Raw genomic sequence first — 224,669 nt, 5'->3', positions numbered from 1 at the left:
AGGCCGCGAAGTGCTTGGGCGTGGCGAGCATCGAATCGGCGTTCGACAGCTTGGTGCCCTGGAAGCCGCGCACGCGCGCGGCCGAGAACTGGCGCGCGAGGTACACGTCTTCGCCCACGCCTTCGAGGCCGCGGCCCCAGCGCGCATCGCGTGCGATGTCGACCATGGGCGCGAAGGTCCAGCGGAAGCCGTCGGCCGTGGCCTCGACCGCCGCCGCGCGCGCGGTGCGCTCGGCCAGCGCGGGCTCCCAGCTCGAGACTTCGGCCAGCGGCATCGGGAACATGGTGCGAAAGCCGTGGATCACGTCGGCGCCGAAGATCAGCGGAATGCCCAGCCGCGATTCGCGCACCGCGATCTGCTGCAGCCGCAGCTTGCCGGCCAGGCCCGCGTTGTTGAAGAGGCCGGTGAGCCGGCCTGCGCGCACGTCTTCGGTCTCTTGCTGGCCGTTGCGCCAGCCGGCCTGCGGGTTGTTGGGCGTGTTGATGTCGGCGGGGCCGTACAGGCTCAACTGGCCGGCCTTTTCCTGCGGCGTCATGCGCGCGATCAGCGCCTCGATGCGCGCTTGCACCGCCTCGGGTGCCGTGGGGCTGCCGAGGGCGGGTGCAGCGGATGCGAAGGGGAGGGCGCCGGCGAGGCAGAGAGCGAAAAAGAAGGCGGGTTTTCTGACGTGCATGGCCTTCTATTCTGAAGGCTCCGTTCGCCCGCTCCGGAGGGCAGCCCTATTCGGCCGTTGCGCCAGCGTCCTTCGCCACCTTGACCCACTTCGTGGTCTCGGTGCCGATGAAGGCGGCAAGCTCCGCGGGCTTCATGTTGCCGGCGGTCACGCCCTGTTCCTCGAAGCGCTTCGCCACGTCGGGCTGCTGCAGCGCGCGGGCCAGCTCGGTGTTCAGGCGCTGCACGATCTCGGGCGGCGTGCCGTGCGGCGCCATGAGCGCGAACCAGGTGGTCATGTCATAGCCCTTGAGGCCGGCCTCATCGAGCGTGGGCACGCCGGGGTAGGCGGGCGAGCGGGTCTTCGTGGTCACGGCCAACGCATGCACCTTGCCGGCGCGCACGTGGGGCGAAGCCGAGGGACTGGTCTCGATGGCCATCTGAATCTGTCCACCCATCAGGTCGGCCATCATCGGTGCGCCGCCCTTGTAGGGCACGTGCACGATGTCGGTCTTCGTCATCGAGCGGAACAGCTCGCCCGAGATGTGCTCGGTGCTGCCGTTGCCGGCCGAGCCGAAGTTGACCTTGCCCGGGTTGGCCTTGATGTAGGCCACCAGTTCGGCCACCGTCTTCGCGGGCACCTTCTCGTTGACGATCAGCACATTGGGCGTGGAGGCCACCAGCGCCACCGGATCGAAGTCGCGCTGGAAGTCGTAGGCCAGCCGCTTGTACAGGCCGGGCGCGATCGAATGCGCGATGGTGGCCATGAACAGCGTGTACCCGTCAGCGGGCGCCTTCGATGCGATGGTCGCGCCCACGGTGCCGCCCGCGCCGCCACGGTTGTCGATGATCACCGGCTGCTTGAGCGATTCCGACAGCTTCTGCCCCACGGTGCGCGCGACGATGTCGGTGGTGCCGCCGGCCACGAAGGGCACGACGAGGGTGATCGGTTTCGTGGGCCAGTCGGCGGCGATGGCCGATGCGGCACCCGCGGCAAGCAGCAGGGTGGCGATGCCGGCACGCAGGAAGGTGGCCGGGCGTGGAAGGTGTCGGTTCATTTGTCGTGGTCTCTTGGTGTTGTTGTGAAAGTAAAGCCGCTTCAGCTCACGCGGTTGTGCAGCGGCAGGCCTTCATGCCAGCGCCGCAGGTTGTCCAGGAAGAGGGCGGCCACGCGCGCTTCGTTGCCGTCCGAGTGGCCGGCCGTGTGGGGCGTGACGATCACGTTCGGCATGTCCCACAGCGGCGATTCGGCCGACAGAGGCTCGTGGGCGAATACGTCCAGATAGGCGCCGGACAGCGCGCCACTGCGCAGTGCTTCGATCAGCGCAGGCTCGTCGACGACTTCACCGCGCGAGATGTTCACCAGCCTCGCGCCGGGCGGCAGCAAGGCGAGCGCGGCCGCGTCGACAAGGCCGCGCGTGCGGTCGGTCAGTGGACAGGCAAGCAGCAGCCAGTCGGCGCGCGGCAGCACGTTGCGGATGTCCTCGAAACACACGCTCTCGCTGGCCGGTGCGCCGGATGCGCCGGAGCGGCTTCGCACGGCCACCACGCGCAGCCCCAGCGCGGAAAGCAACGCACCCAGGCCCTGCCCGATGGGCCCCCAGCCGACGATCACCGCCGTCTGGCCCGCCAGGTCGCGCGGCAATCCGCTGCCGATGAGTGGCGCCCACGTCTTCGTGCGCTGCGCCGCGAGCAACTGCGGCAGGCAGCGCGCCAGCATCAGCACGCCGGCCAAGGCGGTCTGCACGACCACGCTGGCATTGGCGCCCGACGAGGTCGTCACTTCCACGCTGCGCGCACGCAACTCGCCGTAGACCGGGCGGTCCGCGCCCGACGAATGGGCATGCACCCAGCGCAGCGACGGCGCGTTGCGCAGGGCATCGTGAAAGCGCTGCGTCTCGGGCAGCACCTGGTGCTTGGTCGAGAGGCCGGTGACGTCGCGCGAGACGAAGGCGATGTCCGCATCGTCGCCGGTGTTCACCAGCACATGCGCGCGGCCGCCGAGCGCTTCGGCAAGACCGGTGTCGGCCTGCCTTGCGGCCGCATCCGTCATCAGGATGCGCAGCGGTGCGTCCGCGCTCATTCCGCCGTTGCGCCCGAGTCGCGCACGATCAGTTTCCATTTCTCATGCTCCTGCCGCGTGAAGTTGCCGAACTGCGCGGGCGTGCCGCCGACCGGGTCCGCGCCTTCGCGGATCATCTGCGCTTCGAGCGAAGGCAGTGCGTCGTTCACCGATTTGTTGAGCAGTGCGATCACCGGCGCGGGCGTGCCCTTGGGCGCGAAGAAGCCGAACCACGAACCCGCCGAGAAGCCGGCAAAGCCCTTCTCGGCCACCGTCGGCACGTCGGGCAGCGAGCGCGAGCGCTTGAGGCTGCTCACCGCAATGGCGCGCAGCTTGCCCGCCCGGATGTGCGCAATGACCGAGGGGATGGTCGCGAACATGAACTGCACGCGGCCCGCGAGCAGGTCGTTCAGCGCATTGGCGCCCTTGTAGGGAATGTGCAGCGTCTGCGCGCCGATGCGCTTGCTGAGCATGAAGCTGGACAGGTGCGAAGAGGTGCCGACGCCGGTCGAGCCGTAGTTCAGCTTGTTCGGATTCGCCCTGGCGTAGGCAATGAACTCTTCCACCGTCTTGGCGGGCACATCGGGGTGCACGACCAGCACGTTGGGCACGTCGGCTATCTGCACCACCGGCACGAGGTCGGTGAGCGGGTCGTACGGCAGGCTCTTGTAGAGCGTCTGGTTGACGGCCATCGGCCCCACCGAATTGACGATCAGCGTGTAGCCGTCGGCCGGTGCGCGCACCACGAACTCGGTGCCGATGTTGCCGCCGCCACCGGGCTTGTTGTCGACGATGAAGGGCTGCCCGAGCTTTTCCGACATCTGCTGCGTGACGGCACGCGCGAGGATGTCGGTGGTGCCGCCGGCGGTGAAGGCGACGACCACGCGCACGGGCTTGTTGGGGTAGGCCGTCTGCGCGGTGGCACCGAGCGCTGTGGCCAGCAGCGCCGTGGCGCAGAAGAGCCTGCGCAGGAAGGGGGAAGAAGGTTTGTCTCGTGTCATTTTTTTGTTCTCGGGGGAGGGGTGGTCAGTCGCGAAAGCCCGGGTCCATGCGGTCCAGCTTGCGCAGCAGCGCCGGCCACTCCATGAGCCCGTAGGGCCGGCGCGTGCCCGGCTGGTAGTTGTTCCAGGTTTCTTCCAGCACCTGCTGCGGCACGGCCTTGAGCGGCGTGTTGCACGACATGGCGCCGATCTGCGCGCGGCAGGCCAGCTCCAGCCGGTGCATCCAGTTGAAGGCTTCGCCCACGCTGCGGCCCACCACCAGCGCGCCGTGGTTGCGGAAGATCACGGCCTCGCCCTGGCCGAGGTCGGCCAGCAGCGAGGCCTGCTCTTCGGTGTTCAGCACCACGCCCTGGTAGTCGTGGTAGCCGATCTTCAGAAAGCGCATGGCGGTCTGCGTGAGCGGCAGCAGCCCGCATTCGAGCGACGACACCGCCATCGAGGCCCAGCTGTGCGTGTGGATCACGCAGGCCACGTCGGGCCGTGCGGCATGCACCGCGCTGTGGATCACATAGCCGGCCTTGTTGATGCCGTAGTTCAGCTCGCCGAAGTCGGGCTTCGAGAGGATGTTGCCGTCCTGGTCGACCTTGATGAGGCTGGATGCGGTGATCTCCTCGTACATCATCCCGTAGGGGTTGATGAGAAAGGCACCGTGCTCGCCGGGCACGTGCGAGGAGATGTGGTTGGCCATCATGTCCGACAGTCCGTACAGGTCGACCAGCCGGTAGCAGGCCGCAAGATCGACACGGGCCTGCCATTCGGCCTCGGAGCAGCGGCCTTTCATGGACGGGATCTGGAGCACGCCAGGGTGAGTCATCGCGGGGTTCCTTTCGATGGGAGGATTCGGTGCGTTCATTCAGTCGGCGCCCAACTGCAGGCGGTTGGGCAGGCGCTTTTCAATCGCGAACTTCAGCAGCGCCGCCGAGCGGAAGATGCCGTGCGCGAACTTGCCGTAGGGCAGTGTGAGAAACAGCGCCATCACCACGCCCAGGTGCACCGCCAGCAGCAGCGCCATGAACGAGGTGTCGCGCCAGGCCAGCAGCGCCAGGCCGGTGAGGCTGGTGAGCAGCAGCAGTGCGATGAAGCCGCGGTCCATCGGCCGCTGCGCCACGTCGCCGTGCGCTGCGTTGCGCCGCAGGTTCAGCCACAGCAGGCCGGTCGGGCCGATCACGAGGCCGATGCCGCCGGCGGTGCCCAGCAGCACCGGCAGGCTGGTGAGCGCATAGGGCGCATGCAGGCCAAACAGGTAGTGGTAGAGCGTGGCCACGCAGGTGGAGGCAAAGCACAGCATGAAGCCGTAGAAGGTGAAGTGGTGCAGGCGCCGGCGCCAGAGCGTGAAGCGGTCGTCTTCGTTGTTGCAGCCTTCGCCGTGGCCGCCGCCAAGGTACTTCAGGCGCAGCACGTCGTGCGCGGCCTCGGCGCTCGCCGGGCCTCGCACGCCGGGCATCGAAGGCGCATTGCCCGGATCGTTCGCGGGCGACACCTCGCGCCAGAAACGCCGCACGCCCATGGCCAGCGCGAACATCACGAAGAAGAACACCGCGCCGAACACCAGTGCGAGAAAGTTGTGCGGAAAGATCGCGTAGAAATTTCCGGCAAGCGGTTCGTGCAGCAGCGAGCCGGTCATCGCCACCGCGAGCACGAGAAACAGCGCGAGGCCACCGGCCAGTGCCAGCGCGACGGTGAGGCCGGCCTTCCTGTACAGCGCACCCATCGCGGGCGGCCAGGCGTAGTCGTGATACGTCTGCATGCGCACCTGCGCCATCGCCTGCGGCACGTTGACCGCGAACTCATGCGGCGGCGCGTACTGGCAGGCATGCAGGCAGGAGCCGCAGTTGTGGCACAGGTTGGCCAGGTAGTGCGTGTCGGCCTTGCCGAATTCGAGCCGGCGCGTCATCGCCGGGAACACGGCGCAAAAGCCCTCGCAGTAGCGGCAGGCATTGCAGATCTGCAGGATGCGCGCGACCTCGGCTTCGCTGGCGGTCAGCGGCAGCGCGGGCTGGATCGGGATCACGCGCTGCTGCGGCGGCGGGGCGCTGCGGATGCCGTCGGCATCCGCACGGGCGCGTGCGACGAGATCAGTGAGCTGCTGCAAGAGGGGTCTCCGGGGAATTCTTTGAATGGTTCTTTGCCGCGCGCGCGGCCTGCGTGCCGGCGATGTGGCCGAAGGCCGTGCCGATGCTCATGCCGACACCGGCCGTGTAGCCCTTGCCGAGCACGTTGCCGGCCATCATTTCGCCGGCGACGAACAGGTTGGGGCTGGGCCGGCCGCCGAAGCGCACGGCGGCGGTCTCGTCCACCTTGAGACCCAGGTACGTGAAGGTGATGCCGGGCCGCACGGGGTAGGCATAAAAGGGCGCGGTGTCGAGAGGGCGCGCCCAGTGCGTCTTGGCGGGTACCAGGCCTTCGGTGTGGCAGTCGTCCAAGGCCGTGTGATCGAAGCGGCCGACGCGGCAGGCGGCGTTGTAGTCCTGCACGGTGCGCACGAAGGTGGCTTCGTCCAGGCCGATCTTCTGCGCCAGTTCACCGAGCGTGTGGGCCTGCGTGCCGGTGAACACCGGCGGCATGAAGCGGCCGACCGCCTTCTGGTCGATGACCGACCAGGCGATCTGCCCCGGCTGCTGCGCCACGAGCCGGCCCCAGATCGCATAGCGCTTGGGCCAGAAGTCTTCGCCCTCGTCGTAGAAGCGCTGCGCCTCGCGGTTGACCACCACGCCCAGCGACACGCAGTCGATGCGTGTGCAGATGCCGCCGTCGTACAGCGGCGCGCGCGCGTCGATGGCCACCATGTGGCCCTGCGACGGATCGCCGATGCTGTCTGCGCCCGCGGCAATCATGTGCTTCAGCAGCACGCCCTGGTTGAAGCGCGTGCCGCGAATCAGGAAGTTGTCGGCCGGCCATTCGCCGCGCTCGTTCTGGCCCCAGGCTTCGCGCAGCCATTCGCGATTCGACTCGAAACCGCCGGCGGCCAGCACGCAGCTTCTGGCTTCGATGCGTTCGCCAGACTCGGTGCGCACCGCCACGAAGCGGTCGCCGTCGAGTTCGACCGAGGCCACCGGCGTGTCGTAGCGGACCTGCACGCCCAGCCTTTCAGCGCTGCGGAAATAGGCATTCACCAGCGCCTTGCCGCCACCCATGAAGAAGGCGTTGGTGCGCGCGACATGCAGCGCACCCGACAGCGGCGGCTGAAAGTGCACGCCGTGGCTGCGCATCCAGTCGCGGCAGTTCGACGAGGCGCGGATCACCAGGCGCGCCAGGTGCTCGTCGGTCAGGCCGCCGGTCACCTTCAGCAGGTCTTGCCAGTACTCCTCTTCAGGGTAGGCATCGACCAGCACGTCCTGCGGCGCGTCGTGCATGCAGCGCAGGTTGCGGGTGTGCTGCGAATTGCCGCCGCGCCATTCCTTGGGCGAGGCTTCGAGCAGCAGCACGGAAGCGCCGGCCTCGCGCGCCATCAGCGCGGCGCACAGCGCGGCATTGCCGCCACCGACAACCAGTACGTCTATCACTCGTGGGTCTCCTTGGAATGCAGGAGACTTTAGGGAGCGCGGCCTTCACGCGAAAGGCCTGAACAGGCAACGGGTGTTCAGTGATCGAGAAGACTTGCGCCGGCCCAGCGGCCCTCGCGCACGAGGGCGCGGGCCGTGTCGGCGACCACCACGCGCGCGGCCAGCGCGGCGGGCGACAGCTCGTCGTCAGACAGGCTCACGAGCAGGTTGCGGCGGCCGACGTGCGCGTCGCTGATCTGCGTGAGTTCCAGGTCGTCGCGGTCGTGGCGGGCCGTGGCGGCGCCGGGCTGGATGGTGGCGCCATGGCCGGCGCGCACCGCGTCCATCAGCAGCGCGAGGCCGTCGACCTCGGCCACGATGCGCGGCACCACGCGCACCCGCGCGAACGCGGCCATCAACGTGGCGCGCAGGCCGTGGCTGCCGCTTGGCAGGATCAGCGGCACCTCGGCCAACTGGGACAGGCGCACCTTGGTGCCGGTGGGGCGATGGGCCAATGCCGGCGATGCGATCACGAAGAGCTTTTCGGCCAGCAGCGGGGACACGCTCCAGCGCCGGGGCGTCTCGGTCTGGAACAGCACCGCAAGGTCGAGCTGGCGCGCATGCAGCATCGTGGCCAGGTGGCCCGACAGCGCCTCGACCATGTGCAGCCGCACCTCGGGGTAGCGCTCCTGCATGGCCTGCATCAGCGGCACGCCCAGCACGGTGGCGGTGGTGGGCGCCAGGCCCACGCTCACATGGCCCGACAGGCGCGCCTGCTGGGCCGCGCGCACCGCATCGTCGGCATGGCGCAGCGTGAGTTGTGCCTGGTGCAGAAAGGCCATGCCCGCATCGGTGGGCGTGACGCCGGTCGAGCTGCGCTGCAGCAGCCGCGTGGAGAGTTCGCCTTCGAGCCGGCTGATCTGCTGGCTCAGCGCCGAGGTGACCACCCCCAGCTCGACGGCCGCACGGCCCATGCTGCGAAGTTCGCAGACCTTGACGAAGTAACGCAGTTGCCTCAGTTCCATGCACGCATCATCGCGCAGGCACGACGACGGCGGGCTGGCCGCGCCGCAGCAGCAGCCAGCCGAACAGCGGCGCGGTGACGTACATCACCACCGAGTAGATGGCGGCCGGCAGTGCCAGCGGAAAGCTGCCGAGCACGCTCACCGCGATGAAGATGGCGAGCGTGGAGTTGTGGATGCCGATCTCGTAGCTGATGGCGGTGGCCAGCGGTTTGTCCAGGCCCGCCGCGCGGCTCAGGTAGTAGCCCGCGAGCAGGCTCACGAGATTGAACAGCAGCACCGGCAGGCCGATCTCGGCGAAGGTGGCCGTCATCGTCTGCCACTCGTTCGCGATGGCCAGCACGGTCACCACCGCCAGCACCACGCCGCTGAAGATCTTGGTCGGCTTTTCCATGCGTGCCGCGAAGCCGGGCTTGCGCGAGGCCACGAACATGCCGATGGCCACCGGCACGAGCACGATGGCGATCACCTCCACCAGCTTGCGCGTCTGCAGCGGCACCACCTGGCCGCTCTGCGCGAAATGGCCGATGGCCCAGTTGGCGATGAGCGGCAGCGTGACGATCGACAGCAGCGTATTCACCGCAGTGAGCGAGATGTTCATGGCCACGTTGCCGCCGAACAGGTGCGAGAACAGGTTGGCCGAGATGCCGCCCGGAGAGGCCGCCAGCAGCATGAGGCCGATGGCGAACACCGGCGACAGGCCGAAGCCCACGATGATGGCGTAGCAGGCCAGCGGCAGGCCGATGACCTGCAGCAGCAACGCGATGGTCACGGCCTTCGGATGCTTGAACAGGCGCCGGAAATCGGCGAGCAAAAGCGAAAGGCCGAGCCCGAACATCACGAGCGCGAGCGCGCCGAACAGGAAGCGGGTAACGATGACAGTGCTGTCCATGGTGCTTGTCTCCTCTTTTGGTTCTTATAAAAAAATGGCTGCCGGCACCTGTCGTGCAGGCGCTGGCAGCCGTGGAAACCGGGGATCGACGCGTCTTATTGTTTGTAGCTGTCGTCGATGCGGTCGAGCTTGCGGATCAGCGAAGGCCAGACGAACAGGCCGCCCAGGCCACCGCTCTGCACCTTCATCGCCTGGCCTACGCCATCGATGATCTTCGGGTTGACGTGCGTGAGTTCGCTGCCGCCCGACTGCGCCGCAATCTGGATCTGGCAGGTGTTCTCGAAGGTGTACATCGAAAGGAAGGCGTCGGCAATGGTCTTGCCGCAGGTCAAGAGGCCGTGGTTGCGCAGCATGAGGAAGTTGGCGTGGCCCATGTCGGCCTGCAGGCGCGGCTTCTCGTCGTCGCGGAAGGCCACGCCTTCGTAGTCGTGATAGGCCAGCGAATTCAGCACGAAGGTCGATTGCTGGCTGATGGGGAGCACGCCGTTTTTCTGCGCGCTCACGGCGATGCCGGCCTTGGTGTGGGTGTGCAGCACGCACTGGATGTCTTCGCGCGCGGCATGCACGGCGCTGTGGATCACGAAGCCGGCCGGGTTCACGGGGTAGGGCGAGTCGATGATCTTGTTGCACTGCTGGTCGACCTTGACCAGGCTCGACGCGGTGATCTCGTCGAACATCAGGCCATAGGGGTTGATCAGGAAGTGGTGCTCGGGGCCGGGCACGCGCGCGCTGATGTGCGTGAACACCAGGTCGCTCCAGCCGTACAGCGCCACCAGGCGGTAGCAGGCAGCGAGGTCGACGCGAAGCTGCCACTCTTCGGCGGACACGAGCTTCTGGATTTCGGGTTGGGAGAAGGCGTTCATGGGGGGTGTTTCCTTTCGGGGGTCAGGCGGTTGCGGGCTGTTGCAGCGCCGTCTTGTAGATGCTTTGCTTGGGGCTTGCCATCACACGGCGCAGCATGGGCTCGAATTCGGATATCGGCAAGGTCTCGGCCTTGGGGTCGAAGGCCGGGTTGTCGTAGAGCGCGCAGAACTCCGCCGTGTGCGCGTAGTGCGGGTGGCCCTTGAAGTTGTCGCGCATGTCGCGGTCCAGCCCGATGTGGTGAAAGAAGTAGTGGCCCTGGAAGATGCCGTGGTGCTGCACCATCCAGTGGTTGGCTTCGCTCACGAAGGGCTTGACGATGGCGGCGGCAATGTCGGGGTGGTTGAAGCTGCCAAGCGTGTCGCCGATGTCGTGCAGCAGCGCGCACACCACGTATTCCTCGTCGCGGCCGTCGCGCAGCGCGCGGGTGGCGGTTTGCAGCGAGTGGGTGTAGCGGTCGACCGGAAAGCCGCCGTAGTCGCCTTCCAGAATCTGCAGGTGCTTGATCACGCGCGCGGGCAGGCCGCCCGTGAACTGCATGAACTCGCCGCCGATCAGTTGCCAGTCTTCGCGCGTGCTTTCCTGCATGCTCTTGAAACTTGCGCGTGCGTTCATCGTGGGGTCTCCGTTCCTGTCGGTGGTTGTCTGTGTGTGGGTGCCGGTCACTGTAGACCTGCGCTTGACGCTGAACTGTCAAGAATTTGACAATGCAGCGTGCTGGTAAACCCCTGTCCCCCCACGCTCCTGCCCTGATGCCTGCCTCTCCCAAGCCGCGACTTTCCGCCCCGCACCGCGCTGCGCTCGAAGGCAATCCGTGGTTCACCAGCATTCCGCGCGCGCAGCGCGAGGCTTTGCTGGGCGCGGCCGAACTCATCCACGTGCGGCGTGGCACGATGGTGTTTCGCCAGGGCGATCCGATCCATGCGGCGGGCGGCGGCTTCTACGGGCTGGTGGCGGGCAGCATCAAGATTTCGTCGCTGCGGCAGGACGGGCGCGAGGCCATCCTCGCGGTGCTGGAGCCGGGCAACTGGTTCGGCGAGATCACGCTGATCGACGGCTCGCCGCGCACGCACGACGCCACCGCGCTCGAAGCGCTCGACCTGCTCGTGGTGCCACCCGAGGCCTTCGTGCAGCAGATGCGCGACGGCGTCTTCGCCAACGCCATCGCGGCCATGCTCGCAGCGCGAGTACGAATGCTCTACGGCCTGGCCGAAGACGCCACGCTGCGCAGCCTGCGCGCGCGCGTGGCGCACCGGCTGCTGGTGCTGGCGCGCGGCGATGCCACGCAGTCGGTGCACCTGCGGCACGAGCTCATGCTGCCGCAGGAAGCGCTGGCCATGATGCTCGGCGTGACGCGGCAAACGCTGTCGAAAGAACTCAATGCGCTGGCGGGCGAAGGCCTGATTTCTCTGGGCTACGGACGCATCGAATTGTTATCAATAGATGCCCTTCAAAAGCTGGTGAGCACGGGGTAAGGCCATGTCACTGTGGCGGTGCGGTCGAGGTGTATAAAACCTCTCGATTCGCCGTCACGGCGCATCGGTTCATTCAATCAATAAGGGAAAAAGGTCTGATCATGAGTAACAAACCGACAGTCGTTCTGGTTCATGGTTTCTGGGGTGGCGCGGCGCATTGGAACAAGGTCATTGCCGAGCTGCTGCACAAGGGGTACACGTCGATCCGCGCGGTCGAGATGCCGCTGACTTCGCTGGCCGACGACGCCGAGCGTGTACGCAAGATGGTGGTGCAGGAAAAGGGCCCGGTGCTGCTGGTCGGCCACTCGTACGGCGGCGCGGTGATCACGCAGGCCGGCGACCTGCCCAACGTGACCGGCCTGGTCTACATCGCGGCCTTCGCACCCGACGCCGGCGAAAGCCCCGGCGGCATCACGCAGGCGCATCCGCCGGTGGCTGCCGCCAACCTCGCACCCGACAGCGACGGCTACCTGTGGGTGCTGCCCGAGAAGTTCCATGAAAGCTTCTGCCAGGACCTGAGCCCCGAAGAAGGCCGCATCATGGGCGTGACGCAAAAGGCCCCACTGGCCAGCACCTTCGGCGACACCATCACGGCACCGGCATGGAAGAAGAAGCCGTCGTGGTATCAGATCTCCAGCAACGACCACATGATCGCGCCGGCCAACCAGGAGCACATGTCGGGCCGGCTCGGTGCAAGGAAGGTCATCACGCTGGCGGCCAGCCATGCATCGCTGGCGTCGCACCCGGCCGAAGTGGCCGCGCTGATCGACGAAGCAGCGAGCGCCTGAAAAGAAAAGAAAGCTATCTCAGCACCCGGCCATCGGCCGAGATGCTGATCAGGTCGATGCTGCGCACGTTGTCGCGCAGCCCCGGCCGCAGGTTGATGCGAAAGCCGCCGACGTCGTAGTCGGTCATGCTGGTCATCACGCGCTGCAGGCTCGCGGTGTTGAAGCCGCGGCCTGCACGGCGCACGGCTTCACCCGCGGCCTTCGCGGCGATGAAACCTTCGAGCCCTTCGTACGAAGCCGTCTGGTCGGAGTTGTCGACGGCGGCCAGGTACTCCTTGACGATGGGAATGGCCGAGGGCCGTGGCGAAGGCACCACCTGCGAGATCACGATGCCGCCGATGTCCTTGCCGAGCGTGGCGTAGAGCGGATCGATGCCGACAATCGAGAAGGCCATGAAGTTGCCGCCATAGCCGCTCTTGCGCAGCTTGCGGATGGCGTTGGCCGTGGTGCCCGAGAGCGACACCAGCACGATGGCCTGCGGCGATTGCTGCTGCACGGCTTTCAGCGCGGCATCGAGCTTGTCGCCGCTGGCGGGCACCAGTGCCGTTGCGACCAGCGGCGTGAGCTTCAGTTCGGTGATCGCTTGCTGCACCGCTGCAAGGCCGGCACGGCCCATCGCGTCGTCATCGCCCACCAGGGCCACGCGCGTCTGCCCCACGGTGGCGCACTGCCGCACGATCTTCAGGGCCTCGTCGATCATGCCGGGGCGCACATGAAACACATTGGGATGGTCGGCGCCGCGCAGGTTGTCGGAGGCGGCGAAAGGCGCGAAGAGCAGGCTGCCCTGCTGCGTGGCGATGTTCGCGCCGGCCTCGCTGCTGGCCGTGCCGACGAAGCCGAAGAGCATGTCGGCCTTGTGGGTGGTGAGCAGGGTGCGTGCGTTGGCGGTGGCGCGGGCCGCGTCGTAGCCGTCGTCGAGTTGCAGCAGCTTCAGTTGCAGGCCGGTGGCGGCATTGCGGTCGTTGAAGCCGCTCACCGCGAGCCGGCTGCCGGCAGCGAAGGCGCTGCCGATTTCACTCGCGCTGCCTGTCAATGGCACCGACTGTCCGAGCAGCACGACGCGTGGTGCGCCGCTGGCTGCAGGCGCCGTCTTCGCGGACTGCGCCATCACGGGGCTGGCGATGCCACTTCCCAGCAGCAATGCCCCATAGGCCTTTCCCAGCCATTCCCTGCGAGATGTGTGCATGTGACACCTTTTTAACAGTAGTAAAAAAGTGTAGCAATATCGGGGCCAAGGGGGAAGCCGGGTGCAGGGACGGAATTCCCTGATGCACCTGGCTTGGTCCCGGCGCGCGGGGGCCGGGCCGAAAGTCGAATCAGGCGGCGCTGCTGCGCTCGAACACCAGGTCCCACACGCCGTGGCCCAGCTTGATGCCGCGGTTCTCGAACTTGGTCAGCGGCCGGTAGGCCGGCTTGGGCGCATAGGCTTCGGCGGTGTTGCGCAGCAGGGGCTCGGCCGCCAGCACTTCGAGCATCTGCTCGGCATAGGGTTGCCAGTCGGTGGCGCAATGGATGTAGCCGCCGGGGCGCAGGTGCTGCGCCAGCTTGGTCACGAACTCGGGCTGGATCAGGCGGCGCTTGTTGTGGCGCTTCTTGTGCCAGGGATCGGGAAAGAACACATGCACGCCGGCCAGCGTGCCGGGCTGCAGCATGTGGTCGAGCACGTCGACGGCGTCGTGCGCGCAGATGCGGATGTTGGTGATCGACTGCTCGCCGATGCGCTTGAGCAGTGCGCCCACGCCGGGTTCGTGCACTTCGCAGCACAGGAAGTTGGTCTCGGGCAGCACGGTCGCGATGTGCGCGGTGGCCTCGCCCATGCCGAAGCCGATCTCCAGTACGGTCGGTGCTTCGCGGCCGCCGAAGGCGGCACTCAGGTCGAGCGGTTCGGGCGCGTAGGGCACCAGGAACAGCGGGCCCAGTTCGGAGAAAGCGCGCGCCTGGCCATCGGTGGTGCGGCCGGCGCGCTTGACGAAGCTCTTGAGGCGGCGGTGCAGCGGATGCGGCTTGGCGGCGGCGTCATCGCCGCTGTTGCCGTTGTCGCCATCGGCGGATGCGGGCGCGTCTTCGCTGCGCGGGAGGTCGTTGGGCACGGTGTCGGGGAAGTTCATGTGGGCCGCGAATTGTAGAGAGCGCGCCATTCGGGCACCCAGCCGGCCAGCGCGGCCGTGCACGCGGAGGCTGTGGCAGGGCCCAGGCCGAGCACGCGCGCGGCGGTGTCGAGTGCGGCCAGGGCGGCTTGCGGCGTGCCGGTGTCGATGGCGGTGGCGCCGTTCTGCTTGGAGAGCTTGTCGCCATCGGCGCCGCGCACCAGCGGCGTGTGCAGGTAGCTGGGCGTCGGCAGGCCGAGCGCGCGCTGCAGCAATATCTGGCGCGCGGTGTTGTCGGTGAGGTCTTCGCCGCGCACCACGTCGGTCACGCCCTGCTCGGCGTCGTCGACCACCACCGCGAGCTGGTAGGCCCAGGGGCCGTCGGCACGGCGCAGCACGAAGTCGCCGACCTCGCGGCTGACGTTCTGGCACTGCAGGCCCAGGCGGCGGTCGCTCCAGCAGAGCTCGCTGCCTGCTTCTTCCGATTCACTGGTTTCGTCCCAGGGCACGCCGGGCGTAGGTGGCCGGTCGGCCTCGAACTTCTCGGTGGCGAAGCGCCAGGCCCGTGCGTGCTTGCCATGCAGGCCGTCGCGGCAGGTGCCGGGGTAGACCCGCTCGCCGTGGCGTTCATGGCGCTGGCCCAGGCGGGCAAGGGCTTCGTTGATGTCCTTGCGCGAACAGCCGCAGGGGTAGGCCAGGCCGCGCGCCTGCAGCGTTGCCAGCGCGGCTTCATAGAGGGCCGTGCGCCGGGTTTGCCACACCGGCGCTTCGTCGGGCAGAAGGCCGCAGGCGGCCAGTTGCTGGAGGATGTGCTCGCCCATGCCGGGCAGGCAGCGCTCGGTGTCGGCGTCTTCGATGCGGATCAGCCAGCGCGCCTGCGGGCCACGGGCGCGCAGGTCGAGCCAGCTTGCCAGCGCGGCCACCAGCGAACCCGCATGCAGCGGCCCGGTGGGCGAGGGCGCGAAACGGCCGGTCTCACCCATCCCCGGATCAGATCACTGCAAGCGCGAGCGAAAGGCCCGAGAGGAACGCGTCTTCCACGCGATGGCCGGTGCACCAGTCGCCGGCCACGCCGATGCGGGCCTTGGCGTCCCACAGGTGGGTCTGGCCGACAGGCACCTGCGTCTGGGCTTCGTTCCAGCACAGCGCCTGCGCATGCGCGGGCGTGGCATGGATGCCGGTGATCTCGGCGAAGGCGCGCAGCAGCTTGGCCTCGATGCGCGAAGGCGTGTCGCGCAGATGCTCTTGCGACCAGGTGGCGCTGGCCTGCAGCGTCCAGCGTTCGATGGGTTCGCGGCCGGGCTTGGACGATTCGCGTGCCAGCCATGCCACGCGATGGTGGGTGCTGCGCGCCGCGTTCCATTGCGGGCCGAGGTGGGACATGGTGGGCTGGTTGGCCTGCGGGAAGGCGATCATCAGCGTCCAGCAGGGCGCGATGCGTACCGATTCGATCTTGCGGCTGAGCGTGACCGAGAGCTTGCCGTCACCCAGCAGGGCGCGCGTGCGCGAAGGCGGCACGGCGAGCAGCACGGCGTCGAAGCCCGAATACACGTGCTGCGAGTCGTCGGCACCCGCGGTGCGCAACTGCCAGCGTTGGGGGTCGAGCGCATCGGGCTCGATCTGCGTGACCTGCGTGCCGGTGATGAGGCTGTCGCCCAGCGGCGCGGCCCAGCGGGCGACCAGTGCATCCATGCCGGGCTGGGCCACCCAGTGGGCTTCGAGCGAGGGCAGCGCCGCTTCGGCCACGCGGCCGTGGGCATCGAGCACGCGCACGAGGTTGGCGCTCCAGCGCCGGCATTGGCCGGGCGTGGTTTCCAGGGCCAGCGCAAAGCGCGGATCGCGCACGGTGAAGTACTGCGCGCCGCTGTCGAAGCGGCCGAAGGTGGTGTCGATGCTCGCCATGCGTCCACCGGGTGCATCGTCGCGCTCGAACAGCGTGACCGTGTGGCCCGCCTGTCGCAGCGTGCGTGCGCAGGCCACCCCGGCAATGCCGGCGCCGACAACGGCGTAGTGGCGTGGGGCAGCAGGAGTTCGATGGCGGTCGGCGGGCTTTGCAGTTGCGCTTTTGGGCATGGCGGACTCTTTTCTTCTGGATGGAATGCGGATGGATGTGTGTGCACTCTACATCGGTCTGCAGGGGCTGCCGGCTAAGGGCTCACCCTCGGATTGCAAACATGGCGGCCGTTTTCTCAGCGGCCGCGATGCCTCTCGAGCAGCGCGCGCCGCGTGGCTTCGTGCTCGAACTGCGCGAGCCACCATTCGAGCGCGCGCCCCGGCTTGCCCGCGCTGCGCACGCGCCATGCGCAATGCATGGTGCCCAGCGGCGGCTGGCGCTCGGTCTGCAGTTCGACCAGGTGCCCGGCCTCGATGTAGGTGCGCGCCATCGGCTCGGGCAGGAAGCCGCCGCCCAGGCCGTGCAGTTGCGCCGCGATCTTGGCCTGCATGCTCGGCACGGTGAGCACGTCCTGCCCGCCCATGAGGTTGACGGTCATGCCCGATCCGCCGCGCGCCGAATCGGCGGCGGCCACTGCGCGGTACTGGCGCATGACCGCATCGCTCAATGGCTGGGGCACGCGCGCCAGCGGGTGATGCGGCGCCACCGCGTAGACGAAGCGCAGCTCGCCGATCGGCCGGCTGCGAATGCCCGTGGCGGTGAGGGCCAGGCTCGCGGCATCGAGCACGGCGCCGATCGCAAGGTCGGCCTCGCCGCTGGTCAGTGCCTCGATGGTGCCGAGCAGGGTTTCGTCGCGCAGCTTCAGGCGCGTGGGCGGCTCCAGCGCGAAGAAGGCGGTGCACAGGTCGAGCAGCGGATCGCGCGCGATCACGCTGTCGACCGCGATGGTCAGCATCGGCTCCCAGCCGGTGGCCACGCGCTTGACGCGGTTGGCCACCGCGTCGATCTCGTTCAGCAGCCGGGCCGCTTCGCGCAGCAACTCGGCGCCGGCTTCGGTCAGGCGGGCCTGGCGGGCGCTGCGGTCGAACAGCAGCACGTCGAGCGCGTCCTCGATCTGGCGCACCCGGTAGCTCAGCGCGCTGGGCACCAGGTTCAGGGCGCGAGCGGCGGCGGCAAAGCTGCCGGTGCTGGCCACGGTCTGCAGCATGGCAAGGGCGTCGGGGGTCAGCACGTCTCTGGGGCTGGGCATGGTGGTTTCATTGATCAAATTATTTGAATGGTGCCATCAAACCGCGGCGTCTTTCCGAACGGGGCCCAGACCTAAAGTTCTTCACATCCGCTGCGCATCCGGCGCGGCATACGAAAAAGGCCCAAGCATCCCCACAAGGACAGGGCCGAAGGAGTCTGAAGATGTTGCAAGTCCGTAAATCACAGGAACGCGGTTATGCCGACCATGGCTGGCTGCGCTCGTTCCACAGCTTCTCGTTCGCTGGCTACTACGACCCGGCCCACATGGGCTTCGGCAACCTGCGCGTGATCAACGAAGACCGCGTGGCCGCCGGTGCCGGTTTCGGCACTCATGGCCACAAGGACATGGAGATCATCAGCTACGTGCTGTCGGGCGAGCTGGCGCACAAGGACAGCATGGGGAACATCGAGTCCATTCCGCCCGGCGACGTGCAGCGCATGAGCGCGGGGCGCGGTGTGATGCACAGCGAGTTCAACCACAAGGCCGACGAGACCACGCACTTCCTGCAGATCTGGATCGAGCCCAACGTGCGCGGCATTGCGCCGGGCTACGAGCAGAAGAAGTTCAGCGACGCCGAGAAGCGCGGCAAGCTGCGCCTGGTGGCCTCGCCCGACGGCCGCGACGGGTCGGTCACGGTGCATGCCGATGCGAGCCTCTACGCAGGCCTGCTCGATGGCGATGAAAAGGCCAGTCTTGCGCTGGACCCCAAGCGCAAGAGCTATGTGCACCTGGTGCGCGGCGAGCTTGAAGTCAACGGCCAGAAGCTGGTGGGCGGCGACGCCGCGATGCTCGAAGGCGAATCGCAACTGACGCTGGGCGCCGGCAAGGATGCCGAAGTGCTGGTGTTCGACCTGGTCGCGTGATCGATGCCGGGCGCCTGTCGCCCGGTTTTTTTCTTTCTTTCTTGTCTTTTCAATTTCAACAACCGAGGAGTTTTCAACCATGGCAACCACAACCAACACCCCCAACGCAGCACAAGACACGCTGGCCCTGATCGGCCGCCTCATGGTCGCGTTCCTGTTCATTCCCGCGGGTATCGGCAAGCTCATGGGCTTCGGGGGCACCGTCGGCTACATCACCTCGGCCGGCCTGCCGCTGCCCGAAGTGGCGGCCGCGGTTGCCATCGTCATCGAGCTGGGCCTGGGCATTGCGCTGCTGCTGGGCTTCAAGACCCGCTGGAGCGCCATCGTGATGGCGATCTTCACCGTGGTCACCGCGCTGTTCTTCCACAAGTACTGGTCGGCGCCTGAAGCCATGAAAATGATGCAGCAGATCAACTTCAACAAGAACATCGCGATTGCCGGTGGCCTGCTTGCGCTCGCGGCTTTCGGCCCGGGTCGCTTCAGCATCGACAAGCGCTGATCCATTCAACCCCTCAAGGAGCACATGAACATGGCTGACATCGTTGTCGTCTTCCATTCCGGCTACGGCCATACCCAGCGCGTGGCCCAGGCCGTGGCCGAGAGCGCGGGCGCGCAACTGCTCGCCATCGATGCCGACGGCAACCTGCCCGAAGGCGGCTGGGAAACGCTCGCCGCGGCCGACGCCATCATCTTCGGCTCGCCCACCTACATGGGCGGCGTGAGCTGGCAGTTCAAGAAATTCGCCGATGCCTCGTCGAAGGTCTGGTACACGCAGGGTTGGAAGGACAAGCTTTTTGCCGGCTTCACCAACAGCGCCACCATGAACGGCGACAAGGTCACGACCATGACCTACCTGTGGACGCTCGCGATGCAGCACAGCGGCATCTGGGTCAGTATGGGCATCCTGCCGAGCAACAACAAGGCGGCCACGCGCGATTCGATGAACTACGTGGGCGGCTACGGCGGCCTGCTGACGCAATCGCCGTCCGATGCCAGCCCGGCCGAAATGCTCAAGGGCGACTTCGAGACCGCCCGTGCATTTGGTGCGCGCATTGCCCAAGTGGCAAGATCGCGCGCAGCAAAGTAACCCACCAGCCAATGGCCCACGGCCCACGGAGAACACGATGACCGACAACGCCGCCCCCCAGACCCAACTGCTTCGACCGCACGACAAGGACCTGGGCGGTGGCTTCAACGTGCGGCGCCTGCTGCCGGCGGCGCAGCGCCGCTCGGTCGGGCCCTTCGTGTTCTTCGACCACTTCGGGCCGGCCACCGAGCAGCCGGGCAATGCGCACGACGTGCGTCCGCATCCGCACATCGGCCTGTCGACGGTCACCTATCTCTTCAAGGGCGCGATGATGCATCGCGACAGCCTGGGCAGCGTGCAGGAGATATTGCCCGGCGCCATCAACTGGATGACGGCAGGGCGCGGCATCGTGCATTCCGAGCGCAAGCCCGAGCGCCTGAAAGCCGACACCTACGTCAACCACGGCCTGCAGCTCTGGGCCGCACTGCCGCAGGCGCATGAAGAGGTCGAGCCCAGCTTCGAGCACACGCCGTCCGAGGCCATTCCCGAACTTGCGTCGCAGGGCGCGGCGGTGCGTGTACTGGTGGGCGAAGCCTTCGGCGCTCGCTCGCCGGTGAAGACGCTGTCGCAAACGATTTACCTCGACATCGCACTGCCGGCCGGTGGCCGCTTCGAGCTGCCCGCACTGGCGCCCGAACTCGCCGTGTACGCGGTCGATGCCGATGTCGTCGTCAATGGCGAAGCGGTGCCCGCGCACACCATGGCCGTGCTGCCCGACGGGCAGGGCGCGGTGCTGACGGCCAGCACGGCCGCGCGCGTGATGGTGATCGGCGGCGAGCCGCTCGACGGCCCGCGCTACATCACCTGGAACTTCGTCTCCAGCCGGCGCGAGCGCATCCTCGAAGCCGGTGCCGACTGGGCCGCGCAGCGCATGGGCCATGTGCCCGGCGAAACCGAGTTCATTCCGCTGCCGGGCAAGCCCTTCGACGTGCGCGAGCCCGACACGGGCACCAGGCCAGCCTGAAGCGTTTGTGAAGAGCGGGCGGGGGCGGGCGATAAAGTCCGCAGGCCCCGAACCGACGAACGCATCCAGAAAGGCAGCAGCACCCCATGGCAGTTTTCCGGACCTCCGAGATCGCACCCGGCGAATACGACGATCTGTTCGACTTCCTCATGAAGGAGCTGAAGCTCTTCAAGCGGCAACTGGTCTTCATGCTCAAGCATGTGCAGACCGGTGAGTCGATGGTCTTCGACCGCGTCTGGTATCACTTCCATCGCAAGGACCAACTGGTCCAGCTCCTGAAGGACGGCAACTACGCGGCGGTTGCCCAGTTGCCCGTCAACAAGGAGGGCCAGTCGGGCATCTACATCGAGACCCGCTACATCAAGTCCGGCAAGCTCGTGAGCCTCCAGATGGTGGAGGCACGGCCGCATGAAGGCGGGCGCTATGTGGGCCTGACGCCGGCCGTGGTGTTCACCGAGGCCGATGGCGAACGCATGCTGTCGTTCGTCAAGAACCTCCAATAAAAAAGGCCCGATACATCGGGCCTTTTCTCTTTCTGCGTGGCGCCAGACTCTGCGCGCCACGTCGGCTTATTCGTTGCCGATCGCCACAGTTTCGGACGGCGACGCACCGGGCGGCGCCTTCGGCAGTTCGACCACCGCCTTGCGCCCGCCACGGGCACGCCAGGCCGAGTAGCCCACGCCGGCCAGCAGCAGTGCGCACAGGCCGATGAAGGTGCCGCTGATCGGACGCGTCACGAACACCGTCATGTCACCACGCGAGAGCAGCAACGCACGGCGGAAGTTTTCTTCCACCATCGGCCCGAGCACGAAGCCCAACAGGATCGGCGCGACCGAGAACTCCAGCGTCATCAGCAGCGCGCCGACGATGCCGAACACCAGCACTTCCCAGATCTGGAACAGGCTGTTCTGCGTGCTGTACACGCCGGTCGCAATGAAGAACATCGCGGCCGGGAACAGGTACTTGTAGGGCACCTTCAGCAGCTTCACCCACACGCCGATCAGCGGCACGTTCAGCACCACCAGGATCACGTTGCCGATCCAGAACGAGGCGATCAGGCCCCAGAAGATGTCCGGATGCTCGGTGATGAGCTGCGGGCCGGGCTGGATGCCCTGGATCAGCAGCGCACCCAGGATCAGCGCCATCACCGCGTCGCCCGGAATGCCCAGGCTCATCGTCGGGATGAAGTCGACCTGCGTCTTCGAGTGGGCCGAAGCCTCGGGGCCTGCCACGCCTTCGATCATGCCGGTGCCGAACTTGTTCGGCGTCTTCGACACCTTGCGCTCCAGCGCATAGGCAATGAAGGTGGTGATGGTCGGGCCCGTGCCGGGCATCGCACCGAACACCGTGCCCACCAGCGTGCCACGCAGCATCGCGGGGAAGGCGCGCTTGAGCTCTTCCTTGCTCGGGCGCATGTCGCTGAGCTTCAGGGTGCCCGTGTCGCCGATGGTCTTCATGCGGTTCACGTTGAGCAGGAAGTCGGCCACGCCGAACAGGCCCATCGAGATCGCCACGAGTTCCAGGCCGTCGCTCAGTTCAGGCAGGCCGAACGCGAAGCGGAAGCTGCCGCTGTTCACGTCGGTGCCGACCACGCCGCACAGCAGGCCGAACAGCGTCATGGCCACGCCCTTGAGCGGCGAGCCGCGCGACATGGTGGAGCCAGCCAGCAGGCCCAGCAGCATGATCGAGAAGATCTCGGTCGGGCCGAACTTGAACGCGATCTGCACCAGCAGCGGCGAGGCGAAGATCATCACGATGATGCCGACCGAGGCCGCGAAGAACGAGGCGATCATCGTGATCCCGAGCGCCACGCCCCCCTTGCCCTGCTTGGTCATGGGGTACCCGTCCAGACAGGTGACCGCATGCGGCGGGTGCGACGGCATGTTCATCAGGATGGCGCCGATGGCACCACCGTACTGCGAGCCGTAGAAGATACCGGCCAGCATCAGGATGGCGGGCACCGGGTGCATCACGTAGGTGAGCGGCAGCAGGATCGAGATGGCCTGCAGCGCGCCCATGCCCGGCAGCACGCCGATCAGGTTGCCCACCAGCACGCCGAAGAAGGACCACATCAGGTTCGAGCCCTGGAAGGCCACGCCGAAGCCGAACCACAGGTCGTGTAGCGATTGACCGATCATGGTGTCAGCCTCCCCACTGGAACAGGGGGAGCTGCAACTTGAGCGCCCACCAGAAAACAACCACCGCGATGAACGACATCGCGAGCGAAAGGAGCAGCGCTTCGGTCAGCGTGTTGTCGCGGTCGCCGAGCGCCGAGATGAACACGATGGCGAAGGTCGCCGGCAGCAGGCCGCCGTACTCGCCGAACAGCAGGAACGCCAGGATGCCCAGGATGATGCAGACGCCGCCGCGGATGTCGGGCATGCCGCCCGGGTGTCCGTGCGACACGGCCTCTTCATCCGACACGGGCTTGTCGCCGCGCGCGGACACCGCGATCAGCAGGCCGGTGAGTGCGAGCAACGCACCCAGCGCGACCGGGAAGAAGCCCGGCCCCATGTGCGCCAGCTCGCCGACGCGATAGCCGATGCCGGCATACACCGCGGCCAGTCCGATGACGATCAGCAGTGCTCCGCCGTAGTAGTCTTTTTTGAATTTTGAAGCGGGCCGAGGCGCGTGCGAGGCCGGATCTTCACCGAGCTGGTGCTGCATAAGTCTCCTTCGATTTGGAAGGAGGGCAGTCTAGAAATCGAGGCTTTCAATCGCCTTTCGGACAGGGCGCAAACGACCTGCGGACCCTCAAAATACGTGTAATCACGTACCGGCGTATCCGGTGAAACCCTTGCAAAAACGGGCCTCAGAAGGCCCGCAGCGGCAGTCGCAGGATGGCGCGCAAGCCGCCGCCGGTGGCGCTCTCGGGCATGTCCGCACTTTCGAGTTCGATCTCGCCGCCGTTGCGTCGTGCATAGCTGCGCGCGATGGTCAGGCCCAGGCCTGCGCCCTGTGCCGCACCGTTGCCGGTGGCGGGGTCGCGATGGAAGCGCTCGAACACGCTGTCGCGCCGTTCGGGCGCGATGCCGGGGCCGCTGTCGCACACCTCGGCCAGCGCGTACGAGGCTTCGCGCCGCACGGTCACCGTGATGTTGCCGCCGCGCGGCGTGTACTTGATGGCGTTGTGCACCAGGTTCGCAAGCACCTCGTGCAGCTCGGCGGCGTTGGCCGTCACGGGCAGCACGGGCGGGTCGTCCGCCTCGCCGGCTTCGTCGGTGCCGTCGTTGTCATCGCCGGCATCGGCCATGCCTTCGGTGGCGATGTCGCCGCGCGCATCGACCCAGCCCAGGTCCTGGTCGTTCTCGCGCGCCAGCGGCAGGTATTGCAGCACCACGGCGCGCGCGATGGCGTTGAGGTCGACCGCGGCGGGCTCGACGGCGGCGATGGCATCGTCGGTGGTGGCATGGGCCAGCGCCAGCAGTTGCTCGCTCAGGCGGCGCGTGCGCGCAAGCTGCGCGACGATGGCATGCAGCGATTCGCGCATGCGGGCCGGATCGGTCTCGCGCACCGCGTAGCCGGCCTGTATCGACAGAATGCTCAACGGCGTGCGCAACTGGTGCGAGGCATCGGCCAGGAACTGCGAATGCTCGGCCACCATGCGGCGGTGGCCTTCGATGTGATGGTTGACCGCATCCACCAGCGGCACCACTTCCTGCGGCACGCCGCTGGCGTCCAGCGGCTGCAGGTTGTCGCGCGAGCGCTCGCGCAGCGAGCGGCGCAGGCGCTCCAGCGGGCGCAGCGTCCAGGCCACGCCCAGCCACACGAGTATGGACATCACCAGCACCATGCGCGTGTCGCGCAGCAGCTCCTGGCGCAGAGTTTCCGATTGCGCCTGGGCGCGCGGGCCGGTGCCTTCGGCGGCCTGGATCAACACGCTCCAGGCGGTGCCGGGATGCACGTTGTCGTACACCGTCTGGCGCAGGGCGGCCACGCGCACCGGATGCTGCTCGTGCACCGCGTCATAGAACACCGGCGTGCCGTCGGGCGGGCGCTCCGACGGACGCGGCAGGCCGGGCACGCCCATCAGCGTGGTCTCGGGCGCGTTGACGTCGAGCGTCTCGCCCTTGGCGATGCGCTGCACGCCCACGTGCAGGTACTTGTAGCGCAGGTGGGTCGACTCGAACATCGACTGGATGGAGAAGGGCTCCTGCACGCGCACGCTGCCGTCGCTGGCGACGACGATGCCGTTGGCCAGCGCCTGCACGGGTTCGAGCAGGCTCTGGTCGTAGGCCACCACCAGCGCGTCGGTGAGCGCGCGGTAGTCGTTCCAGCTGTCGAGCGCCAGCAGCGCGATGATGCCGGGCAACAGCAGCGCGAGCAGCCGCGCGCGGATGCCGAAGCGGCGCGGCTCAGTCGCCGGCGGGGGCGTCGTCGTCGGGGCTGGTGGAACCATCGGCAATGCTCTCGAGCATGTAGCCCAGGCCGCGCACGGTGACGATGCGCACGTCGCTGTCCGCGAGCTTGCGCCGCAGCCGGTGCAGCACCACTTCGATGGCGTCGGGGCCGGCGGTGCTGTCGTTGGTGAACACCTTGGCAAAGAGCTGCGACTTGCCGACCGGCGCGCCGCTGCGCATCAGCAGGGCCGTAAGGGCCGCCTGCTCGCGCGGCGTGAGCGACAGCAGCGTGCCGCGCAGCGAGAAGGCATGGCTTTCGCTGTCGTACGAGAGCGATGCGCACTGCAGCCGCGGATGCTGCTTGCCGCGGCTGCGCCGCACCAGCGCCGACAGGCGCGCTTCGAGTTCGACCAGCTCGAAGGGCTTGGTGAGGAAGTCATCGGCACCGAGGTTGAGGCCGCGCACCCGGTCCTGCAGCGCGCCCTGCGCGGTGAGGATCAGCACCGGCGTGCGGTCGTCGGCATTGCGCATGTCGGCCAGCACGCTCAGGCCGTGCTTGTCGGGCAGGCGCAGGTCGAGCACGATGGCGTCGTATTCGGTGCCGGCCATGAAGGCTTCGGCGGTGCGCGCGTCGGGCGCGTGGTCGGCGACGAAGCCGCTCTGTGTCAACGCACGGATCAGCCACGAGGCCATGTCCAGTTCGTCTTCCACCAGGAGGATGCGCATGAGAGAGGACGCCGGTTATTTCTTCAGGCCGATGCCAAGGTCGATGTCTTCAGCGGCGCGTGCGCTGGCATCGGCCGCGCGCGCGCTCAGGTCGGGCGCCAGGGCGCGCCGGCCGTCGAACACGAAGCAGTCGCCGTGGTAGTGCGCGCCGCCGACCTCTTCGAAGTATTTCAGGATGCCGCCTTCGAGCTGCAGCACATGCTCGACGCCTTCTTCGCGCATCAGGATCGCGGCCTTCTCGCAGCGGATGCCGCCGGTGCAGAAGCTCACGACGGTCTTGCCCTTGAACTCCTCGCGGTGCGCCTTCAGCGCGGGCGGGAATTCGGTGAACTTGGTGATGCGCCAGTCGATCGCGCCGTCGAAGGTGCCTTCGTCGACCTCGAAGTCGTTGCGTGTGTCGAGCAGCGCGATCTCGCGGCCTTCGTCGTCATGGCCCTGGTCGAGCCAGCGCTTGAGCGTGGGCGCATCCACGCCCGGCGCCCGGCCGGCGGAGGGCTGGATGGCCGGGTGGTCCATGCGGATGATCTCGCGCTTGAGCTTGACCAGCATGCGCCGGAAGGGCTGCGAGGCGGACCAGCTTTCCTTGGTTTCGAGATCGGCAAAGCGCGCATCGGCGCGCAAACCGGCCACGAAGGCATGAACGGCCTCGGTGGCGCCCGCCAGAAACAGGTTGATGCCCTCCGGGGCCAGCAGGATGGTGCCCATGAGGCCCAGGGCCTGCGCGCGGGCGCGCAGGTCTTCACGCAGCACGGGGCTGTCGTCTATGGCTACGAATTTGTAGGCCGCGATATTCAGAATCTCTTGCACGGGGGGCGATTGTAGGGATTGCCAACCCACATCGTGGGGTGCGGCTTTCTACAATGGAAGGATGTTTGTTCACCTGCGCCTGCACACCGAGTTTTCCGTCGTCGACGGCACCAACCGAATCGACGAAGCCATCAAGGCCGCCGCTGCCGACAAGCAGCCAGCCCTCGCGATCACCGACCTGAACAACCTGTTCGGGGCGATCAAGTTCTACAAGCAGGGCCGGGGCAAGGGCGTCAAGCCCGTCATCGGCGCTGAAATCTTCATCGAGGGGCTGGGCAAGGAGCCCGGCGTGCTCACCCGCATCGTGCTGCTGGTGCAGAACATGGAAGGCTATCTGCACCTGTCCGAGCTGCTGGCGCGGGCCTGGACACAGAACGTGGGCCGCGGCCAGTCGCAGGCGGCCTGCAAGCTCGAATGGGTCGAGGAGCTGCAGGGCGGGCTGATCGCGCTGTCGGGCGCGCAGGCCGGCCCGCTGGGCGCGCCGCTGCTGCAAGGGCAGGAAGAGCGCGCGGCCGAGCTGGCGCTGCAACTGGCGGGGATGTTCCCGCACCGCTTCTACATCGAGCTGCAGCGCGCCGGCCGTCCGGAAGACGAGCCGCACGTCGTTGCCGCCGTCAAGCTCGCGGCGCGGCTGAACCTGCCGGTGGTGGCCACGCACCCGGTGCAGTTCGCTGAACGGCAGGACTACGAGGCGCACGAGGCGCGCGTGTGCATTTCCGAAGGCGAGATCCTGGGCAACCCGCGCCGGGTGCGCAAGTTCACCGACGAGCAGTATTTCAAGTCGTCCGCCGAGATGCAGGCGCTGTTTGCCGACGTGCCGAGCGCGCTGGCCAACACGGTCGAGATCGCCAAGCGCTGCAACCTGACGCTGGTGCTGGGCAAGCCGCAACTGCCGGACTTTCCGACGCCCTTCGTCAGCGAAGGCGTGCGCATGCCGATCGACGACTTCTTCCGCCAGGAGTCGTTCGTAGGCCTGGAAGCGCGGCTGAAGCACCTGTACCCCGACGAAGCCAAGCGCGATGCCGAGCGGCCGCGCTATGTGGAGCGCCTGGAGTTCGAGATCAACACGATCCTGAACATGGGGTTCCCGGGCTACTTCCTGATCGTGGGCGACTTCATCCAGTGGGCCAAGGCCAACGGCTGCCCGGTGGGCCCGGGCCGGGGCTCGGGTGCCGGCTCGCTGGTGGCCTACGCGCTGAAGATCACCGACCTCGACCCGCTCGAATACAAGCTGCTGTTCGAACGTTTCCTGAACCCCGAGCGCGTCTCGATGCCCGACTTCGACATCGACTTCTGCCAGGGCAACCGGGACCGCGTGATCGACTACGTGAAGGACAAGTACGGCCGCAATGCCGTCAGCCAGATCGCCACCTTCGGCACGATGGCCGCGCGCGCGGCCATCCGCGACGTGGGTCGCGTGCTGGACATGAGCTACATGTTCTGCGACGGTATCAGCAAGCTGATTCCGAACAAGCCGGGCATGTCGGTCACGCTGCAGTACCCGCCCGAGAAAAAGATCGAGGGCGACAAGAACAACTACGCCATCGAGATGGAGCCGCAACTCGCGCAGCGCATCGAGAAGGAAGAAGAAGTCAAGATGCTGGTCGAGCTTGCACAAAAGCTCGAAGGCATGACGCGCAACATCGGCATGCACGCGGGGGGCGTGCTCATTGCGCCGGGCAAGCTCACCGACTTCTGCCCGCTCTACCAGCAGCCGGGCAGCGACTCGGCCGTGAGCCAGTACGACAAGGACGACGTCGAAGCCATCGGCCTCGTGAAGTTCGACTTCTTGGGCCTTGCCACGCTCACCATCCTGGAGATTGCCAAAGAGTTCATCGTCAAGCGCCACAAGGGCCAGGAGAACTTTGCCTTCGAGGACATCAAGCTGACCGACGCGGCCACCTACCGGCTGTTCTCGGAAGGCAAGACCGAGGCCGTGTTCCAGTTTGAAAGTCGCGGCATGCAGGGCATGCTGAAGGACGCGCGGCCCACGCGGCTGGAAGACCTGATCGCGCTGAACGCGCTGTACCGCCCCGGCCCGATGGACCTGATTCCCAGCTTCGTGGCGCGCAAGCACGGCCGCGAAGAGGTGGAGTACCCGCACCCGGCCGTGGCCGAGATGCTGTCCGAGACCTACGGGATCATGGTCTACCAAGAACAGGTGATGCAGACCGCGCAGATCCTGGGCGGCTACTCGCTCGGCGGCGCCGACTTGCTGCGCCGCGCGATGGGCAAGAAGAAGCTCGAGGAGATGGCCGAGCACCGCGAGAAATTCCGCGCGGGCGCGCTCTCCACGCACGGCATTCCGCAGGACAAGGCCGACGAAATCTTCGACTTGATGGAGAAGTTCGCGGGCTACGGCTTCAACAAGTCGCACGCCGCTGCCTACTCGCTGCTGGCGTATCACACGGGCTGGCTCAAGGTTCACTACACGGCCGAATTCTTCTGCGCCAACATGACCGTGGAAATGGACGACACGGACAAGCTGAAGCTGCTGTTCGAGGACGCCGAGAAGAATTTCGGCATCACCTTCGAGCCGCCGGACGTGAACCGTGGCAACTACCGCTTCGAGCCGGTCACCAACCGGGTGATCCGCTATGGCCTGGGGGCCGTCAAGGGCACGGGTCAGCTCGCGGTCGAGGCCGTGGTGCGGGCGCGCGAAGAGGGCGGCCCGTTCAAGAGCCTGTACGACTTCTGCGTGCGCATCGACCGCCAGCGCATCAACAAGCGCACGGTCGAGGCGCTCATCAAGGCCGGCGCCTTCGATGCGATCCAGCAGAACCGCGCCTCGCTGAGCGCCTCGCTGGACCGCGCCTTCGAGTTCGCCAGCGCCACCGCCGCCAATGCGGCGCAGGTCGACATCTTCGGTGACGCAGAGCACGGCTCGGCCACACAAGAGCCCGAACTGGTCGACGCCACGCCCTGGGGTGTGAAAGAGCGGCTGACGCTGGAAAAAACCGCCGTCGGCTTCTACCTGTCAGGCCATCTGTTCGACGAGGTCTCGCACGAGGTGCGGCGCTTTTGCAAGCGCGAGATCGGCGACCTGCTCGACAGCCGCGACCAGCAGGTGATTGCCGGCATCGTGAGCGACTTCCGCGTGATCAACGGCCAGCGCGGGCGCCTTGCGATCTTCAAGCTCGACGACAAGTCCGACTCCATCGACGCGACGGCCGACGAGGCGCTGATCAACGCCAACCGCAACACACTGAAGGACGATGAACTCGTGATCGTCAGCGGCCGCATCCAGCCCGCGCGTGGCGGCTTCGAGGCGCGCTTCCAGGTGCAGCAGGTGTGGGACCTGGCCACGGCGCGCTGCCGCTTCGGAAAGTTCCTGCGCGTGGCGGTCAACGGCAAGGCGCCCGACATCGCGCGGCTGGTGAAGGACTTTCCGCCACGCACCGAGCAGACCGAAGTGGGCGACCTGGTGCAGGGTCTGCCGGTGCGCCTGTCGATGGCGCGCGGCGGTGCGCAGGTCGAACTGCAACTGGGCGAGCGCGCCAAGTTCTTCCCGACCGACGCGGCGCTCGCAAGCTGGACCGCGCAGGCGGAGGCGGGCAAGGCGCAGGTCGTCTACGAGTAGCAGCAGCAGTGAATGGCCCCGACCTGACAAGGGTCGTGGAACCATTGCGGGGTACGTGGCGTCCATCAGTTTCTTCACAACCAGGCTGTTCGAGGAGGAACGATTGCCATGCCCCATACCTATAACAAGTCCCTGAAGAACGCCGCGCTCGCGCTCGGCATGTCGCTGGCCATGTCGGCTGCCTTCGCGCAGTACGCGGGCCCGAGCACTGTGCCGGCCATGACGGTCAAGCAACTGCTCGATACCGGCAAGGACGACCAGCACGCCACGCTGCGCGGCTTTCTCGTGTCGCACGACGGCGGCGAGCACTACACCTTTGCCGACGACAGCGGCCGCATGAAGGTCGAGATCGATGCCAAGCACTTTCCGCCGGGCGTGAAGATCGACGACAAGGTGCGCGTGGAGATCACCGGCGAACTCGACAAGAGCCTGGTCGGCAACAAGGTCGAGCTGGACGTCAAGCGCCTGAGCCTGGCGCCCTGAACGCCGCCGCCGCGCGCGCCGCGGCGGTGCTCGATCGTCAGTGCGACGAGATGGGCGCCACCGCGAGGTCGGGCAGCACGTTCATGATGCGCAGCGTCTGCTGCACCACCTGGCTGAACACCGGCGCCGCCACGAGGCCGCCGAAGTACTTGCCCGCACTGGGCTCGTCGATCATCACCGCGACGATGATGCGCGGCTTGTCGATGGGCGACATGCCGGTGTACCAGGCGCGGTACTTGTTGCTCGCATAGCCCTTGCCGACCTGCTTGTGGGCCGTGCCGGTCTTGCCGCCCACCGAATAGCCTACGGTCTGCGCGAGCGGCGCGGTGCCGCCGGGCGCAGCCGCCATGCGCATCATCTTGCGGACGTCGCTCGCCACCGTCGGCGAGAACACCCGCACGCCGGCCGGCTCGGTGCCGGTGTTCTTCAACAGGCTCACCGGAATCACTTCGCCGTCGTGCGCGAAGGCGGTGTAGGCATGCGCGATCTGGAACAGCGAGGCCGAGAGGCCGTAGCCGTAGGACATGGTGGCCTGCTCGATCGGCCGCCATGACTTCCACGGCCGCAGCCGGCCCGTGACCGCGCCGGGGAAGGGCGTCTGCGGCTTCTGCCCCAGGCCCACGGCGGTGAGTGAATTCCACATCTCCTGCGCCGACATGCGCTGCGAGATCTTGGTGGCGCCGACGTTGCTCGACTTCTGGATCACACCCTCGACCGTCAGCACGCCGAAGTTCTCGTCGTCGTGGATGGTGGCGCCCGTCACGGTGATGCGGCCGGGGTTGGTGTCGATGATGGTCTTGGGCGTCACGCGGCCCAGTTGCAGCGCGGTGGCGATGGTGATCGGCTTCATGGTCGAGCCGGGCTCGAACACATCGGTCATGGCGCGGTTGCGCAGTTGCTCGCCCGTGAGGTTGTGGCGGTCGTTGGGGTCGTAGCTGGGGTAGTTGGCCATGGCGAGCAGTTCGCCCGTCACGGTATCGACCACCACCACGCTGCCGGCGCGCGCCTTGTTGGCGATCACGGCGTCGCGGATTTTTTCGTAGGCCACGAACTGCACGCGGTCGTCGATGCTGAGCTGGATGTCGTGGCCGTCGGTCGGCGGCACCTGGTCCTCGGTGTCCTCCACGATGTGGCCCAGCCGGTCTTTCAGCACGTGGCGCGAGCCGGCCTTGCCGGCGAGTTCTTTTTCGAACGCCAGCTCGATGCCTTCCTGGCCGATGTTCTCGACGTTGGTGAAGCCGGCCACGTGCGCGGCGGCCTCGCCTTCGGGGTACTGGCGCCGGTAGTCGCGGCGCAGGTAGATGCCCTTGATGTTGAGCGCGGTGACCTGCTTGGCCACGGCCTGGTCGACCTGGCGCTTGAGCCAGACGAAGGTCTTGTCTTCGTCCGCAAGCTTCTTGTCGAACTCTTTCTGCGGCATGCCGAGCAGCTTGGCCGCTTCCTTGAGCTTGCCTTGCACGACGGGGTCATCACGCTCGATGTCTTCGGGAATGGCCCAGATGCTGGGCGCCGGAATGTCGGACGCGAGGATCAGGCCGTTGCGGTCGAGGATGCGGCCGCGGTTGGCGGGCAGCTCGAGCGTGCGCTGGTAGCGCACTTCGCCCTGGTGCTGGAAGAAGTCGTTGTTGAAGATCTGAACGTAGGCTGCCCGGCCTGCCAGCAGCACGAAGCCGAAGGCGATGCTGGCCACGATGAACTTGCTTCGCCACACGGGCGTCCTGCTGGCGAGAAGCGGACTGCTGCCGTACCGGATGTGACCGTTGGGGTTCATCTTGTGCGGGCGTGGGGCCCGGCTGTTGTTGTCCGCGTGTAGACAACGCGGCGTTGATCAAGTTCCGGGTGGTGTGTGAAAGCCACCCGGAACCGGAGCATAAATCAGCGCTTGGGTCGCAGCGAGACGATCAGCGACGGGAAGATGCGCCCGTCGGTGTCGCGCGGCAGCCTGTCGGTCTTGCGCAGGCCGCGCTCGGCCGCGTCGTCCCAGCCCGGAAGGCCGCTCGACTTGCTGAGCTTGACGTTGACGATGGTGCCGTCGGGTGCCAGGCTCACTTCGAACTCGGCCGCCGGATTGCCGTTCACGGTGTCGGCATCGGGGAAGGTGATGTTCGGGCGCACGGCGGCGGCAATGCGTCCGGCGTAGCCGCTCGACGGGCCGGACGAACGCTGGGCCGTGCCCTTCGAGTCGTCGGCACCGCTGGCGCCGGCCATGCCCTGCATGCGCTTGAGCGTGGCGGCGCGATCGGCGGCGGCCTGCTTGGCTGCTGCCTCGGCCTTCTTGGCTTCGACCTGCTTGGCGTCGGCTTCCTGCTGCTTCTTCGCGTCGGCCAGCTTCTGCTGCTGTTCCTTCTTGCGGTCGGCTTCGTCCTGCGCGCGCTGCTTGGCTTCCAGCTCTTTCTTCTTTTGCTGTTGCTGCTGTTCGAGCTCGCGCTCTTTCTGTTCCTTTTGCTCCTTGAGCTTCTTCTCGCGCTCCAGCGCGATGTCGGGCGCGCGCGGTGCGGGCGCCGGCTCAGGCTCCTTGGCGACAGGGGGCGGTGGTGGTGCAGGCGCGGGAGGCGGCGGCGCGGGTACTGGTGCCGGTGCCGGCGGCGCGGACAGGCGCGGGGCGGCCTGCTGCACCGTGGACGACCACAGCTCGGCATCGACCGCGCCTTCGTCGGGGTCGCTTTTCCAGCGCACGCCCCAGGTCAATGCCGCGATCAGCAGCCCATGGGCGATAAGGGCGAGCACCAGGGCGCGCGGCGTACCGCGCTGTGGCGGTGGCGCGAACTCGGGGCGGTCCAGAGCGAGCGACATGCCTTATTTGCCGCCCGTGGTCGTGACCGACAGCCCCACGCGCTCGATGCCGCTGCGCTTGAGTTGGTTCATGGCCTTGACGACGGTTTCGTACTTCACCGACTTGTCGGCGCTGATGACCACCGGGCGCTGGTCGTCGCCGCCCTGGGCGGTCTTGGCGGCCGAGCCGATCTGCGTCATGGGGATCGACGTGCCGCCGGTGCCGGTGGACGGGTCTTTCTTGATCTGCACTTCGTCGTCGCTCTTGATGACGATCTCGATGGGCTTGTCGGGCTGCTTGTTGGCGCGGTCGACCGTGGGCAGGTTGATCACGCTCGGCGTGATCAGCGGCGCCGTGACCATGAAGATGATCAGCAGCACCAGCATCACGTCGATGAACGGGACCATGTTGATCTCGTTGATCGTGCGGCGTCCTCGGCCCCGGGATGAAACGGCGGGCATGCGCGTGCGTTCCCGTTCAGCGGTTGGCCGGAGCCACCGACGATGCAGAGCCGCCCGCGTTCGGATTGGCCGAGAGGTTGCGCTGCAGGATGTTGGAGAACTCCTCGATGTAGGTTTCGAGGGCGATGGCGATCTTGTCGATCTCGCGGGCGAAGCGGTTGTAGCCGACCACCGCCGGAATGGCGGCGAACAGGCCGATGGCGGTGGCCACCAGCGCTTCGGCGATGCCGGGGGCCACGGTGGCCAGCGTCACCTGCGTGAGGGCGGCCAGGCCGGTGAAGGCATGCATGATCCCCCAGACCGTGCCGAACAGGCCCACATACGGCGACACCGAGCCGACGGTGGCCAGGAACGACAGGTTCTGTTCGGCCGCGTCCAGCTCGCGCTGGAAGCTCGCGCGCATCGCGCGGCGGGCGCCGTCGAGCAGCGTGGGCGCGTCGGTGACGTGGCGCTCGCGCAGCTTCTGGTACTCGCGCATGCCGGAAGCGAAGATGCGCTCCATGGGGCCGGCGAACTTGGCGTTCTGGGCGGCCGAGGCGAACAGTTCGTTCAGGCTGGTGCCCGACCAGAACTCGCGTTCGAAGTCGTCGTTGAGCGCACGCATGCGCTTCAGGGCGAAGAACTTGCGAAAGATCGCGGCCCAGCTTGCGATCGAGACGATCACGAGCAGCAGCACGACCAGTTGCACCACGAAGCTCGCATGGAGCAGGAGATTGATGATGGAGAGATCTTGATTCATGGCTTGAAAGGTTGAGTCATGGAGCCGCTGTAGCGCTCAAGGGTTCCCGTCACTTGTTTCGGTATGCGTGCGGGACGCAATGTGGTGGCATCCACCCAGCCGATACGGATCGTGCCTTCGCACAGCAAGACGGGTGCCACAGCCCCCGTTTTCTCTTGCTCTGTTTTTGATAGCACGCGCTGACCGATTATCAACGACGCCGTACCCAATTGTTGGAGATCGGCGGTAACCAGCAGTTCGTCGTCGAGCCGGGAGGGCCGATGGTATTTGAGCTGCGTTTCACTCACCACGAACTGGCCGCCGGTTTCTTCGCGCAGCTTGCGCTGCTCCACGCCCAGCGAGCGCAGCCACTCGGTGCGGCCGCGCTCCATGAACTTCAGGTAATTGGCGTAGAACACGATGCCGCCGGCGTCGGTGTCTTCCCAGTAGACGCGGAGCGGGAACGCGAAGCTCATTGCTCGGTCATGGCCCGCAGGCGCGCGCTGGCTTCCTGCAGGTGAGCCATCGAGCTGGCCGTGGAGAAGCGAACGAACTTCGCCGTTTCGGCCGTGCCGAAATCGCGGCCCGGCGTGACGGCCACGTGGGCGCGCTTCATGGTCTCGAAGGCGAAGTCCCAGCTGCCCGAGATGCCGAGCTTGTCGGCCACGCTCGTGCAGTCGGCCCAGGCGTAGAAGGCGCCATCGGGCATCACGGGCACGTTCAGGCCGAGCGCGTTGAGCTGCGGAATGAACCAGTCGCGGCGCGCCTTGAACTCGGCGCGGCGGCGTTCGTACTCGGCAATGCTGTCGGCCTCGAAGCAGGCCAGCGCCGCGTACTGCGACACCGTGCTCGCGCAGATGAAGAGGTTCTGCGCCAGCCGCTCGATCACCGGCACCAGCGCATCGGGCACCACCAGCCAGCCCAGGCGCCAGCCGGTCATGTTGAAGTACTTGCTGAAGCTGTTGATGCTGACGACGTTGTCGTCGATGGCCAGCGCGGTCTGCCCGAAGGCATCGTCGTACGAGAGGCCAAGGTAGATCTCGTCGATCAGCGTGATGCCGCCGCGCTGCGACACCACCTCGTGGATGCGGCGCAGTTCGTCGGGCGCGATCGAGGTGCCGGTCGGGTTGGACGGCGAGGCGAGCAGCACGCCGCGCGTCTTGTCGGTCCAGGCGGCCTCGACCTTCGCGGCGGTGAGCTGGAAGCGCTCTTCGGCCGTGGTCGGGATCAGCACGGCCTTGCCGTCCGCCGCGCTCACGAAATGGCGGTTGCAGGGGTAGCTGGGGTCGGGCAGCAGGATCTCGTCGCCGGACTCGATCAGCGCAAGGCAAGCCAACTGCAGCGCAGCCGATGCGCCGGCCGTGACGACGATGCGGCGGGCCGGCACGTCGACATTGAAGCGGCTCTTGTACCAGCCGCTGATGCGTTCGCGCAGGTGGTCGAGGCCGGTGGCCTGCGTGTACTGCGTGGCGCCTGCGCGCACGGCGCGGGCGGCGGCTTCCTGCACGAGCGGCGGCGCGGTGAAGTCGGGCTCGCCGATGTTCAGGAAGATCATCGGCCGGTCGGTGTGAGCCACCTCGCGTGCCAGTACACCCGCGGCCTTGGCCACTTCCATCACATAGAAGGGCTCGATGCGCTGCGCGCGCGTCGAAATCCTCATGCCTTGGCCTTGCCTGAAGCCCGATCAGCTTCGACTTCGAGCGGACGCAATTGCGGCGCCAGGCCGTTGAGCACGGCGTTCACATACTTGTGGCCGTCGGTGCCGCCGAATTCCTTGGCCAGCTCGATGCACTCGTTGAGCACCACGCGCCACGGCACGTCGAGGCAGTTCTGGAATTCGTAGACGCCGATCCACATCACGGCGTGTTCAACGGGCGAGATTTCTTCGAACTTGCGGTCGAGCAGCGGGCGGATCAGCGCGTCGAGTTGCTCGGCGCCTGCGATCGAGCCGTGCAGCAGCGCGTCGTAGTGCAGCGCATCGGCCTTGTGGAAGCCCGCGAGGTCGCGCGTGAAATGGTCGATGTCGGTCGGGTCGTTGCGGCCCACCAGGTGCTGGTAGAGCGCCTGCAGCGCGAACTCGCGAGCGCGGCTGCGGTTGGACTTGGCCGAAGCCTTGCGCGCGCCGGTGCTGGTGAGGCCCACGCGCGATTGACGGGGCTTGGTGCCAGTGGGCTTGGAGGTGTCTTCGGTCATGAAAGGGTGGCCAACAGTTGCGCCATCTCGACAGCCACACGGGCTGCGTCGCGGCCCTTGTCGGTCTGCCGGGCAACGGCTTGCTCGAGGTTTTCGGTGGTGATGATCGCGTTGGCGATGGGAAGGCGGTAGTCGAGTGAAACGCGGCTCACGCTCGCGCCCGATTCGTTGGCCACCAGTTCGAAGTGGTAGGTCTCGCCGCGGATGATGCAGCCCAGCGCTACGAGCGCGTGGTAGCCGCCGCGCTCGGCCAGCGCCTGCAGGGCGATGGGCACTTCGAGCGCGCCGGGCACCTGCACATGGTGGATGTCGGAAGCGGCCACGCCGAGCGATTCGAGTTCCGACAGGCAGGCCGAAGCCAGCGCATCGGTGATGTCGGCATTGAAGCGCGCCTGCACGATGCCGATGCGCAGGCCTTTTCCGTTGAGCGGCTTGGCGTCCGCGCCTTTGTTTGCACCTTGCATGATGGTCAGTCTTTCGTGAGGTAGCCGGCAATTTCGAGGCCGTAGCCCGCAGCCATGCTCGGCATGCGACGCGGCGTGCCGAGCAGGTTCATCTTGTGCACGCCGCATTCGCGCAGGATCTGCGCGCCGATGCCGTAGCTGCGCAGGTCCATGCGGCCGCGCTCGGGCGCTTGCGCGGGACGCGCGGTGCCGTCGAACTGGGCCAGCAACTCGGCGGCCGATTCGCCGCAGTTCAGCAGCACGGCCACGCCCTTGCCTTCGGTCGCGATGTGCGAGAGGCTGGCGTCCAGGCTCCACGAGTGCAGCGAGCGGTTGATTTCGAGCGCGTCGAGCACCGACAGCGGCTCGTGCACGCGCACCGACACCGTGTCTTCGGGCGCCCACTTGCCGCGCACCAGCGCGAGGTGAACGCCGCGGCTGGGCTTGTCGATGAAGGCGTGGGCGGTGAAGGCACCCCAGGCAGTCTGGATTTCGCGGCAGCCGACTTTTTCGACCAGCGTTTCGACGCGGCTCCTGTGCTCGATCAGCGCGGCGATGGTGCCGATCTTGATGTCGTGCTCGGCCGCGAAGACCTGCAGGTCGGGAAGGCGGGCCATGGTGCCGTCTTCGTTCATCACCTCGCAGATCACCGAAGCGGGCGAGCAGCCGGCCATGGCGGCGAGGTCGCAGCCGGCTTCGGTGTGGCCGGCGCGCATGAGCACGCCGCCGTCCACCGCCTGCAGCGGGAAGATGTGGCCGGGCTGCACCAGGTCGGCGGCCACGGCGTTGGGCGCGACGGCGGCTTGCACGGTGCGCGAGCGGTCGGCGGCCGAGATGCCGGTGGTCACGCCTTCGGCGGCTTCGATCGACACCGTGAAGGCGGTCGAGTGCTTGGCGCCGTTGCGCTGGACCATCGGCGGCAGTTGCAGCCGCTCGCACATCTCGCGCGAGAGCGTCAGGCAGATCAGGCCGCGCGCGTGGCGCGCCATGAAGTTGATGGCTTCGGGCGTGATGTGGTCGGCGGCGATGACGATGTCGCCTTCGTTCTCGCGGTCTTCCTCATCGACCAGGATCACCATGCGGCCGGCGGCAAGCTCGGCCACGATTTCCTCGACCGAGGCGATCGGTGCGGGGGCGCGCGCGGTGCGGGGGGCGCCGATGGGCGTGACGGAGGCGTTCATTCGGCTGTGTCCTTGGAATACGGGGCGGTCGGCGGCACCAGCACGCCGGCCTGGAGCATGCGCTCCACGTAGCGCGCCACGGTATCGATTTCCAGGTTGATCTTCGAGCCGGCCTTCAGGCCGCCGAGGGAGGTGTTTTCGACGGTGTGCGGGATCAGGTTGATGCTGATCTCGGCGCCGCCTTCGATGTCTTTCACGGTGTTGACCGTGAGGCTCACGCCGTTGATGGTGATGGAGCCCTTGTAGGCGAGGAAGCGGGCGAGGGCGGGCGGCGCGACCACGCGCAGCTCCCAGCTTTCGCCGACCGGCTCGAAAAAGCTCACGGTGCCGATGCCGTCCACATGGCCGGCCACGATGTGCCCGCCGAGCCGGTCGCTGGCGCGCAATGCCTTCTCGAGGTTGATGCGGCTGCCTTCGTCGGTCAGGCCGGCGGTCTTGTCGAGCGATTCGGCGGAAATGTCGATGGTGAACTGCTGTCGCTCGGGCAGGAGCGTGGTGACGGTCATGCAGGCGCCGTTGAGCGCGATGCTGTCGCCGAGCCCCACGTCATCGAGATACCCGTCGGGCACCGCAATGCTGAGTCTTTTGCCAAAGGAGGAGGAGGTGCCGAGGTCGTGAATGGCGACGATGCGCCCCACGCCGGTGATGATTCCGGTGAACATTCGCACATTTTCGCAGAGAACGAGGGGCGTTCGGGGTAAACGCTAGAACGCGTCCCTTCCGGCGACCCGGGCCACGATCCGAAGGTCCGGCCCGAGCATGTCGACAGACCTGAATTCCAGGGGCAGCGCGCCAGCCAGCGAGGTCAGCGGACCGCCCGTGTGCAGGTGGCTTGCAATGTCGAGCCCCTTGCCGATCAGCTTGGGAGCCATGTAGACCAGCAGCTCGTCGACGCAGCCTTCACGCAGCATCGACCCATTGAGCTTGTGGCCCGATTCGACGTGCAGCTCGTTGACGCCGCGCGCCGCCAGGTCCTTCAGCAGGGCGGGCAGGTCGACCTTGCCATCGGCGTTGGGCAGGCAGGTGACCGTGGCGCCACGGGCTTCCAGCGCGGCGGCCTTGGCTTCGTCGCGGCTGGCTGCGTAGATCCAGACTGGGCGACCCGCTATGAATATATGAGCGTCGACCGGCGTCTGGAGTCGACTGTCCACCACCACCAGATGCGGCTGGCGCGGGGTGTCCACCAGGCGCACGTCAAGGCGCGGGTTGTCTTCGAGCACGGTGCCGACGCCCGTCAGCACCGCGCTGGCCCTGGCCCGCCAGGCATGGCCGTCGGCGCGGGCTGCTTCGGACGTGATCCATTGGCTCACGCCGTTGTCCAGCCCGGTCTTGCCGTCGAGCGAGGCCGCGACCTTCAGGCGCACCCACGGCTGCTTGCGGACCATGCGGCTGAAGAAGCCGATGTTCAGTTCGCGCGATTCGGCTGCGCCGGGCCCGACCTCCACCTCGACACCCGCCGCGCGCAGGCGCTCGAAGCCTTGTCCCGCCACCAACGGGTTCGGGTCGGCGAGCGATGCCACGACCCGCCGCACCCCCGCCGCGATCAGCGCATCGCAGCAAGGGCCGGTGCGGCCATGGTGCGAGCAGGGCTCGAGCGTGACGTAGGCCGTGGCACCGGCGACCGAATGGCCTTGCGCTGCGGCATCGCGCAGCGCCATCACTTCGGCATGCGGGCCGCCGGCTTTTTGCGTGTGGCCCTGGCCGAGCACGCGGCCGTCGGCATCGCACAGCACGCAGCCCACGCGCGGATTCGGATCGGTCAACAGCAGCGCCGAAGCGGCCAGTTGCAACGCGGTGGCGATGTGCTGTGTGTCTTGTTTGTGAGATGGCATGGGGCCTGGCGGGAAAAATTAACAGCGGTGTCGCCGGATCATACGAGCGGCATCCGAACACGGATGAACGGCGCGCATGCCCGCGCGGATGGCCCCTTAGGCTCGAAGCCCGATGGCGGGAACAAAGAAGCAACTCGAGTTGCAAGCGCACAGGGAGGACATCGATACATGGCTTCATCGAAGCATTCAGGCGCGGGCTTTTCGCTCGTGGAGGTACTCGTTTCCATCGTCGTGTTGAGCGTGGGCTTGCTCGGCATGCTGCACATGCTGCTGGCTTCGGTGCGCACGAGCAACGAAGCCGCCACATTCACTGCGGCGGTCAACCTTGTTCGCGAACTGTCGGAGAAGGCGCGCATGAACAAGGGCGTCGCCGCGAGCAACAGCGCGGCCAATGCCTACCTTGTCGAGCAGTGGGCGGCGGGTTCGGGCAACGATGCAGGTTCTGCCGGCCGGATGTGCGTGGCATCGGGCGCATCCTGCAACGCGGCGCAATTGGCGGGCTGGGACATGCGCGAGTGGAAGCAGCGGGTTGCCAAGGCATTGCCCGAAGCCCGTGTCAGCGTGTGCTTCGACGAAACGCCGTGGAACGATGCGGCGGGCGAGTACGCATGGCCGTGCAGCCACACGGGCCGCAACGTGGTCGTGAAGCTCGGCTGGACACCGCGCGTGCTCGCCGAAACGGCGCCGATGCCCACGCGCGCGCCACGTCTCGTGATGCAGTTGGTCCCGGGACAAGCGGACGACGGCCATGCCGGTTCGTGAGCCCATGGTGCCTGCGTCGCAACGCGGAGTCACGCTGGTCGAACTGCTGGTCGCCGTGGCCATCGCGTTGGGGCTGGTGCTCGCCGCCACGGCCACGTTCCTTGGCAGCAGGCAGTTGTTCAATGCCGACAACGAAGCCCATGCGGTCGAAGATTCGCTGAGGTTCGCGGGCTTTGTCGTCAAAGGCATCGTGCGGCAGGCGGGCTATGCCGACTACGCACCCGACCACATCGATGCGGATGGCATGGCGGCCAGCGGAAGCAATGCGAACCTGCTCGCGTCCTCCGACGATCCGCTCGACCTGAACATCGTCGGCGCCAGCAACACCCGCGTCGGCGCCACCGGCAACGGCTACGGCCGGCACAACAGCCGGGGCGTGAATGGCAGTGACTCGCTGCTCGTGCGCTTCTTCGGCCGCAGCCGTGCGGCAGGCGATGGCACCGAGCCCGACGGCACCATGGTCGATTGCATGGGCTTCGCGCAACCGGGCCCCGTCGCCGGCCGTGCAACGTCCGCGGACCGTGCCTGGAGCTTCTTCTATGTCACCGAGGCCGCGGACGGCGAGCCCGAGCTTTATTGCAAGTACCGCAGCGACAAGACAGGCAGCTTCAGGGCCGAGCCTCTGGCACGCGGCATCGAAGTGTTCAAGGTCGTCTACGGGCATGACAGCAACGGTGACGGTGTCCCCGAGCGCTGGCTCGATGCCATGCAGATCGAAGCGCAGGCCGCCACTGCCGCGAAGACCAACGACGAATGGCGCAAGGTGGTCGCGCTGCGCATCGGCATGGTGGCGCGCAGCGCGCGCGACAACAGTGGGCCCCGGCGGGCCGGTGAACTGCTCTATCCACTGGGGCCAGCATTTTTCGATGTGAGCTTCAAGCCCAAACCCGATGGCCGGCTGCGACGCGTCGCGACCTTCACGGTCATGCTGCGCAACGTCGCGAGAGATGCCCGGCCATGAGGCGGACGGTGCGATCCCCGCAGCATGGTTTCTCGCTGATCGTCGTGCTGCTGATGCTGGTCGTTGTCTCGGTGCTGGGAATCGGTGCTGCGCAGGTGTCGCTCGTCAACGAACGCAGCGCGCGCAACGACCGCGACACCGAAGTGGCGTTCCAGGCCGCCGAGGCCGCGCTGGTCGATGCCGAGAGCGATGTGCTCGGGCCCAACGACAGCACGCGACAACGCCTGTGTCTTTTCAGCAGTGCGGACGCAACGGCCTTCATGGCCGGATGCGGTGGCGAAGGCGAACGCCAGGGCTTGTGCGCGCCGAGCGAGCCCGGCAGCGAGCCGGCCTGGATGACGGCCGACTTCTCGGCCGATGCGGGCAAGTCGGTGGCCTACGGCACGTTCACCGGCCAGCACTACCTCAGCGGCGATGCCGCACGCGGCTCGCGTGCCGGTGCGCTGTCCGCGAGGGCGCCACGCTACATCGTGGAAGCCCTTCGCCATCGCGGCGGGTGGCAGGCCGATCAGCTCCAGAGCGCGAGCGCGAGCGCAAGCGACGCCCGCTACATCTTCCGTGTCACGGCCATCGGCTACGGCATGCGCGAGGAAACACAGGTGGTGCTGCAGACCAGTTTGTACAAACCGGCAGCCAGCGCTGGCTGTCCTTCATGAACGGCGGAACTCGCATGCGTGGTCTTCAGATTCCCGGTATCGCTGCCTTGGTTCTTTGCGCCGCAGAATGCGCACACGCCGCGACATCCGCGCTGCCGCCGGACGCGGTTCTTCCGGACGAGCCGCTCGCCTCGCTGGCGTCGCACGCCGATCCCCATGTGGTGCTCGACCTCGCACTCAAATCCGCGAATGCCGGCGCGGCCTACCGGGGCCGCTTCGACTGGACCCAAACCTATACGGGCTACTGGGACCCGATGGGCTGCTATCTCTACGCGAGTTCTGACGGCTACTTCAAGCGCGTGGCGAAAGCAACGAAGGGCGGTGGGGGAGCGATCGTCTGCAGTCACCAATGGAGCGGCAATCTGCTGAACTGGGCCGCGACATCCTCTCTCGATTCGGTGCGCCTTGCATTGACCGGAGGAGATCGCGTGGTGGACTTGCCCGACCGAACGGTGCTGCAGCGTGCGGTGCTGCCGCAAGAGTTCTATCGCAGCAGTCACTTTCCCGGCAAGGCACTGACGGGCAACCTGGACAAGCTCACACCGCTGGTCGCGAGTGGTGCTGAAGGAGTGCGCGCCACGGACACGGTCCACTTCAACAGTTGCCTGGACCAACTGCTGATCGGCCCGAGTGCCACGGGCACCTGCAGCGAACCAGGGAGCGACCAGCGATACGGACCGGGGCTTGCCAGCGCGTCCTATGCCGCGCGCGTGGAGGTCTGCACGCCCGACGAGGCGCTCGCGCGCCGTGCCCTCTGCTTCAAGTACCCCAGCGGCAATCACAAGCCCATCGGGGCCATACAGGCGTATTCCGAGCGGCTGCGCTTTTCCGTCTTTGGCTATCTGCAGGACGACGACGCCGCGCGCTATGGCGGTGTGCTGCGCGCGCCCATGAAGCACACCGCGCCCACGAAAACCGATGCCGCCTTCGACCGGGTGAACAACGTGCAGGCGGAGTGGGATGCGGACACGGGTGTCTTCAAGGCCGACCCGATGTCTTCATCCGCTGCCCGGGACGGCGCTGCAACGTTCAGCGGCGTCGTCAATGCCATCAACCGGTTCGGGCCCAGCGACGCACGGCAAGGCAGCTACAACAGGTTCGACCCTGCAGGCGAGCTTTACTACGAGTCGCTGCGTTACCTGCAAGGCAAGCCGCCGTCGCCTGAGGCCGCTGCAGGTCTGGCTGCGGGCAACGACGCCCGCAAAGGCGGCCTCCCTGTCTACAACGGTACCGATCACTGGGCTGCACTGGCGCGAACCCAGTCGACCGCTGCGAGCTGCCAGAGAAACCACATCCTTGCGATCGGTGACCTGGAAACGGACCACGACCGATCCTTGCCCGGTTTGCCCAGAGGCGGCTCGCCTGCGGATTTCGATCGTGGTTTCAACAGCGCGGACCACGAGCCGGACACGGCCTACTGGACAAGCCTCATCGGCGCGTTCGAGAACAAGGAAGCGCTTTCCTATCCGCATCCGTCCGGCAAGACAGGCCTTACGACCACCGGCAACAGCGGTCCGCCCGCCTTCAACTACAAAGGCGGCGCGCGGCTCACGTCGCGCAGCATGGCGGCTGCGGACACGGGCGCCGACCGGGGCTCGTTCGGCATGGCGGGCCTTGCGTACTGGGCACGCACGCAGCGGATTCGCGGCGATCTTCCGGACGCCCGGGTGCAGACCTTCGCCATCGACCTGGGGCAGGGCGGCGACGGTGCGGTCCGGCAGAAGCAGCGCGGCAGCGCGTTCTACCTCGCTGCCAAGTACGGGGGCTTCGAGGACAGCAACGACGACGGCAATCCGTTTCGGGCGTCCGATGGTGTCAGGCGGCCGGACGTGAGCAGCAACGCCGAGTGGGCAGACGGCCTTGATGCGGACGGGCAACCGATGCCCTCGAACTACTTCATGGCGAGTGACCCGCAGCAAATGGCGTCGGCGATCCGCAGGGTCTTCCAGCAGGCGGCCATGCCATCGGATCGCGGTGTGACGAGCGGCGCGGTGTCGTCGGACCGGCTCACGCAGGCGGGCGCCAATGTCTACCTTGCACAGTCTGGTGGGCGCCGGTGGGCGGGCACGCTGCTGTCGTATCCGCTTGCCCTTGATGCGGCCACAGGCAAGGTGCAGCGCGGCGAGCGGCCCGACTGGGACGCCGGCGCCCTGTTGACCGGCCGTGCGACAGCCCAGCCGCCGGTGGCCGCGCGCGATCCGGCCGACAGGCGCATCTTCAGCCTCTCGACGGGCGGGGTGGGCGTGTCGTTCGTATGGGCGGCGCTCGATACGACCCTTCGTGGCCACCTGAGTGCAACGCCCTATGCCGAGCCTGCAGCGTCAGACGCCTTCGGGCCCGAGCGGCTGGCCTATCTGCGGGGAGATCGGCGCAAGGAGCTGTCGAGTCCGGACGGCATGTTCCGTGTTCGCGATTCGGTCATGGGCGACATCGCCCACTCCATTCCCTTGTTCGTGGGTGCGCGGCAAGGCCGGCAGGCGGCCGTGTATGTCGGCGCCAACGACGGCATGCTGCATGCGTTCTCCGCCCGAACGGGTGAAGAACTGTTTGCCTATGTGCCCCGCAGCTTGCTGCCCAAGCTGGCCGCTTACACCTCGCCCGACTACATCCATCAAAGCGAGGCCGACGGCCCGCCGGTGGTCGGCGAAGCGCCGGCAGCCCATGGCACGCAGAGGACCGTTCTGGTCTCCGGCACAGGCGGTGGGGCCACCGGCGTCTTCGCACTCGATGTGACCGACCCTTCGGCTTTCTCCGCGGACAAGGTGATGTGGGAGTTCAGCGGTGCGGATGACGCGGACATGGGCCACCTGACGCAGGCACCGCGCATTCTGAAGTTCCGCACCTCGGCGGCGACCCGCGCGGGCGCTGCCACCTACGGCTGGTTTGCCGTCGTGCCTTCGGGTTTCAACAACGCCAATCCTGACAAGCGTGCCGCGCTGTTCCTGCTCTCGCTGGACAAGCCCGTCGGTGCTTCGTGGGCGCGGGGCGTCAACTATCACAAGATCGTCCTGCCGCGTGCGGCCGACAACGCCATCGTGAACGCATTGAGCGTGCCGGGCGACTATGCGGCCGCAGATGGCGCCACGCGCTTTCTCTATGCCGGCGATACCCAGGCCAACCTGTGGAAGTTCGACTTCACCGGCAACGCGCCGTGGAGCGAGGGCAACGCATTGGGGTTCAAGGGCCATCCCCTGATGGTTGCGATGGGCGAGGGCGGTGCGGTTGCCAGGCGCCAGCCGATCACCGTGCAGCCGGAAGTCGGCGTGGGGCCGGACGGCGACGCCATCGTGCTTTTCGGCACCGGGAAGTTCGTGAGCCCGGAAGACCTGGCTCGCTCGAACCACGGGCTGCAGACCATGTACGCCGTGTTCGACAGCGGCACTGCCATTCCGGCCGGTGCTGCGCGCACGCAGCTTCAATCGCGCAAGGCGGCCGTTGCGACGGGAGAGATGCTCCCGTCCATCACGGGCGATGCGTTCGTGTACGGCGCTTTCGACCCCAAGACGGTCAGCCGGCGCGGCTGGTACTTCGATCTGCCGGCGTCACCTGATCAGGGCGAGCGACTGGTGTCCAGGCCGCTGCTGAGCGATGGCCATCTGTTCTTCAACACGCTGATCCCCAAGCCCAGCGCGTGCGGCGGCGACGGCGGCGGGCGCAGTTGTGCGGTCAACGCGATGACCGGACTCTCGAAGGGCGGCACCTGCGAGCCTTCAGATGCGGGCCGGCCGGGCACGGCGCACTTGCTGCAGCTGGGCGAGGCCGGCTACAGCGCGACCGACTCTTTCGGCCGCCGGTCGGCAACACGGCGGCTGGCTGTCGTCAGGCTGGGCACCCGGGGCGGTGTCTCGACGGCGCGGCCTGTAGCTGACGGCAAGGCCGCGCAAGTCGCGGGGCGCCTCAATTGGCGGCAGGTCATCGATTACCAGGGAGCAAGAAAAAAATGAGCACAGCAGCATCGCGCCGTCGCGGGTTCACGTTGATCGAGGTCATGATCGTGCTCGCCATCGTTGCCATCCTGGCGGCCATTTCCTATCCGTCGTACATGGACTTCGTGCGCAAGAGCTGGCACAGCGAAGCACGGTCCGCGCTGATGCAGCAGATGCAGCACCAGGAGCGCCACTTCACCCAGGTCGGCCGCTACCACGCCTACGAAGGCGATTCGGGCAACGGCGGCGCGGGTGGCAAGTACACCGTCGAAAGCGGCAATTGCGAGGGGCACGGCAACATCGAAAGCTGCGTCCGGCTCACGGCGAACCTGAAGGCCGGCCTCTCCGATCCACGGGTCGGCAAGTTCTGGATCGACAGCAAGGGCGGCAAGGGGTGCGATGGCCTGCCGCGCGGCAGGTGCTGGCAGTGAAGACGTTCTTGCGCAGCGCGAAGCGTTTGGGCGGCTTCACGCTGGTCGAGCTGATGGTCGTCGTGGCCATCGTCGCCGTGGTGGCGACCATCGGTGTGCCGAGCTTTCGCGACCTGCTGATCAATCAGCGTCTGGCGGCCGCAGCGCAGGGCTTCAGTTCCGCGTTGAGCCTGGCGCGCATGGAAGCCATCCAGCGCTCGCAGAGTGTCAGGGTGCTTGCGTTGGCGGGCAACGACTGGGCCAGTGGCTGGTCCGTGCTGGCCGGGCCGGAGTCCTCGCTTCAGACATTGCGAAGTTTCGAGCGGTTGCCGGAGGGCGTGAGCGTCGATGCAGCGCTCGGAGACGGATTCGCGCAGGGCCTGCGCTATGACAGCAACGGATTTTCCCGTCGGGCATCCAGCGGGGCTTTCAGGGCCGGATGTCTCACGCTGAAGGCACAGACCGGTCGCCGGGCATCGATCATCGTGTCCGGATCAGGCCGGACCCGGGTTTGCGACCCGGATCGGCGAGGAGATTGCGGCACAGGTGCGTGCGGCAAGGGAGGCGCGAGGGAGGAAGAAGGTGCCTGACGCGGCATGACGCGGCGTGAAGCGAGGTCACGCGAAGCCGCGCGCCGGCTCAGATGTCCCGCAGCAACTGCCTGAACTCGTCCACGTCCTCGAAGCTGCGGTACACCGAGGCAAAGCGCACGTAAGCCACCTTGTCCATGCGCTTGAGTTCGCGCATCACGAGTTCGCCGACCTTGGTCGAGTCGATTTCGCGCAGGCCGCTGGCCAGCAGTTTCTGTTCGATGCGCAACAGGGCGTTGTCGATCTGCTCGATGCTCACCGGCCGCTTGCGCAGCGCCAGCATCATCGAGGCGCGCACCTTGCTCGAATCGAAGTCGGCGCGGCTGCCGTCCTTCTTGACGACGACCGGAAAATTGACGTCGGGCCGTTCGTAGGTGGTGAAGCGCTTGTCGCAGGCGCTGCACTGGCGGCGCCTGCGGACGAAATCGGCATCTTCCGACACGCGGGTCTCGACGACCTGCGTTTCAAGATGACCGCAGAAAGGGCACTTCATGCGGCCATCACGATGCCGGGAGCAGCTTCGGGGTTCAGCGGTAGACCGGGAACCGGCTCGTCAGCGCATGCACCTTGGCGCGCACCGCGTCGATGTTCGCCGCGTCGCGCGGGTTCTCGAGCACGTCGGCGATCAGGTTCGCGGTGATGCGGGCCTCTTCGTCCTTGAAGCCGCGCGTGGTCATGGCGGGGGTGCCGATGCGCACGCCGCTGGTGACCATCGGCTTTTCAGGGTCGTTGGGGATCGCGTTCTTGTTGATCGTCATGTGGGCGCTGCCCAGCACGGCTTCGGCTTCCTTGCCGGTGATGCCCTTGGCGCGCAGGTCGACCAGCATCAGGTGGCTTTCGGTGCGTCCGCTCACGATGCGCAGGCCGCGCTGGGTGAGGGTGTCGGCCACGATCTTGGCGTTCTTGACCACTTGTTGCTGGTAAGCCTTGAACTCGGGCGCCATCGCCTCCTTGAACGCGACGGCCTTGGCGGCGATCACGTGCATCAGCGGGCCGCCTTGCAGGCCGGGGAAGATCGCGCTGTTGATGGCTTTCTCGTGCTGCGACTTCATCAGGATGATGCCGCCGCGCGGACCGCGCAGGCTCTTGTGCGTGGTCGAGGTCACGATGTCGGCGTGCGGCACCGGGTTGGGGTACACGCCCGCGGCCACGAGGCCGGCGTAGTGGGCGATGTCGACCATGAAGATCGCGCCGACGTCCTTGGCCACCTTGGCGAAGCGCTCGAAGTCGATGTGCAGCGAATAGGCCGAGGCGCCCGCGATGATCAGCTTGGGCATGTGCTCATGCGCCTTGCGTTCCATTGCGTCGTAGTCGATGGCTTCGTTGGCGTCCAGGCCGTAGCTCACCACGTTGAACCACTTGCCGCTCATGTTCAGGGGCATGCCGTGGGTCAGGTGGCCGCCTTCGGCCAGGCTCATGCCCATGATGGTGTCGCCGGGCTTCAGGAAGGCCAGCATCACGGCTTCATTGGCCGAGGCGCCGCAATGCGGCTGCACGTTGGCGGCGTCGGCACCGAAGATCTGCTTGATGCGGTCGATGGCCAGTTGCTCGGCCACGTCGACGTGTTCGCAGCCGCCGTAGTAGCGCTTGCCCGGGTAGCCTTCGGCGTACTTGTTGGTGAGCTGCGAGCCCTGGGCGGCCATGACGGCCGGCGAGGCGTAGTTCTCGCTGGCGATCAGCTCGATGTGATGTTCCTGGCGCGCGTTTTCGGCTTGAATTGCGGCCCAGATTTCGGGGTCGGTCTGTTCGACCAGGATATTGCGTTGGTACATGGCAGTCCTTTGAAGACGAGGTCCTTGTTCAACCAAACAAGGGCTGCCCAGGCGAACGGCTGAACGCCTGTTGTGGTCAGGCGGCACGCTTCCCAGTGGTATTCCACGTCAGCGCGTGGCACCTTTCTAGGGTGCTGCGCCTATCGCCAGTCGCGTACCGGCCGAGTGTAGCGCACACCCGGCCACAAGGCCTTCAGGAAACAGCGGAAAGCAGGGCGACCTTGGCGGGCTCCGAGCCTTCTTCGGCCTTGATCGGCGCCGGCGTTGGCGCCACGACGGGCATCGGCTGCGCGCGCACGGTCGTGCGGGGTGGCAGCACCGACGGCGCACGGCCGTTGGCAACCTGCAGCAGCCGCTCGTGCTCGGCCATCACCTTGCTGGCGTAACCGCCGTCGTCCTCGAGGTTGGCCGCGCCCACGTAGTAGCGCAGGCCGCCTTCGAGCGAGCCGGCTCGGGAGATGCATTCCTGCAGCACCTTCACGCCGACGCGCATGTTCGTCACCGGGTCGAAGGCGGTGAGCGTGCCGCCCGCGCTTTCGTACTTGTCGCCGTGCACGCGCGTCATGACCTGCATCAGGCCCTGGGCGCCGACATGGCTCTGGGCAAAGGGATTGAAGCTGGATTCCACGGCCATGATGGCCAGGATCAGCGTCGGGTCGAGCTTGGTGCGCTTGCCGATGTTGTAGGCCTCTGCCACGAGCACGCTCAGCGGCTCGGCCGCGACGCTGTACTTCTTGCTGAGCCAGTACGCGACGGCGGCCTGCTGCTTGGGCAGGTCGCCAGGGCTCGCGGCCGTGGTGCGCTCGATGGCGGTGGGCTCGAGGTCGGTGACTTCAGGCGCAGGCTTGCGCGACTGCAGCCAGCCCATCAATTGTTCCTCGCCGGTCTTGCGCAGATCGGGCCTCGCCACGAGGGCGAGGGCCGCGAACACGATGGCCAGACCGACCAGTGCAAACCCGTTATGGGTGATTTCAAAAAAGCCGTCTGCCACATCGGACACAAAGGTCCGTAGCCCGCGGGCTGTGGCATCAAACGCCTTGTTCATCGCTCTTCCTTTCTGTGCGGCACCCGCGTCGCAACGCCTGGAGCAGGCGAGGGATGAAGGCAACGGCGCTTGGATTGGTACGAATCAGGTTCCGCGCATGGAAGGAGGGGTTAGGAGCGCGGTGACCTGATCAAGCCGGGGGAGTTCGGCAGCGGATTCAGGGGAGGCCTTGCTGCGTCTGGCAGCGAAGGCAGGCGGATTCTAGCGTGGCTAAATACCCGGTCAAGCATAAGGAATTGATTTCTTATGCTAATAGTTACTTAAAAAATCGACCGTGACTGAGGTGTTTAGGCTTACGGGAAAGCCCTGAAAAGATTCGATTTGCAATGCGAGGGTGCGGCACCTAATCTGAACGGGCCTGAGGTTTCAGGCGTTTTTCCGAGGTCCGGTAGCCAGAGGTGCAAGTCAAAGGCTCGAACGACCGAGGATCCACGGTGGCAATCTCTTGCTGCCAGCACGACAGGAACCATTGACTTCCGGTCGCGCGAATCGATGGCATGGGTCTTATGCCCGCCATCAAGCCCGGTGATGAGGCACTCAGTCGAATCACCGGGCTTTCTTGTTTCTGCATTCGCACCTGTTTGCGGCACACTCCGGCGATGGACGTAGCTTCGATCAAACAAAACAAATGGGTGCGACGTGGGATCGTCGCGGTGCTGGTTCTGCTGGCCTTCTGGGTCATCGCCTGGTTGGCGGTGCCTCCGATCGCGAAGAGCCAGATTCAGAAGATCGCGAGCGAGAAGCTCGGCCGGCAGGTCACGGTCGGCAAGATCGACTTCAAACCCTGGACGCTCGAGCTCACGCTGAACGACCTGCGCATTGCCACCGCCGACGGCAGCAAGCCGCAAGTGGCCATCCAGCGCATCTACGCAGATGCGGAGCTGCAGTCGATCTTCCGCCTCGCGCCGGTGATTGATGCTGTCACGATCGACGGCCCCGCCATCCTGCTCACGCACCAGGCCGACGGCAAGTACGACATCGACGACATCCTGGCCAAGCTCTCGGCCGGCCCGCCGCCCGACCCCAATGCCAAGCCGGCGCGCTTTGCCATCTACAACATCGCGATCAATGGCGGCTCGGTCGATTTCGACGACCAGACCGTCAAGCGCAAGCACGAACTGCGCGACTTCGTGCTCAAGGTGCCTTTCCTGAGCAACCTCGCCTCCAAGCGCGACATCAACACCGAGCCCAAGCTGGCCTTCACGCTGAACGGCAGCAAGTTCGACTCGGCCGCTTTCACGGCGCCCTTTTCGGAGAGCCGCAAGACCGACGCCCACGTGCAGTTCAAGGGCCTCGACCTGGTGCCATACCTCGGGTACATCCCCGGCGGCCTGCCGGTGCGCCTGCAGGCGGGCAGCCTGGATGCCGACCTGAAGATCGGTTTCGAGCAGGGCGCCGCAACGGGCCTGAAGATCACCGGCACTGTCGAGGCGCACACCACCAAGGTGGCCGATGCGCGTGGTCGTGACCTGCTGGGCTTCGAGTCGCTCAAGCTGGTGCTGGCCGACGTGCGGCCGCTGGAGTCGGTGTTTCATCTGAGCGAGATCGGTCTGGTCAACCCGCAACTGGCGGTCGCCCGCGACGCGGCCGGCAAGCTCAACCTGCTGGCCACAGACCCGGCCACCGGGGCGACCGAAAAGGCGGCGCCTTTGCCTGCTGCCGCGGCCAGCGCGCCCGCCGGCAAGCCCGCCGAAAAACCGATGCTGAAGGTGCAGGTCGACAAGGTTGCCCTGAGCGGCGGGCGCATCGGCTGGCGAGACGAAACCGTCAAGCCCACTGCGGCGGTCGACCTGACCGAACTCGGTGTCGACGTCACCGGCGTCACCTGGCCGATGGAAAAGCCGGCCGAGTTCAACGGCAGCACCGCCATCGCCGGCGCCAGCCTCAAGTTCAAGGGCAGCGCGACCGACAAGGTGGCCGACGTGCAGACCGAGGTCGATGCGCTGCCGCTGTCGCTCGCTGCGCCCTATCTGGCGCAGAGCCTGGAGCCCACGCTGGACGGCAAGCTCAGCGGCCAGATCGACATTGCCTGGGCCCAGCCCGACCTCAAGTTCAAGGCGCGCCGCCTGTCGGCCGATGGGCTGGCGCTGACCCAGTCCAAGACCGCGCTGGCCAGTGTCGGCCGCTTCGAGCTGGTCGACGCTGAAGTCGACATGACCAAGCACACACTGAATGTGGCTTCGTTCACCGCGACCAATCCCAAGGTGCGCATCGAGCGCGACAACGAAAAGCGCTGGATGTTCGAGCGCTGGCTCAAGACACCGGCCGGCGGCAGCTCCAAGGAAGCCGAAGCCAAGGTGGCCGCGCCCAAGCCTGCTGCCGCACAGGCGCCGCAGCCCGGCGCCAACACCAAGCCGTGGGCGCTGACCATCGGCACCGTGGCGGTCGACAACGGCAGCCTCTCTTATTCAGACAAGGCGAGCACGACGCCGGTGGCGGTCGAGATCACCGCCTTCAAGCTCAATGCCCAGAAGATCGCGCCGGACACCAACACCGTCTCGCCGCTGCAGGTGTCGGGGCGCATCGGTTCCGCAGGCCGCTCGGCTGATCCGGGGCGCTTCGACTACAAGGGCAACCTCGTGCTGAAGCCGCTGGCCGCTGAAGGACATCTGGAGATTGCGTCCTTCCCCGCGCATGCCTTCAAGGCCTATTACGCCGATGCGCTCAATGTCGACATCCGCCGCGCCTTCGCCAGCTATCGCGGCACGGTGCGCTACGCGACCACCCCGGCGGGCATGAGCGTCAAGCTGGCCGGCGACACCGCGCTCGACGACTTCCGCGCCAACAGCGTTTCGCTCACCCAGTCGCCCGGCTTCGACCGCAACAACAACCAGTTGCTGAGCTGGAAGACCCTGAGCCTGCGCGGCCTGCAGGTCAGCATGGCGCCCAATGCCGCGCCGGTGGTCGATGTGCGCGAAACCACGCTGACCGACTTCTTCGCCCGCGTGATCGTCGACCCCACCGGCCGGCTCAACCTGCTGAACCTGACCAAGAAGGGCGAGGCCGAAGCCAACGCCGCCGCAGCGGCCGCTGGCCAAGCCAGCACCCGCAAGGGCCCCGGCGGTACGACCACCACCACCGCGACCCGTGCGGCGCCACCGAAGCCGACGGGCGGCGCGCCGGTGCCGGCCGAAGCCATGGTCGGCGGGGCGCCCGAGCCCGCCAAGCCTGCGGCGGCCGCACCGGTTGCCACGGCACAGGCCGCCGACACAGGCCTGGCACCGGTCATCAACTTCGGCCCGATGAGCCTGGTCAACGGCAAGATCGACTTCACCGACCTGTTCGTCAAGCCCAACTACTCGGCCGATCTCAGCGAGCTGACCGGCAAGCTCAGCTCGTTCTCGTCGAACCCGCCGAAGGGCGAGGGCGGCCGGCCTGCGCTGGCGGATCTCGAACTGCGCGGCAAGGCGCAGCAGACGGCGGCGCTGGAAATCACCGGCAAGCTCAATCCGCTGGCCAAGCCGCTCGAACTCGACATCACCGCCAAGATGCGCGACCTCGATCTGGCGCCGCTGTCGCCGTACTCGGTGCGCTATGCCGGCCACGGCATCGAGCGCGGCAAGATGAGCATGGACGTCAACTACAAGGTGGCGCCCGATGGTCAGCTGACCGCCACCAACAAGCTGGTGCTCAACCAGCTGCAGTTCGGCGACGAAGTGGCGGGCGCACCCGCCAGCCTCCCCGTGAAGCTGGCCGTGGCCCTGCTGGCCGACCGCAACGGCGTGATCGACGTCGACCTGCCGCTCAGCGGCTCGCTCAACGACCCGCAGTTCAGCGTCGGCCCGCTGATCTGGAAGGCCGTGCTTAACCTGATCGTCAAGGCGGTCACGGCGCCGTTCAGCCTGCTCACGGGCGGTTTGGGCGGCGGCAGCGGCGAATCGAGCGCCATCACCTTCGAGCCGGGCAGCTCGACGCTCAGCGACACGGCCAAGGAGAGCCTGGGCAAGGTCGTGAAGGCGCTGACCGACCGGCCCACCTTGCAGATGACCGTGGTCGGCACCTCCAGCCTCGAAAAGGAACGCGACGCCTACCAGCGCCAGCGCCTGCGCCAGCTCACCCTGGCCGAAAAGCGCCGCGTCGCGGTGCGCGGCGGTCAGACCGGCACCGACGTGCCGCCGGTCACCGACGCCGAATACCCCGAGCTGCTGACCGCCGTCTACAAGCGTGCCGACATCACCAAGCCGCGCAACATGGTCGGCCTGGCCAAGGACCTGCCCGTCAAGGAAATGGAAAACCTGTTGCTTGCGAGCGTGCCGGTCGATGAAGAGTCGATGCGGCAACTGGCGGTCGAGCGTGGCGCCGCCGTGCGCGACTACCTGCTTGCGCAGAAGCTGCCGAGCGAACGCCTGTTCCTCGGCGCGGTGCGCACCACGGCCAGCGGCTCCGACTGGAAGCCGGGCGCTGAACTCAGCCTGACCATGAAGTGAAGGGCAGGGACTTGGCTTTTTCCTTCAGCTTGCTATATATGTAGTCCGTTAACCTCCACGCCCACAACCCCGCGTTCGCCGCCGTTGCACAACGGAATTCGGCGGCCAACCGCAAGTGGGTGAAAATGTCGATGCGCGCCGGCCTTTGCCGGCGCCTTCGCTTTCTCTACTAAGACAACGATTTCGCGCAGTGACCTCTACTTCTTCCAAGCCCAACGACCTTCAGGCCCTCGACACGCTCACCGGCGGCGCCTTCACCGCGCCGACCTCCGGCGAGCGTTCCGCGCGCATCCGCGACTGGCTCGCGGGCAACCCCGCGCCCGAGCAAATGCAGGAAGTCTTCAAGGAGCTGAGCGGTCGCGACAAGGGCGCCGCGCGCCTGCTGCGCGAAAAGCTCGATGAGCTCAAGCGCGCCAAGGGCCAGGAGGCCATGGCCGCCGAATGGTCGCAAAAGGCCGAGGGGCTGCTGGGCCAGTCCAAGCTGAACATCGCCGACGCCCTGGCTTGGCAGCGTGATGCCGCCAAGGCCGGCGCGCCGCTGTCGCGCGAACCGCTGGCCGGTCTGAAGCTCAAGCTGGCCGAGCGCGTCAAGGGCATCGAAGACCTGCAACACCGTGCCCAGGTTCACCGCGAAGCCGCCGTGCTGCTGGCGCAACGCTTCGAAGTGCTGTCTACCAAGGGCTGGCAGGACGCCCAGGCCGCCGAGGAATCGCTGCGCGCCGACGTCGTTCACTGGCAGCAGCAGGCAACGGAAATCACCTCCGACGCCAACTGGAACAGCCTGGACGCCAAGTTCGCGCCACAGCTCGAATCGTCGAAGTCGCAACTGCTGGTTGTGTCCGATGCGTTCCATGGTGCGCTGGCGCTGGCAATTGCCGCCGCTGCCGATGCCGCTGCGCCGCTGCCGCCCGTACCCGTGTGGGCCGACGAACTGCGCGCCGCGCGTGGCGAAGTCGTGGCGCCCAAGGCCGCTGCACCCGCACGGCCCGCCGCGCCAAAGGTCGATCCGGCCGTGCGCGCTGCTGCGCAAGACGCCGTGCAAGCCGCGCTTGCCAAGCTCGAACAGGAAACCGCCGAAGGCCACGGCAAGGCCAGCGCCGGTGCGGCCGCCGCCCTGCGCGCTGTGCTCAAGGAGCACGGCAAGCTGGTCGAGGCAGCACTTGAAGCCCGCGTGCATGCCGCGCTGGTGGCCGCCGGCGAACTCGAAGGCTGGCAGCGCTGGAGCGCCGACAAGGTCCGTGAAGACCTCGTCGCCAAGGCCGAAGGCCTGCTCAAGCGCCCCGAAGGCCAGGCCCTTGGCGGCCGCAAGATGCAGGAAACGCTGCGCGCGCTGCGCGACCAGTGGAAGCAATCCGATCAGGGCGGCGTGCCGAACCATGCGCTCTGGAAGCGCTTCGACGAAGCTTGCAACGAAGCCCACAAGGTGGTCGAGGCCTGGCTCGAAAAGGTCCGCGCCGATGCTGCCGAGCACCGCGCGCATCGCGTGGCGCTGATCGAAGAGGTCAAGGCCTGGGCTGCCGAGCATGCCGGCGCCTCCGACCTGAAGGCGCATAACCGCGCGCTGCACCAGTTCGCCGACCGCTGGCGCGATGGCGGCCATGTGGGCGAGAAGGTGTTTGCCGAACTGCAACCGCTGTGGAACGAAGCTTTCGGTGCCGCCCGCGCGCCGTTCGAGACGGCCCAGAAGGCCAGCGTCGAACGTCGCCAGGCCATGATTGCCGAGGCTGTCGAGCTGGGCGCCCAGCCGGTGCTGCGCATCGACGCCGTCAAGGCGCTGCAACAGCGCTGGCAAGCCGAGGCACAAGGTGTGCCGCTCGACCGTCGCCATGAACAGAAGATGTGGGATGCGTTCCGTGCGCCCATCGACGAAGCCTTCAACCGCAAGACCGCCGAGCGCGAGAAGGCGTCGTCCGCAATGAGCGAGCACGACCGTCACGTGCTGGACGCGTCCAAGGCGCTCGATGCCGCCAACGCCGGCGGCGACGTGCAGAAGATTCGCGCCGCCATCGCCCGCCTCGAAGGCGCGCTGCGCGGCGAAGCGCCGCCTCCGGCACCGAAGGCCGAGCGCGCAGCGGCAACCAGCGATGGTCCCTCTGTGGGCGCCACCGAGGTGGTTGCACCCGGTCAAGCTGCTGCCGAGTTCAGCGAAAGCGCCGAACAGGTGCCGAGCCCGAGCGATGCGCAAGCATCGCCGGCTGCCCATGCCGACGCCGCACAAGCTGCCGCCCCTGACCTCGTGGCCCCCGCTGACGGCGCCGATGCCTCGGCACGCGCGGACAGCGAAGCGCACGACGCTGGCGAAGCCGCTGCGGTCGAAGCGCCGGCTGCCGCCCCCAAGGCGCCGCCCAAGCCTGTCGTTGCGATGCGTGGCGACGATCGTCCGAGCAGCAAGAAGAACGAGGCCACACCGGCAGCCCGTGGAGGCCCTGGTGGCCGTTTCGGCGACCGGCGCGACGGCGGCCGGCCCGGTCCAGGCGGCCCGGGTCGTCCTGGCGGCGATCGCGGGGCACCTCGCTCCGATGCGCGCGGTGATCGTGGCGGCCCCGGCGGGCGCTTCGGTGACCGTCCGCCGCAATTCGAAGACCGCGGCCCGCGCTTGGGCGATGCGGCCTTCCGCGCGCAGCGCGAAGCGCTCGAACGCGCCGACATGGCGCTGCGCAAGCTGGCAGCGCAGGCCCACGGCGAAGCGTTGACCCAGGTGCTGGGCGCGTGGGAACAGCGCGATGCAGCGCGCCTGCCGAGCGTTCAGGAGCTCGGCCGCGCGGTTTCGCCTGTCGTGCGCAACGGCTGGTCGCAGGCCATCGGATCCGCGCCGACCGCCGCCGCGAGCGATGCCGCCGAAGCGCTGCTGCGCCTCGAAATGGCCGCCGAAGTTCCGACGCCTGCCGAGCAACTCGACGCGCGCCGCGCGCTGCAGCTCAAGCTGCTGACGAAGCGTGGCGATCCGGCGCCGGCTCAGACCTGGGGCCAGGATGCCGGCAAGGTGCTGGCTGCGGCGCATGACGCTGGCAGCGCACGCCGCCTGCAAAACGCGCTGAAGGCTCTGCTGCGCAAGTAAAGCATCGGCCAGGAGCCGTCATGCAAAAGGCGCCCCGCAGGGCGCCTTTTGTTTTTGGGGGCGAAGGCCTTGCGGCCGGCGTCAGACCTTCTCGCCGATCACCGGCGTCTGCACCGCTGCGGCTTGCTCGGCGGCGTAGCCGCTGGCGATCCGCCGCCGCACGAACAGTCCGCCAATGCCCAGCAGCAGCGCGATGCTGCCGACGATCAGCGTGCCCTTGTCCGTGGCGCTTGATGCCGCAGCCTTGTCCTTGACTTCCATGATCTTCTGCACGTCGGCCAGCGAGACCACCGGCTGGCCCTTGAGCTTGACCTCGTAGACCAGGTTGTTGTCCGAAGGATCGACGCGCACGTCGACGGCCTCGTCGATCAGCGGTTCGAGTTTCTTGCGGCCCACCGCGTAGTCCACGCGCCATTTTTCGGTGCTGCCATCGGCCAGCTTGGCGTCGAGCACGAAGTAGTGGCGTGTCGTGCTGCCGCCGCGGCGGCGCTTGGTGGTTTCGGTGATCTCGCTGCCGCTGACGATCGTGCCGCTCTTGGCAACCAGGTCTTCCACCGCTGTGCCGTGCGTGTCGGCGCCGGCCTTGAATTGCGCATACGCCGCCCATCCCAGGATGCCGATGCCGAACAGCAGTGCGATCCATGCCTTGCCCGTGAGCTGATAGAACCAATCCCTCATGTTGTGTACCTTTTTTTGGCGAGTTGATAACCCGTCAATGGTAGGGGTTTGGCTGCTATCGTTTGAGTAGCGTATGGCCCAGTCTGGGTGCGGGTTCAGGGCCTTTTAGGAAGAAAGAATTCATCGAAAAGCACGAGCACTTCAGGGAAGTCGCGGCCGAAATTCGCGCGGCTCACGAAGTAGGCCTCGCAGGCCACCGCGAAGAACTCGCTGAGCGATGTCGCGCCATAGGCGTCGAGCCACGGCGGCTCGGCGCCGAAGCGGTCTGCCAGGATCGTTTTTTCGCGAAACCCCTCGTAGGCGGGCTTCAGCACGGCCAGCCATGCGGCACGGGCTTCGCGCGCGTTGCGCCGGCCTGCAAAGCCGGGCGGCAAGGGCGGGCAGCCGTTGGCGTCGCCGCTGCGCATGTCGATCTTGTGGGCGAACTCGTGGATGACCACGTTGTAGCCGCGCTCGCTGGTGACGCTGCTTGCGAGCACGTCGTCCCAGCTCAGCATCACCGGGCCGCGGTCCATGGCTTCGCCGGCCACGACCTCGTTGTACTCGTGCACCACCTGGGCTTCATCGACGAACTTGCGCTTGGCCACGACCTCGGACCGGTGCACGACGATGCCGACGAAATCGTCGTACCAGTTCAGGCCGCCCTTCAGGTGCAGCACCGGCAGCACGGCCTGGGCTGCGATGGCCAGCGCCACTTCGTTGGTGATGGTGAAGCCCTTCGCACCATGGAATTCCTTGTCGCGCAGGAACTCGGCGCAAAGCTGCCGCAGCCGCTGTTGTTCGGCAACGGGCCGGTCACCCAGGAAGGCGTAGCGCTTGAGCGCGGATTGCCAAGCGGCTTCAGGAATCGGGGGCAGGGCGCGCAGCCGGCGCAGCCACTTGAACATCGGTGGCGCGGCGCCGCTAGCGCAGGTCGACGCGTTGTGCGCCGGCGGTGGACAGGCAAAGCAATTGCGCGCGCGGTGGATGGGCGGCCGCATCCCAGTCGCTCAGCACGATGCGGCGCAGGCCGTGGCCCAGGTCGTGATCGGCGGGGCGATGCGTGTGGCCGTGCACCAGCGCGTGGGCGCCGGATTGCTGCAGCCACTGGCGCGCGGCGGCCGTGTCGACATCGGCCCAGACCATCGACGGATCGCGCTTGCGGTCTTCGCTTTGCACGCGCATGGAACGCGCGAGCGCGCGGCGCTCCTGCAGCGGCCGGGCGAGGAACGCGGTTTGCCATTCAGGCGTGCGAACCTGTGCGCGGAACTTGAGGTATTCGGTGTCCTCCAGGCAGAGGACGTCGCCATGGCTCAGCAGCCAGCGCTGGCCGTGCAGCACCAGTACCGTGGGGTCGTCAAGCAGCGTGAAGCCGCACTGGGCGGCAAGCGCCGGGCCGACGAGGAAGTCGCGGTTGCCGTGCATGAAGAACACCGGCAGCCGCTGCGCGGTGCGGTGCAGCAGCTCGGCACACTGGGCCTCGAAGCCGGGCTGGTCGGCGGCATCGTCGCCCACCCAGACCTCGAACAGGTCGCCCAGGATGATCAGTGCATCGGCCGGTGTGGTCTGCAGATAGCCCTGCCAGGCCTCGAAGGTGGCGGGCTCGCCGGCCTGCAGGTGCAGGTCGGAGATCAGGTCGACGGTGCGCCACGCGGGTGGCGCCACCAGCTCGCTGAAAGCCGGGTTCGCCACAGTGGTCATGCCGCGTCGCGCCTGCTCGTCATTCTGCGATGACAACAGCCTTTTCGATCACCACGTCGTCGAGCGGCACGTCGTCGTGGAAGCCCTTGCGGCCCGTCTTCACGGCCTTGATTTTGTCGACCACGTCGGTGCCGTTGATCACCTTGCCGAACACGGCATAGCCCCAGCCCTGGGCCGAAGGTGCCGTGTGGTTCAGGAAGCCGTTGTCCGACACGTTGATGAAGAACTGCGCGGTGGCCGAGTGGGGCGCGCTGGTGCGGGCCATGGCGACGGTGTAGTTGGCGTTCTTCAGGCCGTTGTTGGCTTCGTTCTGGATCTCGGCGCCGGTGGGCTTTTGCTTCATGCCGGGCTCGAAGCCACCGCCTTGCACCATGAAGCCGGGGATCACGCGGTGGAACACCGTGTTGTCGTAGTGGCCTTGCTTGACGTAGGCGATGAAGTTCTCGGCCGACTTCGGTGCCTTCTCGGCGTCGAGTTCGAGCGTGATCACGCCGTAGTTCTTGATGTGCAGTTCGACTTGGGGGTTGCTCATGGGTGACTCCTTCTTCGGAAAACGGATTACTTTGCCAGCAGCGTGGCGGACTTGATGGTGATGGCTTCAACGGGCACGTTCTGCATGCCGGCCTTGTTGCCGGTCTGCACGGCGCGGATCTTGTCGACCACGTCGGTGCCCGCGACGACCTTGCCGAACACGGTGTACCCGTAGCCATCGGGGTTGGGTGCGTTCAGCGAGTCGTTGTTCTTCACGTTGATGAAGAACTGCGAAGTGGCCGAATCGGGGTTGCCGGTGCGGGCCATGGCGACCGTGTACTTGTCGTTCTTCAGGCCGTTGCTCGCTTCGAGCGGAATCGGCGCACGCGTGGGCTTTTGCTGCATGTCGGCTGTGAAGCCGCCGCCCTGGATCATGAAGCCGTCGATCACGCGGTGGAACACCGTGCCGTCGTAGTGCTTGTCCTTGACGTACTGCAGGAAGTTCTCGACCGACTTGGGCGCCTTGGCGGCGTCGAGTTCGATCACGATGTCGCCGGCCGAGGTGGCGAGCTTGACGCGCGGCGAAGCGGCCTGTGCGTAGCCGGTGGCGGCAAAGGTCAGTGCGGCGGCAAGCACGAGTGCGCTGCGGCGGCTGAATCGAGAAAAGGCATGAATCGTCAAGTGATGCTCCGGGTGCGAATGAGGGAGGGCATGGCCTGTGCAACAGGCGCCGCTGTGCCGGCACCCATGTCGAAGGCGACGGTTACTTACTTGCTGGATTTGCCGACCGGCTTGCGAATGACCACCGGCGCTGTCGGCAATGCGGCGGCTTCGGCTTCGGCCTTCGAGGTGAAGATCTGGCGGATCAGCGCCAGCTTGGGTGCGACGCTCGAATTGGTGCTCGCGAACTGCTGTGCGCGCACGTACTCTTGTGCGGCAAGGCGCGCATAGACGTCGCCCAGGTTCTCGTGCGCTGTGGCGTAGTTCGGGTTGAGGCGCAGCGCCGTTTCCAGCGCATTGCGGGCCTGGTCGAACTTGCTTTGCGATGCATAGAGCGCCGCCAGGTTGTTGTAGGGCTCGGGCAGTTCGGGGAAGTCTTGCGTGAGCTGCGTGAACGCGGTGATGGCCTCGGTCTGCTTGTTCTGCTCGGTGAGGATCACGCCACGCAAAAAGCGCATTTGCGGATCGCGAGGCTTGCCGGCGATGTAAGTGTCGGCCTTGGCCAGCGCCTCGTTCGACTTGCCCTGGCGCAGCAGAAGATTCACATCGTCATACTCGTTGGCATGGGCTGCTGAGCCCCAGAGGCTGAACAGCAGTGCGAAGGCAATGGAGAGTCTGGAGAACGCGGCGTGCTTCATGAAGCCTCTGCAGGAGTGGGGAAATCCGGGCCTGAGAAACACCCGGGAAATACTTGGCACGTGCCGTTTATACTAGGTCGATTGTAGCCGAGGGGCCATGTCGAACCCCTCGCGACCACTGCCCCCGTCACCCCTGAAAAACACCGTTGTTCGCCCGTGCCGCACGTGCGCGAAGCAACGCTTTCCGAATCTAATGAGTCTGCGCATCTACAACACGCTGTCGCGTGAATTGGAGGAATTCTCCCCATTGCACCCTGGCCAGGTGCGCATGTACGTTTGCGGCATGACGGTCTACGATTATTGCCACCTCGGCCACGCGCGCTCGATGATCGCTTTCGACGTGGTGCAGCGCTGGCTCAAGGTCAGCGGCTTCGAGGTGACCTATGTCCGCAACATCACCGACATCGACGACAAGATCATCCGCCGCGCCGTGGAAAACGGCGAGAGCATCCGCGCGCTGACCGATCGCATGATCGACGCGCTGCATGAAGACGCCGACGCGCTCGGCATCGAGCGCCCCACGCACGAACCGCGCGCCACCGACTACATCCCGCAGATGCTGTCGATGATCGGCACGCTCGAAAAGAAGGGCCTGGCCTATCGCTCCGACAACGGTGACGTGAACTACGCGGTGCGCAAGTTCCCGGGCTACGGCAAGCTCAGCGGCAAGTCGATCGACGAGCTGCATGCGGGCGAGCGCGTGGCCGTGCTCGACGGCAAGGACGACCCGCTCGACCCGGTGCTCTGGAAGAGTGCCAAGGCGAGCGAACCCGATGAAGTGAAGTGGGCCAGCGAGTTCGGCGCTGGCCGTCCCGGCTGGCACATCGAGTGCTCGGCCATGGCCTGCGAGCTGCTCGGCAAGACGCTGGACATCCACGGCGGTGGCGAAGACCTGCAGTTCCCGCACCACGAGAACGAGATCGCGCAGAGTGAAGGCGCGAACGACCAGCCGCTGGCCAACTACTGGATGCACAACGGCTTCATCGTGACCGACAACGAGAAGATGTCCAAGAGCCTGGGCAACTTCTTCCTGATCCGCGATGTGCTGAAGAAGTACGACGCCGAGACCATCCGTTTCTTCGTGCTGCGCGCGCACTACCGTCGCCCGCTGAACTACAGCGACGTGCATCTCGACGATGCACGCGCGTCGCTCAAGCGGCTGTACACGGCGCTCGATCTCGTTGCGCCCGCCGATGTGAAGATCGACTGGACCGACCCGTATGCCGCGCGCTTCAAGGCCGCGATGGACGAAGACTTTGCAACGCCTGAAGCCGTGGCGGTGCTGTTCGATCTGGCGGGTGAAGTGAACCGCACGCAATCGGCCACGCAGGCCGGCTTGCTGAAGGCATTGGGTGCGTGCGTGCAGATCCTGCAGGACGATCCCAAGCGCTTTCTGCGCGCCGGCACCACGCTCGACGAAGCAACCATCCAGACGCAGATCGATGCGCGCGCCGCCGCCAAGGCCGCAAAGAATTTCGCCGAAGCCGATCGCATCCGCAAGGCGTTGCTCGAGCAGGGCATCGTGCTCAAGGATTCCCCCACGGGCACGACCTGGGCGGCTGCGCAGTGAACGGGACCACGAACCCCATGCCCGCCACCCGAAAGACCAGCGTTCAGATCTTCACGCCGGACTATTGGGAAGATGCATGCAAGCACCTCGCCAAGAAAGACCGCGTGATGAAGCGGCTCATTCCGAAGTTCGGCGACGCTTGCCTCGAGTCGCGCGGCGACGCCTTCACCACGCTGGCGCGCAGCGTCGTCGGCCAGCAGATCTCGGTGAAGGCCGCGCAGTCGGTCTGGGACAAGTTTGCTGCACTGCCGCGCAAACTGACGCCGGCCAACGTGCTCAAGCTCAAGGTCGACGACATGCGCGGGGCAGGGCTGTCGGCGCGCAAGGTCGAATACCTGGTCGACCTGGCCCTGCACTTCGATTCGGGCATGGTGCATGTCGATTCGTGGAAAGACATGGCCGATGAACTCATCATCGACGAGCTCGTCGCCATTCGCGGCATTGGCCGCTGGACGGCCGAGATGTTTCTCATCTTTCACCTGATGCGGCCGAACGTGTTGCCCGTAGACGACCTCGGGCTGCTCAACGGCATCAGCGTGAACTATTTTTCGGGCGACCCGGTGAGCCGGAGCGATGCCCGCGACGTCGCCGTGGCCTGGGCGCCTTATTGCAGCGTGGCGACTTGGTATATTTGGCGGTCTCTCGACCCCGTACCGGTCGCGTACTGAACAACAGGAGAAGACGTTGGCAAAACGAACCTTCCTCGACTTCGAGCAGCCCATTGCTGAACTCGAAACAAAAATCGAAGAACTGCGCTATGTACAGACCGAATCTGCGGTCGACATCTCGGAAGAAATCGACCAGCTCGGCAAGAAAAGCCAGCAGCTCACCAAGGACATCTACAGCGACCTGACGCCCTGGCAGATCACCAAGATCGCGCGGCATCCGGAGCGCCCCTACACGCTCGACTACGTCAACGAAATCTTCACTGATTTCGTCGAACTGCACGGCGATCGCCATTTCTCGGACGACCTGTCGATCGTGGGCGGTCTTGCGCGCTTCAACGGCGTGCCCTGCATGGTGCTGGGCCACCAGAAGGGCCGCGACACGAAGGAGCGCACCGCGCGCAACTTCGGCATGAGCAAGCCCGAGGGCTACCGCAAGGCCTTGCGGCTCATGAAGACGGCCGAAAAATTCAAGCTGCCGGTGTTCACCTTCGTCGATACGCCGGGTGCCTACCCGGGCATCGACGCCGAAGAGCGCGGCCAGTCCGAAGCCATCGGCCGCAACATCTTCGAGATGGCGCAGCTCGAAGTGCCGATCATCGTCACCATCATTGGTGAAGGCGGCTCGGGTGGTGCGTTGGCCATCTCGGTGGGCGACCAGCTTGTGATGCTGCAGTACTCGATCTATTCGGTCATCAGCCCCGAAGGCTGCGCTTCGATTCTCTGGAAGACCAGCGACAAGGCGCAGGAGGCGGCGGATGCACTAGGCATTACCGCACATCGCCTGAAGGCGCTGGGCCTGGTCGACAAGATCGTGAACGAGCCGGTCGGCGGCGCACACCGCGACCATCGCCAGATGGCTGCGTTCCTCAAGCGAGCGCTCAATGACGCGTTCCGCCAGGTCAGCGACCTGAAGCCGAAGGAACTGCTGGATCGCCGCTACGAGCGCCTGCAAAGCTACGGCCGGTTCAACGACACCAAGGCCGACACCGGCAGATAAGCAAGTCATGAGCGAAGCCTTCGAACGCGCCATCGCCGCGTTCGAGCCGGCGCAACTGCCGCTGGCGGTGGGCTTCAGTGGCGGCGCGGATTCCACCGCCTTGCTGGCCGCATGCGCAACGCGCTGGCCGGGGCAGGTGATTGCCTTCCACGTGCACCACGGCCTGCAGGCCGCGGCCGACGATTTCGAGCGTCACTGCCGCACGGTGTGCGAGCGGCTGGGCATGCCGCTGGTCGCTCACCGGGTCGATGCGCGGCATGCACCGGGCGGCAGCCCGGAAGACGCGGCTCGTCGCGCCCGCTATCAGGCATTTGCCGACATGGCGCGCCCCCAGGCGGGCAGGGCGCCCGTCAAATCCATTGCGTTGGGCCATCACGCCGACGACCAGGTCGAAACCCTGCTGCTGGCACTTTCGCGCGGCGCCGGACTTCCCGGCCTGGCGGCCATGCCCGCACATGCCGAACGCAACGGCCTCGACATCTATCGACCGCTTCTTGCCGTACCCGCCGCCGACATTCGTGCATGGCTGGCCGGGCGTGACTTGCCGTGGATCGAAGACCCGAGCAACGGCGATGCGCGCTACACGCGCAACCGGATTCGCGCCGTGCTGCTGCCCGCCCTGGCGCAGGCCTTTCCGCAGTTCCGTGCCACTTTTGCCCGCAGCAGCGGCCACGCGGCACAGGCGCAGCAGCTCCTGGGCGAACTGGCGGTGCAGGACCTGGAAGCCGTCGGCGATCCACCGCGCATCACCGCATTGCAGGCGCTGTCGCGCGCCCGGCAGGCCAATGTGCTGCGCCACTGGCTGATGCAGACGCACGGCGCAGCGCCCAGCGCGGCGCAGCTCGACCAGCTGCTCGACCAGCTCCGCGCCTGCACCACGCGCGGCCATCGCATCCACCTGAAGGTGGCGGGCGGCTTCACCGAGCGGAAGGGCGATTTCCTGCATTGGTACAATGCCCCGCCCTCGCCAAAGACTTTGCTCTGACAGCTTGCAGGGCGCCGCCCTTCAAGCGGCCCTTTTTCTTTCTCTGATTTCATCCATGGCATTGATCGTTCACAAATACGGCGGTACGTCGATGGGCTCGACCGAGCGCATCAAGAATGTCGCAAAGCGCGTTGCCAAATGGGCACGCGCCGGCCACCAGATGATCGTGGTTCCAAGTGCCATGAGCGGCGAGACCAATCGCCTGCTCGGCCTGGCCAAGGAACTGGCGCCGAGCAAACCGGGCGTGGCCCACGGCCGCGAACTCGACATGCTGGCCGCTACCGGCGAACAGGCGTCGTCGGCGCTGCTGGCCATTGCGCTGCAGGCCGAGGGCGTGGAGTCCGTGAGCTACGCGGGCTGGCAGGTCTCGGTGCGCACCGACAACTCGTACACCAAGGCCCGCATCGAAAGCATCGACGATGCCCGCGTGATGGCCGACCTGAACGCCGGCAAGGTGGTGGTCATCACCGGCTTCCAGGGTGTGGACGACGCCGGCAACATCACCACGCTGGGCCGTGGCGGCAGCGACACCTCGGCCGTGGCCATTGCCGCTGCCATGAAGGCGCACGAATGCCTGATCTATACCGACGTCGACGGGGTCTACACGACCGATCCGCGCGTCGAGCCCGATGCGCGCCGCCTGACGACCGTGAGCTTCGAAGAGATGCTCGAGATGGCGAGCCTGGGCTCCAAGGTGCTGCAAATCCGCTCGGTGGAATTCGCCGGCAAGTACAAGGTGCCGCTGCGCGTGCTTTCGAGCTTCACGCCGTGGGACATCGACATCAATGAAGAGGCCAAGTCCGGCACGCTGATCACTTTCGAGGAAGACGAAAACATGGAACAAGCCGTCGTATCCGGCATCGCATTCAACCGCGACGAAGCCAAGATCTCGGTGCTGGGCGTGCCCGACAAGCCGGGCATTGCGTATCACATCCTCGGTGCCGTGGCGGACGCCAACATCGAAGTCGACGTGATCATCCAGAACCTGAGCAAGGACGGCAAGACCGACTTCAGCTTCACCGTTCACCGCAACGAGTACGCCAAGACGATCGACCTGCTGCAGTCGAAGGTCATGCCCTCGCTGGGTGCCACCGAAGTCGTGGGCGACACCAAGATCTGCAAGGTCAGCATCGTCGGCATCGGCATGCGCAGCCACGTCGGCGTGGCGAGCAAGATGTTCCGTGTGCTGAGCGAAGAAGGCATCAACATCCAGATGATCTCGACCAGCGAGATCAAGACCTCGGTCGTGATCGACGAAAAATATATGGAATTGGCAGTGCGCGCGCTGCACAAAGCCTTCGATCTTGACCAACCGAGCGCTTAAGTGATGGCATAATCTCGGCTTCTTTCAGGAACTGTGACCGAGTGGCCGAAGGTGCTCCCCTGCTAAGGGAGTATGGGGTGTAGAGCCTCATCGAGGGTTCGAATCCCTCCGGTTCCGCCAAACATGGCTTCTGGTGCCTTCCAGAAGCCAGCCAAAAAATCCCCGTAGATCATTGATCTGCGGGGATTTTTTCTTTGGGCTGGCCTGGCCTTCCGGCTCCTGCGTGGCCTTGATTCAGGCTAGGCCCAAAGGCAGCGCCAGGCTGAAGCGAACAGGCCCATCCTGCCCCGCACTTTCCAGCCGCGCGCAGCCGCGATGCAACTCCGCAATCTGATGCACCAGGTACAGCCCCAGTCCGGCGCCGGGGGACTGCACGGCCTTGCGTCCGCGAAAGTACTTTTCGAACACGCGAGCCACTTCGTCGGCGGGTATGGCGTCGCCGGGGTTGCTCACGCCGATGCGCAGGCCATCGACTGCGTCGAGAGCAACATTCAGCTCGATCGCACGGCCTGCGGGTGTATGGCGATCCGCATTGGCGAGCAGGTTGCGCAGCGCAACGCGCAGCAGTCCCGGGTCGCACACCAGTTGCCGGGGCAACTCGCGCGCGTGAAGTGCAACACGCCCGTGCGGCCAGTCGGCCGCCAGATCCTCGAACAGTTCCACCAGTTCTTCCCGCTCGCAGATGCGCGGCTGAAATTGCGTCTGGCCGGTCTCCATGCGGTCGGCTGTCAGGTACTCGTCGACAAGCGCGGCCATGCGTTGCACGGCGGCGCGCAGGTTCATGCAGCGCGACAGGGTCTTCTCGCGCGCTGCGTCGAGGTTCCTGGCGATCTGCTGTGCCGTGGTGTTGATGATCGCCAGCGGCGTGCGGAATTCATGCGACACCATCGCCACGAAATCCAGTTGCGACTGCTTGGCGCGGCGCTCGGTTTCCAGCGCGGCGCGCAGTTCGATCTCTAGCCGCTCGCGCTGCTCGATCTCGTTGCGAAGGTCTGCCGTGCGCCGGCGCACCTTGTCTTCGAGCAGGTCGTTCTGCTCGCCGACGATCTGCACGATGCGGGCCTGCACCGCCTCTTTCTCGCGGCGCAACAGGTCGTAGCGCCGATTCAGCCGCATGCTCATCAGCAGCATGTGGAGCAGGGTGCCCAGGGCGGCCGCGTTGTTGGTCCAGACGTTGGCCGGCAGCCAGCCCATGTTGCGCTCGAAGCTCACCAGCACGCCCGTGTAGTAGATGCCGAAGATCAGCAGGAAAGCGCGCGCCTGGCCATCGTCGCGCGGCAACAGCCACAGCGCCGCGCCGATCAGGCACAGGATGCTGAGCATGGCCACCAACTGCATCGCGAGCATGGCCGGACCGTTGTGGCCGGCCAGCACCAAGGCGGCGGACACCGCACTCAGCATCGTCACCGCACGCAGTGCAGTGCGGGCGAAGCGCGGCCAATGCCCGTCCACGTTCAGTTGCATGACGGCGAAGCGGATGCCGATCGCCAGGCCGGCGCACATGGAGAAACTCAGCAAGGTGTCGGACAGCCACACCGGCATTGCGAGCAGTTGCTGCGGAAGCCCCGCGGTCAGAAGCTCGACCAGCAGCGCATTGGAAACATAGAGCAGGTACCAGGCGCTCAGACGCTCGCGGGTCATTTGCCAGAACAGCGAGTGAAAGGCGATCAGCAGCAGGCCGAACCCGACGCCAAGGCCATACCAAAGGTACTCGCGTCGCGCCGTGCCGCCATAGGCCTCGGGCGTCGCGAAGGCGATGGTGGTCGACATCGCGTTCTTGGTTTGCAGGCGCAGCAGCAACGGTGTCGGTGACGTGCTCTCCAGGGTCAGCGGCAACTGCACGTTGCGTGCATCCACAGGCCAGTTCTGGCGGCCGATGTCCTCGCCCGAGTGCTGTGCCAACCGCCATTGCCCGGGTGCATCCTCGCGGTACATCTGCACATCGTCGAGCAGCGCATTGCTGAACTGGACCAGCCATTGGTGGGGCGCATCGGCGGACCGTTGCACGTCCAGCCGTATCCACAGCGTGTCGGTGGTGTAGCCCGCGTTCACCGCACCGGGCAGCGATTTCCAGCCCGTTGCCGCTGCCGCTTCATCAGCGCCGAGGCGGCCTCCGGGATCGCGAAGCATGGACAGGTGGCCGTGGCTGTCGACGCTCTCGCGCGGGTCCAGCCGCAGCGGCGCGGCTTGCACAACGCATGGCGTGGCGATGCCCCACACGACCATGAAGCCACATATGCGAAGACACCAAGCGAACCATTTCATCGGCGCGGATTATCTCTGGCGCTCACCTAGAATCCGCGCCTTCATCCGCGTGCAAGCGCCGCTTTGTTGCCGCGCTCAGAAATGCTCAGATTCACATCGTCGCCTGTCCCTAACCTGTAGCCATGCGTGATGTGATCCTGCTGGAAGACGAGGCCGTGCTGCGCGAGGAGTTGAGCGAGTTTCTCGCCGGCAACGGTTATCGGGTCGATGCCGAAGGCTCGCTCGAAGGCTTCTGGCGCCGCTACGATCCGGCGCGTCACGGCATCGCGGTGGTGGACCTCGGCTTGCCAGACGGTGACGGGCTGGCGCTCATCCGCGAGTTGCGCGAACGCGGCGAGCGGCTGGGCATCGTCGTGCTGACCGCGCGCGGCGGCGCGCGTGACCGCGTTGCGGGGTTGGACATCGGCGCCGACTACTACCTGCCCAAGACCGCCGACCTGGACGAACTTGCCGCCACCCTCGCAGCGCTGTCCCGCCGCCTCGGGGATTCGCCCGCCGCGCTGCCGGCCGACGCGTGGGTGCTGGAGCTGGGCGCGCGCCGACTGTCGGCGCCGGGCTTTCCGTCGATTGCTCTGTCCGAGCAAGACCTCACGGTGCTGCACGCGTTGATGCGCGGTGCCGGAGAAATCGCCAGCCGCCAACAGATCGTTCAGGCACTCGGCGAACACTTCCTGAGCTACGACCAGCGCCGCCTGGACACCCAGATCCGCCGGCTTCGGCGCAAGGTGAGCGATGCCACCGGGCTGGCGCTGCCGCTCAACACTGCGCGCAATGCCGGCTACCGCTTTCACGCCAAGGCGTTGATCAGGCCCTGACCCCGTTCCGATGCGGCACCCGGGTGCCTATCTCCGCTGCGCGCAGGCCTTCTCGCTGGCAATGGCCAAGCTGCCTTTGTCGGTGATCGCCTGCACATGCACGGCTTCGGGAGCGAAGCTCTTCGCCTTGCCGTGCCCTTCCACAGTCACTTCGATCATGCCGCCCGCAGCCAACCGTTTGGCCGCGGCGACATCGGCCGACAAGGTGAGCCATCGAGGGGGCGTCATGCGGCCGATCCTCATCAGCAATTGAATGTCCATGGGGCGTCTCCTCGAGGTTGCGACAGTGCCGAAAGCCTGTCATTCGAGCCGTTGGCGCGGCAGGCAAATTGCAAAAACGCAACCGATGCCCGGCACATCCTGAACAGTCAACGTGCCAAGGTCGGCCTCGATGCTTTGGCGCGCGATGGAAAGACCCAGGCCCAGGCCTGTCTTGTCATGGCTGTGCTGGTTGAAGGGGGCGAACATCCTGGTGGCGCTTCCAGGCGGCAGCCCTCCGCAGTGATCTTCGACTTCGATCCGTACGTGTTCTTCGAACGCATAGGCCTTCAAGGCGACATCGGTGTGAGGGCGGGTGAACTTGAACGCGTTCTGCAAGAGGTTTGTCAATGCGGCAAGCAGCAGCTCGCGATTGCCGCGAATGGCCAGCAGAGGGGCTACAGGAGCCACTTCGAAGGCACAGCCCGCGGCGCTTGCAACGAGTTGGGCGGCGGCTTCAGCTTCCTTGATGAAGGCGGCAACTGAAAATGTCTGCCGCTGTTCCGGCGCGCTGCTGCGCACTTCGGCGAGCGCGCGGCTGATCAAGGTGCCCATCGCGGACAGGCTGCGCTTCAGGACGGTTCCAGTGGCGCCACGCACAGTCATGTTGCTGAGTTCGAGGGCGTGGATCGCAAGGGTTGCCGTTCCCAGCGAGTTGCGAAGTTCGTGAACCAGAAAGCCCATGCGCTCGTTCGCGTCGAGGCTTTGCTGACGCGCAATCTGCGTATCGCGCTGGTAGCTGAACTCGGTGACGGCATCGGCGATGGCGTTGTCCAGGCAGCGATTCAACGTGCGGAACTCGCCGACGGCAAAGGGCGCATCGCGCTCGAAGGCCATGTCCGTGATCGCCTGGCAAAGGTCGCCGTAGTCGTGCACGACCTGGTCGACGGTGTATCCCAGCTTGAGCAGTTCCTTGCCATGGGCCGTGGCGGTAACGCCCATTTCCGACAGGGCCAGCAAATCCCCGCCCGATGGGCCCGAGATCCTGAGGCTGTCCTCAGGTTCGTCGGCCTCTTCTGCCGCAAGGGTGCGTATCAACTGGTCAAGGAACAGGGGGATGCCGTTGGCCAGTTGCTGTTCGGTTGCGGCGCGCCGGGGTCTCAGCGCAACCTTCGACTTGCACCGTGAAACCAGTTCTTCCCGGTTGTTGGTGAGAAAGGTGCGCATGTGTTTCAAGACCTCGATGGCTCTCGCCGGGTTCGTCGATGAATACGCCTGCTGGGTGTCCAAGGCGTATTTGTCCATCGTTACCCGCGCGGGGAAGTCCCGTCTGTGCGCTAGCGAACGGACCCGGCACGCGCGATGGCAGCCGCGAAAAGCACATGACCTGATCTGCCGGTGTGGCCGTAGGAGCGCAGGCCGTGTCCGGGGCTAAGAGCGCGAGCGAACAGACGATGACTACCGCCACGGCGAGAGTGAGACGCGCGGTTTTTTCTGCGTGTCACCCATTCCAAAGGAATCGTCATGAAGTACACACTGCCATCACTGCTCGTCCTTGGCCTGCTCGCGCTAGGCGCCTGCACCGGCCCCATGGGCCCACAAGGCAACACGGGCTACACCGGCGCTACGGGCGCACGAGGGAACACCGGCAACACCGGATACACCGGCGCTCAGGGCGAGACCGGCAATCAGGGCAACACGGGCAACACTGGCAATACCGGTGCCACTGGTGACACGGGCAATCAGGGCCAGCCGGGGAACCAGGGCAACACCGGTGCGACGGGGGCCAAGGGCAATACGGGCAGCAGGGGTGCCGGGGGCGGCGACACCGTCGTAGTCGTTCCTCCTGCACGCTGACGCGTCGCCGGCTGAGGGCTAAGGAGCAGGCGCCCGCAGTGGCTCAGCCGGCTTGCACTGCCGCTTCTTCGTCATCGCGCATCCGATGGCTTGCGACCACGCAAAGCGCGATGTGCAGGATGGGAATCCACAGGGGAAGTCCGAACATCGAAAGAACGAAGAACGCCTTGGCGCTCGGAAAGATGTCGCGCAGAACGAAGGAGAGCGTTGCGAGCATGCCCAGTGCCATTGGCATCCATAGAACGGGCGAAGCTTTCCTGATGCCGGCCGCACCGCTGATCAGGAAGGTCAGCGACATTCCCCAGAACCCGAACAGCCCGATGTAGGACACGACAAGCGCGATCGCCGTGCCCAGCGTATCGGGGTGCGGCGTGCCCATGAACTGCGGAAAGATGATCGCCCCTCCCAGCAGCGACAACACGGAGAGCGGCAGCGCGATGAAAAGAATCTCTGCAACGATCAGCAGCGTGTTCAGGGTCTTCAGCATGAAAGTCGCGCGGGTCGCGGTGTCACGCCGGCTGCACCGCGCGCTCCAGCGGCAGCCACAGCACGAAGCGCGTTCCGGTCGGGCGCGATTCCCACCTCACCGTGCCCTTGATCGCCTGCGCCCGCCGCCGCTGGTTCTGTATGCCCCGGCCCGATGCGGATGCATTGGCCAGCGCCTTGTCGACATCGAAGCCATGGCCGTTGTCTTCGATGGTCACCTGCACGCCCGATGCCGACAGCGCGGTGCCGACGCGGATTTCGGTGGCGCGCGTGTGGCGAAGGATGTTGGCGATGCTCTCCTGCACGATGCGCAGGATGTGCAGCGCGCTGGACGGGTCGAGCCACGGCAGGTCGGGCATCTCCTGCACTTCCCATTGCAGCGACACGCCCGTGCCTTCGAGCCGCGGCTCCAGCCGGTAGCGCAGCGTGGCGAGCAGCAGCAGCAGGTCGGCCTCGACGGGCTCCAGTGAATCGAGCGTGAGCTTCAGGTCGTCCAGGCAGCTCTTGAGAATCTGCGAGACCTTGGTGTCGCTCATGCCGCCGACTTCCACCGAGCGGATGGCGCTGATCAGCGATGAGCCCAGGCCGTCGTGCATGTCCTGCATCAGCCGCTGGCGTTCGTCGCTGATGGTCTGGCGGCGCTCCACTTCGCGCAGTCGCCGGTGGCTGTCCTCGAGTTCGGCTTCGCGTGTCTGCAGGCGCTCGGCCAGGCTGGCGTTGAGGTCTTCCACCTCGGCGATGGCATCGACATAGCGCCGGTACATCAGCGCGCCGAACACGCTGAACGCCACCGCGTTGGTGTAGGCGCCCAGGTACCAGGCTTCGGGGCTGATGAAGTTGTTCTGCAGCAGCCAGTCGGTCACGCCGAGCAGGGTGCACACGCCGATGCCGGCCGCGACCAGCCGGCCTTCGTTGGAGCGGCGCCAGGCGCTGATGCCGCCCACCAGGCAAACGGCTGCGCCCATGAGCGCGGCAACGGAGTAGATGAGCGGCGTGACCTGCGGGGTGTTCCGCAGGATGGCGAGGTTGGGCATCGTCAGCACCGCGATGGTGGCCGTGATGCCCACCACGCCATAGGTCAGCCATTTGAGCGGCCGGCCATGCAACTGGCGCAGGAAGAAGTGCACCACCATCACCAGCCAGAACAGCGCGTTGACGGTCAGCCAGGCAAACCAGTCGTTGGCGACCGGCAGGCCCACGTAGAAATGCAGGCCGCGCAGGAAGGACGTGGCGGCGAGGTTGAAGAACAGCAGGTAGCCCATTTCATGCTGGCGCTTGAACCACACGAACAGCGCGAACACGCCCACGGCCATGAAGGCCGCGCTGAGCATCGCGGGCAGTTCCTGCTGCAACCATTCGCGCAGGCGATAACTGCCCCGCAGCGCTTCGGGCGGGCCCAGCCACAGCGAAGACAGCGCCACCTGCGCGCTCTGGGTGTGCTCCAGGCGAAGCAGGATCTCGTTCAGCGGCGTGCCGTCGGCATTCTTCTCCAGCATCACCCACAGCGGGGTGCGGGTGCTGTTCCACAACGGGCCCTGTTGCTGCGCGCGGTGCACGAGGTGGCCGTTGGCATAGACCGCGATGGTGCCGTCCGTCTTGACGCGCACGCCGTACAGCGCCAGCGGCCCCGAGGTGGGCGGCAGGTCGCGCGCGGACAGCTTGATCCACGTGACGCGGGTGGCGCCGCCGGAGGCGCCGTCCTTGGCCTGGCGCAGCAGCGCGATGGGCAGCGCCAGCGGCAGCTCCACATGCTCCCAGGTGTCCGGCAGGGCCGTGCTGTCCTGCGTGAGCGGTGGTGCGCTGAAACCCGATGCGTCCTCGACCTGCCAGTCGGCCTGCGTCATGTGCAGCAGCGCCTCGGGCTGGCGCTCGCCACCGGCTCCGCCGAACAGGGCACCCACGGCGGCCAGCAGGGCCATGGAAAACACAAGCACCACGATGGCGAGAAAGGGCGCGGGGCGGTGGTTCAAGGGGCGTTGGGAAGGGCGCGTCCGGAGCGGACGCACCGCATATGTAACTTATTTTCTCGCAATGTTACTAATCAGCCAGTATTCCCTGGGTTCTTGCCTCGTAGATTGCTTCCGCCTTGGACGTGACTTTCAGCTTGGTGTAGATGCGCCGCACGAAGGTCCGCACCGTGAAGTGGGACAACTGCATGAGCTTGGCGATCTCGTGCGCGGTGAAGCCCTTGGTGATGAGATCGAGCACTTCTTTCTCGCGGGCCGACAGCGGTGTCGATTCGCTGCCCGCAGACGCCGCCTGGGTACCGGTGGCAGTGCTGCCGCCCGACACGCCCTGGCGGAAGCGCTCGAGCACCTGCCGTGCGATGAGCGGGCTGATCGGGCTGCCGCCGCTGGCGAGGCTGCGGATTTCGTCGACGGTCTTGGTGGGGGAGCTGTCTTTCAGCAGGTAGCCGGCGGCACCGGCCTCGATCGACTGCATCACGTGCATCTCGTCGCCGAAATTGGTGCTGACCATGATGCTGCAGTTGGGCCACTGCTGCGCCGCGGCGCGGATGACGTCGATGCCCGAGCCGTCCGGCAGGCCCAAGTCGACCAGCAGCACATCGGCCGGCGGCCCCTGGAGCATGGCCAGTCCCGCGGCGCGTGTGCTGGCTAGGCCTGCCAGGCGCATGTCCGGCGCGTCCCGCACGACCTGGCTCAGTGCATCGCTGAAGCAGGGGTCGTCCTCGACGATGACGACGTGGATGGGGGGCTGGTCCTGTTCGGTGCGCGCGCGTTGCATCGGGGCGCCATTTTGCGACGGATTCAAGAGGGGGCCCGTAGCGCATTCGTTCTACGGACAACTTCCGCCGCCGCCCATAGCATCCGGCCGCAGCCACGGACCCCGCGCAGGCCGTGCGCACGACGTCGCCGCGCGGCGCATCGGGCACCCCCATTTCCATCTTTCAGTTTCGTTGAGGTCTCACCTTGAACCACGCCTATCGCCTTGTCTGGAATCACGCGGCCCATCGCTGCGTTCCCGCGCCTGAAACGGCCAAGGGGCGCGGCAAGTCGGCAGGGCGGGGCGCTGTTGTCGTGGCCCTGTGCGCCGCCGTGTCGGGTGCGGGGGCATGGGCTGCGCCCGGCGGCGGCAGCATCAGCGCGGGCAGCGGGAGCATCACGCAAAACGGCGGCACGACCACCATCGTCCAGGGCAGCCAGAACCTGTCGATCAACTGGGCCCGCTTCGGCATTGCCGCGGGCGAGAGCGTCAACTTCATCCAGCCGGGCAGCAGCGCGATTGCGCTGAACCGCGTCACGGGCACGGAGGCTTCGGCCATCCACGGCAGCCTCACAGCCAACGGGCAGGTGTGGATACTGAACCCCAATGGCGTGCTGTTCGGCAACGGCGCCAGCGTCAATGTCGGTGGGCTCGTGGCCTCGACGCTGTCGTTGAGCGATGCCGACTTCATGGCCGGCAAGCGCAGTTTCTCGGGCGACGGCACGCAGGGCGCCGTGGTCAACCAGGGCCACCTGACCGGCGGCTACGTGGCGTTGCTGGGCAACACCGGCACCATCACCACCGCCAATGGCACCGCCGCGCTGGCTGCGGGCGACAGGGTGTCGCTGGACTTCAGCGGCAACCGCCTGCTGTCGGTGCAGGTGGATGAAGGCACGCTGAACGCGCTGGCCGAGAACAAGGGGCTGATCCGCGCCGACAACGGCACGGTGATCCTGAGCGCCAGCGCCAAGAATGCGCTGCTGGACACGGTGGTCAACAACGAGGGCGTGATCGAGGCGAAGGGCATCGACAGCAGCGGCGGCGCCATCCTGCTGCTGGGCGGCATGAATGGCGGCACGGTCAAGGTGGCGGGCAGCCTCGATGCATCCGCCGCCGGCAGCCGCAACGGCGGCTTCGTCGACACCAGCGGCGCGCATGTGCAGGTGGCCGAAGGCGCCAGGGTCAGCACGCGGTCGGACAGCGGCAAGACGGGGACCTGGCTGATCGATCCGACCGACTTCACCGTCAGCGCAGGCAGCGCCGGCGGCACGGCCAGCGGCATCGGCGCCGTCACGCTGGCGAGCAACCTCGCCAACAACAGCGTGACGCTGCGCACCAGCAACGGCGCGGGCAGCGACCCGGGCGACATCAACGTCAATGCGGCGGTGAGCTGGAGCGCCAACACGGTGCTCACGCTGGAGGCTTGGCGAAACATCAACATCAACGCGCCCATCACCGCCACCGGCGCCACGGCGGGGCTGGTGCTGAACTTCGGCAACTACGGCAGCACCGGGAGCGTCGCGAGCGGCACCGACTACCAGCTCGCCGCGCCGGTCACGCTCAGCGGCGCCAACGCCTCGCTCGCCATCAACGGCAACGCGTACCGGCTGATCCACAGCATGGCCGACCTGCTGGCCATCAACAGCCAGGGCCTGGGCGGGCGTTATGCGCTGGCGCAGGACCTGGACGCAGCCGGCACGACCTACGGCGATGCGCTGGTGGCCGCGGGCGGCAACGCCTTCGGCGGGACCTTCGCGGGGCTGTACCACACCATCTCCAACCTGAAGATCGTTTCGACGAGCGGGGCCGTGGGGCTGTTCGGCACCACGGATGCCGGCTCGATGGTCCGCGACATCGGCCTGGCGGGCGGCAGCCTGAGCGCGGGCGGCACCACCGGCGGGCTGGTCGGGCGCAACGGCGGCAGCATCTTCAACGCCTACAACACCGGCAGCGTCAGCGGGGCCTCCGATTCCGTGGGCGGACTGGTCGGCGAGAACAGCAGCACCGGCAGCATCCGCAATGCCTACGCCACGGGCCGGGTGAGCGGCGGCGCGCGGTACGTCGGCGGACTGGTCGGGCGCAGCTACGGCGCGATCGACAGCGCCTATGCCACCGGCGACGTGAGTGGCGACCGCGGCATCGGCGGGCTGGCTGGCGGTGGCGACGGGCACATCGACAACGCCTACGCCACGGGCGCGGTGAGCGGCAACAACTACCTCGGCGGGCTGGTCGGCATCACCACCAGCGGCGCCAACCTCAGCAACGTGCGCGCGGGCGGCCAGGTGACCGGCACCGCAAGCCTCATCGGCGGGCTGGTGGGCCAGAGTGCGGGCACGATCACCAACGCTTATGCCACGGGCCTGGTGACGGGCACCGGCGGCATCGGCAACAACGTGGGCGGGCTGGTGGGCCAGAACAGAGCCGGCGCGACCATCCGCAATGCCTATGCCACGGGCAATGTCCGTGGAGCGGGCTACTCCTACGTCGGCGGCCTGGTCGGCTCCAACCTCGGCACGATCGACAGCGTCTATGCCAAGGGCAACGTCGAGGGCCAGCAACGGGTGGGCGGGCTGGTGGGGCAGAACCAGGCGGCCAGCATCTCCAACGCCTATGCAACGGGCACCGTGACGGGCACTTCCTACGCCATCGGTGGCCTGGTCGGCACGAACACCAGCGGCGGCACCATCACCAGCGCCTTTGCCACCGGCAATGTGAGCAGCCCGGGGGACAGTGTCGGCGGGCTGGTGGGTGAAAACACAGGCGGCTCGATCGACACCGTCTATGCCACGGGCAGCGTGAGCGGCGGGGGCGAGGGCACCGGCGGGCTGGTCGGGAAGAACCAGGACAGTGTCAGCAATGCCTACGCCAGCGGCCAGGTCACCGGCCCCTCCGCGACGGGCGGCCTGGTGGGCTGGAACCTGGGCGGAAGCACCAGCAACAGCTACTGGAACACCGAGACCACCGGGCAGGGCGGCAGCGGCGGCGGCACCGGGCTGACCAGCGCGCAGATGATGCAGGCCGGCAGCTTCGCCGGCTGGGACATGGCAACCACCGGCGGCAGCTCGGCGGTCTGGCGCATCTACGAAGGCAGCACCGCGCCGATGCTGCGCGCGTTCATGACCGGGCTGACCGTGAGCGCCGACAGCGCCACCAAGACCTACGACGGCACCACCGCCTTCGGCAGCGGCAGCGGCTATGCAACGAGCGACCCCGGCGCGAATCGCGGCCTGATCCTCGGCATGGTGGCCTACGGCAACAGCAGCAGCAAGAACGTGGGCAGCTACAGCATCGGCATCGGCGGGCTGTACTCGTCGCAACTGGGCTACGACCTGAGCTTTGCCGCCGGCACGGCTACGATCACCGCCGCCACCCTGACGGTGAACGGCACGACGGCGGGCAACAAGACCTACGACGGCACCACGGCCGCGACAGTCGGCGGCGGCAGCCTGGGCGGGCTGGTTGCCGGGGACAACGTCACGCTGAGCCAGAGCGGCACCTTCAGCGACAAGAACGCGGGCACGGGCAAGTTCGTGAACGTGGCCAACAGCCTTTCGGGCAGCGACGCCGGCAACTACATCGTGCTGGCGGGCCTCACGCCCACCACGGCCGACATCCGCGCCGCCACGTTGACGGTCAACGGCACGACGGCCGCCGACAAGACCTACGACGGCACCACCGGCGCCGTGCTCAGCGGTGGCAGCCTCGGCGGCGTGGTCGGTGGCGACACCGTCACGCTGAGCCAGAGCGGCAGCTTCGGCGACAAGAACGCCGGCACAGGCAAGACGGTGAACTACGCCAGCAGCATCGCGGGCGGCGATGCGGGCAACTACGTGCTGGCATTCAGCAGCGGCACGACCACCGCGAACATCGGCGCCGCGACCTTGACGGTGAACGGCACGACGGCCGCCAACAAGACCTACGACGGCACCACCGGCGCCGTGCTCGCTGGCGGCACTCTGGGCGGCCTGATCGCCGGCGACACCGTCACGCTGAGCCAGAGCGGCAGCTTCGGCGACAAGAACGCCGGCACGGGCAAGACGGTCAACTACGCCAGCAGCATCGCAGGCGGCGATGCCGGCAACTACGTGCTGGCGTTGAACAGCGGCACGACCACGGCCGACATTGCCCGCGCCGCGTTGAGCGTCAACGGCACCACGGCCTCCAACAAGACTTACGACGGTACGACCGCCGCCACGCTCAGCGGCGGCATCTTGGGCGGCGTGATCGGCGGGGATACCGTCACGCTCAGCCAGAGCGGTGCCTTCGGCAACAAGAACGCCGGTGCCGGCAAGACCGTGACCATTGCCAACAGCCTGGGCGGCAGCGACGGCGGCAACTATTTCGTGGTGGCGGGCAGCACCACGGCGGACATCGGCGCGGCGACGTTGACCGTAAGCGGCACCACCGCAGCCAACAAGACCTACGACGGCACCAGGGGCGCCACGTTGAGCGGCGGCGCACTCGGCGGTGTGATCGCGGGCGATACCGTCGTGCTCAACCAGAGCGGCAGCTTCGGTGACAAGAACGCGGGCACCGGCAAGACGGTGAACTACGCCAGCAGCCTGTCGGGCGGCGATGCCGGCAACTACGTGCTCGCGTCGGGCAGCGGCACGACCACGGCCGACATTGCCCGCGCCACGTTGTCGGTCAACGGCACCACGGCGGCCAACAAGACCTACGACGGCACGACCGCAGCCACGCTGAGCGGCGCCAGCCTCGGTGGGCTCATCGCAGGCGACACCGTCACGCTCAGCCAGAGCGGCAGCTTCGGCGACAAGAACGCGGCCACGGGCAAGACGGTGAGCTACGCCAGCAGCATCGCGGGCAGCGATGCCGGCAACTATCTGCTGGCGTCGAGCAGCGGAACCACCACCGCCGACATTGCGCGCGCCACGCTGTCGGTCAACGGCACCACGGCGCTCGACAAGACCTACGACGGCACGACCGCCGCGACGCTGAGCGGCGGCGCCTTGGGTGGCGTGATCGCCGGTGACACCGTCACGCTGAGCCAGAGCGGCACGTTCGGCGACAAGAACGCCGGTACGGGCAAGACGGTCAACTACGGCAGCAGCATCACGGGCAGCGACGCGGGCAACTACGTGCTGGCGTCGAACAGCGGCACGACCACGGCGGACATTGCCCGCGCCACGTTGTCCGTCAACGGCACCACTGCGGCCAACAAAACCTACGACGGCACGACGGCCGCCACGTTGAGCGGCGGCGCATTGGGCGGTGTGATCGCCGGCGACACCGTGGCGCTGAACCAGAGCGGCAGCTTCGGCGACAAGAACGCCGGCACGGGCAAGACGGTGAACTACGCCAACAGCCTCTCGGGCGGCGATGCCGGCAACTACGTGCTGGCATCCGGCAACGGAACGACCACCGCGAACATCAACGCGGCGACCTTGACGGTGAACGGCACGACCGCCGCCAACAAGACCTACGACGGCAACACGTCCGCCACGCTCAGTGGTGCAAGCCTGGGTGGCCTGATCGCCGGCGACAGCGTGGTGCTCGGCCAGAGCGGCACGTTCAGCGACAAGAACGCGGCCACGGGCAAGACCGTCAGCTACGCCAGCAGCATCACCGGCGGCGATGCCGGCAACTATGTGCTGGCATCGAGCAGCGGCACGACCACGGCCGACATCGCCCGCGCCACGTTGTCCGTCAGCGGCACGACGGCGGCCAACAAGACCTATGACGGCACCACGAGTGCCACGGTCAACGGCGGCACTCTGGGTGGCGTGATCGCGGGCGACACCGTCACGCTGAGCCAGAGCGGCAGCTTCGGCGACAAGAACGCCGGCACGGGCAAGGCGGTGAACTACGCCAGCAGCATTGCAGGCAGCGACGCCGGCAACTACGTGCTGGCGTCGGGCAGCGGTGCGACCACGGCCGACATCGCGGCGGCCAAGTTGATCGTCAGCGGCACGACCGCCGCCAACAAGGTCTACGACGGCACCACGAGCGCAGCGCTGAGCGGTGGCGCACTGGGCGGCGTGATCGCCGGCGATACCGTCGCACTCAACCAGAGCGGCAGCTTCGGCGACAAGAACGCCGGCACCGGCAAGACGGTGAGCTACGCCAGCAGCCTGTCGGGCACGGACGCCGGCAACTACGTGCTCGCGTCGGGCAGCGGAACGACCACCGCCGACATCGCCCGTGCGACCTTGTCCGTCAACGGCACGACCGCGGCCAACAAGACCTACGACGGCACCACCGCCACCACGCTGAGCGGCGGCGCGCTGAATGGCCTGATCGCCGGTGACAGCGTGGTGCTGAGCCAGAGCGGCGCATTCAGCGACAAGAACGCAGGGGCGGGCAAGACCGTCAGCTACGCCAGCAGCATCACCGGCGGCGATGCCGGCAACTATGTGCTGGCGTCGGGCAGCGGCACGACCACGGCCGACATCGCCCGCGCGACCTTGTCCGTCAACGGCACGACCGCGGCCAATAAGACCTACGACGGCACCACCACGGCCACGCTCAACGGCGGCACGTTGAATGGCCTCATCGCGGGCGACAGCGTCGCGCTGCAGCAGAGCGGTGCGTTCGGCGACAGGAACGCCGGCACGGGCAAGACGGTCAACTACGCCAGCAGCCTGTCGGGCAGCGACGCGGGCAACTATGTGCTGGCATCGAACAGCGGCACGACCACCGCCGACATCGGCCGCGCCGCATTGACCGTGACGGCCAACGACGACAGCAAGACCGCCGACGGCCGCGCCTACAGCGGTGGCAACGGCGTGCACTACAGCGGCTTCGTGGCCGGCGAGAGCAGCGGCGTGCTGACCGGAAGCCTGCTCTATGGCGGCACCGCGCAGGGCGCGATGGGCGCGGGCAGCTACGGCATCGCCGTCAGCGGGCTCGGCGCGGACAACTACGTTTTGAGCTTCGCGGACGGCACGCTGCTCGTGCGCGCCGCGCCCGTCGTTCCCGTCGCGCCGGCGGTGCCGGTCACGCCGGTCACAACGACCGATCCATTGCTGCGCGTCGTCCAGCAACGCTTGCAGGCCGACCCGCCGGCTTCGGAGTTCCAGCCACCGGAGCGCGCTGCATCAAGCAGCCAGACGGCGGTGCTGAACGTGCAGGACTGCGGCATGCGACTGGCCCCGGGCCAGACCTGCAACTGATGCCCCCTTTTTCACGAGACACGCCCTGATGCCTTCCATGTTCCGCACCTGCCGTCTTCCGCAGGCCCTGTTGTTCAGCGCGCTGGCGCTTGCCGCAGCGCAAGCCTTCGCCGCACCGCCCGATGCGGGCCAGATCCTGCAGGAGCCGCGCGGCCCGGTGCCGTTGCCGCCTGCGCCGACGCCCACGTTGTCGGTGGCCGACCCTGTCGTCAGCCGGGTGCCTGAAGGCGGCCCGCGCGTGGCGCTGCTCGCCATCCGTTTCAGCGGCAACACCGCTTTCACCACCGACGCTCTGCAGCGTCTTGTAGCCGATGCCGTGGGCAAGGAGCTGAGCTTTGCGGAACTCACCGGGCTGGCCGAACGCATCACCCGCCACTACCGTGAAGCCGGCTACCTCGTCGCCCGCGCCTACCTGCCGGCACAGGAGGTCAAGGGCGGCACGCTCGACATCGCCGTGCTCGAAGGCACGCTGGGCCAAGTTGAACTGCGCAACGCAGCGGGGCTCGATGCTTCGGCACTGGCGCCGCTGCAGCGCCTGCCGCTGCAGTCGGCCGTGCAGGAGCAGACGCTGCAGCGCAGCCTGCTGGCGCTGGCCGACCTGCCCGGCGTGGCGATCCAGTCCACCCTGCGGCCGGGCACCGCAGTCGGCGCCTCGGACCTGCTGGTCGAGGTGCAGAAGACCCGCGCGTTCCAGGGCAGCGTCGACCTCGACAGCTACGGCAGCGTCTACACCGGCCAGTACCGCGTGGGCACCAGCCTGTACTGGAACAACCCGCTCGATCGCGGCGACCAGCTCAGCCTGCGGCTGCAGGCCAGCGACGCGCGGTTGCACTACGAGCGCATCGGCTACCAGTTGCCGCTGGGCGAGTGGGGCACGCGGGTGGGCGTGGCGTACTCGAACATGCACTACCGCCTCGGCAAGAACTTCGAAGCGCTCGATGCGGACGGCAACGCCCGAATCACCAGCATCTACCTGCGCCAGCCCTTGCTGCGCAGCCAGACGGCGAACTGGTACGCGCAACTGCAGTTCGACGACAAGACCCTGCGCGACACCGTGGGCCGCACCGCGACCACGACGAAGAGCGACCTGCGCAACATCGTGCTCGGCCTCAATGGCGACTGGCAGGACGACGTGGGCGGTGGTGCGCGCAATGCGCTGGCGCTGAACCTCACGACAGGACGGCTCAAGCTCGACGCGGACAGCCTGCTGCAGGACGCGGCCAGTGCAAAAAGCGCGGGCAGCTTCAGCAAGTTCAACTACCAGTTGCAGCGCCTGCAGGCGCTGACGCCGGGGCTCGCGCTGGCGCTGAGCCTGGGTGGCCAGCAGGCGAATCGGAACCTCGCGTCGGCGGAGAAGTTCAGCCTTGGCGGCAGCCAGGGCGTGCGGGCCTACGCACAGGGCGAGGCGAACGGGGACGAAGGCTGGCTGGCCACGGCGGAACTGCGCTGGCAGGCCGCACCCGGCTGGCAGGTGCTGGCCTTCCATGACTCGGGTTCGGTGAAGACCAACCGCCGCCCCTGGACCCGCGACAGCAACCGCCGTCACCTCGAAGGCGCGGGGATGGGCGTGCTGTGGAGCACGGAGCGGCTGAGCTTTTCGTTCACTGTCGCGTGGCCGATGGGGCGCGATGCGGCCCAGCCCGGTATGAGTCGCGGGCCTCGCCTGTGGGGGCAACTCGCCGCCATGTTCTGAATCTGCCGCTGGTCGAGCCGCCGGCAGCGAGGCTGGGCACGGCCGCCGTGGTCGCGATGCGCGGTGAAGCCCTTGGTGATGAGGTCGAGCACTTCTTTCTCGCGGGCCGACAGCGGTGTCGATTCGCTGCCCGCAGGCGCCGCCTGCTGCGCAACTTCCGCAGGCGCAGCGCGATGACATATTCGTCATGTTCACGACGGATGACTGTCAGTTGCCTTTCCTAGAGTCGCGTCGCTCCCATCGACGCCGTTCCGCATACCGTGACTGGGGTGCAAATGGCGGATCGGGGCCGTCGATACCGTCCCGGCATCGCAGCGCCTCCCGGACTTCAATGAACCTGCTCTCATCGCAACTGCCTCGGTCGTCGGGTGGCCCGCAGCCGTCGGTCTCGCTCAGCATCGTGGTGCCTGTCTTCAACGAACAGGCGGTGCTCGCCGAGTTCCATCGGCGATTGCGTCGTGTGCTCGAAGGCATCGGCTTGCCGTATGAAGTGGTGTATGTCGATGACGGCAGCGACGACGATACGCCGCGTTTGCTGCAAGAGCTGCACGCGAGCCATCCAGCGATCGCGTATGCGCGCCTGACGCGCAATTTCGGCAAGGAAGCCGCGATGAGCGCCGGCCTGGAGCTGGCCAGGGGCAGGGCGGTGGTCGTCATCGATGCCGACCTGCAGGACCCGCCCGAGCTGATCCCCCTCATGGTGGAGGCATGGCAGGACGGCTTCGATGTCGTCAACATGCGCCGCCGCAGCCAGGACGGAGTGTCCTGGCTGCGGCGCGGCATGGCCAGGGCCTTCTATCGTTTCATCGAACGCATCAGCGAGGTGTCGATTCCTCGCGATGTGGGTGACTTTCGCTTGCTGAGCCGCCGCGCGGTGGACGCGTTGAACCGGCTCCCGGAGCGCGGGCGCTTCATGAAGGGCTTGTTCGCCTGGATCGGATTTCCGCAGACGACCCTCGACTTCGACCGCGATGCGCGTGCGGCCGGCTCCACCAAATGGCCCTTCTTCAAATTGGTCGGTCTGGCCGTCGAAGGCGTCACTTCGTTCTCGGCCATGCCGCTGAGGCTCGCCACCTGGCTCGGACTGGCCACGGCCGGTGGCGCCTTCGCCTACGCCCTCTACTTCTTCGTCAAGGCCCTGATCGTGGGCGACTCGGTGCACGGGTTTCCTACCCTCATCGTGAGCCTGCTATTTCTCGGGGGGCTGCAACTGCTCTGCATCGGTGTGCTGGGCGAATACGTCGCGCGAATCTTCACCGAGGCGAAGCATCGCCCGATCTTTCTCATCGATGTCTTCCTGCCGGCGAAAGCGCCGAAGATGGACAGCCACATCGCCAGCAGCCCGTGCTGACCTCGGTGGCCCGTGCCTGGCGCGTCGCGCGCTTGTCGCTCGGCGGTGGTGTCGTCGGTCTGCTGATCGCGCTGGCCCTGCTGCGCCTTGCATCGCTGGGTGCCTATCCGTTGATGGACATGACCGAGGGCCGCTACGGCGAGATCGCGCGCCGGATGGCCGAATCCGGCGACTGGATCACGCCGTGGATCGCGGACGGCAGGCCGTTCTGGGGCAAGCCGCCGCTGTCGTTCTGGCTGTCCGCCGGCAGCATGCGGATGTTCGGCGTCGGCGAGTTCGCGGTCCGGCTGCCGCATTTCCTGATGGCCGTGACGATTGTGCTGCTGGCCTTCGACTGGGCCCGCCGCACCGGAATGCGTCGTGCCATCTACGTGCTGCCTGTTCTTGGAAGCACTGTTCTTTTCTGGGTATCCGCCGGGGCCGTGATGACCGACATGGTGCTGTGCCTGGGCGTGCTGCTGTCGACGCGCGGCTTCTGGTTGGCATTGCACGGATCGTCCGCAGACACGCGACGCGAAAGCTGGTTGTTTTTTATCGGTCTCTGGATCTGCGCCCTGGCCAAGGGGCCGGTGGGGTGGGTGCTGGTGCTTCTGCCGCTTGGGGCCTGGTCCTTGTGGACGGGCAATGTCCGGCTCGCATGGCGCGCGCTGCCATGGCTGCGAGGCGGACTTCTGCTGCTCGCCGCCGTTGCGCCGTGGTACGCGCTGGCCGAGTGGAAGACGCCGGGATTCCTGTCGTATTTCTTCGTCGGCGAGCATTGGAGCCGCTTCGTGGTGGCCGGTTGGCAGGGCGATCGCTACGGTTCGGCGCATGCCTTTCCGCGTGGAACCATCTGGCTCTTTGGCTTGATCGCCAGCTTGCCGTGGAGCATCGTGTTGCCGTGGGTCGCATGGCGGGCGAGAAGAAAGGGGTGGCCCGTTGCGCAACAGCATGGACGCGAGTCGGCGAAGCCTTCCTTTGGCCTCTATCTCTTGATGTGCGGCCTGGCGTCGTGCGTTGTCTTCACCGCGGCCGGCAATACCCTCTGGACTTATGTGCTCCCCGGGCTGCCGCCCATGGCACTGTGGGTTGCGCGGTACCTCGGTCGCCTCGATGCGCGGCTCGCGCGGCGCGCATTGTTGGCCGGTACGCTGGCCAGCACCACGCTGCTCGGCGCAGGACTGATCGCACTGACTCTGGGTGGCCGCGCCGACAGCGAGTCGGCGAAAGCGGTGGTGCAACTCCACGCCGTGCAACGTCGTCCCGACGTTCCGCTGGCATTCATGCAGGCGCACATGCTCTCGGCCTCGTTCTATTCGAACGGGCATGCCCTGCAGATTGCAGATGTCCGGCAACTGGCCGCCGTGCTTGGCGAGCCATCGCCTACCCCTTTGTTCATTGCGGTGCCGCTTTCCGTTCTGCCGCGCCTGCCGCCGCTCGACATGCATGGCCTGCGGGCCGTGGGCGATGCAGGCGCGTATCGCCTGTTCCTGCGAGAGGGCGTATCCGGCGGCTGAGGCCGCCGGACGAAAAAATACCCGCCGAAGCGGGTATCGCGAAGAGCGGTCGCAGGTATCGCGATGGCGCGATACCTGCGACCGGCACCCGGCTTCAGAACGTGAAGCTGCCCGTCAGCGAGGCCGAGCGGCCCGCGCCCACGGTCGCGTAGTGCGATGCGTACGCCTTGTCGAAGTAGTACTTGTTGGTCAGGTTCTGGATATTCAGTTGCAGGCTGAAGTTCTTGTTGACCACGTAGCTCACCATGGCGTCGTACTTCACATACGACGGGATCCACTTGGTGTTGTTGACGTTGCCGTACTGCTTGCCCATGTACGTCGCGCCGGCGCCGATCGTCAGGCCCGGCATGACGGTGTAGGTGGTCCACAGCGTCGCGCTGTTCTTCGGCGTGTTCGGGAAGAAGTTGCCGTTGAAAGGCGACGGTGCGCCCGTGGCCGTGAAGCCGTTGTCCGTGACCTTGGCGTTCAGGTGCGTGAAGCCGCCGAAGATCTGCCAGTCGCGCGTGATGCTGCCGGCCGCGCCGAACTCGATGCCTTCCACGCGCTTCTTGCCGACGTTCTGCGTCGTGCCGTCGGGTGCGGTGGTGCGGGCATTGTTCATGTCCGTGCGGAAGATCGCCGAGGTCAGGACCAGGCGGCGGTCCAGCACTTCCCACTTGGTGCCGATCTCGAAGCTGCGGCTGTCCTGCGGCTTCAGGTTGCGGATGGCGGCGGAGATGCCGTCCGCGCCGTCACCACCGTCGGTGCCGGGCGGCGTCGACGAGGTGCCGTAGGACACGTAGATGCTGCCGTTGGGCGCCGGCTTGTAGACCACGCCGACCTGGTAGTTCAGGAACGAGGCCTTGTTGGCGAGTTCGATGCCCGGCACGAGGCCGCGAGCCGGCACCGACAAGCTGGTCGAGCCGCTGGGTGCAAGGCTCGGCACGGCGGCCGTGGCCGCGATCGGCGTGATGTACGCCGGCGTGACGGCATTCGTCTTGTAGTCGTCCCAGCGCAGGCCCAGGTTCAGCGACCACTGCGGGTTGAACTCGATCGTGTCGAACGCGTAGACCGAGGTGGTCTTGGTCTTGACTTCGGTCACGGCCGGCGAGCGCGTGATGCCGCCCATCCACGGGTCGTAAGGCGTCGGGCTGTAGGCCGAGGTGCAGTTGAAGTCGCTGCGAATGCCCGAGCCGACCGCGCAGTTCAGCGCGCCGGCGGGAGCGCCCGGGACGGTGGCACGCGGGAAGGTCTCGACACCCGTCCTGATGTTCTGCGCGAACAGGTAGCCGGCCTTGGTCGTGGCTTCCTTGCCCAGTTCGAGGCCGGCCACATAGGTGTGCTTGATGCCGGCGGCTTCGAACTTGCCCGACAGGCTGGTCTGGTTGACCAGCGACTCGGAGTCCGACACGCGGCTGTTGGCTCGCCGCCAGACATTGCCGTTCACCAGGAAGTTGCCGCGGCTGTCATCGGGCTGCGACCAGATGTAGTCGTTGCTCGACTTGCTGGAGCGGGTGACGTTGCGCAGCACGAGGCCGCCGCCGAAGTCGTGCTTGACGTCGACCGTGCCGGCATCGACCTTGGTGCGCTGGTAGTCGCGGTTGACCAGGCCGTAGAAGGTGCCGCGCGGCACCACGATGGGCTGGCCGTCGCCGTTGAGCAGCTGGTTGGTGCCGGTAGAGAACGGGTTGTTGTACGGAATGCCCGAATCGGGCAGGTCGTTCGACTCGAAGTGGTAGTAGCTCAGCGTCACCTGGGTCGGCGTGCCCATGCCGAAGGTGACGCTCGGCGCCACGCCCCAGCGCTTGACGTTGACCGGGCCGCGGCCGGCGATGTCCGACTTGAAGTTCATCACGTTCAGGCGGGCTGCAACGGTGTCGGAAAGCTTGCGGTTGATGTCCAGCGTTTCGCGCTGGTACGAATCGGTGCCCAGGCCGACGGTGCCGCTGAAGAAGTTCTCCGCCTGCGGTGTCTTGCTGATGATGTTGACCGAGCCGCCGGCCGAGCCGCGGCCGCCGAACGCGGAGCTGGGGCCCTTGACGACCTCGACCGACTCCACGTTGAAGATTTCGCGCGTCTGCGCGGCGCCGTCGCGCACGCCGTCCACGTAGGTGTCGCTTTGCGAGTCGAAGCCGCGGATGAAGGGGCGGTCACCGACAGGGTTGCCGCCTTCGCCGGCGCCGAAGGTGATGCCGGGCGTGGTGCGCAGCGCATCGACCAGCGTGGTCGCGCCGGTCTGGCGAATGACTTCCTGGGGAATCACCGTGACCGACTTGGGCGTGTCCAGCAGCGGGGCGGTGAATTTCGGGGAGGCGGACTTTTCGACCTTGAAGTCGGTCGTGGCTTCGACGCGGACTTCATTCAGCGTCGTTTGCGCTTGTGCCGACATGGAGGCGCCGAGCGCGACCAGGGTGGCAGTGGTGGCCGCGCGGCCAGAAATGTAACGCGCAGGCGAATGCTTGCGGCTCTTGATGTACGCCATGAATGCTCCAGAAGACAGGATGAGGTCGTGAACCTCTTGAATGGCTGTCCGGCGTGGGGCACGAAGTGGCTAGAGGCGAGGCCCGTGGGGCCAAACGACGGGGAATGATAATGACTTGCATCGCCGTTTTTTAGAACTTTACAATGCAGACGCAATTAATTGGGAACCAAACGGCCCAACTAAGAAAAAGTGCACAACGGATTGTTTCGGCCAGAGGCGCCGCAAAGCCACTTTTGCATTGACAGCAACAAGGCCCCGCGTGCATCGTCGGCGCTCGAATCACCCGCCGAGTGAGGATCTGGATGACAAACAATGTTCGCCGTTTGAGGAGCAGCGCAAGCGCTCTGCACCTTCAGCGCGACGGCATCGCGTTGCTCGCCGTGCTGGCTTCCCTCTGTTCCTGGCTTTTCTTCTGGTTCGGCGACTGAGCCTGCGCCAGAAGGCCCAACACGACAGAGCCGTCGCCGATGCGCTTCAGTGCGGCGAGGGCTGCGACAACACCCATTGCGCAAGAGCTTGCGCATCGGCCTGCGAGACCTGCGTTTGCTGCGGCATGATCACGCGGCCCCACGTGCCCACGCTGCCGTCGCGGATCTTGCCGGCGAGCCGTGCCGGCGCTTCGGCGTCCTTGCGGTAGCGCTCGGCGATCTGCGCGAAGCCCGGTCCCACCTGCTTGTGAGCCAGGCCGTGGCAGGACATGCAGCCGTTCTTTCGGAGCAGGTCCTCGGGCGTGCCCTGGGCCATGGCCGGAAGCGAGAGGGCGATCAGCACCGCGGCGGCGATGCGTCCTGCAGCGCGGGTCGGCATCGCTCAGGCTCCGGTCTTCTCGTCGCGGCCGATTTTCCAGACGAACCAGGCGATGCCCAGGAACACGGCACCGATCACGCCCGCCATGGCCGCGCCGCCCCACATCTCGAACATGTCGTTGAGCAGGGCGTTCTGCGGATTCGACGGCTGGAAGAAGACATCGACCGTCTCCCCGACCTCGTAGCCCGGCGAGCCGCTGCTGCTCGATGTCGTGAAATCGATGAGCGCGCCCGACGGCGCCCGGAACTGCACGATCGGCCGCCAGGTGCCGTCGGTGTTGTTCTTGTTGGTGCTGCGCACATGCTGCAGGGCGGTCACCTCGCCCTGCACGCGTTCGGCCGACGCGATGAAGGCCACCCGGTTGTAGATCAGGAAGCCGCACACCACGAGCAGCGCGATGCCGATGAATCCAAAAATGAGCTTGGCGAGGGTCTCGACTTTCATGCGGCAGGCTTCAGCGCTTTCTTGCTTGCTTGCGGCCACGGGCTGCGGCCGGCCGGGCATCCTCGCATGCCTTCGCAAAAGCGCCTGAAATAGCCACTGTCCGGCGAGCGGCGAGCCGTCGTGCATTCGCGACAAGGCGATTCAAGAGTAACTATATGTATGGTTAAATCCCGGCAACTATCGCGAAGAAGACGAGGGAATTCCATGAAGCTGATGCTGAGCGTTGCGTTTGCCGCCATGGCGCTGGTCGGTTGCGCAAGCACGCAGCCGCCGACCGAGCCCGGCACCGGCTCCGGCACTTCCTACGTGCCCATGGTCGCGATGCAAGGCGTCGACAAGGTGCGCTACGACAGCGATGTGGCCGACTGCCGGGTCGCCGCGACCCGCATAGAGGCACGTGGCGACACCAACGACGGCGGATGGGCCGCATTGGGTCTGGGCCTGGTCACCTGGTACAGCCGGGGCCTTGCCACCGGGGCTGCGGTGGCCGGCATCGGCGCTTCGATTGCCGACTGGGTCGGCCGTCCTCCGGACAGCGTGATCGCCGAGCACCAGCGGATCGCGATCGTGCACTGCATGGCCAAGCGGGGCTACCGGAATCTGGACACGAACGTGCGGGACACGTTCTACGCCCACAACAATTTCGACCCGTCCATCGTCACGGCAACGCCCCGCCGGACGGGCGTCGACACGTACAACGTCGAAACCCTCGCCAAGGCCGGTCGTTGCAAGCTCCAGCCGCGTGCCGAACTCACGGCCAAGGGGCCTGGCTACGAAACCTACAACGTGCCTTGCGACAACGGCGCAACCATGGCGGTGCGCTGCGAATTCGGCAAGTGCCGCGTGCTGGCGCAGGCGCTCATCCGCCGCTCCTGAGTTTCTTCTGCTGCCCGGGTCGCCGTCGCCGCTTTCCGGTGGCAGCCAGGCGAGCGACCGGTGGGTCGTTCGCTTCAAGGGCAGGGACAGCGCCGCGAAGCGCGCTTCGATCCTGTCCCTTTCGCGCCCGGTGACGCGAACACCCAATGACAGCGGAAGCTGACGGCACAGCGCCAGCGCTTGCGCCACGCTGATCTGCTGCAGCGCCGCCGTTGCGCGAGCCGCCTCGCCCACATGTTCCGCGGGACACGCCACCAGTTGCAGGTCGTACTCGGCGAACAGCTCGCGTGAGATGCCTGGCAACGGCGCGTTCGATGCGCATTCCCCGCTGTAGAAACCGCCCAGATCGAGAAACGCATCCTGCTCGTGATAGTGCGTGAGCGCCACCGCGTAGTCTTCGACGACCGACAGCGGTTGCTGCTGCTTCTGCACCGTCAGCACGTCGGCGAAGGTGGCGGCTTCCAGGTAGTGCCGCAGCCCGTGCGTCACGGCGAATGCGGGCATGTCCTCGCCCGATTCATCGGTGATGGTTTCTTCTTCTTCCTCGTCCTCATCCGCATCGCAGGACAGATAGAAGCGCGCATCGCGCAGCGGACCATCGTCGCTGGCATAGACCCAGGTGTAGCGGTCATACAGATCGCTGTCGTCATGGCAGGCGGCCAGCGCGTCGATGGCCTCGCGCAAATTCAAGAGTTGTGGCATTTCAGGAGCCTCCTTGCGAAGGCCCCTGAGGGTGAGGGCCGACGCTCAGCGGTAGTCGTAGTGCCCGCGCACCATGCGGCCGTGCTCGCGGTGCGCCGGCACCCACACCTTGTGCGGCCGGTGATGCGGACGGTCGTAGCCGGGGCCCGGGCCGTGGCGCGGCGGCATCGGCTGGGCCAGTGCCGCGGTGGAAACAAGCGCGCAGGCTGCAAGTGCGAAGAGTATTTTTTTCATGTTGGAGTCCTTCTGGTTGATGCACCCGGATCGGTACGCGACCCAGCTTAGCGGCGCACCCACGGCCATTTCGTAGGCGGGAGAGCCCTTTACAGAAGGGACATGACGGCAGGCAGCCGGCCTGGCCGTGCCCGGTCACTTGACGATCATTCCCTTGAGCGCCGGGTCCGGCGGTGGCGCCTTGAGCTTCATCTGCCGCAGCGTCTTCACCAGCAACTGCGCAATCATCACGTTGCGATGCCGCTTGCTGTTGGCGGGCACCACGTGCCACGGCGCATGGTCGGTCGACGTGGCGCCCAGTGCATTCTGGTAGGCCTGCTGGTAGGCGCTCCACTTGGTGCGCACTTCCAGGTCGTCCATGCTGAACTTCCATTGCTTGCCCGGCGTGTCGATGCGCGCTTGCAGGCGCTCGCGCTGCTCGTCCTTGTCGATGTGCAGCATGCACTTGACGATCACCGTGCCCGTTTCGGTCAGCAGCCGCTCGAAGTCGTTGATCTGCGCATAGCGGCGCTTGGCCTCGGCCTTGTCGATCCAGCCTTCGACCACGGGCACCAGCACGTCTTCGTAGTGGCTGCGGTTCCACACCATGATCTCGCCGGTGCGCGGCACGGCGGCGTGGCAGCGCCAGAGGTAGTCGTGTGCGCGCTCCAGGTCGTTGGGCGCCTTGAAGGCCGTCACGCGCACGCCCAGTGGCGAAGTGCGCGAGAACACCCAGCGCACGGTGCCGTCCTTGCCGCTGGTGTCCATGCCCTGCAGCACCAGCAGCACCTTGCGCTTGCCTTCGGCATGCAGCAGGTCCTGCAGTTCGTCGAGTTCGATGGCCAGCGCGTCGACTTCCGCGCGCTGCGACGCTTCATCGCCGGCGCAGAACGGCGTGTCGCCGGGGTCGATGTGCGAGAGCTTGAACTTGCTGCCGACGCGGTACTTCTTGAAGCTGGCCATGTCCCGGATCTCCGTGAAAAGGAAAGCCGACAGCGTACGCGAATCAGCGATCGGCTTCGTCAGGGTCGAGCGATGCGCTCCAGCGGTTGTCCCATTCGGCATGGCGCACCGCGCCGTCCAGGTCGCGCCGGTCGCGCTTGGTCGGGCGCCCCTGTTCGATGGCCAGCGCCGGTTCGCTGCCCATGCGGCGCTGCTCGCGGATGGCGGCCTGCGCCGCGATGCTCTCGGCGGTTTCTTCGTAGAGCAGTTGGGCGATGGGTGCCGGCCCGCGCTGGGCGCTGATGCCGCGCACCGTCACGGTCCGCGTCTGCACGCCCTGGCGCATCGTCACCGTGTCGCCGGCCTTGACTTCGCGCGAGGCCTTGGCGATGTCGCCGTTCACCTGCACCCGGTTCTTGCCGATCTCCTCCGCGGCCAGCGAACGCGTCTTGAAGAAGCGGGCGGCCCAGAGCCATTTGTCGATGCGCAGACGTTCCAGAGGTTCCATAGATCAGGAATTGTGCCGCCAGAGCGGCAGGTGCACCACGGCATCGAGCCCGATGACCTGCGCGGTGTTGTTGTCCTGCGCCGTGCGGTTGTCCAGGCTGATGCGTCCGTTCAGCGCCAGGACGATCTCGCGGCAGATCGCCAGCCCCAGGCCCGAACCGCTCGACGTGCTGCCGGCCGAGAAGGGCGCGAACAGCCGCTGCCGCAACTCGGGCGAGATGCCGGGGCCGCCGTCGCGCACGGTGAGCACCGCGTCGTCGCCCTCGGGGCGCACCGAGATCGACAGCGCCGCGCCCGTGGGGCTCAGCTTGATCGCGTTGTGCAGCAGGTTGCGCGTGAGCTCCTGCAGCATCCACTGGTGCGCGCGCACCGTCACCGGCTCGTCGATGGCCAGCTCGAAATCGAGCGCCTTGTCGGCCACCAGCGGCGACAGGTCGAGCGCGATGTTGCGCACCACCTCGCCCAGGTCGAGCGCCACCGACTCCGGCTGCTGGCGCAACTGCTCGACCTTGGCGAGCGACAGCATCTGGTTGGCGAGCATGGCGGCGCGCTCGACCGTCTGGCTGATCTCGCTGAATGCCTGCTCGGGCGCGACATCGCCGCGCCGCGCCGACTGCACCTGTGCCTTGAGCACCGCCAGCGGCGTGCGCAACTGGTGGGCGCTGTCGCGCACAAAGCGCTTCTGGTGGTCGAGCAGCCGCTGCAGCCGCCCCATGACCTCGGTGGTGGCATCGATCAGCGGGCGCAGCTCGCGTGGCGCATCGGGCGCGTCGATGGGCGAGAGGTCGTCGGCCGCGCGCTTGCCGATGGCCTCGCCCAGCTTGCGCACCGGCCGGGTGGCGCGCTGCACCACGAACACCGTCACCAGCGCGATCACGCCCATCAGCAGCAGTTGCCGCCACAGCGTGTCGACCAGCAGCTTGCGCGCCAGCGTCTCGCGGATCTCCAGCGTCTCGGCCACCTGCACCACCGCCATGCCGCGACCGCGCGCGCTGGCCACTGGCTGCAGCAGCACCGCGACGCGCACCGGCTGGTTGCGGAATTGCGCGTCGTAGAAGTCGACCAGCGCCGCGTAGGCGCTGCGGTCGGGGATGCGGCCGCGCCAGAAGGGCAGCTCGGCAAAGCCCGAGATCATTTCGCCGTCGAGCGCGGAGACCCGGTAGAAGAGGCGGCTTCGGTTGTCGGCCTCGAAGGCTTCGAGCGCGGAGTAGGGCACGATCGCGCGCAGGTGAGCCTGCTCGTCGTAGCCCTCCACGTCGAGCTGTTCACCGATGGTCTTGGCCGAGGCGAGCAGCGTGCGGTCATAAGCGGTGGTGGCGGCCGCCAGGCTCTGGCGGTACAGGCTCACGCTGTTGATCACGATGAACACGGCAATCGGCGCGAGGATGCCCAGCAGCAGCCGCGCGCGAAGCGACAGGATGCGGGTCATGACTCCGGGCGAACCAGGTAGCCGAGCCCGCGCATCGTCATCAGCACGGCGCCGGTGCCCGCGAGCTTCTTGCGCAGGCGATACACCACCACCTCGATGGCCTCGTACTGCACCTCGGTCTCGCCGGGAAACACCAGCTCGAACAGGCGCTCCTTGGTGACCGCATGGCCCGGTTTCATCATCAGCGCCTTCAGCAGCGCCAGCTCGCGCGGCGTGAGTTCGAGCAGCTCGGCGCGGTTGTAGATGGCGCCGTTGTCCGGCTCGTAGCGCAGCCCGCCGATCTCCTGCGGGTTGAGCCCGGCGTCCGGCCCGATCGCGCTGTGGCTGCGCCGGCGCAGCGCGCGGATGCGGGCTTCCAGCTCGTCCAGGTCGAAGGGCTTGGGCAGGTAGTCGTCGGCGCCGGCATTCAGGCCGACGATGCGGTCGCCCACCGTGCCGCGCGCGGTCAGCAGCAGCACCGGCGTGCGCAGCCCTTCCGAGCGGGCCTGGGCCAGCACCTGAAGGCCGTCCAGGTTGGGCAGGCTCAGGTCGAGCGCCACCACGTCGGGCTCGATGGCGCGCCATTGCGCGACCGCCTCGGCGCCGTCACCGCAGATGCGCACATCGATCCGGCGGCGCCCGAGGGTGCGCTGCAGGGTGATTTGCATCGAGGGGTCGTCTTCGACCAGCAGCAGCTTCATACGGTGGCGGTGGGGGTGTGTACTTTGGTGTTTTCCCCAGTCTGGCGGACAGCCAACTGACAGCGGGGCGGCGCATGATAGCGCTCAGGTTCAAGTCAGGTTCCTTTCAAGTTCCTTCCAGTTTCCAGGAGACAACAATGCGTCGAGACACCTTTTTGAAGTCATTGGCCGCGCTGGCCGCCGCCGGAGCCCTGCCACTGTCGGCCCGGGCCGCCGCCAACGTCAAGATGATGATTCCCGCCAACCCGGGCGGCGGCTGGGACACCACCGGCCGAGCCCTCGGCAAGGCGCTGAGCGATGCCAAGGTGGCCGACACCGTCACCTTCGACAACAAGGGCGGTGCCGCCGGCGCACTGGGCCTGGCCCAGTTCGTGAACGGCTCCAAGGGCGACGCCAACGCACTCATGGTGATGGGTTCGGTCATGCTGGGCGGCATCATCACCGGCAAGCCGCCGGTCAAGCTCGAACAGGCCACGCCCATCGCGCGCCTGACCACCGAATACAACGTGTTCGTGCTGCCGTCCAACTCGCCCTTCAAGACCATGAAGGACGTGGTCGACCAGCTCAAGAAGGACCCGGGCAGCGTCAAGTGGGGCGGCGGTTCGCGCGGCTCCACCGAGCACATCGCCGCGGCCATGATCGCGCAGCGCGTGGGCGCCGATCCGTCCAAGATCAACTACGTGGCCTTCCGTGGCGGCGGTGAAGCCACCGCTGCCGTGCTGGGCGGCAACGTCACCATCGGCGGCAGCGGCTACAGCGAATTCGCCGAGTACATCGCCGCCGGCAAGATGAAAGCCATTGCTGTCACCTCCGCCCAGCGCCTGCCGGGCATCAACGTGCCGACCCTGAAGGAACAGGGCATCGATGTCGAGATCGGCAACTGGCGCGGCGTCTACGGCGCCCCCGGCATCTCGCCCGAGCAGCGCAAGGCGCTGACCGACATGGTGCTGGCCGCCATGAAGAGCCCTTCGTGGGCCGAGTCGCTCAAGAAGAACGACTGGACCTCGGCCGTGCTGTCGGGCGATGCCTTCGCCAAGTTCGTGGACGACGACTTCGCCAGCCTGCGCGCCATCATGACCAAGTCCGGCATGGTCTAAGCGCCCCCGGCGCCTGCCTGCCCGCCCAACGGCGCGCTGTCCTCGCAAGAGACGACAGCGTGCCGTTTTCAAATCCAGCACCACATGCCGGGAGCAAAAAATGACAACTCCAGATCCCTCGGTCTCTCTATCTGACGGGGCCGCGCAAGCCGCGGCCACATGGCCCCAAACCCTGGTCGGCGTCGGCGTGCTGCTGACCGGCCTGGCGCTGGCCTTCGGCGCCATCGACATTTCTTCCGAAGCCGGCTACGGCGGCGTCGGCCCCAACTTCCTGCCCTGGCTGGTGTCGGTGGTGCTGGTGCTGTGCGGCGCATGGATCCTGTGGGAAGCGCGCACCGGCGGCTTTCGCGAACTCGACGCGCCCTCGGGCGCCGGCAGCGCCTACTGGCCCGGCTTCGTCTGGGTGTCGGCGGGCCTGCTGCTCAATGCCGCGCTCATCACCACCCTGGGCTTCATCCTCAGTTGCACGCTGTGCTACGTGCTGGCGGTGCAGGGCCTGCGCCGCGCGAGCGGGCAGGCGGGCGTGAATGCGCCACGCACCTGGTTCAACGACATCGTTGCCGGCGCGCTGATCTCCGCGCCCGTGTTCTGGACCTTCACGCAATTCCTGGCCATCAACCTGCCGGGCCTGACTTCCACCGGGTGGTTCTGACATGGAAATCTTCAACGCACTCATGGCGGGTTTCGCCACGGCGATCACCCCGATCAATCTGCTCTGGTGCCTCGTCGGCTGTGCCCTGGGCACCGCCGTGGGCGTGCTGCCCGGCATCGGCCCGGCGGTGGCGGTGGCGATGCTGCTGCCCATCACGGGCAAGGTCGACATCACGGCCTCGATGATCTTCTTCTCGGGCATCTACTACGGCGCCATGTACGGCGGCTCGACCACCTCCATCCTGCTCAACACGCCCGGCGAAACCGCCAGCATGGTGACCGCGATGGAGGGCAACAAGATGGCCAAGAGCGGAAGGGCGGGCGCGGCGCTTGCCACGGCCGCCATCGGCTCCTTCGTGGCCGGCACCATCGCCACCGTCATCGTCACGCTGTTCGCGCCGTTCGTGGCCGAGTTCGCGGTCAAGCTCGGGCCGCCTGAATATTTCCTGTTGATGTTGCTGGCCTTCACCACGGTGAGCGCGGTGCTCGGCAAGAGCACGCTGCGCGGCATGACGGCGCTGTTCGTCGGCCTCGCGGCCGGTTGCGTCGGCCTCGACCAGATCTCGGGCCAGGGCCGCTACACGGGCGGCGTGCCCGAGCTGCTCGACGGCATCGAGATCGTGCTGGTCGCGGTCGGCCTGTTCGCCGTGGCCGAAGTGCTCTATGCCGTGCTCTACGAGGGCAAGGTGGTCGAGGGCCAGAACAAGCTGAGCCGCGTGCATATGAGCAAGCGCGACTGGAAGCGTTCGATTCCCGCGTGGCTGCGCGGCACCGCCATCGGCACGCCGTTCGGCTGTATCCCGGCCGGCGGCACCGAGATCCCGACTTTCCTGAGCTATGCGATGGAAAAGAAGCTGGTGAAAGACCCCGAGGACAAGGCCGAGTTCGGCACCAAGGGCGCCATCGAAGGCGTGGCCGGCCCCGAAGCCGCCAACAACGCCACGGTGACGGCCGCGCTGATTCCGCTGCTCACGCTGGGCATTCCGACGTCGAACACCACGGCCATCTTGCTGGGCGCGTTCCAGAACTACGGCATCCAGCCGGGTCCACAGCTCTTCACGACTTCGGCCGCGCTGGTGTGGGCACTGATCGCCTCGCTCTACATCGGCAACGTCATGCTGCTGGTGCTGAACCTGCCGATGGTCGGCCTGTGGGTCAAGCTGCTGAAGATTCCGAAGCCGCAGCTCTACGCCGGCATCCTGATCTTCGCGACGGTGGGTGCCTACGGCATGCGCCAGAGCGCGTTCGACCTGTTCCTGCTGTACGGCATCGGCCTGCTCGGCGTGGTGATGCGGCGCTTCGACTTCCCGACCGCGCCCGTGGTGGTCGGCATGATCCTCGGGCCGCTCGCCGAAGCGCAACTGCGCAACGCCATGTCGATCGGCGAGGGCAGTGCGGCGGTGTTCTTCCAGCGCCCGATGTCGATCACGCTGGTCGTCATCATCGTGGCCGTGCTGGTGTTGCCGCGCGTTGCCAAGCGCATGAGCGAACGCAAGTTGAAGCGCCTGGCGCAGCTGGACGCCTGACGCTTCTTTTCGTTCCCCTTGAAATGCCGCGGCGCCCTGGCCCCGCGGCATTTTTCTTTTGGGCCGGCCGCCATTGGCGCGCCATGGTGGTCGTTCGCGCTGCGTTCGGTGCAGCGGCTCAGCGCGTTCGGCGATGCTCGCAATCCGGCTTGGTGCAACTGCCGTAGAGCGACAGCGCGTGCTCCCGCAGACGGAAGCCTCTTTGTTCGCACACCAGCGTTTGCCGATGCTCGATCTCGGCGTCGTGAAACTCCTCGACCCGCCCGCAATCGACGCACACCAGGTGGTCGTGGTGCATGCTGTCGTCAAGCTCGTAGATCGCCTTGCCGGTCTGGAAGTTGCTGCGCTTCAAGAGGCCCGCCTGCTCCAGCTGGGCGAGCACGCGATACACGGTGGCAAGGCCGACCTCGGCGCGCACCTCGATCAACAGGCGATAGACGTCTTCCGCCGAAAGATGGCGCTGCGCCTGGTTGCGGAAGAGTTCGAGGATCTTCATGCGCGGCAACGTGGCTTTCAGGCCCACCTGCCCGAGCGTATTCCGTGGGACCGGTGCATTCATCGACTGTCGCCTGGATGCGGGGAGGGCTGCATCGGCACCGCTTGCGCAAGAAACCGCATGGGGCGCCCCGTCGGCGCGGCGGACAACTCGCCATCGCGCATCACGACCTTGCCACGCACGACGGTCGCCATCGGCCAGCCGGTCACCCGCAGCCCGTCGTACGGCGTCCAGCCCACCACGCTGGCGATCCACCGGTTCGTGATTTCCCGGCGCGCCGCGAGGTCGACCAGCGTGAGGTCCGCGTCGAAGCCCACCGCAATGCGTCCTTTTCCCTCGATGCCGAAGACGCGGGCCGGCCCTGCGCTGGTCAGGTCCGCCAGCCGCTGCAAGCTCAGGCGGCCGTGGTGCACGTGATCGAGCATCACCGGCAGCAGCGTCTGCACGCCCGTCATGCCGCTGGGCGAGCGCGGATAGGGCAGTGCTTTTTCCTCGCGCGTGTGGGGTGCGTGATCGCTGCCGAGCACGTCGACCACGCCATTGCGAACCGCCTGCCAGAGCGCCTCCTGGTGGCGTGAGCGGCGGATCGGCGGATTCATCTGCGCCAACGTGCCCAGGCGCTCATAGCACTCGGGCGCGCTCAGCGTCAGATGGTGCGGCAGCACCTCGACGGACACGCGCGCCTTGTGCTGCGCGAGAAACTCGATCTCTTCGGCCGACGAGATGTGCAGCAGATGAAGGCGGCGGCCGCTTTCCCCCGCCAGCGCCACGATGCGCCGGGTGGCGCGCAGCGCGCTTTCGATATCGCGCCAGACCGGGTGGTTGCGCACATGGCCCAGGGTCTCGGCGATGCTTTTGCGCTCGCGAAGGCGCGCTTCGTCCTCGGCATGCACCGCCATGCGCCGGTGGCCGTGGCGCAGGATGCGGCGCAGCACCGCGTCTTCGTCGGCCAGCAGGTCGCCGAACGAGCTTCCCATGAAGACCTTGACGCCGGCGCAGCCCGGCAGCATTTCGAGTGACGCCAGCTGCTCGGCGTTGACGGCGGAACCACCGATGTAGAAGGCGTGGTCGCACCAGGCCTGCGCCTGTGCAATGGCGAGCTTGGCGTTCAGGTCGTCTTCGTGCAGCGTCAGCGGCTGCGTGTTCGGCATCTCGAACACGGCGGTGACGCCGCCGAGCACGGCGCCGCGCGTGCCCGCCTCGATGGTTTCCTTGTGCGTGAGGCCCGGCTCGCGGAAATGGACCTGGCTGTCGATCACGCCCGCAAGCACGTGCAGGCCCCGCGCATCGAGCGTTTCGTCGGCGCTCCAGCCGGTGGCGTCGAGCGCCGCGATGCGGCCGTTCACGCAGGCGATGTCGATCGTCTGCGCGCCGTTGGGCGTGAGGACCGTGCCGCCGCGAACCAGCAGCTCGGCGTGACGCGTTCGCAGGCGCAGGCGTTGTTGCGCATCGAGGGGCATGGCGCGGCGTTCCTCTTGCGCGCCGCAAGGGCGTTCGCGCTCAGAACTCATTCTGGATTCGCTTGTAGCCCTCGACCAGGCGGTTGTTGGTGCGCGCCACGTCCTCCGAGAACTCGGAGGCCCGCGCGGTGACCTTGGGAATGGTGGAAAGATCGGTCTTCGCGCCGATGCGCTCGGTCGACGGCACGTAGAAGTCCGGCGGCAGGTGGCAGTCGTCGAGCACCGCGTTGTGCCGCACCACGCAGCCGCGCGCGACAGTGCAGTTGAAGAGCACGCTGTTGAAGCCGATGAAGACGCCGTCGCCCACGGTGCAGGGGCCGTGCACGATGGCGCGGTGCGCGATCGAGGTGCGCTCGCCGATGGTCACGGCGGCGCCGGACTTGGAGTGGATGACCACGCCGTCCTGGATGTTCGAATGCGCGCCGATCACGATCGGGTCCATGTGGCCATCCTCGTCGACCTCGTCGGCGCGGATCACCGCGTACGGGCCGATGAAGACGTTCTCATGGACCACCACCCGGCCGCACAGGATGGCGGTGGGGTCGACAAAGGCGCTCGCATGGACTTGCGGCAGGTCGCCACGTGGGTTGCGGCGGATCATGCAAACACCTCCCCGGCGGATGCATTGGAAGCCCGTGCGAAGGCATCGTGCGGATGCAGGCTCTCCAGGTGGCGCACGTCGATGCGCGTGACAGAGAAAGACCCGGCGAGCGCTGCCTGCAGCCTGCGCGCCGCGTCCTCGACATACATGAGGTTCTGGCCATTCAGCCGCGCGAAGGCCTGCTCGTCGGCGCGCTTCACGGCCGCTTGTGCCGGCGTGCCGAGCGCGGCTTCCGCGAGGTCGATGAGCCGCAGCAGGCCCAGGTCGGGCGCGTCGTGCGGCAGGCGGACCTGGATGTCGGCGATGCTTCGCTGGCTGTGCGGCGTTGCCAGGGTCGCGTTGTCTTGCAGCCAGGCCAGGGCATCCGCCGTTGCCACGGCCTTGTGCGCGGCGAACCGCGCATCGAAGGCCTCTGCGATCAGTTGCCGGGACAGCGCGGCCGAGCAGGGGCAGGTGGAGGCGTAGGTGATGCGGACCTGCGCGTCGAGCGTGAAGCTTCCGTCGCGCCAGAGGGCCTCCAGCCGCACCGGATAGGCGTTCCAGCCGTGAAGCCCCGGCGTGACGAGCGCGGGGCGCTTGCACAGGAGATTGAACGACAGCACGAGCCGTGCACGCGCCGAGCCGCAGTCAGCGTGGCTCGCGACCATGGCCCGCAGCAGTTTGTGGAGCGAGGCCGTGCCCAGCCTCTCGCTTTCGGCGCTGTCGCACAGCAGGCGGTACAGGCGCGACATGTGAATCCCCTTGACCCGTGGGTCAGGCAGGTCCACCTCGACATCGGCGCGCGCATGGACCGGGTGGCGCACGCCCGGTTCGTCGGGCCAGACTGGCAGTTCGATACCCCGCATGCCGACTCCATCGAGCGGCAGGGGCATGGGGGAGGCTTCGGTCAGGGCAATGTCGGGTAATCGCGCGGTCATGATGAGCTGTCTGTAGTTAATGCAATTATGTTGCATTAAATGACGGCCATGCAATGAAGCGGCTTTACCCGGACTCGCGCCGCTTGCGTGCGAGCGCGAGTCCCCTGATCAGCGCTGCGGCGCTTCGACCAGGTCGTCGTCGATGTGCGGATCGGCAGGCTGCCCGCGCAGCTTGCGCACCGTGCGCCGTATCCAGTGCTCGATGTCGTCCACGTAGGTGAACACCGCCGGCACCACCAGCAGGCTCAGCACCGTCGAGGTGATCAACCCGCCGATCACCGCCATCGCCATCGGCGAGCGGAAGCTCGAATCGGCGGAGCCGAAGCCCACGGCGATCGGCAGCATGCCGGCGCCCATGGCGAGCGTGGTCATGATGATCGGCCGCGCCCGCTTGTGGCAGGCGTCGCGCAGCGCGTCCCAGCGGCTCATGCCGTGGTCGCGGCGCGCCACGATGGCGTATTCCACCAGCAGGATGGAGTTCTTCGTGGCAATGCCCATCAGCATGATCAGCCCGATCAGCGACGGCATCGACAGCGCCTTCTGGCCGATCAGCAAGCCCACGAAGGCGCCACCGAGTGCGAGCGGCAGCGCGCACAGAATCGTCACCGGATGCAGGAAGTCCTTGAACAGCAGCACCAGCACGATGTAGATGCACAGCACGCCGGTCAGCATCGCCAGGCCGAAGCTGGCGAACAGCTCGGTCATCACCTCGGCGTCGCCCACCTCGGCGATGCGCACGCCGGCCGGCAGCTTCTGGATCGAAGGCAGCGCCGCCACCGCGGTCTTGGCGTCGCCCAGGCCCACGCCCGACAGCTCGATCTCGAAGTTGACGTTGCGTGAGCGGTCGTAGCGGTCGATCACGGCCGGGCCGCCTTCCATGGTGAGCGAGGCGACCTGGCTCAGCATCACGGGGCCGCGCGCACCGGGCACGGAGAGGCGGCCGAGCAGGTCGATGTCCTGCCGCGCGGAGTCTTCCAGCTTCACCACGATCGGCACCTGGCGTTGCGCCAGGTTGAGCTTGGCGAGCGACTGGTCGTAGTCGCCCAGCGTGGCCACGCGCAGCGTCTCGGCAATGGCGGAGCTGGTCACGCCCAGGTCGGCGGCGCGCGCGAAGTCGGGGCGCACCGCGATCTCTGGCCGGATCAGGCTGGCGGTCGACGTGATGTTGCCCAGGCCGGGAATGGTGCGCAGGTCTTTCTCGACCGCACTGGCGGCCGCGGACAGCGCCAGCGGGTCTTCGCCGGTCAGCGCCAGGATGTATTTTTCGCCCGAACCACCCAGGCCCACGGTGCTGCGAACGCCGGGCAGGGTTTCGAGCGCGGTGCGTATCTGGTTTTCGATCACCTGCTTGCGCGGCCGGTCGCCGCGTGGGTCGAGCTTGATGGTCAGCGTGGCCTTGCGCGTCTCGGGCGTGCCGAAGCTGGCGAACGGATCACCGCCCGCGCTGCCGCCGGCCACCGTGGTGTAGACGCTCTTGACGTGCGCGATCTTCATCACGCGGTTGCGCGTTTCCTCGGCCGCGGCCGTGGTCTGCGCAAGCGTGGAGCCGGGCGCGAGCGACAGGTACACCTGCGTCTGCGAGTTGTCGTCCGGCGGAATGAAACCGGTCTTGAGCAGCGGAATCATCGCCAGCGAACCGAAGAAGAAGAGGGTGGCCAGCACCATCGTCTTGAAGCGGTTGTGGGTGCTCCACTCCACGGCGCGCATGTACCAGCGCAGCCAGCCCGGTTCCTTTTCCTCGCCGACGATGGGCTTGAGGATGTAGGCCGCCATCATGGGCGTGAGCACGCGCGCGACCACCAGCGAGGCGAACACCGCGAGCGAGGCCGTCCAGCCGAACTGCTTGAAGAACTTGCCGGCCACACCGCTCATGAAGGCCGTGGGCAGGAACACCGCGATCAGCGTGAAGGTGGTGGCGATCACGGCCAGGCCGATTTCATCCGCCGCTTCCATGGCCGCCTGAAACGGCGTCTTGCCCATGCGCAAGTGCCGCACGATGTTCTCGACCTCCACGATCGCATCGTCCACCAATATGCCCACCACCAGCGAGAGCGCCAGCAGCGAGATCACGTTGACCGAGAAGCCCAGCAGGTGCATGCCGATGAAGGCCGGAATCACCGACATCGGCAGCGCCACCGCCGACACGAAGGTGGCGCGCCAGTCGCGCAGGAACAGCCACACCACGATCACCGCCAGGATGGCGCCTTCGTACAGCAGGTGCAGCGAGCCGTTGTATTCCTCTTCCACCGGATCGACGAAGTTGAAGGCTTCGGTCAGCTCGATGTCGGGGCGCTGCGCGCGCAGGTCGGCCAGCGCCTTCTGCACCGCGTGGCCCACTTCCACTTCGCTGGCGCCACGGCTGCGGGCCACCTCGAAGCCGACCACCGGCTTGCCGTTGAGCAGCGCGGCGGCGCGCGGCTCGGCGATGGTGTCGCTGATGCGCGCCACCTGGTCCAGCCGCACGCGGCGGCCGTCGCTCAGCACGATCTGCATGTCGGCGAGCTGGTCGGCCGATTGCACCGTGGCCATGGTGCGAACGGGCTGTTCGCTGCCGCCCAGGTCGAAGCGGCCGCCCGCGCTCTCGACCTGCACCTGGCGCAGTTGGCGCGAGATGTCGCCGGCCGAGGCACCCAGCGCCTGCAGCTTGCCCGGGTCGAGGTCGATGTGCACCTGGCGCGTGACGCCGCCCACGCGGTTCACCGCGCCCACGCCGGACAGCGCGAGCAGCTTCTTGGTGATGTCGTTGTCGACGAACCAGCTCAGCGCCTCGGCGTCCATCTGCGACGACGCGATGGTGAAGGCCAGCACCGGCTGGCCCGCCAGGTCGAGCTTGGTGACGACCGGGTCGCGCACGTCGGCGGGCAGGTCGGCACGCACGCGCTGCACGGCGGAGCGCACGTCATCCACGGCTTCCTGCACCGGCTTTTCGAGGCGGAACTCGACGATCAGCGTGGCGGCGCCGTCCTGCACCTTGGTGGTGATGTGCTTGAGGCCCTGCACGGTGGCGATGGCGTTCTCGAGCTTGCGCGCGACGTCGGTTTCAAGCTGCGAAGGCGCGGCACCGGGCAGCGACGCCGAGACCGTGACGGTCGGCAGGTCGATGTCCGGAAAGTTCTGCACCTTCATCGCGTTGAACGACAGCAACCCACCGAAGGTGAGCAGCACGAACAGCATCACCGCCGGAATCGGGTTGCGTATGGACCAGGCGGAAACGTTCATGGGCGAGTCCTTGTTGTCTTACTTGGCTGCGGCGGCGGACGCGGCAGTCCTGGCGGGCTGGGCGGCGGGGACGGGCGTGTCGACCACGCGCACCAGGTCGCCGTCATTCAGGAAGCCCGCGCCCTGCACCACCACCTGCGCGCCGTCGGGCAGTGCGCTGGTGATCTCGATGCGGTCGTTCAGGCGGCGGCCGATTTGCACCTTGAGCTGGGCCACGTGGTTGTCGGGGCGCAGCAGGAACACGTTGTTGAACCCGTCGCGCGGCACGATGGCGGTTTGCGGCACCGTCGGCGCCGAGCTGCGGCCGAGTTCGAAGTCGCCGCGCGCGAACATGCCGGCCTTGATGCCGGTGTTCTGCTGCACGTTCGGCAGGTCGACGTACACCAGCGCCGCGCGCGTCTGCGGATCGACCGTGGGCGCAATGCTGCGCACCGTGCCGCGCACCTGCGCACCGCTGGCGCTGACCACGAAGGCCGGCGTGCCGACCGCGACGCGGCCGAGTTCGGCCGAGGTGACCTCGGCGCGCCATTCGAGCCGGCCCTGGCGGATCAGTCGAAACAGCTCGGTGCCGGCCGACACCACGCTGCCCACCGTGGCGGCGCGTGCGGAGATCACGCCGTCGTCGGGCGCCAGCACCTGCGTGTTGCGTCCGCGCACCTGCTGCGCTGCCAGCACCGCTTCGGCCGCTTCGACGCGTGCCTTGGCGGTCTGCTCGGTGGTCTGGTATTGGTTGATCTGCTGCTGGCTCAGTGCGCCGGTGGCCTGCAGCGTGCGTGCGCGCGCTGCATTGCCTGCGGCGTCGGCGGCGGTGGCACGGGCTTCGGCCAGCGAGGCGCGCGACTGCGCGATGTCGGCCTGCACCGTCTCGGGCGAGAAGACCGCGAGCACCTGGCCCTTCTTGACCACGTCGCCCACGTTCACGCGCACTTCAGCCAGGCGCAGGCCGTTGGATTCGGAGCCGACCACGGCCTCCTGCCAGGCGGCCACGTTGCCGTTGGCCGCGAGTGTGAGCTGCAGCTCGGTGGCCTGGGGCTTCGCCACGGTGACGGTGAGTGCCGGCTTGGGCGGATGGGCGCCGTCCTTTGTCTTGGCCGCGGCAGCGGAATCGGCGGTCTTGTCCGCCGGCTTGCCTGTCATCCACACCACCGCGCCGATGACGATGAGCAGCGCCAGCAGCGCGATGACGAGAGTGGAACGTTTCATTCTTTTCATGGCGACGTCGCAACCTTGGCGGTTGGTGTTGAGGTCATAGAGGACGACATTGAGGACGATTCAGGGCGGCTCCAGCCGCCACCCATCGAGCGGTAGAGCGCAACCCAGGCTTCGGTGCGCTCGCGTTGCAGCGAGACGCGCGCGGTTTGCGCCGTGAACAGCGTGCGGCGCGAATCCTCCAGCTCGAACAGGCTGGCCAGGCCGCTGCTGTAGCGGGCCTGCGTGGCGTTGAACGAGGCCTGGTAGTTCTTCACCGCGCTGTCGGCGTCGGTGGTGCGCGCGGCGGTGGCGTCGAGGTTGACGAGGGCTTCTTCCACCTCGCGCACCGCCTGCCGCACGCTCGCGCGATAGGTCGACACGGCTTCGGCGTAGCGCGCCTTGGCCGCATCGGTGTTGGCGATGCGGGAGCCGCCGTCGAGCAGCGGCACGGTGAGCGACAGCGGGCCGATGGTCCAGGTGTCCAGCGACTGCCTGAAGCCGTCGGTGCGGTATTGCAGGCGGCCGATGGAACCCGAGAGCGTGAGCTTGGGATAGCGCTCGGCCTCGGCGGAGCCCACGTCGGCGCTGGCCGAGGCCACGCCGAGTTCGGCCGCGTACACGTCGGGCCGTTGCGAGATGGCCTGCGCCGGCACGCTGGCGATGCTGCCGACGGCCGGCAGCACGCGCTGCGCGGGCGAGGCCGCGAGCTTCTGTTCCAGCGTGGTTTCGTCGATGCCGCTGAGCGCCACCAGCGCCTTGCGCTGCACCGCGCACTGGGCGCGCTGCTGGATGAGCCGGCCCGATGCATCGGAGGCACTGGCCCGTGCCAGCGCCGCATCGGCCGGCGAGGTGAAGCCGGCGCCCGCCGAAAGATCGGTCAGGCGCGAGGTCTCGGCGCGCGAGCGCGTGTCGGATTCGGCCACGCGCAACTGCTCCTGGCAGGTGCGCTCGGCGAAGTAGGCGTTGGCCGTTTCGGCCGCCACCGACACACGCGCGTCATGCCATTTGGCGTTGGCGCTGTTCTGCTTGGCTTCGGCGGAATCGCGGTCGGCGCGCAGGCGGCCGAACAGGTCGATCTCCCACTTGGACTGCAGGCCGGCCTGCAGCGTGGTGAGCGGCGCAACGGCCGTGCTGCTGCCACTGCTGCTGCTGCCGGCGCCGCCCGCGCCGAGCGAAGAGCCCGAGATGCCCCGGCTGGCCGATGCCGTGCCGTCCAGGCTGGGCAGCAGCGCCGCGCCGGCCTGCACGCGGGTCGAGCGCGCTTCGGCCACGCGCGCGGCGGCGCTTGCGACATTGGGGCTGGCGGCTTCGGCCGCGGCGATCAGCTCGACCAGCAGCGGATCGTCGAGCTGGCGCCACCAGTCGGCCAGCGACGCGAGCGAGCCGCCGTGGGGCAGGGGGGCGTGCCATTGCGCGGGCAAGGGCGCCACGACCTGCGCCGGCGGGCGTGTCAGGCCGCAGCCTGAAAGGCCGATGCCCAGGCCGAGTGGCAGGCAAAGGGAGGCGATCAGTCGGAGTCTTCTCATTTCTTCTTTCTCGCGGCCCGTGCGGGCGCGGCAGCCGGGATGCCGGCGGTGGCCGTGATGGCCGTCGTGCGGCGGCGTGTCTCTTCGGCCTGCACCAAAGCCAGCGCATAGCCCGTCAGGCGATCGGCCCAGGTGTCGATGCCGCGCGGGGTGCGCAGCAGCGAAGGGCGGATCGCCTCGATGAAGTCCTGGCTCACATAGAGCTGCATCGACAGCCCGGTGATGGCGAAGGTCAGGCGGTGGATGTCGTCGTCGGCCCGGTCCACCTTCAGGTGGCGGCACAGCAGGTCGGCAATGGCGCGGTGCGGGCCCTTGATGTCCTGTTCGAGTTCTTCCGCCCAGCGGCTGGTGGGCTCCAGCATCTCGCGCATGTGCAACTGGATGCATTGCCGCACGATCTCGCCCTGCTTGAGCGGATCGATCATGGACGACATGCAGATGCGCAGCGTGGCTTCGAGCGACTGGCCCGGCACGTTGCAGGCGGCCACGAGGTCGCTGGAGTCGCCGCCCATCGGCTCGTTGAAGGTGGCGGAGTAAAGCCCCTCCTTGTCGCCGAAGTAATAGCTGATGGCCGAGATGTTGACCTCGGCCTCGCGGGCGATCTCGCGCGTGGAGGTCTTGGCAAAGCCCTTCTGCGCGAACAGCCGCAGCGCGGTGTGGAGCAGCCGGTGGCGTGCCTCGGCGCCGTCGCTGCGCGGTGCGCGGCGCGGGGCCTGGGTAATGGTGGCTCTCGCGTTCATGGCCGGCATTACACCACGCGAAAAATCAAACGATTGATTAACTTAAGGCTTTATGAAGGCTTTGTTGCAAGGGTTGCAACCTGAGCATTTCATGAAGAGCGGCGGGACCCGGTTTCCCCCGGATGAGGGCGCGCTACGATCCGCGCATGCCAGCCGCCCCCACAGTCGCCGCACCGCCCGCCTTGCCCCTCGATGCCGAAGGCATCCTCGCGCTGGCCGCGCGTTCGATGTTTCATCTGTTTTCCAGCATCAGCCAGGGCATGTTCCTGGTGGACAGCAGCGGGCGCATCGTGTGGGTCAACGAAGGCTACCGGCGCTTTCTTCCGGCGCTGGGCTTTTCGTCCATCGACCAGTTCATGGGCCACATGGTCGAGGACGTGATCCCCAACACGCAGATGCGGCGCGTGCTTGAAACTGGCGAGCCGATATTGGTCGACCTGCTGACCAACAAGGCCGGCACCTTCGTCGTGAGCCGCATCCCGCTGCGCGAGGAGCGCGAAGGAGGCGAGGGCGGCTTGGGCGAGGTGATCGGTGCCATCGGCATCGTGCTGTTCGACCAGCCCGAGACCACGCTGCAGCCGCTCATCAGCAAGTTCGCGCTGCTGCAGCGCGACCTTGACGATGCGCGGCGCGAGCTGGCGAGCCAGCGCAACAACCCGCTGTATCAGCATGCCGATGGCCAGCGCCGCTCCAAGTACACCTTCGCGAGCTTCATCGGCAGCAGCCCGGCGGCGGTGGAGGTCAAGCGCCACGCGCGCCGCGCCGCGCAGTCGGCCAGCCCGGTGCTGCTGCTGGGCGAAACCGGCACCGGCAAGGAACTGTTGGCGCATGCGATTCATGCGTCGTCCGCGCGCGCCAAGGGCATGTTCGTCAGCGTCAACATCGCGGCCGTGCCCGACACCTTGCTGGAGGCCGAGTTCTTCGGCTTCGCGCCCGGCGCCTTCACCGGCGCGGACCGTCGCGGTCGCGAGGGCAAGTTCAAGCTGGCCGACGGCGGCAGCCTGTTCCTCGACGAAATCGGCGACATGCCGCTCGGCCTGCAGGCCAAGTTGCTGCGTGCGCTGCAAGAGGGCGAGATCGAACCGCTCGGCTCCAACAAGCTCGTGCCCTTCGATGCGCGCGTGATCGCCGCCACCTCGCGCGACCTGCCGGAGCTGGTGCGGCGCGGCCTGTTTCGCGAAGACCTCTACTACCGTCTCAACGTGCTGCCGCTGCGCGTGCCACCGTTGCGCGAACGGCGCCCCGACATTCCCGCGCTGGTCGAGGCGCTGGGCGAAGACATGGCCCTGCGCAGCGGCGAGGCGCCGCCCGAACTCACGCCCGACGCGCTCGCGCTGCTCGCCGGCCAGCACTGGCGCGGCAACATCCGCGAGCTGCGCAACGTGCTGGAGCAGGTGACGATGCGCAGCGACTCGCAACGCATCGACGCCGCGCAGCTCGAACGCATCCTGCGTGAAGCGGGGCTCGAACAGATCGAGCTGCCCGACACCTCGCTGAACGCGCGCGATGCCGATGAGGAAGCCGCCTTGCTGCGGCCACTGGCGCAGCAGGTCGCGGAGCTGGAGCGCAAGGCGATTGCCGCCGCGCTGGCATCGACCGGCGGGAACAAGCTTGCGACGTCGCGGCTGCTCGGCATTTCGCGCGCGACCTTGTATGAGCGGATGACGAGCCAGGACCGGCCGGCATGACGATGCTGAGCCACTTGCGCCGGATCGGTCGCGCCGACATCGAAAACGGCTCGCCAGTGATCACCGTCGAGATGCCGTACGAGGAATTTGTGAAGCGCTTCGGTGAGAGGCACTCGGATCATCCGTCCGACTGGGACGCGGCCGGACCGGTGGAACTCTGGTTCTTCGAGCTTCCCTGGGGGCACAAGATCACTCTCGAGTACCACACGTCCATCGACGAGTTCAACATCTACGTCGAATCGTTCGAGTTCGATGCGGTGCTCGACTTCCTCGATCTGAGAGCCTGCGAGGTTTTCATTCACTCGGCCCACATCGAACTGTTGAGGACGCGATATCCCGTGTACACGAAGGACCTGGGAGCCTTTGGACTTTTCCGGCTCGGCGAGGGCGGCGACCAGGTCCTGGTGCACGCTTATGAAAGCCGCCGCGTCGCCGACTACTACCAGCAGGTGTACGAGGGTAAAGAGGTCGGGCAACGCTATCGCGTGGAGAGCGTGAGTTCGAGACTCTGAACGCGCGCCGGGTGATACTCCCGCCCCTGACAGCAACCCGAACCCGACGATCCATGAAAGCTCTTGCCCGTATCGCTGCCTGCTTCGTCCTTTGCGCCGCGGGTGGCATCGCCAGCGCAGCACCGCCCCAATGCGCAAGCGAAGCCGTCGTGCAAGCCAAGAAGCTGCTGACCTTTCACTTCGGGCCCGACGACCGCATCGAAATCGACTCCGAGGTCAGGGAACTCGCGCCCATCCGCAATCCGGCCGACAAGAAGCAGCAGTTCAAGGTGCTGGAGGTCTGGGGCACGATCTACAAGGGCAACTACCGGATGCGGCTCATCTACTTCCCCATGGACAAGAGCTGCGTGCTGATGGGGCAGGAAATCCTGGAGCTGGCGCGGCTGTGAGCGTTCGGGCCCTGCGGTCGAGCTTCGGCCCCAACTGCCACTGGTGCGGCCTTCCCATGGACTTCGACGAGCCGCATGGCCGGCCCGAGTCCGCGACCATCGAGCACCTCATCGATTCGACGCTCGGCGGCGTGCGCACGCAAAAGCACCGGCGGCTGGCCCATGCGATCTGCAACCACACGCGCAACGAATTTCGAATGCAGGCCGAGCGTGAGTTCCAGCGCTGGATTGCCGAGCGCAAAAACCCTAGTAAACCCTGACTGATAAAAAGACAGTTGCCTGAAATTCGGTCACTGCAAGTGTTCTGAAATAAGGCGGATGAGGCTTCTTCCCAATGAAGAAACCTTTGTTATCAATGAGTTGGGCGGGTGGCACGAACTGTGCAATATTCAGTCACCATTTTCAGGAGACAAAGAATGAACCGTCGCCACCTCGTCGCCTTGGCCGCGCTCGCCACGTGCGCTGCCGCCGCTCCCGCCTGGGCCCAGTCCAACGAAATCCGCATCGCCCACATCTACAGCAAGACGGGCGCGCTGGAAGCCTATGGCAAGCAGACCCAGACCGGCTTTGCCATGGGCCTGGACTACGCCACCGGCGGCACGATGATGGTCAACGGCAAGAAGATCGTGGTCATCGAGAAGGACGACCAGGGCAAGCCCGACCTGGGCAAGTCGCTGCTGGCTGCCGCGTATTCCGACGACAAGGCCGCGCTGGCCGTGGGCCCGACCTCGTCGGGCGTGGCACTGGCCATGCTGCCAGTGGCCGAGGAATACAAGAAGATCCTGATCGTCGAGCCCGCCGTGGCCGACTCGATCACCGGCGACAAGTGGAACAAGTACATCTTTCGCACCGGCCGCAATTCGAGCCAGGACGCGATCTCCAATGCGGTGGCGGTCGACAAGGCCGGCGTGACCGTGGCCACGCTCGCGCAAGACAACGCCTTCGGCCGTGACGGCGTGAAGGCCTTCGGCGCCGCGCTCAAGAAGGCGAAGCTGGTGCACGAGGAATACCTGCCGCCCGCCACCACCGACTTCACCGCCGGTGCGCAGCGCCTGATCGACAAGCTGAAGGACCAGCCGGGCCGCAAGGTCATCTGGATCGTCTGGGCCGGCGCGGGCAACCCGTTCAAGATCGTCGACCTCGACTTGAAGCGCTACGGCATCGAGATTTCCACCGGCGGCAACATCCTGCCGGCCATGACGGCCTACAAGGCGCTGCCGGGCATGGAAGGCGCGGCGTACTACTACTTCGGCATCCCGAAGAACCCGGTGAACGAGGCGATGGTCTCGGCGCACTACAAGCAGTTCAAGACGCCGCCGGACTTCTTCACGGCCGGTGGTTTCTCGGCCGCGATGGCGGTGGTGACGGCGCTGAAGAAGACCAACGGCGACACCAACACCAACAAGCTCATCAGCACCATGGAAGGCATGAGCTTCGACACGCCCAAGGGCAAGATGACCTTCCGCAAGGAAGACCATCAGGCGATGCAGTCGATGTACCACTTCAAGATCAAGGTCGACCCGGCGTTCGCCTGGGGCGTGCCCGAGCTGGTCCATGAGATCAAGCCTGAAGAGATGGACATCCCCATCAAGAACAAAAGGTAAAGCTCGCCCCCAGGCTGCGCGCACTTCGTGTCGCTTCGCCAACCCCCTACCGGGGGCAACACCTGCGGCCCGGCAAAGCCGGTTCCGCGGTGTTCTTGAAAGTTCAGCGACCCGAGAAGCACCTCTCCCTATTTCGCCCCGGATGGCCGCCGGGCGAGGCGCCAGCCTGCGCCTTCATGGCGTGGGCGGCGCGATCCACGGCCGATTCGTCAAGCAAGCGTTCGATAAACCACAACAGAAGGAGACAGCGATGCAAGCGATGCGATTGAACTGGAAGGGATTTGCCGCGGTTGCGGTGGTGGCGATGGCGGCGCAGGCCGCCGTGGCAGCGGTGCCGCTGCCGGCGCTCGGCGCCAACCCGGCGGAGGTGAGCGTGTCGGGCCTCTCGGCCGGCGGCTTTGCGGCCGTGCAACTGCACGTGGCCTATTCGGCCACCTTCAAGCGCGGCGCCGGTGTCGTGGCCGGTGGCCCGTACTACTGCGCCGAAGGTTCGGTGGTCAACGCCACCGGGCGCTGCATGACGCACAGCACCAGCATTCCGGTGTCGTCGCTCGTGAGCACCACCAACAGCTGGGCCGCCAGCGGCGCGATTGATCCGGTGTCGAACATGAGCGGATCGAAGGTGTACATGTTCTCCGGCACTTCCGACAACACCGTCAAGCAGGCGGTGATGGACGACCTGAAGACCTACTACCAGAGCTTCGTGCCGGCGGCCAACATCGTCTACAAGAACAACATCGGCGCGGGCCACGCGATGGTCACCGACGACTACGGCAGTGCCTGCAGCACCACCGCCGCGCCCTACATCAACAACTGCGGCTTCGACCTCGCGGGCGAGATCCTCACGCAGCTCTACGGGCCGCTGAACCCGCGCAACAACGGCACGCTGGGCGGCACCTTCACCGAGTTCAACCAGTCGGAGTTCATCACCGGCCACGGCGTGGCCGCCACCGGCTGGATCTACGTGCCGCAGGCCTGCACCACCACCTCGTGCCGCGTGCACCTGGTGCTGCACGGCTGCAAGCAGAACTACAGCGACGTCAGCGACCAGTACGTGAAGAAGACCGGCTACAACCGCTGGGCTGACACCAACAACATCATCCTGCTCTACCCGCAGACCAGCACCGCCGCCACCAACAGTTGCTGGGACTGGTGGGGCTACGACAACGCGAACTACGCGAAGAAGTCGGGGCCGCAGATGGTGGCGTTGAAGGCCATGGTCGATCGCGTGGTCAGCACCGGCGGTGGTTCGTCGCTGCCGGCGCCGACCGGCGTGGGCACCTCGGGCGCGACCAGCAGCAGCATGACGATCGCCTGGACCAGCGTGTCGGGCGCCAGCGGCTACAACGTCTATCGCGGCGGCAGCCAGGTCAACAGCGCGGCCGTCACTGGCACCAGCTACACCGACACCGGCCTGGCCCCGTCCACCAGCTACAGCTGGACCGTGGCCGCGCTCGATGGCAATGGCGCAGCGGGTGCGATGTCGGCGGCAGCCACAGGCAGCACCACGGCCGGCAGCGGCGGTGGCGGAACCTGCTATACCGCGAGCAACTACACGCACACCATCGCCGGCCGCGCCTATGCGCTGTGGGGCCTGACCTATGCCTACGGCTCGGGGCAGTCCATGGGCCTGTGGAACATCTACGCCATCACCACGCTGAAGCAGACCGGCCCCAACTACTACGTGATCGGCAGCTGTTGAAGCCGATCGTCATCGACACACACTTTCATCTGCAATGACCAACGATGCTTGAGACGCGAGACCTGACCATTCGCTTCGGGGGACACGTGGCCGTCAACGGCGTGAGCTGCGCTTTCGCGCCGGGCACGCTGACGGCCATCGTCGGCCCCAACGGGGCGGGCAAGACCACTTACTTCAACCTGATCTCGGGCCAGCTCAAGGCGAGCGCGGGCACGGTGTCGCTCGACGGGCAACTGCTGTCGGGCCTGTCGCCGTCGGCGCGCACGCACGCGGGGCTGGGGCGGGCCTTCCAGCTCACCAACCTGTTCCCGAACCTTTCGGTGCTGGAGAGCGTGCGGCTGGCGGTGCAGGCCACGCGCGAGGGCGCGCACCGGCGCGGCCTGAACCTGTGGAGCATCTGGAGCGACCACAAGGCGCTGACCGAACGCGCGGACCAGATCCTGGCCGACGTCGCGCTCAAGTCGCGCGAGCATGCGACGGTGGCGAGCCTGCCGCACGGCGACCAGCGCAAGCTCGAAGTGGCATTGCTGATGGCGCTGGAGCCCAAGGTCTTCATGTTCGACGAACCCACGGCCGGCATGAACGCGGCCGAGGCGCCGGTCATCCTCGACCTGATCCGCAAGCTCAAGCAGGACAAGACCAAGACCATCCTGCTGGTCGAACACAAGATGGACGTGGTGCGCGAGCTGGCCGACCGCATCATCGTGCTGCACAACGGCACGCTGGTGGCGGACGGCGAGCCGGCCGAGGTGATTGCCTCGCCGGTGGTGCAAGAGGCTTACCTGGGTGTTGCGAAGGAGGCCGCTGCATGACGCGCCCGATGATGAATCTGAATTTCTCCCTCCCCCGCTGGGGGAGGGCAGGGGTGGGGGCAAGCGGCCTTCACCTCGCTGCGGCCTTTCAAGCGCCGCTCGCCCCCATCCCAACCTTCCCCCGGAAGGGGAAGGAGCAAGACCGATGACCAACCCGAACCTGTTGACCCTCGAAGGCGTGCAGACGCACATCGGGGCGTATCACATCCTCCACGGCGTCGACCTCGCCGTGCCGCGCGGTCAGCTCACGATGCTGCTGGGCCGCAACGGCGCGGGCAAGACGACCACGCTGCGAACCATCATGGGCCTGTGGCATGCGTCGCAGGGCAGCGTGCGCTTTGCCGACAAGGACATCACGGCGCTGCAGACCCCGCAGATCGCGGGCCTGGGCATTGCCTACGTGCCCGAGAACATGGGTATCTTCTCGGACCTCACGGTGAAAGAGAACATGCTGCTTGCCGCACGCGGCGCCAAGAACGCCGCGCAGATCGACGACACGCGGCTGAAGTGGATCTTCAAGCTCTTCCCCGCGGTCGAGAAGTTCTGGAACCACCCGGCCGGCAAGCTGTCGGGCGGGCAAAAGCAGATGCTGGCCGTGTCGCGCGCCATCGTCGAGCCGCGCGAGCTGCTGCTGATCGACGAGCCCAGCAAGGGCCTGGCGCCCGTGATGATCAACAACATGATCGACGCGTTCGCCGAACTCAAGCGCAGCGGCGTGACGATTTTGCTGGTGGAACAGAACATCAACTTCGCCCAACGCCTGGGCGACACCGTCGCGGTGATGGACAACGGCCGCGTGGTGCACAGCGGTTCGATGGCGGCGTTCTCCGAGGACGCGCAATTGCAGCAATCTCTCCTGGGTCTCGCGCTATGACGTATTTCGTGTCTTGTCCCCTCTCCCGCTTGCGGGAGAGGGCTAGGGTGAGGGCAGGCGGCCTGTGCAATGGCCAGGCCCTCATGTTGGCGCCGTTGGCCCTCACCCCAACCCTCTCCCGCAAGCGGGAGAGGGGGCAAGAGGGAGCGCTGCAATGAAGGCCCTCGACTTCGACTGGAAGCCGCTGCTTCTCGCCCCGGTGCTCGCGCTCGTCGCGCTGCCGCTCACCGGTTCCTTCTCGACCTGGCTCACGCTCACCGTCGCGGGCCTGGCGATGGGCATGATCATCTTCATCATCGCCTCGGGCCTCACGCTGGTGTTCGGCCTGATGGACGTGCTCAACTTCGGCCACGGCGTGTTCATCGCGCTCGGCGCCTTCGTGGCGAGCAGCGTGCTCGGCCTCATGGGCGACTGGACGGGCTCGGGTGAACTCTGGCGCAACCTCGTGGCCGTGTTCCCCGCGATGCTGGTCGCGATGCTCGTGGCCGGCGCCGTGGGCCTTGCGTTCGAGCGCTTCATCGTGCGCCCCGTGTACGGCCAGCACCTGAAGCAGATCCTCATCACCATGGGCGGCATGATCATCGGGGAAGAACTCATCAAGGTGATCTGGGGTCCGGCGCAGGTGCCGCTGCCGCTGCCCGAGGCGCTGCGCGGCTCGCTGCTCATCGGTGACGCCGCCATCAGCAAGTACCGCCTGCTCGCGGTGGCCGTGGGCGTGGTGGTGTTCGGCCTGCTCGCATGGACGCTGGGCCGCACCAAGATCGGCCTGCTCATTCGTGCCGGCGTGCAAGACCGCGAGATGGTCGAGTCACTCGGCTATCGCATCGGCCGGCTCTTCGTCGGCGTGTTCGTGGTCGGCAGCGCACTGGCCGGCCTGGGCGGCGTGATGTGGGGGCTGTTCCAGCAGAACCTGGTGCCGCAGATGGGCGCGCAGGTCAACGTGCTGATCTTCATCGTCATCATCATCGGCGGGCTGGGCTCGACGGGCGGTGCGCTCATCGGCGCGCTGCTGGTGGGCCTCATGACCAACTACATCGGCTTCCTGCTGCCGACACTCACGCAGTTCGCGAGCATCTTCCTGATGGTGGCCGTGCTGTTGTGGCGCCCGCAGGGTGTGTACCCCGTGGCGAATCGTTGAGAAAGAGAAAGCCGTCATGTTCCTGAAACGACTTCTCTCCAACGACACGCCGCGCAGCCGCCTGCTGGCGCTGCTGCTGGTGGCCGTGTTCCTGGCGCTGGCCTTCGCGCCTTTCATCTTCCCGGGCGTCAAGGCGCTCAGCGTCGCGGCCAAGATCCTGGTGTTCGTGGTGCTGGTCGCCAGCTTCGACCTGCTGCTGGGCTACACCGGCATCGTGAGCTTTGCGCACACCATGTTCTTCGGCATCGGTGCCTATGGCATCGCGATCTCGGCTTCGCGGCTGGGCCCCAACTGGGGCGCGGTGCTGGTGGGGCTGGGTGCATCGCTCGCCGTATCGCTGGTGCTCTCCTTCGCCATCGGCCTGTTCTCGCTGCGGGTGCGCGCGATCTTCTTCGCGATGATCACGCTGGCCGTGGCCTCGGCCTTCCAGACGCTGGCCTCGCAACTGTCGGACTTCACCGGCGGTGAAGACGGCCTGACCTTCAAGCTGCCCGAGCTGATCTCGCCGAGCTTCGAGTTCTCCGAAGAGCCTTTCCTCGGCGTCTCGCTCGACGGGCGCCTGCTCTGCTACTACCTGCTGTTCGTGGCGGCCGTGGTGCTGGTGCTGGCGCTGCTGCGCATCGTCAACTCGCCCTTCGGCCGCGTGCTGCAGGCGATCCGCGAGAACGAGTTCCGCGCCGAGGCCATCGGCTACCGCGTGGTGGTGTACCGCACCACGGCCGCCGTGCTGTCGGCCCTGTTCGCCACGCTGGCCGGCGCGATGCTCGCGATCTGGCTGCGCTACAACGGGCCCGACACCTCGCTGAGCTTCGAGATCATGATCGACGTGCTGTTGATCGTGGTGATCGGTGGCATGGGCACCATCTACGGCGCGGCCATCGGCGCGGTGCTGTTCGTGGTGGCGCAGAGCTACCTGCAAGACCTGCTGCGCCTGGGCAACGAGGCCGCCAGCGGCCTCCCGTGGCTGGCGGCGCTGCTGTCGCCCGACCGCTGGCTGCTGTGGCTGGGCGTGCTGTTCGTGCTCTCGGTGTATTACTTTCCCACCGGCATCGTGGGCAAGCTGCGGGCGAGGGCGGCACGATGAGCGACAACAACCTCCTGACGCCGTTGTCGCGCTACGCGCAGCTCGCGGGCCGTGAAGTCCACTGGCTCGAATGGGGCGCACCCGAGGCACCGGTGGTCATCGCCTGGCACGGCTTGGCGCGCACCTGTCGCGACATGGACGAGTTGGCGCAGCACTTCGCGGCGCGCGGCTTCCGCGTGATCTGCCCCGACACCATCGGCCGCGGCCTGAGCCAGTGGAGCCCGCTGCCCGATGAGGAATACCAGCTCTCCTTCTACGCACGCATCGCCAATGCGCTGTGCGACGAGCTGCGCATCGGCCGCGTGCACTGGGTCGGCACCTCGATGGGCGGCGCCATCGGCACGGTCTGCGCGTCGGGCCTGTTCGAGCCGCGCATGAAGGCGCGCATCGCAAGCCTCACGCTCAACGACAACGCGCCGCAGCTGGCACAGGCGGCCATCGAGCGCATCCGTGCCTATGCGGGCCAGCCGCCCGCGTTCGACACCGTGGCCGAGCTGGAGGCCTTCTTTCGCACTGTCTACAAGCCCTACGGCTGGCTCAGCGACGCGCAATGGCGCCGCCTGACCGAAAGTTCGACGCGGCGCCTGCCTGACGGCCGCGTCACGCCGCACTACGACCCGGCCATGGTTCAGCAGTTCAGCGTGCACGACAACGACTACCTGATCTGGCCGCATTACGACGCCATCGAAGTGCCGGTGCTGTGTCTGCGCGGCGCCGAGTCCGACCTCGTGCTGCCCTGCGTGGTCGAGGAGATGACGCGGCGCGGTCCCGGCGCGGCCGGGCGGCTGCAGGTGATCGAAGTGCCTGCCTGCGGTCACGCGCCCGCGCTCAACGTGCCGGCACAACTGGAGCCGATCGAAGGGTTTATTCGCGCGGCCAGTCGTTGAAGACACGGCGGCGAGACAATCGCCGCCGACTCCAACCACCTCAAGGCTCACCCCCATGGCGCTCTCGATGTACGACCTGTCCGTGCCGGTCTTTGCACGCGGACTCGGACAACTCACCCACCTGCTCGACAAGAGCCTTGCGCACGCACAAGCCAACGGCATCGACCCGGCCACGCTGGTCGAGGCGCGGCTCGCGCCCGACATGCTCACGCTGGCCGGCCAGATCCAGCGCGCAAGCGATGCATCGAAGCTCGGCGTGGCGCGCATCGCGGGCATCACGGCCCCCAGCTTTCCCGATGAGGAGAAGACCTGGGACGAACTGCAGGCCCGCATCGCGAAGACGCAGGACTTTCTGAAGACCGTCGAGCGCTCGCAGATCGACGGCCAGGAAGAGCGCGCCGTGGTCATCAAGCAGCGCGAAGGCGAAGCGCATTTCACCGCGCAGCGCTACCTGCTGCAGTTCGCGCTGCCGAACTTCTTCTTCCACGTGACCACCGCCTACGACGTGCTGCGCCACAAGGGCATGCCGGTCGGCAAGATGGATTACCTCGGCAAGTTTTGAACCCACCACCCGGCCTTCACAGCGCCGGGACAAAGTTCAAATTGCCGTGACACATGCGCGCACGCAGGGTGCGCGGCAAACAATCGCGCCTGACCGCTGTCGGTCTGCCATGCACGAGGTTTGCGATCATGAACATGTTGTCCAGAAGGGCGTTCTCGGGGCTTGCCGTGGGGACGTCCGCGCTCGTTGCGGCAACCGGCGGCGGGTGGCCGGTGCGCAGCGCTTTCGCCGCGTCGCCGGGCCTGCAGGACTACGGCCGCGCCCCCGAGTTCGCGGGCATCGACAAGTGGCTCAACTCGGAGCCGCTCACTCTCAAGAGCCTTGCCGGCCGCGTGGTGCTGGTCGATTTCTGGACCTACTCGTGCATCAACTGCATCCACACGCTGCCGCACGTGGTGCGCTGGTACGAGAAGTACAAGGACCAGGGCTTCGTGGTGGTGGGCGTGCATTCGCCCGAGTTCGCGTTCGAGAAATCGACGCGCAACGTGCAGGACGCGATCGGCCGTTTCAACATCCGCTACCCGGTGGCGCAAGACAACAGCTTCACCACCTGGAACGCCTACAAGAACCAGTACTGGCCCGCGTTCTACCTGGTCGACAGCAAGGGCCAGGTGATGCGGCAGCACTTCGGCGAAGGCGAGTACGCGGAGATGGAAGCCGCCATCGAGGCGCTGCTGGCGCGCAAGTCGGCGGTCTGAAGCAGCCCACGGCCTGTGGGCCATGGGCGCCGCATCAAGGCTTGCGTGCGACGAGCGAGTACATCAACGGAATGCGCGCCATGCCCTCGGGCGCTGCCGTGCGTTGGCCGCCGATGTCGCGCATGTCCACGAAGGGCTTCCAGCCGTTGGCATACGGGTACTCGTCCAGGCGCTCGATGGCGAGCCCGGCCTGCGACAGCGCGGTGGTCACCTGGCCCACGCCCCAGGCGAACTCGAAGCTCGGGTGCGGATTTTTGAAGTCCTGCACGCCGGTCTGGTAGCCGTCGCGCACGAGGCCGTCGCCCGACTGGGCCACGTAGTCGCTCACGCCGTCTTCCAGCACGGGCGCGTCGTTGAAGTAGTCGTAGTGAAACTTCCACGACGGATCGAACACCATCGCGAAGGGGTGGAATTCGATGAAGACGAAACGCCCGCCGGGCTTGAGCAACTGCGACACGCCACGCGCCCAGGCCGACAGGTCGGACAGCCAGCACAGCGTGCCGTAGGAGCAGAAGACGATGTCGTAGCGCTCGCCGCGTGCCTGCGCGTCGCGGAAGTAGTCGTAGACGTCCGATCGCACGAAGCGCGCCGCAATGCCCGACTGCGCCGAGAGCTGCGTGGCGAAGGTGATCGCCTCGTCGGAGATGTCCACGCCCGTCACCTGTGCGCCGAGGCGCGCGATGCTCAGCGTGTCCTGGCCGGCGTTGCATTGCAGATGCAGCACCGTCAGGTCCTTCACATCGCCGAGCAGTCCGGCTTCTTCAGGAAAGAGCGTGGAGCCGCCGTTGCGGAAGAAGGCGGCCTGGTCGCCCTTGTGGCTGTTGTGCGCGACGGTCGCCGCGTTCCACGAAAGCCGGTTGGCTTCGTGCAGTTCTTTTTTCATGGCGTCTGTGCCTGTGTTTGCGTGGGCCAGCCCGCGAGGTTGCGTTCGGCAATGGCCGCGAGCGCGGTGATCCACGCCGGGCTGTCGTTGAGACAGGGGATGTAGCTGAAGGCCTCGCCGCCCGCGTGCATGAAAGCCTCGCGGCCTTCCATCGCGATTTCTTCCAGCGTTTCGAGGCAATCGGCCGGGAAGCCGGGGCAGACCACGTCGACCCGCTTCACGCCGGAGGCACCGAGTTCGCGCAGCGTCGGTTCGGTGTAGGGCTCCAGCCATTTGGCGCGGCCGAAGCGCGATTGGAAGGTCACGCGGTATTGCGTGGCCGACAGCCCGAGCCGCGCCGCGAGCAGCCGCGCGGTGGCAAGGCACTGCGCCTGGTACGGATCGCCGAGCGCGATGTTGCGCGCGGGAATGCCGTGGAAGCTCATCAGCAGCACTTCGCCGCGGCCTTCGGTCTTCCAGTGGCGCTCGATGCCCTGTGCGAGCGCTTCGATGTAGAGCGGATCGTCGTGGTACTGGTTGACGAAGCGGAACTCGGGCACGCGGCGCTGGCGGCGGCTCCAGTCGTTCACCGCATCGATCACGCTGGCGGTGGTGGTGGCCGAGTACTGCGGGTAGGCCTGCAGCACCAGCACGCGCGTTGCGCCCTCGGCCTGCAGTGCATCGAGCCGCGAGGCGATGGACGGGTTGGCGTAGCGCATGGCGTCGCGCACCGTCACGCGATGGCCGCGCTCGCCGAGCCAGCCGGCCAGCAGCGTCGCCTGCTTCTGCGTCCACACCTTGAGCGGCGAGCCCTCGGGCATCCAGATGCTTGCGTACTTCGCGGCCGACTTGGCAGGCCGCGTGCGCAGGATGATGCCGTGCAGGATCAGCGCCCAGAGCAGCCTGGGAATTTCAACCACGCGCGGGTCGCCCAGAAAGTCGGCGAGGTAGGGGCGCACGGCGGCGGCGGTGGGCGCATCGGGCGAGCCCAGGTTGCACCAGAGCACGGCGGTGCGTTCGACGGTCGATGCGACCTTCTCGTTGTCTTGAGGCATGCGATATTCTCAGGCATGACTTCCGCTTCCACGGCGCCCGCGAGCCCTGCGCCCCTCGACATCTCGCGCATCTCGGCGATCTCGCTCGACCTCGACGACACCCTCTGGCCGATCTGGCCGACCATCGAACGCGCCGAGATCGTGCTGCAGGAATGGCTGCTGCGCGAGGCGCCGAAGACGGCCTCACTGCTGCTGACGCCGGGCATCCTGCGCGAACTGCGCGAGGCCACCGCGAAGGAGCGCTCCGATCTTGCACACGACCTGAGCGCGCTGCGCCGCGAATCGATCCGCACGGCATTGACACGCGCAGGCGAAGACCCGGCGCTGGCCGAGCCGGCCTTCGATGCCTTCTTTGCCGAGCGCCAGCGCGTGACGCTGTACGAAGACGCACTGCCGGCGCTCAAGTGGCTCAGCGAGCGCTATCCGCTGGTCGCGATCTCGAACGGCAATGCCGACATCCACAAGACCGGCGTGGGCCGCTGGTTTCGCACGGCCTTCAATGCGCGCGCCTTCGGCAGCGGCAAGCCGCATGCGCCGATCTTCCGCGCCGCCGCAGCCTCGATCGGCCTGCTGCCGAAAGACGTGCTGCACGTGGGCGACGACGCAGAGCTTGATGTGGTGGGCGCGCTCAACGTCGGCATGCAGGCGGCGTGGCTGGTGCGCGACGAGCGGCCATGGGTGCATGGCGCGCGGCCGCAATTGATCGTGCCGAACCTGCATGCCCTGTGCGTGGCACTGGGCGCTTGATAAGGCCCAGCCTTACTTGAAGACCGGCCGGAAGAAGCTGCGCTCGTAGCTCACGATGCAGCGGGTCTCTTCTGCGTATTTGAAGGCCGCCTGGCATTCGGCGTCCTTCATCGAATCGGCGCGGTAGGTTTCGTACGCGGCGAGACTGGGGAAGGTGAACATGGCCAGCGCCACGTTGTTCGTGCCTTCCGAGGGCAGGAAGTAGCCATGGTGCTGGCCGCCGAACTTCTCGACCAGCGGAATCCAGAGCTTGCCGTAGTGCTCGAATTCCTTGAGCTTGTAGGCATCGACGATGTAGCGCAGGTAGCAGGTGACCATGTTCTTTCCGCAGGTGAGGGGTAATCGGCGCGGCCCCGGCGGGCGGCGGGCCGTCGGACTATAGTTTCCCGCTCCCCGTCTTGTTCTTCCTTTCGCGCAGGAAATCCGAAAGTGCACCTCTCCAACTGGCTCATCTTCTGCGGCGTGACGCTGCTCGTCGCCTTCACACCCGGTCCGGCCGTGCTGCTCGCGGTGTCGAATTCGATCTCTGTCGGGCCGCGACGCGCGATGATCAGTTCGCTGGGCAATGCGATGGGGCTGTTCATGGTGTCGGCCGCCGCCATGGCCGGGCTGGGCGTGGTGCTGACCACATCGGCCCATGCCTTCATGGCGCTGAAGCTGGCCGGCGCGGCCTACCTGATCTACCTGGGCATCAAGCAGTGGCGCAGCCGGGGCAGCGTGTTCTCGGACCTGAGCCCGTCTGCCGCAGTGGGTGCGAACCGGTCCTCGTCGTGGCGGCTGTTCGGCCACGGCGTGACGGTGGCGCTGACCAATCCCAAGGGCATCCTGTTCTTCTCGGCGCTGTTCCCGCAGTTCCTGACGCAGGACGCGCCGATCCTCGAACAGTTCGCCGTGCTCACGACCACCTTTGCCCTGGGCTCGGTGCTGTCGCATGCGTTCTACGTGCTGCTGGCGCGGATGCTGAAGAAGCAGTTGGGCGACCCGCGCCGCTCGCGGGTGTTCAACCGCGTGTCGGGTGGCGCATTCGTGCTGCTGGGCCTGAGCCTGCTGCGGCTGCCGAACAAGGCGGCCTGAGGCTGCCGCGCTGGCTCAGTCCAGCGCGAACTGTTCGCGCAGCGCGGCGCAGAAATCCGCGGTGCCGCTGAGCGAGAACGTGGCGGTGTCGAAGCGCGGCGTTTCGCGCGTCTGCTGCAGGTCATAGTCCCACGTTGCGCCGTCATCGAGCGCGCCGCGCCCGTCCGGGAAAGTGGCTTGCGCCCAGGCCAGCACCTGCTCGATTTCTGCGAGCACTTCATGCGTTTTTTCCGGGGCGGTCGAAGCCATGGCATCGAAGGTGCCGTTGCCTTCGGTGTCTTCGCTGTAGTCGAAGTCCAGGTAGCGCAATTCGGTCATGTTGTCTTCTTCAACGCCTTGGTCACGGTCAGCCCGCTGAGCACCGCGCCTTCGAGCGTGGCGGGGTAGGGGCCTTCGATGTAGTCGCCACAGGCCAGCAGGCCGGGCGCGATGGATGTGGAGGGGCGTGCCAGCGCGGGCGTGCACGCGAAGGTGGCGCGCTTCTCGACCACGGTCTGTATCAGTTCCAACCCGGTCTGCCCCAGTTGCGTGGCGGCCTGCGCGATGACCTGTCGCTCCAGGGTTTCGCGCGAGGCTTCATTGGCGCTGACGACCAGCGCGAGCACGCCTTGCGGGCCGCCGAGCTGGCCACGGTCGAAGGCGAACTGCGCTGGTGCCGTGGCCGGGTCGCTGCGCAGCGCCAGCATCGGTTCCGCGAGCGGCGAGGCGCCGCGCACGTAGACCGTGGCGATGGCCTCGAAGCGCAATGCCTCGGTGGTTTCGCACCACGGGTCGGCCGGTACGCCAGAGGCGCGGACCAGACGGGCGGCATCCCATGGCGCACAGGCCAGCACGACCTGATCGAAGAGTTCGTCGTCGACGCGCCACTGATCGCCTCCAGGCGCGATGGCACGCACGCGGGCGCCGACGCGCAACGCGGCACCGTGCGTCGTGAGCCATTCGATTGCCGCATCGGGGAAAAGAGCGCCCAGATCGACCCGGGGCAGCAGCAGGTCGGCACCACCGCTGCCGCTGAACAGCGCGTCTTTCAGCACGCGCAGGAACACCTCGCCGCTCGACTGGGCGACCGGCGTGTTGAGCGCGGAAACGCACAGCGGCTCGATCAGCTCCTGCATCACGCGTGGCGTGAGACCGGCGCAGAGGGCAGCCACGGTGGTGTCGCTCGCGCAGTGGAATCCGGCAAGGCGCCATCCGATGGCGGTGCGCAGCAGCGAAGACTTGTCGCGCCACGTCCAGCCGCGCGCCGTGAAGATGCCGGCCAGCAGGTCGAGCGGTGCGGGCAGCCGTGGCAGCTTCAGGCCGCCGCCATCGGCGAAGCGCAGCGAGAGCGGGAGGCGCTGCAAAGCGGTGTCGACGTTCACGCCCACCTCGCGCATCAGCCGCAGCGTCGCGGTGTAGGCGCCGATCAGGATGTGCTGCCCGTTGTCCAGCGCCATGCCATGGATGTTGTCGACCCGGCGCGCGCGGCCGCCGGGCATGTGCGCGGCCTCGAACAGCGTGACGGCGTGACCCAGGCGCGTGGCTTCGACGGCGCAGGCAAGGCCGGCCCAGCCGGCGCCGATGACGGCGAGCTTTTTCATCCAGGGATACGGGGAAGCCGGACTCGGTCGCCGTAGGGATGCAGGTCGTCATCCGGCTTCTCGCAGCGGATGAAGCATCTGTGAGTGAGCAGCTCGATGCGCTCGGCAACTGTCAGGTCATCGTCGGAGACCGGCAGTCCGGGCGCGGCCAGGTCGTGCTCGCCGTCCGCATTGAAGAGCAACTCGTCGCCAACGACGTAGTCGCGGCGAAAGGTCGTTCTCCATTGCGAGTTGGAGCCCCAGCCATCCGACAGGTCCGAGGTGCGCCGGTGCTTGCGCCGGCATGCCCAAAAGAGAGTCGAGGACGTTGCGATCTCTGGATTCAATACACCGAGGGCACAACTGACGGCAACGCCCGCGCGCGAGAACAACATCGTGCCCAGCATCAGCGCGGGCCAGTCGACCCTTGCCAGTTCAACGGCCTTGCGCCGCGATGAGCGATTTCTTTCTTCGCTGACTTCGACAATCTCATGGAAGAACGGCGAGTAGTCCGCTTCATCGGCCACGCGGCAACCCAGTCCGGTCATGAAGGCCAGGTAGTCCGGCAGGCTCAGAGCCGGGCCTGCCCAGCCTTCGCCTTCATCGCGTTGAAAGGCCAGCAGCAAGACCTGGTTGACGCGCGAGAGTGCGTAGAGGCGCCACGAATCCTCGATGGCGATGGGCGCATGCGAGGTGTTGTGCGCGAACGCATTCAGCCAGTCGCGTTCTTCCGCGTGCGCGTCGAGCCATGGGCGAAGCAGCGTCTGGAAGACATCTTCCGCGGGGCTGCTGTTGTAGATCGCATCGAGCAGATCTCGATACGGAGCTTGGCACGGGTCCATGGGCGTGGCGACTAGATGCGCCCCAACGCCTGAACTTTCCAAGCCAGCCACAACTTGCGCACCGGCGTCAGGCTCACGCGCTGGTTGAGCACCTGGAAGTCATCGCGCTCGATCTCGCGCAGCAGCGTGCGGTAGATGCTGGCCATCATCAGGCCGGGCTTTTGCGTGCGGCGGTCGGCCAGCGGGAGCAGGGCGAGGGCTTCGTCGTACGCGGTGTGCGCGCGCGCGGCCTGGAACTTCATCAATGCGACGAAGCGATCGGAATGAACGCGGTTGAGGATCTCGTGCGCCTTCACGTCGAACTTCTGCAGCTCGTTGACGGGCAGGTAGATGCGCCCGCGCAGCGCGTCTTCGCCCACGTCGCGCAGGATGTTGGTGAGCTGCAGCGCCAGGCCGAGCTTGTGGGCGTAGGCGGTGGTCTGCGGATCGGTCTGACCGAAGATGCGGGCCGCGACTTCGCCGACCACGCCGGCCACCAGGTGGCAGTAGCGCGAGAGGCCGGGAAAGTCGAGGTAGCGGGTTTGGTCCAGGTCCATCTGGCAGCCGTCGATCACGTCGTTGAGCTGGCGGGCCTCGATGCCGTAGGCGGCGGCGTGCGGCATCAGCGCCTGCATCACCGGGTGGCGCGGCGGGCCGGCGAAAGACTGGGCGACCTCGGTGCGCCACCAGGCGAGCTTGGTGGCGGCCACGCCGGGGTCGGAGACCTCGTCGACCACGTCGTCGATCTCGCGGCAGAAGGCATAGAACGCCGTGATCGCGGCGCGGCGCGGCTTGGGAAGAAACAGGAAGGCGTAATAGAAACTGCTGCCCGAGGCGGCGGCCTTGTCTTGCACGTATTGCTCGGGGGTCATCGGGGAGGCGCTGCTTTCATGGGGCGCCATTGTCTCCGCATCCGCATGGCCTTCCAGAGCAGCAGGGGCGCATCGGTCTTGCCGATGGTGGGGCGCTGCGAGAAGGTGTCGAAGCCCAGGTCCTCGATCTTGTCGAGGATGCGCAGGCCGCCCTGCACGACAAGGCGAAGCTCCCAGCCGGCGCGGCCCGGCAGGCGGTGCACGAGGGGCGCGCCTTCGTGCATCAGCTCGCGCGCCCACGAGGACACGATTGCTATCAGATTGATAGCTTCCTGCGGAGGCGGGGCGTTCGAAAGCGGCTCAAAAACCTTGAAGTTCTCGCGCGTCAGGCTGCGCCGGGTGCAGTCGGTCAGCGGAAAGTAGAAGCGGCCGCGCGGCAGGTCGACGCTCGGGTCCTGCCAGAAATTGATGAGTTGCAGCGCGCTGCAGATGGCGTCGCTCTGCGCCAGCGCCTGGGCGTCGGTCACGCCGTACAGATGCAGCAGCAGCCGGCCGACCGGGTTGGCGGAGCGTCGGCAGTAGTCGAGCAGTTCGGCGCGGTCGGTGTAGGTGCCGTGGTCGCGGGTCTTCACGATGTCCTGCATGAAGGCGCTCAGCAGGTCGGCGAGCAGCGCTTCGGGCAGTGCGTACTGCGCGATGCTGTGGGCCAGCGGGCCGAACACCTGCGGCCAGCGCGACGAAGGCAGCACCTCGCCGCGCGCGGCGGCGGCGAGTTCTTCGCGGTAGGCGGCCAGTTCGGCCAGGCGCTGGTCGGGCGAGGCGTCGCCTTCGTCGGCGATGTCGTCGGCCGTGCGCGCGAAGTGGTAGATCGCGGCAATAGGTGGGCGCAGGTGCGGCGGGCACAGCCACGACGCGACCGGAAAATTCTCGTAGTGGGCCGGCGGCGCGGCGTGGGGGGGAGTGGCGGACACGCCACGATTGTCCGCGACGCCATCTCCGGGCACTATGCTCGCGGCGTCGTCACTTTGAACTTCCGCTTCATGAAAGCATCCGCTTCGGCTCCCAGGCCCCAGGTTTCAGCGCACGGCGAGGCTGCGCATCCGGGCGGGCCGGGGGTGATGATCGCGGCGCTGGGCGTCGTGTTCGGCGACATCGGCACTTCGCCGCTCTACGCCTTCAAGGAGACGATGAACCCCGAGCACGGGGTGCCGTTCTCGCCCGATTCGGTGCTGGGCCTGCTCTCGCTGATCTTCTGGGGGCTGATGTTCGTGGTGACGCTGAAGTACGTGGTGTTCGTGCTGCGCGCGGACCACGACGGTGAAGGCGGCATCCTGGCGCTGCAGGCGCTGGCGCGCAACGCGGTGTCTGGCCCGAAGACCAAACCCTGGATGTGGAACGCGATCGGGCTGCTGGGCCTGGTGGGCGCGGCCATGTTCTATGGCGACAGCCTGATTACGCCGGCCATCTCGGTGCTGTCGGCGGTCGAGGGGCTGGAGGTGCAGGCGCCGGTGCTGCAGCGGGCGGTGATCCCGATCACGGTGGTGATCCTGATCGCGCTGTTCATGGTGCAGAAGAAGGGCACGGGCGTGGTCGGCAAGGTGTTCGGGCCGGTCATGCTGCTGTGGTTCATCGTGCTGGCCGCGGCCGGTCTGTGGCAGGTGCTGCAGCAGCCGCAGGTGCTGGCCGCCCTCGATCCGCGTCGCGCCTTCGGCTTTCTGATCGAGCACCGGGCCCAGTCGCTCGCGGTGCTGGGCGCGGTGTTCCTGGCCTTCACGGGCGGCGAGGCGCTGTATGCCGACATGGGGCACTTCGGCGCCAAGCCGATCCGGCTGGCGTGGCTCTTCATCGCGCTGCCGGGCTTGGTGCTGAACTATTTCGGGCAGGGCGCGCTGGTGCTGGCGAACCCGGCCGCCATCGACAACCCGTTCTTCCGGCTCTTTCCCGCGTGGGGCGTGCTGCCGATGGTGGTGCTGGCGGCCATGGCCACGGTGATCGCCTCGCAGGCCGTGATCTCGGGCGCCTTCTCGCTCACGGCGCAGGCCATGCGCATGGGCTACCTGCCACGCATGCGGGTGATCCAGACCTCGGGCACGGCCATCGGGCAGATCTACGTGCCGGCGGTCAACTGGCTGCTGATGGTAGGCGTGCTGCTGCTGGTGCTGGGCTTTCGCAGTTCGGGCGCGCTGTCGGCGGCCTACGGCATCGCTGTGTCGATCACGATGGTCACGACCACGCTGCTGGCCGGCATCGTCGCCTGGGGCCTGTGGCGCTGGAACAAGGTTGCGGTGGTGGTGGGCGTGGTGGCTTTCGCGGTGGTCGACCTGACCTTCGTGGTTGCCAACAGCCTGAAGATCGCCGAAGGCGGCTGGCTCACGCTGGCGGTGGCTGCGCTGGTGATGGTGGTCTTCACCACCTGGGCCAAGGGCCGGCGGCTGGGGCTGGAGGCGGCCGCTGCAGAAAGCCTGCCGCTGCGGCCCTTCATCGAATCGCTGGCGCTGCACATGCCGCACCGCGTGAGCGGCACGGCGGTGTTCTTGAATCCCGACGCCACGGCGGTGCCGCATGCGCTGCTGCACAACCTCAAGCACAACCAGGTGCTGCACGAGCAGGTGATCGTGCTGCGCGTGACGCCTTGCGACACGCCGCGCGTCGATGCCAGCATGCGCATCGAGGCCGAGCAGTTGATGGAGGGCATCTGGGTGGTCACCGCGCGCCACGGCTTCATGGAACGGCCCGACGTGCCCGAGTTCATCCGCATCCTGGCCTACCAGAAGACGCTGGCCATCGACTCGATGAAGACCTCGTACTTCGTCTCCCGCGCCTCCGTGGGCGAGGAGAACCTGCCGGGCATGAACCCGGTGCGCCGCGTGCTGTTCGGCTGGCTGCAGCGCAATGCGGGAAGGGCCTCCGACTACTTCGAATTGCCGGACAACCGGCTGGTGGAGATGGGCCAGCGCACGTAGTGACCCGTTGGTCATTGACAGTAGTTCACGTTTACCCTAGATTACTAACCAGTGGGTCAGTAATGACCTGGTTCGTCCTCTCTTGGGTGTCTCATGACCGCCTCCGCCGCCTTCTCTCATGCCCGCAGCGCCGCATGGCTGCTGCTTCCCGTCCTGTTCCTGGCCGGCTGTTCGCCGAAGCCTTCGGCCGAGGAGCCCGTGCGAGCGGTCAAGCTCGTGACCGTGGGCACCAGCGACTTCGACGCCCAGCCCGAGTTCTCGGCCGAGGTGCGAGCGCGTGTCGAATCGCGATTGGGCTTCCGCGTGGCCGGCAAGATCACCCGGCGACAGGCCGAGCTGGGCCAGCGCGTGCAGGCTGGCCAGGTGCTGGCGCAGCTCGATCCGCAGGACTACAAGCTCGCCGCTGATGCCGCGCGCGCCCAGCAGGCCGCCGCGCTGACCAACCGCGACCTTGCGGCTGCCGATCTCAAGCGCTACACCGAACTGCGCCAGCAGAACTTCATCAGCGGCGCCGAACTGGAGCGCCGCGAATCCACCTGGAAGGCCGCACAGGCCCAGCTCGAACAGGCGCAGGCCCAATTGGCCTCGCAAGGCAACCAAGCCAACTACACGACGCTGGTGGCCGATGTGGCCGGTGTCATCACCGCCATCGAGGCCGAACCGGGCCAGGTGGTGCAGGCCGGCACGCCGGTCGTTCGCATTGCGCAGGACGGCGCGCGCGACGTGGTGTTCGCGGTGCCTGAAGACCGCGCCACGCTGATCAAGCCCGGCTCGCCGGTCGCGGTGCGCGGCTGGTCGGGCGGCGACGTGCTGCAGGGCCAGGTGCGTGAAGTGGCCGCCAGTGCCGATGCAGTCACGCGCACCTATTCGGTCAAGGTCGCGATCGACGCGGCCACCTCGCCGGCACTCGGCGCCACGGTCTACGCCCGGCCCCAGGCGCTGGCGCGCACCGACACCGCGGTGATCAAGCTGCCGACCAGCGCCCTGCGCCAGGAGGGCAAGGGCTCGGCGGTCTGGGTGCTCGACAAGTCGACGATGACGGTGCGCTCGCAGCCGGTGCAGGTCGCGACGGCCGACGGCAATGAAGCGGTGATCGGTGGCGGGCTCACGCCCGGCATGATGGTCGTGGCCGCGGGCGTGCACGTGCTGTCGCCGGGCCAGAAGGTCACGATCTACCAGTCCAAGGAGGCGGCTGCAGCTGCCGCCAATGCGAAGGATGTCGTGCAGGCCGTCGAGGCCGTTGCCGCAACCAAGAAGGAGATCGCAGCGGGTGCCGGCAAATGACGGAAGGCGCTGCGACCACCACCGACAAGCCCGCCGGCTTCAATCTCTCCAAATGGGCGCTGGACCACGCGCCCCTCACGCGCTACCTGATGGTGGTGCTGATGGTGCTGGGTGCCTTCGCGTACTTCCAGCTCGGGCAGGACGAAGACCCGCCCTTCACCTTCCGCGCGATGGTCGTGCGGACCTACTGGCCCGGCGCCACGGCGCAACAGGTGGCCGAGCAGGTCACCGACAAGCTCGAGCGCACGCTGCAGGAGGCACCCTACGCCGACAAGATCCGCAGCTACTCGAAGCCCGGCGAATCGCAGATCATTTTCCAGATCAAGGATTCGTCGAAGGCCAACGAGGTGGCCAACGTCTGGTACACGGTGCGCAAGAAGATCGGCGACATGCGCAGCACGCTGCCGGCCGGCGTGCAGGGGCCATTCTTCAATGACGATTTCGGCGATGTCTATGGCGTGATCTACGCGCTGGAAAGCGACGGCTTCAGCTACGCCGAACTCAAGACATTGGCCGACGACGTGCGCCAGCAGTTGCTGCGCGTGAAGGACGTGGCCAAGGTCGACCAGTTCGGCGTGCAGGACGAGAAGGTCTACATCGAGATTTCGCAGAAGCGCCTGGCGCAGTTGGGGCTCGACTTCAACGCGGTGCTGGCCCAGCTCGGCTCGCAGAACGCGATTGAAAGCGCCGGCACGATCCAGTCGCCGCTCGACGTGGTGCAGGTGCGCGTGGGCGGCCAGTTCACCAGCGTCGACCAGTTGCGCGAGATGCCGATACGCGGCAGCTCGGGCAACCAGTTGAAGCTGGGCGACATCGCGGAAATCCGTCGCGGCTATGTCGATCCGCCGGCCGTCAAGGTGCATCACCAGGGCAAGGAAGTGATCGCGCTCGGCGTGTCGATGGCCAAGGGCGGCGACATCATCGCGCTCGGCAAGGCGCTGAAGGAAACCACCGTCACCATCGGGCAACGCCTGCCGGTCGGCGTGAAGCTGGCGCAGGTGCAGGACCAGCCGGTGTCGGTGGCCAGCTCGGTCAACGAGTTCGTCGGCGTGCTGATCGAGGCCGTGGCCATCGTGCTGGCCGTGAGCATCATCTCGCTCGGCCTGCACAAGGGCGGGCGCTTCGGCTGGTACATCGACGTGCGGCCGGGGCTGGTGGTGGCGATCACCATTCCGCTGGTGCTGGCCGTGACCTTCCTGGCCATGAACTACTTCGGCATCGGGCTGCACAAGATATCGCTGGGGTCGCTCATCATCGCGCTCGGCCTCTTGGTGGACGACGCGATCATCGCGGTCGAGATGATGGTGCGGAAGATGGAAGAGGGCTACGACAAGGTTCGCGCCGCCACCTTCGCCTACGACGTGACGGCCAAGCCGATGCTGACGGGCACGCTCATCACTGCGGCGGGCTTCCTGCCCATCGGCCTTGCCAAGTCGGTGACGGGTGAATACACCTTTGCGATCTTTGCGGTGACGGTGATCGCATTGGTGCTGTCGTGGATCGTCTCGGTGTACTTCGTGCCGTACCTGGGCACGCTGCTGCTGAAGGTGAAGCCGCACGACCCCGATGCGCCGCCGCACGAGCTGTTCGACACGCCGTTCTACAACGTCTTTCGCCGCGCGGTGAACTGGTGCGTGGCGCATCGCTGGATGACGATTGGCGCCACGGTGCTGATCTTCGCGCTCGGCATCGTCGGCATGGGCAAGGTGCAGCAGCAGTTCTTCCCCGATTCGAGCCGGCCGGAAATCCTGGTCGACATCTGGTTCCCGGAAGGCACCTCGTTCGCGGCGAACGAAGAGGTGGCCAAGCGGGTCGAGCAGCGCTTCATGCAGGAAGCCGGCGTCACCACGGTCAGCACCTGGATCGGTTCTGGCGTCCCTCGCTTCTACCTGCCGCTGGACCAGGTGTTCCCGCAGACGAACGTCTCGCAACTGATCGTGCTCGCCAAGGACCTGAAGGTGCGCGAGACCTTGCGCATCAAGCTGCCTGCGTTGCTGGCGAAGGAGTTTCCCGAGGTGCGCGGCCGCGTCAAGCTGCTGCCCAACGGGCCGCCGGTGCCGTACCCGGTGCAGTTCCGCGTGATCGGCACCGACCCGGCGGAACTGCGCGGGCATGCCGACGAGGTCAAGGCCGTGCTGCGCGAGAACGCCAACATGCGCGGCGTGAACGACAACTGGAACGAGTCGGTCAAAGTGATCCGCCTGCAGGTCGACCAGGCCAAGGCGCGTGCGCTTGGCGTGACCAGCCAGGCGATCGCGCAGGCATCGCGCACCATGTTCAGCGGCACGACCGTGGGCCAGTACCGCGAGAACGACCTGCTGATCGACATCGTGCTGCGGCAGTCGTCCGACGAGCGCGAGGCGATTTCGGACATCGGCAATGCCTACATCCCGACGACCTCGGGCCGCTCGATCCCGCTGACGCAGATCGCGCGGCCGGTGTTCACCTGGGAGCCCGGTGTGATGTGGCGCGAGAACCGCGACTACGCCATCACCGTGCAGGGCGACGTGGTCGAGGGCCTGCAGGGCGCAACCGTCACGGCCCAGCTGCTGCCGAAGCTGCGCGAACTCGAAGCGGGCTGGCATGCGGCCGGGCAGGGCGCCTACCGCATCGAGGTGGCGGGCGCGGTCGAGGAAAGCAGCAAGGGCTCGGCCTCGATCGTGGCGGGTGTGCCGATCATGCTGTTCCTGGTGTTCACGCTGCTGATGCTGCAACTGCACAGCTTCAGCCGTTCGCTGCTGGTGTTCATCACCGGGCCGATGGGCATTGCCGGCGTGGCCGGGGCCTTGCTGCTGCTCGACCGGCCTTTCGGCTTCGTCGCGCTGCTGGGCGTGATCGCGCTGATGGGCATGATCCAGCGCAATGCGGTGATCCTGATCGACCAGATCGAGAGCGACCGCAGGGCCGGCGTGCCGGCCTGGGACGCGATCGTCGAGTCGGCGGTGCGGCGTCTGCGGCCCATCGTGCTGACGGCGGCCGCGGCCGTGCTGGCGATGATCCCGCTGTCGCGCAGCGTGTTCTGGGGGCCAATGGCCGTGGCCATCATGGGCGGGCTGATCGTCGCGACCGTGCTGACGCTGCTGGCGTTGCCGGCCATGTATGCGGCTGCATTCCGCGTGAAGCGGGAGCCGGTGAATCCGGTGGACCGCGCGCCGGAAGTGGCCCCAATTCACGCTTAAAATCGCGAGCTGACCGATTTCAAGCGGATGGTCTTTGGCCCGAGGGACTCCCGAGGTGCCGGAAGGCCGTCCGCTTTTGCATTCACCTGAAAAAGATTGGCATCGCGCGGGTGGCGAAATTGGTAGACGCACCAGGTTTAGGTCCTGACGTTCGCAAGAACGTGCCGGTTCGAGTCCGGCCCCGCGCACCAGCCCTGCTAAGTAGCCCGTTCTATCGAGCAGTGACGAAGCCCCGTTTCGCAAGGAACGGGGCTTTTTCTTTGTCGGTCCGTCCGTCCGTCTGTCTACCAGTCGCTGTTGCTGTTGCTGTCGCTGCTTCCGCTGTCACTGCTGCTGCTGCTATCGGAACTGCTGCTACTGGAGTCGTCCCACGAACTCGTGTCCTTGATGCCGAAGTCGTTGTCCACGAAGCTGCGATCGGGTTGCTGGTCGGGCTCGGGATCGGACGAGGGCCAGAGGCTGCGGCCGATATCGGCGTTGTGGCTGCGGCTGCCGTGGTCGTTGAAGATGTTGACCGTGCTGCCGCGGCGATCGTCCGACCGGTCGTTCAGCAAGTGGCGCAGCAACTCGCCCGCGACCACCGCACCGACGCCGGCGGCGGCACCGGCTGCCAGCGCGCCACCGACGCTCGGCCCCTGGCTCGGCGGCGGCGAGGGCGGAAATCCGCCGTCGCTGCTCGCCGTGGCATAGCCCATGGACGAGTCGCTCGTGGGGCGCGAGAAGCGGGGCGCTTCCGTGGCCGGCATTGAGAAGGTGACGGCGCGCGAACGCCGCCGGAAGAAGGCGTAGGCGACGACGATCAGCGCCACGACGCCGAGCGGTCCCCAGGGGATCGATCCGGTGGGCGGAAAGTAGTCCGTCGGCGCGGGCGAAGTTGCAGGCGCCGGCGCGGCGACCGGGCTCGGTGCGGGCACCGGGTCGGGCTTGAGTTCCACCGGCTTTTCGAGCTTGCGTTCGAGCTTGGCAACGGATTCCGCCTTAGCGAACGGGAGGCCCGGCGAGATTTCCTTGGCCAGGGCCAACGCGTCGCGCGCGTCGTCGAGCTTGTTGTCCATGGCCAGGAGTTCCGCATGAACGAAGTGGGCCTTTGCGCTGTTCGGATGGTTCTTCAGCACCTTGGCGATCATCGCGTTGGCGTCTGCCATCCGGCCGTTGTTTGCCGCCTCGTAGATCTGCTGGATGCCCGGCTCCTTCGGGGCTGTCTTGGCCAGCGCGGGCGAGGGCGCGGCGAACGAAATGGCCAGCACGAATGTGAGTGCGGCGAACAGGCGCTGGAGCATGAAATTTCCTCGGGGCGGTAGCGAATCGCCCGCCACTTTAAGGGGGAAATCGGCCCTGGAATCCAGTCCAATCCGCAAACTCCGCCTGCCGCGCTTTGAACCCGCGAAAGAGGGCGTTCGCGGCCGACTAGAATCGCGGGTTGCCCAGTTTTGCGCGCGGCACGTGTGTGCCTCCGCATAAATCCCGCTAGCGCGTGTAAGTCCTTGATCTGTATTGATAAAAAGATGCAGGCCCCGCGCACCAGCCCCCTTACAAGGAAGACACCATGACCGTGAACGTTGAAACTCTCGAGAAGCTCGAACGCAAGATCACGCTGACCTTGCCGGTCGGCACCATCCAGTCCGAAGTCGATTCGCGCCTCAAGAAGCTCGCGCGCACCGTCAAGATGGACGGCTTTCGTCCGGGCAAGGTGCCCATGAATGTCGTGGCCCAGCGCTATGGCTACTCGGTGCACTACGAAGTCATGAACGACAAGGTCGGCGAAGCCTTCTCGCAAGCCGCCAACGAAGCCAAGCTGCGCGTGGCCGGCCAGCCCCGCATCACCGAGAAGGAAGAGTCGCCCGAAGGCCAGCTCGCCTTCGACGCCGTCTTCGAAGTGTTCCCCGAAGTCAAGATCAACGACCTGGCCGGCGCTGAAGTCGAGAAGGTCTCGGCCGAAGTGGGCGACGACGCGATCGACAAGACGCTCGACATCCTGCGCAAGCAACGCCGCACCTTCGCCCAGCGCGCGCAAGACGCCGTGGCGCAAGACGACGACCGCGTCACGGTCGACTTCGAAGGCAAGATCGACGGCGAGCCCTTCCCGGGCGGCAAGGCCGAAGACTTCCAGTTCGTCGTCGGCGAAGGCCAGATGCTCAAGGAATTCGAAGACGCAGTGCGCGGCATGAAGTCCGGCGACAGCCGCACCTTCCCGCTGTCGTTCCCGGCCGACTACCACGGCAAGGACGTGGCCGGCAAGCAAGCCGACTTCATGGTTACCGTGAAGAAGATCGAGGCCTCGCACCTGCCTGAAGTCAACGAACAGCTCGCCAAGTCGCTCGGCATTGCCGAAGCCACCGTCGAAGGCCTGCGCGCCGACATCAAGCGCAACCTCGAGCGCGAAGTGAAGTTCCGCCTGCTGGCCCGCAACAAGAACGCCGTGATGGACGCGCTGGTTGCCAACGCCGAACTCGACCTGCCGAACGCCAGCGTGCAATCGGAAGTCGCCCGCATGATCGAAGGCGCCCGCGCCGAGCTCAAGCAGCGCGGCATCAAGGACGCCGACAAGGCACCGATTCCCGAGGAAGTGTTCCGTCCGCAAGCCGAGCGCCGCGTGCGCCTGGGCCTCGTGGTCGCCGAGCTGGTGCGTTCGAACAACCTGCAGGCCAAGCCCGAGCAGATCAAGGCCCACATCGACGAGCTGGCTGCCAGCTACGAAAAGCCGGCCGACGTGGTGCGTTGGTACTTCAGCGACAACAATCGCCTGGCTGAAGTCGAAGCCGTCGTGATCGAAAACAACGTGACCGACTTTGTGCTCGGCAAGGCCAAGGTCAATGAAAAGTCGGTGTCGTTCGACGAACTGATGGCGCAGCAGCAACAGGGCTGATCTCCGTCGCTGCCCGCACCGCCAATGGGGCTTGTGCTTTGCGGCACGAGCCCCATTTCACTCAGGCGTACAGTTCAATACAGCGAACGATTTCATCTTCCCGGAGAGCTAATTCATGATCGCAAACGAAATTCAAGGCCTCGGCATGATCCCGATGGTCGTCGAGCAATCGGGCCGCGGCGAGCGGTCTTATGACATCTACTCGCGCCTGCTCAAGGAGCGCATCATTTTCCTGGTGGGCGAGGTCAACGACCAGACCGCCAACCTCGTGGTGGCGCAGTTGCTGTTCCTCGAAAGCGAGAACCCGGAAAAGGACATCTCGTTCTACATCAACTCCCCGGGTGGCAGCGTGAGCGCCGGCATGGCGATCTACGACACCATGCAGTTCATCAAGCCCGACGTGTCGACCATGTGCCTCGGCTTTGCAGCCAGCATGGGCGCCTTCCTGCTGGCGGCCGGCGAGAAGGGCAAGCGTTTCTCGCTGCCCAACTCGAAGATCATGATTCACCAGGTGCTGGGCGGCGCCCGTGGCCAGGCCACCGACATCGAGATCCATGCGCGCGACATCCTGCGCACCAAGGACCAGATGAACCGCATCCTGGCCGAGCGCACCGGCCAGCCGCTGGAAAAGGTCAAGGCCGATACCGAGCGCGACTACTTCCTGACGGCCGACGAAGCCAAGGACTACGGTCTGGTGGACCAGGTCGTCGCCAAGCGCGGCTGAGGCGTACAACGCGGTTGAGGCCGCCTGGCGCCGATGGCGCCAAAAGGCAAAAAACGGCGTTTTCCACACGGGAAACGCCGTTTTTGTTTAGTTATCATTGTCCCTACCCTGTAACGAGGCACCTGTCCATGGCCGATAAAAAAGGCTCTTCCAGCGAAAAAACGCTTTATTGCTCGTTCTGCGGCAAGAGCCAGCATGAGGTCAAGAAGCTGATCGCGGGCCCTTCGGTCTTCATCTGCGACGAGTGCATCGACCTTTGCAACGAGATCATCCGCGACGAACTCCCGGCCGGTGAAGAAGCGCGCGAAGCACGCAGCGACCTGCCCACGCCGCTGGAGATCAAGACCAACCTCGACAACTACGTGATCGGCCAGGAGCCGGCCAAGCGCATGCTGTCGGTGGCGGTCTACAACCACTACAAGCGCCTTCGCCACAAGGAAAAGAACACCAAGGGCGATGAGGTCGAACTCAGCAAGAGCAACATTCTCTTGATCGGCCCGACGGGCTCGGGCAAGACGCTGCTGGCGCAAACGCTCGCGCGCATGCTCGACGTGCCCTTCGTGATGGCCGATGCCACCACGCTGACCGAAGCGGGCTATGTGGGCGAAGACGTCGAAAACATCATCCAGAAGCTGCTGCAAAGCTGCAACTACGAAGTCGAACGTGCCCAGCGCGGCATCGTCTACATCGATGAAATCGACAAGATCTCGCGCAAGTCCGACAACCCCTCGATCACCCGCGACGTGTCGGGCGAGGGCGTTCAGCAGGCGTTGCTCAAGCTCATCGAAGGCACCATGGCCAGCGTGCCGCCGCAAGGCGGGCGCAAGCACCCGAACCAGGACTTCCTGCAGATCGACACGACCAACATCCTGTTCATCTGCGGTGGTGCGTTTGCCGGCCTCGAGAAGGTCATCGAGAACCGCACCGAGGCCTCGGGCATCGGCTTTGGTGCCAAGGTCAAGAGCAAGGCGCAGCGCAGCATCACCGAGGTGTTCCGCGAGGTCGAGCCCGAAGACCTGATCAAGTTCGGCCTGATCCCCGAACTGGTCGGCCGCATGCCCGTCGTGGCGTCGCTGGCCGAGCTCAGTGAAGACGCGCTGGTGCAGATCCTGACCGAGCCGAAGAACGCGGTGGTCAAGCAGTTCACCAAGCTGCTGCAGATGGAAGGCGTGGACCTGGAGATTCGTCCGGCGGCGCTCAAGGCGATCGCACGCAAGGCGCTGGCCCGCAAGACCGGTGCGCGCGGCCTGCGCTCGATCCTTGAACAGTCGCTGATCGACACCATGTTCGAATTGCCGAACGCGACCAATGTCGACAAGGTGGTGGTCGAGGAATCGACCATCGACGAAAACAAGCCCCCGTTGCTCGTGTACCGCGAAGCAGCGAAAAAGGCCTAAAGGATTTCGCATGTCTGGTCATACCCCATTGCCCCCCGAAGCCCTCGACCTGCCGCTGCTGCCGCTGCGCGACGTCGTGGTGTTTCCCCACATGGTGATCCCGCTCTTCGTGGGACGCCCCAAGAGCATCAAGGCGCTCGAACTGGCCATGGAGGCCGAGCGCCGCATCATGCTGGTGGCCCAGAAGGCCGCTGCCAAGGACGAGCCCTCGGTCGAGGACATGTTCGAGGTCGGCTGCGTCTCGACCATCCTGCAGATGCTCAAGCTGCCCGACGGCACAGTGAAGGTGCTGGTCGAAGGACAGCAGCGTGCCCGCGTCAACCGCATCGATGATGGCGAAACCCATTTCACGGCCAACGTGACGCCCGTCGCGGCGACCGAAGGCGGCGAGAAGGGCACCGAGGTCGAAGCGCTGCGCCGCGCCGTGATGCAGCAGTTCGACCAGTACGTCAAATTGAACAAGAAGATTCCGCCCGAGATCCTGACTTCGATCTCGAGCATCGACGATCCGGGTCGCCTGGCCGACACGATCGCTGCGCATCTGCCGCTCAAGCTCGACAACAAGCAGGCCGTGCTTGATCTGGACGACGTCAAGGCGCGTCTGGAAAACCTGTTCGGCCAGCTCGAACGCGAAGTCGACATCCTGAACGTCGACAAGAAGATCCGTGGCCGCGTGAAGCGCCAGATGGAAAAGAACCAGCGCGACTTTTATCTCAACGAGCAGGTCAAGGCCATCCAGAAGGAGCTCGGCGAAGGCGAAGAGGGCGCGGACATCGAGGAGATCGAGAAGAAGATCAAGCTCGCCAAGATGTCCAAGGAAGGCCTGAAGAAGGCCGAGGGCGAGCTCAAGAAGCTCAAGCTCATGTCGCCCATGTCGGCCGAAGCCACCGTGGTGCGCAACTACATCGACGTGCTCATCGGCCTGCCGTGGAGCAAGAAGACCAAGATCAAGCACGACCTGGCCAATGCCGAAGCCGTGCTCAATGCCGACCACTACGGCCTCGAGAAGGTCAAGGACCGCATCCTTGAATATCTCGCGGTGCAGCAACGCGTCGACAAGGTGAAGGCACCCATCCTGTGCCTTGTGGGCCCACCGGGTGTCGGCAAGACCTCGCTGGGGCAGTCGATCGCGAAGGCGACCGGCCGCAAGTACACCCGCATGGCGCTCGGCGGCATGCGCGACGAAGCCGAGATTCGCGGCCATCGCCGCACCTACATCGGCGCGCTGCCGGGCAAGGTGTTGCAGGGCCTGAGCAAGATCGGCACGCGCAATCCGCTGTTCCTGCTCGACGAAATCGACAAGCTGGGCACGGACTTCCGTGGCGACCCGTCGAGCGCGCTGCTCGAAGTGCTCGACCCCGAGCAGAACCACACCTTCGGCGACCACTATGTGGAAGTCGACTTCGACCTGAGCGACGTCATGTTCGTCGCCACCTCGAATTCGATGAACATTCCGCCGGCGCTGCTGGACCGCATGGAAGTCATTCGCCTCTCGGGCTACACCGAGGACGAGAAGACGCACATTGCGCTGAAGTACCTGCTGCCCAAGCAGTTGAAGAACAACGGCGTCAAGGACGAGGAGCTCCTCGTCACCGAAGAAGCCGTGCGCGACATCGTGCGCTACTACACGCGTGAAGCCGGCGTGCGTTCGCTCGAGCGCGAGCTGTCCAAGATCTGCCGCAAGGTGGTCAAGGGCCTGCTGCTCAAGCAGATGACGCCGAAGGTGACGGTCAATGGTGCGAACCTCAACGAGTTCCTGGGCGTGCGCAAGTACAGCTTTGGCCTCGCCGAGAAGCAGAACCAGGTCGGCCAGGTCGTTGGCTTGGCGTGGACCGAGGTTGGCGGCGATCTGCTGACGATTGAGGCGGTCACGATGCCTGGCAAGGGCGTGATCAGCCGCACGGGTTCGCTCGGCGACGTGATGAAGGAATCGGTCGAGGCTGCACGCACTGTGGTGCGCAGCCGCTCGCGCCGCCTGGGCATCAAGGACGAGGTCTTCGAGAAGCGCGACATCCACATCCATGTGCCCGATGGCGCCACCCCCAAGGACGGCCCGAGCGCGGGCGCGGCAATGACCACGGCCTTCGTGTCGGCGCTCACGGGCATCCCCGTGCGCAGCGACGTTGCGATGACCGGCGAAATCACGCTGCGCGGCGAAGTCACCGCGATCGGCGGCCTGAAGGAAAAGCTGTTGGCTGCACTGCGTGGTGGCATCAAGACCGTGCTGATTCCGGAAGAGAACGCCAAGGACCTGCAGGACATTCCCGAGAACGTGAAGAACGGCCTCGAGATCGTGCCCGTCAAGTGGATCGACAAGGTTCTGGAGATCGCGCTCGAGAAGATGCCCGAGCCGTTGTCCGACGAAGAGGTGGCCGCATCGGCTGCGGCCGTGGCCGAGCTGGCCAAGCAGCGTGCTGGTGCCCCGGCCGCCGAAGGTTCGGTCAAACATTGATTGATGGCGTGACTTGCCAAGCCTCGAAAAACTGGTATATAATTCGAGGCTCGAAACGCGGGAATAGCTCAGTTGGTAGAGCGCAACCTTGCCAAGGTTGAGGTCGAGAGTTCGAGACTCTTTTCCCGCTCCAGTTTTGAAAAAGGGAAGCAATCGCTTCCCTTTTTTTCGCAAGTTCGTTTTTTGTTTCTGCGTGGCGCGATAGCAAAGCGGTTATGCAACGGATTGCAAATCCGTCTAGCCCGGTTCGACTCCGGGTCGCGCCTCCACCTTCTCGTTAGACACGATTCGATCCGACAAACAAGCCCCGCCAACCAACGTTGCCGGGGCTTGTTTTGTTTGGGTTATCGTCGATGTTCAACCTGACGCCCGGATGGTGAAATTGGTAGACACATCGGACTTAAAATCCGCCGCTTCCTTAATCGGGGCATACGGGTTCGACCCCCGTTCCGGGTACCAAACTTACAAGGGAGCATTCGATGCCTCGCTACAACGCTCCATTTGAAATCCATGTGCACGGCGACGTGCCATTGCGTCCGGACGTGAGCTTCGACCAGATCCAGGAAGCGCTCAAGCCGCTGTGGAAGTACGCCGGTGCCAAGTCGCTGGCCGATGGCGCCACCAGCACCTACGAGGAAGAGCCGGGCATCCGCTTCGAGCAGAAGGACCACACGCTGCAGATCTGCTGGACAGTGCCGGGCGACGAAGACTTCCGCCAGGCGCTCGACGAGATGTGCATGGGCCTGAACGAACTGTCGGACCGTGGCGCTGCCATCGAAGTCACTTTCTACGACACCGATTTCGACGAGGAAGAGGGCGACCCCGACGAGGAATCGCGCGACGACTTCCTGATGCTGTTCGTCGGCCCCAACCCGGCCGCGATCATGCAGGTGCAGCGCGACCTGCTGGTCGAGGACGTCGTCAACCTCATGGAGCGCCATTTCGACGGCGCCGAATTGGGTGGCGTGGTGTCCGAGATCGACCGCCTCTTCAGCGACCGTTTCGATGCGCTCGTGAACTCCCTTGAAATCGGCAAGCGTCCGCGTGGCACGGGCGGTACCGGTGGTGGCAGCGGTGGCGGCCACGGCGGCGGACGCCGCCCACGGCACCTGCACTAACCGAAGCGGATAGTCAGTTGCGCTGTTGCTGCTGCAACAGCGACTTGGGCACACGGAAGCGCTCGCCGTCGTAGCGCAGCGTGACCGTGCTGAACTTGGCGGGCAGCGCCTTCTCCACGCAGCTTTGATCCTCCTGCTCCTGCGCATGGCTCTGCACGAGCGTGCGCGACAGCAGCAGATCGGCAAAACCGTTGCTGGTCGCCTTGCCGACCGACAGCATGGTCCGCAGCTTCTCGAAGTGACCGGTGCAGGTCGCGTCCCATCCCCCGTTGTCGTGGTCGAGTTCGACCTCCTGCATCACCTGCCGCAGCTTGTTGGCATGGTGGACGTACAGGCGCATGGTCTCGCTGGCCAGCGGGCTGGCCGACGCGCTCCCGCCCTTGTAGCGAACACGCAGGCCGAAGGCGCGCGCATCGGCTGACAGCACATAGCGCGAGGTGTCGATGCGGATGTCCTGGATCGACGTGACGGCGTCTTCGTCGAGCGCCTCGGGCTGGAAGAGCCGCCCGATCACCGTGTCGCGCTCGGTGTTGCCGTTGTCCGGCCGCTGGATCAGCAGCAGTTCGAGATCGAAGACCTTCGCGCCCGTGTCGCTGGTCTCGCGCGGCATTGGCAGCACGACGATGCTGCGCCCCGGAAAAGCCGGCCAGACCTTGCAGGCCGCCAATCGCTCGTCGAGCGGGCGATTCGGATGAAGCTTGGCATGCATGCGCTCGGCCAGGCCGCTTTCGCAGGCGGCGTGGCTCAGGCTGGCCGTGAACAGGCCCAGCAGGAGCAGGGCGGGGCGCAGGAGACGCATGAAGGGGTGTTTCAGGCCGAGATGGCCGTGGATGCCGCAATGCTCTGCGAGGGGCCTTGCAGCCAGCGTGCGGCGGCGGCTTCGAGCACGGCGACATCGCCGCTGCTCTGCAGCAGCAGGCTGCCTTGGGGTGCTCCGCGTTCATCCGCAAGACGGCCTGCCGAAGTCAGCAGCCGTCGAGTCTGTTGCGCGACAGGTAAGCCGGTGTCGATGAAGCGCAGCGCGTCCGGCGCATGGCGGCGCAGTTCGTCCTTGACGAGCGGGTAGTGGGTGCAGCCGAGCACGACCGTGTCGACCTCGCCCGGAGCTTCGCCGAAGGGCCCGGCTTCCGCCATGTAGCGTGCGCAGAGCGCCGCGATCGACGGAAAGTCCATGCCCTCGATCGCCTTCACAAGTCCGTCGCATGGCACCGAGCGCACATCGGCCGATCCGGCGAACGAGTCGCGCAACGCGGCGTACTTGGCGCTGGCCAGTGTGCCCCTCGTAGCCATCACCGAGATATGGCCAGTGCGGCTGCTCGCCACGGCGGGCTTTAGCGCGGGCTCCAGGCCCACGATCGGCAGGTCAGGGTTCTCGGCCCGCAGCAGATGGATGGCTGCGGTCGTGGCCGTGTTGCAGGCGATCACGAGCGCCTTGATGCGGTGTTCCCGCACCAGGTGCTCGATCACCTTGCGCGAGCGCTCGATCACATACGCATCGCCGCGTTCGCCATACGGCGCATAGGCCGTGTCGGCGAAGTAGACGAAATGCTCGTGCGGCAGTTCGGCGCGCAGCGCGGCCTGCACGCTGAGCCCGCCCACGCCGCTGTCGAATACGCCGACCGGAAGCATCAGAAAACCTCCGTGCTGCGCACCGCGAACGGATGGGCGGTGCGCATCAGGCCTCTTCCATCATGATGGTCTTGAACTCGCCGCTGGCAATGCGCTTTTGCCACTCGGCCGGGCCGGTGATGTGTGCGCTGGTGCCGCCCGCATCGACCGCCACCGTCACGGGCATGTCGACCACGTCGAATTCGTAGATGGCTTCCATGCCGAGGTCCGCAAAACCGACGACCTTGGCCGTCTTGATGGCCTTGCTCACGAGGTAGGCGGCGCCGCCCACGGCCATGAGGTAGGCGCTCTTGTGCTTCTTGATCGCCTCGATGGCGACCGGGCCGCGCTCGGCCTTGCCGATCATCGCGATCAGGCCGGTCTGCGCCAGCATCATCTCGGTGAAGCCGTCCATGCGCGTGGCGGTGGTCGGGCCGGCGGGGCCAACGGCTTCGTTGCCGACCGGATCGACCGGGCCGACGTAGTAGATGACGCGGTTGGTGAAGTCCACCGGCAGCTTTTCGCCCTTGGCCAGCATGTCCTGAATGCGCTTGTGCGCGGCGTCGCGGCCGGTGAGCATCTTGCCGTTCAGCAGGATCGTGTCGCCCGGCTTCCAGCTTGCGACTTCGGCGGGCGTGAGCTTGTTCAGGTCGACGCGCTTGCTCTTCTTTTCGTCCGGCGCCCAGTTCACGTCGGGCCACAGGTCGAGCGACGGCGGATCGAGGTAGACCGGGCCGCTGCCGTCCATCACGAAGTGCGCATGGCGGGTGGCCGCGCAGTTGGGGATCATCGCCACGGGCTTGCTGGCCGCGTGCGTGGGGTACATCTTGATCTTGATGTCGAGCACAGTGGCCAGGCCGCCCAGGCCTTGCGCGCCGATGCCCAGGGCATTGACCTTCTCGTACAGCTCGATGCGCAGCGCCTCGACCTTGCTGAGTTCGGCACCCGATGCCTTCTTGGCCTGCAGCTCGTGCATGTCGAGGTCGTCCATCAGGCTTTCCTTGGCCATCAGCGCGGCCTTCTCGGCGGTGCCGCCGATGCCGATGCCCAGCATGCCCGGTGGGCACCAGCCCGCGCCCATGGTCGGCACGGTCTTGAGCACCCAGTCGACCACGCTGTCGCCGGGGTTCAGCATGACCAGCTTGCTCTTGTTCTCGCTGCCGCCGCCCTTGGCCGCGACCGTCACTTCGACGGTGTTGCCCGGAACGATCTCGGTGAAGATCACCGCGGGCGTGTTGTCCTTGGTGTTCTTGCGATCGAATTGCGGGTCGCCCACGACGGAGGCGCGCAGCGTGTTGTCGGGGTGGTTGTAGCCGCGGCGCACGCCTTCGTTGATGGCGTCGTCAAGGCTGCCGGTGAAGCCGCCCCAGCGCACGTCCATGCCCACCTTGAGGAACACGTTGACGATGCCGGTGTCCTGGCAGATCGGGCGGTGGCCCGTGGCGCTCATCTTGCTGTTGGTGAGGATCTGCGCGATGGCGTCCTTGGCAGCGGGGCTCTGTTCGCGCTCGTAGGCCTTGGCCAGGTGGGCGATGTAGTCGGTGGGGTGGTAGTAGCTGATGTACTGCAGCGCAGCGCTGATCGATTCGATCAGGTCGGACTGCTGGATCGTGGTCGTCATGGTGGGGGGCTTTTATTGGAGTGGGAAACGCCCCCGGATTATCTCAGTCGCCGTCTGTTGCGGTCTGTCCTGATCTCGTCGGGACCCCGTGCCTGTGCCTGTCACGGGGCTATAGGGTGTGAATGCGGGTTCATTCGGGGCACGTGCGAATGACACCGGGTGCTCCCCTCCGCGAATGTCCCCCGCTTCGCTCCTCCTTTATTTCGCTGCGGGGAGCACCCGGTGTCATTCGCACAGGGACACACTGCTGGTGATCCCACGATCAACGACTGCTCTGTCCAACGCTCACGTCGATACGGGGCTCTTTTTCGCGAAATAAAGGAGGAGCGAAGCGGGGGACATTCGCGAAAAAGAGCACCGTGTCGGCGTGAGCGTCGCCCTGAACAACAGCGCGCTCAACCAAAGAGGCTAACGAGCCGCAGCCCGAGCCTCCGCAATCCAGCCATCGAACAGCGCCTGATGCACCCGAATCCACCCGTCGGTGTGGCGCTCCACATCCTGCTGCGTATTCGCGCCCTGACTCATGCGCAGGTTCTGGGCGTTGATGTCGCTGATCGGCAGCTTCATCACCTCGAACAACTTGCCCGCCGCCGGGTTCTTCTCGACGAAGGCCTTGTTGGCGACGATCTGCTCCTGGTTGGCCTGGAAGCCGTAGTTCTTGCCGTTCGGCAACTGCGTGTCGACATTGCCGCCATCGCCCTGCGACGACGAGAAGGGCACCTGCAGCCACACCACGTCCGCACCCGGGCGCAGCACGGCGCTGACCCAGTACGGCGTCCACGTGTAGTACAGCACCGGCTTGTCCTGCTTGAAACGGGCAATCGTGTCGGCCATCAGCGCGGCATAGCTGCCCTGCTTGTGTGTGACGGTGTCGCGCAACTGGTAGGCCGTCATGTGGTTCTCGATGGCCAGCTCGCAGCCCCAGCCGGGGTTGCAGCCCGTCAGGTCGGCCTTGCCGTCGCCGTCCGCATCGAACAGCTTGGCAATCGCCGGATCTTTCAGCTGCGCGATGCTGGTGATGTTGTATTGCTCGGCCGTCTTGCGGTCGATCAGGTAGCCCTGCACCGCGCCTTCCGAATACACGCCCTTGCGCGACAGCTTGGCGTCGCCGCCGCTGTTCTTGTAGAAGTCGGCGTGCAGCAGGCTCCAGTGGTTGGCCATGAAGGTGGCGTCGCCGTTGGCGATGGCCAGGTGCTCGGTGGCGGGCTCGAGGTCTTTCATGGGCTCGACGGTGTAGCCGAGCTTTTCGAGCGCGCGCATCACGAGCAGCGTCTGGAACGCCTCCTCGGCGAGCGAGCTCTTCAACGGCAGCACGGTGACGCCCTTGCCGGGCAGCTCGCTGCCGGCCTGTGCGGCGAGGCTGAAGGCGACAAAGCCAAAGGCCAGCAGGCCGCGTGCGATGAGACTGGTTTTCTTCATGCGTTGGATTCCTTCGTGACCGCTCATTGCGCTTGTGTGGACAGGACAGGAGCGGGCTCGTTCGCTTGACGCGAAGGCGTACCCACCAGCCGCTGCAGCAGTCGCAGCGCAAAGCCGGCCGGGCCGGTATGCCACCAGCGGCGCCCGGCGCTGCGGCGCGACTTGCCCATGGCCTGCGTCAGCCGGTCGAGCGAGATCGCCAGCAGCACGATGCCCAGGCCACCCACGGTGGCCAGGCCCATGTCGAGCCGGCCGATGCCGCGCAGCACCATCTGGCCGAGGCCGCCGACGGCGATCATCGAGGCGATCACGACCATCGACAGCGAGAGCATCAGTGCCTGGTTGATGCCGGCCATGATCGACGGCATGGCCAGCGGCAGCTTCACTTTCACGAGCATCTGCCAGGGCGAAGCGCCGTATGCGCGCGCCGCCTCGATCAGGTCGGGCCGCACCTGGCGCAGGCCCAGGTTGGTCAAGCGCACCAGCGGGGCCAGCGCGAAGATGATCGTCACGATCACGCCCGGCACGTTGCCGATGCCGAACAGCATCACCACCGGCACGAGATAGACAAAAGCGGGCGTGGTCTGCATCGCGTCGAGCACGGGGCGCATCAGGCGCTGGGCCCGGTCGCTGCTGGCCAGCAAGACACCCAGCGGCAGGCCGATGACCATGCAGAACACCAGCGAGGTCAGCACCAGCGACAGCGTGACCATGGCTTCGGGCCAGATGCCCAGCATGGCCACCAGCAGCAGTGCAACCGAGGTGCCGATGGCGAGCGCGCGGCCGGCGAACTGCCAGGCCAGCAGGCCGATCAGCGCGATCATGGCCAGCGTGGGCAGTCCCGTCAGCAGGCTTTGCACCCAATTCAGCGTGCTGTCGATAGGCAGGCGCACGGTCTGGAAGAAAGGGCGGAAGTGTTCGACCACCCAGCCCAGGCCCTGGTTGATCCAGGACTCGACGGGCAGGGAGCCGTCCCACAGGCGATGCAAGTGAAAGCCGCCGGTGGTGGCATCGGCCGAACCGGCCAACTGGTGGGCTGCGTCGACGGGAGCGTCGAGCCAGGCGCTGGTCGAAGACGTGTCGGGCGCTGCGGACATGGCCTCCCACGGATCGATGGGCATGGGTGCCTGCGGCGGCAAGGCGGTGGCGGCGTCGTTCAATGGCGTGAATTCGGAAGGCAGTGCGGTGTCGTTCATCAAGAGGTCCTTCGAAGTCGTTCAAGCCACAGCGGCAGTGACGGGCGCGGGTTGCTGGGGCTGGTGCGCGGGGTCGATCGGCGGTGTGTCGCGATCAAGAAACTTCAGCAGCGTCGTCTTGCTGATCGCGCCGCAGAAGCGGCCGTCGCTTGCCACCACCGGCATCGCGCAAGGCGCCTGGCCCACCTGGCCGATCAGGCCGGCCACGGGGGCGTCGGCCTCGATCACGCCGAGGTCGTTCAGGAACGCATGGCGCAGGCCGAGCGGACCCGAATGCCCGTCGAGCGCCGAGCGCAGCGTGTCGGCCGACACGGTGCCCAGGTAGCGCTTGTTCGGGCTGGTCACGTAGGCGTAGTCGCGGTCCTGGTCTTCCAGCACCTTGAGGGCTGCGCGCGCACCGCGCTCGGGGTGCTCGCACACCACGGTGAGCGACTTGCGCGCGATGTCCGCCGCCTTGAACACGGCCGCTGCATCCACGCCGCGCACGAAGCTGCGCACGTAGTCATCGGCCGGGCTGCGCAGGATCTCGTCGGGCGTGCCGACCTGGATGACCTGTCCGTCTTTCATGATGGCGATGCGGTCGCCGATGCGCATGGCTTCGTCAAGATCGTGCGAGATGAAGACGATGGTGCGGCGCTGCTCCTGCTGCAGGCGCAACAGTTCCGATTGCATTTCGGTGCGGATGATCGGGTCGAGCGCGGAGAAGGCCTCGTCCATCAGCAGGATCGACGGATCGGACGCCAGCGCCCGCGCCAGGCCCACGCGCTGCTGCATGCCGCCCGACAGCTCGTCGGGGTAGCTGTCGCCCCAGCCCGCCAGCCCGACTTGCGCCAGCGCCTTGTCGGCCTGCGCAAGGCGCTCCTTCTTGCCGGTGCCCGAGAGGTCGAGGCCGAAGGCGGTGTTCTCGCGCACCGTCATGTGCGGCATCAGCGCGAACGACTGGAACACCATGCTGATGTCCTTGCGGCGCAGCGCGCGCAGCTTGGCGTCGGAGTGTTCGTTGATGTCCGCGCCGTCGATCACGATGCGCCCCGCAGTCGGCTCGATCAGTCGGTTCAGCAGGCGCACCAGCGTCGACTTGCCCGAACCCGAGAGACCCATGATGACGAAGATTTCTCCGGCCTGAATCTCGAAGGTGGCATCGAACACGCCGATCGACTGGCCCGTGCGCGCCAGGATTTCCTTCTTTGAAAAACCTTGCCGGACCAGTTCCAGGGCTTGCTCCGGCTCGTCGCCGAAAACCTTGAAGACGTGGTCGATGAGAATTCCTTTGGCCATACGCAGGGGGCTCCTTGTGTGAGGGTGGACACGGCACCGCCCCGAAGAGCGGCAACGGCCACGCCATCAGCCGATGGGGCTGCCCGAACAGAGCGCGTGATGAATGCGCGTGCAATGGCCCGGCGAGCCGCAAAGGCTGCCGACAGGCACTGAAGACGACATGGCGACGAAACCAGTGCCCGCCGGATGCTTCATTCGCAGAGCGACGGGCCTGGTCGAGGGGCGCCGCCTGGAAGAGCGTGACGTGGCAATGGGGCCGGAAAAATCCGGCCGGTTTTGCCGGGCTGGGCCCGGCGGATGAATGAACCTGGCACCGCGACGGGATTCAAGATCCGCGAGTAGTGCAGGTGAGACCTACAGCGTCATCAACATGACTTATAGGTCCTCGGAAGCCTCGAATCATAACTTTTTGGCATGACGACTGTCAACCTGGGAGGCGTAAGGTGATGTCAGCGGAGACGCAAAGTCCTCGTCAGATGCGAGCCATTCCTATCGGGCGATACTCGACGCCGCGCCCGGCGAGCGGGCGCGCTTTTTCCAAGACTGCGGAGCTTTTCTCATGACGACTTCCCCCAAGACCCGTGCCGAGCGCGACACCTTTGGCCCGATCGACGTGCCGGCCGACAAGCTGTGGGGCGCGCAAACGCAGCGCTCGCTGCAGAACTTCGACATCTCCGGCGAGCAGCAGCCGCGCGAGATCATCAAGGCGCTGGCACAGGTCAAGCGCGCATCGGCCGTGGTCAACCACGCGCTGGGCCTGCAGGACGCGAAGAAGACCCACGCCATCGTGGCGGCCGCCGACGAAGTCATCGCCGGCAAGCACCCGGGCGAGTTCCCGCTGGTGGTGTGGCAGACCGGCTCGGGCACGCAGAGCAACATGAACGTCAACGAGGTGCTGGCCAACCGCGCCAGCGAAATCCTCGGCGGCGAGCGTGGCGAAGGGCGCCTGGTGCACCCGAACGACGACGTCAACCGCAGCCAGTCGAGCAATGACGTGTTCCCGACCGCCATGCACGTGGCGGCCGTCGAGGCCATCACCCACAAGCTGCTGCCCGCCATCGCCAAGCTGCGCGGCACGCTCGACCAGAAGGCCAAGGACTTCGCCGACATCGTGAAGATCGGCCGCACCCACCTGCAAGACGCCACGCCGCTCACGCTGGGCCAGGAGTTCTCGGGCTACGTGGCGCAACTGGCGCATGGCGAGGCGCATGTGCGCGCGGCGCTGCCGCATCTGTGCGAACTGGCGCTGGGCGGCACGGCCGTCGGCACCGGTCTCAATGCGCCCAAGGGCTACGCGGTGCAGGTGGCAGCCGAGCTGGCAAAGCTCACGGGCCTGCCCTTCGTGACCGCGCCGAACAAGTTCGAAGCCATGGCCAGCGTCGATGCGCTGGTGCATGCGCACGGCGCGCTGAAGACGCTGGCGGCCAGCATGAACAAGATCGCCAACGACGTGCGTTGGCTCGCGAGCGGTCCGCGCAGCGGCATCGGCGAACTGAGCATTCCCGAGAACGAACCCGGCTCGTCGATCATGCCGGGCAAGGTCAATCCGACCCAGAGCGAAGCCGTCACGATGCTGGCCGCGCAGGTGTTCGGCAACGACGTCGCCATCAACATCGGCGGCGCTTCGGGCAACTTCGAGTTGAACGTGTTCCGCCCGATGGTGGCGCACAACTTCCTGCAGAGCGTGCGCCTGCTGGCCGATGGCATGGTGAGCTTCAACGACCACTGCGCCGTGGGCATCGAGCCGAACCGCGAGCGCATCACCGAGTTGGTCCAGCGTTCGCTGATGCTGGTGACGGCGCTGAACACGCACATCGGCTATGACAAGTCGGCCTATATCGCGAAGAAGGCGCACAAGGAAGGCACGAGCCTGCGCGACGCGGCGATTGCCTCGGGGCATCTGACGGCCGAGCAGTTCGACCAGTGGGTGGTGCCTGAAAACATGACGGGCCGTTGATCCGGCCAACCTCATGGCACCATGAAAAAAGGACCCGCGAGGGTCCTTTTTTGTTGCCGGCCGATCAGTAGCCGATGGTGTAGCGCTGGCGCGAGTGCGCGGGCTTTTCCAGCTCGTCGATGAACGCGATCGCGTAGTCCTCGAAAGTGATCCAGCTGCGGCCTTCGGCGCTCACCAGCAGGTCGTCCTTGCCCAGGCGGAACTTGCCGGTGCGCTCGCCTTCGACGAATTCGGCGGAGGGCGACAGGAAGGTCCAGTCGAGTTCCTTCTCGTTGCGCAGCGCGTCAAGAAACACGCCACCGGCCGAGGCTTCGGCGCGGTACGCATCGGGGAAGTTCGGCGTGTCGATCACCTTCAGACCCGGCGCTGCCAACAGGCTGCCGGCACCACCGACCACCAGCAGGCGCTTGACGCCCGCACGCTTGACCGGGCCGATGACGGCTGCGGGCGGCACGGTGGCGAAGTGCGCGGCGCTGAACACGGCGTCGTGGCCGGCCAGTGCCTTTTCGAGCGCGGATGCGTCGAGCGCATCGACGTCGACGGCCTTCACGTTGGCGCGGCCCGACAGCTTCTCGCTGGCCTTGCGGGCGATGGCGGTGACGGTGTGGCCGCGGCGCAGCGCTTCTTCGAGAAGGCGGCCGCCGGCGCGTCCGGTGGCACCAATGATGGCGATGTGGCTCATGAGGAACTCCTGTCAGAAAGAAAAGTGGAAGGGATGAGCCGCATCTTAGATTTCTGCTTTCGAAAGAAATACCTCGAATTGCGCGCTTCTTTATTTCTAAAATCGTTCATATGGATCGATTGAACGCAATGCGGGTGTTCGTGAACGTGGTGGATTCGGGCAGCCTCTCGGCTGCGGCCGACAAGCTCGACATGTCGCGTCCCGTGGTCACGCGTTATGTGGCCGAGCTGGAGCAATGGACCGGCGCGCGCCTGCTGCACCGCACGACACGCCGCCTGAGCCTCACTGCCGCAGGCGAAGAGCTGTTGCCGCGTTGCCGCCAGGTGCTGGAACTCACGGGCGATATGCAGGCCGCGGTGCGGCATCCGGCCGAGGCGCCACGCGGGCAGTTGCGCATCACCGCCAGCACTTCGTTCGCCCAAGCGCAGTTGGCCGAGGCCGTGGCCGACTATGTGCGGCTCTATCCGGGCGTGGCGGTCGACCTCGTGCTGCTCGACCGCGCGGTGAACCTGGTGGACGAACGCATCGACCTGGCCATTCGCGTCGCGGTCGAGATCGATCCCAACCTGATCGCGAGGCGGCTCACCGTATGCCGCTCGGTGGTTTGTGCCTCACCGGCCTACCTGAAGGAGCATGGTAAGCCGGTGCGCGTGGAGGAGCTGGCCCAGCGCAATTGCCTCACGCACTCCTACTTCGGGCGCAGCCTCTGGAATTTCACGCGCAAGGAAGATGGGGAGCCGGCGTCCGTGGCCGTGGGCGGCAACGTATCGACCAACGATGCGGCCAGTCTGATGTACCTGGCGCGGGCCGGGGCCGGCATCGCGATGCTGCCGACCTACCTGACGTCGGAGCTGGTGCAGGCTGGGGAACTGGTGCCGCTCTTTCCCGATTTCGAGCCGCAGGTGGTGGGCATGTATGCCGTCTATGCCTCGCGCAAACACATGCCGGCCACGCTGCGCACCATGCTCGACTTCCTGGCCGAGCGCTTCACCGAAATGCCTGCGTGGGACATGCCGCGCGCGGGGTAGGGCGAAGCAGCAGGCGCTTCGCCGGTGAAGGATCAGTGAGGAGCGCCGCCTTGCGACGCGTTCGCCGTCATCAGCTTGTCGGTGTAGGCGATGGCCATGGCCGAGAGCAGGAAGGCGATGTGGATCACCGTCTGCGCAATCAGCACGCGGTCGGTGTAGTTGTCCGCGTTGATGAAGGTCTTGAGCAGGTGGATCGAGCTGATGCCGATGATCGCGGTGGCCAGCTTCACCTTGAGCACCGAGGCGTTCACGTGGCTCAGCCACTCGGGCTGGTCGCGGTGGCCTTCCAGGTTCATGCGGCTCACGAAGGTCTCGTAGCCGCCCACGATCACCATGATCAGCAGGTTCGAGATCATCACCACGTCGATCAGCGCCAGCACCACCAGCATGATCACCGTCTCGTTGAGGGCGCCGACCGGTGCCGTCGTCTTGTAGCCGATGCTGGTGATCAGGGCCTGCAGCGCGGTCTGGCTGCCGAACGCGGCTTCGACCAGGTGCAGCAGCTCGACCAGGAAGTGCATCACGTACACCGCCTGTGCCACGATCAGGCCCAGGTACAGGGGCAGTTGCAGCCAGCGGCTCGCAAAGATCAGCCGGGGCAGCGGCCCCATGGGCGCGTTCCGGCGGGCGGGCGGGTTCAGAGGGTCGAAAGGATCGGGCGCGGACATCGGGTGGAGGTTCGTGGAAGACCGGCGATTCTAGGGGTGCCCCCGTGTCGTACTCGTGATAACCCCGCGAACTAACATCGGGCCGTCAGTAGCCCGTAAGTGGGCCCGCCGACATTACGGCCGCATCCATCCAGGAGACAAGAGAATGAGCAGCGCATCGAAGAACATTGAATCCGTCCTGGTCGAGAACCGCGTGTTCCCGCCCGACGCCCGCGCCACCGAAGGCGCCCGAATTTCCGGCATGGCCGCCTATGACGCGCTGTGCAAGGAGGCCGAACAGGACTTCGAAGGGTTCTGGACCCGGCTGGCCAAGGACAACCTGCAGTGGACGAAACCGTTCACGAAGACCCTCGACGAGTCGAAGGCCCCGTTCTACGAATGGTTCGGCGACGGCGAGCTCAATGCCAGCGCCAACTGCCTCGACAGGCACATCGGCACCCCGGTCGAGAACAAGACAGCCATCGTCTTCGAGGCTGACGACGGCACCGTCACCAACGTCAGTTACAAGGAGTTGCTCGGCCGCGTGAGCCAGTTCGCCAATGCGCTCAAGGCCGCCGGCATCCAGAAGGGCGACCGCGTCGTCATCTACATGCCGATGACGGTCGAAGGCGTGATCGCCATGCAGGCCTGCGCGCGCATCGGCGCCACCCACAGCGTGGTGTTCGGCGGCTTCTCGGCCAAGGCGCTGCAGGAGCGGATCATTGACGCCGGCGCGGTGGCGGTCATCACCGCCAACTACCAGTTGCGCGGCGGCAAGGAACTGCCGCTGAAGGCCATCGTCGACGACGGCATCGCACTCGGCGGCTGCGAGTCGATCAAGACCGTGTTCGTGTACGAGCGCACGCCCACCGCATGGAACCGCGTCGAAGGCCGCGACAAGACCTTCACCGAAGCGCTCAAGGGCCAGAGCACCGATTGCCCGCCCGTGCCGGTGAACGCCGAGCATCCGCTCTTCATCCTCTACACCTCGGGTTCCACCGGCAAGCCCAAGGGCGTGCAGCACGCCACCGGCGGCTACCTGCTGTGGGCCAAGCTCACGATGGACTGGACCTTCGACATCAAGCCCGAAGACGTGTTCTGGTGCACCGCCGACATCGGCTGGATCACCGGCCACACCTACGTCGCCTACGGCCCGCTCGCGGCCGGCGCCACGCAAGTGGTGTTCGAGGGCATCCCGACCTTCCCGCATGCGGGCCGCTTCTGGCAGATGATCGAGAAGCACAAGGTGTCGGTGTTCTACACCGCGCCCACCGCCATCCGCTCGCTCATCAAGGCGGCCGAGGGCGACGAAAAAGTGCATCCGAAGAACTGGGACCTGTCGAGCCTGCGCATCCTCGGCTCGGTCGGCGAGCCGATCAATCCCGAAGCGTGGATGTGGTACCACCGGAACATCGGTCATGAGAAGTGCCCGATCGTCGACACCTTCTGGCAGACCGAAACCGGCGGCCATGTCATCACGCCGCTGCCGGGCGCCACGCCGCTGGTGCCGGGCTCGTGCACCTTGCCGCTGCCGGGCATCATGGCTGCCATCGTCGACGAGACCGGCAAAGACCTGCCCAATGGCGCGGGCGGCATGCTGGTCATCAAGCGGCCCTGGCCCTCGATGATCCGCACCATCTGGAACGACCCCGAGCGCTTCAAGAAGAGCTACTTCCCCGAGGAGATGGGCGGCACGATTTATTTGGCCGGCGACGGCGCGGTGCGCAGCGCCGACCGCGGCTACTTCCGCATCACCGGTCGCATCGACGATGTGCTGAACGTCTCGGGCCACCGCCTGGGCACCATGGAAATCGAATCGGCGCTGGTCTCCAAGACCGACCTCGTGGCCGAAGCCGCGGTGGTGGGGCGTCCCGACGACGTGACGGGCGAGGCCGTGTGCGCTTTCGTCGTGCTCAAGCGCAGCCGCCCGACCGGCGAAGAAGCCAAGCAGATCGCCAATGAGCTGCGCGCCTGGGTTGCCAAGGAAATCGGCCCGATCGCCAAGCCCAAGGACATCCGCTTCGGCGACAACCTTCCCAAGACGCGCAGCGGCAAGATCATGCGGCGCCTGCTGCGCAGCATCGCCAAGGGCGAGGAGATCACGCAGGACACCTCGACGCTGGAAAACCCGGCAATCCTCGAGCAGTTGTCAGAACGCCTGTAGGACGTGGCCGCCTGTCCGTCCGGCAGCGCCGGGCGGGCCCTTTGCCTGAGGTAAAACCATCGGAGTCACCGCGCGCCTTGATGCGCGCGGGCGTTTCCGATGTGTTCGATCTTTCCGAAGGAGGCCCCCATGGGCGTGAGATCCGCTTTCCTGTTCGTCATCGTGCTGCTGATCGCAGCGCTCGCCGCACTGAACTGGGGGACGCTTTCGGCGCCCACCGATGTGTGGCTGGGCTTCATGACCGTCTCGGCGCCGCTGGGGCTGATCATGCTGGGGCTCACGGGCGTGCTCGCGGCCTTCTTCCTTGTCTATGTGCTGTACCTGCACAGCTCGGTGCTGCTGGACACCAAGCGCCACACGAAGGAAATGCAGGTGCAGCGCGACCTCGCGGACAAGGCTGAAGCCTCGCGCTTCACCGAGCTGCGCAACTTCCTCGAAGCACAGGAGAACCAGCACATGGCCCACAACGCAGACCGTCACACGGCGCTGCTGTCGCGCATGGATCAGCTTGAGACCGCAGTCCGGCTGCGCTCGGACCAGACCGACAACACGGTGGCCGCGCACATCGGCCAGCTTGAAGACCGCATCGAGCGCCGGCCGCTGCCGCTGGACATCAACCCGCAGGGTTGATGGGGATTACTTCGTCGACAGAACCCAGGCGGCCAGCTTCTTCGCGTCCGCTTCGCTGACCTGGTTGTTCGCCGGCATCGGCACCGGCCCCCACACGCCGGAGCCGCCCTTCATGATCTTGCTGGCGAGCGTGTCGACGGCGCCCTTGTCGTCCTTGTATTTCGCGGCCACGTCCTTGAACGACGGCCCGAGCACCTTGCGCTCGACCGCATGGCAGCTCATGCAGTTCTTCGACGTGGCCAGGGCGAGATCGGCGAAGGCGGGGGCTGCGACGCCGAGGCCCAGGGCGACCAACAACAGGACTCTTTTCATGGGGGGTATTTCGTAAGGGCTGGGTTACATTCGATGCAACGCGATTGTAGGTAGCGCCGTGCACCGGCGCCCGGATGCGTTGCCACAAACCCCGGGGGATTCGCGATGTTGTTTTTGCTGCTGGGCCTGCTGGGCATTGCCCTGAAGTACTTCGCAGTCGGCATGGTCGCCGGCTGGAGCTGGTGGATCGTGCTGTCCCCGTTCGCGATGGCTGTCGCGTGGTGGGCCTGGGCCGATTCTTCGGGCTACACCAAGCGAAGGGTCATGGAGCGGGAAGACAAGCGCAGGCAGGCGCGCATCGACCGCCAGAAGACCAACATGGGCATGAAGACCAGCAACGGTCAGCCCCCGCGCCGCTGAACGCGGCGCCGCCTTAACGGCCTGACAAACCCGCGCTCCATGCCGAAAGAAGGTGCGCCATGGATGACCAAGCCGCCACCCGCGCACTGCTCGTCTTCGGCTTCTCGCTGTTGGTTGGGCCGGCCATCGGCGGGCTCGTGGGGTGGCTCAAGACTTTTTTCTGGGGCGTCGGCGTCGGTGCGCTGTTGATCGGCTGCGCGGGCCTGTACGGTGCGGTCTCGGTCGGCTGGCATCGCTACCAGTCGATTGCCGGCACGGCCAGCGTGCAGGGCAGCCTGGTCGAGTTCGTGGAAGAACGCAGCAAGGACAGCAACGGCCGCACCATCGTCACGCGCGCGCCCATCGTCGAATACACCGCTTCCGATGGATTGAAGCGCCGCGTCAAGGGACTGGGCGGTGGCCTGGCCGACAAGGAGTGGGGCGACCCGGTGGAGGTGCGCTACAGCAAGGCCGACCCGGCGCAGGCGTTGGTGGCCGATTTCCAGAACATGTGGGGCATCGTCTGGGGGCTTGGCATCTTCGGTGGATTCCCGACGATGTTCGGCCTGTTCTTCATGGGCATGGCGATCCGGGAAAGTCGCCACCAGGACGGGCGACGGTTGGTGCGCGAGCCCACGCCGGCGCAGCAACGCTGGCGCACGCGCGGCACCGTGCTCGCCAACTTCGTGTTTCTCGCGGGCTTCGCGCTCGTGTTCTTCTATCCCGACCCGAACCCGGCGAAGCAGTTCGGCGCGGGCTTCATGACCATCGGCGCCGGGGCATTGCTGCACTTCATCGTGCAGAGCCTGCCACCGGCGACGGATTTCCAGTTCCGCAGCATCCTCGCAATCGTCGGCCTCGGGTTTCTGGCCTTCGGCTACGGCGCGTGGATGATGGCGTAATCAGAACTTGTCGAGCACAGCGCCCGAGCTGGCGCTCGATGCGTTGAACGCGAACTTCGCTTGCACGCCACGCGTGTAGCGCGGCGCAGGGGCCTTCCAGCCCTCGCGGCGCTTGGCGATCTCGGCTTCGGGCACGTTCAGTTCAAGCACCAGCTTGTGCGCGTCGATGGTGATCGAGTCGCCTTCGTTCACGAACGCGATGGTGCCGCCGGCCGCCGCTTCAGGTGCCACGTGGCCCACGACCATGCCCCAGGTGCCGCCCGAGAAGCGGCCGTCGGTGATGAGGCCCACGCTTTCGCCCAGGCCCGCGCCGATGAGTGCGCCGGTAGGTGCCAGCATTTCAGGCATGCCCGGTCCGCCCTTGGGGCCGAGGTAGCGCAGCACCATCACGTCGCCCGCGACGATCTTGCCGTCCAGGATGGCCTTGAGCGCCGATTGCTCGTCGTCGAACACACGCGCCGGGCCGGTGATGACCGGGTTCTTCAGGCCGGTGATCTTGGCGACAGCGCCTTCAGGCGACAGGTTGCCCTTCAGGATCGCGAGGTGGCCTTCGTCGTACATCGGCTTGCCGATGGGGCGGATCACGTCCTGGTCGGCGCGCGGCACGTCGGGCACGTCCTTGAGCACTTCGGCGATCGTCTGGCCGCTGATGGTGATGCAGTCGCCATGCAGCAGGCCCGCGTTCAGCAGCACCTTCATCACTTGCGGAATGCCGCCGGCCTTGTGCAGGTCGACCGCGAGGTACTTGCCCGAGGGCTTCAGGTCGCACAGCACCGGCACCTTCTTGCGCATGCGCTCGAAGTCGTCGATGGACCATTCGACTTCGGCTGCGTGCGCGATCGCCAGGAAGTGCAGCACCGCGTTGGTCGAACCGCCGGTGGCCATGATGACCGCCACGGCGTTCTCGATGGCCTTCTTGGTCACGATGTCGCGTGGCTTCAGGTCTTTCTTGATCGCCTCGATCAGCACCTTGGCCGATTCCTTGGCCGAGTTGGCTTTTTCGTCGTGCGGGTTCGCCATGGTCGACGAGTAGGGCAGCGAGATGCCCAGCGCCTCGAACGCGCTCGACATCGTGTTGGCCGTGTACATGCCGCCGCACGAGCCCGTGCCGGGAATGGCGCGCTTTTCGATCTCGTGCAGGTCTTCGTCGCTCATGTTGCCGGCGGCGTTCTGGCCCACGGCTTCGAACACGCTCACGATGTTCAGGTCTTGCCCCTTGTAGCGGCCCGGCAGGATCGTGCCGCCGTACACGTAGATGGCCGGCACGTTGGCGCGCAGCATGCCCATCAGGCCGCCGGGCATGTTCTTGTCGCAGCCGCCGACCACCAGCACGCCGTCCATCCACTGGCCGCCGACGCAGGTCTCGATGCAGTCGGAGATGACTTCGCGGCTCACCAGCGAGTACTTCATGCCTTCGGTGCCCATCGCCATGCCGTCGGAAATGGTGGGGGTGCCGAACACCTGCGCGTTGCCGCCGGCTTCCTCGATGCCCGCGATGGCCGCGTCGGCCAGCTTCTGCAGGCCCGAGTTGCAGGGCGTGATGGTGCTGTGGCCGTTGGCGACGCCGACCATCGGCTTCTTGAAGTCGCTCTCTTCGTAGCCCATGGCATAGAACATCGAGCGGTTGGGGGCGCGGCTCTTGCCTTCGACGATGTTGGCGCTGCGGCGATTGATCTGGATTGGCTTGGTGTCCATGGTGTCTCTTGTGTCGTGGGGAGATCGAGGGGAGCGCCAAGTATCGGACTTCTGATTGATTGGTTCCAATCCAATTTGAAGCATGGATTGATATGCTCGGCATATGAATGAAGTCCTGATCGACCTGCGCGCATGGCGCCAGTTCGTCGCCGTGGCCGAAGAACTGCACTTCGGCCGGGCGGCGCTGCGGCTGCACATGACGCAGCCGCCGGTGACGCAAGCCATCGCCCAGCTTGAAAAGACGTTGGGTGTGGTGCTGTTCGACCGCACGCGCCGGCGCGTGGCGCTCACGCCCGCTGGCGAGGCGCTGCTGCCCGACGTTCGCGAGCTGCTGGCGCGCGCGCAGGCGCTGCCCGCGCGGGCTCGTGCCGCAGCGGCGGGACAGGTGGGGCGTGTGCGCATCGCCTTCGTTTCGACCGTCGGCTTCGAGCAGTTGCCGGCCTGGGTGCGCGAGTTCCGCGTGCTGTGTCCCGAGGTGGCGCTGGAGCTGGTCGAAGCCACCGGCGACGTGCAGCTCGAAGCCTTTGCGCGCGGCGAGATCGATGCCGGGCTGATGCTGCATTCGCCCGGCGCGGCGCCGCCCGGATTGACGCGGCTGGCCGTGTCCGAAGAGCCGCTGGTGCTGGCGCTCCCGGCCCGGCATGCGCTGGCCCGCACGCAGAAGTTGTTGCTGGCCGATGTGCTGGCCGAGCCGCTGGTGATCTTCCCGCGCCGCATCGTGCCGTCGCTGCATGACGCGATCTTCGGGCTCTATCACGCGGCGGGCCGTGTGCCTCAGCTCGCGCAAGAGGCCATCCAGATGCAGACCATCGTCAACCTCGTGTCGGGCGGCATCGGCGTGGCCTGGGTGCCGGAGAGCGTCACGCAGTTCCGGCGCGCGGGCGTGGTGTATCGCCGCGCCGCGGAATTCGCGCCGGCCGCGCGGCGGCGCAGCGCACCGGCGCTGCCCGTCTGCGAAACCAGCCTCGTGTGGCCCGAAGAGGCGAACAACCCGGCGCTCGCGCGCTTCGTGGCGTTCGTGCGCGAGCTCAAGCTATAAACGGCGGCGTCGGCGCCGCGTCGGTGCGCTCGAAGAAGAGAAGAAGAACCGCATGAAAACCGCATCCTCTTTCATCGTCCGTTGCACATTGGCAGTGGCCGCCTTGTGCGCAATGGCCGTGCAGGCGCAGCCTGCGGCACCGCAGTTCAAGGACTATCCGGCCGATGCGCCCTACACCGGAGCGAACCACGCACTGGTCATCGACAGCGAATTCGCCAAGCTCTTCCGCACCCGGCTCAGGAACGCGCTCGAGTCGAGCAAGCCGGACTTCGCAGGCCGCTACATCGTGGTGCGCTGGGGCTGCGGAAGCGGCGGATGCAACATGGGCGCGGTGATCGACGCGACCACGGGGCGTGCCACCCAACTGCCGGTGGTGCTCTCGAGTGCGTACCCGCTGAAGCCCGAGTTCGAGAAGGAAGACGGGCAAGAGCTCATCTTCAAGCGCACCAGCCGCCTGATGGTCTTTGCGGGCGACCTCAACATTGAGCAGCCGGAAGGCGGCAGCGGGGACACGGTCGCGTTCTACGAGTTCGCCAACGGCAAGTTCAAGCTGGTCAAGAGCCTCCCGTACGGCCGCAAGGATATGAAGGCGCGCTGACCGCGCAAGACGCGGAGACCTGATCGATCAGGCGCTGAGCGAGTCGGCCAGCAGCGTTTCGAGCCAGCCCGCGAAGGCCTGCATCCGACGCGACAGGTTGCGCCGGTGCGGATACACCAGATGCACCGGCAGCGGCTCGGCGCGCGCATCGGGCATCACCTCGATCAGTTCGCCGGCTGCCAGATGCTCGCGCACGTCGTAGGCGGGAATCTGGATCAGGCCCAGCCCCGCCAGTGCGCAGGCGATGTAGCTCTCGGCGTTGTTGGTCGTCACCTGGCTGCGCAGGCGCAAGGTGTGGGTTTCACCGTCGCGCCGCCATTCCCACGGCGCCGCGCGACCGCTGGTCGGCGAGGCGTAGTTGACCGCGATGTGTTGCGGCAGATCCGCAGGCGTGCGCGGTGCGCCGTGTTGCGCCAGGTAGGCCGGGCTCGCGCAATTGATCAGCGTGAAATGCCCGAGCGGCCGCGCGACAAGGCTGCTGCTCGCCAACGGCCCGACGCGCAGCGCGCAGTCGACGCCTTCGAGCACGAGGTCCACCGCGCGGTCGCTCGAACCCAGTTCCAGCTCGATGCCCGGAAAACGCTCGAAGAAACCCGGCAACGCCGGCGCAATCAGCCGCCGCGCGATGCGGCTCGGCACATCGACCTTGAGCCGTCCGCTCACATGGCCGTGCGCGGGCAGAAACTGCTGCTCGATGTCTTCCATGTCGGCCACCAGCGCGCGGGCCCGCTCCAGCATCACTTCGCCATCGGGCGTGAGGCTCACGCGCCGCGTGGTGCGGTGAAGCAGCCGTGAGCCCAACCGCGTTTCGAGCTGCTGCACGGCCGTCGAGATGGTGGCGCGCGGCAGGCCCAGCCGGTCGGCGGCGCGCGTGAAGCTGCCGGTTTCGGCCACGCGCAGGAAGACCTGGAGGAGGTCGATGCGGTCCATTCGCTGTTTGCCTGATTGTTCGTGATTTATTGAACAGTCTAGCCTTGGATCATTGATTTATCCGGCTATCGGCGACCAATAGACTCCAACTCGCAGTCACACATTCACCTCAGCTCACCTCAAGGAGTCCATTCATGTCCGCACGCACACTCAAGAACAAGGTCGCCGTCATCGCCGGCGGTGGCAAGAACCTCGGTGCCCTGATCGGCCACCAACTGGTCGATGGCGGCGCCCGCGGCATCGCCATTCACTACAACAGCGACGCCTCGCGCGCCGACGCGGAAGCCACCGCCGCCGCGCTCAAGGCCAAGGGCGCCGACACGCTGCTGGTGCAGGGCGACCTGTCGGTGGTGCAGAACAACATCCAGTTGTTCGACCAGGCCGTCAAGCACTTCGGGCAAGTCGACATCGCGATCAACACCGCTGGCGTGGTCATCAAGAAGCCGATCCTCGATGTCACCGAGGCCGACTATGACAAGAGCTTCGACGCCAATGCCAAGGCGGCTTTCTTCTTCATCCAGCAGGCCGGCCGCACCCTGGCCGAAGGCGGCAGCATCGTGTCGATCGTGAGTTCGCTGCTGGCGGCCTACACGCCGTTCTATGCGATCTACCCGGGCTCGAAGGCGGCAGTGGAGCACTTCACGCGCGCGGCATCCAAGGAGTTCGGCGAGCGCGGCATCTCGGTCAACGCGATCGGCCCGGGCCCCATGGACACGCCGTTCTTCTACGGCCAGGAAAGCAAGGAAGCCGTCGAATACCACAGCAGTGCCGCCGCGCTGAGCAAGTACTCGAAGAAGGGCTTGACCGACATCGAGGACATCGCGCCCATCGTGCGCTTTCTCGTCACCGAAGGCTGGTGGATCACGGGCCAGACGATCTTCGCCAACGGCGGCTACACCACCCGCTGATCCGGCAAGATGCCGCCTGAAGGACAAACGACATGCACACGATCATGGTGATGGGCGGCGGCTTCGTGCTGCTGGTGGTGTTTCTTCTGGCCGGTCGCTTCATGGGCGACGGCTCCGCGCTGGCGCTTGCCACGGCGGCCAAGTGGTTCATTCCGGCGTGGTTCATCGGCGCCGGCATCAACATGGCCGTGGGCGTGATCAAGGCGGGCTATTCGGTGGCCGAAGAGCTGCCGATCTTCCTGCTGATCTTCGCGGTGCCGGCCGTGGTGGCGGGCCTCGTGTGGTGGAAGTTCGGGCGCTGACATTGCCCTGAATGTCCCCGTGCCGGCCCCGACATTCAGGCCGGGCACAATCCGCGGATGCTCATGTATCCGCAGATCAATCCCATCGCCCTGCAACTGGGGCCGGTGGCCATCCACTGGTACGGCCTGACCTACCTGGCCGCCTTTGCGCTGTTCTACTTTCTCGGCACGCGCCGGCTGCGACATGAGCCGTACCGCTCGCTCGTCGGTGCGGGTGCCTGGCAGCGCAAGGACATCGAGGACATTCTTTTTCTAGGCGTGATGGGCGTCATCGTCGGTGGCCGGCTCGGCTACTGCCTGTTCTACAAGCCCGAGTTCTATCTCACGCATCCACTCGAAATTTTGTACGTGTGGCAGGGCGGCATGAGCTTCCACGGCGGCATGCTGGGCGTGATCGGCGCGATGGTCTGGTTCTCGCATTCGCGGGCGCGGCCGTTCTGGCAGGTGATGGACTTCGTCGCACCCTGCGTTCCAACCGGCCTGGCCGCGGGCCGCGTGGGCAACTTCATCAACGGCGAACTCTGGGGCCGCTTCAGCAGCCCCGACCTGCCATGGGGCATGGTGTTTCCGCAGAGCGGCTCAATGCTGCCGCGCCACCCCTCGCAGGTCTATCAGTTCCTGCTTGAAGGCCTGCTGCTGTTCGTGATCATGTGGCTCTATGCGCGCAAGGAGCGCAAGCAGGGGCAGGTGGCTGCGGTGTTCCTGATCGGCTATGGCGCGCTGCGTTTCTTTGCCGAGTACTTCCGCGAGCCCGACGATTTTCTCGGCCTGCGCGCACTGAGCCTGAGCCAAGGGCAGTGGCTCAGCGTGCCGATGGTGATTGCCGGCATCGCGCTGTGGTTCTGGTTCGGCCGCACGAAGACTGTCGCTGCTCGGGCCTGAGTTCGTCGGTTTCTCAGGGCCTGTCCTGAGGCCGCCTTTGTTTTTGGGCGCTGCTGTTCAGGGCGACGCTCACGCCGACACGGTGCTCTTTTTCGCGAATGTCCCCCGCTTCGCTCCTCCTTTATTTCGCGAAAAAGAGCCCCGTATCGACGCGAGCGCTGGACAGGGCGGTGGTTGATCGCAGGATCACCAGCAGCGTGCTCTGTGCGAATGACGCTGGGTGTTCCCCGCAGCGAAATAAAGGAGGAGGGGCGCGCAGCGCCCCGGGGGACATTCGCGGAGGGGAGCACCCAGTGTCATTCGCACTCGCCCCGAATGAACCCGAACCCCGAACGCACGCGCCCCAAACAAACTGAGCAGCAATACCGGCACCTCGACGACTGCTTGCGTGTCCCCAAACAGATAGTGATGAAGAAGTTCTCAGGGTAATTCCGGGCCGGGCAACCGCCGCCCGGCACTTGCGCTGCGTGCCCGTGGTCCTCACAATTACGCGTAATTACAGGAAATTACGCCGAGCCGCCCAAGGTCATCGCTTCAAATTCCCATGCGCCTGGTCCCCAACTCCCTGCACGACGAAGTCGCCGCCACGCTGCGCGAGCAGATCTTCGACGGCACGCTGCCCCCCGGCAGCTTCGTGGACGAGACGGCCCTGTGCGAACGGCTTTCCATCTCCCGCACGCCACTGCGCGAAGCACTGAAGGTGCTCACCGCCGAAGGCCTGCTGCGGCACGAGCCAAGGCGCGGCTGCTTCGTCAACGAGGTCACCGAGCGCGACCTCGATGAAATCTTTCCCGTCATCGCGCTGCTCGAAGGCCGCTGCGCTTACGAGGCCGCCCGTAACGCGAGCAATGCCGAACTGCATGAACTCGACGCGCTGCACGAGCGCCTGGTGCGCCACGCCAAGGCACGGCGCATCAACGACTACTACGCCACCAACCACATCATTCACGAGGCGATCATCAAGCTCGCCGACAACAAGTGGCTGGCGCAGGTCATCGGCGACCTGCGCAAGATCCTCAAGCTCGCGCGGCTGCAGCAGTTGCATGCGACGGGCCGGCTCGACCAGAGCCTGTCCGAGCACCTGGCCATCTTCGCGGCCCTGAAGGCGCGCGACAGCGAAGGCGCCGATGCCGCCATGCGCACGCACATGACGCGCCAGCGCGAGGCGCTGCGCGAAGTCATGCAGCAACAGAAATCCAGGGTGATGCCATGACGCTCGATCGTCGTCACGGCATGCCCAACCCCCAAGCATTGGAGTGACCCGATGAGTGCGACCGAATGGTTCCAGGCGCGGCTGCGTTCTGGCGAAAAGTCCAAGGTGCCCGTGGCACCCGAAAGCACCGCGAAGAGCGCATCGAAGAACGCGCCCAAGCCCGCCGCGCGTTCGACCGCCGAGCGCCTGCAGGTCACGCTGCGCAAGGCCGACGAGGCGCTGTCGCCGCGTGCGCTGCGCCGCGTGCTGGCCGACCTGCAGGCGGTGATCGATCCGCGCGTGAGCGAGGTCGAAGGCGGCCGCCGTGCCCACGCCATCGCCGTGGCCTACGCCGCCGCGCAGCCTGAAGAGCGCCGCGACTACTGGGCGCTGATGAGCGAGCACTTCGCCGCCGACGCACAAAAGCTCAAGACCGCGCGCGACCAGCACCAGGCCGCCGTCGGCACGCCCGACGAAGGGCAGGCCGAACTGCGCCTGCGCCGCGCACTCGTGTCGCCGCGCATGCGCCTGCTGCAGCGCTTCGCGGTCGAGCCCGAAGGCATGCGCTTCCTGGTCGACCTGCGTGCCGACCTGCTGCCTTGCCTGAAAGCCGACAAGCGCCTGCTGTCGCTCGATGCCGAGCTGGAGCAGTTGTTCTCCACCTGGTTCGACGTCGCTTTTCTCGAACTGCGCCGCATCGACTGGGATTCGCCGGCCTCGCTGATCGAAAAGCTCATTCGCTACGAAGCCGTGCACGACATCAAGAGCTGGTCCGACGTGAAGAACCGGCTCGACGACAGCGACCGCCGCTGCTACGGCTTCTTTCATCCGCGCCTGCCGAACGAGCCGCTGATCTTTGTCGAAGTGGCGCTGGTCGAGCGCATCAGCGACGGCATCACGCCGCTGCTCGACGAGGCCGCCGTGCCCGTGCCGCCTGCCAGGACCACCACCGCGATTTTCTATTCGATCAGCAACACGCAGAACGGCCTGCGCGGCGTGAGCTTCGGCGATTCGCTCATCAAGCGCGTGGTCGAGACCCTGCAGGACGAGTTGCCGCGCCTGAAGACCTTCGCCACGCTGTCGCCGATTCCGGGCTTTCGCACCTGGCTCGCGAAGAATGTGGCCGACCTGCTGCCGCGCCTCGATGAAAAGCGCGGGGCCGAGATCGGCCGCCTCATCGGCTCGCTGCCGCCCACGGCCGAGCGACTGCTTGCCGCCGTCGATGCAGCCGCCACCTTCGATGCGAAGTCGCCGCTGCGCCAATGGCTGCTGCAGGCCGCCGCCGAATATCTGGGCCGTGCGCTGGTCGACGGCACGCCGGCCGACCCGGTTGCGCGCTTTCACCTGGGCAACGGCGCGCGCGTCGAACGCCTGAACTGGGCTGGCGATCCGTCGCCCAAGGGGCACAAGCAGTCGTACGGGCTCATGGTCAATTACCTCTACGACCTCAAGCGTCTGGACAAGCATCGCGCCTGGCTGGCAGACGGCAAGGTGGCTGTATCGGGAGACATTGAAAGCCTGTTCTTCAAAAAGGGCTGACAGGGCGCCAGAAGCCGGTGAAGACACACCGGCGGCCGCATCGGGCGGCAAAATCCACAACGACAGGAGATGAGACACATGAACCCAAGCTTTCAACGCCGCGACGTCTTGCGCGTGGCTGCCGCCGGTGCGGCCGTTCTTTGTGGCGCAGCGCGCGCACAAGGCTGGCCGACCAAGCCGGTGACGATGGTCGTGCCATTCCCGGCCGGCGGCGGCACCGACGCGTTTGCGCGGCCGATCTCGGGCCAGTTCTCGCGGCTCACGAACCAGTCGCTGATCATCGACAACCGTGGCGGCGCCGGCGGCACGCTCGGTGCCAGCGTGGCTTCGAAGGCGTCGGCCGATGGCTACTCGCTGTTCATGGGCGCGGTGCACCACGCCATTGCGCCTTCTGTCTATCCCAAGCTCGACTACGACATCGAGAAAGACTTCGTGCCACTGATGCTGCTGGCCAATGTGCCGCAGGTGGTGGTGGTCAATCCGCGCCGCGTGGCCGCCACCAACATCAAGGAACTGATCGCGCTGGCCAAGGCCAACCCCGGCAAGCTGAACTACGGCTCGGCCGGTGCAGGCACCTCGCACCATCTGGCCGGCGAGCTGTTCAAGATCCAGACCGGCACCTTCATCACCCACATTCCCTACCGAGGCGCCGGGCCCGCGCTGGCGGACCTGATCGCGGGCAACGTCGACCTGATGTTCGACGGCCTCGGCTCCTCCGCCCAGTACATCAAGAGCGGCCGCATCAAGGCGCTGATGGTGGCCGGCGCCAAGCGCAACCCCGCATTCCCCGACGTACCATGCGCCGCGGAAGTCGGCCTGCCCGACTACACCGTGACCACCTGGTATGGCCTGTGGGCACCGAAGCGCACGCCGGCCGACGTGCAGCCGCAGATCATTGGCGAGATGCAGAAGGTGCTGGCGGCCGACGACATCAAGGCCATCTGGGCGCAGAACGGCTCGGAGATCCCGACGCTGACCGGCCCGGCCTACGGCAGCTTCGTGAATGCCGAGATAAAGCGCTGGGCCACGGTGGTGAAGGCCTCGGGCGCCCGGATCGAATGACGGGCGGCAGTCGCATCTCGCTGCGCCGGGAGGGCGCCATCGCGGTCGTCACGCTGTCGAACACAGGGCGCCTGAACGCCATGACGCGTGCGATGTGGCGCGAGCTGCGCGCCGTGTTCGACGGCCTTCGCAATGGTGACGACGACAGCAGCAGCAACAACAGCGGCTTGCGCTGCGTCGTCGTGCAAGGCGAGGGCGGCGCGTTCTGCGCGGGCGGCGACATCTCCGAGTACCCGTCGTTCCGCTTCGAAGAACCCAGCCTGCGCGAGTTCCACGAGAACGAAGTCTGGGCCGCGTTGCAGTCGATGCTCGACTGCCCGCTGCCGCTGATCGCGCAGATCGAAGGCGCCTGCATGGGCGCCGGCATCGAGATCGCGAGTTGCTGCGACATCCGGCTGGCCGGCGCATCCGCGAAGTTCGGTGCACCGATCGCCAAGCTCGGCTTTCCGATGGCCCCACGCGAAGCCGCGCTGGTGCATGGCGCCATCGGCGACGTGCTTGCGCGCGACATGCTGCTGGCCGCCGGCGTGCATGGCGCGCAGCGCCTGTACGACGCGGGCTTTCTGCTGCACGTGCTGCCCGACAACGAAGTCGCCGCCGCCGTGCAGGCCCACGCCACGCGCGTTGCCTCGCTGGCGCCGCAGACCGCGCGCCTGCACAAGAAGACCTTCGCCGCATTGAGGGCCGGCGCACCCTCGGCCCACAGCCTGCTGGCCACCGCCTACGACTACGCCGATTCCGCCGAGCACCGCGAAGGCATCGCCGCCTTCCTTGCCAAGCGCACACCGAATTTCTGATCAAGTACCCGTTCAAAGACGAAGCGATGAAGACGCCTGCCAACGCCAACCTGTTCGCCGCCCTGCGCGCGGCCTTTCCCTCCGACCTCGACAGCATCGCCGTCGAAACCGACAACGGCCTTTTCTACTCGTGGCGCGACATCGAGCGCGCGAGCGCGATGATCGCCAACCTGCTCGATGCGCTGAAACTGGAGAAGGGCGCGCGCATCGCGGTGCAGGTCGAGAAATCGGTCGAAGCGATGCTGCTGTACCTGGCCACGCTGCGTGCGGGCTATGTGTTCCTGCCGCTCAACACCGCCTACCAGAGCGCCGAGATCGAATACTTCATCGGCAACGCCGAGCCCGCCGTCGTGGTGTGCACCAGCCGCAATGCGTCGTGGGTCGGCCCCATCGCGAATGCGGCCGGCACCAGGCACGTCTTCACGCTGGACGACGACCGCACCGGCACGCTGCTTGAAGTTGCCGCGCAGTGCAGCGACCAGCACAAGATCGCGCAGCGCAAGCCCGACGACATGGCCGCGATCCTCTACACCAGCGGCACCACCGGCCGCAGCAAGGGCGCGATGCTCACGCACCGCAACCTGCTGTCGAATGCCCAGGTGCTAAAAGACTACTGGGGCTGGACCGAAGGCGACGTGCTGATCCACGCGCTGCCCATCTTCCACGTGCACGGCCTCTTTGTGGCGCTGCACGGCGCGCTGCTCAACGGCAGCAAGATGCTGTGGTTCTCGAAGTTCGACCCCAAGCGCATCGTGCAGAAGCTGCCCGAGGCCACCGTGTTCATGGGCGTGCCCACGCTCTATGTGCGGCTGCTGGCCGAAGCCGGCCTCACGCGCGAGGCGGTGCGCAACATGCGCCTGTTCATCGCGGGCTCGGCGCCGCTGCTGATCGAGACCTTCGACGAATGGCGCGAACGCACCGGCCACACGATCCTCGAACGCTACGGCATGAGCGAGACCGCCATGCTCACGTCCAACCCCTACAGCCCCGCGCAGGGCGAGCGCCGCGGCGGCACCGTCGGCTTTGCCTTGCCCGGCGTGCAACTGCGCGTGCGCGACGACAGCGGACGCGACTGCACCACTGACGAGATCGGCAACATCGAAGTCAGCGGCCCCAACGTTTTCGCGGGCTACTGGCGCATGCCCGAGAAGACCAAGGAAGAGTTCACCGCCGACGGCTTCTTCAAGACCGGCGACGTGGGCAAGATCGATGGCCGTGGCTACATCACCATCGTCGGGCGCAGCAAGGACCTGATCATCAGCGGCGGCTACAACGTCTATCCGGCCGAGATCGAGGGCTACATCAACGAGATGGCCGGCGTGGCCGAAAGCGCGGTGATCGGCGTGCCGCACCCCGACTTCGGCGAAGTGGGCGTGGCCATCGTGATCGCCAAGTCGGGCACGGTCATCGATGCCGATGCCATCGTGGCGGATCTCAAGGCGAAGCTCGCGAACTTCAAGATTCCCAAGCGCTGCTTCGTGGTGCCGGAGTTGCCGCGCAACACCATGGGCAAGGTGCAGAAGGCGCTGCTGCGCGCCGAGCACAAGGGGCTGTTTGCCTAGGGAAGTACTGCGAAAGTTGCCACTGCGAGGGGCCCGTACGTTACTTTCGGCACTGGTCCCCGCCCCGCCCCGCTGCTAGCATTTCAAGGCGAGTTGCTCGCTTCGAAAAAAACAGGGGGAGGCCCTCCATGAATCAACGCGTCATGCACGCGATCGTCGCGGTCTGGATGCTCTGCATGGCCGGCTCTGCCGCGGCGCAATGTCAGGCCGGCATGCCCACCGTTCCGGGCGCGGGGTGCGTTCCGCGCGAATACATCGAGAACAGCAGGGGCGGCGGATACCCGCAGCAGCCGCAGTACGCCCCCGAGGCACCGCCGCCGCGCTACAGGGATATCCCCCCACCGCCGATCGTTCCGGTCATCGAATACGGCGCGCATGTTCTCGCCGCAGACAACAAGTCGCTGTTCGGCGGCACGGGCTACCTCAGCGCGCGCGATGCGCAAGAGGGTGTGCTGCGCTTCTGCGAGGAGCGCAGCGGAACCGCATGCCGCTCGCTCGGTTTCTTCAAGGACACGTGCCAGGGCTTTGCGTTCGATCGTCAGAACCGCCCCTACAAGGGTGTCGACACCGATCCGCGCCAAGCCGTGCGCCAGGCCATGGCGGCCTGCGTGCGCGAAAGCGGCAAGGGGCAATGCCAGCTGCAGAAGCTGCCGATCTGCGCCGGCAACGACTATGTGGGGTCCGATTTCAACGCCTCCAAGAAATGGGGGCCGGGCGAGTACGAAGCTCAGGTGCGCTCGTGGACGGCCACCGCGGAACGCGGGCTGCGATGACTTCGTCGCTGCCCCGCGAGCGCGACCACAGCAATCCGTCAACCAGGAGGGCAAGAAGATGATGACCAGACCATTCGGCAAGCCGGCACTTTCCCGTCTTTCAGGCGCCGCGATTGCAGCGGCGCTCGTCTGCGTGGGATGCGCGAGCACCGGCGACAACCTGCAGCGCGAAACGGCGCGGGCCATCGGTGGCAACGTGACGCCCGAGCAGGTCACGGTGAGCAACATCGACCGGGGCGCCACCAGCGTCAAGTGGCAGGCCACCGCGCCGGGCGGCAGGTACGCCTGCAGTGCCGACGACATGGTGCGCCGCGTGCTCTGCACCAAGAGCCGATAGGGGGCAGCCTCCCGGCTAGGTGCCGGCCACCCTCGGCGCGATGGCAGTGATGCGCGGCTCGTGAAAGATCAGCGCGTCCACCGCATCCGGGGACGCCCGGCGAAACTCCACGCCGAAGCCTTCCAGGGTATCGACTTTGAACCGGCGTCCATCGGCCGGAAGCAGGCGGTAGGTCGGCTGGCCCGGGATCGTCATGGCGAGTTCGCCCTGGGCGTCGAGACGGATCTCGATCACGCGGCCGGCGTGCAGGTAGTCGCCGGCACACAACCGGCGGAACGCGGGGTCCAGCACGTCGCCGGCCGCGACGCGGCGGAACACGATGTCGTCCACCATCTGCTCGAACGGGATTTCGAGGCGGTCGATATGGCCGTGCCGGTCGTAGCGGAAGGTGACGGTGTGGTCGCTGGGATGCATCAGCGTCGGCCGGTCGGGGGTGACGAAGACGTCGTAGTGGCGATGCGCGAGCTTCTCCGCAATGCCACGCCAGCGCCACGCGAGGCCATCCGCTTCCCTGTCGATGCGGATGCGCCCATAGGCCGGGTGTTCGTAATCGCCCGCATAGTCGTCCAGCGCGTGGCTGGGCAGCGTGTCGCCGTGGCGCACCTCCGCTCGGGTCTTCTTGTCGAGCTTGATCTGCTCGACCGCCTGCCTGCGCTTGGGTGCGAGCCTGCCGAACCAGTCGACGGGTTCGCGGCCGCAGAGGCGGTCGAGCGCCGCGAAGGTGAGGATGGGCGTGGCGCCACCCGGTGCGCGGTTCGTCAGCACCACCACGCCCGCGCGGCGTTCGGGCAGCATCGTCATGAGCGTGCTCCAGCCGGCCCAGGAGCCCGAATGCGCGATCGTGCGTTCGCCGCGGTATTGCTCGCAGAAGAGGCCCAGGCCGTAGTGCGAATCGCCGATCTCGGCATGTTCGGAGCGGCCCATGTGCACGCGCGGTGTCGTCATTTCGCGCAGCGACTTCGCCGAGAGCAACTGCCGTCCGTCCGCCTTGCCGTCGATCAGAAAGCGCGCCCATTTCGCCAGGTCGGCAACCGACGTATTGATGCCGCCGGCGGGCGTTGCGCGAATGGGCGACAGCGGCGTACGGTAGCGCGCATCGCCGTCCATCGCATGCGGGCGCGCACCGTCTTCGGCGGCATCCAGCGCCTCGATGGAGAAGCCGAAGTGGTTGAAGCCCAGCGGTCTCATCAGGCGCTCGGTGGTGAATTCTTCGTAGCTCTGGCCGCTGATCCGCTCGGTGATCATTCCCGCGACGAGGTAGCCCAGGTTCGAGTACTGGAAGGTGTCGCGTAGCTCCTTGTTCGGCGCGAGATGCCTGAGTGCCGCGAGCATCTGCGCGTTGCTCAGGTCGCCGGGCATGTGGATCCAGTCGTGGCGCGGGAGGCCGCTGTGGTGGCACAGCAGGTCGCGCACCGTGAGCAGTCCGGTTGCCACCGCGTCGTACAGGCGGAACTCGGGGATCACCTCGCGCACCGGGCGGTCCCAGTCGAGCTTGCGTTCGTCGACCAGCAGGCCCAGGCCGGCCGCGGTGAACGACTTGGTGATCGAGCACAGCAGGAACTGCGTGTCGGTGGTCATGGGCAGGCCGGTGTCGGTGTCGCGCACGCCGTAGCCCTTCTGCAGCACCACCTCGCCGTCCTGTATCACCGCCAGCGCGAGGCCGGGCACTTGCCATTCCTGCATCGAGGCTTCGACGAGGCTTTCGAGTTCGCTCCACATGGTCGGGTCCTTGCCTTGCGGCCTTGAGAAACAGGGGGCGAATCCTAAGGCAATCCCGCGCGTGGAATTTCTCCTATGTCGAAGCCAGCCCGTTCATGAGCCCGCTTCGCGCGTGGCAGTTGATGTATTCGTAGCCCTGCTCGTCGGCCTTGAGTACCGACACCTCGTGGTACACGCGCAGCTGCAGCTGGAAATTCAGCGCCTGCACGTAGCGCATGAAGCTGCCGAAGATCGCGACGTGCGTGGGGTGCGACTCGGCCCAGCGCTCCATGTCGGCCAGCGAGCGCCAGTAGCTCAGGCCGAAGGACTTCTGCAGCGGCGCGCCCTTGGCGTCGAGGTGGTGCATGTAGCGGTTGCTGTAGCAGCCGATGCCCAAGCCCTGGTCGCGCAGGAACTCCATGCCTTCGCGCAGCACCGGTTCCATGTCTTCGAGGTAGAGCGTGCGTTCCTGGCCGGTGGTGTCGGTCCATTCCTGGCCGGAGCGGATCATCGCGATGTTCTCGTGGCCCGCGATGCGCACGCGCTGGCCCGGCGCTGGCGTGCCGGCCACCACGGCGCGCGTGCCCGAGGGCGACAGCGCATCGGTCTGCGAAAGCGGAATGCGGTCGCGCATCGACCCCCAGTAGCCGTGCTCCTGCAGCTCGCCGCTGACTGCGCCCATGACGACGCCGACGCCCTCGAAGCGGTCCGGCGTGTTGAACATGGTCTCGAAGTGCTCGACGCGAGGCGAGGCGATTTCGCGGAAGTAGCCGAGGCCGTCGTTCAGCCGCTCGTCGGAGCGCCACCATGCATCGACGGCGGGCGTGGCGCTCCAGCGCGCGAAGGCCGCGGCGTCGTGCCAGTAGGCGATGGCGATCATGTTGTCGAAGCCGTCGGCATCCACGTGGTGCGTCAGGTCGTGGTGGCCCGGGCCGTCGGGCAGCGCGAAGTCGCGCGCGATCTTCATCAGCGCGGCGCAGGCGCGGCCCTGCATCTCGGGGCCGCGCGACTGCACGCCGAAATAGCCCATCACCACCTGCGTCACCGAGGTGGGCGCGCGGGCCGACCAGACGGGGTAGGGCGGCGTGTAGTCGTCCTCGACGCGGCGGTGCCGCGTGCGGGGGCATTTCAGGTGCTCGGCGATGGCGGATTCCATGGCAGGGCTCCGGGCGGTCAGGCGGCGAGCTGCAGGCGCGGCTCGGTGCCCGCGGCCACGGCTTCCGGCGCGCCGCTCTCGGGCTCGGCCGTGCGTTGCAGCACCACGGGCTCGCGGCGTGTCTTGTTCAGCAGAAGCTGTGTGACGTCGGGCCGCGAGTAGTGGCCGCTCGGGTCCGCCGCCGCCTTGGCGAGCGAGATCATGCCCAGGTCGATGTCGGCGATCACCAGGCCTTCCTGGTCTTCGGCCAGCGGCGTGCCGAGCGGCGAGCCGTCGGGTGCGTAGATGCGCGCGTAGCCGCCGCCGGTGCGCAGCATCTGCTGCTTGCCGGGATCGGTGCACATCAGCTCGCTCATCGCCTGCGAGACGGTGGCGCATGGCGCGATTACGAAGCACTGGCCCTCGGCCGCGTAGATCTGGCTCGCCGCGTTGTTGACCTCCGGCCCGAGCGCGTAGGCCGCGCCGCGGTAGAGCGAGAAGCTGGGCCATGCGCCGCAGTGGATCTGCTCGTTCTGCGCATACATCGCGTACTTGCTGAGCGGCTGCAGGTGCTCCCAGCACGAGAGCGAGCCGACATTGCCGATGGCCGTCTCGACCACCGCGAGATCGGAGCCGTCGCCTTCGCCGAACACGGTGCGCTCCACGTGCGTGGGCTTGAGCTTGCGGCGCGTCTGCGCGGTGTTGCCCTGGTCGTCGATGAGCGCCTGCGCGATGTAGAGGCTGCCCGCGGCCTTCTCGCTGTAGCCGAGCGACACCCAGATCCGGTGCTTGCGCGCAGCCTCCTTGATGCGGTCGAACTCCGCCGAGCCGACCACCAGCGAGTTGTCGTGGTAGCGCTGCACGAACTGCATGCCCCAGGCGGGCGAATCCAGCCAGATCCACCAAGGGTAGCCGGGCACCCAGGTCTCGGGAAAGGCGATGAGCTTCACGCCCTGGCCCGCCGCCTGGGCCATGAGGTCGATGGTCTTGTCGATGGTGCCGTCGAGGTCGAGGAACACGGGCGCGGCCTGCACGGCGGCAACGCGGAGCTTGGGGTGAACGGTGGTGGGCATGGCGGGCCTCTCGATGTGGTGGATGGATGAAACAACTTCGCACACCCCGACGCGGGTTTGCGCGGTGGCATGCGGGTTGCTTGAAGCGTAGATTCGCCGCCGCGGAACGCCTTGATCCGAACTGGCGGCGTTCTTGTTCCAGCGTTGCACGCGCGCTTTCCGGGGAACCCCATGAACCAGTTGCTCAGCACCGATGCCGTGGCGCGCGACCAGCGCCTGGCCTACTGGACCGACATGATCTGCAACGTCTATGTGCAGCTCGGGTGCGACCCGGTGCGGCCGGACGACATCGGCCGCTTTGAAGGCAGCATCCGCCAGCACTCGCTGCCGAGCCTGGACGTGTCGGTGGTCAAGTCGGGCGCCCAGAAAGTCATGCGCACGAGGGGGCACATCGCGCGCTCGGGCGACGACTATTTCCTCGTGAGCATCCAGGCGCAGGGGCAGGGCGTGGTGCGGCAGGACGGGCGCGACGCGGTGCTCTCGGCCGGCGACTTCGCGCTGTACGACAGCACGCGGCCCTACGAGCTGCTGTTCGACGACAGGTTCGAGCAGATCGTGCTCAAGCTGCCCGGCGAGCGCCTGCGCAGCGAGCTGCGCGACACCGAGGCACTGACGGCCACCACGGTGTCGGGCAAGGAAGGCGCGGGGCATCTGTTGCTCGGCATGATCCGCACGCTGCGCGAAGACATCGACACGTTGCAGCCGGCATCGGCGCTGGCCGTCGCCAACGGCGTGCAGAGCATCCTCGTGGCGGGCCTGCAGACGCTGCCTGCGGCGCGCGCGCCATCGCTCAGCAACCTCACGGCGTACCACCTCGCGCGCGTGAAGCGGTGCATCGACGAACAACTGGCCGATCCCTCGCTGTCGGTGGGCAGCATCGCGGCGTCGCTCGGGGGGTCGGCGAGCCATGTGCATCGCGTCTTCAAGAGCGAGCCGCTGACGCCCGCGCAGTACATCTGGGAACGCAGGCTCGAAGCCTGCAGCCGCGACCTGCTGGAGCCGCGTCTTGCGGGCAAGCCGGTGGGGGAGATCGCGTATGGACGCGGCTTCAACGATGCGGCGCATTTCAGCCGCGCGTTCCGCGAGCGCTTCGGCTGCTCGCCGCGCGAGTGGCGGCAGCAGCGGGTGCAGTAGCCGGGCGCTTGTTGCTACTGGACCAGCAGCACCGTGATGTCGGTTTCGGAAAGCACCTTGGTGGAAACCGAACCCATCAGCGCACGCCCGAAGATGCCGTGGCCATGGGTGCCGAGCACCATCAGTTCGGCCTGCGCGTCGCTCGCGGCCTTCAGGATTTCTTCGGCCGCATGGCCGTGGCGCGAGTCGATCGTGTAGTTGCTCAGGCCCTTTTCGGCGAAGAGCGCCTTCACCGGGTCGAGCACCTTGGCGCTTTCCTCGGCGTAGTAGCCCGCGACCACCTCCTTGCTGAGGTGACGGGCCACATTGGCCGAGACGCCGGTGCACACATGCACCACCACGAGCTGATGCCCGTCCACGAACATCGCGCGGTGGGTGACGAGGTAATCGAGCGCCTTGCGCGTGTAGGCGCTGCCATCGACGGCGATAAGGATTTTCATGAAATCCTTATACGCCTGGGTCCTGTGGGAGACCACGAGTCGCACCTGGGCGACAAGGGCTTTGGATCAGCCGTGCAGGCCCTTCCAGAGCATGTAGGCGGCCAGCACATAGAGGATGCTCGCGAACACGCGCTTGAGCTTTTTCACGGGCAGGCTGTGCGCGGCCTTCGCGCCCAGTGGCGCGGTGAACACGCTGCAGGCGGCAATCACCGCCAGCGCGGGCAGCCAGATGTAGCCGAAGGAGCCAGCCGGCAGGCCCTGGACCGACTGGCCGCTGATGACGTAGCCGAGCACGTTGGCCACCGCAATCGGAAAGCCCAGCGCCGCGCTGGTGGCCACCGCGTTGTGAATGGCCACGTTGCACCAGGTCATGAAGGGCACGCTGATGAAGCCCCCACCCGCGCCGACCAGGCCCGAGATGAAGCCGATGGCGCCGCCCGCCGCAAGCTGGCCGCCCGTGCCCGGCATCTGGCGCGTGGGCTTGGGCTTCTTGTCGAGAAACATCTGCGTGGCCGAGAAGCCCACGAACAGCGCGAAGAAGATGGCCAGCGCCGTGCCCTTGAGCAGCGCGAACACGCCCAGGCTGCCCGCGAGGCTGCCGATCACGATGCCGGGTGCCAGGCGCTGCACGATGTCCCAGCGCACCGCGCCGCGCTTGTGGTGCGCGCGCACGCTCGATATCGACGTGAAGATGATCGTGGCCATCGAAGTTGCGATGGCCATCTTCACCGCAAGATCGGCCGGCACGCCGCGCTGGCCCATGATGATCGTGATGAACGGCACCATCAGCATGCCGCCGCCGATGCCCAGCAGGCCCGCAAGAAAACCGGTGCCAAGGCCGAGCACGGCGAGTTCGGCGATCAACAAGGGGTCGAGCAGGGCGGCAAGGTTCACGGGGGAGGGCTCTTCAAAAAGCAACGGCCCCGTGCGGTGAGGCAGGGGGCCGTGGCGGAAAAAGGTGTCTGCAGATGGTGTGCCGGACCCGCATCCTGAACCAGGGTTCAGGTGGGCGAGGGCAGCAAGACTTCGGGTTCATCTAACGCGAGATGATCACGCCCGTCAAGCGATGTACCAAGCCCGGCTCCGGAGAGCATTGGAACAAGGAAATATTAAGCCCGACACGTCTGCAGACAGGGTGGATTTTACGCCTTGTATATGTCGGTCGGACGTATTCAGAGCAAATGCCCATCGCCGGCCAATGCCTGATCGAGTCGTTGAATGAGCTGCGCGGCTTTCGGGTCGGTTTCGCCGGCTTGCGTTGCCGCCGTGGACGCGGGCGCCGGTGCCGGAGCGGCCGCTGCTGCGGCCTGCTGCGCCGCGAGATCGAACGCCAGGTTCAGTGAGGCGAGCACCGCGATGCGGTCGCGCGCCTTGACCTTGCCCGCATCGCGGATCTTGCACATGGCCGCGTCCACCCGTTCGACGGCATCGCGCAGCTGCGGCTCGCCGCCGTCGGGACAGCCGAGCAAATAGCTCTGGCCCATGATCTGTACTTCTATCTGCTTCATGCGGGGGAATCTTGGGATGGGGGTTCGGCCGGCAGCCGCTCGAGCAGGGCGTCCAGGCGCGTGCGGGCCGCGGCAAGCCGCGATTTCAGGGCATCGCGTTCGCGCGTGAGCGCATCGACTTGTTCCTGCAACAACGCATTGGTGCGCTGCACCTCTTCATGACGCACAAGCAGTCGTTCAACACGCTCGGCGATCTGATCGATGGGGCTGGAGGCGGGCATGGTTGGCGATTGTAGTTTCCCGGGAATGCGGTGCCGCCGATGGTGCGCGCGGTGCTTGGGTGAATGTCGATTCACCCTTGGGCTTGGCATGGATTCTGCTGCCTTCCAGTTGCCTTTCAAACTCCCATAGCCTGTCAATGACCACGAAGAACAACACTTTATTCAGTCGGCGCGACCTGCTCTCCCTCATCGGCAAGACCGCCGGAGGCGGCGCGATGTACCAGGCGATGACCTCGCTGGGCTTTGCCGCCGAGTCCAACTACAACGGGCCACCGAAGCTCGACGGCGCAAGGAAGGGTGCGTCGGTGCTGGTTCTTGGTGCGGGCCTGGCCGGCATGGCCGCCGCGCTCGAGCTGCGCAACGCGGGCTACTCGGTCAAGGTCCTCGAATTCAGCAACCGCGCGGGTGGCCGCTGCTGGACGCTGCGCGGTGGCGATACCTTCACCGAACTCGGCGGCGCGGTGCAGCAGTGCGGCTTTGCCAAGGGCGAGTACTTCAATCCGGGGCCGTGGCGCATTCCCTATCACCACCATGCGGTGCTCGGCTACTGCAAGCGCCTGGGCGTGGCGCTGGAGCCATTCGTGCAGGTCAACTACAACGCGCTGGTGCATTCGAGCAAGGCCTACGGTGGCAAGCCGCAGCAGTACCGCCATGTGCAGGCCGACTACCAGGGCTATGTGGCCGAGCTGCTCGGCAAGGCCACCTCGCAAGGCAGCCTCGATGCGGCACTGACGAAGGAAGACAAGGAAAAACTGCTCGAAGGCCTGCGCCGCTGGGGCGCGCTCGACACGCAGTTCCGCTATCGCGAAGGCCCCATCAGCAGCGACCGCCGAGGCTACGAAGTCGATGCGGGCGGCGGCCTGATGCCGCTGGCCAAGCCGTCGAAGCCGCTCGACATGAGCGACCTGCTGCAATCGAATCTCTGGCGCTACATCGCCAGCGGACAGGACTACGAATTCCAGAGCGCGATCTTCCAACCCGTGGGCGGCATGGACATGATCGCCAAGGCGTTCCAGAAAGAAGTCGGCAGCCTGATCCGCTACGGCGCCAAGGTCACGAAGATCGAGCAGAACGACCGCGGCGTCACGGTCACCTACACCGACGCGTCCAAGGGCGGTGCGGTCACGCAGGCCAAGGCCGACTGGTGCCTGTGCACCATCCCGCTGTCGGTGCTGAGCCAGATCGACATCCAGGTCAGCGCCCCGATGCAGGAGGCCATCAACGCCGTGCCCTACGGCGCATCGGTCAAGGTGGGCCTGCAGTTCAAGCGCCGCTTCTGGGAAGAAGACGAGCACATCTACGGCGGCATCAGCTACACCGATTTGCCGATCTCGCGCATCTCGTACCCCTCGACGCGCTACGGCGCCAAGGGCAAGTCGGTGGTGCTTGGCGCCTATGTGTTCGACGGCCCGAACTCCTATGAATTCACCGCCATGGCGCCCGAGGAGCGCGTGCGCCGTGCGGTCGAGTACGGCACGCAGCTGCACCCGCAGTACGCGCGCGAGTTCGACAACGGCATCTCGGTCGGCTGGCACCGTGTGCCCGGCACGCACGGCTGCTACGGCATGTGGACCGACGAGACGCGGCAGAAGCACTACAAGAACCTGTGCCAGGTCGACGGCCGCATCGCGTTGGCCGGCGAACACGCTTCCTACATTCCAGCCTGGCAAGAGGGCGCACTGCTCTCGTCGCTCGACGCCATCCAGCGGCTGCATGCCCGCGCCGTGGCTTGACCGCCGAATGAAGGACACACCAACCATGAACCACGACATCAAGACCTTCAAGCGCGCGCTGCTCGGCCTTTCGTTCGGGGCGCTGGCCTCGGTGGCCGGCCCGTCGGCATTCGCGCAGTCGCCCGAGCCCGCGTTCTCAGTCGGGCCCCGCTTCCAGGAAAGCTCGGGCGAATCGATCTATCGCGCCACCTGCCAGGGCTGCCACATGGCGCAAGGGCAGGGCGCGAAGGGGGCAGGGGCCTACCCGGCGCTGTCTTCCAACCCCCGGCTCGCGAGCCCCGAATACCCACTCTATGTGGTGATCAACGGCCAGAAGGGCATGCCCGCCTTCGGCAAGATGCTGAGCGACGAACAGATCGCTTCGGTGGTCGGCTATGCGCGCACCCATTTCGGCAACCAGTACCCCGACGCCATCGCGGCGGAGAGCGTCAAGAAGCTGCGGCCTTGACCTGGCTCCCATATCCGGCAGATCCTTCCTTTCATCCCTGTAGAGAGACAACACACATGACCATGACCTCCATCACGAAGAAGCTGGCGCTTGTCGCCGCCCTGTTCGCAGCCGGCACCGGTGCCGCCAACGCAGCCGACGAGATCATTCGCCACCGCATTCCGAATTCGTCCTTTCCGATCTCGGCGGCGGTGGAAATTCCATCCTCGTTCACCAACGTCTACCTCTCGGGCCAGGTGCCACCGCTGCAGGACGCGACCGCGCCCAAGAACAGTGCCGCGGCCTACGGCGGCGACACCAAGGGCCAGACCGTCGGCGTGCTCAAGGCCATCGAGAAAAGCCTCACGGGCCTGGGCCTGACGATGGGCGACGTGGTGAAGATGCAGGTGTTCCTGGTGGGCGATCCGGCCAAGGACAACAAGATGGACTTCGCCGGCTTCATGGAGGGTTACACCCAGTTCTTCGGCACCACCGCGCAGCCCCGGCTGCCGGTGCGCTCGGCCATGCAGGTGGCGGCGCTCGCCAATCCGGCCTACCTGGTCGAGATCGAGGTGATGGCGGTGCGCCCCGCCAAGTAAGCCGGGCCGCAGTACAGCGCGCTACTCGCTCAGCCGCACGTAGGTGGCGAGCAGCGCGCTCTTCGCGGCCACGCCCAGCAGCACCGGCTGATCGATGCTTTCGATCACCGGCAGCCGCTCGCCGCGATGCTCCAGGAAGCGCTGCAAGGCTTCGCCGAGGCTGGTGTCGGCCGTGATCGGCTGGATGGCCTGCGAGAGCAACTCGGCCGCCGTCGTTTCAGTCGGCGCCGTGCCCAGCGCGGCCAGCGGCACCACGCCGAGGTAGCGGTTGTCGGCATCGACCACGTAGAGGTACTTCACCGGGTGCTGCAAAAAGATCCGGCTCATGGCCTCGCGGTCGGCGTTCGGGCCGACCACGGTTTCGGCCGGCTGCACCAGGTCGCGCATGTGCAGCCCGCGCAGGCGCAATTGCGCATCGCGCTGTGCATTGCGGTGCAGCGTGATCTCGTACATCGAGCCGGCGTTGGCCGAGCGCGCCACAAAGTACGCGATCACGCTGGCGGCCATCAGCGGCAGCATCACCTGGTAGCTCAGCGTCATCTCGAAGATCATCAGGATCGCCATCAGCGGCGCCTGCGTGGCGCCCGCCAGAAAGGCACCCATGCCGACGATGGCGTAAGCGAACGGGGCCGAGCTTGCCGCCGGCCACAACGCGTGCACACCCACGCCGAACAGCGCGCCGATCATGCAGCCGAAGAACAGCGCGGGCGTGAACACGCCGCCCACCGCGCCCGAGCCGGCCGTGGCCAGCGTGGCGACGGCCTTGGCCGCAAGCACCATCGCGATCAGCGTCCAGGGCCATGGCGAGTGCAGCACGGCATTGACCACGCTGTAGCCGTTGCCCCAGACCTCGGGCAGCGGCACTGAAATCACACCCATGATCAGCCCGCCCAAGGCCAGCCGCCAGGGCAGCGCGATCGGCAACTTTGCGAACAACGCGCGGCTGCCATGCAGCGCGCGCAGGAAGCCGACCGACGCAAAACCCAGCAGCACGCCCAGCAAGGCGAACAGCACGACCTCGGTGCCGTGGATCTCGGGAAACACCGGCATCAGGTAGGGCGGCTGGTAGCCCGGCAGCGCGCGCATGGCCACGTTGGCGACCACCGACGCAATGATGATCGGCCCCACGCTTTCCATCGCGATGGAGCCCAGCACGATCTCGGCGACGAAGAAGGCACCCGCAATCGGTGCGTTGTAGGCGGCAGTCAACCCCGCCGCCGCGCCGCAGGCCACCAGCAGCCGCAGCCGTTCGACCGGAAAGCGGAACACCCGGCCCAACAGCGAAGCGGCCAGCGCCGCGAGCTGCACCATCGAGCCTTCGCGCCCGATGGAGCCGCCGCTGCCGATGCTCACCAGCGACGACGCGCTGCGCACCAGCGTCTGCGCGACCGGAATGCGCCCGTCGCCGAGCACGATGGCTTCCATGTAGTCGGAAGTGGCGCTTTGCACCGTCACGCGTTTGGCCAGCACCAGCAGCCCGCCGGCCACCAGCCCGCCGAGGGTGGGGCAGGCGATGCGCGCCCACCACGGCAGATGGCGCGCCATCGCCACCAGGCCTTCGCCGGGGCCAAGCACCAGATGCTCGAAGGCATAGAGCGCGGCACGAAAAAGCTCGGTTGCCAGTGCGCCGAGCAGCCCGGCCACGATGGACCACAGCAGCATCGACTGCCAGCCCGAGACACCGAAGAGCCGCTGCAGCGCCGAACGAAGATTCAGGAAAAGCGAGGCCGGCCGCATCATGCCGACGCCCGGTTCATGGTCTTCAAAACGCAACAGTCCATGGGCGTCGATGTTAGCGGGGCGCAACTTTCGACTTAAAGAGCCGGTGGCAGCGCCTAAAATCCTGCCCGTTGGTGCTCGCGGCGTGGTTCACACGGCGCAGTTCAACGGGAAGCAGGAGTGGAAGCCCCCGAACTCGGGACCCAAGGCCCAAGCCACCTGCGCTGCCCCCGCAACGGTCAAGCAGACGGCGCCGCAAGGCGCCAACCCCTCTCCATCCAGCCACTGGGCGCCCTGAAACAGGCGTCTGGGAAGGCGGCGAGGGGCCGTTCTGCCAGCCCGGATACCGGCCAACGAGGCGGCTGCCGCATGCATGACGATGAATCACATCATCGATGCATGAAGCAGCCATGGCGCCCAGGCGCCGGCGGGGAGGCCGGCAAGGGGCATTGACGTTCGTTCGGCTCAACTCATGATTTCCTGCGTTTCTTTTTCTCGCGGCCACGCCCCTGTGCGCCGCAGCCACCTTGCGTGCCTGCCGCTCGCGCTCGCTTCGGCCTTCGGCGGCCTCGCGTATGCCCAGGAAGCGCCGACGCTCGGCGAAACCGTGGTCACGGCCAACCGCACGCCGCAGGCGCTGTCGGAGATCGTGGGCGACGTGTCCGTCATCGACCGCCAGACCATCGAGCGCAGCGGCGCGACCGGCGTGGCCGACCTGCTGGCGCGCCAGCCGGGCATCGAGATCATGCGCAACGGCGGCGTGGGCAACAGCACCAGCGTCTTCGTTCGCGGTGCCGAAACCCGCTTCACGGCCGTGTACATCGACGGCGTGCGCATCGACTCGCAATCGACCGGCGGTGCCGGCTGGGAAGGCATTCCGCTCGCCCAGATCGACCGCATCGAAGTGCTGCGCGGCCCGGCTGCGGCGGTATACGGCTCCGACGCCATCGGCGGCGTGATCCAGCTCTTCACCAAGCGCGGCGAAGAAGGCGTGTCGCCCTACGTGGGCGTGGGCATCGGCAGCAACGACCTGCGCAAGCTCGAAGCAGGCCTGAGCGGCAAGTCGGGCGCCTTCGACTATTCGCTCGGCGTGGCGCATGAAGAGAGCAAGGGCTTCAATGTCCAGCCGGCGTCCAAGCGCGTGCTGTCCAAGGACGGCTACACCAGCCCCGACCGCGACGGCTATCGCAGCAACTCGGGCAACGTGAAGCTGGGCTACCAGATCACGCCCGACCAGCGCATCGAGGCTTCGGTGTTGTCCAGCGCCATCCTGGCGGGCTACGACACGACGACCAGCTACAGGACCAAGCTGCCGTTCCTGTTCAAGGACGACCTGTCCAGCAACACCTTGCGCACCGCTGCCCTGACCTGGTCCGCCAAGTGGAACGAGATCTACAGCACCCGCGTGCAGGTGACCGATTCGCGCTCGACCTACGAGACCGACCCCTCGTACTACCGCACCGAGACCCATCTGCGCGGCTACCTGTTCCAGAACGAGTTCCGCTTCGGCCCCCACCTGGTGACGGCCACGCTCGAACGCCGGGAAGACGGGCTGGTGAACCCGGCCGCCACCAACACGGCCAAGCTCCTGTCGCGTGACCGTTCGCAGGACGGCATCGCGCTCGGCTACGGCTTCGTGCAGGGCCCGCATTCGCTGCAACTGCATGTGCGCCACGACAAGGACAGCGAGTTCGGCGGCAAGACCACCGGCAGCGCCGCCTACGGCTATGCCATCACCTCCACGCTGCGCGCCACCGTGTCGGCCGGCACCGCCTTCCGCGTGCCCACGCTGTACCAGCGCTTCAGCGAGTACGGCCTTGCGAGCCTGAAGCCCGAGTCGAGCCGCAACGTCGAACTGGGTCTGCAGTACACCGAGGGCGCCACCACCGCAGGCATCGTCGTCTACAACAACCGGGTGCAGAACCTGATCGTGTTCGACGGCAGCGCCAAGGGTTGCGCGTCGTCCTTCGGCTGCTACGCCAGCACGGCGCGCGCCCGCTACCAGGGCGTCACGCTGTCGGGCGGCCATCGCATTGGCGACGTGACCCTGCGCGCCTCGCTCGACTACCAGGACCCGCGCGACCTTGCCACCAACAACCTGCTGGCCCGCCGTGCCCAGCGCCATGCCACCCTCGGCGCCGACTGGCGCATCGCCGGCTGGACGCTGGGTGCGGAAGTGCAAACCTCCAGCAAGCGTTATGACGACGCAGCCAACACCACCGCGCTCGGCGGCTACACCCTGCTGAACCTGTCGGCCAGCACGCAGATCACGCGCGACCTCAACCTGATCGCGCGCGTCGACAATGTGGGCAACAAGGACTACCAGTACGCGCGGCTGTATGCCACCGCCGGCCGCACCGCGTACGTCGGTCTCAAGTGGACGCCGCAATAAGCCAACTTTCGCAACAACGAAGCGACGCCGACCGCGCCGCGGCCCCCACCTGCGCCGCGCTGCTGGTGGCGGCTCCTGCCTCGGGGCAGGGCAAGACGACCGTCGCAGCCGCGCTCGCGCGGCTGCATGCGCGCCAGGGCCGGCGTGTGCGGGCCTTCAAGTGCGGGCCCGATTTTCTCGATCCGCACTGGCTGGCGCTGGCCACCGGTGCACCGGTGCATTCGCTCGATCTGTGGATGACCGGCGAGGCCGATTGCCGCGCGCGCCTGCGTGCCGCGGCGGCCGAATGCGACCTGTTGATCGTCGAAGGCGTGATGGGCCTGTTCGACGGCACGCCCAGCGCGGCCGATCTGGCCGAGCGCTTCGGCCTGCCGGTGCTGGCGGTGATCGACGCGGGCGCCATGGCCGGCACCTTCGGCGCACTGGCCTTCGGCCTGCAGAACTTTCGCCCCGGCTTGCCGTGGGCCGGCGTGCTGGCCAATCGCGTGGCCAGCGAACGCCATGCGGGCATGCTGAAAGACGCCTTGCGCGAGCCTTCGCAATGGCTGGGCGCCTTGCCGCGCGACCCGGCGTTCTCTTTGCCGGAACGGCACCTGGGCCTGGTCCTGGCGGCCGAACTCGGTGACGCGATGGCGCGGCTCGATGCGGCAGCCGATGTGCTGGCCACAACGCCGCTGGGCCAGATGCCGGTTGCGCAATTGCCGCAGGTTCGCTTTGAAGCCGACGCGTCGGCATCGGATGCGCCGGTGCCGCCTTTGCTGGCCGGTCGCACCATCGCTATTGCGCGCGATGCGGCCTTCTCGTTCATCTACCCCGCGAACCTCGACGTGCTGACGGCACTCGGCGCGCGGCTTTCCTTTTTCTCCCCGCTCGCAGGCGATGCCCTGCCGGCCTGCGATGCCGTCTGGTTGCCCGGCGGCTACCCCGAGCTGCATGCCGCAGCGCTGGCCGAAGCGACGCAGATGCGCGACGCATTGGCAGACCACGCCGCGGCAGGCAAGCCGATCTGGGCCGAATGCGGCGGCATGATGGCGCTGTTCGACGAACTGGCCACGCACGCCGCCGACGCGACGCGCCCGCCGGACGTCCATCGGCTCTGGAGCCTGCTGCCGGGCCGGGTGACGATGCAAAAGCGTCTGGCCGGCCTCGGGCCGCAGCAGCTCACGCTCGGCAGCCACACCCTGCGCGGCCACACCTTCCACTATTCGAGCTGCGAGACACCGCTGGTGCCTGCTGCTCACACAGCCCGGCCCGGTACAACCCAGGCGGTGGGCGCCCGTGCCGGCGAAGCCCTGTATGTGCACGGCCCGGTGCGCGCAAGTTATTTCCACGCATGGTTCGCCTCCAGCCCCGAAGCCACGGCACGGCTTTTCGGCGCCATGCCGATCGAACTCGAAAGCCACGACGCCGACAAGGAAGACAGCGATGCCCGTTGAACGTGAATTCATCCTCGGCGGCCAGAAGAGCGGCAAGTCGCGCCGCGCCGAGCAGCGCGCCATCGATTGGCTCGCTGCCGACGCGAAAGGCCGCCGCGCCGTGTTGATCGCCACCGCGCAGGCCTACGACGATGAAATGCTGGAGCGCATCGTGCGCCACCAGGCCGACCGCGCCGAGCGCGTGCCCGGCATGCGGACCATCGAAGAGCCCATCGAACTCGCGCGCGCTGTCGTCACGCAAAGCACACCCGAAACGCTGGTCGTCATCGACTGCCTCACGCTCTGGCTCACCAACCTGCTGATGCCGATGGAAGCCGCGCGACCCGCCACGCGCACGCCGGCCACGCACGTCGCCATGCTGCTGATCGCACTGCGCGAGGCGCGCGGCCCCGTCGTGCTGGTCGGCAACGAGATCGGCCTGGGCGTGATTCCCCTCGGCCGTGAGACGCGCGCCTTCGTCGATGCGCTGGGCCGCCTGAACCAGGACGTGGCCGCCGCCTGCGACCGCGTCACACTGATGGCGGCCGGCCTGCCGCTGAGCCTGAAAGCACCCGCTGCATGAAGAAGAGACTGATTCGATCGCTGTCGTTCGCCCTCGGCCTGGCCGCGTTCGTGCTGGGCGCGCAGGCCTTCGATGTGGTCGACGAACGCGGCGTGACCGTGAGCCTGCCGCAGTCGCCGCAACGCATCGTCTCGCTGCTGCCTTCGCTCACCGAATCGGTCTGCGCGCTCGGCGCCTGCGGGCGGTTGGTGGGAGTCGACCGCTACTCCAACTCGCCTGAACAGGTGAAGGCGCTGCCGCAGGTCGGCGGCGGGCTCGACCCGAACGTCGAGGCCATCGTGGCGCTCAAGCCCGATGCGGTGCTGCTCGCCAAGTCCTCGCGTGTCACGCAGCGGCTCGAAGCGCTGGGCGTGAAAGTGCTGGTGCTCGAACCCAAGAGCCATGCCGACGTGCGGCGCGTGCTCGACAAGCTCGACCAGATTCTCGGCACGCACGAGGCGCCCAAGGTCTGGCGCGTGATCGATGCCAGCGTGTCGGCCGCCGCGCAGTCGCTGCCGCCGAGCGCGAAGGGCCTGCGCGTGTACTTCGAGGTCAACAACGCGCCCTATGCGGCGGGCGAATCGTCGTTCATCGGCGAAACGCTCACGCGGCTTGGCGTGAAGAACATCGTGCCGGTCGCGCTCGGCCCGTTCCCCAAGCTCAACCCCGAATACGTGGTGCGCGCCAACCCCGACCTCATCATGGTGAGCGTGCGCAGCGCACAGGGGCTGGAGCAGCGCCCCGGCTGGGCCGGCATTCGCGCGGTGCGCGAAGGCCGCATCTGCCGTTTCAGCGCGGAGCAGTCCGACGTGCTCGTGCGTCCCGGCCCACGCATGGACGAGGCCGCGCGCCTGATGGCACAGTGCCTCACGGACAAGGGCAAGAGGTGAGCGGGGCGCGCATGCAAACCGCACACCTGCGTCGCGTGCTTCTGCTCGGCGTCGGCCTGCTGGTGCTGGGCGCCGCGCTGCTGCTGTTCGGCCTGGGCATCGGCAGCACCGGCTTCGAGAGTCTGCTGTCGGCGCGGCACGATCCGGTGGCGCTGCAGATCGTGTGGGACATCCGCCTGCCGCGCACGCTCGGCGCGTGGCTTGCCGGTGCGCTGCTCGGGTTGGCGGGCGCGGTGGCGCAGGGGCTGTTCCGCAACCCGCTGGCCGACCCGTACCTGCTGGGCAGCGCCTCGGGCGCATCGCTCGGCGTGGCGGTGGCGCTGCTGATGTTCGGCGGCTCGGCCGCGAGCATGCAATGGGTGATGCGGCTCGGCCTCACCGGCGCCGCCTTCATCGGCGCGGTGCTCGCGGTGATGCTCACGCTGATGCTGGCGAGCGGCGTGCAGCAGACGCTGCGCCTGTTGCTGGCCGGCGTGATCGTCGGCGTGGTGCTCGGCGCCGCGAAAGACCTGATCACCATCGCGTCGGCCGACATCCTGCAGGCCATCCAGGGCTTCGTGCTCGGCAGCACCGGGCTGGTCGGCTGGAGCGCCTGTGCCGTGATGGCCATGGTCGGTGTGGTCTGCGTGTTGCTGGGCTGGGCGCTGGCACCGGTGCTCGACGGGCTGGCGCTCGGCGAGGCCACCGCGCGCAGTCTCGGCCTGCCGCTGGGCGGGATGCGCGCCGCTCTCGTGGTGGTGCTGGCATTGGCCACCGGCGCGGCGGTGGCGCAGACGGGCCTGATCGCTTTCGTTGGGCTGGCGGCGCCGCATCTCGTGCGCTCGATCGTCAAGACCACGCATGCGCGGCTGATCCTGTTGTCGGCGCTGATGGGCGGCTTGCTGCTGATGGCGGCCGACCTGCTGGCACGCTGGCTGATCGCCCCGCAAGAGCTGCCCGTGGGCGTGCTCACCGCCGTGCTCGGCGGCAGCTACCTGCTGTGGCTGATGCATCGCCGCAGCGCAAGAGGTGGCCTGGCATGAGCGACAACGACCTCGTTCCGGCCCTCGAAGCCCGTACCGTGAGCGCTACCCTCGGCACGACCGAAGTGCTGCACGGCATCGACCTGAGGCTTTCTTCCGCGCGCTGGACCAGCATCGTCGGGCCGAACGGCGCGGGCAAGTCGACGTTGCTCAAGGCGCTCGCCGGCCTGCTGCCGCACGGTGGCGAGGTGCGGTTGTTCGGTGAAGCACAAGGAAAAATTCCGGCCCGTGTTCGCGCCCAGCGCCTCTCGTGGCTCGGCCAGAGCGGCACGGGCGAGGGCAGTGCCGACGACCTGATGGTCTACGACATCGCCATGCTCGGCCGCCTGCCGCACCAGCGTTGGTTGGCCGCCCCGAGCGCGGCCGACCGCGAGGCCGTGGAACGCGCCCTGCGCAGCACCCAGGCCTGGGACTGGCGCGACCGTCCGCTGGGTCAGCTTTCGGGCGGCGAGCGACAACGCGTGTTGTTGGCGCGCGCACTCGCGGTCGAGGCCGAGTTGCTGTTGATGGACGAGCCGCTGGCCAACCTCGACCCGCCGCATCAGGCCGACTGGATGCAGACGGCCCGCGCGCTCGTCGCCGAAGGCAAGACGGTGGTGAGCGTGTTGCACGAATTGCCGATGGCGTTGGCTGCGGACGAACTGGTCGTCATGAACCACGGGCGTGTTGTGCATCACGGAGGCTGTGGAGACCCGGTCACCCATGCGGCGCTGGAGAAGGTGTTCGACCACCGTATCCGGGTGCATCGGGTCGCGGACCAATGGATTGCGTTGCCGCTATGAACAGCGGTGTACGAAGAGGGCGCTGCTGCTGTTCAGGGCGGCACTCACGCCGACACGGTGCTCTTTTTCGCGAATGTCCCCCGCTTCGCTCCTCCTTTATTTCGCGAAAAAGAGCCCCGTATCGACGTGAGCGTTGGACGGAGCGGTCGTTAATCGCGAGATCAATAGCAGCGTGCCCCTGTGCGAATGACGCCAGGTGCTCCCCGCAGCGAAATAAAGGAGGAGCGAAGCGGGGGACATTCGCGGAGGGGAGCACCTGGTGTCATTCGCACGCGCCCTGAACAGCAGTGCTCCCAAACCAAAGCCCAAAGAACACAAGAAGCGACTCAAAGCGCAACGCCAGCCAGCGCAACAGAATTGGAAATCCGATGCAAATAGAAACCCCTCCCAGCGAAAAGCCGTACGAGAAGCCCGAAGGTGAACGCCGTGGCATCGTCATCGTCAACACCGGTGACGGCAAGGGCAAGAGCACCGCTGCCTTCGGCTTGGCGCTGCGCGCCCACGGACGTGGCAAGGCCGTGAAGATCTACCAGTTCATGAAGGTGCCCTCGGCGCGCTTCGGCGAGCACCGCATGTTCGAGCAGATCGGTATTCCGATCGAAGGGCTCGGAGACGGCTTCAGTTGGAAGAGCCAGGACCTCGAACGCTCCGGCCAGCTCGCGCGCGACGGCTGGGAAAAAGCCAAGGCGGCGATCCTCTCGGGCGAGTTCTTCCTCGTCGTGCTCGACGAGATCACCTATCCGCTCATCTACGGCTGGCTGCCGCTCGAAGGCGTGCTCGAAACGCTGCGCGCGCGGCCCAAGCACGTGCACGTGGTGCTGACCGGCCGCCGCTGCCCGCCCGAGATCATCGAGCTGGCCGACACCGTGACCGAGATGACCATGGTCAAGCATGCGTTCAAGGCCGGTATTCCTGCGCAGCGCGGTATCGAGGACTGAGCCCGATGGCGCAAGCATTTGCAGCCGGTGAGGTGGAGGCGGTCTACCGCGCCATCCACGAACGGCGCGACATGCGGCACTTCGCGGCTGGAGAGGTTGCGCCCGATGTGCTGCGTCGTTTGCTCGAAGCCGCACACCACGCGCCCAGCGTCGGGTTCATGCAGCCGTGGCGCTTCATCCGCGTGCGCGGCCAGGGGTTGCGGCAAAGCCTGCACGACACCGTCGAGCGCGAACGCGTGCTCACGGCCCGTGCGCTCGGGCAGCGCGAAGACGAGTTCATGCGCCTGAAGGTGCAAGGCCTGCTCGATGCGGCCGAACTGCTGGTGGTGACGCTGGCCGATGGCCGCGAAAAGCACGTGTTCGGTCGCCGCACTCTGCCGCAGATGGACCTGGCCTCGGCCTCCTGCGCCATCCAGAACCTCTGGCTCGCGGCGCGCGCCGAAGGGTTGGGCATGGGCTGGGTGTCGCTGTTCGATCCGGCCGAGGTGTCGGTGCTGCTCGGCCTGCCGGACGGCGCCGAGCCCATCGCCTTGCTGTGCCTGGGCCCGGTGCACGATTTCTACGAAGAGCCGATGCTGCAGCGCGAACGCTGGGCCCGGCGCGAGCCGCTGTCGGCGCTGGTGTTCGATGAATGCTGGGGCCGGGCTTCGGACCTGTTTGCCGAGGGTCCATCCACCAACCCATCGCCTGTGGAGCCCATCTGATGCTGGCCTTCGATACCGTTCTGTTCGAGCTTGCGCGCCTGTTCCTCTGGCCCGTGACGCTTGGGGTGCTGCTGTCTTTTGTCTATGCGGTGTATTGCCTCGGCGCCTTCGGCATCGAGTACCTGCAGCGCCGCCGCGACCCGGCGCGCGTGCTGACGCTGCAGCGCCATGCCGATGCGAGCCAGGAGCAGATGGAGCTGGTGGTGCTCAAGCAGCTCGAAGGCGTGCGCCTGTGCAGCCGCGTGGCGCCGATGCTGGGGCTGATCGCCACGATGATCCCGATGGGGCCGGCGCTGGTGGCTGTGGCCTCGGGCGAATCGCAAGGCGTGGCGCAGAGCCTGGCACCCGCGTTCGCGAGCGTGATCGTGGCGCTGGCTTCGGCCTCGATCACCTTCGTGGTCTACACCGTGCGCCGGCGCTGGCTGATGCGCGAACTGGTGACGGTGCTCGATGCGCGGGACCGGCTGTCATGACCAGACGGCAGTTCTCGATATTGAGCAGCCTCGACAGCGATGACGACGACCCGGTGCTGTCGACCATCAACCTGATCGACGTGTTCATGGTGGTCATCGGCATGCTGATGATCGCGGTCATCAACAATCCGATGAATCCGTTCGCGCAGGACAAGCTGACCATCATCCGCCACGAGGGTCAGCCGGACATGGAGATCATCACGCGCGAAGGCCAGAAGATCACGCGCTTCAAGGCAAGTGGCGCGACGGGGCAGGGCGATGGCGAGAAGGCCGGCACCGCGTGGCGGCTGAAGGACGGCACGATGGTTTACGTGCCGGCGGATGCGGTGCCTGCTGCGCAGGGCGGGAAGTGACGCGATTCTTCTTCTGGCTCCTGTTGGTGGGGCTGGGCTTCTTTGTGCCAGCCCAGGCCCAGCAGGCTGCTGCTTCGCGCATCGTGGTGCTCAGCACGTCGCTGGTGTCTCCGGCGCGCGTGGTGCGGCTGCAGGCGGCGGCGCGCGAGGCGGGGCTACCGTTGCAGGTGGTGTCGGCCTCGCAGGATTCTCCTGATGCATTGGCTGCCGCACTTGATGGCGCACGGCTGCTGGTGATCGACGCACCGCACATCAGCGTGGCGCAAGCCGCTGCAGCGCGCTTTGGCGATGCGGTCTCACGCAGTACTGTGCCCTACGTGCTGGTCGGCGAATTCGCGCTCGTGGCCAAGGGACAGGCTTCCAGCGCCCCTCCGTTGATGGCCGAGCGCGGTGTCGATGCCGCGTGGGCGCAGCGCTTGCGCGAGTACTGGCGCTTCTCCGGCTCCGCGAACCTCGGCGCGGCGATGAAGGCGATGGCGCAGGTGGGCGACCTCGCCGGCTTGCCCGCACCTGTGCCATTGCCGCTCGCCGGCCTCTATCACCCAGGCTGGACGCGCATCGAAACCGACATCGTCGCGCTGGACCGCCTGCCGGGCGCGAGCGGCACAGTCGCTATCGCGATCAACAGCGCCACCGTGACCAGCGACGACACCGGCTGGCTCGACAGCCTGATCGCCTCGCTCGAACAGCGCGGCCTGCGCGCCTATGCTTTCTACGGTCCACGCCAGCAGAAGGACCTGTTCTTCCGCATGACCCATGGCGCGGGTGCAGACGAGAAGCGCGCGGCCGACCTGATCGTCAATGCCTCGCTGGTCTTCAGCCCCAACGAACGCAAGACCGAGCTGGAGCGCATCGGTGTGCCCGTCCTGCAGACGCTGCCATCGCTGGCGATGGACGCCACGCAGTGGGCGCAGAGCAAGGACGGGTTGGCGCAGACCGACATCGCGTCCTACTACAGCCCGAGCGAACTCGCCGGCATGACCGACCCCATGCTCGTGAGCGCCCGCGATGCCGCGAGCGGCACGCTGCAGCCGTTGCCCGCGCAGATCGATGCAGTGGCGGACAAGGCCGCCGCCATGCTGCGCCTGCAGCGCACGCCCGCGGCGGACCGCCGTGTCGCGATGCTGGTCTACAACTACCCGCCGGGCGAGGCCAATTTCGGCGCCTCTTTCCTCAACGTGCCGCGCAGCGTGAACAACATGCTGGCGGCGATGAAGTCCGCCGGCTACCGCACGGACATTCCCGGCGCCGATGCACTCATCGCGCAGGTGCAGGCCACGATGAAGGCCTACTACCCGACGGAGCAGGGCGATTCGCTGCAGCCGCTGCTCGACAAGGGGCTGGCCGATGCGCTGCCGTTGTCGCGCTATGTCGCGTGGTTTCGCGCGCTGCCTGCGGATACGCAGCGCCGCATCGAAACCTACTGGGGCCCGCCCGAGAAGTCGACCATGCTGCGCCCGGTTGCGGGCGAACCGTCCTTCGTGATTCCGCGTGTGCAGTTCGGCAACGTGGTCGTGCTGCGCCAGCCGCCGCGCTTCGAGCCCGGCACGCAGGTGGCGGGCAAGGCCGAGCAGGTCTATCACCGCTCGGCCATTCCGCTGAGCCACAGCTACCTGGCCACCTACCTGTGGCTGCGCACGAAGTTCGGCGCCAGTGCGGTCGTGCACGTGGGCACGCACGGCACGGTCGAATGGTCGGCGGGCAAGGAGCGGGGTCTCTCGGTGCAAGACGATCCGCTGCTCGCGCTCGGCGACCTGCCCAACGTCTACCCGTACATCATGGACAACCTCGGCGAGGCCACCACCGCCAAGCGCCGGGGCCGCGCGACGATGGTGAGCCACTCGACGCCGATGTTCGCGCCTGCGGGCTTTCGCCCCGGCGTGCAGGCGATGCACGAGCGCATGCATGACTGGGAGACGCTGTCGCCTGGCCCGGTGAAGACCGCGATGGAGCGACAGCTCACTGGCGAGTTCGTCGAACAGCATTTCGACCGCGACCTGAAATGGACGCCAGCACAGATCCGCGCCGACTTCGCTGGCTTCATCGCCGTGCTGCATCCGTACCTCGATGAACTGGCGCAAACCGCGCAGCCGCTGGGTCTGGCGACCTTCGGGCAGGCGCCGGATGCGGAACGCCGTCGCATGACGATCCTGCAGATCCTCGGCAAGCCGCTGGTGGAGGCCTTGGGCGAAGACATCGACGAAGCCTTCCTGGTCGACGCGAAGAACGTGGCCGCCTCGCGGCCGGCACGCTGGGTCGAACTCGCCCTGACGGATGCGCAAGCAGCCGGTGCCATGGGCAAGACGCTCGCCGATGTGCAGCGCCTTCTCGCACTCGCCCAGCGCGCGCAGAAGCTCGATGGCGTGCTCGCGCACAACGAGGAAATCGAAGGCCTGCTGACCGCGCTCGATGGCCGCTACCTCAAGGCCAGCTACGGCGGCGACCCGGTGCGCAACCCCGACAGCCTGCCGACCGGCCGCAACCTCTACGGGTTCGACCCGAGCCGCGTGCCGACGCGTGCGGCCTGGGAGACCGGCGTGGCCGCAATGGACGCCTGGATTGCCGAGCACGCGAAGACCCACACCGGCAAGGCACCCGAAAAGATCGCCTTCACGCTCTGGGCCGGCGAGGCGTCGCGCCATCAGGGCGTGCTGGAGAGCCAGGCCTTCTACGCCATGGGCGTGAAGCCGCGCTGGGACGATGCCGGCCGCATGACCGGCATCGACGTGATCCCGGCGCAGGTGCTGGGCCGTCCGCGCATGGACGTGCTGGTCAGCGTCACCGGCTCCTACCGCGACCAGTTTCCGAACGTGATGCGCTGGCTCGACGAGGCGGTGCAGCAGGTGGCCGCATTGCCCGAGGCCGGCAACGCTGTCGCACGGCACAGCGAGGCGCTGGCACGCAAGCTGCATGCGGAAGGCGCAACGCCGGCCGAGGCCACGCGCTGGTCGACCGCGCGCGTGTTCTCGAACGAGCAGGGCAGCTACGGCGCCGGGCTCGAAGAGGCCGCGCTGGCGAGCGATGTCTGGGTCAAGCAGAACCGTGGCGGTGGCGACGCGCAGATGGCGCAGCTCTACATGGACCGCATGGGGCACGCCTACGGCAAGGGCCTCGACGGCGCGGCGCGCCCTGGCGCCTATGCTGGCAACCTCATGCAGGTCGATGCGGCGCTGATGGCGCGCAGCTCCAACCTCTACGGCGTGCTGACCAACGACGACCCGTTCCAGTACCTGGGCGGCATCGCGCAGGCCGTGCGGCAACTCACGGGCAAGGACCCCGCGCTCTATGTGCAGAACCTGCGCGATGGCAGCGCGGTGCGAACCGACACTGCCGCCGGCGCCATCGCACGCGAGATGCAGACGCGCTACCTGCATCCGCAATGGATCGAAGCGCAGAAGGCCGAGGGCTACAGCGGCACGCTGCAGGTCTTGAAGACCGCGCAGTTCCTGTGGGGCTGGCAGGTCACGGCTCCGGGCACCGTGCGGCAGGACCAATGGCAATCGCTGCATGAGGTCTATGTGCGCGACAAATACAAGCTGGGCACGCGCGAATGGCTGGAAGGTGACAACCGTGCCGCCTTCGCGCAGACGCTGGAGCGCATGCTCGATGCGGTGCGGCTGGACTACTGGAAACCGGATGCGAAGACCCGGCACGAGCTGGCACTGGCTTATTCGGAAGCGGTGCGTGCCACCGGGATGCGTGAACGGAATACGGCGGTGCAGCGGTTTGCGCAGGCGGAGTTGGCATCGGCCGTGGCACCCGTGGCACCGAAGTTGAATGCGCCGGTGGTGCCCGTGGTCGTCGCTTCGCCATCTGCTGCACCTGCTCCCGCGCCCGAGCCCACAACGCCGACAGCCGAGCCGGCACCGGACAGCACACAGCCCGTCACCGGCCTCAAGCTCGAACCCACGGCCGACGCAGCACCTGCGCCCACGGCCGACACGCTCGTCTTCCGCCTCTGGATCGCATTCGGCGCGGCGCTGCTGGTGGCGCTCGGTGCATGGGTGCAGTGGCGACGCGGCAAAGCCCCCGCCTGATTCGCGAGAATGGCGGCTCTCATGCCCCACGCCACTCTTGAATACGCCCTTGCCGTCGTCGCCGCCCTGTGGCTCGCACTGGCCATCGACCGCTGGCTCGGGGAGCCGCCCGCGCGTTGCCATCCGGTCGTGTGGATGGGGCAGTACCTCGGGTGGATCGGCTCGCGTGTCGCGCCATGGCCGAAAGATGCGAAGCGCATCGATCTGCCGGCTTTCTTCATCGGTGCGCTGACCTGGTGTGTGGGCGCAGCCGCTGTCGGCGGCGTGGCGATGATGCTGCAAGGGATGCTCATGGCGTGGCTTCCCTTGTGGGTCATGGCCGTGCTGCTGGGCCTGTTGCTCAAGCCGCTCTTTGCATGGCGCATGCTGCGCGACGAAGTGCTGGCGGTCGACGCCGCGCTGGCCGTGTCGCTCGACGCCGGCCGCAAGCAGCTGGCGAGGCTGGTGAGCCGCGATGTGTCCATGCTCAGCGAACGCGAGGTGCGCGAAAGCGCCATCGAATCGCTCGCTGAAAACCTCAACGATTCATTGGTGGCCCCGCTGTTCTGGTTCGTGCTGCTGGGCTTGCCGGGAGCGGCGTTCTACCGTTTCGCCAATACGGCCGATGCCATGTGGGGCTACCTCGGCGAGCGCAATGGGCGCGATTGGACATGGTTCGGCAAATGGGCCGCACGCGCGGACGATCTGCTCTCGTGGCTGCCGGCGCGGCTCACTGCGCATTTGCTCATGCTCGCGGCATGGCGCTGGCCGGTGGGCCTGACCGACGAAGCGCGCCGCACGCCATCGCCCAACAGCGGTTGGCCGATGGCGACGATGGCCTTGCTGCTCGGCGTGCGGCTGGCCAAGCCGGGGGTCTATGCATTGAATGCCGAAGGCCGCGCGCCGACCGCCGCCGACATGCAGCGCACCGCGCTGCTCGGCGGCCGGGCCGTTTTTGCTGCGGCTGTTCTGGCGTCGTTGGTGATCGTGGCGGCCACGGGCTGGAGGTGGTGGGCATGACGCCAGATCGCACCGCCAACGCCGTGCACGGCGGTCCCGATGAATGCGGTGCCGCACTGCATGACTTCTCGACCAACGGCAACGCGGTGGGGCCGTACCCTGCTGCCGTGGTCGCGATCAGCGCCGCTGATGCCGCGCACTATCCGGACCCGCGCTACACGGCGCTATGTGCGAGGCTCGCGCGCTTCCACGGTGTGGCCACCGAACGCATCGTGATCGCGGCGAGTGCGAGCGAGTTCATCCATCGCATCAGCGCCGCTGTTGCGCAAGGCGGTGGCTTGCAGGTCTGGTTGCCGATGCACAGCTACGGCGACTACGAGCGTGCCGCGCAGGCCTGGGGCTTGCAGTCGCTGCGCGCGCCGGCATCGCATGCGTCCGCAGCGCTTCGCTGGTGCTGCGAACCGTCGAGTCCCACGGGACAGGCGCAGGCCGATCTGGTGGAGCATGCAGCAAGCACCAACGGCATCTGCGTGCTCGACATGGCGTACGAGCCGCTGCGCCTCGAAGGCCGCGCATCGCTCGATGCGACGCAACGCGATCGCGTCTGGCAGTTATGGACGCCGAACAAGGCCATGGGCCTGACCGGCATCCGCGCCGCCTATGCCATCGCACCCGATGGCGAAGACGCCGCACCGCTGCTGCAACGTTTGGATCGGCTCGCGCCGTCGTGGCCGCTGGGCACGCACGGCGTTGCGCTGCTCGAAACCTGGACCGGCGACGAAGCGCAGGCCTGGCTCGCGCAGAGCCTGCAGACTCTGCGCGTGTGGAAGGCCGAACAGCACGCCATCTGCGAATCACTGGGTTGGCACTGCCTGCCCAGCGACGGCAATTTCTTCTGCGCGCGCACCGACCGGCCTTATCCCGCGCTGGCCGCAGCGCTGCGCGCCGACGGCATCAAGCTGCGCGACTGCGCCTCCTTCGGTCTGCCGGGCCATGTGCGCATCGGCGTGCTCCCGCCGCAGAGCCAGCAGGCCCTGAAAGAAGCCTGGACACGCGCGGCCGCTTCCGCCGACCATTGATCGATCGAACGGATATCCAGAAGAACAACACACATGCTCTACGCCATCACCACGCTCTTTCTTTGCCAACTCGCCGGCGAATTGCTGGTGCAGTGGCTCAGCCTGCCGATCCCCGGTCCGCTGATCGGCATGCTGCTGCTGTTCGTCGGCCTGCTGGTGCGCGGCGGCGTGCCGCAGACGCTGACCGACACCTCGGGCCATCTGCTGCGCAACCTGATGCTGCTGTTCATCCCGGCGGTGACGGGTGTCATGCTGCATTTCGAGCGGGTGGGGCGCGAGTGGCTGCCGTTCCTTGCGGCCGGCATCGTGGGCGCGGCTTTCACCATGACCGTGACCGCGCTCACCTTCCGCTGGATGATCCGCATTACCGGCAAGGACGCTGAATGACCGCGCCGGCCAAGCTCTCCGAAATCTGGGTCTTCCTTGCCCAGTCGCCGCTGCTGTGGCTGTCGCTCACGCTGCTGGCCTACCTGGGCGCGCTGTGGCTGCACACCCGCAGCGGGCGCAACCCGGTGGTCAATCCGGTGCTGGTGTCGGTCATCGTCATCGTGGGTGTGCTGCTGGTCACGCGCACGCCCTACGACACGTATTTCGAGGGCGCGAAGTTCGTGCACTTCCTGATCGGCCCGGCCACCGTGGCGCTGGCGGTGCCGCTCTACAGCCAGGTCGGCCGTCTGCGGCGGCTGTGGCTGCCGATCGGCGTGGCGCTGCTGGTGGGCTCGGTGGCGGCCATCGTGTCGGCCATCGGCATTGCGTGGATGCTGGGCGGCTCGCACGAGCTGATCATGTCGCTCGCGCCCAAGTCGGCCACCATGCCCATCGCGATGGGCGTGGCCGAGAAGATCGGCGGGCTGCCGTCGCTTGCGGCCGTGGCGGCTGCCATTGCAGGCATTTCAGGCGCGATCATGGCGACCGGTCTGTTGAACCTGCTGCGCATCAAGGAGCCGGCGGTGCGCGGCTTCGCGGTCGGCATGGCCGCGCATGGCATCGGCACGGCGCGCGCCATCCAGGTCAATGAAACGGCGGGCGCATTCTCCGCGCTGGCCATGGGGCTGAACGGCATCGCGACGGCCTTGCTGGTGCCGCTGATCGTCAAGCTGCTGGGCGCTTGAAGAAGATGGCGCGCCCCGACACCACTCCCCAACCGTTGAAACTTGTCTGGCCCTCGAAGGCCGGCCTCGACAGCTACGTGTCGGCCCTGAACCGGGGCTGGGCACGGGACGAGTCGCGCCCCGGCTCGGGCTCCGAAGAACGCGCGCAGATCGAAACCGATGCCACCCAGTTCCTCGCGAGCCTGGTGGACCGCGACGCCAAGGGCCCGCCCGTCACCATGCCCGACGGCTCGCTGGTGCCGCGGCTGCCCGGCTACAAATGCTGGATGTGGGACGGCGAGTTCTGCGGCAGCATCGACCTGCGCTGGCAACCGGGCACCCAGGCCTTGCCCGCTTACTGCCTGGGCCACATCGGCTACAGCGTGGTGCCGTGGAAGCAGCGCAAGGGCTATGCGACGCGGGCACTCGGCGGAATGCTGACGCTGGCGGCGGGGGAGGGGCTGAAATGGGTCGAGGTCACGACCAGCCCCGACAACTTCGCGTCGCAGAAGGTGATCCTGGCCAACGGCGGCGTGATGGTCGAGACCTTCATCACCTTGCCGAGCCAGGGCAGCCTGACCAAGTTTCGCTACCGCATCGACCTCTGAAGCCGGCCTCCGCCGTGGCGCAAAATCGCGCTCTTGCAACACACGACGGAGCGCATGCCATGGCCCAGTACACCGCAGAAATCCTCTGGCAGCGGGGCGAGCAGGATTTTCTCGGCAACACCTACAGCCGCAGGCATTCGCTGCGCTTCGACGGCGGCGCGGAAGTGCCGGGCTCTTCGTCGCCGCACGTGGTGCCGCTGCCGATGTCCGATGCGTCGGCCGTCGATCCGGAAGAGATGTTCGTCGCCTCGCTGTCGAACTGCCACATGCTGTGGTTTCTCACGATGGCGGTGAAGCGCAAGTTCATCGTCGACCGTTATTTCGATGCGGCCATCGGCGTGATGGAGAAAAACGCCGAAGGCAAGACGGCGATGACGGTGGTCACGCTGCGGCCGCAGGTGACGTTCTCCGGCGAGAACATCCCGACGCATGAGCAGATCGACCAGATGCACCACCGGGCGCACGATGAATGCTTCATCGCCAATTCGGTCAAGACCGAGGTGCGCTGCGAGCCGGTGTACTGATTTCCGGACTGACCGCCGGTCCGCGCGATCTCAACGCACCAGCGCGTTGCTCTTCATCTCGAGCTGCGTGATCAGGCGCTGCAGCCGGTTTTCAACGCTGCCCGGCAGCACCAGGAAACGGAAACCCAGTTGATGGCGCCGCGTGCCGTTCGGGAGTGCGGTGGGGCGGTGCGACACGAGCTCCAGGTCGAGCGAAAGCCGGCCGAGCGTGCCGAGCGACAGTTCGCAATTTCGCAGGTACGTGCCGATCGGCAGTTCGGCCACGCGTTCGTCCGTGGTGCGCATGCCGACGCCGCCGAGCGACAGGTCGTGCACCTCGAAGCGGAACGCATCGCCTTTGGGCAGGCGGCCCGTGCACATGTACGCATCGACGATCGGCGTATCGACGCGGAAGTACTTTCTGCGCTGCAGATAGACCAACACCTCGGGAAAGTCGACCTCGAACGCGGGCAGGCCTTCGTAGCGGGTCTCACGCGGCGAGGTGGTGGCGAATTCGATGCGCACGCCGTCCGGCTGGGCGCTGAAATGGCAGCGCGGCGCGGCCAGCAGGCCCCGGTTCTGCTCGGGCGACGCGCCCCAGTCGAAGATGAAGGTGCGCGCGCGCACGTCCACGTCCAGAAGCTGCGTCACGAGCTGGCCGCCTGCGAATTGAACGCTGAGGAAATCGCTGCCGCTGGCGAGGTTGCGCAGCCGGGCGCCGATCTCTATCGGGTTTCGGCGGCCGAATTCGCTCGCACTTTCGTCTGGCGGGGTGTGCGTCTGGTCGGGCGCGTCGGCCTGGCCGTTCGACTGGTTGTCCATGAGGTTGCCGGAATGTATGTTCTTGTAGGTGCGGTCTTCGGAGAAGCCGCGGCATGCGCCGGCCGGAGTTTAGGTGCCCGCAGTGAAACATTTGCTGCAGGCCTCATGGCCGGCAAGGCCGGCGCGATCGGCACGATCGGCGCCACTGGCACCGCGCGCCCCGGCAGGCACCCTGCGCGCGCTGTCAGCGGCGCTGCAGCCGCGGATTCTTGGCAAACAGCTCGGCTGCCCAGTCCACGAAGGCCCGCACCTTCGCGCTCAGGTGGCGGTTGGGCGGGTAGACCACGTGGATCGGCAAGGGCTCGCGGCTCCAGTCGGACAGCACCTCGACCAGCGCGCCGCTTTCCAGCAGCGGATCGGCCATGAAGGTGATGCACTGCGAAATGCCGAAGCCGCCGAGCACCGCCGCCATGTGGGCGTTGCTTTCATTGACCGACACGCGGTAGGGGCCGTTCAGCTCGATGTGCTCGTCGCCCTTGTGGAACTCGTGCGGGTACACGCGCCGCGTGGTGCCCGAGAAGTAGCTCACCACGCTGTGGCGCTTCTCGATGTCGTTCGGGTGCTGCGGCGCACCATAGCGCTTGATGTACGCCGGTGACGCCACGGTGACGAAGTGCAGCGTGCCGATGCGGCGCGCCACCAGCGACTGGTCGCTGAGTTCGCCTGCGCGGATCACACAGTCGACGTTGTCGCTGATCAGGTCCACCGTGCGGTCGCTCACGCCCAGGTCGACCTGGATGTCGGGGTAGCGGTCGCAGAAGGTGGCCAGGGCGGGCAGGATGATCTGCTGCGCCACCGAGGTGCCCACGTCGATGCGCAACCGGCCCGTGGGGCTGGCCTGCGCATTCGTCATGCTGGCTTCCATGTCGTCGAAGTCGTTCAGCAGGCGCGCCGCCCGCTCGAAGTAGGCCGCGCCGTCGGGCGTGACCGTGACACGGCGTGTCGTGCGGTTGAGCAGCTTCACGCGCAGGCGCGATTCGAGCGCCTGGATCTGCTTGGTGACGGTGCCCTTTGGCAGGGCGAGCGAGTCGGCGGCCCGGGTGAATGTGCCGGCTTCCACGACGCGGACAAAGATCCGCATGGCCTGGATTTGATCCATTGAATGCCTGTTCTGGGAGACCCGGCCCACACCGGGGGAGCGGATTCTCACATAAGCGGGTAATCCCCTAAGACCCGCCCGAAGGGAGACCTTGCGGCATGGACACCGGGTGTCGATCCGGCCCAGCGTGCATCCGATTGTTAGCCGTTTGGAAACAGAGTAGGGGCATGTTCCCTGTTTAACGTCACAGAGGGCGCCTTATATTTCACTCATCGCCCATTCCCCCGAGGTCGCCCATGTCACCCGCTTTATCGTCCCGCTCCGCCGAAGCTGCTGCTCTCGCAGCGGCGCAAGGCGTGGAAGCCGATCTTTCGATCGAGCTGCCAGGCCGCGCGCCGGTCGGTGCCCGCGTGTACGGGCAGCGCGCCAAGGGTGAAACGGTGCCGCTGGTGCTGCACTTCCATGGTGGCACCTTCATTTGCGGCAACCTCGATAACGGACGCAACGTGGCACGGCTGCTGGCCGGCTCGGGCGCGGTGGTGGTCTCGCTGGCGTATCCGCTGGCACCGGAGTCGCCGTTCCCTGAGCCGATCGAAGTGGGCTATGCCGCTCTCGAATGGCTCTACAAGCAACGCGTCAAGCTCGGCGGCAAGGGTGCGCAGGTGTACCTGGCCGGCGAAGAAGCCGGTGGCAACCTGGCCGCCGCGGTGGCGCTGATTGCGCGCGACCGAGCACATCCGCCGGTGGCGGGCCAGATCCTGCTGTCGCCCATGCTCGATCCGTGCGCCGGCACGGCCTCGCTGCGCAAGGCCACCAACGACGCGCCCGAATGCCGCTGGGCCACGGGCTGGGAAAAGTACCTCAGCTGCCCCTCGAACGCCACGCACCCCTATGCCGTGCCGAGCGGATCGTTGCGGCTGTCGGCCCTGGCGCCCGCGCTGGTGCTGGTCGGTGCAGACGACGCGATGCGCGACGAGGCGCTGACCTTCGCTGGCCGCCTGCGTGCCGCCGGCATCGAGGTCACGAGCAGCGTGCTGCCCAGTGCCAGGGATTGGCCGAAGGCGCTGTACGACACCGAAAGCAACGCCTGCGTGGCCTGTGAGGCCACCGTGCAGCAGCACTTCCGTGAGTTCTTCAGTGCGACCACGCCGCCTCCCGCGGCACCCAACCACCCCAGCTAGCTAGTTCCAGCCTACCAGGCTGCCTGATCGACACGCTGCCAGCGCGGCAGCGTGCGAGGGCCCCTTTTTTTCCGAAATCCGCCTCCCGGTGCCGAAAAGCACCGGGGTGGCCTGTTGCATCCAAAAAGTCATCGAGAAGGACGAACCATCATGTCGAACAACAAGCAAAAGCTCTCTTCCGTTGCCCGCAAGGGCCTGTGGCCCGCCGTCACGGGCGTGACCGCATTGCTGGCCGTGGCGGCCGCCGTGCTGGGCATGCACAGCTTCAAGGCCGAGGCCACGGCGCCGGTGGCTGCGCAACAAGGCACGCCGGTGTCGGTCGCCACCGTGGCGTCGAGCGAGATCAATGCCTGGGACGAGTTCTCGGGCCGCCTCGAAGCCGTCGAGCGCGTCGATGTGCGATCCCGCGTGGCGGGGGCGGTGCAGTCGGTGCACTTCCGCGAAGGCGCGCTGGTCAAGCAGGGCGACCTGCTGGTCACCATCGACCCCGCGCCGTACGCGGCCGAGGTCGAGCGTGCCGAAGCACAAGTCGCGTCGGCACAGGCCCGGCAGTCGTTCAGCCGCAGCGAGCAGGAGCGTGCCAAGCGCCTGTGGGACGACAAGGCCATCGCCCAGCGCGAGTACGACGAGCGCGCAAACGCCGGCAACGAAGCCAATGCCAACCTGCGCGCGGCGCAAGCCCAGTTGCTGACGGCGCGCCTGAGCCTGGGCTACACGCAAGTGCGTGCCCCGGTGTCGGGTCGCATCGGCAAGATCGAAGTGACGGTGGGCAACCTCGTGGCGGCCGGTCCTGGCGCCCCGGTGCTGACCACGTTGGTGTCGGTCAGCCCGATCTACGCGAGCTTCGATGCCGACGAGCAAGTCATCACCCGGGCCCTGAAAGACCTGCCGAGCGGCTCCAGCGCACGCGGCCAGATCGACACCATTCCCGTGCAGATGGGCACCGCCGGCCTGGACGGCACGCCCTACACCGGCAAGCTGCAACTGATCGACAACCAGGTCGACGCCAAGAGCGGCACGGTGCGCGTGCGGGCCTCGTTCGACAACAAGGACGGCTCGCTCATCCCTGGCCAGTTCGCCCGCATCCGCATGGGCCAGGCTCGCAACGACACCGCACTGCTGGTGAGTGAACGCGCCATCGGCACCGACCAGAACAAGAAGTTCGTGATGGTCGTGGGTGAAGACAACAAGGCCGTCTACCGCGAAGTGGCGCTGGGCGCTTCCATCAACGGCCTGCGCGTCGTGAGCAAGGGCCTGAAGGCGGGCGACCGCATCGTGGTCAACGGCCTGCAGCACATCCGCCCGGGTGCGCTGGTGGTGCCGCAGACCGTGACCATGGACGCGAAGGCGGACAGCAAGCAACAACAACCGGAACGCGTGGCCGAGGCCGCGAAGTCCTGAAACCGGAGGGGAGCGCACCAGCGCTCGCCGGAGAACCAACATGAATCTCTCTAAATTCTTCATCGACCGGCCGATCTTTGCCGGCGTGCTGTCGCTATTGATGCTGATAGCCGGCCTGATCGCGCTGCGCGGGCTGCCGATCTCGGAGTACCCGGAAGTCGCGCCGCCTTCGGTGGTGGTGCGCGCCCAATACCCCGGCGCCAATCCGAAGGTGATTGCCGAAACCGTTGCCACCCCGCTCGAAGAGCAGATCAACGGCGTCGAAGGCATGCTCTACATGGGCAGCCAGGCAACCACCGACGGCGTGCTCACGCTCACCGTCACCTTCCGCCTCGGCACCGATCCCGATAAGGCACAGCAACTCGTGCAGAACCGCGTCTCGCAAGCCGAGCCGCGCCTGCCCGAGGAAGTGCGCCGCCTGGGCATCACGACTGTCAAGAGCGCGCCCGACCTGACGATGGTGGTTCACCTCGTTTCGCCGAACAACCGCTACGACATCAACTACCTGCGCAACTACGCGGTGCTGAACGTGAAGGACCCGCTGGCACGCATCGAAGGCGTGGGCCAGGTGCAGATCTTCGGCGGCGGCGACTACTCGATGCGCGTGTGGCTCGACCCGCAGAAGGTCGCGCAGCGCGGCCTCTCGGCCTCTGACGTGGTGGCTGCCATCCGCGGCCAGAACGTGCAAGCCGCGGCCGGTGTGGTCGGCGCTTCGCCGGGCCTGTCGGGCGTGGACATGCAGCTCTCGATCAATGCGCAAGGGCGCCTGCAGAGCGAAGAAGAGTTCGGCGACATCATCGTCAAGAGCGGCACCGACGGCGCCGTCACGCGTCTTCGCGACATCGGCCGCCTCGAAATGGGCGCCGCCGACTACTCGCTGCGTTCGCTGCTGAACAACGACCCGGCCGTCGGCATGGGCGTGTTCCAGGCACCGGGCTCCAATGCGCTCGACATCTCGTCCAACGTCCGCAAGACGATGGAAGAGCTGAACAAGAACATGCCCGAAGGCCTGGAATACCGCATCGCGTATGACCCGACGCAGTTCGTGCGTGCATCGATCGAATCGGTGATCCACACGCTGCTCGAAGCCATCATGCTGGTGGTGCTGGTCGTGATCCTGTTCCTGCAGACGTGGCGCGCGTCGATCATTCCGCTGCTGGCCGTGCCGGTGTCGGTGATCGGTACCTTCGCGGTGCTGCACATCCTCGGTTTCTCGATCAATGCGCTGAGCCTGTTCGGGCTGGTGCTGGCCATCGGTATCGTGGTGGACGACGCCATCGTGGTGGTGGAGAACGTCGAGCGCAACATCGAGGCGGGGCTCACGCCGCGTGAAGCGACCTATCGCGCCATGCGCGAAGTGTCCGGGCCCATCATCGCGATCGCGCTGGTGCTGGTGGCCGTGTTCGTTCCGCTGGCTTTCATCAGCGGCCTGACGGGCCAGTTCTACCGCCAGTTCGCGGTGACCATCGCGATCTCGACGGTGATCTCGGCCATCAACTCGCTCACGCTGTCGCCGGCCCTTGCCGCACTGCTGCTGCGCGGCCATGACCAACCCAAGGACGCGCTGACGCGCGGCATGGACAAGGCCTTCGGCTGGCTGTTCCGCGGCTTCAACAAGCTGTTCCATCGCGGCTCGGAAGCCTACAGCGGCGGCGTGAAGCGCGTGATCTCGCGCAAGGCGCTGATGCTGGCGGTCTACGTGGCGCTCGTCGCCGTGACCTTCGGCCTGTTCAAGGCGGTGCCCGGCGGCTTCGTGCCGGCACAGGACAAGCAATACCTGATCGGCTTTGCCCAACTGCCTGATGGCGCCACGCTCGACCGCACGGAAGAGGTGATCACCCGCATGGGCGACATCATGAAGAAGAACCCGAACGTGGAAGACGCCATCGCCTTCCCGGGCCTGTCGATCAACGGCTTCACCAACAGCTCGAACTCGGGCATCGTGTTCGCCACGCTCAAGCCCTTCGACCAGCGCAAGCGCGCCGATCAAAGTGGCGGCGCGGTGGCCGGCCAGTTGAACGGTGCCTTCGCCGGCATCCAGGACGCGTTCATCGTGATGTTCCCGCCGCCACCGGTGGCGGGCCTGGGCACCACGGGCGGCTTCAAGCTGCAACTGGAAGACCGTGCCTCGGTCGGCTACGACCAGATGGACGCGGCAGTGAAGGCCTTCATGGCCAAGGCACAGGCCGCGCCCGAGCTGGCCGGCATGTTCACGAGCTGGCAGGTCAACGTGCCGCAGCTCTATGCGGACATCGACCGCACCAAGGCCCGCCAGCTCGGCGTGCCGGTGACGGACATCTTCGACACCATGCAGATCTACCTGGGCAGCCTGTATGCGAACGACTTCAACAAGTTCGGCCGCACCTACAGCGTGCGCGTGCAGGCCGATGCGCCTTACCGCGCCCGTGCCGAAGACGTGGGCCTGCTGAAGGTGCGCTCCACGAGTGGCGAGATGGTGCCGCTGTCCGCGCTGATGAAGGTCAATTCGACCTTCGGGCCGGAACGCGCCATGCGCTACAACGGCTACCTGGCCGCCGACATCAACGGCGGCCCGGCACCGGGCTATTCGTCGGGCCAGGCGCAGGACGCGATCACGAAGATTGCGGCCGAGACGCTGCCCAAGGGCGTGAGCTTCGAGTGGACCGAGCTGACGTACCAAGAGATCCTGGCCGGCAACTCCGCCTTCCTGGTGTTCCCGCTGGCCATCCTGCTGGTGTTCCTGGTGCTGGCCGCGCAGTACGAAAGCCTGACGCTGCCGATCGCGATCATCTTGATCGTGCCGATGGGCATCATGGCCGCGATGGCGGGCGTATGGATATCGGGGGGTGACAACAACGTCTTCACGCAGATCGGGCTGATCGTGCTGGTGGGGCTGAGTGCGAAGAACGCGATTTTGATCGTGGAGTTTGCACGGGAGCTGGAGTTCGCCGGACGCACACCCGTGCAAGCCGCGATCGAAGCCAGCCGCCTGCGCCTGCGCCCGATTCTCATGACCTCGCTGGCCTTCGTGATGGGCGTGCTGCCCCTCGTGCTGTCGACCGGCGCGGGCTCCGAAATGCGCAAGGCCATGGGCGTGGCGGTGTTCGCCGGAATGATCGGCGTGACGGCCTTCGGCCTGTTCCTGACGCCGGTGTTCTACGTGCTGTTGCGCCGCCTGGCGGGCAACCGGCCGCTGAAGCTGCACGGCGAAGTGCCGCATGGCGACGACTTCGTGTCGGCCGACCATCCGGTGACGCCGTCGCAAGGTGGCTCGGGTGGAGGCAGCCTGCATCCGGTGCCTGCCTCGCCGCGCCCCTCGCACGGCTCGCATGACTGATCGAGAACGAGAAGAAAGCTGATCATGAAATTCTCAGTACAACCTCTGGTGAGGCCGCTTCGCATTGCCTTGCTGCCGCTGATGGCCGCCCTGGTGCTGGCCGGCTGCGCCACCGTGCCTTCGGGCGTGCCTGAAATCACGACCACGGCCCAGTTCAAGGAGCAGGGCCCCACGCCGCCCGCCGGCTTCACGCGGGCTGTGCCTTCCGAGGCACAGGCACGCGGTGCCTGGTGGCTGGCGTTCAACGACCCGGTGCTCAATGGCCTGGTCGAGAAGGCCGACGTCAACAACAACAACATCCAGGCCGCAGCCGCGCGGCTGGCCGAGGCCCGCGCGCTGGCGCGCATCGTCAACGCCGACCGCCTGCCGCAGATCGGCCTGAGCGCCGGTGCCAACCGTGGCGCGGGCCTGGACAAAGCCACGGCCAGCACCCGCCCGGCCACCATGACCAATGCGGGCGCCACCTTCTCGTACGAGCTGGACCTGTTCGGCCGCCTCTCGGGCGCCAGCAATGCGGCCAAGCTCGATGCGGCCGGCCGCGAAGCGCTGCTGCAAAGCACGCGGCTCGCGGTACAGGCCGAGGTGGCCCAGACCTACCTGCAACTGCGTGCACTCGATGCCGAACGTGCCCTGGTGCGCGAGCAGGTCGAGGCCTACCGCGACACGCTGCGCCTGTCGCAGCGCCGCGAGGCGGCCGGCGACATCGCCGAGCTGGATGTGGCGCGGGTGCAGACCGAGGTGTCGTCCACCGAATCCGACGCACTGGCGCTCGACCGCCAGCGCGCCCAGGTGGAGCACGCGCTTGCGGTGCTGGTGGGCGATTCGGCCTCCAGCTTCGGCCTGCGCACCGACGCGTGGGCGACGGTGCTGCCGTCCATTCCGCCGGGCGTGCCCGGCACGGTGCTGACGCGCCGGCCCGACGTGTCGGCCGCGCAGAGCGCGGTGCTGGCGGCGCAGGCCCGTGTCGGCGTGGCGCAGGCCGCGTGGTTCCCGGACATCTCGCTCACGGGCGCCGCCGGCTATGCCTCGCCCGAGATCGGCGACCTGTTCAAGTGGTCGGCCCGCTCGTGGGGCGTGGGCGCGCTGCTGTCGCTGCCGATCTTCGACGGCGGCCGGCGCGACGCCGGCGTTCAGAGCGCCAATGCGCAGCTCGACGGTGCGTTGGCCAGCTACCGCTCGCAGGTGCTGGTGGCCTTCCAGGAGGTCGAAGACCAACTGGCCGCCATCCGCATCCTGCAGGAGCAATCGGTGGTGCAGGCGCAGGCCGTCACCTCGGCCCAGCGCGCCACCAGCCTGTCGGACACGCGCTATCGCAACGGCTACATCAGCCAGCTCGACCTGCTGGACGCCCGCCGCAGCGAACTGCGCAACCGGCGCCAGGCGCTGCAGGTGAAGTCGGCGCAGTACCAGGCTGCGGTCGGGTTGATCCGCGCCATCGGCGGCGGCTGGGAAGTGCCGGCGGCCGTGGCTTCGGCACCCGCCGCGGCACCGGCGCAGGCGGTTGCCGCCCGCTGAGGGAACGCCAGAGTTTCAGAGTGAAAGCCTGAAAGCCGCAGCAATGCGGCCTTTTGCGCCGCCGCAGATTCAGCCGTTGCCGGCTGAATCTGCGGCGGCGCTTATTTTTTGCAGCTCCAGCACGCCCATGGCCAGGGCGTTGGAATAACTGGTCTGCGGGTTGGCCGCAGCGCGGTAGACCCGGTAGTCGAGTGTTTCCGAGGCATCGTTGCCGTGGAGGGCTTCGAGCAGGGTCCAGAAGAACTGGCCCGGTTCGCGTTCCTCGACGGCAAGCGCCAGATCGTTCAGGGCAGGCATGGTCGCGTGGTTGCAATGCGTGATGGTGGCGGGTGTACGCGGCAAAGGCGAGTTTGGATTCACCGACAGCATTCCCCGTTGCCGGCCGGTCGCGGGCGCGGCGCTCAACGACAATTCGTCGATGAGTTCAAAGGCGAAGAACGGGCCGGCGCGTTGCGTCATGGTCCTGGGCACCACCAGCGGTGCCGGCAAGAGCTGGCTGGCCACGGCCCTGTGCCGCTGGTATGCCCGGCAGGGTCTGAAGGTGGCGCCTTTCAAGGCGCAGAACATGAGCAACAACGCCCGCGTGGTCGATGGCGGCGAGATCGGCAGCGCCCAGTATTTCCAGGCCCTGGCCGCCAATGCGGTGCCCGAGGTGCGCATGAACCCGCTGCTGCTCAAGCCCGAGCGCGACACCCACAGCCAGGTCGTGCTGATGGGGCAGGTGAACGAAGAACTCTCGACCTTGCCCTGGCGCGGCCGCAGCGAGCGCGTCTGGCCGCAGATCGCGCAGGCACTCGACGAGCTGCGCGCCGAGAACGACGTGGTCGTGATCGAAGGCGCGGGCTCGCCGGCCGAGATCAACCTGATGGCCAGCGACATCGTCAACATGCGCATTGCCCGCCATGCCCAGGCCCGCTGCCTGCTGGCGACCGATATCGACCGTGGCGGCGCCTTTGCCCACCTGTACGGCACCTGGGCGCTGTTGCCCGAGGCGGACCGGGTACTGCTGCAGGGTTTCGTGCTCAACAAGTTTCGCGGCGACGCCTCGCTGCTGGCCCCCGCGCCGCAGCAACTGCAGGAGCTGACCGGCGTGCCCACCGTCGCCACGCTGCCGATGTGGTGGCAGCACGGCCTGCCCGAAGAAGACGGCGTGTTCGACGACCGCAGCCGCGCCAGCGGCACCGTCACCCGCACCGTGGCAGTGGTGGCCTACCCGCGCATCAGCAACCTCGACGAATTCCAGGCCCTGAAGAACGTGCCGGGCGTGCGCCTGGTCTGGGCCCGCACGCCGGCCGACGTGGCCGGCGCCGACTGGATCGTGCTGCCCGGCTCCAAGCACACCAGCGGCGACCTGGCCTGGCTGCGCGCGCAGGGGCTGGACCGCGCCGTGGCGGCGCACGCCGAGCGCGGCGGCGCGGTGCTCGGCATCTGCGGCGGCCTGCAGATGCTGGGCGAAGCGCTGGTCGACCCCCACGGCATCGATGGCAACGCCCCGGGGCTCGGCCTGCTGCCGCTGGTGACGGTGTTCGAGCGCGAGAAAACCGTGCGCCACCGCGCCGCCACCTTCGGCGAGCTGACCGGTGACTGGGCCGCGCTGTCCGGCGTGCCGGTGGCGGGCTACGAAATTCACCACGGCCAGACCGCCGCGCATCCCCAGATGGCGAACGACGGCCGCCCCGTCATGCCTGAAGGCCTGGCCTGGCAGAACACGCGCGGCAACGTGCTGGGCCTTTACCTGCACGGCCTGTTCGAGGATGCTGGCGCATTGCACGCCCTGTTCGGCGCCACCGCACCCACGCTCGACGCCACCTTCGACGGCCTGGCCGACTTCATCGACACCCACTTCGACGCCGGCGTGCTGGCCGGACTGATTGCATGACCGACAACAACGACCTGATTCCCACCATTCCCGACATCGTCGACACGGCCCTTGCCGCCCGGCTGCAAAGCGCGATCGACAACAAGACCAAGCCGCTGGGCGCGCTCGGCCGGATCGAAGGCCTGGCGCTGCGCATCGGCCTGATCCTAGGCACCGAAACCCCCGAGTTCAAGGCGCCGCAGATGCTGGTGTGCGCGGGCGACCACGGGCTGGCGGCGCGTGGCGTGTCGGCATTTCCGAGCGACGTGACCTGGCAGATGGTCGAGAACTTCCTGGCCGGCGGCGCGGCCGTCAGCGTGCTGGCGCGCCAGCACGGGCTGGCGTTGACCGTGGTCGATTGCGGCGTGGGGCGCGACTTCCAGCCCCGGCCGGGGCTGGTGCAGCGGCGCATTGCCGCGGGCACAGCCGATGCCTCCACCGGCCCGGCGATGACGCCCGAGCAATGCGCCCAGGCCATCGCCAACGGCCGCGAGGTGGTGCGCGCGTTGCCGGGCAATGCCTTGCTGCTGGGCGAAATGGGCATCGGCAACAGTTCGTCGGCGGCGCTGTTGCTGTCGCGGCTGGGTGGTTTGAACATCAACGACTGCATCGGCATCGGCACCGGTCTCGACGCGGCGGGCCTGGCGCGCAAGCGCGAGGTGCTGCGTCAGGTGCTGGCGTTGCATGCATCCGCGACCGCGCCGCTGGACGCGCTGGCGGCTTTCGGTGGCTTCGAGATCGCCACGCTGGTCGGTGCGGTGTTGCAGGCGGCGCAGGAGCGGCGGGTGATCGTGGTCGACGGCTTCATCGCCAGTGCGGCCGTGCTGGTGGCGCAGGCGCTGCAGCCTTTCGTGGCGCAGCGCTGCGTGGCGGCGCATTGTTCGGCGGAGCCGGGGCACTTGTTGCTGCTGGAGTGGCTGGGACTGGAGCCGTTGCTGAACCTCGATCTGCGATTGGGTGAAGGCTCGGGTGGTGCGCTGGCCTGGCCGCTGCTCGAATCTGCGTGCCTGATCCTGCGCGAGATGGCGAGCTTCGAGGCGGCGGGTGTGTCGCGCAAGGCATGACGGCTGGCTTTTCTGTTTGTCGCGTTGTGTTTGAAGTGCGTTGTTCAGGGCGACGCTCACGCCGACACGGTGCTCTTTTTCGCGAATGTCCCCCGCTTCGCTCCTCCTTTATTTCGCGAAAAAGAGCCCCGTATCGGCGCGAGCGCTGGACAGAGCAGTCGTTGATCAGCGGTACACCAGCAGCGTGTCCTTTGCGAATGACACCGGGTGCTCCCCGCAGCGAAATAAAGGAGGAGCGAAGCGGGGGACATTCGCGGAGGGGAGCACCCGGTGTCATTCGCACGTACCCCGAATGCCCCCGAGCCCTGACAACCACAACGCACCCGGAGCAAGGAAAGCGATGAACGGCGTTCGTCACTTCCTGCTGGCGCTGCAGTTCTTCACAAGAGTGCCGGTGACGGGCGCGCTCGCCGCCTGGGTCGGTTTCAGTCCGCAGATGTTGCGTGCGAGCGCGGCGCACTTGCCGGGCATCGGATGGCTGGTGGGAGGCGTGGCCGCAGCGGTTTTCGTCGGCGTGGGCATGGGGCTGGCGGGCATCGCGGGAGCGCTCGCCGCTGCCGTGCTGAGCACCGTCGTCACGGTGATGCTCACAGGTGCCTTCCATGAGGACGGCCTCGCCGATGTGGCGGACGGACTCGGTGGCTCCGCCAATCGCGACCGGGCACTGGAAATCATGAAGGACTCGCGCATCGGTGCCTTCGGCGCGGTGGCACTGGTGCTGGCGCTGGGCCTGAAGTTCGCGCTGCTCGCCACGCTGGCGACACGCGGATTGCAGGCGGTGGCCGTCGCCATCGTCGGCGCGCATGTGCTGTCGCGGCTGATGCCGTTGTTCCTGATTCGCTGGCTTCCCTATGTGGGCGACAGCGGCGCGAGCAAGGCCAAGCCGCTGGCCGATGCCATCAGCCTTGGCGCGCTGGCGATCGCCTTGGTGTGGTCGATTCCCGCGGTGGCGCTGCTGCTGTACGCGCATGACGCTGTTCACGTGGCGGCGGCGCTGGTGGTCGCGGCCCTGGCTGCGGGCTGGATGGCGCGGCTGTTCATGCGGCGGCTGCAGGGTTTTACTGGCGATGGGCTGGGCGCGACGCAGCAGGTCTGCGAACTCGCGATCTACCTCGCGCTGGCCTGGCACGCATGAGCACGCTCTGGCTCCAGCGTCATGCGCCCGTGGTGGCCGAAGCCGGGCTTTGCTACGGCGCCACGGACCTCGAAGCCCATGCGGATGCCACGCTGGCCGCGGCGCAGCGCATCGCGCCCTTGCTGCCGGCCGGCATCGTGCTGCTGAGTTCGCCGCTGCGGCGTTGTGTCGCGCTGGCCGATGCCATCGTGGCCCTGCGCCCGGACCTGCAACTGCGCCACGACGCGCGCCTGGCCGAGATGAACTTCGGTGCCTGGGAAGGGCGTCCGTGGTCTGCGATTCCGCGCGAAGACTTCGAGGCCTGGACGGTCGATTTCGCCGATGCGCCCGCCGGTGCTCATGGCGAAAGCGTGCGTGTCTTCATGCAGCGCGTTGCCGCCGTGCACGACGAATGGCAGGCGGCAAAAGGCGATGCGCTGTGGGTCACGCATGCCGGCGTGTTGCGCGCGGTGTCGCTGTTGCAGCGTGGTGTTCGTTGTGTCGAATCCGCCGCCGACTGGCCTGCGGGTGAAATGCCGTTCGGCGGCTGGCTGACTTTCAGCGATGCGCCGGGCGCCTGACACCTGACATGACACCGGCCGCGGCTACTTGCCGCTGCCGCTCTCTTCGTGTTCCAGTTCGCGTTCGCGCCGCATGCGCGCGGCAACCGCCCGGCGCCCGTGCGCATCCAGCTTCATGTAGATGTTCTTGAGGTGCCACTTGACCGTGTCGAGCGATAGCCCGAGCGTCAGCGCGATCTTCTTGTTCGGCAGCGATTGCTGCAGCAGCTCGGCAATCTCGGCTTCGCGCAGCGTGAGCAGGCAGCTCACGCTGCGCTCGTCGCGAAAGCGCTGGGTGGGCGGCGGCTCGGCCTGTTCGTCGCGCTGCGATTGGGCCAGCGCTTCGATGCGCTCGATGAAGAACGCCAGCACCGGGTCGAGCTTGGGGATTGCGGCGGCCGTGCGGATCAGTGGCAGGGCGTTGTCGTGCGCGCTCAGCAGAGTCTGCATCAGGCCCAATCGATGGCCCAGGCGCAGGGCCGCGCACACGCGCGCCCTCGATGCTTCGGTGCGGCCGAGCCTGCGCTCGACCTCGGCCGCCTGCAGCAGCAGGGTGGTCACGATGCCGACCTGGCCGCGCTGTTCGTAGCGCGTCAGCAGGGCTTCGATCTTTGACAGCGCGAGCGGCAGTTCGCCGTCGTGCATCGCCAGGTGAATGCACGCGCGCTCGCCGACGTCGGCCACCCGCCGCAGGATGCCGGCTTCCGTGTCCGGGTGGCGGGCCTGCAGCGCCTGCATTTCCTGCAGCGTTGCACGTGCCGCATCGGCATCGCCGCTTTTCAGTTGAATCCGCAACTGCTCCAGCAGCACGCAGGCCAGCGCGCGGTCCATGTGAAAGCGCTGCAGCAGGCCATCGGCCTGCGTCAGGTCGGCAAGATGGGCCAGGGCCTCGGGCCACCTGCCGGCGGCTTGCTGCGCCCGGTTCGACACCAGGATCATCCGCAGCGTGGTGTCGGGGATCAGGCCGTCGGGCGTGCCCAACTGCTCCTGGATGAAGCGCGTGGCCACCAGCGGCCCGTGCTGTTCGTACAGCACCTCGACGAGCAGTTGCGCCGTCAGCCGCGCCGCTTCGGCGCAATGGGCACCGCGCTCCTGCGCCTCGCGCAGCACCTGGCGGTAGACGCGCTCCGCGCGGTGGATCTGGCCTTCGATGGCGAACGAGAGCCCGACCAGGCACTGGCCCACCAGCGAACCGAAAAGCGTGCCGATGACCGGTTCGCCGTTGACCCGGGGCAGCGCCTCGTCGCGCTGGATGCGCCGCGCCTGCTCGAACTCGCCGGTGTGAAGGTACAGCCATGTCAGCACGTTGCGCCGCCCGGCCAAGGCGAAGTCGTCGGCGGCGGCCGGCGGTGCCAGCAGCTCCGGCAGCAGCCGCGACACCGCGCCGTTGTCGTCGCTGCGGATGGCCAGCAGGCAGCCAAGCAGCGTGAGCCGGTAGCGCATGGCCAGGTCGAGGCGCCTGGGCGCCGCGCGCAGCCGTTCGATGCTGCGGGCGCAGTCGTCGAGCCGGTAGTCGGCCAACTCGACCCAGGCCATCCAGAGACCGAGATGAACGTTGTCGCCGATTACCGCGGGGTCGAGCTGGCGCACCAGCGCGATCATCTCGGCGATTGCGCCCTTGGAAAACAGCGTCACCGCGCCGTGCTCGGCCAGCCGGGCGGCCGTGTCGCGGTCGTCGGCGGCCAGCGCGTGCCGCACCGCCTGGTGATGCATGCCGCGAGCCGCGAACGACCGGCAGGCCGTGGCATGCAGCTTCAGGCGCTCGGCCTCGGGCCATGCCGCGAAGTGCGACAGCAGCACGCTGCGCAGCAGCGGGTGCAGTTGCCACCAGCGCTCGCCGCCGGTGGCGGGCGCCTGCGGTGCTTCGGACAGCAGGCCTTCGCGCTTCAGCGGTTCGAGCAGTGCAGTGCACATCGCCGGGGTGAAGCCGGCGCCCGCGAGGTCGGCGCACAGCGGCGCGTTGAAGCGGGTGGGCGGGGCGCAGCAGATGAGCAGGCGCAGTTGCGTCGCGGACAGGCGCGGGAACACGTGGGCATGAAAGTACGCGGCAAACGGCTCGGGGTCGGGCACACCATGGGCCAGCGGTGAACGCGCACCGCGCCGGCGGCGCACATCGACGCTGGCCAGCCGCAGCAGCGCCGGCCAGCCTTCGGTCAGCCGGTGGATGGCGGCGGCGGCGCGCGTGTCGAGGTCGGGCAGGCGCATGCCGAGGTAGGCGATCGACTCCGGCAGGCTGAAGCGCAGATCGTCGTTGCGCAGCTCCAGCACCGTCTTCGAGGCGGGCGCGTGCGCCAGGGTCATGGGCAGGTCATCCTGGCTGGCGAAGACGCACAGCAGGTTGGGCGGCGCGTACTCCACGAGCAGTTGCAGCGCGTGCAGCACGTTGCCGCTCTGCGCGCAGTGCACGTCGTCCACGATCAGCACGAGCTTGCGGTCGCGCGCGGCAATGCCGCGCACCAGCGCGATGACCAGCCGCTCGATGGCGTCGGCGTCCGGGCAGGCGTGCGCCACGGCATGCCGGGTGATGGCCGCGTCGATGTCGCCCAGCGCGGCCATGAGCGCCGTCATGAAGTGCAGGTCGCCCTCGGGCAGGTCCGCGAGCCGCACCCATGCGATGTCGGTGTCGGCCGAGACCAGTTCGCGCTGCCAACTGAGCAGCAGGGCGCTCTTGCCGAAACCGGCGGGCGCCTGCAGAACCACGCAACGGCGATCGCCCGGGCCGGCGAGCTTGTCGAGCAAACCCTGGCGCGCGAGCAGGCGGCGGCTTCGGGTGCGCAGCGCCGGTGTTCCGTGGGAAGAGGCAGGTTGCATCAGCCCGAATTTTCTTTCATCCGGCGCGCCGGACGCATCCCATGTTCGAGGGTTTGCCCATCCCACCCTTCTCGGGTGGGGTGGCGCGCGGCGACGCTGCCGATGACCGAAAAGATCCCGCCACACTTTGGAGTTTCCCCACATGTTCGATCTTTCGAATCTCAAAATCGGCGCCCGTCTGGGACTGGGGTTTGCGCTGTTGCTGCTGCTCCAACTCGTCATCACGGGCATCGGCCTGCACGAGATGGCGAACCTCTCGGACCGCATCGCCTTTGCGACCGAGGTGGGCGCGCGCAAGCTGGACCAGTTGAACAACGTGCAGTCGGCCATCGGCAAGCGTGCGATTGCGGCGCGCAACCTGGCGCTGGTGGAGGACCCGGCCGCGCAGAAGGGTGATGTCGAACTCGTCGGGACCTCGCAGCGCGAGATCGACAGCGGGCTGCAGGGCCTCGCGACGGTCATGGCCGACCCGGCCTCCGCGAGCGCCGAGGAGCGCAGGATGCTGGAGAAGCTGCGCGCGCTCGAGGCGCAGTACCTGCCCATCGCCAAGAATGTCGTGGGGCTCGCCACCTCGCATCAGACCGGAGCGGCCGTGAAGGTGCTGACGCAGGAATGCATGCCGCTGCTCAACCAGGTGCTGGCGCACGTGTCGGCCTTCCAGGAGCTGCTGAAGAAAAGCGCCGACGAAAGCACGGCGTCGGCCCAGGCGGCCTATCAGCGTGCCAAGTGGCTCATCCTGTCGATCAGTCTCGCGTCGCTGCTCGGCGGACTGCTGCTGGCGTTTCGCATGACGCGCTCCATCACCCGCCCGCTCGGGCAGGCGGTAACGGTGGCGCAGCAGGTGGCGTCGGGCGACCTGACGGCGCGCATCGAAGTGGCCGACACCTCGGAGTCGGGCATGCTGATGCGGGCACTGCGTTCCATGAACGACGAGCTGGCCAAGGTGGTGGGCCAGGTGCGCGAGGGCACGGATTCGATTGCCACCGCGTCCAGCCAGATCGCATCGGGCAACCGCGACCTGTCGTCACGCACCGAGGCACAGGCCAGCTCGCTGGAGCAGACGGCGGCGTCGATGCAGGAGCTGACCTCCACCGTCAAGCAGAACGCCGACAACGCGCGGCTGGCCAACCAGCTGGCTGACTCGGCTTCGCAGGTGGCCTCGCGTGGCGGCGCCGTGGTCGACCAGGTGGTGGAGAAGATGGCGTCCATCAACGCGTCGTCGCGCAAGGTGGTGGAGATCATCGGCGTGATCGACGGCATTTCGTTCCAGACCAACATCCTCGCGCTGAACGCGGCGGTGGAGGCGGCCCGCGCGGGCGAGCAGGGGCGGGGCTTCGCGGTGGTCGCGTCGGAGGTGCGCAACCTGGCGCAGCGCTCGGCGGCGGCCGCCAAGGAAATCAAGACGCTGATCGGCGACTCGGTGGTCGAGGTCGATGCGGGCAGCGCGCTGGTCAACGAGGCCGGCAAGACCATGGAAGAGATCATGGGCAGCGTGCGCCGGGTGACGGACATCATGGCCGAGATCACCGCGGCCAGCCAGGAGCAGTCGGCCGGCATCGAGCAGGTCAACGACGCCATCAAGCAGATGGACCGCACCACGCAGCAGAACGCGGCGCTGGTGGAACAGGCTTCAGCCGCCGCGCAGTCGATGAACGATCAGGCGGCGGGGCTGGTGCATGCGGTGCGGCTGTTCAAGCTGGCCTGAACAGGGCGGGGCCGAAGAAGGGGCGGCCACTCAGTTCTTCGAGCGCCACTGCTCGCGCCAGAGCTTGTCGAGCTGCGGTGCAAGGGCTGCGGGCGGCGTGCCCACCAGGCGGTTGTTGCCGTTGCGCTGCACCAGGCCGTAGATGCGGCCCGAACCCTGGTCATACAGGGCGATTGCGTTGTTGTCGAAGCAGTCGTGCGGCTTGCAGAACGCATGCAGCAGGTAGCGCGTGCCGTCGACCGTGACCCATTGCGGCTCGGGCGCAGGGCCTTCGCGACGCACCAGCCAGCGGTCGGTTTCGCGCGTGCCCAGCGCGGTGCTCCAGGCTTTCTGCATGGCGGGGCCCTGGGCCAGCGCGGCGGGGCTGCCCGTGGGCGGCGGCGGCAGCTTGGCGACCGGGGGCTCGGTGGGCGGTGTCGCGGCGCGGGCGGCACCGTCGCAATGCCAATAGCGCTGCTTCATCAACTCGGGGCCGAGCTGGCCGGCCACGGGCTTGTCGGCGTCCAGCATGATCAACTGGCCGCGCACGTCGCGGTAGACGAGGAAGCTCATTGCGCCGGCCTTGCCTGCGCGGCTCATCAATGCCAGGTCGAAATTCGCGGGCGGCGGGCGGTTGCCGAAAAAGCTGTTCGCCGTTTGCGGCGCGGTGCCGACGACGCGGCGCTTGCCGCTTTGGGCGATCAGCATGTCCTGCCGCACCTGCAGCGTGGGCGCGCCGGCATCGGCGCAGTTGGTCGACCAGCGGCCGCCGTAGAGCGTCATGGCATCGGGCGGCAGGCCGGTGCCCTGCGACCACGCGATGGCGGGAAGGCCGGCGACGGCGGCGAACAGGGCTGCGGCAAGAAAGGCGCGGTGGGTCTTCGGAGTCGTCATTCGTTCGGTGTCGTGTCAGGCCGTTTTCGGTGCGGGTGTCTTGGGCTTGTAGTCGCAGAAGGCGGCGACCGCGCATTCCCAGCAGCGCGGCTTGCGCGCCACGCAGATGTAGCGCCCATGCAGGATCAGCCAGTGGTGCGCGTGCAGCCGGTACTCGGGTGGGACGCGCTTCTCTAGCTTGAGTTCCACCTCCAGCGGCGTCTTGCCCGGCGCGAGCCCGGTGCGGTTGCCGATGCGAAAGATGTGCGTGTCGACCGCGATGGTGGCTTCGCCGAAGGCCACGTTGAGCACCACGTTGGCGGTCTTGCGGCCGACACCGGGCAGCGCCTCGAGTTCGGCGCGTGTCCTGGGCACTTCGCCGCCGTGCAGCTCGATCAGCATGCGGCAGGTCTCGATCAGGTGCTTGGCCTTGCTGCGGTACAGGCCGATGGTCTTGATGTACTCCTCCAGCCCTTCCACGCCCAGGTCGTAGATGGCCTGCGGCGTGTTGGCCACCGGATAGAGCTTGCGCGTGGCCTTGTTCACGCCCACGTCGGTGGCCTGGGCCGAGAGCAGCACGGCGGCCAGCAGCTCGAAGGGCGTGGTGTATTCGAGTTCGGTCTCGGGCGTGGGGTTGGCCGCTTGCAGGACGGCGAAGAAGGGGGCGATGTTGTCTTTTTTCATGGGGCTCGGTAGGGCGCGGCACCCGCCTGCCGCGCGCAGGAAGGCTGTCGTAGCGCAATATATCGTTGAAAGCCGATAGCCTTACGCAGCTTTATTGCCCACGGCTTTCGCGACAATGACGCCCAGAAAGTGAGACTGACCATGCAATTCGCCTCCCGCCTCGACAACGTCGAAACCTCCGCCATCCGCGAACTCTTCAAGCTGCTGGGCAAGCCCGGCATCATCAGTTTCGCGGGCGGTTTCCCGGACAGCGCCATGTTCGACGTCGAGGGCCTCAAGGAGGCGAGCCAGAAGGCGCTGACCGAGGAGCCCGGCGCGGCCCTGCAATACGGCGCCACCGAAGGCTACGAGCCGCTGCGCACGCAGCTCAGCGCCTTCATGAAGACCAAGGGCGTGGAGGTCGATCCGAGCGGCCTGATTGTCACCACCGGCAGCCAGCAGGCGCTCGACCTGCTGGGCAAGACCATGATCTCGCCCGGCGACAAGGTGATCGTCGAAGGCCCGACCTTCCTGGCCACCATCCAGTGCTTTCGCCTGTACGGCGCGCAGCTCATCAGTGCGCCCATCGACGCCAACGGCGTGAAGACCGACGAGCTGGAAAAGCTCATCGCCGAACACAAGCCCAAGTTCGTCTACCTGATCCCGACCTTCGGCAACCCCAGCGGCGCCATGCTGAGCCTGGAGCGGCGCAAGAAGGTGCTGGAGCTGGCCGTGAAGTACCAGACGCTGATCGTGGAAGACGATCCGTACGGCGACCTTTATTTCGGCGAAGCCCCGCCGCCGTCGATCCTGGCGCTCAGCAAGGAAGTGCCCGGCAGCCGCGAACTGCTCGCGCATTGCGGCAGCCTGAGCAAGGTGCTCAGCCCCGGCCTGCGCATCGGCTGGATGATCGCGCCGCCCGAACTGCTCGCCAAGGCCACCATGTGCAAGCAGTTCAGCGACGCGCACACGAGCACCTTTTCGCAGGCCACGGCCGCGCAATACCTCAAGAGCGGCCGCATGCCCGCCACGCTGGCGCATGTGCGCGAGGTGTACGGCCAGCGCGCACAGGCCATGGGCGCTGCGCTCAAGCGCGAGCTGGGCGATGCGGTGAGCTTCACGCAGCCCAACGGCGGTTTGTTCTTCTGGGCACGCCTGACGGGTGCCAACGGCAAGCTGGCCGACGCCAATGAACTGGCCAAGCGCGCCATCGAAAAGCTCGTGGCCTTCGTGCCCGGCGCGCCGTTCTTTGCGGAGAACCCCGATGTGGCGACG

General features: G+C 66.8%; 202 protein-coding genes, 5 tRNA genes, 1 pseudogene and 2 riboswitches (2 of these 210 running past the window's edge). Of the genes and pseudogenes, 109 read left to right on the top strand and 99 right to left on the bottom strand.

The window, feature by feature from the left end:
* The 11 genes from ACSFB7_RS13740 to ACSFB7_RS13690 all read right to left on the bottom strand — a co-directional run.
* A protein-coding gene (locus ACSFB7_RS13740) for a glycoside hydrolase family 3 N-terminal domain-containing protein (RefSeq protein ID WP_435470902.1) crosses the window boundary here: on the bottom strand, positions 1–673 show its beginning. The gene continues 1,604 nt to the left of window position 1, outside the view; only the first 673 of its 2,277 coding nucleotides appear in the window; it begins with the start codon at positions 671–673; the stop codon falls past the left edge of the window.
* Positions 674–719: 46 nt separating this feature from the next.
* A complete protein-coding gene (locus ACSFB7_RS13735; RefSeq protein WP_435470900.1) occupies positions 720–1,709 on the bottom strand; it encodes a tripartite tricarboxylate transporter substrate binding protein in 990 nt (329 codons plus the stop codon).
* Between the two features lie 41 nt (positions 1,710–1,750).
* Positions 1,751–2,773 carry a D-2-hydroxyacid dehydrogenase gene (locus tag ACSFB7_RS13730; protein WP_435470898.1) on the bottom strand — a complete coding sequence of 341 codons (1,023 nt, stop codon included), beginning with the start codon at positions 2,771–2,773 and terminating at the stop codon, positions 1,751–1,753.
* Positions 2,731–3,714, bottom strand: coding sequence for a Bug family tripartite tricarboxylate transporter substrate binding protein (locus ACSFB7_RS13725; RefSeq protein ID WP_435470896.1), 984 nt, complete (start codon positions 3,712–3,714; stop codon positions 2,731–2,733). The genes ACSFB7_RS13730 and ACSFB7_RS13725 overlap by 43 nt, the downstream gene beginning before the upstream one ends.
* 25 nt (positions 3,715–3,739) lie before the next feature.
* On the bottom strand, positions 3,740–4,528 hold the full coding sequence (locus tag ACSFB7_RS13720; RefSeq protein WP_435470894.1) for a class II aldolase/adducin family protein: 789 nt from the start codon (positions 4,526–4,528) through the stop codon (positions 3,740–3,742).
* Positions 4,529–4,567: 39 nt separating this feature from the next.
* A complete protein-coding gene (tcuB, locus tag ACSFB7_RS13715) occupies positions 4,568–5,806 on the bottom strand; it encodes a tricarballylate utilization 4Fe-4S protein TcuB (RefSeq protein ID WP_435470892.1) in 1,239 nt (412 codons plus the stop codon).
* Positions 5,790–7,217, bottom strand: coding sequence for an FAD-dependent tricarballylate dehydrogenase TcuA (gene tcuA / locus ACSFB7_RS13710; RefSeq protein ID WP_435470890.1), 1,428 nt, complete (start codon positions 7,215–7,217; stop codon positions 5,790–5,792). Before tcuA ends, tcuB begins: the two co-directional genes overlap by 17 nt.
* 77 nt (positions 7,218–7,294) lie before the next feature.
* Positions 7,295–8,221 (bottom strand): LysR family transcriptional regulator, encoded by a 927-nt coding sequence (locus tag ACSFB7_RS13705; protein ID WP_435470888.1) that lies wholly within the window; start codon positions 8,219–8,221, stop codon positions 7,295–7,297.
* Between the two features lie 7 nt (positions 8,222–8,228).
* On the bottom strand, positions 8,229–9,110 hold the full coding sequence (locus ACSFB7_RS13700; protein ID WP_435470886.1) for a bile acid:sodium symporter family protein: 882 nt from the start codon (positions 9,108–9,110) through the stop codon (positions 8,229–8,231).
* Positions 9,111–9,205: 95 nt separating this feature from the next.
* Positions 9,206–9,973, bottom strand: coding sequence for a class II aldolase/adducin family protein (locus ACSFB7_RS13695; RefSeq protein WP_435470884.1), 768 nt, complete (start codon positions 9,971–9,973; stop codon positions 9,206–9,208).
* A gap of 22 nt (positions 9,974–9,995) precedes the next feature.
* On the bottom strand, positions 9,996–10,586 hold the full coding sequence (locus tag ACSFB7_RS13690) for an HD domain-containing protein (protein WP_435470882.1): 591 nt from the start codon (positions 10,584–10,586) through the stop codon (positions 9,996–9,998).
* 137 nt (positions 10,587–10,723) lie between these two features.
* Here ACSFB7_RS13690 and ACSFB7_RS13685 point away from each other — a divergent pair, with 137 nt between their 5' ends.
* Positions 10,724–11,446 carry a Crp/Fnr family transcriptional regulator gene (locus tag ACSFB7_RS13685; protein ID WP_435470880.1) on the top strand — a complete coding sequence of 241 codons (723 nt, stop codon included), beginning with the start codon at positions 10,724–10,726 and terminating at the stop codon, positions 11,444–11,446.
* 101 nt (positions 11,447–11,547) lie between these two features.
* Positions 11,548–12,234: an alpha/beta hydrolase gene (locus ACSFB7_RS13680; RefSeq protein WP_435470878.1), complete on the top strand. Its 687-nt coding sequence runs from the start codon at positions 11,548–11,550 to the stop codon at positions 12,232–12,234.
* Positions 12,235–12,247: 13 nt separating this feature from the next.
* Here the strand turns inward: ACSFB7_RS13680 and ACSFB7_RS13675 are convergent, their stop codons facing one another.
* From ACSFB7_RS13675 to ACSFB7_RS13655, 5 genes are all read right to left on the bottom strand, one after another.
* Positions 12,248–13,420, bottom strand: a complete 1,173-nt coding sequence (locus tag ACSFB7_RS13675; protein ID WP_435470876.1) for an ABC transporter substrate-binding protein — start codon at positions 13,418–13,420, stop codon at positions 12,248–12,250.
* 130 nt (positions 13,421–13,550) lie between these two features.
* Entirely contained in the window at positions 13,551–14,342 is a 792-nt protein-coding gene (gene trmB / locus ACSFB7_RS13670) for a tRNA (guanosine(46)-N7)-methyltransferase TrmB (RefSeq protein ID WP_435470874.1), read from the bottom strand.
* Positions 14,339–15,304, bottom strand: coding sequence for a tRNA glutamyl-Q(34) synthetase GluQRS (gene gluQRS, locus ACSFB7_RS13665; protein ID WP_435470872.1), 966 nt, complete (start codon positions 15,302–15,304; stop codon positions 14,339–14,341). The genes trmB and gluQRS overlap by 4 nt, the downstream gene beginning before the upstream one ends.
* 7 nt (positions 15,305–15,311) lie before the next feature.
* Positions 15,312–16,394: an NAD(P)/FAD-dependent oxidoreductase gene (locus ACSFB7_RS13660; protein ID WP_435470870.1), complete on the bottom strand. Its 1,083-nt coding sequence runs from the start codon at positions 16,392–16,394 to the stop codon at positions 15,312–15,314.
* 116 nt (positions 16,395–16,510) lie between these two features.
* Positions 16,511–17,464: a LysR family transcriptional regulator gene (locus ACSFB7_RS13655; protein WP_435470868.1), complete on the bottom strand. Its 954-nt coding sequence runs from the start codon at positions 17,462–17,464 to the stop codon at positions 16,511–16,513.
* 161 nt (positions 17,465–17,625) lie between these two features.
* On the opposite strand from ACSFB7_RS13655, the gene ACSFB7_RS13650 reads away from it, so the two are divergent.
* From ACSFB7_RS13650 to ACSFB7_RS13630, 5 genes are all read left to right on the top strand, one after another.
* Positions 17,626–18,327: a pirin family protein gene (locus ACSFB7_RS13650; protein WP_435470866.1), complete on the top strand. Its 702-nt coding sequence runs from the start codon at positions 17,626–17,628 to the stop codon at positions 18,325–18,327.
* A gap of 79 nt (positions 18,328–18,406) precedes the next feature.
* On the top strand, positions 18,407–18,826 hold the full coding sequence (locus ACSFB7_RS13645; protein WP_435470864.1) for a DoxX family protein: 420 nt from the start codon (positions 18,407–18,409) through the stop codon (positions 18,824–18,826).
* Between the two features lie 30 nt (positions 18,827–18,856).
* The gene (locus ACSFB7_RS13640) at positions 18,857–19,414 is read left to right on the top strand and encodes a flavodoxin family protein (RefSeq protein ID WP_435470862.1); all 558 of its coding nucleotides are present in this window, start codon (positions 18,857–18,859) and stop codon (positions 19,412–19,414) included.
* Between the two features lie 37 nt (positions 19,415–19,451).
* On the top strand, positions 19,452–20,378 hold the full coding sequence (locus ACSFB7_RS13635) for a pirin family protein (RefSeq protein ID WP_435470860.1): 927 nt from the start codon (positions 19,452–19,454) through the stop codon (positions 20,376–20,378).
* Between the two features lie 86 nt (positions 20,379–20,464).
* Complete coding sequence (locus tag ACSFB7_RS13630; protein ID WP_435470858.1) at positions 20,465–20,881, top strand: hypothetical protein; 417 nt, start codon at positions 20,465–20,467, stop codon at positions 20,879–20,881.
* Between the two features lie 66 nt (positions 20,882–20,947).
* On the opposite strand, the gene ACSFB7_RS13625 is transcribed toward ACSFB7_RS13630, so the two are convergent.
* The 5 genes from ACSFB7_RS13625 to ACSFB7_RS13605 form a co-directional block, all read right to left on the bottom strand.
* Positions 20,948–22,516: a tripartite tricarboxylate transporter permease gene (locus tag ACSFB7_RS13625; RefSeq protein ID WP_435470856.1), complete on the bottom strand. Its 1,569-nt coding sequence runs from the start codon at positions 22,514–22,516 to the stop codon at positions 20,948–20,950.
* Positions 22,517–22,520: 4 nt separating this feature from the next.
* Positions 22,521–23,045 carry a tripartite tricarboxylate transporter TctB family protein gene (locus tag ACSFB7_RS13620; RefSeq protein WP_187110796.1) on the bottom strand — a complete coding sequence of 175 codons (525 nt, stop codon included), beginning with the start codon at positions 23,043–23,045 and terminating at the stop codon, positions 22,521–22,523.
* A 145-nt stretch (positions 23,046–23,190) separates the two neighbouring features.
* Positions 23,191–24,777 carry a sensor histidine kinase gene (locus ACSFB7_RS13615; RefSeq protein ID WP_435470854.1) on the bottom strand — a complete coding sequence of 529 codons (1,587 nt, stop codon included), beginning with the start codon at positions 24,775–24,777 and terminating at the stop codon, positions 23,191–23,193.
* Positions 24,734–25,444 carry a response regulator gene (locus ACSFB7_RS13610; RefSeq protein ID WP_435470852.1) on the bottom strand — a complete coding sequence of 237 codons (711 nt, stop codon included), beginning with the start codon at positions 25,442–25,444 and terminating at the stop codon, positions 24,734–24,736. Before ACSFB7_RS13610 ends, ACSFB7_RS13615 begins: the two co-directional genes overlap by 44 nt.
* Positions 25,445–25,459: 15 nt before the next feature.
* The gene (locus ACSFB7_RS13605; RefSeq protein WP_435470850.1) at positions 25,460–26,251 is read right to left on the bottom strand and encodes a sulfurtransferase; all 792 of its coding nucleotides are present in this window, start codon (positions 26,249–26,251) and stop codon (positions 25,460–25,462) included.
* A gap of 61 nt (positions 26,252–26,312) precedes the next feature.
* Between ACSFB7_RS13605 and dnaE the strand changes: the two genes are divergently transcribed.
* Together dnaE and ACSFB7_RS13595 are read left to right on the top strand one after the other, a co-directional pair.
* Positions 26,313–29,831, top strand: coding sequence for a DNA polymerase III subunit alpha (gene dnaE, locus ACSFB7_RS13600; RefSeq protein ID WP_435470848.1), 3,519 nt, complete (start codon positions 26,313–26,315; stop codon positions 29,829–29,831).
* Positions 29,832–29,939: 108 nt separating this feature from the next.
* Entirely contained in the window at positions 29,940–30,314 is a 375-nt protein-coding gene (locus ACSFB7_RS13595) for a YgiW/YdeI family stress tolerance OB fold protein (protein WP_435470846.1), read from the top strand.
* A gap of 37 nt (positions 30,315–30,351) precedes the next feature.
* Here ACSFB7_RS13595 and ACSFB7_RS13590 read toward each other — a convergent pair whose 3' ends face one another.
* The 11 genes from ACSFB7_RS13590 to ribD all read right to left on the bottom strand — a co-directional run bounded on the left by ACSFB7_RS13590 (position 30,352) and on the right by ribD (position 39,915).
* The gene (locus ACSFB7_RS13590) at positions 30,352–32,085 is read right to left on the bottom strand and encodes a peptidoglycan D,D-transpeptidase FtsI family protein (RefSeq protein ID WP_435470844.1); all 1,734 of its coding nucleotides are present in this window, start codon (positions 32,083–32,085) and stop codon (positions 30,352–30,354) included.
* A gap of 104 nt (positions 32,086–32,189) precedes the next feature.
* Complete coding sequence (tolA, locus tag ACSFB7_RS13585; protein ID WP_435470842.1) at positions 32,190–33,107, bottom strand: cell envelope integrity protein TolA; 918 nt, start codon at positions 33,105–33,107, stop codon at positions 32,190–32,192.
* A 3-nt stretch (positions 33,108–33,110) separates the two neighbouring features.
* On the bottom strand, positions 33,111–33,548 hold the full coding sequence (locus ACSFB7_RS13580; RefSeq protein ID WP_124457272.1) for an ExbD/TolR family protein: 438 nt from the start codon (positions 33,546–33,548) through the stop codon (positions 33,111–33,113).
* Positions 33,549–33,564: 16 nt separating this feature from the next.
* A complete protein-coding gene (gene tolQ / locus ACSFB7_RS13575) occupies positions 33,565–34,287 on the bottom strand; it encodes a protein TolQ (protein ID WP_435470840.1) in 723 nt (240 codons plus the stop codon).
* Positions 34,284–34,742 carry a YbgC/FadM family acyl-CoA thioesterase gene (locus ACSFB7_RS13570; RefSeq protein ID WP_435470838.1) on the bottom strand — a complete coding sequence of 153 codons (459 nt, stop codon included), beginning with the start codon at positions 34,740–34,742 and terminating at the stop codon, positions 34,284–34,286. Before ACSFB7_RS13570 ends, tolQ begins: the two co-directional genes overlap by 4 nt.
* A complete protein-coding gene (locus ACSFB7_RS13565) occupies positions 34,739–35,926 on the bottom strand; it encodes a pyridoxal phosphate-dependent aminotransferase (protein ID WP_435470836.1) in 1,188 nt (395 codons plus the stop codon). Before ACSFB7_RS13565 ends, ACSFB7_RS13570 begins: the two co-directional genes overlap by 4 nt.
* A complete protein-coding gene (gene nusB / locus ACSFB7_RS13560) occupies positions 35,923–36,459 on the bottom strand; it encodes a transcription antitermination factor NusB (RefSeq protein ID WP_435470834.1) in 537 nt (178 codons plus the stop codon). The genes ACSFB7_RS13565 and nusB overlap by 4 nt, the downstream gene beginning before the upstream one ends.
* Complete coding sequence (ribH, locus tag ACSFB7_RS13555; protein WP_435470832.1) at positions 36,456–36,923, bottom strand: 6,7-dimethyl-8-ribityllumazine synthase; 468 nt, start codon at positions 36,921–36,923, stop codon at positions 36,456–36,458. Before ribH ends, nusB begins: the two co-directional genes overlap by 4 nt.
* Positions 36,924–36,928: 5 nt before the next feature.
* On the bottom strand, positions 36,929–38,083 hold the full coding sequence (ribBA, locus tag ACSFB7_RS13550; RefSeq protein WP_435470830.1) for a bifunctional 3,4-dihydroxy-2-butanone-4-phosphate synthase/GTP cyclohydrolase II: 1,155 nt from the start codon (positions 38,081–38,083) through the stop codon (positions 36,929–36,931).
* Positions 38,080–38,745 (bottom strand): riboflavin synthase, encoded by a 666-nt coding sequence (locus tag ACSFB7_RS13545; RefSeq protein ID WP_435470828.1) that lies wholly within the window; start codon positions 38,743–38,745, stop codon positions 38,080–38,082. Before ACSFB7_RS13545 ends, ribBA begins: the two co-directional genes overlap by 4 nt.
* Before the next feature lie 42 nt (positions 38,746–38,787).
* Positions 38,788–39,915, bottom strand: a complete 1,128-nt coding sequence (ribD, locus tag ACSFB7_RS13540; protein ID WP_435470826.1) for a bifunctional diaminohydroxyphosphoribosylaminopyrimidine deaminase/5-amino-6-(5-phosphoribosylamino)uracil reductase RibD — start codon at positions 39,913–39,915, stop codon at positions 38,788–38,790.
* A gap of 168 nt (positions 39,916–40,083) precedes the next feature.
* Between ribD and pilV the strand changes: the two genes are divergently transcribed.
* The 6 genes from pilV to ACSFB7_RS13510 are packed head-to-tail and all read left to right on the top strand — an operon-like array spanning position 40,084 to position 47,220.
* Positions 40,084–40,677, top strand: a complete 594-nt coding sequence (pilV, locus tag ACSFB7_RS13535; RefSeq protein WP_435470824.1) for a type IV pilus modification protein PilV — start codon at positions 40,084–40,086, stop codon at positions 40,675–40,677.
* Complete coding sequence (locus ACSFB7_RS13530; protein WP_435470822.1) at positions 40,664–41,638, top strand: PilW family protein; 975 nt, start codon at positions 40,664–40,666, stop codon at positions 41,636–41,638. The genes pilV and ACSFB7_RS13530 overlap by 14 nt, the downstream gene beginning before the upstream one ends.
* Positions 41,639–41,646: 8 nt before the next feature.
* Entirely contained in the window at positions 41,647–42,294 is a 648-nt protein-coding gene (locus ACSFB7_RS13525; protein WP_435470820.1) for a pilus assembly PilX family protein, read from the top strand.
* Positions 42,295–42,308: 14 nt separating this feature from the next.
* Positions 42,309–46,238: a pilus assembly protein gene (locus ACSFB7_RS13520; RefSeq protein WP_435470818.1), complete on the top strand. Its 3,930-nt coding sequence runs from the start codon at positions 42,309–42,311 to the stop codon at positions 46,236–46,238.
* Positions 46,235–46,651 (top strand): type IV pilin protein, encoded by a 417-nt coding sequence (locus ACSFB7_RS13515; RefSeq protein ID WP_435470816.1) that lies wholly within the window; start codon positions 46,235–46,237, stop codon positions 46,649–46,651. The genes ACSFB7_RS13520 and ACSFB7_RS13515 overlap by 4 nt, the downstream gene beginning before the upstream one ends.
* Positions 46,648–47,220: a GspH/FimT family pseudopilin gene (locus ACSFB7_RS13510; protein WP_435470814.1), complete on the top strand. Its 573-nt coding sequence runs from the start codon at positions 46,648–46,650 to the stop codon at positions 47,218–47,220. The genes ACSFB7_RS13515 and ACSFB7_RS13510 overlap by 4 nt, the downstream gene beginning before the upstream one ends.
* A gap of 49 nt (positions 47,221–47,269) precedes the next feature.
* On the opposite strand, the gene nrdR is transcribed toward ACSFB7_RS13510, so the two are convergent.
* The 3 genes from nrdR to ACSFB7_RS13495 form a co-directional block, all read right to left on the bottom strand.
* Positions 47,270–47,713 (bottom strand): transcriptional regulator NrdR, encoded by a 444-nt coding sequence (nrdR, locus tag ACSFB7_RS13505; RefSeq protein WP_093246962.1) that lies wholly within the window; start codon positions 47,711–47,713, stop codon positions 47,270–47,272.
* 34 nt (positions 47,714–47,747) lie between these two features.
* Positions 47,748–48,992 carry a serine hydroxymethyltransferase gene (glyA, locus tag ACSFB7_RS13500; protein ID WP_435470812.1) on the bottom strand — a complete coding sequence of 415 codons (1,245 nt, stop codon included), beginning with the start codon at positions 48,990–48,992 and terminating at the stop codon, positions 47,748–47,750.
* 38 nt (positions 48,993–49,030) lie between these two features.
* Positions 49,031–49,156: riboswitch (ZMP/ZTP riboswitch) on the bottom strand.
* 29 nt (positions 49,157–49,185) lie between these two features.
* Positions 49,186–50,037 (bottom strand): lytic transglycosylase domain-containing protein, encoded by an 852-nt coding sequence (locus tag ACSFB7_RS13495; RefSeq protein WP_435470810.1) that lies wholly within the window; start codon positions 50,035–50,037, stop codon positions 49,186–49,188.
* Positions 50,038–50,636: 599 nt separating this feature from the next.
* On the opposite strand from ACSFB7_RS13495, the gene ACSFB7_RS13490 reads away from it, so the two are divergent.
* Both ACSFB7_RS13490 and ACSFB7_RS13485 read left to right on the top strand, forming a co-directional pair.
* On the top strand, positions 50,637–54,464 hold the full coding sequence (locus tag ACSFB7_RS13490; RefSeq protein ID WP_435470808.1) for a DUF748 domain-containing protein: 3,828 nt from the start codon (positions 50,637–50,639) through the stop codon (positions 54,462–54,464).
* A 190-nt stretch (positions 54,465–54,654) separates the two neighbouring features.
* Entirely contained in the window at positions 54,655–57,522 is a 2,868-nt protein-coding gene (locus tag ACSFB7_RS13485) for a DUF349 domain-containing protein (protein WP_435470806.1), read from the top strand.
* A gap of 81 nt (positions 57,523–57,603) precedes the next feature.
* Here the strand turns inward: ACSFB7_RS13485 and ACSFB7_RS13480 are convergent, their stop codons facing one another.
* The 6 genes from ACSFB7_RS13480 to ACSFB7_RS13455 form a co-directional block, all read right to left on the bottom strand.
* Complete coding sequence (locus ACSFB7_RS13480; RefSeq protein WP_435470805.1) at positions 57,604–58,200, bottom strand: hypothetical protein; 597 nt, start codon at positions 58,198–58,200, stop codon at positions 57,604–57,606.
* 95 nt (positions 58,201–58,295) lie between these two features.
* On the bottom strand, positions 58,296–59,087 hold the full coding sequence (locus tag ACSFB7_RS13475) for a M90 family metallopeptidase (protein ID WP_435470803.1): 792 nt from the start codon (positions 59,085–59,087) through the stop codon (positions 58,296–58,298).
* 16 nt (positions 59,088–59,103) lie between these two features.
* Positions 59,104–59,880: a UDP-2,3-diacylglucosamine diphosphatase gene (locus tag ACSFB7_RS13470; protein ID WP_435470801.1), complete on the bottom strand. Its 777-nt coding sequence runs from the start codon at positions 59,878–59,880 to the stop codon at positions 59,104–59,106.
* 19 nt (positions 59,881–59,899) lie between these two features.
* Entirely contained in the window at positions 59,900–60,412 is a 513-nt protein-coding gene (locus ACSFB7_RS13465; RefSeq protein ID WP_435470799.1) for a peptidylprolyl isomerase, read from the bottom strand.
* Positions 60,413–60,438: 26 nt separating this feature from the next.
* Positions 60,439–61,032, bottom strand: a complete 594-nt coding sequence (locus ACSFB7_RS13460) for a peptidylprolyl isomerase (protein WP_435470798.1) — start codon at positions 61,030–61,032, stop codon at positions 60,439–60,441.
* 86 nt (positions 61,033–61,118) lie between these two features.
* Entirely contained in the window at positions 61,119–61,709 is a 591-nt protein-coding gene (locus tag ACSFB7_RS13455) for a tetratricopeptide repeat protein (RefSeq protein WP_435470796.1), read from the bottom strand.
* Positions 61,710–61,902: 193 nt separating this feature from the next.
* Here ACSFB7_RS13455 and cysS point away from each other — a divergent pair, with 193 nt between their 5' ends.
* The 6 genes from cysS (at position 61,903) to ACSFB7_RS13425 (ending at position 67,373) form a co-directional block, all read left to right on the top strand.
* Positions 61,903–63,279: a cysteine--tRNA ligase gene (gene cysS / locus ACSFB7_RS13450; protein ID WP_435470794.1), complete on the top strand. Its 1,377-nt coding sequence runs from the start codon at positions 61,903–61,905 to the stop codon at positions 63,277–63,279.
* A 17-nt stretch (positions 63,280–63,296) separates the two neighbouring features.
* A complete protein-coding gene (locus ACSFB7_RS13445; protein WP_435470792.1) occupies positions 63,297–63,947 on the top strand; it encodes a DNA-3-methyladenine glycosylase family protein in 651 nt (216 codons plus the stop codon).
* 16 nt (positions 63,948–63,963) lie between these two features.
* Positions 63,964–64,944 (top strand): acetyl-CoA carboxylase carboxyltransferase subunit alpha, encoded by a 981-nt coding sequence (locus tag ACSFB7_RS13440; RefSeq protein WP_013541914.1) that lies wholly within the window; start codon positions 63,964–63,966, stop codon positions 64,942–64,944.
* Positions 64,945–64,951: 7 nt separating this feature from the next.
* Positions 64,952–65,929 (top strand): tRNA lysidine(34) synthetase TilS, encoded by a 978-nt coding sequence (tilS, locus tag ACSFB7_RS13435; protein ID WP_435470790.1) that lies wholly within the window; start codon positions 64,952–64,954, stop codon positions 65,927–65,929.
* Positions 65,930–65,984: 55 nt separating this feature from the next.
* The gene (locus ACSFB7_RS13430; protein WP_435470788.1) at positions 65,985–67,253 is read left to right on the top strand and encodes an aspartate kinase; all 1,269 of its coding nucleotides are present in this window, start codon (positions 65,985–65,987) and stop codon (positions 67,251–67,253) included.
* A gap of 27 nt (positions 67,254–67,280) precedes the next feature.
* Positions 67,281–67,373: transfer RNA gene (locus tag ACSFB7_RS13425), tRNA-Ser, on the top strand.
* A 114-nt stretch (positions 67,374–67,487) separates the two neighbouring features.
* Here the strand turns inward: ACSFB7_RS13425 and ACSFB7_RS13420 are convergent.
* Complete coding sequence (locus ACSFB7_RS13420) at positions 67,488–69,518, bottom strand: sensor histidine kinase (protein ID WP_435470786.1); 2,031 nt, start codon at positions 69,516–69,518, stop codon at positions 67,488–67,490.
* Between the two features lie 122 nt (positions 69,519–69,640).
* On the opposite strand from ACSFB7_RS13420, the gene ACSFB7_RS13415 reads away from it, so the two are divergent.
* Positions 69,641–70,333, top strand: a complete 693-nt coding sequence (locus ACSFB7_RS13415; RefSeq protein ID WP_435470784.1) for a response regulator transcription factor — start codon at positions 69,641–69,643, stop codon at positions 70,331–70,333.
* 27 nt (positions 70,334–70,360) lie between these two features.
* On the opposite strand, the gene ACSFB7_RS13410 is transcribed toward ACSFB7_RS13415, so the two are convergent.
* The gene (locus ACSFB7_RS13410; RefSeq protein WP_435470782.1) at positions 70,361–70,594 is read right to left on the bottom strand and encodes a hypothetical protein; all 234 of its coding nucleotides are present in this window, start codon (positions 70,592–70,594) and stop codon (positions 70,361–70,363) included.
* Between the two features lie 39 nt (positions 70,595–70,633).
* Positions 70,634–71,758 carry a sensor histidine kinase gene (locus ACSFB7_RS13405; protein WP_435471047.1) on the bottom strand — a complete coding sequence of 375 codons (1,125 nt, stop codon included), beginning with the start codon at positions 71,756–71,758 and terminating at the stop codon, positions 70,634–70,636.
* A gap of 297 nt (positions 71,759–72,055) precedes the next feature.
* Between ACSFB7_RS13405 and ACSFB7_RS13400 the strand changes: the two genes are divergently transcribed.
* A complete protein-coding gene (locus tag ACSFB7_RS13400) occupies positions 72,056–72,388 on the top strand; it encodes a collagen-like protein (RefSeq protein ID WP_435470780.1) in 333 nt (110 codons plus the stop codon).
* 43 nt (positions 72,389–72,431) lie between these two features.
* On the opposite strand, the gene ACSFB7_RS13395 is transcribed toward ACSFB7_RS13400, so the two are convergent.
* The 3 genes from ACSFB7_RS13395 to ACSFB7_RS13385 all read right to left on the bottom strand — a co-directional run bounded on the left by ACSFB7_RS13395 (position 72,432) and on the right by ACSFB7_RS13385 (position 75,619).
* On the bottom strand, positions 72,432–72,875 hold the full coding sequence (locus tag ACSFB7_RS13395; RefSeq protein ID WP_435470778.1) for a hypothetical protein: 444 nt from the start codon (positions 72,873–72,875) through the stop codon (positions 72,432–72,434).
* A 22-nt stretch (positions 72,876–72,897) separates the two neighbouring features.
* Positions 72,898–74,793: a sensor histidine kinase gene (locus ACSFB7_RS13390; protein ID WP_435471045.1), complete on the bottom strand. Its 1,896-nt coding sequence runs from the start codon at positions 74,791–74,793 to the stop codon at positions 72,898–72,900.
* Between the two features lie 118 nt (positions 74,794–74,911).
* Entirely contained in the window at positions 74,912–75,619 is a 708-nt protein-coding gene (locus ACSFB7_RS13385; protein WP_435470776.1) for a response regulator transcription factor, read from the bottom strand.
* 185 nt (positions 75,620–75,804) lie between these two features.
* Between ACSFB7_RS13385 and ACSFB7_RS13380 the strand changes: the two genes are divergently transcribed.
* The gene (locus ACSFB7_RS13380) at positions 75,805–82,731 is read left to right on the top strand and encodes a YDG domain-containing protein (protein ID WP_435470774.1); all 6,927 of its coding nucleotides are present in this window, start codon (positions 75,805–75,807) and stop codon (positions 82,729–82,731) included.
* A gap of 28 nt (positions 82,732–82,759) precedes the next feature.
* Complete coding sequence (locus ACSFB7_RS13375) at positions 82,760–84,424, top strand: ShlB/FhaC/HecB family hemolysin secretion/activation protein (protein WP_435470772.1); 1,665 nt, start codon at positions 82,760–82,762, stop codon at positions 84,422–84,424.
* Positions 84,425–84,486: 62 nt separating this feature from the next.
* Here ACSFB7_RS13375 and ACSFB7_RS13370 read toward each other — a convergent pair.
* Positions 84,487–84,564: pseudogene (locus tag ACSFB7_RS13370) on the bottom strand (DNA-binding response regulator); the annotation flags it as partial.
* A 191-nt stretch (positions 84,565–84,755) separates the two neighbouring features.
* Here ACSFB7_RS13370 and ACSFB7_RS13365 point away from each other — a divergent pair.
* Entirely contained in the window at positions 84,756–85,775 is a 1,020-nt protein-coding gene (locus tag ACSFB7_RS13365) for a glycosyltransferase family 2 protein (protein ID WP_435470770.1), read from the top strand.
* Positions 85,769–87,271, top strand: coding sequence for an ArnT family glycosyltransferase (locus tag ACSFB7_RS13360; RefSeq protein ID WP_435470768.1), 1,503 nt, complete (start codon positions 85,769–85,771; stop codon positions 87,269–87,271). Before ACSFB7_RS13365 ends, ACSFB7_RS13360 begins: the two co-directional genes overlap by 7 nt.
* A 94-nt stretch (positions 87,272–87,365) precedes the next feature.
* Here the strand turns inward: ACSFB7_RS13360 and ACSFB7_RS13355 are convergent, their stop codons facing one another.
* On the bottom strand, positions 87,366–89,732 hold the full coding sequence (locus tag ACSFB7_RS13355) for a TonB-dependent receptor (RefSeq protein WP_435470766.1): 2,367 nt from the start codon (positions 89,730–89,732) through the stop codon (positions 87,366–87,368).
* A gap of 302 nt (positions 89,733–90,034) precedes the next feature.
* On the opposite strand from ACSFB7_RS13355, the gene ACSFB7_RS13350 reads away from it, so the two are divergent.
* Positions 90,035–90,160 carry a hypothetical protein gene (locus ACSFB7_RS13350; protein ID WP_435470764.1) on the top strand — a complete coding sequence of 42 codons (126 nt, stop codon included), beginning with the start codon at positions 90,035–90,037 and terminating at the stop codon, positions 90,158–90,160.
* Positions 90,161–90,206: 46 nt separating this feature from the next.
* Here the strand turns inward: ACSFB7_RS13350 and ACSFB7_RS13345 are convergent, their stop codons facing one another.
* The 8 genes from ACSFB7_RS13345 to ACSFB7_RS13310 all read right to left on the bottom strand — a co-directional run bounded on the left by ACSFB7_RS13345 (position 90,207) and on the right by ACSFB7_RS13310 (position 96,332).
* A complete protein-coding gene (locus ACSFB7_RS13345; RefSeq protein WP_435470762.1) occupies positions 90,207–90,539 on the bottom strand; it encodes a c-type cytochrome in 333 nt (110 codons plus the stop codon).
* Between the two features lie 3 nt (positions 90,540–90,542).
* Positions 90,543–90,983, bottom strand: coding sequence for a DUF3592 domain-containing protein (locus tag ACSFB7_RS13340; RefSeq protein WP_435470760.1), 441 nt, complete (start codon positions 90,981–90,983; stop codon positions 90,543–90,545).
* Between the two features lie 177 nt (positions 90,984–91,160).
* Positions 91,161–92,561, bottom strand: a complete 1,401-nt coding sequence (locus ACSFB7_RS13335; protein WP_435470758.1) for a DUF7716 domain-containing protein — start codon at positions 92,559–92,561, stop codon at positions 91,161–91,163.
* 45 nt (positions 92,562–92,606) lie between these two features.
* Positions 92,607–92,795, bottom strand: a complete 189-nt coding sequence (locus ACSFB7_RS13330) for a hypothetical protein (protein ID WP_187110753.1) — start codon at positions 92,793–92,795, stop codon at positions 92,607–92,609.
* Positions 92,796–92,930: 135 nt separating this feature from the next.
* Positions 92,931–93,737, bottom strand: a complete 807-nt coding sequence (locus ACSFB7_RS13325) for a PPK2 family polyphosphate kinase (RefSeq protein ID WP_435470756.1) — start codon at positions 93,735–93,737, stop codon at positions 92,931–92,933.
* A gap of 43 nt (positions 93,738–93,780) precedes the next feature.
* The gene (locus tag ACSFB7_RS13320) at positions 93,781–94,224 is read right to left on the bottom strand and encodes an RNA-binding S4 domain-containing protein (RefSeq protein ID WP_435470754.1); all 444 of its coding nucleotides are present in this window, start codon (positions 94,222–94,224) and stop codon (positions 93,781–93,783) included.
* 3 nt (positions 94,225–94,227) lie between these two features.
* A complete protein-coding gene (locus tag ACSFB7_RS13315) occupies positions 94,228–95,652 on the bottom strand; it encodes a sensor histidine kinase (RefSeq protein WP_435470753.1) in 1,425 nt (474 codons plus the stop codon).
* Entirely contained in the window at positions 95,649–96,332 is a 684-nt protein-coding gene (locus ACSFB7_RS13310) for a response regulator (protein ID WP_435470751.1), read from the bottom strand. The genes ACSFB7_RS13315 and ACSFB7_RS13310 overlap by 4 nt, the downstream gene beginning before the upstream one ends.
* Positions 96,333–96,469: 137 nt before the next feature.
* Here ACSFB7_RS13310 and ACSFB7_RS13305 point away from each other — a divergent pair, with 137 nt between their 5' ends.
* The 3 genes from ACSFB7_RS13305 (at position 96,470) to ACSFB7_RS13295 (ending at position 99,606) form a co-directional block, all read left to right on the top strand.
* Complete coding sequence (locus ACSFB7_RS13305; RefSeq protein WP_435470749.1) at positions 96,470–97,429, top strand: tripartite tricarboxylate transporter substrate binding protein; 960 nt, start codon at positions 96,470–96,472, stop codon at positions 97,427–97,429.
* Positions 97,430–97,529: 100 nt separating this feature from the next.
* On the top strand, positions 97,530–98,081 hold the full coding sequence (locus tag ACSFB7_RS13300) for a tripartite tricarboxylate transporter TctB family protein (protein WP_435470747.1): 552 nt from the start codon (positions 97,530–97,532) through the stop codon (positions 98,079–98,081).
* A gap of 1 nt (position 98,082) precedes the next feature.
* Positions 98,083–99,606 (top strand): tripartite tricarboxylate transporter permease, encoded by a 1,524-nt coding sequence (locus ACSFB7_RS13295; protein ID WP_435470745.1) that lies wholly within the window; start codon positions 98,083–98,085, stop codon positions 99,604–99,606.
* A gap of 118 nt (positions 99,607–99,724) precedes the next feature.
* Here ACSFB7_RS13295 and fur read toward each other — a convergent pair whose 3' ends face one another.
* The 8 genes from fur to ACSFB7_RS13255 form a co-directional block, all read right to left on the bottom strand.
* Positions 99,725–100,165: a ferric iron uptake transcriptional regulator gene (fur, locus tag ACSFB7_RS13290; protein ID WP_435470743.1), complete on the bottom strand. Its 441-nt coding sequence runs from the start codon at positions 100,163–100,165 to the stop codon at positions 99,725–99,727.
* The gene (locus ACSFB7_RS13285) at positions 100,162–101,562 is read right to left on the bottom strand and encodes a dihydroorotase (RefSeq protein WP_435470741.1); all 1,401 of its coding nucleotides are present in this window, start codon (positions 101,560–101,562) and stop codon (positions 100,162–100,164) included. Before ACSFB7_RS13285 ends, fur begins: the two co-directional genes overlap by 4 nt.
* A gap of 40 nt (positions 101,563–101,602) precedes the next feature.
* Entirely contained in the window at positions 101,603–102,163 is a 561-nt protein-coding gene (locus ACSFB7_RS13280) for a gamma carbonic anhydrase family protein (RefSeq protein WP_093241497.1), read from the bottom strand.
* Entirely contained in the window at positions 102,160–103,080 is a 921-nt protein-coding gene (gene folE2, locus ACSFB7_RS13275) for a GTP cyclohydrolase FolE2 (protein ID WP_435470739.1), read from the bottom strand. The genes ACSFB7_RS13280 and folE2 overlap by 4 nt, the downstream gene beginning before the upstream one ends.
* Positions 103,081–103,188: 108 nt before the next feature.
* A complete protein-coding gene (locus ACSFB7_RS13270; protein ID WP_435470737.1) occupies positions 103,189–106,299 on the bottom strand; it encodes an efflux RND transporter permease subunit in 3,111 nt (1,036 codons plus the stop codon).
* 18 nt (positions 106,300–106,317) lie between these two features.
* A complete protein-coding gene (locus ACSFB7_RS13265; RefSeq protein WP_435470735.1) occupies positions 106,318–107,511 on the bottom strand; it encodes an efflux RND transporter periplasmic adaptor subunit in 1,194 nt (397 codons plus the stop codon).
* Positions 107,508–109,016 carry an efflux transporter outer membrane subunit gene (locus tag ACSFB7_RS13260; RefSeq protein WP_435470733.1) on the bottom strand — a complete coding sequence of 503 codons (1,509 nt, stop codon included), beginning with the start codon at positions 109,014–109,016 and terminating at the stop codon, positions 107,508–107,510. The genes ACSFB7_RS13265 and ACSFB7_RS13260 overlap by 4 nt, the downstream gene beginning before the upstream one ends.
* A complete protein-coding gene (locus ACSFB7_RS13255; RefSeq protein ID WP_435470731.1) occupies positions 109,013–109,765 on the bottom strand; it encodes a TetR/AcrR family transcriptional regulator in 753 nt (250 codons plus the stop codon). Before ACSFB7_RS13255 ends, ACSFB7_RS13260 begins: the two co-directional genes overlap by 4 nt.
* Positions 109,766–109,902: 137 nt before the next feature.
* Here ACSFB7_RS13255 and ACSFB7_RS13250 point away from each other — a divergent pair, with 137 nt between their 5' ends.
* The 13 genes from ACSFB7_RS13250 (at position 109,903) to ACSFB7_RS13190 (ending at position 121,706) form a co-directional block, all read left to right on the top strand.
* Entirely contained in the window at positions 109,903–111,444 is a 1,542-nt protein-coding gene (locus ACSFB7_RS13250) for a sigma-54 interaction domain-containing protein (protein WP_435470729.1), read from the top strand.
* Complete coding sequence (locus tag ACSFB7_RS13245; protein ID WP_435470727.1) at positions 111,441–111,956, top strand: hypothetical protein; 516 nt, start codon at positions 111,441–111,443, stop codon at positions 111,954–111,956. The genes ACSFB7_RS13250 and ACSFB7_RS13245 overlap by 4 nt, the downstream gene beginning before the upstream one ends.
* A 53-nt stretch (positions 111,957–112,009) precedes the next feature.
* Positions 112,010–112,345 carry a hypothetical protein gene (locus tag ACSFB7_RS13240; protein ID WP_435470726.1) on the top strand — a complete coding sequence of 112 codons (336 nt, stop codon included), beginning with the start codon at positions 112,010–112,012 and terminating at the stop codon, positions 112,343–112,345.
* A 56-nt stretch (positions 112,346–112,401) separates the two neighbouring features.
* Entirely contained in the window at positions 112,402–112,605 is a 204-nt protein-coding gene (locus ACSFB7_RS13235) for a hypothetical protein (RefSeq protein WP_435470724.1), read from the top strand.
* A 156-nt stretch (positions 112,606–112,761) separates the two neighbouring features.
* A complete protein-coding gene (locus ACSFB7_RS13230) occupies positions 112,762–113,949 on the top strand; it encodes a substrate-binding domain-containing protein (protein WP_435470722.1) in 1,188 nt (395 codons plus the stop codon).
* Between the two features lie 250 nt (positions 113,950–114,199).
* Positions 114,200–115,651: an extracellular catalytic domain type 2 short-chain-length polyhydroxyalkanoate depolymerase gene (locus ACSFB7_RS13225; RefSeq protein WP_435470720.1), complete on the top strand. Its 1,452-nt coding sequence runs from the start codon at positions 114,200–114,202 to the stop codon at positions 115,649–115,651.
* Positions 115,652–115,695: 44 nt separating this feature from the next.
* Positions 115,696–116,463 carry an ABC transporter ATP-binding protein gene (locus ACSFB7_RS13220; protein ID WP_435470718.1) on the top strand — a complete coding sequence of 256 codons (768 nt, stop codon included), beginning with the start codon at positions 115,696–115,698 and terminating at the stop codon, positions 116,461–116,463.
* 145 nt (positions 116,464–116,608) lie between these two features.
* Positions 116,609–117,337 carry an ABC transporter ATP-binding protein gene (locus ACSFB7_RS13215; protein ID WP_435470716.1) on the top strand — a complete coding sequence of 243 codons (729 nt, stop codon included), beginning with the start codon at positions 116,609–116,611 and terminating at the stop codon, positions 117,335–117,337.
* 154 nt (positions 117,338–117,491) lie between these two features.
* Positions 117,492–118,475, top strand: coding sequence for a branched-chain amino acid ABC transporter permease (locus ACSFB7_RS13210; RefSeq protein WP_435470714.1), 984 nt, complete (start codon positions 117,492–117,494; stop codon positions 118,473–118,475).
* A gap of 16 nt (positions 118,476–118,491) precedes the next feature.
* A complete protein-coding gene (locus ACSFB7_RS13205; RefSeq protein WP_093241465.1) occupies positions 118,492–119,559 on the top strand; it encodes a branched-chain amino acid ABC transporter permease in 1,068 nt (355 codons plus the stop codon).
* Positions 119,556–120,446 (top strand): alpha/beta fold hydrolase, encoded by an 891-nt coding sequence (locus ACSFB7_RS13200; RefSeq protein ID WP_435470711.1) that lies wholly within the window; start codon positions 119,556–119,558, stop codon positions 120,444–120,446. Before ACSFB7_RS13205 ends, ACSFB7_RS13200 begins: the two co-directional genes overlap by 4 nt.
* A 55-nt stretch (positions 120,447–120,501) precedes the next feature.
* Positions 120,502–121,008 (top strand): DUF1993 domain-containing protein, encoded by a 507-nt coding sequence (locus tag ACSFB7_RS13195; RefSeq protein WP_435470709.1) that lies wholly within the window; start codon positions 120,502–120,504, stop codon positions 121,006–121,008.
* 134 nt (positions 121,009–121,142) lie between these two features.
* Positions 121,143–121,706, top strand: a complete 564-nt coding sequence (locus ACSFB7_RS13190; protein ID WP_435471043.1) for a thioredoxin family protein — start codon at positions 121,143–121,145, stop codon at positions 121,704–121,706.
* A gap of 34 nt (positions 121,707–121,740) precedes the next feature.
* Here ACSFB7_RS13190 and ACSFB7_RS13185 read toward each other — a convergent pair whose 3' ends face one another.
* Positions 121,741–122,589 (bottom strand): class I SAM-dependent methyltransferase, encoded by an 849-nt coding sequence (locus tag ACSFB7_RS13185; RefSeq protein ID WP_435470708.1) that lies wholly within the window; start codon positions 122,587–122,589, stop codon positions 121,741–121,743.
* The gene (gene hemH, locus ACSFB7_RS13180; RefSeq protein WP_435470706.1) at positions 122,586–123,623 is read right to left on the bottom strand and encodes a ferrochelatase; all 1,038 of its coding nucleotides are present in this window, start codon (positions 123,621–123,623) and stop codon (positions 122,586–122,588) included. Before hemH ends, ACSFB7_RS13185 begins: the two co-directional genes overlap by 4 nt.
* A gap of 15 nt (positions 123,624–123,638) precedes the next feature.
* Between hemH and ACSFB7_RS13175 the strand changes: the two genes are divergently transcribed.
* On the top strand, positions 123,639–124,370 hold the full coding sequence (locus ACSFB7_RS13175) for an HAD family hydrolase (protein ID WP_435470704.1): 732 nt from the start codon (positions 123,639–123,641) through the stop codon (positions 124,368–124,370).
* 12 nt (positions 124,371–124,382) lie between these two features.
* Here the strand turns inward: ACSFB7_RS13175 and ACSFB7_RS13170 are convergent, their stop codons facing one another.
* Positions 124,383–124,688 (bottom strand): NIPSNAP family protein, encoded by a 306-nt coding sequence (locus ACSFB7_RS13170; RefSeq protein WP_435470702.1) that lies wholly within the window; start codon positions 124,686–124,688, stop codon positions 124,383–124,385.
* Between the two features lie 111 nt (positions 124,689–124,799).
* On the opposite strand from ACSFB7_RS13170, the gene ACSFB7_RS13165 reads away from it, so the two are divergent.
* The gene (locus ACSFB7_RS13165) at positions 124,800–125,444 is read left to right on the top strand and encodes a LysE family translocator (RefSeq protein ID WP_435470700.1); all 645 of its coding nucleotides are present in this window, start codon (positions 124,800–124,802) and stop codon (positions 125,442–125,444) included.
* Positions 125,445–125,459: 15 nt separating this feature from the next.
* On the opposite strand, the gene ACSFB7_RS13160 is transcribed toward ACSFB7_RS13165, so the two are convergent.
* Genes ACSFB7_RS13160 through hpnC form a run of 5 tightly spaced genes read right to left on the bottom strand, consistent with a single transcriptional unit; the run spans position 125,460 to position 129,607 of the window.
* The gene (locus ACSFB7_RS13160) at positions 125,460–125,762 is read right to left on the bottom strand and encodes a hypothetical protein (protein WP_435470698.1); all 303 of its coding nucleotides are present in this window, start codon (positions 125,760–125,762) and stop codon (positions 125,460–125,462) included.
* Positions 125,759–127,024 carry a hydroxysqualene dehydroxylase HpnE gene (gene hpnE, locus ACSFB7_RS13155; RefSeq protein ID WP_435470696.1) on the bottom strand — a complete coding sequence of 422 codons (1,266 nt, stop codon included), beginning with the start codon at positions 127,022–127,024 and terminating at the stop codon, positions 125,759–125,761. Before hpnE ends, ACSFB7_RS13160 begins: the two co-directional genes overlap by 4 nt.
* Positions 127,021–127,887 (bottom strand): hypothetical protein, encoded by an 867-nt coding sequence (locus tag ACSFB7_RS13150; RefSeq protein WP_435470694.1) that lies wholly within the window; start codon positions 127,885–127,887, stop codon positions 127,021–127,023. The genes hpnE and ACSFB7_RS13150 overlap by 4 nt, the downstream gene beginning before the upstream one ends.
* Positions 127,857–128,696: a presqualene diphosphate synthase HpnD gene (hpnD, locus tag ACSFB7_RS13145; protein ID WP_435470692.1), complete on the bottom strand. Its 840-nt coding sequence runs from the start codon at positions 128,694–128,696 to the stop codon at positions 127,857–127,859. Before hpnD ends, ACSFB7_RS13150 begins: the two co-directional genes overlap by 31 nt.
* Positions 128,693–129,607, bottom strand: a complete 915-nt coding sequence (gene hpnC / locus ACSFB7_RS13140; RefSeq protein ID WP_435470690.1) for a squalene synthase HpnC — start codon at positions 129,605–129,607, stop codon at positions 128,693–128,695. Before hpnC ends, hpnD begins: the two co-directional genes overlap by 4 nt.
* Before the next feature lie 147 nt (positions 129,608–129,754).
* On the opposite strand from hpnC, the gene ACSFB7_RS13135 reads away from it, so the two are divergent.
* From ACSFB7_RS13135 to ACSFB7_RS13120, 4 genes are all read left to right on the top strand, one after another.
* The gene (locus tag ACSFB7_RS13135) at positions 129,755–131,599 is read left to right on the top strand and encodes a potassium transporter Kup (RefSeq protein ID WP_435471041.1); all 1,845 of its coding nucleotides are present in this window, start codon (positions 129,755–129,757) and stop codon (positions 131,597–131,599) included.
* Positions 131,600–131,692: 93 nt separating this feature from the next.
* Entirely contained in the window at positions 131,693–132,883 is a 1,191-nt protein-coding gene (locus tag ACSFB7_RS13130; protein WP_435470688.1) for an efflux RND transporter periplasmic adaptor subunit, read from the top strand.
* The gene (locus ACSFB7_RS13125) at positions 132,880–136,062 is read left to right on the top strand and encodes an efflux RND transporter permease subunit (RefSeq protein WP_435470686.1); all 3,183 of its coding nucleotides are present in this window, start codon (positions 132,880–132,882) and stop codon (positions 136,060–136,062) included. The genes ACSFB7_RS13130 and ACSFB7_RS13125 overlap by 4 nt, the downstream gene beginning before the upstream one ends.
* Positions 136,063–136,166: 104 nt before the next feature.
* Positions 136,167–136,253 (top strand) — tRNA-Leu (locus ACSFB7_RS13120).
* Between the two features lie 93 nt (positions 136,254–136,346).
* Here the strand turns inward: ACSFB7_RS13120 and ACSFB7_RS13115 are convergent.
* Positions 136,347–137,342 (bottom strand): tetratricopeptide repeat protein, encoded by a 996-nt coding sequence (locus tag ACSFB7_RS13115; protein WP_435470684.1) that lies wholly within the window; start codon positions 137,340–137,342, stop codon positions 136,347–136,349.
* Between the two features lie 266 nt (positions 137,343–137,608).
* Between ACSFB7_RS13115 and tig the strand changes: the two genes are divergently transcribed.
* From tig to ACSFB7_RS13075, 8 genes are all read left to right on the top strand, one after another.
* Positions 137,609–138,928: a trigger factor gene (gene tig, locus ACSFB7_RS13110; protein WP_435470682.1), complete on the top strand. Its 1,320-nt coding sequence runs from the start codon at positions 137,609–137,611 to the stop codon at positions 138,926–138,928.
* Positions 138,929–139,043: 115 nt separating this feature from the next.
* Positions 139,044–139,652, top strand: coding sequence for an ATP-dependent Clp endopeptidase proteolytic subunit ClpP (gene clpP / locus ACSFB7_RS13105; RefSeq protein WP_435470680.1), 609 nt, complete (start codon positions 139,044–139,046; stop codon positions 139,650–139,652).
* A gap of 128 nt (positions 139,653–139,780) precedes the next feature.
* A complete protein-coding gene (gene clpX, locus ACSFB7_RS13100; protein WP_435470678.1) occupies positions 139,781–141,049 on the top strand; it encodes an ATP-dependent Clp protease ATP-binding subunit ClpX in 1,269 nt (422 codons plus the stop codon).
* A 10-nt stretch (positions 141,050–141,059) separates the two neighbouring features.
* Positions 141,060–143,501, top strand: a complete 2,442-nt coding sequence (gene lon / locus ACSFB7_RS13095) for an endopeptidase La (RefSeq protein ID WP_435470676.1) — start codon at positions 141,060–141,062, stop codon at positions 143,499–143,501.
* A 57-nt stretch (positions 143,502–143,558) separates the two neighbouring features.
* A tRNA-Gly gene (locus ACSFB7_RS13090) sits at positions 143,559–143,634 on the top strand.
* Between the two features lie 62 nt (positions 143,635–143,696).
* Positions 143,697–143,770: transfer RNA gene (locus ACSFB7_RS13085), tRNA-Cys, on the top strand.
* A 98-nt stretch (positions 143,771–143,868) separates the two neighbouring features.
* Positions 143,869–143,960, top strand: a tRNA-Leu gene (locus tag ACSFB7_RS13080).
* 20 nt (positions 143,961–143,980) lie between these two features.
* Positions 143,981–144,619 (top strand): DUF6806 family protein, encoded by a 639-nt coding sequence (locus ACSFB7_RS13075; RefSeq protein ID WP_435470674.1) that lies wholly within the window; start codon positions 143,981–143,983, stop codon positions 144,617–144,619.
* A gap of 13 nt (positions 144,620–144,632) precedes the next feature.
* On the opposite strand, the gene ACSFB7_RS13070 is transcribed toward ACSFB7_RS13075, so the two are convergent.
* The 6 genes from ACSFB7_RS13070 to proV all read right to left on the bottom strand — a co-directional run bounded on the left by ACSFB7_RS13070 (position 144,633) and on the right by proV (position 151,741).
* Positions 144,633–145,418 carry a PA3715 family protein gene (locus tag ACSFB7_RS13070; RefSeq protein ID WP_435470670.1) on the bottom strand — a complete coding sequence of 262 codons (786 nt, stop codon included), beginning with the start codon at positions 145,416–145,418 and terminating at the stop codon, positions 144,633–144,635.
* Between the two features lie 11 nt (positions 145,419–145,429).
* Positions 145,430–146,248: a glutamate racemase gene (gene murI, locus ACSFB7_RS13065; RefSeq protein ID WP_435470669.1), complete on the bottom strand. Its 819-nt coding sequence runs from the start codon at positions 146,246–146,248 to the stop codon at positions 145,430–145,432.
* Positions 146,249–146,294: 46 nt separating this feature from the next.
* Positions 146,295–147,848 carry a fumarate hydratase gene (locus tag ACSFB7_RS13060; RefSeq protein ID WP_435470667.1) on the bottom strand — a complete coding sequence of 518 codons (1,554 nt, stop codon included), beginning with the start codon at positions 147,846–147,848 and terminating at the stop codon, positions 146,295–146,297.
* 408 nt (positions 147,849–148,256) lie between these two features.
* On the bottom strand, positions 148,257–149,267 hold the full coding sequence (gene proX, locus ACSFB7_RS13055; RefSeq protein WP_435470665.1) for a glycine betaine/L-proline ABC transporter substrate-binding protein ProX: 1,011 nt from the start codon (positions 149,265–149,267) through the stop codon (positions 148,257–148,259).
* Between the two features lie 23 nt (positions 149,268–149,290).
* Complete coding sequence (gene proW / locus ACSFB7_RS13050; protein ID WP_435470663.1) at positions 149,291–150,463, bottom strand: glycine betaine/L-proline ABC transporter permease ProW; 1,173 nt, start codon at positions 150,461–150,463, stop codon at positions 149,291–149,293.
* Positions 150,464–150,484: 21 nt separating this feature from the next.
* Entirely contained in the window at positions 150,485–151,741 is a 1,257-nt protein-coding gene (gene proV, locus ACSFB7_RS13045) for a glycine betaine/L-proline ABC transporter ATP-binding protein ProV (protein ID WP_435470661.1), read from the bottom strand.
* Positions 151,742–152,300: 559 nt separating this feature from the next.
* Here proV and fumC point away from each other — a divergent pair.
* The gene (fumC, locus tag ACSFB7_RS13040) at positions 152,301–153,698 is read left to right on the top strand and encodes a class II fumarate hydratase (RefSeq protein ID WP_435470660.1); all 1,398 of its coding nucleotides are present in this window, start codon (positions 152,301–152,303) and stop codon (positions 153,696–153,698) included.
* Between the two features lie 64 nt (positions 153,699–153,762).
* Here fumC and ACSFB7_RS13035 read toward each other — a convergent pair whose 3' ends face one another.
* The gene (locus tag ACSFB7_RS13035; protein ID WP_435470658.1) at positions 153,763–154,380 is read right to left on the bottom strand and encodes an NAD(P)-dependent oxidoreductase; all 618 of its coding nucleotides are present in this window, start codon (positions 154,378–154,380) and stop codon (positions 153,763–153,765) included.
* 110 nt (positions 154,381–154,490) lie between these two features.
* On the opposite strand from ACSFB7_RS13035, the gene ACSFB7_RS13030 reads away from it, so the two are divergent.
* Positions 154,491–155,408, top strand: a complete 918-nt coding sequence (locus ACSFB7_RS13030; protein ID WP_435470656.1) for a LysR family transcriptional regulator — start codon at positions 154,491–154,493, stop codon at positions 155,406–155,408.
* A gap of 32 nt (positions 155,409–155,440) precedes the next feature.
* Here ACSFB7_RS13030 and ACSFB7_RS13025 read toward each other — a convergent pair whose 3' ends face one another.
* On the bottom strand, positions 155,441–156,076 hold the full coding sequence (locus ACSFB7_RS13025; protein ID WP_435470654.1) for a YqhA family protein: 636 nt from the start codon (positions 156,074–156,076) through the stop codon (positions 155,441–155,443).
* 145 nt (positions 156,077–156,221) lie between these two features.
* Between ACSFB7_RS13025 and acs the strand changes: the two genes are divergently transcribed.
* Entirely contained in the window at positions 156,222–158,219 is a 1,998-nt protein-coding gene (gene acs / locus ACSFB7_RS13020; RefSeq protein WP_435470652.1) for an acetate--CoA ligase, read from the top strand.
* A 129-nt stretch (positions 158,220–158,348) separates the two neighbouring features.
* On the top strand, positions 158,349–158,849 hold the full coding sequence (locus ACSFB7_RS13015) for a LapA family protein (RefSeq protein ID WP_435470650.1): 501 nt from the start codon (positions 158,349–158,351) through the stop codon (positions 158,847–158,849).
* A 6-nt stretch (positions 158,850–158,855) separates the two neighbouring features.
* Here the strand turns inward: ACSFB7_RS13015 and ACSFB7_RS13010 are convergent, their stop codons facing one another.
* Positions 158,856–159,161 (bottom strand): c-type cytochrome, encoded by a 306-nt coding sequence (locus tag ACSFB7_RS13010; protein ID WP_435470648.1) that lies wholly within the window; start codon positions 159,159–159,161, stop codon positions 158,856–158,858.
* Positions 159,162–159,266: 105 nt separating this feature from the next.
* Here ACSFB7_RS13010 and ACSFB7_RS13005 point away from each other — a divergent pair, with 105 nt between their 5' ends.
* A complete protein-coding gene (locus ACSFB7_RS13005; protein WP_435470646.1) occupies positions 159,267–159,521 on the top strand; it encodes a TIGR04438 family Trp-rich protein in 255 nt (84 codons plus the stop codon).
* A 59-nt stretch (positions 159,522–159,580) separates the two neighbouring features.
* Positions 159,581–160,402 (top strand): DUF3592 domain-containing protein, encoded by an 822-nt coding sequence (locus ACSFB7_RS13000; RefSeq protein ID WP_435470645.1) that lies wholly within the window; start codon positions 159,581–159,583, stop codon positions 160,400–160,402.
* On the opposite strand, the gene ilvD is transcribed toward ACSFB7_RS13000, so the two are convergent.
* Entirely contained in the window at positions 160,403–162,097 is a 1,695-nt protein-coding gene (ilvD, locus tag ACSFB7_RS12995) for a dihydroxy-acid dehydratase (protein ID WP_435470643.1), read from the bottom strand.
* Positions 162,098–162,200: 103 nt separating this feature from the next.
* Here ilvD and ACSFB7_RS12990 point away from each other — a divergent pair, with 103 nt between their 5' ends.
* On the top strand, positions 162,201–163,136 hold the full coding sequence (locus tag ACSFB7_RS12990; protein ID WP_435470641.1) for a LysR family transcriptional regulator: 936 nt from the start codon (positions 162,201–162,203) through the stop codon (positions 163,134–163,136).
* Positions 163,137–163,188: 52 nt separating this feature from the next.
* Positions 163,189–163,734, top strand: coding sequence for a hypothetical protein (locus ACSFB7_RS12985; RefSeq protein ID WP_435470639.1), 546 nt, complete (start codon positions 163,189–163,191; stop codon positions 163,732–163,734).
* A 27-nt stretch (positions 163,735–163,761) separates the two neighbouring features.
* On the opposite strand, the gene ACSFB7_RS12980 is transcribed toward ACSFB7_RS12985, so the two are convergent.
* Complete coding sequence (locus ACSFB7_RS12980) at positions 163,762–164,664, bottom strand: LysR family transcriptional regulator (RefSeq protein ID WP_435470637.1); 903 nt, start codon at positions 164,662–164,664, stop codon at positions 163,762–163,764.
* Between the two features lie 134 nt (positions 164,665–164,798).
* Between ACSFB7_RS12980 and ACSFB7_RS12975 the strand changes: the two genes are divergently transcribed.
* The 10 genes from ACSFB7_RS12975 to ACSFB7_RS12930 all read left to right on the top strand — a co-directional run bounded on the left by ACSFB7_RS12975 (position 164,799) and on the right by ACSFB7_RS12930 (position 174,018).
* A complete protein-coding gene (locus ACSFB7_RS12975; protein ID WP_435470635.1) occupies positions 164,799–165,572 on the top strand; it encodes an SDR family oxidoreductase in 774 nt (257 codons plus the stop codon).
* A 32-nt stretch (positions 165,573–165,604) separates the two neighbouring features.
* Complete coding sequence (locus tag ACSFB7_RS12970; protein ID WP_435470633.1) at positions 165,605–165,874, top strand: hypothetical protein; 270 nt, start codon at positions 165,605–165,607, stop codon at positions 165,872–165,874.
* A 57-nt stretch (positions 165,875–165,931) separates the two neighbouring features.
* On the top strand, positions 165,932–166,756 hold the full coding sequence (gene lgt, locus ACSFB7_RS12965; protein ID WP_187110689.1) for a prolipoprotein diacylglyceryl transferase: 825 nt from the start codon (positions 165,932–165,934) through the stop codon (positions 166,754–166,756).
* A gap of 544 nt (positions 166,757–167,300) precedes the next feature.
* On the top strand, positions 167,301–167,969 hold the full coding sequence (locus ACSFB7_RS12960) for a GntR family transcriptional regulator (RefSeq protein ID WP_435470631.1): 669 nt from the start codon (positions 167,301–167,303) through the stop codon (positions 167,967–167,969).
* A 51-nt stretch (positions 167,970–168,020) separates the two neighbouring features.
* A complete protein-coding gene (locus tag ACSFB7_RS12955) occupies positions 168,021–169,487 on the top strand; it encodes a malonyl-CoA decarboxylase (RefSeq protein WP_435470629.1) in 1,467 nt (488 codons plus the stop codon).
* Positions 169,488–169,565: 78 nt separating this feature from the next.
* On the top strand, positions 169,566–170,549 hold the full coding sequence (locus ACSFB7_RS12950; protein WP_435470627.1) for a Bug family tripartite tricarboxylate transporter substrate binding protein: 984 nt from the start codon (positions 169,566–169,568) through the stop codon (positions 170,547–170,549).
* On the top strand, positions 170,546–171,346 hold the full coding sequence (locus ACSFB7_RS12945) for an enoyl-CoA hydratase/isomerase family protein (RefSeq protein ID WP_435470625.1): 801 nt from the start codon (positions 170,546–170,548) through the stop codon (positions 171,344–171,346). The genes ACSFB7_RS12950 and ACSFB7_RS12945 overlap by 4 nt, the downstream gene beginning before the upstream one ends.
* Positions 171,347–171,372: 26 nt before the next feature.
* Positions 171,373–172,908: a malonate--CoA ligase gene (locus ACSFB7_RS12940; protein ID WP_435470623.1), complete on the top strand. Its 1,536-nt coding sequence runs from the start codon at positions 171,373–171,375 to the stop codon at positions 172,906–172,908.
* Positions 172,909–173,036: 128 nt separating this feature from the next.
* Entirely contained in the window at positions 173,037–173,681 is a 645-nt protein-coding gene (locus ACSFB7_RS12935; RefSeq protein WP_435470621.1) for a DUF4189 domain-containing protein, read from the top strand.
* Between the two features lie 58 nt (positions 173,682–173,739).
* Positions 173,740–174,018 (top strand): hypothetical protein, encoded by a 279-nt coding sequence (locus tag ACSFB7_RS12930; protein WP_435470619.1) that lies wholly within the window; start codon positions 173,740–173,742, stop codon positions 174,016–174,018.
* Positions 174,019–174,033: 15 nt separating this feature from the next.
* Here ACSFB7_RS12930 and ACSFB7_RS12925 read toward each other — a convergent pair whose 3' ends face one another.
* The 3 genes from ACSFB7_RS12925 to ACSFB7_RS12915 form a co-directional block, all read right to left on the bottom strand.
* Positions 174,034–175,737 carry a serine hydrolase gene (locus tag ACSFB7_RS12925; RefSeq protein ID WP_435470618.1) on the bottom strand — a complete coding sequence of 568 codons (1,704 nt, stop codon included), beginning with the start codon at positions 175,735–175,737 and terminating at the stop codon, positions 174,034–174,036.
* A gap of 73 nt (positions 175,738–175,810) precedes the next feature.
* The gene (locus tag ACSFB7_RS12920) at positions 175,811–176,872 is read right to left on the bottom strand and encodes a phenylacetaldoxime dehydratase family protein (protein ID WP_435470616.1); all 1,062 of its coding nucleotides are present in this window, start codon (positions 176,870–176,872) and stop codon (positions 175,811–175,813) included.
* 17 nt (positions 176,873–176,889) lie between these two features.
* The gene (locus ACSFB7_RS12915) at positions 176,890–177,924 is read right to left on the bottom strand and encodes a carbon-nitrogen hydrolase family protein (RefSeq protein ID WP_435470614.1); all 1,035 of its coding nucleotides are present in this window, start codon (positions 177,922–177,924) and stop codon (positions 176,890–176,892) included.
* 171 nt (positions 177,925–178,095) lie between these two features.
* Between ACSFB7_RS12915 and ACSFB7_RS12910 the strand changes: the two genes are divergently transcribed.
* A complete protein-coding gene (locus tag ACSFB7_RS12910; protein WP_435470612.1) occupies positions 178,096–179,058 on the top strand; it encodes an AraC-like ligand-binding domain-containing protein in 963 nt (320 codons plus the stop codon).
* A 14-nt stretch (positions 179,059–179,072) separates the two neighbouring features.
* Here the strand turns inward: ACSFB7_RS12910 and ACSFB7_RS12905 are convergent, their stop codons facing one another.
* The 4 genes from ACSFB7_RS12905 to ACSFB7_RS12890 form a co-directional block, all read right to left on the bottom strand.
* Complete coding sequence (locus tag ACSFB7_RS12905; RefSeq protein WP_435470610.1) at positions 179,073–179,498, bottom strand: universal stress protein; 426 nt, start codon at positions 179,496–179,498, stop codon at positions 179,073–179,075.
* A 66-nt stretch (positions 179,499–179,564) separates the two neighbouring features.
* On the bottom strand, positions 179,565–180,392 hold the full coding sequence (locus tag ACSFB7_RS12900; RefSeq protein ID WP_435470608.1) for a sulfite exporter TauE/SafE family protein: 828 nt from the start codon (positions 180,390–180,392) through the stop codon (positions 179,565–179,567).
* Between the two features lie 278 nt (positions 180,393–180,670).
* Positions 180,671–181,006, bottom strand: a complete 336-nt coding sequence (locus ACSFB7_RS12895; RefSeq protein WP_435470606.1) for a cell division protein ZapA — start codon at positions 181,004–181,006, stop codon at positions 180,671–180,673.
* Positions 181,003–181,227, bottom strand: coding sequence for a DUF904 domain-containing protein (locus ACSFB7_RS12890; RefSeq protein WP_093129838.1), 225 nt, complete (start codon positions 181,225–181,227; stop codon positions 181,003–181,005). The genes ACSFB7_RS12895 and ACSFB7_RS12890 overlap by 4 nt, the downstream gene beginning before the upstream one ends.
* 137 nt (positions 181,228–181,364) lie before the next feature.
* On the opposite strand from ACSFB7_RS12890, the gene ACSFB7_RS12885 reads away from it, so the two are divergent.
* From ACSFB7_RS12885 to ACSFB7_RS12875, 3 genes are read left to right on the top strand one after another with little or no spacing between them, the layout of a single operon-like run.
* On the top strand, positions 181,365–182,960 hold the full coding sequence (locus ACSFB7_RS12885; RefSeq protein ID WP_435470604.1) for a flavin monoamine oxidase family protein: 1,596 nt from the start codon (positions 181,365–181,367) through the stop codon (positions 182,958–182,960).
* 25 nt (positions 182,961–182,985) lie between these two features.
* The gene (locus ACSFB7_RS12880; protein ID WP_435470602.1) at positions 182,986–183,408 is read left to right on the top strand and encodes a c-type cytochrome; all 423 of its coding nucleotides are present in this window, start codon (positions 182,986–182,988) and stop codon (positions 183,406–183,408) included.
* 56 nt (positions 183,409–183,464) lie between these two features.
* Positions 183,465–183,986 carry a RidA family protein gene (locus tag ACSFB7_RS12875; protein WP_435470601.1) on the top strand — a complete coding sequence of 174 codons (522 nt, stop codon included), beginning with the start codon at positions 183,465–183,467 and terminating at the stop codon, positions 183,984–183,986.
* A gap of 21 nt (positions 183,987–184,007) precedes the next feature.
* On the opposite strand, the gene ACSFB7_RS12870 is transcribed toward ACSFB7_RS12875, so the two are convergent.
* Entirely contained in the window at positions 184,008–185,726 is a 1,719-nt protein-coding gene (locus tag ACSFB7_RS12870; RefSeq protein WP_435471039.1) for a ClcB-like voltage-gated chloride channel protein, read from the bottom strand.
* Between the two features lie 94 nt (positions 185,727–185,820).
* Positions 185,821–186,074, top strand: a riboswitch (cobalamin riboswitch).
* A 103-nt stretch (positions 186,075–186,177) separates the two neighbouring features.
* On the opposite strand from ACSFB7_RS12870, the gene ACSFB7_RS12865 reads away from it, so the two are divergent.
* The 17 genes from ACSFB7_RS12865 to ACSFB7_RS12785 all read left to right on the top strand — a co-directional run bounded on the left by ACSFB7_RS12865 (position 186,178) and on the right by ACSFB7_RS12785 (position 203,514).
* The gene (locus ACSFB7_RS12865) at positions 186,178–188,097 is read left to right on the top strand and encodes a TonB-dependent receptor domain-containing protein (RefSeq protein ID WP_435470599.1); all 1,920 of its coding nucleotides are present in this window, start codon (positions 186,178–186,180) and stop codon (positions 188,095–188,097) included.
* Entirely contained in the window at positions 188,082–189,533 is a 1,452-nt protein-coding gene (locus ACSFB7_RS12860; RefSeq protein WP_435470597.1) for a cobyrinic acid a,c-diamide synthase CobB, read from the top strand. Before ACSFB7_RS12865 ends, ACSFB7_RS12860 begins: the two co-directional genes overlap by 16 nt.
* A complete protein-coding gene (locus ACSFB7_RS12855; RefSeq protein ID WP_435470595.1) occupies positions 189,523–190,095 on the top strand; it encodes a bifunctional adenosylcobinamide kinase/adenosylcobinamide-phosphate guanylyltransferase in 573 nt (190 codons plus the stop codon). Before ACSFB7_RS12860 ends, ACSFB7_RS12855 begins: the two co-directional genes overlap by 11 nt.
* The gene (locus tag ACSFB7_RS12850; RefSeq protein ID WP_435470593.1) at positions 190,092–190,964 is read left to right on the top strand and encodes an ABC transporter substrate-binding protein; all 873 of its coding nucleotides are present in this window, start codon (positions 190,092–190,094) and stop codon (positions 190,962–190,964) included. Before ACSFB7_RS12855 ends, ACSFB7_RS12850 begins: the two co-directional genes overlap by 4 nt.
* 11 nt (positions 190,965–190,975) lie before the next feature.
* On the top strand, positions 190,976–191,986 hold the full coding sequence (locus ACSFB7_RS12845) for a FecCD family ABC transporter permease (RefSeq protein WP_435470591.1): 1,011 nt from the start codon (positions 190,976–190,978) through the stop codon (positions 191,984–191,986).
* Positions 191,983–192,768, top strand: a complete 786-nt coding sequence (locus ACSFB7_RS12840) for an ABC transporter ATP-binding protein (RefSeq protein WP_435470589.1) — start codon at positions 191,983–191,985, stop codon at positions 192,766–192,768. Before ACSFB7_RS12845 ends, ACSFB7_RS12840 begins: the two co-directional genes overlap by 4 nt.
* A 368-nt stretch (positions 192,769–193,136) precedes the next feature.
* Entirely contained in the window at positions 193,137–193,706 is a 570-nt protein-coding gene (gene cobO / locus ACSFB7_RS12835) for a cob(I)yrinic acid a,c-diamide adenosyltransferase (RefSeq protein ID WP_187110673.1), read from the top strand.
* Positions 193,707–193,711: 5 nt separating this feature from the next.
* Positions 193,712–194,410 carry a 5,6-dimethylbenzimidazole synthase gene (gene bluB / locus ACSFB7_RS12830; protein WP_435470587.1) on the top strand — a complete coding sequence of 233 codons (699 nt, stop codon included), beginning with the start codon at positions 193,712–193,714 and terminating at the stop codon, positions 194,408–194,410.
* Entirely contained in the window at positions 194,410–194,883 is a 474-nt protein-coding gene (locus tag ACSFB7_RS12825) for a MotA/TolQ/ExbB proton channel family protein (RefSeq protein ID WP_093241296.1), read from the top strand. The genes bluB and ACSFB7_RS12825 overlap by 1 nt, the downstream gene beginning before the upstream one ends.
* On the top strand, positions 194,880–195,236 hold the full coding sequence (locus ACSFB7_RS12820) for a DUF2149 domain-containing protein (RefSeq protein ID WP_435470584.1): 357 nt from the start codon (positions 194,880–194,882) through the stop codon (positions 195,234–195,236). The genes ACSFB7_RS12825 and ACSFB7_RS12820 overlap by 4 nt, the downstream gene beginning before the upstream one ends.
* Complete coding sequence (cobN, locus tag ACSFB7_RS12815) at positions 195,233–199,273, top strand: cobaltochelatase subunit CobN (protein ID WP_435470583.1); 4,041 nt, start codon at positions 195,233–195,235, stop codon at positions 199,271–199,273. Before ACSFB7_RS12820 ends, cobN begins: the two co-directional genes overlap by 4 nt.
* A gap of 21 nt (positions 199,274–199,294) precedes the next feature.
* Entirely contained in the window at positions 199,295–200,272 is a 978-nt protein-coding gene (gene cbiB / locus ACSFB7_RS12810; protein WP_435470581.1) for an adenosylcobinamide-phosphate synthase CbiB, read from the top strand.
* On the top strand, positions 200,269–201,291 hold the full coding sequence (locus ACSFB7_RS12805; protein WP_435470579.1) for a pyridoxal phosphate-dependent aminotransferase: 1,023 nt from the start codon (positions 200,269–200,271) through the stop codon (positions 201,289–201,291). The genes cbiB and ACSFB7_RS12805 overlap by 4 nt, the downstream gene beginning before the upstream one ends.
* Before the next feature lie 33 nt (positions 201,292–201,324).
* Positions 201,325–201,678, top strand: a complete 354-nt coding sequence (locus tag ACSFB7_RS12800) for a CidA/LrgA family protein (protein WP_187110667.1) — start codon at positions 201,325–201,327, stop codon at positions 201,676–201,678.
* A complete protein-coding gene (locus tag ACSFB7_RS12795; RefSeq protein WP_435470577.1) occupies positions 201,675–202,403 on the top strand; it encodes an LrgB family protein in 729 nt (242 codons plus the stop codon). Before ACSFB7_RS12800 ends, ACSFB7_RS12795 begins: the two co-directional genes overlap by 4 nt.
* A gap of 35 nt (positions 202,404–202,438) precedes the next feature.
* On the top strand, positions 202,439–202,990 hold the full coding sequence (locus ACSFB7_RS12790; RefSeq protein ID WP_435470575.1) for a GNAT family N-acetyltransferase: 552 nt from the start codon (positions 202,439–202,441) through the stop codon (positions 202,988–202,990).
* Positions 202,991–203,049: 59 nt separating this feature from the next.
* Positions 203,050–203,514, top strand: a complete 465-nt coding sequence (locus ACSFB7_RS12785) for an OsmC family protein (RefSeq protein ID WP_187110665.1) — start codon at positions 203,050–203,052, stop codon at positions 203,512–203,514.
* A gap of 30 nt (positions 203,515–203,544) precedes the next feature.
* Here ACSFB7_RS12785 and ACSFB7_RS12780 read toward each other — a convergent pair whose 3' ends face one another.
* Together ACSFB7_RS12780 and ACSFB7_RS12775 are read right to left on the bottom strand one after the other, a co-directional pair.
* On the bottom strand, positions 203,545–204,315 hold the full coding sequence (locus ACSFB7_RS12780; protein WP_435470572.1) for a flagellar brake protein: 771 nt from the start codon (positions 204,313–204,315) through the stop codon (positions 203,545–203,547).
* Between the two features lie 184 nt (positions 204,316–204,499).
* Complete coding sequence (locus ACSFB7_RS12775; protein ID WP_435470570.1) at positions 204,500–205,414, bottom strand: LysR family transcriptional regulator; 915 nt, start codon at positions 205,412–205,414, stop codon at positions 204,500–204,502.
* 236 nt (positions 205,415–205,650) lie between these two features.
* On the opposite strand from ACSFB7_RS12775, the gene ACSFB7_RS12770 reads away from it, so the two are divergent.
* The 4 genes from ACSFB7_RS12770 to ACSFB7_RS12755 all read left to right on the top strand — a co-directional run bounded on the left by ACSFB7_RS12770 (position 205,651) and on the right by ACSFB7_RS12755 (position 212,767).
* Positions 205,651–206,535 carry an alpha/beta hydrolase gene (locus tag ACSFB7_RS12770; protein ID WP_435470568.1) on the top strand — a complete coding sequence of 295 codons (885 nt, stop codon included), beginning with the start codon at positions 205,651–205,653 and terminating at the stop codon, positions 206,533–206,535.
* A gap of 150 nt (positions 206,536–206,685) precedes the next feature.
* Complete coding sequence (locus ACSFB7_RS12765) at positions 206,686–207,936, top strand: efflux RND transporter periplasmic adaptor subunit (protein ID WP_435470566.1); 1,251 nt, start codon at positions 206,686–206,688, stop codon at positions 207,934–207,936.
* Positions 207,937–207,976: 40 nt separating this feature from the next.
* A complete protein-coding gene (locus ACSFB7_RS12760; protein ID WP_435470564.1) occupies positions 207,977–211,252 on the top strand; it encodes an efflux RND transporter permease subunit in 3,276 nt (1,091 codons plus the stop codon).
* A 24-nt stretch (positions 211,253–211,276) separates the two neighbouring features.
* A complete protein-coding gene (locus ACSFB7_RS12755) occupies positions 211,277–212,767 on the top strand; it encodes an efflux transporter outer membrane subunit (protein ID WP_435470562.1) in 1,491 nt (496 codons plus the stop codon).
* 69 nt (positions 212,768–212,836) lie between these two features.
* On the opposite strand, the gene ACSFB7_RS12750 is transcribed toward ACSFB7_RS12755, so the two are convergent.
* The gene (locus ACSFB7_RS12750; RefSeq protein WP_435470560.1) at positions 212,837–213,226 is read right to left on the bottom strand and encodes a hypothetical protein; all 390 of its coding nucleotides are present in this window, start codon (positions 213,224–213,226) and stop codon (positions 212,837–212,839) included.
* Between ACSFB7_RS12750 and ACSFB7_RS12745 the strand changes: the two genes are divergently transcribed.
* The 4 genes from ACSFB7_RS12745 (at position 213,186) to ACSFB7_RS12730 (ending at position 217,384) form a co-directional block, all read left to right on the top strand.
* Positions 213,186–214,646, top strand: a complete 1,461-nt coding sequence (locus ACSFB7_RS12745; protein ID WP_435470558.1) for a cobyric acid synthase — start codon at positions 213,186–213,188, stop codon at positions 214,644–214,646. The two genes, ACSFB7_RS12750 and ACSFB7_RS12745, sit on opposite strands and share 41 nt — an antisense overlap.
* Positions 214,643–215,689 (top strand): nicotinate-nucleotide--dimethylbenzimidazole phosphoribosyltransferase, encoded by a 1,047-nt coding sequence (gene cobT / locus ACSFB7_RS12740; RefSeq protein ID WP_435470556.1) that lies wholly within the window; start codon positions 214,643–214,645, stop codon positions 215,687–215,689. The genes ACSFB7_RS12745 and cobT overlap by 4 nt, the downstream gene beginning before the upstream one ends.
* Before the next feature lie 340 nt (positions 215,690–216,029).
* The gene (locus tag ACSFB7_RS12735) at positions 216,030–216,824 is read left to right on the top strand and encodes an adenosylcobinamide-GDP ribazoletransferase (protein ID WP_435470554.1); all 795 of its coding nucleotides are present in this window, start codon (positions 216,030–216,032) and stop codon (positions 216,822–216,824) included.
* Positions 216,821–217,384: a histidine phosphatase family protein gene (locus ACSFB7_RS12730; protein ID WP_435470552.1), complete on the top strand. Its 564-nt coding sequence runs from the start codon at positions 216,821–216,823 to the stop codon at positions 217,382–217,384. Before ACSFB7_RS12735 ends, ACSFB7_RS12730 begins: the two co-directional genes overlap by 4 nt.
* 24 nt (positions 217,385–217,408) lie before the next feature.
* Here the strand turns inward: ACSFB7_RS12730 and ACSFB7_RS12725 are convergent, their stop codons facing one another.
* Positions 217,409–220,174 carry a LuxR C-terminal-related transcriptional regulator gene (locus ACSFB7_RS12725; RefSeq protein ID WP_435470550.1) on the bottom strand — a complete coding sequence of 922 codons (2,766 nt, stop codon included), beginning with the start codon at positions 220,172–220,174 and terminating at the stop codon, positions 217,409–217,411.
* A 142-nt stretch (positions 220,175–220,316) separates the two neighbouring features.
* Here ACSFB7_RS12725 and ACSFB7_RS12720 point away from each other — a divergent pair, with 142 nt between their 5' ends.
* Positions 220,317–221,879, top strand: a complete 1,563-nt coding sequence (locus tag ACSFB7_RS12720) for a methyl-accepting chemotaxis protein (protein ID WP_435470548.1) — start codon at positions 220,317–220,319, stop codon at positions 221,877–221,879.
* A 30-nt stretch (positions 221,880–221,909) separates the two neighbouring features.
* On the opposite strand, the gene ACSFB7_RS12715 is transcribed toward ACSFB7_RS12720, so the two are convergent.
* Positions 221,910–222,752 carry an Ivy family c-type lysozyme inhibitor gene (locus ACSFB7_RS12715; protein WP_435470546.1) on the bottom strand — a complete coding sequence of 281 codons (843 nt, stop codon included), beginning with the start codon at positions 222,750–222,752 and terminating at the stop codon, positions 221,910–221,912.
* 15 nt (positions 222,753–222,767) lie between these two features.
* The gene (nth, locus tag ACSFB7_RS12710; protein ID WP_435470544.1) at positions 222,768–223,415 is read right to left on the bottom strand and encodes an endonuclease III; all 648 of its coding nucleotides are present in this window, start codon (positions 223,413–223,415) and stop codon (positions 222,768–222,770) included.
* A 141-nt stretch (positions 223,416–223,556) separates the two neighbouring features.
* Here nth and ACSFB7_RS12705 point away from each other — a divergent pair, with 141 nt between their 5' ends.
* Positions 223,557–224,669 carry the 5' portion of an aminotransferase-like domain-containing protein gene (locus tag ACSFB7_RS12705; protein ID WP_435470542.1) on the top strand. Its footprint extends 75 nt past the window's final position, so the window shows 1,113 of its 1,188 coding nt (coding positions 1–1,113); it begins with the start codon at positions 223,557–223,559; its stop codon lies off the right edge, out of view.

The organism is Variovorax raffinosi, assembly GCF_051216615.1.
Lineage (GTDB): Bacteria > Pseudomonadota > Gammaproteobacteria > Burkholderiales > Burkholderiaceae_C > Variovorax.
Note: the sequence above shows the minus strand (reverse complement) of the source record. Positions and strands in the feature narration are given on the sequence as shown.

What these genes read in the sequence shown, in the direction of transcription:
- ACSFB7_RS12925 (WP_435470618.1), bottom strand. Translation starts at nt 175,737, where the DNA reads ATGTGGAGCGAACTCGAAAGCCTCGTCGAAGCCTCGATGCAGGAATGG.
- ACSFB7_RS13680 (WP_435470878.1), top strand. Translation starts at nt 11,548, where the DNA reads ATGAGTAACAAACCGACAGTCGTTCTGGTTCATGGTTTCTGGGGTGGC.
- ACSFB7_RS12890 (WP_093129838.1), bottom strand. Translation starts at nt 181,227, where the DNA reads ATGCCCGCCTCCAGCCCCATCGATCAGATCGCCGAGCGTGTTGAACGA.
- ACSFB7_RS12725 (WP_435470550.1), bottom strand. Translation starts at nt 220,174, where the DNA reads ATGCAACCTGCCTCTTCCCACGGAACACCGGCGCTGCGCACCCGAAGC.
- ACSFB7_RS12845 (WP_435470591.1), top strand. Translation starts at nt 190,976, where the DNA reads ATGCAAACCGCACACCTGCGTCGCGTGCTTCTGCTCGGCGTCGGCCTG.
- ACSFB7_RS12855 (WP_435470595.1), top strand. Translation starts at nt 189,523, where the DNA reads ATGCCCGTTGAACGTGAATTCATCCTCGGCGGCCAGAAGAGCGGCAAG.
- ACSFB7_RS13265 (WP_435470735.1), bottom strand. Translation starts at nt 107,511, where the DNA reads ATGAAAAGAATGAAACGTTCCACTCTCGTCATCGCGCTGCTGGCGCTG.
- ACSFB7_RS12980 (WP_435470637.1), bottom strand. Translation starts at nt 164,664, where the DNA reads ATGGACCGCATCGACCTCCTCCAGGTCTTCCTGCGCGTGGCCGAAACC.
- murI (WP_435470669.1), bottom strand. Translation starts at nt 146,248, where the DNA reads ATGCTTCCGGTCGGCGTATTCGACAGCGGCGTGGGCGGGCTCAGCGTG.
- ACSFB7_RS13675 (WP_435470876.1), bottom strand. Translation starts at nt 13,420, where the DNA reads ATGCACACATCTCGCAGGGAATGGCTGGGAAAGGCCTATGGGGCATTG.
- proV (WP_435470661.1), bottom strand. Translation starts at nt 151,741, where the DNA reads ATGGCCAAAGGAATTCTCATCGACCACGTCTTCAAGGTTTTCGGCGAC.
- ACSFB7_RS12880 (WP_435470602.1), top strand. Translation starts at nt 182,986, where the DNA reads ATGAACCACGACATCAAGACCTTCAAGCGCGCGCTGCTCGGCCTTTCG.
- ACSFB7_RS13610 (WP_435470852.1), bottom strand. Translation starts at nt 25,444, where the DNA reads ATGCGCATCCTCCTGGTGGAAGACGAACTGGACATGGCCTCGTGGCTG.
- ACSFB7_RS13415 (WP_435470784.1), top strand. Translation starts at nt 69,641, where the DNA reads ATGCGTGATGTGATCCTGCTGGAAGACGAGGCCGTGCTGCGCGAGGAG.
- ACSFB7_RS12760 (WP_435470564.1), top strand. Translation starts at nt 207,977, where the DNA reads ATGAATCTCTCTAAATTCTTCATCGACCGGCCGATCTTTGCCGGCGTG.
- ACSFB7_RS12955 (WP_435470629.1), top strand. Translation starts at nt 168,021, where the DNA reads ATGAGTGCGACCGAATGGTTCCAGGCGCGGCTGCGTTCTGGCGAAAAG.
- ACSFB7_RS13480 (WP_435470805.1), bottom strand. Translation starts at nt 58,200, where the DNA reads ATGAGGGATTGGTTCTATCAGCTCACGGGCAAGGCATGGATCGCACTG.
- ACSFB7_RS12720 (WP_435470548.1), top strand. Translation starts at nt 220,317, where the DNA reads ATGTTCGATCTTTCGAATCTCAAAATCGGCGCCCGTCTGGGACTGGGG.
- ACSFB7_RS13565 (WP_435470836.1), bottom strand. Translation starts at nt 35,926, where the DNA reads ATGAGGATTTCGACGCGCGCGCAGCGCATCGAGCCCTTCTATGTGATG.
- ACSFB7_RS13015 (WP_435470650.1), top strand. Translation starts at nt 158,349, where the DNA reads ATGGGCGTGAGATCCGCTTTCCTGTTCGTCATCGTGCTGCTGATCGCA.
- ACSFB7_RS13735 (WP_435470900.1), bottom strand. Translation starts at nt 1,709, where the DNA reads ATGAACCGACACCTTCCACGCCCGGCCACCTTCCTGCGTGCCGGCATC.
- ACSFB7_RS12715 (WP_435470546.1), bottom strand. Translation starts at nt 222,752, where the DNA reads ATGACGACTCCGAAGACCCACCGCGCCTTTCTTGCCGCAGCCCTGTTC.
- ACSFB7_RS13705 (WP_435470888.1), bottom strand. Translation starts at nt 8,221, where the DNA reads ATGGAACTGAGGCAACTGCGTTACTTCGTCAAGGTCTGCGAACTTCGC.
- ACSFB7_RS13035 (WP_435470658.1), bottom strand. Translation starts at nt 154,380, where the DNA reads ATGAGCCACATCGCCATCATTGGTGCCACCGGACGCGCCGGCGGCCGC.
- acs (WP_435470652.1), top strand. Translation starts at nt 156,222, where the DNA reads ATGAGCAGCGCATCGAAGAACATTGAATCCGTCCTGGTCGAGAACCGC.
- ACSFB7_RS13730 (WP_435470898.1), bottom strand. Translation starts at nt 2,773, where the DNA reads ATGGAAACTGATCGTGCGCGACTCGGGCGCAACGGCGGAATGAGCGCG.
- tilS (WP_435470790.1), top strand. Translation starts at nt 64,952, where the DNA reads ATGAGCGAAGCCTTCGAACGCGCCATCGCCGCGTTCGAGCCGGCGCAA.
- ACSFB7_RS12755 (WP_435470562.1), top strand. Translation starts at nt 211,277, where the DNA reads ATGAAATTCTCAGTACAACCTCTGGTGAGGCCGCTTCGCATTGCCTTG.
- ACSFB7_RS12930 (WP_435470619.1), top strand. Translation starts at nt 173,740, where the DNA reads ATGATGACCAGACCATTCGGCAAGCCGGCACTTTCCCGTCTTTCAGGC.
- ACSFB7_RS12735 (WP_435470554.1), top strand. Translation starts at nt 216,030, where the DNA reads ATGAACGGCGTTCGTCACTTCCTGCTGGCGCTGCAGTTCTTCACAAGA.
- ACSFB7_RS13490 (WP_435470808.1), top strand. Translation starts at nt 50,637, where the DNA reads ATGGACGTAGCTTCGATCAAACAAAACAAATGGGTGCGACGTGGGATC.
- ACSFB7_RS13515 (WP_435470816.1), top strand. Translation starts at nt 46,235, where the DNA reads ATGAGCACAGCAGCATCGCGCCGTCGCGGGTTCACGTTGATCGAGGTC.
- ACSFB7_RS13300 (WP_435470747.1), top strand. Translation starts at nt 97,530, where the DNA reads ATGACAACTCCAGATCCCTCGGTCTCTCTATCTGACGGGGCCGCGCAA.
- ACSFB7_RS12920 (WP_435470616.1), bottom strand. Translation starts at nt 176,872, where the DNA reads ATGGAATCCGCCATCGCCGAGCACCTGAAATGCCCCCGCACGCGGCAC.
- ACSFB7_RS13375 (WP_435470772.1), top strand. Translation starts at nt 82,760, where the DNA reads ATGCCTTCCATGTTCCGCACCTGCCGTCTTCCGCAGGCCCTGTTGTTC.
- nrdR (WP_093246962.1), bottom strand. Translation starts at nt 47,713, where the DNA reads ATGAAGTGCCCTTTCTGCGGTCATCTTGAAACGCAGGTCGTCGAGACC.
- gluQRS (WP_435470872.1), bottom strand. Translation starts at nt 15,304, where the DNA reads ATGGGTGAGACCGGCCGTTTCGCGCCCTCGCCCACCGGGCCGCTGCAT.
- ACSFB7_RS12935 (WP_435470621.1), top strand. Translation starts at nt 173,037, where the DNA reads ATGAATCAACGCGTCATGCACGCGATCGTCGCGGTCTGGATGCTCTGC.
- ACSFB7_RS13240 (WP_435470726.1), top strand. Translation starts at nt 112,010, where the DNA reads ATGAAAGCTCTTGCCCGTATCGCTGCCTGCTTCGTCCTTTGCGCCGCG.
- cobT (WP_435470556.1), top strand. Translation starts at nt 214,643, where the DNA reads ATGACCGACAACAACGACCTGATTCCCACCATTCCCGACATCGTCGAC.
- ACSFB7_RS13645 (WP_435470864.1), top strand. Translation starts at nt 18,407, where the DNA reads ATGGCAACCACAACCAACACCCCCAACGCAGCACAAGACACGCTGGCC.
- ACSFB7_RS13365 (WP_435470770.1), top strand. Translation starts at nt 84,756, where the DNA reads ATGAACCTGCTCTCATCGCAACTGCCTCGGTCGTCGGGTGGCCCGCAG.
- ACSFB7_RS13640 (WP_435470862.1), top strand. Translation starts at nt 18,857, where the DNA reads ATGGCTGACATCGTTGTCGTCTTCCATTCCGGCTACGGCCATACCCAG.
- ACSFB7_RS12905 (WP_435470610.1), bottom strand. Translation starts at nt 179,498, where the DNA reads ATGAAAATCCTTATCGCCGTCGATGGCAGCGCCTACACGCGCAAGGCG.
- ACSFB7_RS13295 (WP_435470745.1), top strand. Translation starts at nt 98,083, where the DNA reads ATGGAAATCTTCAACGCACTCATGGCGGGTTTCGCCACGGCGATCACC.
- ACSFB7_RS13620 (WP_187110796.1), bottom strand. Translation starts at nt 23,045, where the DNA reads ATGCAGCACCAGCTCGGTGAAGATCCGGCCTCGCACGCGCCTCGGCCC.
- hemH (WP_435470706.1), bottom strand. Translation starts at nt 123,623, where the DNA reads ATGCCTCAAGACAACGAGAAGGTCGCATCGACCGTCGAACGCACCGCC.
- hpnE (WP_435470696.1), bottom strand. Translation starts at nt 127,024, where the DNA reads ATGAAAAAGCTCGCCGTCATCGGCGCCGGCTGGGCCGGCCTTGCCTGC.
- fur (WP_435470743.1), bottom strand. Translation starts at nt 100,165, where the DNA reads ATGAATGCACCGGTCCCACGGAATACGCTCGGGCAGGTGGGCCTGAAA.
- ACSFB7_RS13310 (WP_435470751.1), bottom strand. Translation starts at nt 96,332, where the DNA reads ATGAAGCTGCTGCTGGTCGAAGACGACCCCTCGATGCAAATCACCCTG.
- ACSFB7_RS13655 (WP_435470868.1), bottom strand. Translation starts at nt 17,464, where the DNA reads ATGCCCAGCCCCAGAGACGTGCTGACCCCCGACGCCCTTGCCATGCTG.
- ACSFB7_RS13495 (WP_435470810.1), bottom strand. Translation starts at nt 50,037, where the DNA reads ATGAACAAGGCGTTTGATGCCACAGCCCGCGGGCTACGGACCTTTGTG.
- ACSFB7_RS13570 (WP_435470838.1), bottom strand. Translation starts at nt 34,742, where the DNA reads ATGAGCTTCGCGTTCCCGCTCCGCGTCTACTGGGAAGACACCGACGCC.
- ACSFB7_RS13630 (WP_435470858.1), top strand. Translation starts at nt 20,465, where the DNA reads ATGGCAGTTTTCCGGACCTCCGAGATCGCACCCGGCGAATACGACGAT.
- ACSFB7_RS13195 (WP_435470709.1), top strand. Translation starts at nt 120,502, where the DNA reads ATGGCGCTCTCGATGTACGACCTGTCCGTGCCGGTCTTTGCACGCGGA.
- ACSFB7_RS13230 (WP_435470722.1), top strand. Translation starts at nt 112,762, where the DNA reads ATGAACCGTCGCCACCTCGTCGCCTTGGCCGCGCTCGCCACGTGCGCT.
- nusB (WP_435470834.1), bottom strand. Translation starts at nt 36,459, where the DNA reads ATGACCGAAGACACCTCCAAGCCCACTGGCACCAAGCCCCGTCAATCG.
- ACSFB7_RS13070 (WP_435470670.1), bottom strand. Translation starts at nt 145,418, where the DNA reads ATGCGTCTCCTGCGCCCCGCCCTGCTCCTGCTGGGCCTGTTCACGGCC.
- proX (WP_435470665.1), bottom strand. Translation starts at nt 149,267, where the DNA reads ATGAAGAAAACCAGTCTCATCGCACGCGGCCTGCTGGCCTTTGGCTTT.
- ACSFB7_RS13330 (WP_187110753.1), bottom strand. Translation starts at nt 92,795, where the DNA reads ATGAAAAAAATACTCTTCGCACTTGCAGCCTGCGCGCTTGTTTCCACC.
- ACSFB7_RS12990 (WP_435470641.1), top strand. Translation starts at nt 162,201, where the DNA reads ATGAATGAAGTCCTGATCGACCTGCGCGCATGGCGCCAGTTCGTCGCC.
- ACSFB7_RS13200 (WP_435470711.1), top strand. Translation starts at nt 119,556, where the DNA reads ATGAGCGACAACAACCTCCTGACGCCGTTGTCGCGCTACGCGCAGCTC.
- ACSFB7_RS12960 (WP_435470631.1), top strand. Translation starts at nt 167,301, where the DNA reads ATGCGCCTGGTCCCCAACTCCCTGCACGACGAAGTCGCCGCCACGCTG.
- ACSFB7_RS13160 (WP_435470698.1), bottom strand. Translation starts at nt 125,762, where the DNA reads ATGACCGAATTGCGCTACCTGGACTTCGACTACAGCGAAGACACCGAA.
- ACSFB7_RS13315 (WP_435470753.1), bottom strand. Translation starts at nt 95,652, where the DNA reads ATGACCCGCATCCTGTCGCTTCGCGCGCGGCTGCTGCTGGGCATCCTC.
- ACSFB7_RS13685 (WP_435470880.1), top strand. Translation starts at nt 10,724, where the DNA reads ATGCCTGCCTCTCCCAAGCCGCGACTTTCCGCCCCGCACCGCGCTGCG.
- ACSFB7_RS13520 (WP_435470818.1), top strand. Translation starts at nt 42,309, where the DNA reads ATGCGTGGTCTTCAGATTCCCGGTATCGCTGCCTTGGTTCTTTGCGCC.
- proW (WP_435470663.1), bottom strand. Translation starts at nt 150,463, where the DNA reads ATGAACGACACCGCACTGCCTTCCGAATTCACGCCATTGAACGACGCC.
- ACSFB7_RS12915 (WP_435470614.1), bottom strand. Translation starts at nt 177,924, where the DNA reads ATGCCCACCACCGTTCACCCCAAGCTCCGCGTTGCCGCCGTGCAGGCC.
- ACSFB7_RS13170 (WP_435470702.1), bottom strand. Translation starts at nt 124,688, where the DNA reads ATGGTCACCTGCTACCTGCGCTACATCGTCGATGCCTACAAGCTCAAG.
- ACSFB7_RS13385 (WP_435470776.1), bottom strand. Translation starts at nt 75,619, where the DNA reads ATGCAACGCGCGCGCACCGAACAGGACCAGCCCCCCATCCACGTCGTC.
- tig (WP_435470682.1), top strand. Translation starts at nt 137,609, where the DNA reads ATGACCGTGAACGTTGAAACTCTCGAGAAGCTCGAACGCAAGATCACG.
- ACSFB7_RS12770 (WP_435470568.1), top strand. Translation starts at nt 205,651, where the DNA reads ATGTCACCCGCTTTATCGTCCCGCTCCGCCGAAGCTGCTGCTCTCGCA.
- ACSFB7_RS13590 (WP_435470844.1), bottom strand. Translation starts at nt 32,085, where the DNA reads ATGAACCCCAACGGTCACATCCGGTACGGCAGCAGTCCGCTTCTCGCC.
- ribH (WP_435470832.1), bottom strand. Translation starts at nt 36,923, where the DNA reads ATGCAAGGTGCAAACAAAGGCGCGGACGCCAAGCCGCTCAACGGAAAA.
- clpP (WP_435470680.1), top strand. Translation starts at nt 139,044, where the DNA reads ATGATCGCAAACGAAATTCAAGGCCTCGGCATGATCCCGATGGTCGTC.
- ACSFB7_RS13445 (WP_435470792.1), top strand. Translation starts at nt 63,297, where the DNA reads ATGCCCGCCACCCGAAAGACCAGCGTTCAGATCTTCACGCCGGACTAT.
- tolA (WP_435470842.1), bottom strand. Translation starts at nt 33,107, where the DNA reads ATGTCGCTCGCTCTGGACCGCCCCGAGTTCGCGCCACCGCCACAGCGC.
- ACSFB7_RS12950 (WP_435470627.1), top strand. Translation starts at nt 169,566, where the DNA reads ATGAACCCAAGCTTTCAACGCCGCGACGTCTTGCGCGTGGCTGCCGCC.
- ACSFB7_RS13215 (WP_435470716.1), top strand. Translation starts at nt 116,609, where the DNA reads ATGACCAACCCGAACCTGTTGACCCTCGAAGGCGTGCAGACGCACATC.
- ACSFB7_RS12875 (WP_435470601.1), top strand. Translation starts at nt 183,465, where the DNA reads ATGACCATGACCTCCATCACGAAGAAGCTGGCGCTTGTCGCCGCCCTG.
- ACSFB7_RS12805 (WP_435470579.1), top strand. Translation starts at nt 200,269, where the DNA reads ATGACGCCAGATCGCACCGCCAACGCCGTGCACGGCGGTCCCGATGAA.
- ACSFB7_RS13545 (WP_435470828.1), bottom strand. Translation starts at nt 38,745, where the DNA reads ATGTTCACCGGAATCATCACCGGCGTGGGGCGCATCGTCGCCATTCAC.
- ACSFB7_RS12750 (WP_435470560.1), bottom strand. Translation starts at nt 213,226, where the DNA reads ATGACGCAACGCGCCGGCCCGTTCTTCGCCTTTGAACTCATCGACGAA.
- ACSFB7_RS13320 (WP_435470754.1), bottom strand. Translation starts at nt 94,224, where the DNA reads ATGGAACCTCTGGAACGTCTGCGCATCGACAAATGGCTCTGGGCCGCC.
- lon (WP_435470676.1), top strand. Translation starts at nt 141,060, where the DNA reads ATGTCTGGTCATACCCCATTGCCCCCCGAAGCCCTCGACCTGCCGCTG.
- fumC (WP_435470660.1), top strand. Translation starts at nt 152,301, where the DNA reads ATGACGACTTCCCCCAAGACCCGTGCCGAGCGCGACACCTTTGGCCCG.
- ACSFB7_RS13470 (WP_435470801.1), bottom strand. Translation starts at nt 59,880, where the DNA reads ATGACCACTGTGGCGAACCCGGCTTTCAGCGAGCTGGTGGCGCCACCC.
- bluB (WP_435470587.1), top strand. Translation starts at nt 193,712, where the DNA reads ATGGCGCAAGCATTTGCAGCCGGTGAGGTGGAGGCGGTCTACCGCGCC.
- ACSFB7_RS13355 (WP_435470766.1), bottom strand. Translation starts at nt 89,732, where the DNA reads ATGGCGTACATCAAGAGCCGCAAGCATTCGCCTGCGCGTTACATTTCT.
- ACSFB7_RS13205 (WP_093241465.1), top strand. Translation starts at nt 118,492, where the DNA reads ATGTTCCTGAAACGACTTCTCTCCAACGACACGCCGCGCAGCCGCCTG.
- cbiB (WP_435470581.1), top strand. Translation starts at nt 199,295, where the DNA reads ATGCCCCACGCCACTCTTGAATACGCCCTTGCCGTCGTCGCCGCCCTG.
- ACSFB7_RS12775 (WP_435470570.1), bottom strand. Translation starts at nt 205,414, where the DNA reads ATGGATCAAATCCAGGCCATGCGGATCTTTGTCCGCGTCGTGGAAGCC.
- ACSFB7_RS13250 (WP_435470729.1), top strand. Translation starts at nt 109,903, where the DNA reads ATGCCAGCCGCCCCCACAGTCGCCGCACCGCCCGCCTTGCCCCTCGAT.
- ACSFB7_RS12865 (WP_435470599.1), top strand. Translation starts at nt 186,178, where the DNA reads ATGATTTCCTGCGTTTCTTTTTCTCGCGGCCACGCCCCTGTGCGCCGC.
- ACSFB7_RS13000 (WP_435470645.1), top strand. Translation starts at nt 159,581, where the DNA reads ATGGATGACCAAGCCGCCACCCGCGCACTGCTCGTCTTCGGCTTCTCG.
- ACSFB7_RS12840 (WP_435470589.1), top strand. Translation starts at nt 191,983, where the DNA reads ATGAGCGACAACGACCTCGTTCCGGCCCTCGAAGCCCGTACCGTGAGC.
- ACSFB7_RS13700 (WP_435470886.1), bottom strand. Translation starts at nt 9,110, where the DNA reads ATGGACAGCACTGTCATCGTTACCCGCTTCCTGTTCGGCGCGCTCGCG.
- ACSFB7_RS13350 (WP_435470764.1), top strand. Translation starts at nt 90,035, where the DNA reads ATGACAAACAATGTTCGCCGTTTGAGGAGCAGCGCAAGCGCTCTGCAC.
- ACSFB7_RS12885 (WP_435470604.1), top strand. Translation starts at nt 181,365, where the DNA reads ATGACCACGAAGAACAACACTTTATTCAGTCGGCGCGACCTGCTCTCC.
- ACSFB7_RS13010 (WP_435470648.1), bottom strand. Translation starts at nt 159,161, where the DNA reads ATGAAAAGAGTCCTGTTGTTGGTCGCCCTGGGCCTCGGCGTCGCAGCC.
- ACSFB7_RS12850 (WP_435470593.1), top strand. Translation starts at nt 190,092, where the DNA reads ATGAAGAAGAGACTGATTCGATCGCTGTCGTTCGCCCTCGGCCTGGCC.
- ACSFB7_RS12985 (WP_435470639.1), top strand. Translation starts at nt 163,189, where the DNA reads ATGAAAACCGCATCCTCTTTCATCGTCCGTTGCACATTGGCAGTGGCC.
- ACSFB7_RS13335 (WP_435470758.1), bottom strand. Translation starts at nt 92,561, where the DNA reads ATGCCACAACTCTTGAATTTGCGCGAGGCCATCGACGCGCTGGCCGCC.
- ACSFB7_RS13395 (WP_435470778.1), bottom strand. Translation starts at nt 72,875, where the DNA reads ATGCTGAAGACCCTGAACACGCTGCTGATCGTTGCAGAGATTCTTTTC.
- hpnD (WP_435470692.1), bottom strand. Translation starts at nt 128,696, where the DNA reads ATGACCCCCGAGCAATACGTGCAAGACAAGGCCGCCGCCTCGGGCAGC.
- ACSFB7_RS13475 (WP_435470803.1), bottom strand. Translation starts at nt 59,087, where the DNA reads ATGTTCAAGTGGCTGCGCCGGCTGCGCGCCCTGCCCCCGATTCCTGAA.
- ribD (WP_435470826.1), bottom strand. Translation starts at nt 39,915, where the DNA reads ATGCCATCTCACAAACAAGACACACAGCACATCGCCACCGCGTTGCAA.
- ACSFB7_RS12765 (WP_435470566.1), top strand. Translation starts at nt 206,686, where the DNA reads ATGTCGAACAACAAGCAAAAGCTCTCTTCCGTTGCCCGCAAGGGCCTG.
- ACSFB7_RS13285 (WP_435470741.1), bottom strand. Translation starts at nt 101,562, where the DNA reads ATGCCCCTCGATGCGCAACAACGCCTGCGCCTGCGAACGCGTCACGCC.
- ACSFB7_RS13270 (WP_435470737.1), bottom strand. Translation starts at nt 106,299, where the DNA reads ATGAACGTTTCCGCCTGGTCCATACGCAACCCGATTCCGGCGGTGATG.
- cobO (WP_187110673.1), top strand. Translation starts at nt 193,137, where the DNA reads ATGCAAATAGAAACCCCTCCCAGCGAAAAGCCGTACGAGAAGCCCGAA.
- lgt (WP_187110689.1), top strand. Translation starts at nt 165,932, where the DNA reads ATGCTCATGTATCCGCAGATCAATCCCATCGCCCTGCAACTGGGGCCG.
- ACSFB7_RS13580 (WP_124457272.1), bottom strand. Translation starts at nt 33,548, where the DNA reads ATGCCCGCCGTTTCATCCCGGGGCCGAGGACGCCGCACGATCAACGAG.
- cysS (WP_435470794.1), top strand. Translation starts at nt 61,903, where the DNA reads ATGAGTCTGCGCATCTACAACACGCTGTCGCGTGAATTGGAGGAATTC.
- ACSFB7_RS13455 (WP_435470796.1), bottom strand. Translation starts at nt 61,709, where the DNA reads ATGAAGCACGCCGCGTTCTCCAGACTCTCCATTGCCTTCGCACTGCTG.
- ACSFB7_RS12820 (WP_435470584.1), top strand. Translation starts at nt 194,880, where the DNA reads ATGACCAGACGGCAGTTCTCGATATTGAGCAGCCTCGACAGCGATGAC.
- ACSFB7_RS12745 (WP_435470558.1), top strand. Translation starts at nt 213,186, where the DNA reads ATGAGTTCAAAGGCGAAGAACGGGCCGGCGCGTTGCGTCATGGTCCTG.
- ACSFB7_RS13345 (WP_435470762.1), bottom strand. Translation starts at nt 90,539, where the DNA reads ATGCCGACCCGCGCTGCAGGACGCATCGCCGCCGCGGTGCTGATCGCC.
- ACSFB7_RS13465 (WP_435470799.1), bottom strand. Translation starts at nt 60,412, where the DNA reads ATGAGCAACCCCCAAGTCGAACTGCACATCAAGAACTACGGCGTGATC.
- ACSFB7_RS13115 (WP_435470684.1), bottom strand. Translation starts at nt 137,342, where the DNA reads ATGCTCCAGCGCCTGTTCGCCGCACTCACATTCGTGCTGGCCATTTCG.
- ACSFB7_RS13660 (WP_435470870.1), bottom strand. Translation starts at nt 16,394, where the DNA reads ATGCCCAAAAGCGCAACTGCAAAGCCCGCCGACCGCCATCGAACTCCT.
- ACSFB7_RS13060 (WP_435470667.1), bottom strand. Translation starts at nt 147,848, where the DNA reads ATGACGACCACGATCCAGCAGTCCGACCTGATCGAATCGATCAGCGCT.
- ACSFB7_RS12870 (WP_435471039.1), bottom strand. Translation starts at nt 185,726, where the DNA reads ATGATGCGGCCGGCCTCGCTTTTCCTGAATCTTCGTTCGGCGCTGCAG.
- pilV (WP_435470824.1), top strand. Translation starts at nt 40,084, where the DNA reads ATGGCTTCATCGAAGCATTCAGGCGCGGGCTTTTCGCTCGTGGAGGTA.
- ACSFB7_RS12910 (WP_435470612.1), top strand. Translation starts at nt 178,096, where the DNA reads ATGAACCAGTTGCTCAGCACCGATGCCGTGGCGCGCGACCAGCGCCTG.
- ACSFB7_RS13225 (WP_435470720.1), top strand. Translation starts at nt 114,200, where the DNA reads ATGCAAGCGATGCGATTGAACTGGAAGGGATTTGCCGCGGTTGCGGTG.
- ACSFB7_RS13220 (WP_435470718.1), top strand. Translation starts at nt 115,696, where the DNA reads ATGCTTGAGACGCGAGACCTGACCATTCGCTTCGGGGGACACGTGGCC.
- ACSFB7_RS13125 (WP_435470686.1), top strand. Translation starts at nt 132,880, where the DNA reads ATGACGGAAGGCGCTGCGACCACCACCGACAAGCCCGCCGGCTTCAAT.
- ACSFB7_RS12940 (WP_435470623.1), top strand. Translation starts at nt 171,373, where the DNA reads ATGAAGACGCCTGCCAACGCCAACCTGTTCGCCGCCCTGCGCGCGGCC.
- ACSFB7_RS13210 (WP_435470714.1), top strand. Translation starts at nt 117,492, where the DNA reads ATGAAGGCCCTCGACTTCGACTGGAAGCCGCTGCTTCTCGCCCCGGTG.
- ACSFB7_RS13245 (WP_435470727.1), top strand. Translation starts at nt 111,441, where the DNA reads ATGACGATGCTGAGCCACTTGCGCCGGATCGGTCGCGCCGACATCGAA.
- ACSFB7_RS13400 (WP_435470780.1), top strand. Translation starts at nt 72,056, where the DNA reads ATGAAGTACACACTGCCATCACTGCTCGTCCTTGGCCTGCTCGCGCTA.
- ACSFB7_RS13595 (WP_435470846.1), top strand. Translation starts at nt 29,940, where the DNA reads ATGCCCCATACCTATAACAAGTCCCTGAAGAACGCCGCGCTCGCGCTC.
- ACSFB7_RS13255 (WP_435470731.1), bottom strand. Translation starts at nt 109,765, where the DNA reads ATGCCGGCCATGAACGCGAGAGCCACCATTACCCAGGCCCCGCGCCGC.
- trmB (WP_435470874.1), bottom strand. Translation starts at nt 14,342, where the DNA reads ATGAACTTCCCCGACACCGTGCCCAACGACCTCCCGCGCAGCGAAGAC.
- dnaE (WP_435470848.1), top strand. Translation starts at nt 26,313, where the DNA reads ATGTTTGTTCACCTGCGCCTGCACACCGAGTTTTCCGTCGTCGACGGC.
- ACSFB7_RS13695 (WP_435470884.1), bottom strand. Translation starts at nt 9,973, where the DNA reads ATGAACGCCTTCTCCCAACCCGAAATCCAGAAGCTCGTGTCCGCCGAA.
- ACSFB7_RS13175 (WP_435470704.1), top strand. Translation starts at nt 123,639, where the DNA reads ATGACTTCCGCTTCCACGGCGCCCGCGAGCCCTGCGCCCCTCGACATC.
- ACSFB7_RS13390 (WP_435471045.1), bottom strand. Translation starts at nt 74,793, where the DNA reads ATGGCCCTGCTGGCCGCCGTGGGTGCCCTGTTCGGCGGAGCCGGTGGC.
- ACSFB7_RS13190 (WP_435471043.1), top strand. Translation starts at nt 121,143, where the DNA reads ATGTTGTCCAGAAGGGCGTTCTCGGGGCTTGCCGTGGGGACGTCCGCG.
- ACSFB7_RS13530 (WP_435470822.1), top strand. Translation starts at nt 40,664, where the DNA reads ATGCCGGTTCGTGAGCCCATGGTGCCTGCGTCGCAACGCGGAGTCACG.
- ACSFB7_RS13325 (WP_435470756.1), bottom strand. Translation starts at nt 93,737, where the DNA reads ATGGCCAGCTTCAAGAAGTACCGCGTCGGCAGCAAGTTCAAGCTCTCG.
- ACSFB7_RS12800 (WP_187110667.1), top strand. Translation starts at nt 201,325, where the DNA reads ATGCTCTACGCCATCACCACGCTCTTTCTTTGCCAACTCGCCGGCGAA.
- ACSFB7_RS13185 (WP_435470708.1), bottom strand. Translation starts at nt 122,589, where the DNA reads ATGAAAAAAGAACTGCACGAAGCCAACCGGCTTTCGTGGAACGCGGCG.
- ACSFB7_RS13005 (WP_435470646.1), top strand. Translation starts at nt 159,267, where the DNA reads ATGTTGTTTTTGCTGCTGGGCCTGCTGGGCATTGCCCTGAAGTACTTC.
- ACSFB7_RS13340 (WP_435470760.1), bottom strand. Translation starts at nt 90,983, where the DNA reads ATGAAAGTCGAGACCCTCGCCAAGCTCATTTTTGGATTCATCGGCATC.
- ACSFB7_RS12785 (WP_187110665.1), top strand. Translation starts at nt 203,050, where the DNA reads ATGGCCCAGTACACCGCAGAAATCCTCTGGCAGCGGGGCGAGCAGGAT.
- ACSFB7_RS12825 (WP_093241296.1), top strand. Translation starts at nt 194,410, where the DNA reads ATGCTGGCCTTCGATACCGTTCTGTTCGAGCTTGCGCGCCTGTTCCTC.
- ACSFB7_RS13260 (WP_435470733.1), bottom strand. Translation starts at nt 109,016, where the DNA reads ATGAGAAGACTCCGACTGATCGCCTCCCTTTGCCTGCCACTCGGCCTG.
- ACSFB7_RS13690 (WP_435470882.1), bottom strand. Translation starts at nt 10,586, where the DNA reads ATGAACGCACGCGCAAGTTTCAAGAGCATGCAGGAAAGCACGCGCGAA.
- ACSFB7_RS12730 (WP_435470552.1), top strand. Translation starts at nt 216,821, where the DNA reads ATGAGCACGCTCTGGCTCCAGCGTCATGCGCCCGTGGTGGCCGAAGCC.
- ACSFB7_RS13280 (WP_093241497.1), bottom strand. Translation starts at nt 102,163, where the DNA reads ATGATCCGCCGCAACCCACGTGGCGACCTGCCGCAAGTCCATGCGAGC.
- glyA (WP_435470812.1), bottom strand. Translation starts at nt 48,992, where the DNA reads ATGTACCAACGCAATATCCTGGTCGAACAGACCGACCCCGAAATCTGG.
- ACSFB7_RS13625 (WP_435470856.1), bottom strand. Translation starts at nt 22,516, where the DNA reads ATGATCGGTCAATCGCTACACGACCTGTGGTTCGGCTTCGGCGTGGCC.
- nth (WP_435470544.1), bottom strand. Translation starts at nt 223,415, where the DNA reads ATGAAAAAAGACAACATCGCCCCCTTCTTCGCCGTCCTGCAAGCGGCC.
- ribBA (WP_435470830.1), bottom strand. Translation starts at nt 38,083, where the DNA reads ATGAACGCCTCCGTCACGCCCATCGGCGCCCCCCGCACCGCGCGCGCC.
- ACSFB7_RS13420 (WP_435470786.1), bottom strand. Translation starts at nt 69,518, where the DNA reads ATGAAATGGTTCGCTTGGTGTCTTCGCATATGTGGCTTCATGGTCGTG.
- ACSFB7_RS13615 (WP_435470854.1), bottom strand. Translation starts at nt 24,777, where the DNA reads ATGGTTCCACCAGCCCCGACGACGACGCCCCCGCCGGCGACTGAGCCG.
- ACSFB7_RS12895 (WP_435470606.1), bottom strand. Translation starts at nt 181,006, where the DNA reads ATGAAGCAGATAGAAGTACAGATCATGGGCCAGAGCTATTTGCTCGGC.
- ACSFB7_RS13130 (WP_435470688.1), top strand. Translation starts at nt 131,693, where the DNA reads ATGACCGCCTCCGCCGCCTTCTCTCATGCCCGCAGCGCCGCATGGCTG.
- ACSFB7_RS13025 (WP_435470654.1), bottom strand. Translation starts at nt 156,076, where the DNA reads ATGTCCGCGCCCGATCCTTTCGACCCTCTGAACCCGCCCGCCCGCCGG.
- ACSFB7_RS13635 (WP_435470860.1), top strand. Translation starts at nt 19,452, where the DNA reads ATGACCGACAACGCCGCCCCCCAGACCCAACTGCTTCGACCGCACGAC.
- ACSFB7_RS13725 (WP_435470896.1), bottom strand. Translation starts at nt 3,714, where the DNA reads ATGACACGAGACAAACCTTCTTCCCCCTTCCTGCGCAGGCTCTTCTGC.
- ACSFB7_RS13650 (WP_435470866.1), top strand. Translation starts at nt 17,626, where the DNA reads ATGTTGCAAGTCCGTAAATCACAGGAACGCGGTTATGCCGACCATGGC.
- ACSFB7_RS12780 (WP_435470572.1), bottom strand. Translation starts at nt 204,315, where the DNA reads ATGGACAACCAGTCGAACGGCCAGGCCGACGCGCCCGACCAGACGCAC.
- ACSFB7_RS12975 (WP_435470635.1), top strand. Translation starts at nt 164,799, where the DNA reads ATGTCCGCACGCACACTCAAGAACAAGGTCGCCGTCATCGCCGGCGGT.
- folE2 (WP_435470739.1), bottom strand. Translation starts at nt 103,080, where the DNA reads ATGACCGCGCGATTACCCGACATTGCCCTGACCGAAGCCTCCCCCATG.
- ACSFB7_RS13075 (WP_435470674.1), top strand. Translation starts at nt 143,981, where the DNA reads ATGCCTCGCTACAACGCTCCATTTGAAATCCATGTGCACGGCGACGTG.
- ACSFB7_RS13410 (WP_435470782.1), bottom strand. Translation starts at nt 70,594, where the DNA reads ATGGACATTCAATTGCTGATGAGGATCGGCCGCATGACGCCCCCTCGA.
- ACSFB7_RS12945 (WP_435470625.1), top strand. Translation starts at nt 170,546, where the DNA reads ATGACGGGCGGCAGTCGCATCTCGCTGCGCCGGGAGGGCGCCATCGCG.
- ACSFB7_RS12970 (WP_435470633.1), top strand. Translation starts at nt 165,605, where the DNA reads ATGCACACGATCATGGTGATGGGCGGCGGCTTCGTGCTGCTGGTGGTG.
- ACSFB7_RS12795 (WP_435470577.1), top strand. Translation starts at nt 201,675, where the DNA reads ATGACCGCGCCGGCCAAGCTCTCCGAAATCTGGGTCTTCCTTGCCCAG.
- ACSFB7_RS13720 (WP_435470894.1), bottom strand. Translation starts at nt 4,528, where the DNA reads ATGACTCACCCTGGCGTGCTCCAGATCCCGTCCATGAAAGGCCGCTGC.
- ACSFB7_RS13305 (WP_435470749.1), top strand. Translation starts at nt 96,470, where the DNA reads ATGCGTCGAGACACCTTTTTGAAGTCATTGGCCGCGCTGGCCGCCGCC.
- ACSFB7_RS13405 (WP_435471047.1), bottom strand. Translation starts at nt 71,758, where the DNA reads ATGCGCACCTTTCTCACCAACAACCGGGAAGAACTGGTTTCACGGTGC.
- ACSFB7_RS13430 (WP_435470788.1), top strand. Translation starts at nt 65,985, where the DNA reads ATGGCATTGATCGTTCACAAATACGGCGGTACGTCGATGGGCTCGACC.
- tolQ (WP_435470840.1), bottom strand. Translation starts at nt 34,287, where the DNA reads ATGAATCAAGATCTCTCCATCATCAATCTCCTGCTCCATGCGAGCTTC.
- ACSFB7_RS13135 (WP_435471041.1), top strand. Translation starts at nt 129,755, where the DNA reads ATGATCGCGGCGCTGGGCGTCGTGTTCGGCGACATCGGCACTTCGCCG.
- ilvD (WP_435470643.1), bottom strand. Translation starts at nt 162,097, where the DNA reads ATGGACACCAAGCCAATCCAGATCAATCGCCGCAGCGCCAACATCGTC.
- clpX (WP_435470678.1), top strand. Translation starts at nt 139,781, where the DNA reads ATGGCCGATAAAAAAGGCTCTTCCAGCGAAAAAACGCTTTATTGCTCG.
- ACSFB7_RS13030 (WP_435470656.1), top strand. Translation starts at nt 154,491, where the DNA reads ATGGATCGATTGAACGCAATGCGGGTGTTCGTGAACGTGGTGGATTCG.
- ACSFB7_RS13235 (WP_435470724.1), top strand. Translation starts at nt 112,402, where the DNA reads ATGGACTTCGACGAGCCGCATGGCCGGCCCGAGTCCGCGACCATCGAG.